The sequence below is a fragment of the Kluyvera intermedia genome (assembly GCF_034424175.1).
Taxonomy (GTDB): domain Bacteria; phylum Pseudomonadota; class Gammaproteobacteria; order Enterobacterales; family Enterobacteriaceae; genus Kluyvera; species Kluyvera intermedia.
Map to the genome: position 1 here is coordinate 1,614,805 of NZ_CP139986.1, position 230,686 is coordinate 1,845,490.

The 230,686-nt window shown below is 52.0% G+C and carries 197 protein-coding genes, 4 pseudogenes, 1 riboswitch and 1 other annotated feature (2 of these 203 running past the window's edge); of the genes and pseudogenes, 128 read left to right on the plus strand and 73 right to left on the minus strand.

All coding sequences use genetic code 11. The annotated features are described in order from the left end of the window. Positions 1-858 carry the final stretch of a DNA topoisomerase (ATP-hydrolyzing) subunit A gene (gene gyrA, locus U0026_RS07780; protein ID WP_062772487.1) on the plus strand. It extends 1,779 nt beyond the left edge of the window, so 858 of the gene's 2,637 nt are visible here — the last part of the coding sequence; the start codon falls outside the window, past its left edge; its stop codon occupies positions 856-858. Between the two features lie 171 nt (positions 859-1,029). Then, a complete protein-coding gene (gene rcsC / locus U0026_RS07785) occupies positions 1,030-3,876 on the plus strand; it encodes a two-component system sensor histidine kinase RcsC (protein ID WP_062772485.1) in 2,847 nt (948 codons plus the stop codon). A 165-nt stretch (positions 3,877-4,041) separates the two neighbouring features. Here rcsC and rcsB read toward each other — a convergent pair whose 3' ends face one another. Further along, positions 4,042-4,692 (minus strand): response regulator transcription factor RcsB, encoded by a 651-nt coding sequence (gene rcsB, locus U0026_RS07790; RefSeq protein ID WP_062772482.1) that lies wholly within the window; start codon positions 4,690-4,692, stop codon positions 4,042-4,044. A gap of 15 nt (positions 4,693-4,707) precedes the next feature. After that, the gene (gene rcsD / locus U0026_RS07795) at positions 4,708-7,383 is read right to left on the minus strand and encodes a phosphotransferase RcsD (protein ID WP_062772479.1); all 2,676 of its coding nucleotides are present in this window, start codon (positions 7,381-7,383) and stop codon (positions 4,708-4,710) included. Between the two features lie 836 nt (positions 7,384-8,219). On the opposite strand from rcsD, the gene U0026_RS07800 reads away from it, so the two are divergent. The 6 genes from U0026_RS07800 to mgtE all read left to right on the plus strand — a co-directional run bounded on the left by U0026_RS07800 (position 8,220) and on the right by mgtE (position 15,569). Beyond that, positions 8,220-9,350 (plus strand): porin OmpC, encoded by a 1,131-nt coding sequence (locus tag U0026_RS07800; RefSeq protein WP_062772476.1) that lies wholly within the window; start codon positions 8,220-8,222, stop codon positions 9,348-9,350. A 102-nt stretch (positions 9,351-9,452) separates the two neighbouring features. Then, entirely contained in the window at positions 9,453-10,505 is a 1,053-nt protein-coding gene (apbE, locus tag U0026_RS07805) for an FAD:protein FMN transferase ApbE (RefSeq protein WP_062772473.1), read from the plus strand. 73 nt (positions 10,506-10,578) lie between these two features. Beyond that, positions 10,579-11,634, plus strand: a complete 1,056-nt coding sequence (ada, locus tag U0026_RS07810; RefSeq protein ID WP_062772470.1) for a bifunctional DNA-binding transcriptional regulator/O6-methylguanine-DNA methyltransferase Ada — start codon at positions 10,579-10,581, stop codon at positions 11,632-11,634. Beyond that, on the plus strand, positions 11,634-12,278 hold the full coding sequence (alkB, locus tag U0026_RS07815) for a DNA oxidative demethylase AlkB (protein WP_062772467.1): 645 nt from the start codon (positions 11,634-11,636) through the stop codon (positions 12,276-12,278). The genes ada and alkB overlap by 1 nt, the downstream gene beginning before the upstream one ends. Positions 12,279-12,360: 82 nt before the next feature. Next, positions 12,361-14,004, plus strand: a complete 1,644-nt coding sequence (locus U0026_RS07820) for a multidrug ABC transporter permease/ATP-binding protein (protein ID WP_062772464.1) — start codon at positions 12,361-12,363, stop codon at positions 14,002-14,004. A 128-nt stretch (positions 14,005-14,132) separates the two neighbouring features. After that, entirely contained in the window at positions 14,133-15,569 is a 1,437-nt protein-coding gene (gene mgtE, locus U0026_RS07825) for a magnesium transporter (RefSeq protein ID WP_062772461.1), read from the plus strand. On the opposite strand, the gene U0026_RS07830 is transcribed toward mgtE, so the two are convergent. Then, positions 15,532-16,761, minus strand: a complete 1,230-nt coding sequence (locus tag U0026_RS07830; RefSeq protein ID WP_062772804.1) for a SulP family inorganic anion transporter — start codon at positions 16,759-16,761, stop codon at positions 15,532-15,534. The two genes, mgtE and U0026_RS07830, sit on opposite strands and share 38 nt — an antisense overlap. A gap of 272 nt (positions 16,762-17,033) precedes the next feature. On the opposite strand from U0026_RS07830, the gene mqo reads away from it, so the two are divergent. Beyond that, complete coding sequence (mqo, locus tag U0026_RS07835) at positions 17,034-18,686, plus strand: malate dehydrogenase (quinone) (RefSeq protein WP_062772458.1); 1,653 nt, start codon at positions 17,034-17,036, stop codon at positions 18,684-18,686. A 166-nt stretch (positions 18,687-18,852) separates the two neighbouring features. Here mqo and eco read toward each other — a convergent pair whose 3' ends face one another. Together eco and U0026_RS07845 are read right to left on the minus strand one after the other, a co-directional pair. Then, on the minus strand, positions 18,853-19,344 hold the full coding sequence (gene eco / locus U0026_RS07840) for a serine protease inhibitor ecotin (protein WP_062772455.1): 492 nt from the start codon (positions 19,342-19,344) through the stop codon (positions 18,853-18,855). Between the two features lie 135 nt (positions 19,345-19,479). Continuing rightward, positions 19,480-20,358 carry a LysR family transcriptional regulator gene (locus U0026_RS07845; protein ID WP_062772452.1) on the minus strand — a complete coding sequence of 293 codons (879 nt, stop codon included), beginning with the start codon at positions 20,356-20,358 and terminating at the stop codon, positions 19,480-19,482. Positions 20,359-20,456: 98 nt separating this feature from the next. On the opposite strand from U0026_RS07845, the gene U0026_RS07850 reads away from it, so the two are divergent. Next, positions 20,457-21,059, plus strand: coding sequence for a short chain dehydrogenase (locus U0026_RS07850; RefSeq protein WP_062772449.1), 603 nt, complete (start codon positions 20,457-20,459; stop codon positions 21,057-21,059). A gap of 67 nt (positions 21,060-21,126) precedes the next feature. Here U0026_RS07850 and U0026_RS07855 read toward each other — a convergent pair whose 3' ends face one another. The 3 genes from U0026_RS07855 to U0026_RS07865 are packed head-to-tail and all read right to left on the minus strand — an operon-like array spanning position 21,127 to position 23,966. Continuing rightward, on the minus strand, positions 21,127-22,662 hold the full coding sequence (locus U0026_RS07855; protein ID WP_062772446.1) for a DUF6056 family protein: 1,536 nt from the start codon (positions 22,660-22,662) through the stop codon (positions 21,127-21,129). Positions 22,663-22,665: 3 nt separating this feature from the next. Next, entirely contained in the window at positions 22,666-23,607 is a 942-nt protein-coding gene (locus tag U0026_RS07860) for a glycosyltransferase family 2 protein (protein ID WP_062772443.1), read from the minus strand. Beyond that, the gene (locus U0026_RS07865) at positions 23,607-23,966 is read right to left on the minus strand and encodes a GtrA family protein (RefSeq protein WP_062772440.1); all 360 of its coding nucleotides are present in this window, start codon (positions 23,964-23,966) and stop codon (positions 23,607-23,609) included. Before U0026_RS07865 ends, U0026_RS07860 begins: the two co-directional genes overlap by 1 nt. Before the next feature lie 484 nt (positions 23,967-24,450). Between U0026_RS07865 and U0026_RS22755 the strand changes: the two genes are divergently transcribed. Together U0026_RS22755 and U0026_RS07875 are read left to right on the plus strand one after the other, a co-directional pair. Continuing rightward, complete coding sequence (locus U0026_RS22755) at positions 24,451-24,846, plus strand: hypothetical protein (RefSeq protein ID WP_373859481.1); 396 nt, start codon at positions 24,451-24,453, stop codon at positions 24,844-24,846. 26 nt (positions 24,847-24,872) lie between these two features. After that, positions 24,873-25,673, plus strand: a complete 801-nt coding sequence (locus tag U0026_RS07875; RefSeq protein ID WP_126440666.1) for a hypothetical protein — start codon at positions 24,873-24,875, stop codon at positions 25,671-25,673. Between the two features lie 229 nt (positions 25,674-25,902). Here U0026_RS07875 and yejM read toward each other — a convergent pair whose 3' ends face one another. Together yejM and U0026_RS07885 are read right to left on the minus strand one after the other, a co-directional pair. Next, on the minus strand, positions 25,903-27,657 hold the full coding sequence (gene yejM, locus U0026_RS07880) for an LPS biosynthesis-modulating metalloenzyme YejM (RefSeq protein ID WP_062772435.1): 1,755 nt from the start codon (positions 27,655-27,657) through the stop codon (positions 25,903-25,905). Between the two features lie 18 nt (positions 27,658-27,675). Beyond that, the gene (locus U0026_RS07885; RefSeq protein ID WP_061279439.1) at positions 27,676-27,903 is read right to left on the minus strand and encodes a YejL family protein; all 228 of its coding nucleotides are present in this window, start codon (positions 27,901-27,903) and stop codon (positions 27,676-27,678) included. A 182-nt stretch (positions 27,904-28,085) separates the two neighbouring features. Between U0026_RS07885 and yejK the strand changes: the two genes are divergently transcribed. Both yejK and U0026_RS07895 read left to right on the plus strand, forming a co-directional pair. After that, positions 28,086-29,093 (plus strand): nucleoid-associated protein YejK, encoded by a 1,008-nt coding sequence (gene yejK / locus U0026_RS07890; protein ID WP_062772432.1) that lies wholly within the window; start codon positions 28,086-28,088, stop codon positions 29,091-29,093. A gap of 280 nt (positions 29,094-29,373) precedes the next feature. Further along, positions 29,374-31,338 carry a glycosyl hydrolase family 28 protein gene (locus U0026_RS07895; protein WP_062772429.1) on the plus strand — a complete coding sequence of 655 codons (1,965 nt, stop codon included), beginning with the start codon at positions 29,374-29,376 and terminating at the stop codon, positions 31,336-31,338. 53 nt (positions 31,339-31,391) lie between these two features. On the opposite strand, the gene rplY is transcribed toward U0026_RS07895, so the two are convergent. Together rplY and U0026_RS07905 are read right to left on the minus strand one after the other, a co-directional pair. Continuing rightward, positions 31,392-31,676, minus strand: coding sequence for a 50S ribosomal protein L25 (rplY, locus tag U0026_RS07900; RefSeq protein ID WP_062772426.1), 285 nt, complete (start codon positions 31,674-31,676; stop codon positions 31,392-31,394). A gap of 127 nt (positions 31,677-31,803) precedes the next feature. Then, complete coding sequence (locus tag U0026_RS07905; RefSeq protein ID WP_062772423.1) at positions 31,804-32,763, minus strand: YbgA family protein; 960 nt, start codon at positions 32,761-32,763, stop codon at positions 31,804-31,806. A gap of 118 nt (positions 32,764-32,881) precedes the next feature. Here U0026_RS07905 and U0026_RS07910 point away from each other — a divergent pair, with 118 nt between their 5' ends. Continuing rightward, on the plus strand, positions 32,882-33,415 hold the full coding sequence (locus tag U0026_RS07910) for a lipocalin family protein (RefSeq protein WP_062772420.1): 534 nt from the start codon (positions 32,882-32,884) through the stop codon (positions 33,413-33,415). Here U0026_RS07910 and U0026_RS07915 read toward each other — a convergent pair. After that, positions 33,412-35,169 carry a DEAD/DEAH box helicase gene (locus tag U0026_RS07915; RefSeq protein WP_062772417.1) on the minus strand — a complete coding sequence of 586 codons (1,758 nt, stop codon included), beginning with the start codon at positions 35,167-35,169 and terminating at the stop codon, positions 33,412-33,414. The two genes, U0026_RS07910 and U0026_RS07915, sit on opposite strands and share 4 nt — an antisense overlap. 153 nt (positions 35,170-35,322) lie before the next feature. Between U0026_RS07915 and rsuA the strand changes: the two genes are divergently transcribed. The 3 genes from rsuA (at position 35,323) to U0026_RS07930 (ending at position 37,899) form a co-directional block, all read left to right on the plus strand. Next, on the plus strand, positions 35,323-36,030 hold the full coding sequence (gene rsuA / locus U0026_RS07920) for a 16S rRNA pseudouridine(516) synthase RsuA (RefSeq protein ID WP_062772414.1): 708 nt from the start codon (positions 35,323-35,325) through the stop codon (positions 36,028-36,030). A gap of 18 nt (positions 36,031-36,048) precedes the next feature. Beyond that, positions 36,049-37,245 (plus strand): Bcr/CflA family multidrug efflux MFS transporter, encoded by a 1,197-nt coding sequence (locus U0026_RS07925; RefSeq protein WP_062772411.1) that lies wholly within the window; start codon positions 36,049-36,051, stop codon positions 37,243-37,245. Positions 37,246-37,557: 312 nt separating this feature from the next. Beyond that, entirely contained in the window at positions 37,558-37,899 is a 342-nt protein-coding gene (locus U0026_RS07930) for a YejG family protein (protein ID WP_062772408.1), read from the plus strand. 3 nt (positions 37,900-37,902) lie between these two features. Here U0026_RS07930 and yejF read toward each other — a convergent pair whose 3' ends face one another. The 9 genes from yejF to U0026_RS07975 form a co-directional block, all read right to left on the minus strand. Beyond that, positions 37,903-39,492 carry a microcin C ABC transporter ATP-binding protein YejF gene (gene yejF, locus U0026_RS07935; protein WP_062772405.1) on the minus strand — a complete coding sequence of 530 codons (1,590 nt, stop codon included), beginning with the start codon at positions 39,490-39,492 and terminating at the stop codon, positions 37,903-37,905. 1 nt (position 39,493) lies between these two features. Next, on the minus strand, positions 39,494-40,516 hold the full coding sequence (locus tag U0026_RS07940) for a microcin C ABC transporter permease (RefSeq protein WP_062772402.1): 1,023 nt from the start codon (positions 40,514-40,516) through the stop codon (positions 39,494-39,496). Position 40,517: 1 nt separating this feature from the next. After that, complete coding sequence (locus U0026_RS07945; RefSeq protein ID WP_062772399.1) at positions 40,518-41,606, minus strand: microcin C ABC transporter permease YejB; 1,089 nt, start codon at positions 41,604-41,606, stop codon at positions 40,518-40,520. 9 nt (positions 41,607-41,615) lie between these two features. Continuing rightward, positions 41,616-43,406 (minus strand): extracellular solute-binding protein, encoded by a 1,791-nt coding sequence (locus tag U0026_RS07950; RefSeq protein WP_062772801.1) that lies wholly within the window; start codon positions 43,404-43,406, stop codon positions 41,616-41,618. Positions 43,407-43,480: 74 nt separating this feature from the next. Then, on the minus strand, positions 43,481-45,070 hold the full coding sequence (locus U0026_RS07955) for a cyclic di-GMP phosphodiesterase (protein ID WP_062772396.1): 1,590 nt from the start codon (positions 45,068-45,070) through the stop codon (positions 43,481-43,483). A gap of 123 nt (positions 45,071-45,193) precedes the next feature. Beyond that, positions 45,194-45,766: a bifunctional murein DD-endopeptidase/murein LD-carboxypeptidase gene (mepS, locus tag U0026_RS07960; RefSeq protein WP_062772393.1), complete on the minus strand. Its 573-nt coding sequence runs from the start codon at positions 45,764-45,766 to the stop codon at positions 45,194-45,196. Between the two features lie 414 nt (positions 45,767-46,180). Further along, a complete protein-coding gene (locus U0026_RS07965) occupies positions 46,181-46,900 on the minus strand; it encodes a phosphatase PAP2 family protein (RefSeq protein WP_062772390.1) in 720 nt (239 codons plus the stop codon). A 44-nt stretch (positions 46,901-46,944) separates the two neighbouring features. Beyond that, positions 46,945-47,922 (minus strand): CobW family GTP-binding protein, encoded by a 978-nt coding sequence (locus tag U0026_RS07970; protein WP_062772387.1) that lies wholly within the window; start codon positions 47,920-47,922, stop codon positions 46,945-46,947. A 117-nt stretch (positions 47,923-48,039) separates the two neighbouring features. Next, entirely contained in the window at positions 48,040-49,506 is a 1,467-nt protein-coding gene (locus U0026_RS07975; RefSeq protein WP_062772384.1) for a mannitol dehydrogenase family protein, read from the minus strand. Positions 49,507-49,713: 207 nt separating this feature from the next. Between U0026_RS07975 and uxuA the strand changes: the two genes are divergently transcribed. Next, positions 49,714-50,904, plus strand: coding sequence for a mannonate dehydratase (gene uxuA / locus U0026_RS07980; protein ID WP_062772381.1), 1,191 nt, complete (start codon positions 49,714-49,716; stop codon positions 50,902-50,904). A 283-nt stretch (positions 50,905-51,187) separates the two neighbouring features. Here the strand turns inward: uxuA and yeiP are convergent, their stop codons facing one another. Continuing rightward, a complete protein-coding gene (gene yeiP, locus U0026_RS07985; RefSeq protein WP_062772378.1) occupies positions 51,188-51,760 on the minus strand; it encodes an elongation factor P-like protein YeiP in 573 nt (190 codons plus the stop codon). A 154-nt stretch (positions 51,761-51,914) separates the two neighbouring features. Between yeiP and U0026_RS07990 the strand changes: the two genes are divergently transcribed. Further along, positions 51,915-52,169, plus strand: a complete 255-nt coding sequence (locus U0026_RS07990; RefSeq protein ID WP_073971073.1) for a YkgJ family cysteine cluster protein — start codon at positions 51,915-51,917, stop codon at positions 52,167-52,169. Here U0026_RS07990 and setB read toward each other — a convergent pair. After that, on the minus strand, positions 52,166-53,347 hold the full coding sequence (gene setB, locus U0026_RS07995; RefSeq protein WP_062772376.1) for a sugar efflux transporter SetB: 1,182 nt from the start codon (positions 53,345-53,347) through the stop codon (positions 52,166-52,168). The genes U0026_RS07990 and setB overlap by 4 nt on opposite strands. 361 nt (positions 53,348-53,708) lie before the next feature. Between setB and fruB the strand changes: the two genes are divergently transcribed. Genes fruB through fruA form a run of 3 tightly spaced genes read left to right on the plus strand, consistent with a single transcriptional unit; the run spans position 53,709 to position 57,479 of the window. Next, positions 53,709-54,839 carry a fused PTS fructose transporter subunit IIA/HPr protein gene (gene fruB / locus U0026_RS08000; RefSeq protein WP_062772373.1) on the plus strand — a complete coding sequence of 377 codons (1,131 nt, stop codon included), beginning with the start codon at positions 53,709-53,711 and terminating at the stop codon, positions 54,837-54,839. Next, positions 54,840-55,778, plus strand: coding sequence for a 1-phosphofructokinase (gene fruK / locus U0026_RS08005; protein WP_062772370.1), 939 nt, complete (start codon positions 54,840-54,842; stop codon positions 55,776-55,778). A gap of 15 nt (positions 55,779-55,793) precedes the next feature. Continuing rightward, on the plus strand, positions 55,794-57,479 hold the full coding sequence (fruA, locus tag U0026_RS08010) for a PTS fructose transporter subunit IIBC (RefSeq protein ID WP_062772367.1): 1,686 nt from the start codon (positions 55,794-55,796) through the stop codon (positions 57,477-57,479). 100 nt (positions 57,480-57,579) lie between these two features. Here fruA and nfo read toward each other — a convergent pair whose 3' ends face one another. Beyond that, positions 57,580-58,437: a deoxyribonuclease IV gene (gene nfo / locus U0026_RS08015; protein ID WP_062772364.1), complete on the minus strand. Its 858-nt coding sequence runs from the start codon at positions 58,435-58,437 to the stop codon at positions 57,580-57,582. Between the two features lie 66 nt (positions 58,438-58,503). After that, positions 58,504-59,556 (minus strand): YeiH family protein, encoded by a 1,053-nt coding sequence (locus U0026_RS08020; RefSeq protein WP_062772361.1) that lies wholly within the window; start codon positions 59,554-59,556, stop codon positions 58,504-58,506. A gap of 118 nt (positions 59,557-59,674) precedes the next feature. On the opposite strand from U0026_RS08020, the gene yieE reads away from it, so the two are divergent. The 3 genes from yieE (at position 59,675) to cirA (ending at position 64,435) form a co-directional block, all read left to right on the plus strand. Next, a complete protein-coding gene (gene yieE, locus U0026_RS08025) occupies positions 59,675-60,541 on the plus strand; it encodes a DNA-binding transcriptional regulator YeiE (RefSeq protein WP_062772358.1) in 867 nt (288 codons plus the stop codon). Positions 60,542-60,675: 134 nt separating this feature from the next. Beyond that, positions 60,676-62,145, plus strand: coding sequence for an amino acid permease (locus U0026_RS08030; RefSeq protein WP_062772355.1), 1,470 nt, complete (start codon positions 60,676-60,678; stop codon positions 62,143-62,145). Between the two features lie 307 nt (positions 62,146-62,452). After that, the gene (gene cirA / locus U0026_RS08035) at positions 62,453-64,435 is read left to right on the plus strand and encodes a catecholate siderophore receptor CirA (protein WP_062772352.1); all 1,983 of its coding nucleotides are present in this window, start codon (positions 62,453-62,455) and stop codon (positions 64,433-64,435) included. Between the two features lie 214 nt (positions 64,436-64,649). Here the strand turns inward: cirA and fghA are convergent, their stop codons facing one another. Continuing rightward, on the minus strand, positions 64,650-65,486 hold the full coding sequence (gene fghA / locus U0026_RS08040; protein ID WP_062772349.1) for an S-formylglutathione hydrolase: 837 nt from the start codon (positions 65,484-65,486) through the stop codon (positions 64,650-64,652). A 137-nt stretch (positions 65,487-65,623) separates the two neighbouring features. On the opposite strand from fghA, the gene U0026_RS08045 reads away from it, so the two are divergent. From U0026_RS08045 to mglC, 7 genes are all read left to right on the plus strand, one after another. Then, a complete protein-coding gene (locus U0026_RS08045; protein WP_062772346.1) occupies positions 65,624-66,757 on the plus strand; it encodes a YbfB/YjiJ family MFS transporter in 1,134 nt (377 codons plus the stop codon). 113 nt (positions 66,758-66,870) lie between these two features. Beyond that, positions 66,871-67,539, plus strand: coding sequence for a GTP cyclohydrolase I FolE (gene folE, locus U0026_RS08050; protein ID WP_062772344.1), 669 nt, complete (start codon positions 66,871-66,873; stop codon positions 67,537-67,539). Positions 67,540-67,560: 21 nt separating this feature from the next. After that, positions 67,561-68,718: a DUF418 domain-containing protein YeiB gene (gene yeiB / locus U0026_RS08055; RefSeq protein WP_062772341.1), complete on the plus strand. Its 1,158-nt coding sequence runs from the start codon at positions 67,561-67,563 to the stop codon at positions 68,716-68,718. 157 nt (positions 68,719-68,875) lie between these two features. Continuing rightward, complete coding sequence (gene galS, locus U0026_RS08060; RefSeq protein ID WP_062772338.1) at positions 68,876-69,916, plus strand: HTH-type transcriptional regulator GalS; 1,041 nt, start codon at positions 68,876-68,878, stop codon at positions 69,914-69,916. A gap of 273 nt (positions 69,917-70,189) precedes the next feature. Continuing rightward, a complete protein-coding gene (mglB, locus tag U0026_RS08065) occupies positions 70,190-71,188 on the plus strand; it encodes a galactose/glucose ABC transporter substrate-binding protein MglB (RefSeq protein WP_062772335.1) in 999 nt (332 codons plus the stop codon). 74 nt (positions 71,189-71,262) lie between these two features. Beyond that, the gene (gene mglA / locus U0026_RS08070) at positions 71,263-72,783 is read left to right on the plus strand and encodes a galactose/methyl galactoside ABC transporter ATP-binding protein MglA (RefSeq protein ID WP_062772332.1); all 1,521 of its coding nucleotides are present in this window, start codon (positions 71,263-71,265) and stop codon (positions 72,781-72,783) included. A 15-nt stretch (positions 72,784-72,798) separates the two neighbouring features. Further along, positions 72,799-73,809: a galactose/methyl galactoside ABC transporter permease MglC gene (mglC, locus tag U0026_RS08075; protein WP_062772329.1), complete on the plus strand. Its 1,011-nt coding sequence runs from the start codon at positions 72,799-72,801 to the stop codon at positions 73,807-73,809. 174 nt (positions 73,810-73,983) lie between these two features. Here the strand turns inward: mglC and sanA are convergent, their stop codons facing one another. From sanA to U0026_RS08100, 5 genes are all read right to left on the minus strand, one after another. After that, positions 73,984-74,700: an outer membrane permeability protein SanA gene (gene sanA, locus U0026_RS08080; RefSeq protein WP_062772326.1), complete on the minus strand. Its 717-nt coding sequence runs from the start codon at positions 74,698-74,700 to the stop codon at positions 73,984-73,986. 257 nt (positions 74,701-74,957) lie between these two features. Then, positions 74,958-75,842 carry a cytidine deaminase gene (gene cdd / locus U0026_RS08085; RefSeq protein ID WP_062772323.1) on the minus strand — a complete coding sequence of 295 codons (885 nt, stop codon included), beginning with the start codon at positions 75,840-75,842 and terminating at the stop codon, positions 74,958-74,960. A 129-nt stretch (positions 75,843-75,971) separates the two neighbouring features. Then, positions 75,972-76,667 (minus strand): CidB/LrgB family autolysis modulator, encoded by a 696-nt coding sequence (locus U0026_RS08090; RefSeq protein ID WP_062772320.1) that lies wholly within the window; start codon positions 76,665-76,667, stop codon positions 75,972-75,974. Further along, positions 76,667-77,065, minus strand: a complete 399-nt coding sequence (locus U0026_RS08095; protein WP_062772317.1) for a CidA/LrgA family protein — start codon at positions 77,063-77,065, stop codon at positions 76,667-76,669. Before U0026_RS08095 ends, U0026_RS08090 begins: the two co-directional genes overlap by 1 nt. Before the next feature lie 288 nt (positions 77,066-77,353). Next, positions 77,354-78,739, minus strand: coding sequence for a M24 family metallopeptidase (locus U0026_RS08100; protein ID WP_062772315.1), 1,386 nt, complete (start codon positions 78,737-78,739; stop codon positions 77,354-77,356). 111 nt (positions 78,740-78,850) lie between these two features. Here U0026_RS08100 and dusC point away from each other — a divergent pair, with 111 nt between their 5' ends. From dusC to U0026_RS08120, 4 genes and pseudogenes are all read left to right on the plus strand, one after another. Next, entirely contained in the window at positions 78,851-79,789 is a 939-nt protein-coding gene (gene dusC / locus U0026_RS08105) for a tRNA dihydrouridine(16) synthase DusC (protein WP_062772312.1), read from the plus strand. A 154-nt stretch (positions 79,790-79,943) separates the two neighbouring features. Further along, positions 79,944-80,777 carry a transcriptional antiterminator BglG gene (gene bglG / locus U0026_RS08110; protein ID WP_062772309.1) on the plus strand — a complete coding sequence of 278 codons (834 nt, stop codon included), beginning with the start codon at positions 79,944-79,946 and terminating at the stop codon, positions 80,775-80,777. Between the two features lie 26 nt (positions 80,778-80,803). After that, positions 80,804-82,743, plus strand: a pseudogene (gene bglF, locus U0026_RS08115) (PTS beta-glucoside transporter subunit IIABC). A gap of 15 nt (positions 82,744-82,758) precedes the next feature. Continuing rightward, positions 82,759-84,153: a glycoside hydrolase family 1 protein gene (locus tag U0026_RS08120; RefSeq protein WP_062772303.1), complete on the plus strand. Its 1,395-nt coding sequence runs from the start codon at positions 82,759-82,761 to the stop codon at positions 84,151-84,153. A gap of 50 nt (positions 84,154-84,203) precedes the next feature. Here the strand turns inward: U0026_RS08120 and U0026_RS08125 are convergent, their stop codons facing one another. Further along, positions 84,204-84,938 carry a class I SAM-dependent methyltransferase gene (locus tag U0026_RS08125; protein WP_062772300.1) on the minus strand — a complete coding sequence of 245 codons (735 nt, stop codon included), beginning with the start codon at positions 84,936-84,938 and terminating at the stop codon, positions 84,204-84,206. A gap of 133 nt (positions 84,939-85,071) precedes the next feature. Here U0026_RS08125 and mdtQ point away from each other — a divergent pair, with 133 nt between their 5' ends. Both mdtQ and U0026_RS08135 read left to right on the plus strand, forming a co-directional pair. After that, positions 85,072-86,511, plus strand: a complete 1,440-nt coding sequence (gene mdtQ, locus U0026_RS08130; RefSeq protein ID WP_062772297.1) for a multidrug resistance outer membrane protein MdtQ — start codon at positions 85,072-85,074, stop codon at positions 86,509-86,511. Between the two features lie 362 nt (positions 86,512-86,873). Further along, positions 86,874-87,530 carry an oligogalacturonate-specific porin KdgM family protein gene (locus U0026_RS08135; protein ID WP_062772798.1) on the plus strand — a complete coding sequence of 219 codons (657 nt, stop codon included), beginning with the start codon at positions 86,874-86,876 and terminating at the stop codon, positions 87,528-87,530. Between the two features lie 67 nt (positions 87,531-87,597). Here U0026_RS08135 and U0026_RS08140 read toward each other — a convergent pair whose 3' ends face one another. Then, entirely contained in the window at positions 87,598-88,170 is a 573-nt protein-coding gene (locus U0026_RS08140; protein ID WP_062772294.1) for a DedA family protein, read from the minus strand. Between the two features lie 154 nt (positions 88,171-88,324). Between U0026_RS08140 and U0026_RS08145 the strand changes: the two genes are divergently transcribed. Next, a complete protein-coding gene (locus U0026_RS08145; protein WP_062772291.1) occupies positions 88,325-88,912 on the plus strand; it encodes a Yip1 family protein in 588 nt (195 codons plus the stop codon). A gap of 179 nt (positions 88,913-89,091) precedes the next feature. Next, complete coding sequence (pbpG, locus tag U0026_RS08150; protein ID WP_062772288.1) at positions 89,092-90,045, plus strand: D-alanyl-D-alanine endopeptidase; 954 nt, start codon at positions 89,092-89,094, stop codon at positions 90,043-90,045. A gap of 173 nt (positions 90,046-90,218) precedes the next feature. On the opposite strand, the gene dld is transcribed toward pbpG, so the two are convergent. Next, positions 90,219-91,940 carry a D-lactate dehydrogenase gene (dld, locus tag U0026_RS08155; RefSeq protein WP_062772286.1) on the minus strand — a complete coding sequence of 574 codons (1,722 nt, stop codon included), beginning with the start codon at positions 91,938-91,940 and terminating at the stop codon, positions 90,219-90,221. A 200-nt stretch (positions 91,941-92,140) separates the two neighbouring features. Here dld and bglX point away from each other — a divergent pair, with 200 nt between their 5' ends. The 8 genes from bglX to U0026_RS08195 all read left to right on the plus strand — a co-directional run bounded on the left by bglX (position 92,141) and on the right by U0026_RS08195 (position 103,208). Further along, positions 92,141-94,438: a beta-glucosidase BglX gene (gene bglX / locus U0026_RS08160; protein ID WP_073971071.1), complete on the plus strand. Its 2,298-nt coding sequence runs from the start codon at positions 92,141-92,143 to the stop codon at positions 94,436-94,438. Positions 94,439-95,094: 656 nt separating this feature from the next. Next, positions 95,095-96,435, plus strand: a complete 1,341-nt coding sequence (locus U0026_RS08165) for a glycoside hydrolase family 28 protein (protein WP_062772283.1) — start codon at positions 95,095-95,097, stop codon at positions 96,433-96,435. 62 nt (positions 96,436-96,497) lie between these two features. Further along, positions 96,498-98,060, plus strand: coding sequence for an MFS transporter (locus tag U0026_RS08170; protein WP_062772280.1), 1,563 nt, complete (start codon positions 96,498-96,500; stop codon positions 98,058-98,060). A gap of 98 nt (positions 98,061-98,158) precedes the next feature. Next, positions 98,159-99,394 carry an MFS transporter gene (locus U0026_RS08175; protein ID WP_062779495.1) on the plus strand — a complete coding sequence of 412 codons (1,236 nt, stop codon included), beginning with the start codon at positions 98,159-98,161 and terminating at the stop codon, positions 99,392-99,394. Positions 99,395-99,462: 68 nt separating this feature from the next. Next, positions 99,463-100,380: a glycine betaine ABC transporter substrate-binding protein OsmF gene (gene osmF / locus U0026_RS08180; protein WP_062779493.1), complete on the plus strand. Its 918-nt coding sequence runs from the start codon at positions 99,463-99,465 to the stop codon at positions 100,378-100,380. Between the two features lie 12 nt (positions 100,381-100,392). Then, positions 100,393-101,547, plus strand: a complete 1,155-nt coding sequence (locus U0026_RS08185; RefSeq protein WP_062779491.1) for an ABC transporter permease — start codon at positions 100,393-100,395, stop codon at positions 101,545-101,547. Further along, on the plus strand, positions 101,540-102,487 hold the full coding sequence (locus U0026_RS08190; RefSeq protein ID WP_062779498.1) for an ABC transporter ATP-binding protein: 948 nt from the start codon (positions 101,540-101,542) through the stop codon (positions 102,485-102,487). The genes U0026_RS08185 and U0026_RS08190 overlap by 8 nt, the downstream gene beginning before the upstream one ends. Then, a complete protein-coding gene (locus U0026_RS08195; RefSeq protein WP_062779489.1) occupies positions 102,471-103,208 on the plus strand; it encodes an ABC transporter permease in 738 nt (245 codons plus the stop codon). Before U0026_RS08190 ends, U0026_RS08195 begins: the two co-directional genes overlap by 17 nt. Here U0026_RS08195 and U0026_RS08200 read toward each other — a convergent pair. Both U0026_RS08200 and U0026_RS08205 read right to left on the minus strand, forming a co-directional pair. Further along, positions 103,183-103,296, minus strand: a complete 114-nt coding sequence (locus U0026_RS08200; protein WP_073971239.1) for a protein YohO — start codon at positions 103,294-103,296, stop codon at positions 103,183-103,185. The two genes, U0026_RS08195 and U0026_RS08200, sit on opposite strands and share 26 nt — an antisense overlap. A gap of 59 nt (positions 103,297-103,355) precedes the next feature. Beyond that, positions 103,356-104,075, minus strand: a complete 720-nt coding sequence (locus U0026_RS08205) for a MerR family transcriptional regulator (protein ID WP_062779487.1) — start codon at positions 104,073-104,075, stop codon at positions 103,356-103,358. A 211-nt stretch (positions 104,076-104,286) separates the two neighbouring features. On the opposite strand from U0026_RS08205, the gene U0026_RS08210 reads away from it, so the two are divergent. The 3 genes from U0026_RS08210 to U0026_RS08220 all read left to right on the plus strand — a co-directional run bounded on the left by U0026_RS08210 (position 104,287) and on the right by U0026_RS08220 (position 107,271). Continuing rightward, positions 104,287-105,972 (plus strand): sensor histidine kinase, encoded by a 1,686-nt coding sequence (locus U0026_RS08210; RefSeq protein WP_062779485.1) that lies wholly within the window; start codon positions 104,287-104,289, stop codon positions 105,970-105,972. After that, entirely contained in the window at positions 105,969-106,688 is a 720-nt protein-coding gene (gene btsR / locus U0026_RS08215; RefSeq protein WP_062779483.1) for a two-component system response regulator BtsR, read from the plus strand. Before U0026_RS08210 ends, btsR begins: the two co-directional genes overlap by 4 nt. Positions 106,689-106,797: 109 nt before the next feature. Beyond that, positions 106,798-107,271 (plus strand): YehS family protein, encoded by a 474-nt coding sequence (locus U0026_RS08220; RefSeq protein ID WP_062779497.1) that lies wholly within the window; start codon positions 106,798-106,800, stop codon positions 107,269-107,271. 66 nt (positions 107,272-107,337) lie between these two features. Here the strand turns inward: U0026_RS08220 and U0026_RS08225 are convergent, their stop codons facing one another. Together U0026_RS08225 and metG are read right to left on the minus strand one after the other, a co-directional pair. Further along, complete coding sequence (locus U0026_RS08225) at positions 107,338-107,859, minus strand: YehR family lipoprotein (protein ID WP_062779481.1); 522 nt, start codon at positions 107,857-107,859, stop codon at positions 107,338-107,340. Positions 107,860-108,079: 220 nt separating this feature from the next. Continuing rightward, positions 108,080-110,113, minus strand: a complete 2,034-nt coding sequence (gene metG / locus U0026_RS08230; protein WP_062779479.1) for a methionine--tRNA ligase — start codon at positions 110,111-110,113, stop codon at positions 108,080-108,082. Between the two features lie 136 nt (positions 110,114-110,249). On the opposite strand from metG, the gene apbC reads away from it, so the two are divergent. Both apbC and U0026_RS08240 read left to right on the plus strand, forming a co-directional pair. Beyond that, on the plus strand, positions 110,250-111,359 hold the full coding sequence (gene apbC / locus U0026_RS08235; protein ID WP_062779478.1) for an iron-sulfur cluster carrier protein ApbC: 1,110 nt from the start codon (positions 110,250-110,252) through the stop codon (positions 111,357-111,359). 274 nt (positions 111,360-111,633) lie between these two features. Further along, positions 111,634-111,966: a hypothetical protein gene (locus U0026_RS08240; RefSeq protein ID WP_241973964.1), complete on the plus strand. Its 333-nt coding sequence runs from the start codon at positions 111,634-111,636 to the stop codon at positions 111,964-111,966. 42 nt (positions 111,967-112,008) lie between these two features. Here U0026_RS08240 and U0026_RS08245 read toward each other — a convergent pair whose 3' ends face one another. After that, positions 112,009-112,326, minus strand: a complete 318-nt coding sequence (locus U0026_RS08245; protein WP_062779474.1) for an RcnB family protein — start codon at positions 112,324-112,326, stop codon at positions 112,009-112,011. 155 nt (positions 112,327-112,481) lie between these two features. Between U0026_RS08245 and U0026_RS08250 the strand changes: the two genes are divergently transcribed. Then, positions 112,482-113,372, plus strand: a complete 891-nt coding sequence (locus U0026_RS08250; protein ID WP_062779472.1) for a LysR family transcriptional regulator — start codon at positions 112,482-112,484, stop codon at positions 113,370-113,372. Positions 113,373-113,465: 93 nt separating this feature from the next. On the opposite strand, the gene speG is transcribed toward U0026_RS08250, so the two are convergent. From speG to U0026_RS08265, 3 genes are all read right to left on the minus strand, one after another. Further along, positions 113,466-114,023, minus strand: a complete 558-nt coding sequence (gene speG / locus U0026_RS08255) for a spermidine N1-acetyltransferase (protein ID WP_062779471.1) — start codon at positions 114,021-114,023, stop codon at positions 113,466-113,468. 146 nt (positions 114,024-114,169) lie between these two features. Beyond that, positions 114,170-115,513: an NCS2 family permease gene (locus tag U0026_RS08260; RefSeq protein ID WP_062779469.1), complete on the minus strand. Its 1,344-nt coding sequence runs from the start codon at positions 115,511-115,513 to the stop codon at positions 114,170-114,172. Positions 115,514-115,531: 18 nt separating this feature from the next. Continuing rightward, a complete protein-coding gene (locus U0026_RS08265; RefSeq protein ID WP_062779467.1) occupies positions 115,532-117,313 on the minus strand; it encodes an adenine deaminase in 1,782 nt (593 codons plus the stop codon). Positions 117,314-117,438: 125 nt separating this feature from the next. On the opposite strand from U0026_RS08265, the gene U0026_RS08270 reads away from it, so the two are divergent. Beyond that, positions 117,439-118,365, plus strand: a complete 927-nt coding sequence (locus U0026_RS08270) for a LysR family transcriptional regulator (protein WP_062779465.1) — start codon at positions 117,439-117,441, stop codon at positions 118,363-118,365. 379 nt (positions 118,366-118,744) lie between these two features. Here U0026_RS08270 and U0026_RS08275 read toward each other — a convergent pair whose 3' ends face one another. Next, complete coding sequence (locus U0026_RS08275; RefSeq protein WP_062779463.1) at positions 118,745-119,215, minus strand: hypothetical protein; 471 nt, start codon at positions 119,213-119,215, stop codon at positions 118,745-118,747. A gap of 397 nt (positions 119,216-119,612) precedes the next feature. Next, positions 119,613-120,491 (minus strand): YadA C-terminal domain-containing protein, encoded by an 879-nt coding sequence (locus tag U0026_RS08280; RefSeq protein ID WP_062779461.1) that lies wholly within the window; start codon positions 120,489-120,491, stop codon positions 119,613-119,615. Positions 120,492-121,072: 581 nt separating this feature from the next. On the opposite strand from U0026_RS08280, the gene U0026_RS08285 reads away from it, so the two are divergent. Beyond that, entirely contained in the window at positions 121,073-122,425 is a 1,353-nt protein-coding gene (locus tag U0026_RS08285) for a sensor domain-containing protein (protein ID WP_062779459.1), read from the plus strand. A gap of 94 nt (positions 122,426-122,519) precedes the next feature. On the opposite strand, the gene U0026_RS08290 is transcribed toward U0026_RS08285, so the two are convergent. The 3 genes from U0026_RS08290 to U0026_RS08300 form a co-directional block, all read right to left on the minus strand. After that, positions 122,520-122,870, minus strand: a complete 351-nt coding sequence (locus tag U0026_RS08290) for a hypothetical protein (RefSeq protein WP_062779457.1) — start codon at positions 122,868-122,870, stop codon at positions 122,520-122,522. A gap of 9 nt (positions 122,871-122,879) precedes the next feature. Continuing rightward, positions 122,880-123,107 carry a hypothetical protein gene (locus U0026_RS08295; protein WP_062779455.1) on the minus strand — a complete coding sequence of 76 codons (228 nt, stop codon included), beginning with the start codon at positions 123,105-123,107 and terminating at the stop codon, positions 122,880-122,882. Between the two features lie 219 nt (positions 123,108-123,326). After that, entirely contained in the window at positions 123,327-123,809 is a 483-nt protein-coding gene (locus U0026_RS08300; RefSeq protein WP_126440674.1) for a hypothetical protein, read from the minus strand. Between the two features lie 263 nt (positions 123,810-124,072). Here U0026_RS08300 and U0026_RS08305 point away from each other — a divergent pair. Then, a protein-coding gene (locus tag U0026_RS08305; RefSeq protein WP_241973917.1) for an IS1-like element IS1B family transposase occupies positions 124,073-124,770 on the plus strand; the annotation gives its coding sequence in 2 pieces (ribosomal slippage) (positions 124,073-124,322 and positions 124,322-124,770; 699 coding nt in all). Here the strand turns inward: U0026_RS08305 and U0026_RS08310 are convergent. Next, entirely contained in the window at positions 124,764-125,060 is a 297-nt protein-coding gene (locus U0026_RS08310) for a hypothetical protein (RefSeq protein WP_126440676.1), read from the minus strand. The genes U0026_RS08305 and U0026_RS08310 overlap by 7 nt on opposite strands. 771 nt (positions 125,061-125,831) lie before the next feature. Further along, positions 125,832-125,928: riboswitch (TPP riboswitch) on the plus strand. A gap of 33 nt (positions 125,929-125,961) precedes the next feature. On the opposite strand from U0026_RS08310, the gene thiM reads away from it, so the two are divergent. From thiM to U0026_RS08360, 10 genes are all read left to right on the plus strand, one after another. After that, positions 125,962-126,747 (plus strand): hydroxyethylthiazole kinase, encoded by a 786-nt coding sequence (thiM, locus tag U0026_RS08315; RefSeq protein WP_062778710.1) that lies wholly within the window; start codon positions 125,962-125,964, stop codon positions 126,745-126,747. After that, the gene (thiD, locus tag U0026_RS08320; protein ID WP_062778709.1) at positions 126,744-127,544 is read left to right on the plus strand and encodes a bifunctional hydroxymethylpyrimidine kinase/phosphomethylpyrimidine kinase; all 801 of its coding nucleotides are present in this window, start codon (positions 126,744-126,746) and stop codon (positions 127,542-127,544) included. The genes thiM and thiD overlap by 4 nt, the downstream gene beginning before the upstream one ends. A 144-nt stretch (positions 127,545-127,688) precedes the next feature. After that, entirely contained in the window at positions 127,689-128,741 is a 1,053-nt protein-coding gene (fbaB, locus tag U0026_RS08325) for a class I fructose-bisphosphate aldolase (RefSeq protein WP_062778707.1), read from the plus strand. Positions 128,742-129,009: 268 nt separating this feature from the next. Continuing rightward, positions 129,010-130,164 (plus strand): mandelate racemase family protein, encoded by a 1,155-nt coding sequence (locus U0026_RS08330; protein ID WP_062778706.1) that lies wholly within the window; start codon positions 129,010-129,012, stop codon positions 130,162-130,164. 70 nt (positions 130,165-130,234) lie between these two features. Next, on the plus strand, positions 130,235-131,857 hold the full coding sequence (locus tag U0026_RS08335; protein WP_062778704.1) for an ABC transporter substrate-binding protein: 1,623 nt from the start codon (positions 130,235-130,237) through the stop codon (positions 131,855-131,857). After that, a complete protein-coding gene (locus U0026_RS08340) occupies positions 131,854-132,891 on the plus strand; it encodes an ABC transporter permease (protein WP_062778702.1) in 1,038 nt (345 codons plus the stop codon). Before U0026_RS08335 ends, U0026_RS08340 begins: the two co-directional genes overlap by 4 nt. Beyond that, a complete protein-coding gene (locus U0026_RS08345; RefSeq protein ID WP_062778700.1) occupies positions 132,888-133,793 on the plus strand; it encodes an ABC transporter permease in 906 nt (301 codons plus the stop codon). The genes U0026_RS08340 and U0026_RS08345 overlap by 4 nt, the downstream gene beginning before the upstream one ends. Further along, positions 133,765-134,631 carry an ABC transporter ATP-binding protein gene (locus tag U0026_RS08350; protein WP_062778714.1) on the plus strand — a complete coding sequence of 289 codons (867 nt, stop codon included), beginning with the start codon at positions 133,765-133,767 and terminating at the stop codon, positions 134,629-134,631. Before U0026_RS08345 ends, U0026_RS08350 begins: the two co-directional genes overlap by 29 nt. A gap of 10 nt (positions 134,632-134,641) precedes the next feature. Continuing rightward, complete coding sequence (locus U0026_RS08355) at positions 134,642-135,415, plus strand: ABC transporter ATP-binding protein (RefSeq protein WP_062778698.1); 774 nt, start codon at positions 134,642-134,644, stop codon at positions 135,413-135,415. Positions 135,416-135,564: 149 nt separating this feature from the next. Further along, complete coding sequence (locus U0026_RS08360) at positions 135,565-136,854, plus strand: ABC transporter substrate-binding protein (protein WP_062778696.1); 1,290 nt, start codon at positions 135,565-135,567, stop codon at positions 136,852-136,854. On the opposite strand, the gene yegS is transcribed toward U0026_RS08360, so the two are convergent. Continuing rightward, positions 136,851-137,750, minus strand: a complete 900-nt coding sequence (yegS, locus tag U0026_RS08365) for a lipid kinase YegS (RefSeq protein WP_062778694.1) — start codon at positions 137,748-137,750, stop codon at positions 136,851-136,853. The genes U0026_RS08360 and yegS overlap by 4 nt on opposite strands. Before the next feature lie 138 nt (positions 137,751-137,888). Between yegS and U0026_RS08370 the strand changes: the two are divergent. Continuing rightward, a pseudogene (locus tag U0026_RS08370) lies at positions 137,889-138,218 on the plus strand (type II toxin-antitoxin system RelE/ParE family toxin). Between the two features lie 71 nt (positions 138,219-138,289). Continuing rightward, positions 138,290-138,571, plus strand: a complete 282-nt coding sequence (locus U0026_RS08375) for a helix-turn-helix domain-containing transcriptional regulator (RefSeq protein WP_373859604.1) — start codon at positions 138,290-138,292, stop codon at positions 138,569-138,571. Between the two features lie 223 nt (positions 138,572-138,794). On the opposite strand, the gene trhP is transcribed toward U0026_RS08375, so the two are convergent. From trhP to U0026_RS08410, 7 genes are all read right to left on the minus strand, one after another. Then, positions 138,795-140,156: a prephenate-dependent tRNA uridine(34) hydroxylase TrhP gene (trhP, locus tag U0026_RS08380; RefSeq protein ID WP_062778690.1), complete on the minus strand. Its 1,362-nt coding sequence runs from the start codon at positions 140,154-140,156 to the stop codon at positions 138,795-138,797. 163 nt (positions 140,157-140,319) lie between these two features. Continuing rightward, complete coding sequence (baeR, locus tag U0026_RS08385) at positions 140,320-141,042, minus strand: envelope stress response regulator BaeR (RefSeq protein ID WP_062778688.1); 723 nt, start codon at positions 141,040-141,042, stop codon at positions 140,320-140,322. After that, complete coding sequence (gene baeS / locus U0026_RS08390; protein WP_062778686.1) at positions 141,039-142,478, minus strand: envelope stress sensor histidine kinase BaeS; 1,440 nt, start codon at positions 142,476-142,478, stop codon at positions 141,039-141,041. Before baeS ends, baeR begins: the two co-directional genes overlap by 4 nt. A 3-nt stretch (positions 142,479-142,481) precedes the next feature. Beyond that, a complete protein-coding gene (mdtD, locus tag U0026_RS08395) occupies positions 142,482-143,894 on the minus strand; it encodes an MFS transporter (RefSeq protein WP_062778684.1) in 1,413 nt (470 codons plus the stop codon). Between the two features lie 2 nt (positions 143,895-143,896). After that, complete coding sequence (gene mdtC, locus U0026_RS08400) at positions 143,897-146,974, minus strand: multidrug efflux RND transporter permease subunit MdtC (protein ID WP_062778682.1); 3,078 nt, start codon at positions 146,972-146,974, stop codon at positions 143,897-143,899. Beyond that, complete coding sequence (locus tag U0026_RS08405; RefSeq protein ID WP_062778680.1) at positions 146,975-150,097, minus strand: MdtB/MuxB family multidrug efflux RND transporter permease subunit; 3,123 nt, start codon at positions 150,095-150,097, stop codon at positions 146,975-146,977. Beyond that, on the minus strand, positions 150,097-151,356 hold the full coding sequence (locus tag U0026_RS08410; RefSeq protein WP_062778678.1) for an MdtA/MuxA family multidrug efflux RND transporter periplasmic adaptor subunit: 1,260 nt from the start codon (positions 151,354-151,356) through the stop codon (positions 150,097-150,099). The genes U0026_RS08405 and U0026_RS08410 overlap by 1 nt, the downstream gene beginning before the upstream one ends. Before the next feature lie 253 nt (positions 151,357-151,609). Here U0026_RS08410 and U0026_RS08415 point away from each other — a divergent pair, with 253 nt between their 5' ends. Continuing rightward, entirely contained in the window at positions 151,610-151,669 is a 60-nt protein-coding gene (locus U0026_RS08415) for a type I toxin-antitoxin system Ibs family toxin (protein ID WP_126440999.1), read from the plus strand. A gap of 82 nt (positions 151,670-151,751) precedes the next feature. Here U0026_RS08415 and yegD read toward each other — a convergent pair whose 3' ends face one another. Then, positions 151,752-153,104, minus strand: coding sequence for a molecular chaperone (gene yegD, locus U0026_RS08420; RefSeq protein ID WP_062778712.1), 1,353 nt, complete (start codon positions 153,102-153,104; stop codon positions 151,752-151,754). A 146-nt stretch (positions 153,105-153,250) separates the two neighbouring features. Between yegD and alkA the strand changes: the two genes are divergently transcribed. Next, positions 153,251-154,093: a DNA-3-methyladenine glycosylase 2 gene (alkA, locus tag U0026_RS08425; protein WP_062778676.1), complete on the plus strand. Its 843-nt coding sequence runs from the start codon at positions 153,251-153,253 to the stop codon at positions 154,091-154,093. On the opposite strand, the gene U0026_RS08430 is transcribed toward alkA, so the two are convergent. Next, positions 154,045-156,315, minus strand: a complete 2,271-nt coding sequence (locus U0026_RS08430) for a PAS domain S-box protein (RefSeq protein WP_062778674.1) — start codon at positions 156,313-156,315, stop codon at positions 154,045-154,047. The two genes, alkA and U0026_RS08430, sit on opposite strands and share 49 nt — an antisense overlap. A gap of 352 nt (positions 156,316-156,667) precedes the next feature. Between U0026_RS08430 and udk the strand changes: the two genes are divergently transcribed. The 3 genes from udk (at position 156,668) to asmA (ending at position 159,840) form a co-directional block, all read left to right on the plus strand. Continuing rightward, positions 156,668-157,309, plus strand: coding sequence for a uridine kinase (gene udk / locus U0026_RS08435; protein WP_062778672.1), 642 nt, complete (start codon positions 156,668-156,670; stop codon positions 157,307-157,309). Positions 157,310-157,387: 78 nt separating this feature from the next. Continuing rightward, positions 157,388-157,969, plus strand: coding sequence for a dCTP deaminase (dcd, locus tag U0026_RS08440; protein ID WP_062778670.1), 582 nt, complete (start codon positions 157,388-157,390; stop codon positions 157,967-157,969). Between the two features lie 26 nt (positions 157,970-157,995). Then, positions 157,996-159,840, plus strand: a complete 1,845-nt coding sequence (gene asmA / locus U0026_RS08445) for an outer membrane assembly protein AsmA (protein ID WP_062778668.1) — start codon at positions 157,996-157,998, stop codon at positions 159,838-159,840. Between the two features lie 44 nt (positions 159,841-159,884). On the opposite strand, the gene U0026_RS08450 is transcribed toward asmA, so the two are convergent. Continuing rightward, entirely contained in the window at positions 159,885-161,465 is a 1,581-nt protein-coding gene (locus U0026_RS08450) for a TerC family protein (protein ID WP_062778666.1), read from the minus strand. 652 nt (positions 161,466-162,117) lie between these two features. Here U0026_RS08450 and U0026_RS08455 point away from each other — a divergent pair. The 38 genes and pseudogenes from U0026_RS08455 to U0026_RS08640 form a co-directional block, all read left to right on the plus strand. Beyond that, entirely contained in the window at positions 162,118-163,251 is a 1,134-nt protein-coding gene (locus U0026_RS08455; RefSeq protein ID WP_062778664.1) for a polysaccharide export protein, read from the plus strand. 5 nt (positions 163,252-163,256) lie between these two features. Further along, entirely contained in the window at positions 163,257-163,700 is a 444-nt protein-coding gene (gene wzb, locus U0026_RS08460; protein WP_062778662.1) for a low molecular weight protein-tyrosine-phosphatase Wzb, read from the plus strand. Between the two features lie 2 nt (positions 163,701-163,702). Beyond that, positions 163,703-165,865 carry a tyrosine-protein kinase Wzc gene (gene wzc, locus U0026_RS08465; RefSeq protein ID WP_062778661.1) on the plus strand — a complete coding sequence of 721 codons (2,163 nt, stop codon included), beginning with the start codon at positions 163,703-163,705 and terminating at the stop codon, positions 165,863-165,865. A 165-nt stretch (positions 165,866-166,030) separates the two neighbouring features. Next, complete coding sequence (wcaA, locus tag U0026_RS08470) at positions 166,031-166,873, plus strand: colanic acid biosynthesis glycosyltransferase WcaA (RefSeq protein WP_062778659.1); 843 nt, start codon at positions 166,031-166,033, stop codon at positions 166,871-166,873. A 2-nt stretch (positions 166,874-166,875) separates the two neighbouring features. Continuing rightward, positions 166,876-167,364 carry a colanic acid biosynthesis acetyltransferase WcaB gene (gene wcaB / locus U0026_RS08475; protein ID WP_126441000.1) on the plus strand — a complete coding sequence of 163 codons (489 nt, stop codon included), beginning with the start codon at positions 166,876-166,878 and terminating at the stop codon, positions 167,362-167,364. Beyond that, the gene (gene wcaC / locus U0026_RS08480; RefSeq protein WP_062778655.1) at positions 167,361-168,578 is read left to right on the plus strand and encodes a colanic acid biosynthesis glycosyltransferase WcaC; all 1,218 of its coding nucleotides are present in this window, start codon (positions 167,361-167,363) and stop codon (positions 168,576-168,578) included. Before wcaB ends, wcaC begins: the two co-directional genes overlap by 4 nt. Beyond that, complete coding sequence (gene wcaD / locus U0026_RS08485; protein ID WP_062778653.1) at positions 168,553-169,776, plus strand: colanic acid polymerase WcaD; 1,224 nt, start codon at positions 168,553-168,555, stop codon at positions 169,774-169,776. The genes wcaC and wcaD overlap by 26 nt, the downstream gene beginning before the upstream one ends. A gap of 8 nt (positions 169,777-169,784) precedes the next feature. Then, the gene (wcaE, locus tag U0026_RS08490) at positions 169,785-170,531 is read left to right on the plus strand and encodes a colanic acid biosynthesis glycosyltransferase WcaE (RefSeq protein ID WP_062778651.1); all 747 of its coding nucleotides are present in this window, start codon (positions 169,785-169,787) and stop codon (positions 170,529-170,531) included. A gap of 9 nt (positions 170,532-170,540) precedes the next feature. After that, entirely contained in the window at positions 170,541-171,083 is a 543-nt protein-coding gene (wcaF, locus tag U0026_RS08495; RefSeq protein ID WP_062778649.1) for a colanic acid biosynthesis acetyltransferase WcaF, read from the plus strand. 222 nt (positions 171,084-171,305) lie between these two features. Further along, positions 171,306-172,427: a GDP-mannose 4,6-dehydratase gene (gene gmd / locus U0026_RS08500; protein ID WP_062778647.1), complete on the plus strand. Its 1,122-nt coding sequence runs from the start codon at positions 171,306-171,308 to the stop codon at positions 172,425-172,427. A 3-nt stretch (positions 172,428-172,430) separates the two neighbouring features. Further along, complete coding sequence (gene fcl, locus U0026_RS08505) at positions 172,431-173,396, plus strand: GDP-L-fucose synthase (protein WP_062778645.1); 966 nt, start codon at positions 172,431-172,433, stop codon at positions 173,394-173,396. A 3-nt stretch (positions 173,397-173,399) separates the two neighbouring features. After that, complete coding sequence (locus U0026_RS08510) at positions 173,400-173,879, plus strand: GDP-mannose mannosyl hydrolase (protein WP_126440680.1); 480 nt, start codon at positions 173,400-173,402, stop codon at positions 173,877-173,879. After that, entirely contained in the window at positions 173,876-175,099 is a 1,224-nt protein-coding gene (gene wcaI, locus U0026_RS08515) for a colanic acid biosynthesis fucosyltransferase WcaI (RefSeq protein WP_062778344.1), read from the plus strand. The genes U0026_RS08510 and wcaI overlap by 4 nt, the downstream gene beginning before the upstream one ends. 3 nt (positions 175,100-175,102) lie before the next feature. Next, positions 175,103-176,539, plus strand: coding sequence for a mannose-1-phosphate guanyltransferase (gene cpsB / locus U0026_RS08520; RefSeq protein ID WP_062778342.1), 1,437 nt, complete (start codon positions 175,103-175,105; stop codon positions 176,537-176,539). Between the two features lie 151 nt (positions 176,540-176,690). Next, positions 176,691-178,061 (plus strand): colanic acid biosynthesis phosphomannomutase CpsG, encoded by a 1,371-nt coding sequence (gene cpsG / locus U0026_RS08525; RefSeq protein ID WP_062778341.1) that lies wholly within the window; start codon positions 176,691-176,693, stop codon positions 178,059-178,061. An 86-nt stretch (positions 178,062-178,147) separates the two neighbouring features. Then, on the plus strand, positions 178,148-179,542 hold the full coding sequence (wcaJ, locus tag U0026_RS08530; RefSeq protein WP_062778339.1) for an undecaprenyl-phosphate glucose phosphotransferase: 1,395 nt from the start codon (positions 178,148-178,150) through the stop codon (positions 179,540-179,542). Between the two features lie 9 nt (positions 179,543-179,551). Continuing rightward, the gene (locus tag U0026_RS08535; RefSeq protein ID WP_062778337.1) at positions 179,552-181,033 is read left to right on the plus strand and encodes an MOP flippase family protein; all 1,482 of its coding nucleotides are present in this window, start codon (positions 179,552-179,554) and stop codon (positions 181,031-181,033) included. 30 nt (positions 181,034-181,063) lie between these two features. Next, positions 181,064-182,344: a colanic acid biosynthesis pyruvyl transferase WcaK gene (gene wcaK / locus U0026_RS08540; RefSeq protein ID WP_062778335.1), complete on the plus strand. Its 1,281-nt coding sequence runs from the start codon at positions 181,064-181,066 to the stop codon at positions 182,342-182,344. After that, on the plus strand, positions 182,341-183,564 hold the full coding sequence (gene wcaL / locus U0026_RS08545) for a colanic acid biosynthesis glycosyltransferase WcaL (protein WP_062778333.1): 1,224 nt from the start codon (positions 182,341-182,343) through the stop codon (positions 183,562-183,564). The genes wcaK and wcaL overlap by 4 nt, the downstream gene beginning before the upstream one ends. Positions 183,565-183,570: 6 nt before the next feature. After that, the gene (gene wcaM / locus U0026_RS08550) at positions 183,571-184,983 is read left to right on the plus strand and encodes a colanic acid biosynthesis protein WcaM (protein ID WP_241973965.1); all 1,413 of its coding nucleotides are present in this window, start codon (positions 183,571-183,573) and stop codon (positions 184,981-184,983) included. A 124-nt stretch (positions 184,984-185,107) separates the two neighbouring features. Then, positions 185,108-186,001, plus strand: coding sequence for a UTP--glucose-1-phosphate uridylyltransferase GalF (gene galF / locus U0026_RS08555; protein WP_062778330.1), 894 nt, complete (start codon positions 185,108-185,110; stop codon positions 185,999-186,001). A 394-nt stretch (positions 186,002-186,395) separates the two neighbouring features. Then, a complete protein-coding gene (gene rfbB / locus U0026_RS08560; protein ID WP_062778347.1) occupies positions 186,396-187,481 on the plus strand; it encodes a dTDP-glucose 4,6-dehydratase in 1,086 nt (361 codons plus the stop codon). Beyond that, a complete protein-coding gene (rfbD, locus tag U0026_RS08565; RefSeq protein WP_062778329.1) occupies positions 187,481-188,380 on the plus strand; it encodes a dTDP-4-dehydrorhamnose reductase in 900 nt (299 codons plus the stop codon). Before rfbB ends, rfbD begins: the two co-directional genes overlap by 1 nt. Positions 188,381-188,433: 53 nt before the next feature. Next, the gene (gene rfbA, locus U0026_RS08570) at positions 188,434-189,312 is read left to right on the plus strand and encodes a glucose-1-phosphate thymidylyltransferase RfbA (RefSeq protein WP_062778327.1); all 879 of its coding nucleotides are present in this window, start codon (positions 188,434-188,436) and stop codon (positions 189,310-189,312) included. A 2-nt stretch (positions 189,313-189,314) separates the two neighbouring features. Continuing rightward, a complete protein-coding gene (rfbC, locus tag U0026_RS08575; RefSeq protein ID WP_062778326.1) occupies positions 189,315-189,863 on the plus strand; it encodes a dTDP-4-dehydrorhamnose 3,5-epimerase in 549 nt (182 codons plus the stop codon). Positions 189,864-189,868: 5 nt separating this feature from the next. Further along, complete coding sequence (locus tag U0026_RS08580) at positions 189,869-190,843, plus strand: CDP-6-deoxy-delta-3,4-glucoseen reductase (RefSeq protein WP_062778324.1); 975 nt, start codon at positions 189,869-189,871, stop codon at positions 190,841-190,843. Positions 190,844-190,858: 15 nt separating this feature from the next. Next, complete coding sequence (gene rfbF / locus U0026_RS08585; protein ID WP_062778322.1) at positions 190,859-191,632, plus strand: glucose-1-phosphate cytidylyltransferase; 774 nt, start codon at positions 190,859-190,861, stop codon at positions 191,630-191,632. A gap of 2 nt (positions 191,633-191,634) precedes the next feature. Then, complete coding sequence (rfbG, locus tag U0026_RS08590) at positions 191,635-192,717, plus strand: CDP-glucose 4,6-dehydratase (protein WP_062778321.1); 1,083 nt, start codon at positions 191,635-191,637, stop codon at positions 192,715-192,717. 26 nt (positions 192,718-192,743) lie between these two features. Next, on the plus strand, positions 192,744-194,057 hold the full coding sequence (gene rfbH, locus U0026_RS08595; RefSeq protein ID WP_062778319.1) for a lipopolysaccharide biosynthesis protein RfbH: 1,314 nt from the start codon (positions 192,744-192,746) through the stop codon (positions 194,055-194,057). Positions 194,058-194,084: 27 nt separating this feature from the next. Beyond that, positions 194,085-194,990, plus strand: a complete 906-nt coding sequence (locus U0026_RS08600) for an NAD-dependent epimerase/dehydratase family protein (protein WP_062778318.1) — start codon at positions 194,085-194,087, stop codon at positions 194,988-194,990. 62 nt (positions 194,991-195,052) lie between these two features. Next, a complete protein-coding gene (locus tag U0026_RS08605) occupies positions 195,053-196,345 on the plus strand; it encodes an MATE family efflux transporter (RefSeq protein ID WP_082806337.1) in 1,293 nt (430 codons plus the stop codon). A gap of 4 nt (positions 196,346-196,349) precedes the next feature. Then, complete coding sequence (locus U0026_RS08610; RefSeq protein WP_062778314.1) at positions 196,350-197,351, plus strand: glycosyltransferase family 2 protein; 1,002 nt, start codon at positions 196,350-196,352, stop codon at positions 197,349-197,351. Between the two features lie 22 nt (positions 197,352-197,373). Then, positions 197,374-198,558: an O-antigen polymerase gene (locus tag U0026_RS08615; RefSeq protein ID WP_062778312.1), complete on the plus strand. Its 1,185-nt coding sequence runs from the start codon at positions 197,374-197,376 to the stop codon at positions 198,556-198,558. Position 198,559: 1 nt separating this feature from the next. Beyond that, on the plus strand, positions 198,560-199,630 hold the full coding sequence (locus U0026_RS08620; protein WP_241973966.1) for a glycosyltransferase: 1,071 nt from the start codon (positions 198,560-198,562) through the stop codon (positions 199,628-199,630). 3 nt (positions 199,631-199,633) lie between these two features. Next, positions 199,634-200,578 carry a glycosyltransferase family 2 protein gene (locus tag U0026_RS08625; RefSeq protein ID WP_062778308.1) on the plus strand — a complete coding sequence of 315 codons (945 nt, stop codon included), beginning with the start codon at positions 199,634-199,636 and terminating at the stop codon, positions 200,576-200,578. Next, positions 200,579-202,021 carry a mannose-1-phosphate guanylyltransferase/mannose-6-phosphate isomerase gene (locus U0026_RS08630; protein WP_062778307.1) on the plus strand — a complete coding sequence of 481 codons (1,443 nt, stop codon included), beginning with the start codon at positions 200,579-200,581 and terminating at the stop codon, positions 202,019-202,021. It abuts the gene before it with no gap. Next, positions 202,005-203,432 carry a phosphomannomutase gene (locus tag U0026_RS08635; protein WP_062778305.1) on the plus strand — a complete coding sequence of 476 codons (1,428 nt, stop codon included), beginning with the start codon at positions 202,005-202,007 and terminating at the stop codon, positions 203,430-203,432. Before U0026_RS08630 ends, U0026_RS08635 begins: the two co-directional genes overlap by 17 nt. Before the next feature lie 44 nt (positions 203,433-203,476). Next, positions 203,477-204,004 (plus strand): annotated as a pseudogene (locus tag U0026_RS08640) (UDP-phosphate galactose phosphotransferase); the annotation flags it as partial. An 8-nt stretch (positions 204,005-204,012) separates the two neighbouring features. On the opposite strand, the gene U0026_RS08645 reads toward U0026_RS08640, so the two are convergent. Beyond that, a protein-coding gene (locus tag U0026_RS08645) for an IS1-like element IS1B family transposase (RefSeq protein ID WP_223364178.1) occupies positions 204,013-204,710 on the minus strand; the annotation gives its coding sequence in 2 pieces (ribosomal slippage) (positions 204,013-204,461 and positions 204,461-204,710; 699 coding nt in all). A gap of 55 nt (positions 204,711-204,765) precedes the next feature. Here U0026_RS08645 and wbaP point away from each other — a divergent pair. From wbaP to wzzB, 4 genes and pseudogenes are all read left to right on the plus strand, one after another. Continuing rightward, positions 204,766-205,683, plus strand: a pseudogene (gene wbaP, locus U0026_RS08650) (undecaprenyl-phosphate galactose phosphotransferase WbaP); the annotation flags it as partial. Between the two features lie 156 nt (positions 205,684-205,839). Then, the gene (gene gndA / locus U0026_RS08655) at positions 205,840-207,246 is read left to right on the plus strand and encodes an NADP-dependent phosphogluconate dehydrogenase (protein WP_062778301.1); all 1,407 of its coding nucleotides are present in this window, start codon (positions 205,840-205,842) and stop codon (positions 207,244-207,246) included. A gap of 210 nt (positions 207,247-207,456) precedes the next feature. Then, positions 207,457-208,623: a UDP-glucose 6-dehydrogenase gene (ugd, locus tag U0026_RS08660; RefSeq protein WP_062778299.1), complete on the plus strand. Its 1,167-nt coding sequence runs from the start codon at positions 207,457-207,459 to the stop codon at positions 208,621-208,623. 262 nt (positions 208,624-208,885) lie between these two features. Further along, positions 208,886-209,869 carry an LPS O-antigen chain length determinant protein WzzB gene (gene wzzB, locus U0026_RS08665; protein ID WP_062778298.1) on the plus strand — a complete coding sequence of 328 codons (984 nt, stop codon included), beginning with the start codon at positions 208,886-208,888 and terminating at the stop codon, positions 209,867-209,869. A gap of 56 nt (positions 209,870-209,925) precedes the next feature. On the opposite strand, the gene hisIE is transcribed toward wzzB, so the two are convergent. The 9 genes from hisIE to hisL all read right to left on the minus strand — a co-directional run bounded on the left by hisIE (position 209,926) and on the right by hisL (position 217,239). Beyond that, the gene (gene hisIE / locus U0026_RS08670) at positions 209,926-210,525 is read right to left on the minus strand and encodes a bifunctional phosphoribosyl-AMP cyclohydrolase/phosphoribosyl-ATP diphosphatase HisIE (RefSeq protein ID WP_062778296.1); all 600 of its coding nucleotides are present in this window, start codon (positions 210,523-210,525) and stop codon (positions 209,926-209,928) included. Next, positions 210,519-211,295 (minus strand): imidazole glycerol phosphate synthase subunit HisF, encoded by a 777-nt coding sequence (gene hisF, locus U0026_RS08675; RefSeq protein WP_062778295.1) that lies wholly within the window; start codon positions 211,293-211,295, stop codon positions 210,519-210,521. The genes hisIE and hisF overlap by 7 nt, the downstream gene beginning before the upstream one ends. Further along, positions 211,277-212,014, minus strand: a complete 738-nt coding sequence (gene hisA, locus U0026_RS08680; protein ID WP_062778293.1) for a 1-(5-phosphoribosyl)-5-[(5-phosphoribosylamino)methylideneamino]imidazole-4-carboxamide isomerase — start codon at positions 212,012-212,014, stop codon at positions 211,277-211,279. Before hisA ends, hisF begins: the two co-directional genes overlap by 19 nt. Beyond that, on the minus strand, positions 212,014-212,604 hold the full coding sequence (gene hisH, locus U0026_RS08685) for an imidazole glycerol phosphate synthase subunit HisH (protein ID WP_062778291.1): 591 nt from the start codon (positions 212,602-212,604) through the stop codon (positions 212,014-212,016). The genes hisA and hisH overlap by 1 nt, the downstream gene beginning before the upstream one ends. Next, entirely contained in the window at positions 212,604-213,671 is a 1,068-nt protein-coding gene (hisB, locus tag U0026_RS08690) for a bifunctional histidinol-phosphatase/imidazoleglycerol-phosphate dehydratase HisB (protein ID WP_062778289.1), read from the minus strand. The genes hisH and hisB overlap by 1 nt, the downstream gene beginning before the upstream one ends. Continuing rightward, entirely contained in the window at positions 213,668-214,729 is a 1,062-nt protein-coding gene (gene hisC, locus U0026_RS08695) for a histidinol-phosphate transaminase (RefSeq protein ID WP_062778287.1), read from the minus strand. The genes hisB and hisC overlap by 4 nt, the downstream gene beginning before the upstream one ends. Continuing rightward, positions 214,726-216,030 (minus strand): histidinol dehydrogenase, encoded by a 1,305-nt coding sequence (hisD, locus tag U0026_RS08700; RefSeq protein WP_062778285.1) that lies wholly within the window; start codon positions 216,028-216,030, stop codon positions 214,726-214,728. The genes hisC and hisD overlap by 4 nt, the downstream gene beginning before the upstream one ends. Before the next feature lie 127 nt (positions 216,031-216,157). Then, positions 216,158-217,057: an ATP phosphoribosyltransferase gene (hisG, locus tag U0026_RS08705; protein ID WP_062778283.1), complete on the minus strand. Its 900-nt coding sequence runs from the start codon at positions 217,055-217,057 to the stop codon at positions 216,158-216,160. 35 nt (positions 217,058-217,092) lie between these two features. Further along, positions 217,093-217,213, minus strand: a sequence feature (His leader region). After that, the gene (gene hisL, locus U0026_RS08710; RefSeq protein ID WP_126441002.1) at positions 217,189-217,239 is read right to left on the minus strand and encodes a his operon leader peptide; all 51 of its coding nucleotides are present in this window, start codon (positions 217,237-217,239) and stop codon (positions 217,189-217,191) included. (Overlaps the previous feature by 25 nt.) A 181-nt stretch (positions 217,240-217,420) precedes the next feature. Between hisL and U0026_RS08715 the strand changes: the two genes are divergently transcribed. From U0026_RS08715 to tsuB, 4 genes are all read left to right on the plus strand, one after another. Continuing rightward, on the plus strand, positions 217,421-218,242 hold the full coding sequence (locus U0026_RS08715; RefSeq protein WP_062778281.1) for an SDR family oxidoreductase: 822 nt from the start codon (positions 217,421-217,423) through the stop codon (positions 218,240-218,242). Positions 218,243-218,587: 345 nt separating this feature from the next. Beyond that, the gene (locus U0026_RS08720) at positions 218,588-219,946 is read left to right on the plus strand and encodes an APC family permease (RefSeq protein ID WP_062778280.1); all 1,359 of its coding nucleotides are present in this window, start codon (positions 218,588-218,590) and stop codon (positions 219,944-219,946) included. A gap of 186 nt (positions 219,947-220,132) precedes the next feature. Further along, positions 220,133-221,188 (plus strand): thiosulfate utilization transporter TsuA/YeeE, encoded by a 1,056-nt coding sequence (tsuA, locus tag U0026_RS08725; protein ID WP_062778278.1) that lies wholly within the window; start codon positions 220,133-220,135, stop codon positions 221,186-221,188. Positions 221,189-221,198: 10 nt separating this feature from the next. Then, entirely contained in the window at positions 221,199-221,423 is a 225-nt protein-coding gene (gene tsuB / locus U0026_RS08730; RefSeq protein ID WP_062778276.1) for a thiosulfate utilization sulfurtransferase TsuB/YeeD, read from the plus strand. Positions 221,424-221,490: 67 nt separating this feature from the next. Here the strand turns inward: tsuB and sbcB are convergent, their stop codons facing one another. Next, positions 221,491-222,915, minus strand: coding sequence for an exodeoxyribonuclease I (gene sbcB / locus U0026_RS08735; protein WP_062778275.1), 1,425 nt, complete (start codon positions 222,913-222,915; stop codon positions 221,491-221,493). Positions 222,916-223,129: 214 nt separating this feature from the next. Between sbcB and dacD the strand changes: the two genes are divergently transcribed. The 7 genes from dacD to pagP all read left to right on the plus strand — a co-directional run bounded on the left by dacD (position 223,130) and on the right by pagP (position 229,243). Beyond that, positions 223,130-224,296, plus strand: coding sequence for a serine-type D-Ala-D-Ala carboxypeptidase DacD (gene dacD / locus U0026_RS08740; RefSeq protein WP_062778273.1), 1,167 nt, complete (start codon positions 223,130-223,132; stop codon positions 224,294-224,296). Between the two features lie 169 nt (positions 224,297-224,465). Then, entirely contained in the window at positions 224,466-225,524 is a 1,059-nt protein-coding gene (locus tag U0026_RS08745) for an FUSC family protein (RefSeq protein WP_062778272.1), read from the plus strand. Positions 225,525-225,725: 201 nt separating this feature from the next. Further along, positions 225,726-226,046, plus strand: a complete 321-nt coding sequence (locus U0026_RS08750) for a DUF496 family protein (protein ID WP_035894853.1) — start codon at positions 225,726-225,728, stop codon at positions 226,044-226,046. Positions 226,047-226,154: 108 nt separating this feature from the next. Further along, entirely contained in the window at positions 226,155-226,700 is a 546-nt protein-coding gene (gene cobU / locus U0026_RS08755; RefSeq protein ID WP_062778270.1) for a bifunctional adenosylcobinamide kinase/adenosylcobinamide-phosphate guanylyltransferase, read from the plus strand. Further along, positions 226,697-227,437: an adenosylcobinamide-GDP ribazoletransferase gene (gene cobS / locus U0026_RS08760; protein ID WP_062778269.1), complete on the plus strand. Its 741-nt coding sequence runs from the start codon at positions 226,697-226,699 to the stop codon at positions 227,435-227,437. The genes cobU and cobS overlap by 4 nt, the downstream gene beginning before the upstream one ends. 31 nt (positions 227,438-227,468) lie before the next feature. Beyond that, positions 227,469-228,521, plus strand: a complete 1,053-nt coding sequence (cobT, locus tag U0026_RS08765; protein WP_062778267.1) for a nicotinate-nucleotide--dimethylbenzimidazole phosphoribosyltransferase — start codon at positions 227,469-227,471, stop codon at positions 228,519-228,521. 146 nt (positions 228,522-228,667) lie between these two features. Next, positions 228,668-229,243 carry a lipid IV(A) palmitoyltransferase PagP gene (gene pagP / locus U0026_RS08770; RefSeq protein ID WP_062778265.1) on the plus strand — a complete coding sequence of 192 codons (576 nt, stop codon included), beginning with the start codon at positions 228,668-228,670 and terminating at the stop codon, positions 229,241-229,243. Here pagP and U0026_RS08775 read toward each other — a convergent pair. Further along, positions 229,240-230,205, minus strand: coding sequence for an acyltransferase (locus U0026_RS08775; protein ID WP_062778263.1), 966 nt, complete (start codon positions 230,203-230,205; stop codon positions 229,240-229,242). The genes pagP and U0026_RS08775 overlap by 4 nt on opposite strands. After that, a protein-coding gene (locus U0026_RS08780; protein ID WP_062778261.1) for an efflux RND transporter permease subunit crosses the window boundary here: on the minus strand, positions 230,202-230,686 show its 3' end. Its footprint extends 2,578 nt past the window's final position; the window shows 485 of its 3,063 coding nt (coding positions 2,579-3,063); its start codon lies off the right edge, out of view; the stop codon is at positions 230,202-230,204. Before U0026_RS08780 ends, U0026_RS08775 begins: the two co-directional genes overlap by 4 nt.

Genomic DNA, 230,686 nt, shown 5'->3' on the forward strand with positions numbered 1-230,686 from the left:
TCTAGCCGCGGTCGTCTGTACTGGATGAAAGTTTATCAGCTGCCGGAAGCAAGCCGTGGCGCGCGTGGACGTCCAATCGTCAACCTGCTGCCGCTGGAAGCTAACGAGCGTATCACCGCGATTCTGCCAGTACGCGAGTACGAAGAAGGCGTGAACGTCTTTATGGCGACCGCCAGCGGTACCGTGAAGAAAACGGCGCTGACCGAGTTCAGTCGTCCGCGTTCAGCCGGTATTATTGCGGTTAACCTGAACGAAGGCGATGAGCTGATTGGCGTCGATCTGACTTCCGGTTCTGACGAAGCGATGCTGTTCTCCGCCGCCGGTAAAGTGGTTCGCTTTAAAGAAGATGCCGTCCGTGCAATGGGTCGTACTGCGACCGGCGTACGTGGTATCAAGCTTGCGGGCGAAGACAAAGTTGTTTCGCTGATTATCCCACGTGGCGAAGGCGCTATCCTGACTGTGACGCAAAACGGTTATGGTAAACGTACCGCTGCTGAAGAGTATCCGACCAAGTCTCGTGCGACACAGGGCGTTATCTCGATCAAAGTGACCGAGCGTAATGGTTCTGTGGTCGGCGCCGTGCAGGTTACCGACACCGATCAGATTATGATGATCACCGATGCCGGTACGCTGGTGCGTACTCGCGTGTCGGAAGTTAGCATCGTTGGACGTAACACCCAGGGCGTTATCCTCATCCGTACTGCGGAAGACGAAAACGTAGTGGGTCTGCAACGTGTTGCTGAACCGGTGGATGACGAAGAGCTGGATGCTATCGACGGTAGCGCGGCGGAAGGTGATGATGACATCGCACCTGAAACCGAAAGCGATGATGAAGCTGCGGACGACGCAGACGAGTAATTCGTCGCGTTGTTAATAAAGGGTCGGTGAATACCGGCCCTTTTTTTATGTATCAGGCGTGAGTTTTCGGCACCATACCCCTCGCTTAGGCGACTCTCTGATTGCGGCAAAGAGCTTTTCCCGCTACCTTAACCACATCCTGTTAGCCCTTGACGGCAGAGTTTCTCCACTTTGAAATATCTAGTCTCCTTTCGCACCACGCTAAAAGTCTCACGTTACCTTTTTCGGGCGCTGGCCTTGCTGCTTTGGCTACTTATTGCGCTGATTTCAGGTTTCTATATCGTGAATGCCCTGCATCAGAAAGAGTCGGAAATCCGCCAGGAATTTAATCTCAATACCGATCAGGCGCAGCGTTACTTCCAGCGCACCTCCGATGTTATAAAAGAGCTGAAGTATATTGCGGAAAATCGACTCAATGTGCCAAACGGTGTATTGCCATTAGGTGCTACGCATGATAGCGCCGACATCCCGGACTTTGAGCCGCTTTTTGCTGACTCCGAGTGCGGCACTCTTGATACAACCTGGCGCGGCCCGCTGGAGTCCTTATCCTGGTTCTTGCGCTATTGGCGAGAAAACTTCTCCGCCGCCTACGATCTCAACCGTGTCTTTTTAATTGGCAGCGATAATCTCTGCATGGCCAACTTTGGTCTGCGTGAAATGCCGGTTGAGCGTGGTGAAGCGCTAAAAGCGCTACATGAGCGCATTATGGCCTATCGCAATGCGCCGCAGGATGAACGAGGTGGTAATCTGTTCTGGGTAGGTCAAGGGCCACGTCACAGCGTCGGCTATTTCTATGCGCTGACGCCAGTCTATCTGGCAAATCGCCTGCAGGCCTTGCTGGGTGTTGAACAGACCATCCGCGTAGAAAACTTTTTCACCCCTGGCAGCATACCGATGGGCGTGTCGATACTGGATGATAATGGCGAGACGTTAATCTCACTAGCGGGGCCTGATACCAAATTGCGTATTGGCACGCGCGCGTTGCAGGAGCGTTTGTGGTTTGGTTATACCGCAGGCTATCGCGAACTGGTTCTGAAGAAGACGCTCTCTCCCTCGTCGCTCAGCATTGCGTATTCCGTACCGCTGGATGCTGTGCTGGAGCGTATCCGCGTGCTGGTTTTGAATGCGCTGCTGTTAAACCTGTTGACAGGTATTGCGCTGTTTACCCTGGCGCGAATGTACGAGCGCCGTATCTTCCTGCCGGCCGAGTCTGATGCATTACGACTGGAAGAACATGAGCAGTTCAACCGGAAAATTGTCGCTTCTGCACCGGTTGGGATCTGTATTTTGCGCACGCAGGATGGCACCAATATTCTGAGCAATGAACTGGCGCATAACTATCTGAATATGCTGACGCATGAAGACCGTCAGCGATTGACGCAGATTATTTGCGGCCAGCAGGTTAACTTTGTCGATGTGCTGACCAGCAACAATACCAACCTGCAAATTAGCTTTGTGCATTCGCGCTATCGCAATGAAAACGTGGCGATCTGCGTCCTGGTAGACGTGAGTTCTCGCGTCAAAATGGAAGAATCCTTGCAGGAGATGGCGCAGGCGGCAGAGCAGGCGAGCCAGTCGAAGTCGATGTTCCTTGCGACCGTTAGCCACGAACTGCGTACACCGCTCTACGGCATCATTGGTAACCTCGATTTATTGCAAACCAAAGAGTTGCCGAAGGGCGTTGATCGTTTGGTTACGGCAATGAACAACTCATCCGCGCTGTTGCTGAAGATTATCAGCGATATTCTCGACTTCTCAAAGATTGAGTCCGAACAGCTCAAAATTGAACCGTGCGAGTTCTCGCCAAAAGAGGTGATGAACCATATCACCGCCAACTATTTGCCGCTGGTGGTGAGAAAACAGCTGGGAATGTACTGCTTTATCGAGCCTGACGTACCGGCACAGTTGATGGGGGACCCGATGCGTTTGCAGCAGGTGATCTCCAATATTCTGAGCAATGCTATCAAGTTTACCGACGTGGGGTGCATTGTGTTGCATCTCAAGCGGGAAGGGTATTACCTCAGCATCAGCATCCGTGATACCGGCGTGGGGATCCCGGCAAAAGAAGTTGTGCGCCTGTTCGACCCGTTCTTCCAGGTAGGAACCGGGGTGCAGCGTAATTTCCAGGGTACCGGGCTGGGGCTGGCGATTTGTGAAAAGCTGGTCAATATGATGGATGGCGATATCTCGGTCGAGACCGAGCCGGGGATGGGCAGCCAGTTCACCCTGCGTATTCCACTGTACGGTGAACAGGCTCAAACACCGCTAGCGATTGGCAGCCTGTCGACCATCCGCTGTTGGCTGGCGGTACGTAACGTGGCGCTATCCGATTTTATTCAGACCTTACTGGGCTACCACGGCCTGGATGTGCGCCTGTATCAGGGAGAAACGCCAGCGCCGGACGATCTGCTGATTACCGACGATGAACTGGTGTTGCCGTGGACGGGAAAAGCGTCAGTGACATTCTGTCGCCGCCATATTGGCATACCGCAGCAACGGTCACCGGGCGAGTGGGTGCACAGTATTGTGTCACCTCATGAGCTGATGACACTTTTGGGGCGTATTTACCGGGTTAAGTTTGAAACCGGCGATGTGGCTGAACTGCATTCGGCGCACGAGCAACCTGAAAAAAGTAATGACGATATGATGATCCTGGTGGTTGACGATCATCCAATCAACCGCCGTTTGCTGGCAGATCAGTTAGGATCGCTGGGTTATCAGTGTATGACCGCCAATGATGGGGTGGATGCGCTGAATGTGCTGAGCAAAAACCATATTGATATCGTACTGAGTGATGTGAATATGCCTAATATGGACGGTTATCGTCTGACTCAGCGGATTCGCCAGCTGGGGCTGACGTTGCCGGTGGTTGGGGTGACCGCCAATGCGCTGGCGGAAGAGAAGCAGCGCTGTCTGGAATCTGGTATGGATAGCTGCCTGTCCAAACCGGTGACGTTGGATGTTCTCAAGCAGACCTTAACGGTGTATGCGACGCGAGTACGTAAAGCACGGGAATAAGGGTGAAACCCCGGGGGCGGCGTGAACGCCTTGCCCGGGCTACATGTTAGAGCGGCGAGTACGTAAAGCGCGGAATAGTGGTTAAACCTCGGGGTCGGCACAAATGCCTTCCCCGAAGTAGCCCGGCCAAGCGAAGCGCCGCCGGGAATCGCACCAGATCCGACGTTAGTCTTTATCTGACGGAGAAAGGGTAACGGAAGAGAGGTAGTTCAGCAGGGCGATATCGTTCTCAACGCCCAGCTTCATCATCGCCGATTTCTTCTGACTACTGATGGTTTTAATGCTGCGGTTCAATTTCTTGGCGATTTCGGTCACCAGGAAACCTTCGGCGAACAGGCGCAATACTTCACTCTCTTTTGGTGACAGACGTTTATCACCATAACCACTCGCGCTGATTTTTTCCAGCAGGCGAGAGACGCTCTCAGGCGTAAACTTCTTGCCTTTTTGCAGTGCGGCCAGAGCTTTAGGCAAATCGGTCGGCGCACCCTGTTTCAGGACAATCCCTTCAATATCGAGATCCAACACGGCACTAAGAATCGCCGGGTTGTTGTTCATGGTGAGTACAATAATCGACAGCGCCGGGAAGTGGCGCTTAATGTACTTAATCAGTGTGATACCGTCGCCGTACTTGTCGCCAGGCATGGAGAGATCGGTTATCAACACGTGAGCATCAAGCTTCGGTAAATTGTTAATTAGCGCAGTGGAGTCTTCAAATTCGCCAACAACATTAACCCACTCAATCTGTTCCAGGGATTTACGGATCCCGAACAGCACAATCGGATGGTCATCGGCAATAATTACGTTCATATTGTTCATGTAAAGGCTACCTTGCTACAGCAAGCTCTTGACGTAGGTGTCAATGTCGCTGATGTATTTTTCTATGCCGGAAGCATCTTTCTCACGAATAAGATGTTCGAGCGTTTCACATAACTGCTTGCCAGGTACCAGATTTAGCATGGCAAACACCCCTTTCAGGCGGTGAGCTGTCTGCGCCAGCGCAGCAAAATCCTTCGCTGCGGATTCAGTATACAGCCTGCTAACATCTTCCGGTACCGTATCAACAAACAGAGAATAGTAGCCGCTGGCTTGAAGCTCGGCATTTTCATCGCTGCCAGGCAGCGAGTCGGTCACGTCTTCCTGCGCCAGCTGCTCTTCGATAAGTTGGAGTACGGCGTCCTGCATTGCGTTACTCATGTTAAAGTTCACACGCAGCTGACCCGGGCCAATTTTGCGTATCCCAGCCTCATCATCGCTTAAAAGCAAGCCTGAAGCAGTAAGATTAGACGGATTATCTGTTAAAAATAAGTCAAATTCTTGACTTGTTGCCCGCTCATCGGGGCTGATACAGGTCGCGCCCCAGCTTTCCATCTGTCGGGTGACGATATTTCGAATCTCATTTGAGGTGATATCGACCATCACCACAACATCATCTAATAACTGCTCTTCCTGCTCGGCATTCTCCTCACGTACCGCCATTTTGACATGTAACGTGTAGCGTGTGCCCAGTGATTCCCTTGGCTTAATATTGAGGTGCCCACCGAGCTTGCGCGCCAGCTGATCGCAAAGCCAGAAGGTGAGGGCGTTGGCTTTACCGTAACGATCGGACTGGGTGTCGTTGAGATAAGGGAAATGCAGATTATCGACTTCACCGTGAGACACACCGTTACCCGTATCGAGAATGCGGAAGGTCAGACGCTCCTCTGCGGATTCATCGACGTTCACTTCCAGAGTAATTTTGCCTATTTGCGTGGTCGTGACGGCGTACTGAATCAACAGCAACAGGATCCGCCGCAGGGCATCGCGGTCACCATAGCGTTGCTCTTTTGCTGGGACCTGGTTGTTAATCAGTAACTGGAGGCCCTTACGCTTAATCGATGGAAGAACCTCAGGCACGACTTCATCAATCAGCTCCTGCAATGAAAACTGGGTCGATGTGCCTTTCCAGCTGTCATTTTCCAGCATATTCGCGAGCTGAATTTCATCAACCAGACGTACCAGAAGATCCGCATGATTCGCCAGCTTCTGGCTCTCATCGGTATTGAGCGTCGTCGCCTCAGCGGCCAGTGCTTTGATCGGCTGTTTTAGCGTATCGCTAATATTTTGCATAAAGGCCGCACGGCCCTGCTGATTTTTCTCGTACAGCCGCTGGGCCTGCTTGAGTTTTTTATTGACCAGCACTTCCCGGTCCTGGTCGCGAATAATAAAGATTTGCGTGCGCGGAGAGACCTGACTTCTGAACTGACGGATTTCATACAGTTCATTATTAATGGTGGCCTGAATGACCCCCTGATGCTGATCCGCCATGCTGGTGATGTTTTGTAAGTTGAGATGTGGCAGCAGGTGATCGGCAATCTTATTGCTAATAAGGGTTCGATTCGACTCCTGATCGTGCACCAACAGCCCAAGCGGGAGCAAAGAGACGATCTCTTCATTGAGCACCCGCAACATGCGCAGTTCGTTATTAGTCCCGGATGACGGTGTCGTGTTCGTACTGCCGCGCGTCGGAAGATTGCGGAAAGTGGAGTAACCAAACAGTGCCAGCGCCAGCAGGCCAATATTCAGCAGCAGTGGCAGCATGATGTTCTGGAAGGTATCGAGCAGTAATGTGCCAAACGGCACCTGCCACACGAGTCGCATACCGGTGGTGTTGAGCGAGGAGGTAATTTCAATACGCGAGCTATTGAAATTTATCGCGACGCTATCGCCCGGATCTTTTTCCTGGCTACGCTGGGCATTTTGCGCGGGGTCCGCTTCAAGGCGGAAGCTATCCAGCGACATCGTCGGTGGGACGAGATCGTTAATGGGTAAGTCAAAGGCCACTACCGTTGCCAGATGACCTGGCTGATTAAAGGTGGTGCGCAGGGTGAAGTAACGGCCGTTTTGCCATGCCAGATGACGCAGTGAGGAGAACGTTTCACGCTCATCTAACGTATTCGCCTGTTGTAACATTTCAGCACGACGCGAATCGACGATACTGCCAACCGTTGACTCTTTAAAACCGGATGAAAGATCTTTTAAAGGTAGCGTGGAGATAAGGATAAGGCTGTTGTCCTGACCGTTTAGGTAGTACATCGACCACGGTACATTTTCAGCACCCCACAGCGTGTCCAGATAGTTTGACATACGCTGGGTAATATCAAGCGTGGCGCTATCATGCGAGCCGAAAATCAGTGCTTCCGTTTTACGACGAGGCTTCTCAAGGTAATAAACGTCTTGCTTGAGGCGAGTTTCTTGCAGCCCATCGGTTGGCGCTGCGTTACTGCTGGAGGCGGCGATATTGTCGTAAATTTGCCAGGTGGTGTAGCGCCAGGTATCAATACGCTTATGCACGGCATGCGTCATATCAACGACCTGGTAGCTCTTATCTTTTAGCCATGCATTAACGGCGCTTTGAATCATCACTCCCATGGTAACCAGCAGGACGATGATCATAAGAAGGAAGAAACGCGTAATGCTCCCGGGCAGGAGGGAGAATTTACTCGGGGTCATCTTGTCGGACTGGCTCATTGGCGTGTGTAACCCATCATAACGGCATCTGAATGAGGATATGCTCAAGCTTAAAGCGCATTGAGGCGTGAAACTTTGTTTTTGCTCTGCCTGGCAGTATATACAAAAAAACCAGCAAGATGCAGCACTGCGGCAAATTCGATGAGGGTGGAAGCAAACCTTAAACAGGATAAGTTGCGCTTTTATTATTAGGCAGCGAACAATCTCAATATTGGCTTCGAGTTGTACAATATAACAATGATTGTACAATTATCCAGCTAAATGCATTGAAAAATAGCACTAATAAACAAGACATTATTATTTTTGACAGGAGAAGGGCTATTACCAATGTATGCATAACGATTAATTAATAATCGTTATAATTTATGTTCGGTAGCACAAATTGAGGCGGGTTTCGTAAAGAAAGGTAAAAAAAACCGGATGCGAAGCATCCGGTAGAAATAGGGGTAAACAGACATTCAGAACTGAATGACGGTAATAAATAAAGTTAATGATGATAGCGGGAACTATTTTAGTTCTGTGTGAAAGTTTTGTTTTACCATTCAGTGCTAAACGCCTGGTGTTTTTTAACTCATTGATTTAGTGAATAAATATGATTCTCTTTTGATTATTGATGCTATTTTTCATCGCATTTTGTGCTTAAAAAAGTTCCCCGAAATACATATTTAGAAACATCTATAGCGATAAATGAAACATTTCAAGGCTTTTCGTATCATATTCCTATTGGATTATTCCTGTTTTTACAGCACAATGGGTCTGCCGACTGATTAATGAGGGTTAATCAGTAAGCAGTGGCATATAAAAAGGCATATATATAACAACAGAGGGTTAATAACATGAAAGTTAAAGTACTGTCCCTCCTGGTACCAGCTCTGCTGGTAGCGGGCGCAGCAAATGCGGCTGAAATTTATAACAAAGATGGCAACAAATTAGATCTGTACGGTAAAGTAGACGGCCTGCACTATTTCTCCAGCGACAAGAGCGTTGATGGCGACCAGTCTTATGTTCGTCTGGGTATCAAAGGCGAAACTCAGATTAACGACCAACTGACCGGTTACGGCCAGTGGGAATACAACATCCAGGCTAACAACACCGAAAGCACGTCTGACCAGGCGTGGACTCGTGTCGGCTTCGCCGGTCTGCGTATTGCTGACGCTGGCTCTATCGACTACGGTCGTAACTACGGCGTTGTTTACGACGTAACCTCATGGACCGACGTTCTGCCAGAATTCGGCGGCGACACCTACGGTTCTGACAACTTCCTGCAGCAGCGTGCTAACGGCGTAGCGACCTACCGTAACACTGACTTCTTCGGCCTGGTTGATGGTCTGAACTTTGCTCTGCAGTATCAGGGTAAAAACGGCAGCGTTTCTGGTGAAGGTTCTACCAACAACGGTCGTAACGATCTGAAACAGAACGGTGATGGCTTCGGCGGTTCCCTGACTTACGATCTGGGCGAAGGCTTCAGCGTAGGTACTGCGATTGCTAGCTCTAAGCGTACTACCGACCAGAACAACATGGTTTACGGTCACGGCGACAACGCGACGACCTACACCGGCGGCCTGAAATATGATGCGAACAACATCTACCTGGCAGCACAGTACACCCAGACCTACAACGCGACCCGCTTCAGCGGCAATGGTAACGACGACGCTGTCAAAGGCTTCGCTGAAAAAGCTCAGAACTTCGAAGTGGTTGCACAGTACCAGTTCGACTTCGGTCTGCGTCCTTCCGTTTCTTACCTGCAGTCTAAAGGCAAAAACATCGACAGCGGTGTTGCCGGCGGTAACTTCGGTGACCAGGACCTGCTGAAATATGTTGATGTAGGTGCGACTTACTACTTCAACAAAAACATGTCTACCTACGTTGATTACAAAATCAACCTGCTGGATGACAGCGAGTTTACCCGTCGTGCGGGTATCTCCACCGACAACGTTGTTGCACTGGGTGTGGTTTACCAGTTCTAATTTTTACAACGTAGTCAAAAAGGGGCCAAATGGCCCCTTTTTTTATGCCGAAATTTAACCAATTAGTGTACTCTTGCGGCGATCGCAGGAGGGTAATAACGAATGGAAATGACTTTTTTACGTATGGCGCTATTGAGCGTCGTTGTACTGCTGGCAGGATGTGATAACGCCAGTGTGCCCGCTGCGCCAAAAGCGGCGGCAACCGTGCTGGAAGGGAAAACCATGGGGACCTTCTGGCGCGTTAGCGTCGTGGGTATTGATAAGGCACAGGCTGATGAGCTGCGACAGAAAGTGCAAACTCAACTCGACGGTGACGACCAGCTACTGTCGACATGGAAGAACGACTCGGCGCTGATGCGCTTCAATCATTCCACCAGCATGACGCCGTGGCCGGTGAGCGAAGCGATGGCGGATATCGTTACCGAATCTTTGCGCATTGGTCGTAAAACGCAGGGCGCTATGGATATTACCGTGGGGCCGCTGGTTAATCTTTGGGGCTTTGGCCCGGACAAACAGCCGTTAAAAACGCCAACTCAGGCGCAAATTGACGCCGCGAAAGCACGCACCGGGCTGGAGTTTTTGTCCGTTATCAACCGTGCCGGGCGCCAGTACTTACAAAAATCGCTCCCCGATCTTTATGTTGATCTTTCGACGGTGGGTGAAGGGTATGCCGCCGATCATCTGGCGCGTCTGATGGCTCAGGAAGGGATCTCCCGCTATCTGGTCTCGGTGGGCGGTGCATTGGCCAGCCGGGGTATGAATGCTGACGGACAACCGTGGCGAGTGGCTATCCAGAAACCGACTGACCGGGAAAATGCGGTGCAGGCGATCGTCGACATTAACGGTCACGGGATCAGTACCTCCGGCAGCTATCGCAACTACTATGAGCTGGATGGTCAGCGGATCTCGCACGTTATCGACCCGCAAACCGGGCGGCCAATCACCCATAAACTGGTCTCCGTGACGGTCATTGCGCCTACCGCCCTGGAAGCCGATGGCTGGGACACCGGGCTGATGGTGCTTGGCCCGCAGAAAGCACAGCAGGTGGTACGTGAACAGGGATTGGCGGTATACATGATTATGACAGAGGGTGATGGATTCACGACCTGGATGTCACCACAGTTCCGCGCTTTCCTGGTCGGCGGGAAAAATTAAAAAGCAAGATTGCGGGTTTTTTAATTCCTCCCTTTAGGCACAGTGATGGTTACACTAAAGGGAGGGGCTCGTTATGACATTGTATACTTCAACCACTGATGATGAACGCTGGCAAGCGGTGCTTGATCGTGACGCTGCGGCCGACGGTCAGTTTATCTTCGCCGTGCAGACTACCGGTATTTTTTGCCGTCCATCCTGTCGCGCGCGCCATGCGCTGCGTCAGAACGTGCGTTTCTTTGAGAATGCTGATGCCGCGCAACGTGCCGGGTTTCGCCCATGTAAGCGCTGTCGGCCCGATACGCTTTCGCCAGAGCAACACAAAATCGATAGCGTCGCTCGCGCCTGTCGCTTGCTAGAACAAGATACGCCGGTCACGCTGGAGTCCCTCGCGCAGGCGGTAGCGGTCAGCCCTTATCATTTCCATCGTATGTTTAAATCCGTGACAGGGATGACGCCAAAAGCCTGGCAACAGGCATGGCGCGCACGTCGGCTGCGTGAATCATTAGCCGCCGGAAACGCGGTGACGCAAGCGGTGCTGGACGCAGGCTTTCCCTCAAGCAGTAGCTACTATCGCCATGCGGACGATATTTTGGGGATGACCGCCCAGGCATATCGGCGGGGCGGTCAGTCATCGGATATTCACTATTCGACAGGTGAGTGCTCACTAGGACGCTGTCTGGTGGCGGTAAGTGAGCGCGGGGTCTGTGCCGTATTGCTCGGCGATAACGATGCCCAACTTCTGACTGAGCTTCAACAAACCTTGCCTGCTGCACGATATCTCATGGCTGACGCAGCTTTCAGCCAGCAAATTGCCACGGTGATTGCCAGTATTAATCAACCTGACAGCACGTTATCGCTGCCGCTGGATATCCGCGGAACTGCCTTTCAGCAGCAGGTATGGCAGGCACTGCGTGCAATCCCGGCCGGCGAAACGCGCAGCTACCAGCAGGTGGCTGACAGTATCGGCAAACCCAAAGCGGTACGCGCGGTCGCCAGTGCCTGCGCCGCCAATCGGTTAGCCATTGTGGTGCCGTGTCATCGCGTGGTGCGCGGCGATGGAGCGCTTTCCGGCTACCGTTGGGGTGTGACACGGAAAGCCGCGCTGTTGCAACGTGAAAAGGAGCGCTGATGCTTGATCTGTTTGCCGATGAGACACCGTGGTCAGAGCCATTAGCGCCGGGGGCTGTGGTGCTGCGACGACTGGCGCGAGAAAACGGCACTACGTTGCTGGCGGCTATTGATCGGGTGGCGGCCGTTTCGCCATTTCGCCAGATGGTGACGCCGGGGGGCTACACCATGTCGGTGGCGATGACGAACTGCGGACCGCTTGGCTGGAGTACCGATCGTCATGGGTACTGTTACTCGCCCGTGGATCCGCTAAGCGGCAATCTCTGGGCTCCCATGCCAGACTGTTTTTTAGCCCTTGCGCAGGATGCGGCAAATCGTGCCGGCTACCCACATTTTCATCCCGATGCCTGCCTGATTAACCGCTATCAGCCAGGCGCAAAATTGTCGCTGCATCAGGATAAAGATGAGGCGTGTCTGGACGCACCGATTGTTTCGGTGTCGCTGGGGCTTCCCGCTACCTTCCAGTTTGGAGGGCTGACGCGCAGCGCGCCGCTGCAAAAGATTTATCTGGAGCACGGAGATGTGGTGGTATGGGGAGGGGAATCACGCCTTTTTTATCACGCCATATTGCCGTTGAAGGCAGGTAACCATCCACAGGTTGGTCCGTGGCGCTATAACCTGACGTTTCGCCGTGCCGCTCAATAGCGAATAAAAATAAGAATTATTCTTGATGTAGTTTCTCAGCAGTTTACACTGCTGGCTGTTTTTTCTTGCCCAGGTTGCTGCTATGGAACTTCTCTTACTGGTCTGGCGTCAATATCGCTGGCCATTTATTGGCGTGATGGCTCTGAGCCTGCTCAGCGCGGCGCTCGGTATCGGGCTCATCGCCTTTATCAATGTCCGTTTGATTGAGATGGTCGATACCTCCTTATCCGTGTTACCGGAGTTTCTCGGCCTGCTATTGCTGCTGATGGCGGTGACGTTGGGCTCACAACTGGCGCTGACCACGCTGGGACACCATTTTGTTTATCGCCTGCGCCGTGAGTTTATTAAACGCATCCTGGATACCCAGGTTGAACGCGTCGAGAAACTGGGTAGCGCCTCGCTGTTGGCGGGGCTGACCAGCGATATTCGTGCTATCACTATCGCCTTTGTGCGCCTGCCGGAACTCGTACAAGGGATTATCCTGACCTTCGGTTCTGCCGCCTATCTGGCGATGCTGTCGACTAAAATGCTGCTGATTACCGCTCTGTGGATGGCATTGACCATCTGGGGCGGATTTATGCTGGTGGCCCGCGTCTATAAACACATGGCGACGCTGCGTGAAACCGAAGACCGGCTGTACAATGACTATCAAACGGTGCTGGAAGGACGTAAAGAGCTGACGCTCAATCGCGAACGCGCGGAGTTTGTCTTCGAGCAGCAATTCACCCCGGATGCTAAAGCCTATCGCCACCACATTGTGCGCGCGGATACCTTCCACCTCAGCGCCGTCAACTGGTCAAACATTATGATGCTGGGCGCCATTGGCCTGGTGTTCTGGATGGCAAACGGGCTGGGCTGGGCCGATACCAACGTTGCCGCTACCTATTCCCTGACGCTACTGTTCCTGCGCACACCGCTGCTGTCTGCGGTTGGAGCTTTGCCGACGCTTTTAAGCGCGCAGGTCGCTTTCAAAAAACTCAATAAATTCTCGCTGGCACCTTACCAGGAAACCTTCCCGCAGCCGACGGCACATCCTCACTGGCAGACCCTTGAACTGCGTGATGTGACTTTCAACTATGAAGACAATACCTTTGCCGTTGGTCCACTGAACCTGACGCTCAAACGCGGTGAGCTGGTGTTCCTGATTGGCGGGAACGGCAGCGGAAAATCGACGCTGGCGATGCTATTGACCGGGCTGTATCAGCCGGTCTCCGGGCAGATCCTTCTCGACGGACAGCCGCTGGCGGTAGATAAACCGGAAGATTATCGTAAGCTGTTTTCTGCGGTGTTTACCGATGTCTGGCTGTTTGAGCACCTACTGGGGCCAGAAGGCAAGCAGGCCAACCCGGAACTGGTCGAGAAGTGGCTGGCTCAGCTACAGATGACACATAAAGTGAAGCTTGAGGATGGCCGTATCCTGGATCTGAAATTGTCTAAAGGCCAGAAGAAGCGCGTTGCGCTGCTGCTGGCGTTAGCCGAAGAACGTGACATCATTATGCTCGATGAGTGGGCGGCCGATCAGGATCCGCATTTCCGCCGCGAGTTTTATCAGGTGCTGCTGCCATTGATGCAGCAAATGGGGAAAACGATTTTCGCCATCAGCCACGACGATCACTATTTCGTCCATGCCGATCGTCTGCTGGAAATGCGTAATGGACAGCTTAGCGAACTGGTGGGTGAAGAGCGTGAACGTGCCTCAAGGGATGCCGTCGCGCGAACTGCCTGATTTTTTGGCCGCTTCGCTGATTTTTTCAACGCTTGAGCGGTCTGTTTAGCCTTTTTTACATACCCCGCGCTATGCTTAAACTCGCCCACTCATCCGAGTGGGCGAACTTTCACGAATAAGGATTATTCATGTCTCTGTTGAAGAAGAACAGTGCCCGCCTACGCGATGAAGAGCGTATGCGCCTTATCTGGTTGTTGACCACCGATAAGGCCATTACCTCAGCGTTGCTTGGGAAATTGACGCTGGCTGAGCAGTACGATGAAAGCACCCTGGCCGACGATCTTGCGGAGGTGGGCGCACTGGTCGCGCACCTGCAACCACCGGATCTTGCCGATACGCTGGAAGCGCTACCGTCGGAAGAACGCCACGCCCTGTGGAATATGATCGAAGACGATCGCCGCGGGAAAGTGTTGCTGGAAGCATCGGAGAACGTCTGGGACGACCTCATTGAAGATATGAGCGACCGGGCGTTGCTCGATGCATTGCATACGCTGGATATCGATGAACAGATCTACATGGTGCAACACCTGCCACGTGATTTGACCGGTCGTCTGCTGGCGTCCATGACCCAGGAAGAACGCGCGCGCGTTCGTCAGGTGATGAACTATGCGCATGACTGCGTGGGTTCGATCATGGAGTTTGAGGTGATCACCATCCGGGCGGACGTGACGCTGGCCGCTGTGCAACGTTTCCTGCGTCGGTTGGGCAAGATGCCGGAGAACACCGATAAATTATTCGTTATCAAGCGCGATCAAACGCTGATCGGCGAACTTGAGCTGAAAACCATTTTGCTTAATTCAGCAGATCGCTTTGTCCATGAAGTGATGGAAGCCGATCCTATGACGTTCCACCCGGAAGAGAAATCTGAAAGCGTGGCGCGAACGTTTGAACGTGACAACTTGATCAGTGCCGCGGTGATCGACTTTGACGGTAAGCTGATGGGTCGTTTAACCATCGATGAGATCGTTGATGTGGTCTATGAAGAGACCGACAGTGATTTACGTCGGATGGGTGGCCTGAGCAGTGATGAAGATGTTTATGCTCCGGTCATGAAAGCGGTCAAAACCCGCTGGGCGTGGCTGGCGATTAACCTCTGTACGGCATTTATCGCTTCACGAGTCATCGACGGGTTTGAGCATACCATTTCACAGTTAGTGGCGTTAGCGTCGTTGATGCCAATTGTTGCGGGAATTGGAGGCAACACCGGTAATCAGACCATCACTATGATAGTGCGTGCGTTGGCGTTACAGCATATCCAGCCGGGGAATTTCTCGTTCCTGATCCTACGTGAAATGGGCGTGGCGCTGATTAACGGCATCGTTTGGGGCGGGATTATGGGCGGCGTGACCTGGCTTCTTTATGACGATATGCATCTCGGCGCGGTGATGTCGCTTGCGATGATCTTAAACCTGTTGGTGGCCTCGGTGATGGGGGTACTGATCCCGATGATCATGGTCAAATTCGGACGCGACCCTGCGGTCGGTTCAAGCGTCATGATCACCGCGATCACGGATACTGGCGGCTTCTTTATTTTTCTGGGTCTTGCGACCGTGTTTCTGCTTTAAATCTGGCCCGCTCTTTAAGGCGGGCAGGCACTACCACCATCATAATAATGCCGGCCAGCACGCCAATGGCCAGATTCCCGGTGCTGACGGTGGCCGCTATAGTGACCAACATCACCAGCGTTTCCGGCCACGGCGTGCGTTTTAACGTCGTGGGCTTGAGGCTATGCCAGCTAAAGGTTTTAAACGCCACAATCACCATAATCCCTGCCAGCACTGACATTGGGATCATCGCCATCACTTCGCTTAATGCGGTGACTAGCAGCAGCAAAACCAGCGCTGCTGCGACGGTAGAAACACGGCTACGGCCTTTCCCCATCTCCACATTCACGATGGTTTGACCGATCATCGCGCACCCGGCAATACCGCCATAGCAACCAGCCAGAATATTGGCGATACCAAGACCGGCACTCTCACGGGTTTTATTGGACGGCGTGACGGTTAAATCATCCACCAGTTTAGCGGTAAGTAGCGACTCCATCAGTCCGACAAACGCAATACTCAGCGCGCAAGGCCAGATGATTTTCAGGGTGTCGAGGTTTAGCGGAACCAGCCACTGGGTGAGTCCCGGCAGCCCGCCGCCCATTGAACCTTCATCTCCAACGGTAGGTAAAATCTGTCCGCTGGTGGTGGTATAAATCGTTAGTAAGACAACGGCTATCAGCGGGGAAGGAACGCTTTTCGTGACTTTGGGAAGCCATAACACAATGAGAATCGTGGCGGCAAACAGCGCGACAATCAGCGGACTCCGGCTCCAGAAATGGGGAACCTGAGCAAAGAAAATAAGAATACCCAATGCATTCACAAAACCGCTCATGACAGACGCGGGGATAAAGCGCATCAGTTTCGCCATACCGCACACGGCAAACAGAATTTGAATCACGCCCGCCATTATCACCGCAGGGAGAATGTAGGCCACCCCATGTTGATGCACCATTGGGCCGATAACCAGGGCGACCGAACCGGCCGCTGCCGTGACCATTGCCGGGCGACCGCCGAGAAACGACATCGACAGACACAGTACGACTGAGGCAATCAAGCTGACTTTAGGATCGACACCTGCGATGACCGAAAAGGAGATAACTTCCGGAATGAGCGCTAAAGCGGTAATCACACCAGCGAGCACTTCACGTGTTAATAGCCTTGGTGATGTCAAAACGGCAGTAAAAGAATGGGAGGGGGAAGTGTTGGGCATAAGATATTCACAGGTTATCGATGGCCGGTCTTTCATAAGCCACAGCTTCCGTGCGCACCATCACAAAGGGGGGAATAATACCGCTTCCCGTCACATTCTACCAGTACCAAATCTCATTTCCTGTACACATTTATTAAACATTTTAATAACAGATCTCAAAACTCAACTTAAATTTTAAACAATATTTAATTTTATGCTGCCTGGTGGTAACGTAACCGCACGGATGTTTTTACCTGCATGTAACAAATCGCAGTCAAGTAAGGCCCCCTACGATGAAAAAAAAGATAGCTGTACCCAACGCACAGCAAACGGGTAGCGAAACCATTTCTGTGGCGACTAAGGCGAAGACTCGGGTGGTGCACGAGACAGATGTGTTGCTGATCGGTGGCGGAATTATGAGCGCCACGCTGGGTACATGGCTGCAGGAATTAGAGCCAGACTGGTCAATTACCATGGTTGAACAGATGGAAAGCGTTGCGGAAGAAAGTTCTAACGGCTGGAACAACGCCGGTACCGGACACTCTGCACTCATGGAACTCAACTATACCCCGCAAAAAGCCGATGGCTCTGTCAGCATCGAGAAAGCCATTGATATTAACGAAGCCTTCCAGATTTCCCGCCAGTTCTGGGCGCATCAGGTCACGCGCGGCGTGCTGACGCAGCCGAAAAGCTTCATCAATACCGTCCCGCATATGAGCTTTGTCTGGGGCGATGATAACGTCAACTTCCTGCGCGCCCGCTATCGCGCGTTGCAGAAAAGTCCGTTGTTTAACGGGATGCGTTATTCCGAAGATCACGAACAAATTAAGCAGTGGGCGCCGCTGGTGATGGAAGGCCGCGACCCGCAGCAGAAAATTGCCGCGACTCGTACCGAGGCGGGCACTGACGTTAACTATGGCGAAATCACTCGCCAGATGATTAACGCGCTGAAAAAACGCGAACATTTTGCGCTACAGCTCAATACCGTGGTGCGTCGTTTCCGCCGTAATGCGGATAACAGCTGGAGCGTGACGGTTTCTGATGCCAATGACAGCCACGCCAAACGCACCATTAAAGCTAAGTTTATCTTTATTGGTGCCGGCGGCGCGGCATTGAAACTGATGCAACAAACCCGAATTCCGCAGGCGAAAGAGTACGCAGGTTTCCCTGTTGGCGGTCAATTCCTGGTGTGTGATAACCCTGAAGTGGTTAACCATCACCTGGCGAAAGTTTACGGTCAGGCCTCCGTTGGCGCACCGCCAATGTCCGTTCCGCACATTGATACCCGCATTATTGACGGTAAACGTGTGGTGTTGTTTGGTCCGTTCGCGACCTTCTCCACGCGATTCCTGAAAAATGGTTCGCTGTGGGATCTGCTGGCCTCAACCAATAAATCCAACATTCTACCGATGCTGAACGTGGGGCTGGAAAACTTTGACCTGGTCAAATATCTGGTCAGTCAGGTACTGCAAAAAGATAAAGATCGTCATGCAGCGCTACGCGCTTACTACCCAATGGCGAAAAAACAGGATTGGCGTTTATGGCAGGCTGGTCAGCGCGTGCAGATAATCAAACGTGATTCACGTATTGGCGGCGTATTGCGTCTGGGTACTGAAGTAGTGAGCGATGACGAAGGCACCGTGGCAGCGCTGCTGGGAGCTTCTCCTGGCGCATCAACGGCTGCACCGATCATGCTCGATCTGCTGGACAAAGTATTCAAAGATAAAATGCAAACTGCCGAGTGGCAGGAGAAAATCCGCGCGGTGGTGCCGACTTACGGCTCTACGCTGACGGAAAACCCACACTTGATTGACCAAACGCTGGCCTATACCAGTGAAGTGCTGGGGCTTCGTCATGAAGTCGCGCGTGAAGCCGATCCGGTGCCTGCGGTGCAGGTGGCATCAAAGCCAGTAGAAGTGAAAGAGATGGCTGATATTGCGTTGTAAAAATTAACGACGATCGAACGTATCCCGGGCGAGGCGTTTACGCCGACCCCGGGTTAGCTCGGAGCACATTCTCGGCGTCACTTCGTTCGTCTGGGCTACAACCCCGTAGCCCGGGCAAGGCGCAAGCCGCCCCCGGGAAAGCCGGTGACGGCGTTCGGGTTAAACCTTAACGCACAACGGCGCTAAGGATCTCTTCTTTGGCTTCCCACACGCGATACTTCACTTCAACGTTATCTGGCGTATAGACCACAATCGGCAGCTTACTGTTGTAGCGCAGCATGCCATCATCGCCCAATGACGCGGTAACGAACTGCTTGGTTTTCTTCTGGTCAGGGCAGGCCATCATGGTGGACATTGGCCCGGTTACTTTTTCAACGACGTAATAGTCATAACCCCAGCCTTCAAGCGTTTTACTTTCCAGTTCAGCGCCCAGGCGATGGCGATTACAGTCGACGTCCAGCGTTTGACCAATCAATAACTCCACCTTAAACGCTGACTCGTCTTTCTGTGCGGGTAGCTGAATAACCTGGCGCTTCATCCCTTTCTCAGCCTGTGGGTACGGCGCGACCTTCTCCAGTGGCTGCTCAGCAGCCCAGGCAGAGCTGGAAGCACAGGCGATGGCAAGTAATGATGCGGCAAGTTTATGTGTCTTTTTCACTGTTCGTCCTTTTTATCAGTATGTAACAAGTGCAGAATATCATTGATGTTATCAATGATAATCGTTATTTACTGAATTTTGCATTAGGAATAGTGCTATATATCGACCTTAACCTCTAATCCAGCGATTATCTCTTTATATTCCATTCAGTAGATGCGTTATAAACTTTGTTAGTTTAGGCAATGGACGCAAATCTTGCCGCCAAAGCAGATGAATAGGCCGCGGCTGTGGGGTAAATGCCTCAAGTACGCGTACCAGTCTGCCGCAAGCCAAATCTTCAGCCAGTAAGACTTCGGGTTGCAGCAGCAGCCCCGCGCCGGCAATCGCTGCCATGCGCAGACCATGTCCATCGTTGCAGCGCAAGATGGCATCGCGTTTCCATCTGACTTCACCTGCCATTCCGGGCAACAGCCATTCGTTACGAGCCGTCCAGACGGTGTGAGATAAGCACAGATGTTCGGTTAGCTCGGCAGGCGTTTGGGGGATGCCATAGCGTGCTAAATAATCTGGTGATGCGCAGATCACCATCCGATACTCACACAGATATTTCGCGACAATATCGGTTTGCTGAATATTGCCAATGCGGATGGCCAGATCGATACCTTCATCCACTAAATCGACCATCCGGTTGGTCAGGTCAAGCTCAATACGCACCTCCGGCCAGACCTGCAAAAAAGAGGCGGCCAGCGGGGACACGACGCAGGATCCAAATGAGGTCGGTGCACTGACCCGCAACGTGCCCGCGGGCGCGAGGCGCAGGCGTTCCACGGAGCTTTCGGCTATCAACACCTGTTCCAGCACTCGTCGGGATTCCTCCACAAAGACACGGCCAGCATCCGTCAGGCTTTGGCGACGGGTATTTCGCTCAAGCAAGCGTGTGCCAAGCTGGCTTTCCAGTTGAGCGATATATTTTCCCACCATGACCGCGGATATCCCCAGTCGGTTGGCCGCATCGGTAAAGCTTCCGCTTTCAACCACCGCGACAAAGATCTCCATTGACCGCAATTTATCCATATTACAAACCTTTGGTTAGTAATCATCTAATCTTCTACCAGTTTATCTGATATTTGATTGGGTAAAGAATAAAGGCTTACCACATTAAGGAGTCCATCATGAAAATCGTCATTATTGGTGCCAGCGGCACAGTGGGAAGTGCGGTAGCAGACGTACTTAGCCGTCATCACGATGTCATACGCGTGGGACGTACCCATGGTGATGAGCTTGTCGATATCACCTCGCAAGCAAGCGTTGAGGCGTTGTTTGAAAAAATAGGCAAAGTTGATGCGATAGTGTCGGCGACAGGTGGGGTCTTTTTCGGCCCGCTATCGAGCATGACGGATGATAATTTCAACCAGGGCCTACAGGATAAACTGTTGGGGCAAATCCGACTGGTGCTGACCGGGCAGCATTATCTTAATGCTGGAGGTTCCATTACGCTTATCAGTGGGATTATCGCCCAGGAACCCATCACTCAAGGCACCAATGCCGCCACGGTAAATGCCGGGCTGGAAGGTTTTGTACGTTCTGCCGCTTGCGAATTACCGCATGGGATCCGCATTAATTTGATTAGCCCAACGGTATTGAGTGAATCGGCAAAAGCCTATGAAGATTTTTTCCCCGGTTTTGAAAGCGTGGCCGCGTCAACGGTTGCCAATGCTTTTCGTCGCAGCGTCGAAGGCGTGCAGACCGGGCGCATTTATCAGGTTGGTTATTAGTTGCTGACCGCCATTTTCGCGGCTAAGAAAATATCCCCCAACGCACGCTGCGCTGGGGGATAGGGGATTATTGAATTGAAATTTCAGCTACGGCGCCCTGAGGAATTTTCGTGTAGTACCAATAATCATCGTTAATCTGCACGAATTTAAATTCATCTGGGGCAAGGGTCATTGTTTTGCCCTTCAACGTGAAATGTATCTGGCCTTCCAGCGGCTGGGTACTTATCAGAAGAAGCTCACCTTTATCATTGAACCAGGCATTGGTGTTGGCATTAACTGATTGTTTCTTACCGCTAACCATCACCGAATAGTCAAATCCGGTTGTTTTTCTTTCAATACCCTGAGCGCCAAAATATTTGCCATATACATGCGCTTCATGCCAGAAATCAAACTCACCGCCGCGATTTTGCATTTTAAGAAAATGAAAATCAGGGATCGTGAACTCACTTTTTTCCTGCGCCAACTGGTTATCGATAATTTCCAGTCGAACTTCATTTTGCTGATACACGTGATAGTAGGAGGTGTAAATCAGGCTGAATGACCAGATAAAAACGCCAAGCAGCAAAGCATTGATTGCCATAACACCTGACATCACGGTTTTGTTTGCTGTATTAAGGAGTTCTCGAGCCAGGAATGCAACGGCTAACAGGAAGAAGACGAAGGTCGACATCATAACCCTGTCTGGATAGGTCGGTGCAGCAACCATAATCAAAGAGGTGCCAATGCCAATGACTATCGACAGAATAATGACGTTAAGGTTGAACTTATTAAAGCGAAGTCCTTTTTTCTGTGCGTAAAGTAGAATCAATGCCAGCAGTGCCAATACCACGTAGGAAATCCAGATTAACGCCAGATGTCCAAATACGCGCTCGCTAACATGAACATAGATGCGCTGGAAAATGGACATTTGGTACCACGCGTCACCATGGGCACGAATGAAATTACCCGGTGAGAATATGAGTATGCTGGTACCGATTAATGCTGAAATAAAGTAGAGACACTTGTTGAGCTGCAGGCGTTTATCACGCCAGAGATCGTGAACAATGGCTAATGCCGCAATGCCGACAACAAACGGGGCAATACTTTCATTTGAACAGCCTGCGAGCACACCCAGAATTAGCATCACCACCTGTGTGCGTTCTTCACGCTGAGTCTGAATGCGGTATAAATTCCATATCCAGGCGACCACAAACAGGTTAGTCCAGAGATAGTTGGCGCTTCCTACAATCCAGAATACCGTCTGACCGATGTTAGGGTTCGCAATCCAGAAGGTGAGAAATACCAATGCGAAAATAGAGGCATCGTGTTTTTGCCAGCGTAATGTACCGGTTGGCGTTTTGACGATGAAATAGCAGAATACGACAACCAGCAAACCCGTCATCGCCGAGATAATGGCGCGAGACCCGCTAGCCAGTAACAGTGCGCTGCTGTAATCTGCGACAACGCGTCCGCTCCAGGTCAGGTAATGATTGAGATGCGTGTCTAAGGAAGTGCCTAACATAGCATACACGTAATCATCAGAATGTAGCGGGGTATACCACTCGATAATGAATACGGTAATAAAGGCAATTAAAACAACGGCCCAACTTACAACTTTTTGCATTAATTAGTCCTTTATCCGCGCAGTATGATGTGCTTTTTTCTTAATAATATATCTGGGACGCTTTTTGGTTTCGATATAGATTCGGCCGATATACTCGCCAAGTACGCCAATCCCGATGAGCTGGATCCCACCTAAAAACAGGATCGAGACAATCAGTGATGGATATCCCTGTACGGCATTGCCCCAAATGACTTTATCTATGACCATCCAAAAACCATAGGCGAAAGACAGGAGCGCCACGGCCAGGCCGAGGTAGGTCCAGACTCTCAGTGGGAAGGTTGAAAAGGACGTTATCCCCTCAAGCGCCAGATTCCATAATTTCCAGCCGTTAAATTTACTTTCGCCAGCAACACGTTCCGCTCTGGAATACAGAACAACTTCGGTGCGCCCACCAACCCATGAAAGAATACCTTTCATGAACAGATTGTTTTCTGGAAGTTGTTTAATATTCTCGACGACTTCTCGACTCATCAAACGAAAATCGCCCACGTTTTCTTCAATATGTGGCTTGCTGATTTTGTTGTGTAGCTTGTAAAACCACTCTGCGGTTTTACGTTTCAAATGGCCGTCAACAGAGCGGTCTTCACGTTTGGCCAGCACAACATCGGCCCCTTCTTGCCATTTTTCAATTAGCCTGGGGATAACATCGATGGGATCTTGCAGATCGACATCGATGGGGATGACGGCATCGCCGCTTGCGTAATCCAGTCCAGCAAAGAGTGCCGGTTCTTTACCAAAATTCCTTGTCAGCGGTAGCGAAATCACTAACGGATCTGCGGTCGCTAGCGCTTCAACGATGGATTCCGTCGCATCGGTACTTCCATCATTGATAAAGACAATCTCAATGTCATAAGGCTTAAGACCAACGTGTTCGCGAACGGCCTTATAAAAAATACCGACAGTTTCTTCTTCATTAAAAACAGGAACGATCAGTGAGATTTTCATCATGCACTCTTGAATACGATGAGTTTTGAATAAATGAAGCCAGCAACGAGGCTGAAACCGGAAAATGCAATCAGTGTGACTAACGCAGGTATCGAAAGCTTATCAGCGATGTAGCCGGTTAGACCCGCCATCGCACCCATAAAGAGGACGAACGCGATATATCGCCCTAAGGTCGCTTTGGAGTTGAACGTCCATTTGGCATTGGCAAAGAAACTGAATGTTACGGCGCAACAGAAGGCAACTATGTTCGCGAGCGCCTGTGTGCTCGCAAAAAAATGAACCAGCGCACCAAAGCAAAGCCAGTGGATTGCGGTGTTGAGAATGCCTACAGAGATATAGCGTCCGAATAGCTTTAACATTATAAGATGGCGTCAGTTTAAGTGGTCGGCAGTTTAGTACTAACCGATTATGCAATCAACCATCAAGAAATCGTATTTTTTACGGTAGATACATTCATGATGACGTAAAAGTGTCTGAGAAAACGCGCATGTCCTGTCCTGGAATTGGTGGTCGAAACCGCGTGGTTTTCCAGATAAGAAAAGGGGGGCTCACTATTTTAGCTTCGGTGGCTTTAAGCTTATTCTTAGAATCTGAAGTTCCAGAGCCACTGCCTAGCCGTTAGACACAAATCAAACATTCGGGATCGATTTTACCCGCTGCGCAAAACACTGTTGTTTTATTCACTTACATTATTTCATTGATTTTTGTCAGTCTTTATCTAGTTACACGGTGAAACATTTTCATTAGTGAACTACCACGCATAATGATAATTTCGCATGCAAATTAAGTATGACGCGTCAGATGTTACTTAATCGTATATTTCTATAATAATGTGAGTTAATGATGCCAGCAAATAAACTAACTATAGCGGTCGCTATAGCGCTTTGTGTTTCGCCTTTTATCGCCCCTGATGCCTTTGCACTTAGCGCTAAGTATCGGGAACAGCTAGATAAATCGGGTTGTACGCAGGTTACTGATTCCAATGGTACTTGTGATATCCATAAAACTAAGGCGCAGAATGAAGCCTTATTGTCTAAAAATCCGGTTATTCATGAGCGTAAGAAGATAGGCCAATTTCTTCATGATTCCGTGATAGGAAAATCGACCGATGACGCCTATGAAGCATTAAATCAATACGGTTTTAATAACCCTGAGCCGCTTGCCTGGATAAAAGGAAATAACAAAGTTATTTTAGATCTTAATTCTACAGGCATTGTTATTGCGGCAACATTGTATTAATACCCTTATTTGATTTAGTGAAAAACATGAAAAAATTATTACTCGTTTCTCTTCTTTTTTCTCTGTCCGCTAATGCGACTGATATCGATAAAGATGCTGCAAAAGCCAGAGACGTCATTGGCGCTACTGGTTCTGCCATCTCAGATCCCACCTTAGGCGGCACGACAACGTATAGCGGGACATCTGTTACAGGGGCAAACTCTTATTATGGTGACGCATATATGGCTGCCCGCAATCAGCAGATGCTAGGCGTTGCGACGCCCGTCGCGCCAACCGTTAATACCCCACCTACATCGACATTTACACCTAAAGCCTCGATCCAGAAAACGCCTCCCACACCACAAGTTGCGACGCCGAGTATTACAGGGACCTCTTATCGAAATCATGTTAACCAGCTGATGAGCCAGTCTTTAGCGGCAGTGGCACCGGTTGCAACACCTAAGCAAAATGTACCCTCGACGGTATTAGCGACCACCATCCAACAGGCTAAACCTGCGACCCCCAACATCCCGACCACGGCGACAAACACGACAGCACCAACCATTAATGTAGATTCATCGACCTTAAAACCTGACGCTCAAATCATGACGGATAAAGGCATCGTGACGGCCTCAACACTCAAACCGGGTACACAGGTTGCAGTGCCATACGATAGCGCTTTCACAACGTCTGTGAGAGGAGGTCATAATCACGCTAAAGGTTTTGATCATGCCGAACATGGAACAGGTAACGGGGCTAACAATGCCGCTAGCTCTAACAGTGCTCATGGGCTTGGTGGAGGTTCTCATATTGGTGGTGGTCGTAGTGGTGGCGGGTTCCATTACTGATAGACGAGAAAGAAAAGGAAGGGAAGGTTAGAGAATTTTTTCTCTGTAAAGATACAGGCAAGGATGCTTTCATTACGCAACATCAAAATGATGAGTCACTCTGCGTAACATTCACACTCTGTTTGAGTTATTTCACAACCCATTTGCCGGGGAGGGGATAAGGTTTATCCCGCCCCCCGTGTCACGCTAATTCAATTGCTTCATTCGACGGTTTACCACACCCTGATTTTCAGTTAGCGATAAACCGTTTTTCCTCGGTCAGCACTTGTAGCAGCAAGCTAAGCTGTGGTTTTGGCTCACGCTCTTTCTCGCCTTCAGCGGTCCACGTTTTGTAGTGACCGTTGTGATCAAGGACCACGGTCACGGTTGGCGTGGTAATCGCCAGCGCGCTGTTATCTGCAGCCGTCACCCAGTTATGGCGGCGATTGGCGCTAAACAAGTCCTGCCCTTGTGAATACTCATATGCTGGCGTACTGACATGCAGCAGGCGTTGCATCAGCGTGGTCATAATATCTTTATGATCGGTCAACAGGTCGATCCGCTGGGCTGGCGTGCCTGGCCAATGGATAACCAGTGGAACCTGCAATTGTGGACGTGACCAGCTAAAGCTGCTGTTTTGGCTATTCAACGCCACGCCGTGACCGGCAGTAATAATGACCACCGTATCGTTGAGCTTACCGGACGCGCGCAGCGCATCCAGCACGCGAGAAATCTGCGCATCAACATCTGCTGCGGCACGGGCGTACTGCTTGTCGCTCAGTTCGGCATTATTGAGCGTTGTGCCGTTAAAGGACACCCAAGAGAACCAACGGTTTTCATCCTGCGCATTATTTTTAAGCCAGTTCACCCACTGCCTTGCGGTCTGCGCATCGTTTTGCGACTTGCTCGGTGGCAAAGAGAAATCAGATAGCAGAGCCTGGCGATAAATTGGGCTAGTGAAGCCATCAGAAGAGAACAGCCCCAACTGGTAACCTTGCTGATTAAGCGCACTGATCAGTGCTGCTGGAATACGTGCTGCAAGCACGCCATCCATATAACTTGGAGAAACACCGTAAAACAGGCCAAAGATGCCGTTATCTGCGGTGTTACCGGAACTCATATGCTGGGTAAAGTTGACGTTTTCACTCGCGAATTGTGCAAGCGTTGGCATCTGCTGCTCATAGCGCGAGTAGTTCAGCCCATCAACGGTAATCAGCAGGACATTTTTCCCCGTCCCCATATCGCGGTAGCGCAGATCGCTTAACGGATACTGTACGGTGACGGCTTCCGGATCGCCTTGCTCGATAAGACGTCGCTGATAATCCTGCGCATCAAGCAAGCCGTGTTTCTCAAGAAAGCGTCGAGCCGTCATCGGGTAGGAAAGCGGCAAGTTAGCGCGCTGCATGGTTACAGGACGATAGAAATTGGCATCTGCCCAGATATACATCACGTGCGAGGCGACAAATGAGGCGGAGAAGAACCAGGCGACAGGCCGCGCGTAGTGGCGACGACGCGTCAGACTGCGCAGCTTCTGCCAGCTCCAGGTGGCGAACAGCATCTCCACGAGGAGGATAACCGGCACGCTAATAAACATCAGCTGCCAGTCGCGGGCCATCTCATTTTGATCGGGGTTTATCACCAGTTGCCACACCACCGGATTGAGGTGTAAGTGGAAACGGGTGAAGACTTCGCTGTCGATAAGCAGCAACGTCATGCCCACTGTCGCCAGTATGGCAGACAAGAAGCGCATCAAGCGCTGGGACATGACGATAAAAGTCAGGGGGAACAGAATCAGCAGATAGGTGGAAAACACCAGGAAGCTGAAATGCCCGACAAGGCTAATGTAGGAGTAAACGCGTCCCGCAAGCGTCGTCGGCCAGTCGGCGACAAAAAGATAGCGACTACCGAGCACCATGGCCAACAGCATGTTGAACAGGGCGAACCAGTGCCCCCAGCTAACCATCTGGGAGACTTTTTCTCGGTAAGGCTGACGATGAGTCACCATAAACTGTTGCTTGTACCTTTAGTGCGCAGGATCGCTGTTAATAGAAGATTGCAGCGCCTGGGCAAAAGAGCGCGCGATAGCCTGGCGTTGAGCCGGAGCCACGCTGCTGTTAATCAGATTGGTGACCATATTCCCCAGCACCATCAACGACAGGTCGGTTGGAGTCTTATGTTCTTCCAGTACGTTGGCGAGCTCGCTCAGCAGCTGTTCAACGTGTTCATCACTATAGCGGGATTGTTGTGGCATAAATCGAAATCTGTCCATTCATTAAAGGGCAGTATATTACCGTAGCAGCAGTATTTTTTCCGCTTTTTTTAAGCATTCGCGTTATCCTTTCGCCATTATACTGCCGCGATTACGGTAATGAGTCAGTTGCACTGTGGCATCGGGGGTGTTTGAATACACCCGATCATAAAGGAGAGTTTAACATGAGTCTGGATATCGACCAGATTGCTTTGCATCAGCTCGTCAAACGCGACGAGCAAAACCTGGACGTCGTGCTGCGCGACTCGCTGCTAGAGCCGACTGCGCCGGTTGAAGAGATGATGGCTGAGCTGCATCGCGTGTACAGTGCGAAAAACAAAGCCTACGGCCTGTTTACCGAAGAAAGTGAACTGGCGCAGGCGCTGAAGCTTCAGCGTCAAGGCGAGGAAGATTTCCTTGCGTTTACCCGAGCAGCCACCGGGCGTCTGCGTGATGAGCTGGCGAAGTACCCGTTTGCTGACGGAGGTATCGTCCTGTTCTGTCACTATCGCTACCTGGCGGTAGACTACCTGCTGGTGGCGGTGCTGAATAACCTCAACAGCATGCGCGTGAACGAGCAGTTAGATATCAGCGCGACCCACTACCTGGATATCAATCATGCGGATATCGTTGCACGCATTGATTTGACCGAGTGGGAAACCAATCCAGAGTCGACCCGTTATCTGACCTTCCTGAAAGGACGCGTTGGGCGCAAAGTATCTGATTTCTTTATGGACTTCCTCGGTGCGAGTGAAGGGCTGAACGCTAAGGTGCAAAACCGTGGCTTGCTGCAAGCGCTGGACGATTTTGCCGCGGAAGCGCAGCTCGATAAAAATGAGCGTCAGAACGTGCGTCAGCAGGTGTATAGCTACTGTAACGAGCAGTTGCAGGCGGGCGAAGAAATTGAGCTGGAGTCGCTGTCGAAGGAGCTTTCCGGGGTCAGCGAAGTCAGCTTTACCGAGTTCACCGCTGAAAAAGGCTATGAACTTGAAGAGAGCTTCCCGGCAGATCGCAGCACGCTGCGTCAGTTGACCAAATTTGCCGGCAGCGGCGGTGGGTTGACGATTAATTTTGATGCCATGCTGTTGGGTGAGCGAATCTACTGGGATCCGGCCACTGACACGCTGACCATCAAAGGTACGCCGCCAAACTTGCGCGATCAGCTACAGCGTCGGACATCCGGCAAAAGCTAAGCCATTTCCCCAAACCCGCTCATCCCCGAGCGGGTTTTGTTTTTGTGCCCACCGTATTTTTGAGTGACGGTTCTCTCATTTCCGCTACCGCCTGTTTTTTATCCTGATTAAATCTTGACCTTACTCTCAGTTATATCTTACAAAAATAAATAAAAATACGTTTCATTTTTAATGCAAAGATATTTTTTTTTTGTAAATGGAGAGTCCGTTCTGTCAGAGCGATGGCTCAAGGACGCGGTGCAGGTAAAAGACCGCGAATCACTAAGAGGAAGAATAACAAATGCACAATACCTTCAGACACTCACGACTGGCGCTGGTGGCGGCTGTCACCCTCACAGGGGCACTTAGTGGCTGTGATGACAGTGTCGCTGCGGGAGGACGCGCTTTGGCTGCCCCGCAAAACGTTCAGTCTCCCGTGCTTTCAGCCGATGCGGACAGCGTGGTGCTGGTCTGGGAAAAACCGCTTGCCGAGGCGGAAGGCGTGGTCGATTACCATGTTTATCGTCAAGGACAGCTGCTGGGGAGTGCGCGGGAAAATCAGGATAAATTCTCCCCGGCTAAGCCCTATATCGATAATTTTTACCAGAAGCTAGACCACGATAACTGGCAGCATAAGGTCTCACTGCGTACCTTTACCGCTGATGGATTAAATGCCTATACCGACTACCCATTCACTGTGCGCGCCGTCTATTCTGACGGAAAGGAGTCTGCGGACAGCTTACCGATCACCGTACGTACCACTAAAGCGCCTAATATCATTGATGTGAGAACGACCGGAGCAATAGGGGACGGTAAAACACTCGATACCGTCGCAATACAAAAAGCGATTGATAGCTGCACGGTGACCCTTTATCCGCAGGGCTGTAAAGTCAGCGTCAGCGGCGGCGTGTTCAAAACCGGGGCGCTGTTCTTACATAGCGATATGACGCTCGAAATTGCTGAGGGGGCGACCCTGCTGGGATCGGATGACCCGGCGCAGTACCCGCTGGACAAAGGCTATTATCTCTACCCTTACACTGACAATCCGCTGCCCAAACGTCCACCGTCGCTGATTAATGCGCTGGAAGCAGAGGATAAAGGTAGCTCGCATGCGGGGACGTTCAAAAATATTCGCATTGTGGGTAAGGGTACCATTGATGGAAACGGCTGGACGCGAGGCGTGAAGGCAGGTGGCGTCGAATCTATTGTGGATGAGCTTGGCAATACGTTGCCACAGTATCGCGCCAGCAATGCTAAAAAAGTCGGTGACGACGGGATCCTTGCAAAAAATCAGACCGAACTGGCGGTAGCGGAAGGGATGAACAGCGACAGCGCCTACAAAAACCGGCGTTCCAGTCTGATGACGCTGCGCGGCGTCAGTAATCTCTACATTGAAGGGCTGACGATTCTCAATCCGGCATTTCATGGCGTGATGGTGCTTGAGTCGGAAAATATCACCATGAACGCGTTGATTCACAAGACCTTTGACGGCAATAACGCCGATGGGATTGAGCTGGGGAATAGCCAGAATGGCCTGATATTTAACAACTTCTTTGATACCGGCGATGACGGTATGAACTTTGCGGCAGGGTATGGCAAAGGTGTGGAAACATTCAATCAGAAGGCACAAAGCGGGGCATGGATCTTTAACAATTACTTCCGTAAAGGACATGGTGCAGTGGTGACCGGCAGCCATACCGGCGCGTGGATCGAAAAAATCACCGCGGAAGATAACGTCATGTACCTGACCGACATCGGCCTGCGCATGAAGAGTCGTCCTTATTACGGCGGTGGCGCGCGCGATGTGGTATTCCGCAATAACGCGATGAAAGACCTGGCCAAAGAGCCGTTCATTTTCACCATCAAATACAGTGCGGACGTTAACGACACCACGCCTGCAACCGAGCCTGCCCAATTCCGCAATGTCACCGTACAGGACGTGACGATTGACGGCACGGTGGCAAAGAAAAGTATTCTGGTCGATGGCATGACGGTACAAGAGATGACCGCGGCATACGGCATTACCTATCCGCGCGATGCCTATCATCAGAATCTGATGTTCACTAACGTCAAGTTCCGCAATGTGCAGGCGAGCAACATCACTTTCTTGCATGACAGTCAGTTCACCAACGTCACGTTTGAGAATACCGATAAAGCCTGGAACTTTGCGCAAGTCAGCGGGATTACGCTTTCAGATAGCGTGAATAACGAGGTGATTTCAGCAACAGGGAAGGAGACAGTGGTACGGGATGCGGCAACGAAGTAAAAAAAAACGGCTCCGCAAGGAGCCGTTCTTCTATCACGTTGACTGGTTTGCGATTAAGCGCGAACGAAGTCGATGTGAGCCAGCTTAGGCTTGAACGGGTGACGCTGAACAGCCTGTGCCTTAACTTTTTCTTCTTTACCATCAACAACGATGGTCAGAACTTCGCTGTAGAATTCAGCGTTGGTCTGCATGTTCCACACTTTGTCGTGGTCCAGTTCGATAGCAACCGGAGCAGCTTCGCCACCATAAATGATAGCTGGGAACTTGTTAGCTGTGCGCAGGCGGCGGCTCGCACCCTTACCCTGCACCTTACGTACTTCTGCATTGATAGTAATCATTGAAAGCTCTCTATATATAAATCCTGCTACAGGCGACCCAGCAGCAGGCAACTGATCTGCTTCACGGATGTGAAAGCGGGCGGCATTATAGCCTCCAATTCCTTGTCGGGCAATGAAAACCTCAGGCTCAATTCGCCGTCAAGCGTAACCGCAGGCTGTCTGGATAAGGCGAAAAGTACTTCTGGGTCAGAAGATATTCATCCGGATGCTCGGCCAGATAATGCTGCAACAACGTCAGCGGTGCGAGGATGGGCAGGAGACCTGCGTGGTAGTTAACAATCACCTCACGCAATTCTGCACGCTGGCGGTCGTTGAGCTGTTTACGAAAGTAACCTTGGATATGCATCAGCACGTTGGTGTGGTTTTTGCGCGAGGCGGGCTGTTGCAAAATGGCCATCAGCTTTTCCCGGTAAGCAACAAAGAAGGCTTCCAGATCATCCCATTCATGGATACGGGCGATGAACGGGCCGATTTCCCGGTATCCTGGCTGACTATGCGCGAGTAAATGCAGCTTATAGCGACTGTGAAAAGCGATTATCGCGCCGCGGGTTAGTCCTTTTTCGCGCATGGCGTTGAGTTCGTGTAGTGCAAATACGCGTGCGACGAAATTTTCCCGTAAAACCGGATCGTGCAGTCGCCCATCTTCCTCTATCGGTAGCCATGGGTAGCGCTGCTGGAGTGCTGCGGTAAATAAGCCAATCCCCGCTTTAGCACCGCGATTACCGTGTTCATCATAGAGCCGGACACGTTCCATCCCACAACTCGGGGATTTAGCGCATACCACGAAACCGGCATAATCCGCAGCGCTTGGTAAATAGTCCTCGGCAAAATGCTCCATTTGGTCCGTCATGTCTTGATCGCGCGCCTGACTAAAGCGTAATCGCACGTCACCCGTAGTGGTGTTGACGAGCCTCAGCGCCGGGCGAGGGGTAGGCAGACCAATAGCCATCTCAGGGCAGACCGGTTTGAAGCTTACCCACTCGGCAAGCTCATCCATAATAAATCCCATCCGTTTATGCCCGCCGTCAAAGCGTACCGTTGCGCCGGTAAGGCAACCGCTAATTCCGAGTATCGGTTTGCTATTCATGGCGTTATCCTGATTCATTGCGGGTGGTAGATAAAGCATAGGTTCTTCCGAATCTTACCGCGTGGCTTTTTTCTCCTCTACTACACTTAACGGACTTTTCATTGTGAAGGGAGGTTACATGAAGTTATGGCCCATAGTGACAGGTGTTGCGCTTTCATTGGCGTTGGTGGCCTGCCGTTCACCCACACCGCCAAAAGGTGTCACGCCGATTGACCATTTTGATGCCAGCCGATATTTAGGAAAATGGTATGAGGTTGCGCGTCTGGAAAACCGTTTTGAACGCGGGCTGGAGCAGGTGACCGCCACCTACGGCAAGCGCCAGGATGGGGGGATTACGGTGTTAAACCGGGGTTATGATCCGCAAAAAGGTGTGTGGAAAGAGAGCGAAGGCAAAGCTTATTTTACCGGTAAGCCCACGACCGCCGCGCTGAAAGTCTCGTTCTTTGGTCCGTTTTATGGCGGTTACAACGTCATTGCGCTGGATGATGACTACCAGTACGCGTTGGTCAGCGGACCCAACCGCGATTACTTGTGGATCCTGTCCCGTACGCCGACTATCCCGACCCAGGTGCGGCAGAATTACCTGAATATCGCACGTGGGTTAGGCTTCGCGGTGGACGATTTGTTGTGGGTGAAACAGTCCGGCAGTTAGCGTAGCTCGCCAGCGCGACGAAAGCGCCCCTGATAGTCGAACACTTTTTCACGTACCTGCCAGTAACGATCCTTTTGGCGGGCGACGACAAAATCCGGGGCGCGGAGCAGCGCCTGTTGGGCAATAATATCACCGGGCGTAATCCAGCGTAGTGGTACGCCGGGCGTTCGCGTATGCGGACGCATGAACAACTGCTCGAAGGCCATCTTCTGCGCAGGCGTGTGCAGGCGGAAGCGCTCACTCACATCGGCCCCATCTTCATCGTAGTAGGTCATTTTCAGCCAACTCCCTTTCTCATCCATACCGTCTTGCAAGGTCATTCCGCTACAGCGCAGCACCAGTGCATCTTTGAGCTTCAGCGCCGCTTTTAGCATGTCGTCCGGGTCAACCAATACCGTGTCGCACTCGCGGCAGCGACGGGCGGCAATATCGTTCTCAGCGTTACACTGTGGACAATTTTTAAAGCGGAAACGGTAGTCGCACTGCTCGCGATGCCCTTCGTCATCCTCAAGCCAGCCCTGACAGCGGCGACCAAAATGTTCAATCAGGGTACCGTCAGCGGTGGTTTTTCCCCAGAACGTATTGGCAAAACCGCAGCCGGGGCAGAATACCTGCACCGGTACGTTATCGCTTTTCCCTTTTGGTGAACCCACTTCCGGCGTGTAGAGATCGTGCGGGTTACCGGCGTAGTCAAGAATCAAACAGTCGGTTTTCCCCGGCGCCAGGCGCAGGCCGCGACCCACAATCTGTTGATACAGGCTGATGGATTCCGTTGGACGGAGAATGGCAATCAGGTCGACGTGTGGGGCGTCAAAGCCAGTGGTCAGCACAGAGACGTTAACCAGATAGCGGAATTGCTGATGTTTAAAGGCATCAATCAATTCATCGCGCTGCGGCCCCGGCGTTTCGCCGGTGATAAGCGCGGCATCGTTGGCGGGCAGCAGACCGGTGATTTCGCGGGCGTGTTCGACGGTGGAAGCAAAAATCATCACCCCCTTACGGTCCTGCGCAAATTCGATAATCTGGCTGATGATATGCGGCGTAATACGCTGCTGCTGTTTCAGTTCGCGGTTCAGATCGGCTTCGCTGAATAACCCGTTGCTGTTAGCCTGTAGGCGGCTGAAATCATACTGTACGACCGGCATATCCAGCCGCTCCGGTGGCGTCAGATAGCCATGCTTTATCATATAGCGTAGCGGCAATTCGTAAATACAGTCGCGGAACAGCGCTTTTTCATCGCCCCGTACCATGCCGTGGTAGTGAAACTGATAAATCCAGCCTTTGCCAAGCCGGAACGGGGTTGCCGTCAGCCCCAGCAGGCGGATGTGAGGATTCACTTTCCTGAGATGGATGAGGATTTGCTGATACTGGCTGTCGTCGTCATCGCTGATGCGGTGGCACTCATCGACAATCAGCAGGGAGAACTCCCCCTGAAAATGGTCAAGATTTCGCGCGACGGACTGTACGCTGCCAAACACCACTTTGCCGTGGCTCTCTTTGCGTTTAAGGCCAGCGGCGTAGATATCCGCCTCCAGCCCCAGCGCGAGGTATTTGGCATGGTTTTGCGCCACCAGCTCTTTAACGTGAGCGAGTACCAGCACGCGGCCGCGCGCAAGCCGCGCCAGCTCAGCGATAACCAGGCTTTTTCCCGCACCGGTTGGTAGGACGATAACGGCAGGGGCGGTCTGGCGGCGAAAATAGGTCAGGGTGGCGTCAACCGCTTCCTGTTGATATGGGCGTAGTGTAAATGTCATTAGCGTGATGATTGTCCTTAAACTGCCAAATAGTATGCCATGAATCTTTTCACTTGAGTGACCCGACAAGCCCGTTATACTTACTCATTGTTACTACCCCATTTTTCGGACGCGAGTCCGACACCAGCACTATTTACAGGCTAAAAATACTTCATGCGACTTGATAAGTTTATCGCTCAGCAACTCGGCGTCAGCCGTGCTATTGCCGGGCGTCAGATCCGCGGTAACCACGTGACCATTGATGGCGAAGTGGTGCGCGATACGGCATTTAAATTGCAACCTGAACACGAGGTCGCCTACGAAGGCAACTCGCTGACTCAGCAGAACGGCCCGCGCTACTTTATGCTGAACAAACCGCAGGGTTACGTGTGCTCGACTGAAGATCCGGATCATCCAACGGTGCTCTACTTCCTCGACGAGCCGGTAGCTTACAAGCTGCATGCCGCAGGCCGTTTAGACATTGATACCACCGGCCTGGTGCTGATGACCGACGATGGGCAGTGGTCGCACCGCGTAACATCTCCACGTCATCACTGTGAGAAAACCTATCTGGTGCAACTGGAAAATCCGGTCAGCGACGATACTGCCGAGCAGTTCACCAAAGGCGTGCAACTGCACAATGAAAAAGATCTCACGAAGCCCGCCGTGCTGGAAGTTATCACGCCGACCGAAGTGCGTCTGACCATCAGCGAAGGGCGCTACCACCAGGTGAAGCGCATGTTTGCCGCCGTTGGCAACCGCGTAGTTGGCCTGCACCGTGAACGTATCGGCGCTATTGCCCTTGATCCTGACATGGAACCGGGTGAATACCGCCCGTTAACCGAAGAAGAAATTGCCAGCGTTGGCGCGCCAGAGCGCTAACAAACCCAGAGGTAGATTGTGACGTCCAGGCCGCGCTCGTCGTTCAGTATTGTGTTTATTCTTGGCCTTCTGGCCATGTTAATGCCGTTGTCGATAGACATGTACCTTCCGGCGCTGCCGGTCATCTCAGAACAGTTTGGCGTGCCGGCAGGCAGCGCGCAGATGACGCTCAGTACCTATATTCTGGGGTTTGCTGTCGGTCAGCTGTTGTATGGCCCAATGGCGGATAGCCTTGGGCGCAAGCCGGTTATTCTCGGCGGCACGCTGATTTTCGCCGCTGCTGCCTCAGCTTGTGCGCTTGCCCCGACGATTGACTATCTGATCGTGACCCGCTTCTTCCACGGCCTGGCGGCTGCGGCTGCGAGCGTGGTGATTAACGCCCTGATGCGTGATATCTACCCAAAAGAAGAGTTTTCACGAATGATGTCGTTCGTGATGCTGGTGACCACCATTGCACCGTTGGTTGCGCCTATTGTCGGCGGGGCAGTGCTGGTGTGGTTTAGCTGGCATGCGATTTTCTGGATCCTGGCGATTGCGGCGATACTGGCATCATTGATGATCTACTTCTTTATCGATGAAACGCTGGCCGTCGACAAGCGTCAGCCGTTCCGGCTCCGCACCACGCTTGGCAACTTTGCCTCACTTTTCCGCCATAAACGCGTGCTTTCCTACATGCTGGCGAGCGGTTTTAGCTTTGCGGCGATGTTCTCGTTTTTAAGCGCCGGGCCGTTTGTCTATATCGAACTCAACCACGTATCGCCACAGCATTTCGGCTATTACTTTGCGTTGAATATCGTGTTCCTGTTTGTCATGACCACTATCAACAGCCGTTTTGTTCGCCGGGTAGGTGCGCTATGGATGTTCCGCGCGGGTCTGATTGTGCAGTTCGTGATGGCGGTATGGATGGTGGTGTGCGCCTTATTCGACGTTGGCTTCTGGTCATTAGTGTTGGGCATTGCGGTCTTTATTGGCTGTGTATCGATGGTGTCCTCAAACGCAATGGCGGTGATTCTCGATGAATTCCCGCATATGGCTGGCACGGCATCTTCGCTGGCGGGCACATTCCGTTTTGGTATCGGGGCGATTGTCGGCGCGCTGCTGTCAATGGCGACCTTCACCACCGCATGGCCGATGTTAATTTCCATTGCCCTTTGCGCCACCGGCTCCATCCTCTTCTACCTCTACGCCAGTCGCCCACGTAAAACCGCGCAGTAATACCTCTTTTGAGGGGCGAAATACGCCCCTTTTTTGATAAACATCAACAGAAATTGCATTTGCGATAGGGTGTGATGTTTCTTTTATGTAAAATCCATTTGTGTAAAAAGTCACATTGTTGTAGATAAAAAGGTTGTGTTAGATCACAGAAACGGGTACATATAGCGCGAAAACGCATCAGTACACCGAACTATGTCGTAGGAAGAATGTTGAATGCTGGCGTTTTTTTTGTGGATGCAGGACGATTTGTCAACAATGTGTTAATATGGATGTGAAATAATTGTGAAGCACTTTGCTTACCGGGAAGAACGTATGACATTTCAGCTCTCAATAGTACATCGACTGCCGCAAGATTATCGCTGGTTAGCGGGTTTTGCAGGTTCGAAAGTTGAACCGATTCCGCAAAATGGCGCATCGGGCGACAACACGCTGGTGGCGCTTAAATTATTAAGCCCGGATGGCGATAGCGCATGGCCGGTAATGCACTCGTTAAGCCAGGCGCTGAGCGATATCTCCGTGGATTGCTCAGTCCTCGAGTGTGAAGGGGAGCCGTGCCTGTTCGTCAAGAGCCAGGACGAGTTTGCCGCGACCTGCCGCCTGAAAAACTTTGGCGTAGCGATTGCTGAACCCTTTTCTGGCAACAACCCGTTTTGACCGTCAGCTCAATGCGATGAGCTGACGTGTATATTCTTGCTGCGGTGCTGTAAAGACGCGCCGACACTCACCTTGTTCGACAACCTCTCCCTGCCGTAAAACAATCACCTGGTGGCATAGCGAACGAATCACCTGCAGGTCGTGGCTGATAAAAATATAGGCCAGGCGATGCTTTTGCTGTAACGCTTTCAGCAATGCCAGAATCTGTGCCTGAACGGTACGGTCGAGTGATGAAGTCGGTTCATCCAGAACGATAAGCTCAGGTTTCAGGATCAGCGCCCGTGCAATGGCGATACGTTGACGCTGCCCACCGGAAAAAGCCGCTGGATAACGGTGTCGCGTTTCAGGGTCTAATCCCACCTCCTGCATCACCTGAATAACCTGCTGCTCGCGTTCGTCACGCGAAAGTGCCGGTTGATGTACCTGCAAACCTTCTTCAATGATCTGCAACGCCGTCAGGCGAGGGTTTAGCGCAGAATTAGGATCCTGGAACACCACCTGAATACGATGGCGCAGCGGCAGCATCTGCTGCCGGGTCCAGCCCTGAATGGCTTCGCCATTAAAACGGATATCCCCTTGTGACGCGATAAGCCGCAGCAGCGCCAGACCGGTTGTGCTTTTACCCGACCCCGATTCGCCAACCAGTCCCAGCGTTTCACCTGTGCGCAGTGAAAAACTGACATTGTTGACCACTCGGTTATTGTCCACAACCCGGCGCAGAATGCCCTTGCGGACCGGAAACGCCACGCAAAGCTGATTCACTTCCAGCACAGGAGCTGCGTCGGGCAGCAACGCAACGGGCGCGCCTGTGGGTTCGCTGTCCAGCAGCTTACGCGTATACGGATGCACAGGGGCAGCAAACAGCGCACTGGCGCTGTTTTGTTCCACACAACGACCGTTCTGCATAACCGCCACCCGGTCAGCCAACTGACGAACAATACTCAGGTTATGGGTGATAAACAGCATGCCCATATTCAGCTCAACGCGCAGTTCGCGGAGTAATTGCAGGATTTGCGCCTGAACGGAGACATCCAACGCGGTCGTTGGCTCATCGGCAATTAACAATTCCGGGCGAGTCAGCAGCGCCATGGCAATCATCACGCGCTGGCGTTCACCGCCGGAGAGTTGATGGGGAAAGTCCGTCAGTCGTTTTGCCGCATTGCGGATCCCCACTCTGTCCAGACAATCGAGGATTTCACCGCGCGCTGCCTCTTTGCGCATACCGCGGTGCAGGGAAAGCACTTCGTAGAGCTGTTTTTCCAGGTTATGCAGTGGGTTAAGCGACACCATCGGCTCCTGGAAAATCATGGCGATGCGGTTGCCGCGTACGCTACGTAGCATCTGTTCGTTGGCATGCAGCAGTGATTCGCCGCGAAAGCGAATATCGCCACTCGGGTAGCTGGCCGGTGGTTCCGGCAACAGGCGAAGTATCGACAGTGCCGAAACGCTTTTGCCGGAACCGGATTCGCCCACCAGCGCCAGCGTTTCTCCGGCATTCACCGACAATGACAAACCGTCGACGACGGTCGTGCTGACGCCCTGCTGACCAAAGGCGATGGATAGGTTATCGATTTCCAGAAGAGGAGGTTGCATCTTATACCGCCTTAGAAGGATCGAAGGCGTCACGTACCGCCTCGCCGATAAAAATCAGCAGTGACAACAGCACGGCGACGCAGAGAAAACCCGCGATCCCAAGCCAGGGCGCCTGTAAATTATTTTTACCCTGCAACAGCAGTTCTCCCAACGACGGTGAGCCGAGCGGCAGGCCAAAACCGAGAAAATCGAGTGAGGTGAGGGTGGTAATGGAGCTGCACAAAATAAACGGAATAAAGGTCAACGTGGCAACCATGGCGTTTGGCAGCATATGACGCAGAATGATACTGCGATCGCTGACGCCCAGCGCCTGGGCTGCGCGAATATAGTCAAAATTGCGGGTGCGTAAAAACTCCGCGCGTACCACACCCACCAGCGTCATCCAGCCGAACAGTACGGTGATTGCTAATAGCCACCAGAAGTTGGGCTGCACCACGCTTGAAAGCAAAATAATTAAAAATAGCGTTGGCATGCCCGACCAGACTTCAATAAACCGCTGACCCCATAGGTCAATGCGTCCACCGTAGTAACCCTGTACCGCGCCCACCACCACGCCCATCACGCTGGCGCAAAGGGTGAGGATGATGCCAAACAGTAGCGAGATACGGGTGCCGTAAAGGATACGCGCTACCACATCACGACCGTTTGCATCGGTGCCGAGCCAGTTTTGTCGCGACGGCGGCGAAGGGAAGGGGATATCGGTGCTGTAATTAATGCTGCTGGCGCTAAAGCGGATAGGTGTCCACAGTACCCAGCCGTGTTTCTCTAATTGTTGCTGTAACCACGGGTCCTGATAGTCTGCGGCGGTGGCAAACTCACCGCCAAAGGTCTTCTCGCTATAGCTTTTCAATACCGGTGAGTAAAGGCTACCCTGGTAGCTCACCAGCAGTGGGCGGTCGTTGGCGATAAGCTCAGCGCACAGGCTACAGATAAAAATCAGCGCAAAGATCCACAATGACCAGTAGCCACGGCGGTTATGACAAAAGCGCGCCCAGCGCGCCTGATTCACGGAACTCAGCGTCATCTTAGCGACCCTCAAAATCAATGCGCGGATCAACCAGCGTGTAGCTGATATCGCTGACGATATTCATCAGCAGTCCGATGAGCGTGAAAATGTATAGCGTGCCGAACATCACCGGATAGTCACGGGAGACGGTGGCCTCATAGCCCAGCAACCCCAGCCCATTTAAAGAGAACATCACCTCAATCAGCAGTGAACCGGTAAAAAACATGCTGATAAAGGTGGCGGGGAAACCCGCGATAACCAGCAGCATGGCGTTGCGAAAAATGTGCTTCCACAGGATCTGCTTTTCACCAACGCCTTTTGCCCGCGCGGTCACCACATATTGTTTGCGGATCTCATCAAGAAACGAGTTTTTGGTCAGCATAGTCAGTGCGGCAAAACCGCCAATGACCGTTGCCAGCACCGGCAGCGTAATATGCCAGAGATAATCGGTGATTTTCAGATACCACGGCAGGGTGTCAAAGTTGGCTGACACCAGCCCACGTAGCGGGAAAATATCGTAATAGCTGCCGCCAGCGAAAAACACAATCAGCACAATTGCGAACAAGAATGCAGGAATGGCGTAGCCGATAATAATGCCGGTACTGCTCCAGACATCAAAGCGGCTACCGTTATACACCGCCTTGCGGATCCCCAGCGGAATGGACACCAGGTAGATAATCAGCGTGCTCCATAAGCCCAGCGAGACCGAGACCGGCAGACTTTCTTTCATCAGTTGCATCACTGAAGCATTGCGAAAGAGACTGTTGCCGAAATCAAACCGCAGATAATCACCGAGCATTTTGAAATAGCGCTCATGCAGCGGTTTATCAAAACCGTAACGCTGGGTGATCTCGGCGATCACTTCGGGATCAAGACCGCGCCCTCCACGATACTGGCTTTCAGCGATATTGCTCAGGCCCGCGCGTGACTGTCCACCGCCCATTCCACCGCCGCCGGGCAGGCTGCTTTGCTGACCGAATTCCACCGCCGCAATCGCCTGGTCTACCGGGCCACCGGGCGCAATTTGCACAATGAAAAAGTTGAGGGTGATAATCGCCCATAGGGTGGGGATTATCAGTAGCAGACGGCGGATAAGATAGGCACCCATGTTATCTCCTTAACGTCGAGCTGCGGGCAGTTTCGCCGCTTTATTAACGTCATACCACCAGGTGTCAAAGCCGGGCGCATCAGTGCCGGAACTGTAGAGCGGGTGTACGTTAGGGTAGGAAAATTTGCCCCAATAGGCGATTCGGCTGCCGGACATAAACCACATCGGCAGCATGTAATAATTCCAGGTAAGCACCCGATCCAGCGCCCGCCCCAAAGGCAGCAGTTTCTGCTGATTACCCTGCCCGAGAATAATCTGCTTAATCAGACTGTCGATGGCTGGACTGGCGACACCGGGGGAGTTGTAGGTCGAGTTGATGTATTCAGACGACCAGGCTATCTGTAAATCCGAACTTGGCCACGGCATCGCGCGCCACAGGCGGGGCATCATATCGTAATCACGCTTACGCATGCGGTTGGTGACCTGCGAGATATCCACCTGGCGCACGTCCATGGTGATACCCAGGCGGCGTAAATTATGCTGGAAAGGCATCACCCATTGGTCGTTTCCGCCGGAGGGGAGAAGCAGTTCAAAACGCAGCGGTTGTCCGGTTTTTTCATTCACCCGTTGCTGGCCTTTCAGCACCCAGCCAGCCTCGGTGAGCAAATTACCTGCCTTTAGCAAGTTATCACGGTCATAGCCATCGCCACGCGAGGTCGGCGGTTGATAAATTGAGGTGAAAACTTCAGGCGGCAGTTCGCTGTTTAACGGTGCCAGCAGCGTCAGCTCGTCGGCATCAGGATAACCGCGTGCGGCATATTCGGTATTCTGAAAATAACTGTTCGCCCGGCTGTAGGCGTTGTAAAACAGCGCCTTGTTCATCCATTCAAAATCAAACGCCATCCCGACAGCTTCGCGTACACGGCGGTCGGCAAAGACGGGACGCTGGATGTTAAAGGCCAGCCAGCGGGTATCCTGCGCCGCGTTATTCTTCTGCTCATCTTTGATGATAAAGCCGCTGGTGAAGTTCTTGCCGATATAGCGTGTGGCCCAGTTTTTGGCGCTGCTTTCAGTACGCACATCGTAGGCACCTGCTTTGAAGGCTTCGAAAGCGACATTATCATCGAGGTAATAATCGTAGCGCAGAGTGTCGAAGTTCCAGCGTCCGCGGTTAATAGGTAACTCGGCCCCCCAGTAATCTTTCACACGGGAGTAAACGATGTACTGACCCATTTTCCAGTCGCTGATGCGGTAAGGGCCACTGGCCAGGGGAGGCGTGCTCAATGGGTCGCTAAGCTTATGATCCTTCCAGAACTTCTGCGGCAAAATGGGCAGGGTAAACAGGCCTAACATATCCTCTTTACCCGGCTTTGCCAGCACAATACGGACAGTGAGGGGGGCGATAGCGCTGACCGTAGTACCTTTATAAATCAGGCGAAACTGCGGCACCCCTTCGGTCATAAATTTATCAAAGGTAAACGCGACATCGCGCGCCGTAATCGGGCTGCCGTCGTGAAAGCGAGCGTTGGGGTTTAGGGTGAGCTCAACCCACGAGTAATCATCAGCATAGCGGGCGTGTTCAGCGACCTGCGGGTAGTAGCTACCGGGCTCATCGTCGGAGGTCGTATACAGGCCATCGTACAGCGCGTCAGTGCGCACAGCGGCATTGCCGCGTAGGGCATAGCGGTTGAAGTTATCGAAGGTCCCCAGCGCCGCTAGCGTGACGTTACCGCCTTTGGGTGCGGCAGGATTAACGTAATCAAAGTGATCAAAGTTGACGGCGTACTTCGGTTCGCCAATGACGGCAAACGCATCGCTCTCTTTTATTGTCTGGGCCTGAAGGGGAAGGCTGAATACCATCAGCAGGGTGATACAGATATGCGCTATGCTCACGACTGGGCTACCCCGCTTAAACGTATTTCCGGACTCGACTTTTACTCTGGAAGAGTAAATGACCTTCCTTCACTTGTGAAATATTTTGCTGGCTTACGATGTTCGGCCACCAACTCCTGAAGCGTCAGTGGACGGCTTATCAGATAACCCTGCAGGTAATCGACGCCGTGCTCACTAAGCCAGGTCGCCTGCTCTTGCGTTTCCACCCCCTCAGCCACCGTCACCAGATTCAGGCGATGGGAGAGTGTTAAGACGGCATCCAATACCGGCGACGTGACCGTTTCACGGCCGATCGCGTTAACGAAACCACGGTCGATTTTCAGATAATCGAGAGTAAAGCGCTCAAGATAGATAAGCGCGCTATGACCGGTACCAAAATCGTCAATGGCGATCTCAATGTTTTCACCGCGCAGCCAGGTAAACAGACTCATCGCTTTCTCCTGGTTGAGCATGTCGCGTTCGGTAATTTCGAGCACCAACTGGAAATAGTTGTCAGGCAGGCTGGCGGCGAGTGTGCGGATATCCTGCTGGAAGCTCTCTGCAATCAGATGACTGGGCGCAATATTAACGCCGAGTTTCGCCCCCGGGGGCAGCACCTCTTTAAGCGTCTGCGCATCGCGGGCAATTAATTCGAATAAATGCCGGGTAAGTGGAACAATCAAATTCTGTGCTTCAGCGAAGCTGATAAACGCATCCGGTGGAATATTGCCCGCCGTTGGATGCGACCAGCGCATCAGGGCTTCCACCCCGCCGATTTGCTGGTTTTTGGCGTCGATGACCGGCTGATACACCACATAAAATTGCTGGTTCTTAATGGCCGAGAGGATCTCTTTACCCGGCCGGGAATGGATAGTCCGTATGTAAAAGCACAGAAGCCCGCCAAGCACGCCGCAGGTTAGCCCGAGCAGAATGGAAAATACCAGGCCGTCTGTTCCCGTTGCGCTGCTGTAGAGATAGACCTCCAGCGGTACGCCTTTTATTTTCACGTGTCTTACCGCGGTGTCGGTAATGGCGGAAAGGGGGAGGGGCTTAGGGCTAAAAGTCGAAATGGCGGTTTTACCATTCACCACCAGCGCCACGCCGTTATAAGGCGTTTGCTTTGATGAGTAGAGCACCCACGGCATCAGGTTGGCGTTAATCGAGGCAAACACGCCACGATTTTCCAGCAGCGGGCTTTTCACCCACAGGACAAAGGCTGGGGTCGCGGGCATCATCGGTGTGCCGGCTAAAATCCCCATCACGTGATTTTTGCTGAGATCGAGATCCGGGACTAAATCCTTGAGCGGAAGATCCATTGGGCCGGTAGCGGAAGAACAATATGCCACATGATTATTGACCAGCAGAAAGGCTCGGACGTTCATGCTGAAGGCGGCGCGGGCGGTTAAGTCAGAGGAGACATCTGCGCATTGATTGAGCGTCAGCGGTTGCAGCGAATCCATAGTCACCAGAATCTGACTGAAGTAGTTTTCTAAATAGTTTTGCAGACTGGAAATGGTGCTATCAAACTGAGCGGCGCGGCGGTGGTGAAAGATTGAAAACTGCAATGCGCCTGCAATAAGCGCAATCAGTACGCCAGCGGCAATACTGATGAGGATAGTGCGGCGGTTAGCCAATCTTTCACGAGTAAACATTCAACTTCTCTATGCTACGGAACTCTAAAGAAAAGAATACTGATGAAGCATAAAAAAAGCACTGCCTGAGCAGTGCTTTTTTTATGTTTGCCGTCAGCCAAGGGAAACCGACGGTAAACGGCATTACGAACGACTCAGGACACGGCGAGCTTCGTTGTAACGTTTTTTCCAGTATGGCTCATTCATGCTGGAAATCATCACACCACTGCTGGTGGAAGCATGAACAAACTGATTATTGCCGATGTAAATTCCAACGTGGCGTCCAGTGGAGCCTGCGCGGAACAATACTAAATCACCGGTACGAAGTTGGCTGCGTGAAACTGACTTGCCTGATTCACGCTGTTCCGACGTTGAACGCGGCAGCTCTAAACCAAATTGTTCACGGAATGTACGCTGTACAAAGCTTGAACAGTCAACACCACGTTTGGTGTCGCCGCCCAGACGGTAACGGACACCTTTCCATCCTGCGTATTGATCCATCAGACGGGATTTCACGTCGAGGTTACGCACCATGGTTTCAAATTCATCCTGAGAGGCTTGCAGTGAAGAAGTGTCTTCGCTACCCACACCATGCGTCTCAGAATGCATGTTCTTTGCGGTATTACTGGTGGTACTACATGCAGAAAGCAGAACCGCGACTGCTACTGCTGGTATCGCTCGCAAGATATATCTCAAAATCGGCTGAGATTTGACCATTTTAGTTGTTTTCCCTTGAAGTCCTTAACGACGACGTCGTTATAAAAAATGCCAAACGCGTTTGAGACTAAATACACGCAATCAATGAGACAATTCTTTGAATTCAGATTTGTGGTGTAGCGCACAAATTTTTATTAGATAACAGAATAATTGCTCTTTGAAACGACAATCGCAAACGAGAGTACCTTAACGAAAGAGGCATTGCGAGCGGTTTTGGCTGATTTTTTATAAGAAATAGTGATACGCAAAGTTTAAAAATGAGAATGGCCAAAATTAGGCTGCGAGCTGTGTAAAAAATGGGCAACTCATTCATATTCAAAGTGAATATCATGACGAAAAAATGACGATAATTGATTTTGGTAAAAAAAACATGAGAGGGCAATAACCCTCTGGATGATGTCGCAGAGCGAAAACTTATTTATGCGGCGCGCTCTGCACCCTTAAATAGGGTAAGTTTTGTTCAAACAGCACGATGATTTTATCACTTAACGGCGTCAACAGAATCCATGGCACGCCGATGAGCACGGAGGTTAGTGAACCCACGGCGATATCCGTAAACCAGTGTGCGCCGATCATGACCCGAGGGAAGGCAAAAACGACAAAAATAGCCAGCGCGATAGCGAATGCTTTACGGCCAAAATAGCGCCACATGAAGGCCGCGAATATCAGCAACATCATGCCGTGATCGCCCGGGAAGCTATCCCGTGAACCATCTTTGGTATTAAACGAAATAACGTCACTCACTCGATGGGCGCCCGGCACAGACAGTGAAGGGCTGCTGCGAGTCACCGGGACAAGGTGCTGCGCCAGTTGATTGACGATGACCGCTGACAGTAGCATCACCAGTCCGATAATCACCACCCGACGACGTCCGTTGCTGTCTTCTTTAAGCCAGAAGCTTAGCATCAGACAGCCCATTGCCAGCAGCGCACAGCCGTCAAAGGCGCGATTATTGATGACCGCTAAAAAACCGGCATAGGTCAGGTTGCCTGCGTTAAGCCCCTGGTTAAAGAAGCGGAAAATAGCGGTGTCCACGACCGACCAGAACCCATGATTCACGGGAATAAACCAGGACATAAATAACGCCACACCGGCGGCGTTAAGGACAATAATCAAGGGAAAGCGTGTACGCATCGTTATCTTCACAGCAAGTGGTCTCGCCGCAAACCTTAGCGGTATTACCCTAAACGAAGTTTCAACAGTGCTGATTGGAGTAAATTCCAATCTGTCTCTGCGTCGTTGATAAGCTCAACACGGCTATCGGGCGGGGCGACATTCTGCGTTTCAATATGTAAGTCGGCACCCTGGCGGTTAATGCGAACCAGCCCTTCCGGAATACGCATAACGGCTTTCAATCGCGCTACCGGGGCCAGGCGTGCCCACTCCAGCAGACCGATGGTATCAAACTGGGTATCAGCATCGAAAATCCAGCCGCAGGCATGATAGCCCTGGCCTTGATTGACACTGCGACGCCAGCGTTGATGCTCTGGCAAACTCAGTGCCGCGAGCCCTTTATTTGTCGGATGCGAATGGCTGTGCGCAGCACTTGCCGCAAGTTCGGTCAGGTTGTGGCGCGGCGTATCAAGGAGAGCGATATCAATATTTCCCTGTGTGGCCAGGACGTGCAGGCGTTCAGCGCCGTTTTGCTGCCACCAGTGGCGCATTGCCTGCTGACTTTCCGGTGTAGCACGATCGGATTTGTTACTGACGATAATATCCGCCACCGCGAGCTGGTCGCGGAAGTTTTCATTATCGACGATTTTATCCTCCAGCAGCTGACGCGGATCCATTACGCACACCGTGGCACGCAGATCTATCCACGGTTCATATACGGGAGCGGTTAACAGGTCGAGGATTTGTTTGGGGTGACCAAGGCCCGTGGGCTCAATCAGCAGACGGTCAGGTTTGCCTTGGCGTAGCAGGGTGTTCAAACCCACCTGCATCGGCAGACCATTGACGCAGCACATACAGCCACCGGGGATCTCTTTGAGTAAGGCTCCACTATCGGCTAATAGCGCGCCGTCGATACCGACTTCGCCAAACTCATTGACCAGTACGGCCCATTTTTCGTCGGCGGGTTTATGGGCGAGCAGGTGGAGGATAGAGGTCGTTTTCCCGCTGCCGAGAAAGCCGGTAATTAGATTGGTTTTAGTCACGAAAACTCCAGAGGATAAAGAGTATTAACGCGACAACTTTATCCTGGCGAAAACGTGACGCAAAGCAAAGCTTTCCGGTGAGCCAACCTGCGCTGACTCACCGAGGGGGGATTTGCGTTATCCGTTAAGTGCGGTCAACAGCGCCTGACGGGCACCTTGCTGAACCAGCGTTTGCCATGCGCCTTCAATTGCCTGCACGAATTGCGGATTGGCGGGTAGGTCGCGACCAAAAATTTCCTGTAAGGTCAGTAACGCTTCGACGCGGCTGTCATTGCTGCTGTTGCTCACAAGGTTGTGAATTTTTTCAGCCAGTGGGTCGCGGATATCAATGGTATTCCCGGCATCGTCCGTGCCGCTGACATAGCGCATCCAGGCGGCAACACCCAGCGCCAGCAGCGACCAGCGAGAGCCTTCGTTTAGATGGATACGAATACCGTCAAGTAACCGCTGGGGAAGCTTTTGACTGCCGTCCATGGCGATTTGCCAGGTGCGGTGCTGCAATGCCGGGTTACTGAAACGCTCAATCAGACTGTCGGCATAGGCATCGAAATCAACATGGGTGATGCGTAATGTCGGCGCCTGTTCCGCCATCATCAAATGGCGCGCGGCACGACGAAATGAGGCATCCTGCATACAGTCGCTGATGTGCGCATAGCCCGCCAGATAGCCCAGATACGCGAGGAATGAATGGCTACCGTTTAGCATGCGTAGCTTCATCTCTTCCCACGGGAGAACATCATCGACCATCTGTGCGCCAACGCTGCCCCAATCCGGGCGACCGGCGACGAAGTTATCTTCTATTACCCACTGAATAAACGGTTCGCAGCTAATGGCGCACGGATCTTCTACGCCGAGCTCGCGGGTGATTTCCGCCAGTGAGTCTTTGGTTGCGGCGGGAACGATACGGTCAACCATGGTGCCCGGAAAGCTGACATGTTCAGCAATCCAGTTTGCTAGCTGCGGGGAACGCTGCTTAGCCATATCCAGCACCGCGTTTTTCACCACGTGACCGTTGTCGGGAATGTTATCGCAGGAGAGAACGGTAAATGCTGGCAGACCGCGTTCGCGGCGGCGATGCAGGGCTTCAACGAGGATCCCGGGCGCAGAATGAGGCTCCGTCGGTGAATGGAGATCGTGAATGATGCGCGGCTGAGTCAGATCCAGATGCCCTGTTGCCGGGTCGATGCAATAGCCTTTCTCGGTGATGGTCAATGACACAATCGCCACCTGCGGTTCGCAGAATTTTTCGATAATAGCCGCCAATGAGTCCAGCTTAGCGTTCAGACACTCGTTCACCGCACCAACGATAATCGGCTGGTTACCGGCTGCGCTTTTTTCCATCACGGTAAACAGATGATCCTGCTGACGCAGCTGACTCATCAGTACATCGCCGCTGAACAGGCTAATTTCACAAATGCCCCAGTCGCCACCGTGCTGATTCAGTACTCGGTTGGTCAGCAACGCCTGGTGCGCACGATGAAAGGCACCAAAACCGAAGTGCACAATGCGCGAACGTAGTTGTTGCCTGGCATATTGTGGTAACTGCACGTTTGCGGGAAGGGTGCTGGAGGCTATTGTCTTCATTATCTACACATCCGATTAACCATTAATTAACGTCGGCAGTGTAAAGTTATATGACAGCAAATCAAATTGGTGTGCCGTATTTATCGCGTTAATGTGAGCTGGATCAATCAATCCAGGCGGATTGTTTGACCGTCATAAATAAGCCTGTATGGTAGTCGTCATTAACGGTGATTTTATTGGTATAACAACTTTATTTGAGGTGAGGCAATGGAACAAACCTGGCGTTGGTACGGCCCGAACGATCCGGTATCTCTTGATGATGTGCGTCAGGCTGGCGCAACGGGTGTTGTAACGGCTTTGCACCACATTCCTAACGGTCAGGTATGGCCTGTTGACGAAATTAAACAGCGTCAGGCTGTGCTGGCTGAAAAAGGGCTGACCTGGTCGGTCGTTGAAAGTATCCCGGTGCATGAAGATATCAAAACCGGCTCTGGCCAGTGCCAGACCTGGATTGCTAACTATCAGCAGAGCATCCGTAACCTCGCGGTGTGCGGTATTGATACCGTGTGCTACAACTTCATGCCAATCCTCGATTGGACGCGTACCGACCTTGAGTACACGCTGGCAGACGGCTCTAAAGCCCTGCGTTTTGATCAGATTGCCTTTGCCGCATTCGAACTGCATATCCTCAAACGTAACGGTGCGCAAAACGATTATACCGACGAAGAACAACGTCAGGCGCTGGCCTATTTTAATGCGATGAGCGAAGCGGAAGTCACCAAATTGACCCGCAACATCATCGCGGGCCTGCCTGGTGCGGAAGAGGGGTATACCCTTGACCAGTTCCGCGCGCGTCTGGCGGAATACGATCACATCAGCAAAGATCAGCTGCGTGAAAATATGGCCGTATTCCTGCGTGCGATTGTGCCGGTTGCTGAAGAAGCGGGCGTACGTCTGGCCGTTCATCCGGACGATCCACCGCGTCCAATCCTCGGTCTGCCACGCATTATCTCTACCATTGAAGATATGCAGTGGTTGAAAGAGACCGTCGACAGTATTAATAACGGTTTTACCATGTGTACCGGTTCTTACGGCGTACGCGCAGACAACGATCTGGTGAAAATGATCGAGACTTTTGGCGATCGTATCCACTTTACGCACCTGCGTTCGACCTGCCGTGAAGAAAACCCGAAAACCTTCCATGAAGGCGCACACTTACAGGGTGATGTAAACATGGTGGCGGTTGTTGACGCGATTTTGACCGAAGAGCAACGCCGTAAGAAAGCGGGCGATCTGCGCCCAATTCCAATGCGTCCTGACCACGGTCACCAAATGCTGGACGACCTGAAGAAGAAAACCAACCCGGGGTACTCGGCGATTGGTCGCCTGAAAGGGTTGGCGGAAGTGCGCGGCGTTGAACTGGCGCTGAAAATGACCAAATTCCGCGACCTGCTGTAATCGAGGATTTCTCTTCACACTGGTGCGGCTTTGGGCCTCGAAGCTTGCCCGTGTGGAGTATCTGGCAGCAACAAAAAAGGACAGCCAAACGGCTGTCCTTTTTTATGGGGCGATGTGCGGTGCTTCATCCCGGCGTCGCATTCGCTCGGCAGTGCTACCCATGCGCGCTATCGCAGGACTGATAAGCGCAGCGCCATCAGGCATAACAGTGCACGTTGCCGGATGCCGGCTACGCCCGCTGGCCCGGACGAGATGCCGCTAGCATCGACTCCGGGTGTCGTGATTAGTCCGCGCGGCACATATAGCGTTTTTCTTCGATATGAACGCGAATTTTCTCACCGGTGGTCAGGTACTCAGGCACCTGAACAACCAGACCGGTGGTCAGGGTAGCAGGTTTAGTACGGGAGCTTGCAGAAGCCCCTTTAATGCCCGGTGCGGTTTCGGTGATTTCCAGATCCACCGTCTGCGGCAATTCCAGCGCCAGAACCTGGCCGTCCCACAGTAGAACCTGCATATCCGGCATACCACCTTCTGGGATGAACTGCAGTTCATCAGCAATCTGATCGTGAGCGAAGATATACGGGGTATAGTCTTCTTTATCCATGAACACGTACTCGTTGCCATCAATGTAAGAGAAGTCAACGAAGCGGCGGTTTAAGGTCACGGTATCGACCATGTCGTCGCCTTTAAAGCGTTCTTCCACTTTCAGACCGGTGCTGACGTCGGAAAAACGCATTTTGTACAGCGTTGCCGCGCCACGGGCGCTCGGTGACTGAATATCAATGTTTTTTACAATCAGCAGCTTGCCGTTGTAATTCAGCACCATACCTTTTTTGATTTCGTTCGCTCTTGGCATTGCAGTTATCCTGTGAAAAGGGTGTCGAAAATATCGCGTAAAAGTACTCGTGCCGGGCGTTTCAGGCAAGAGGAATTAAAGGCTTTTGCCATCGCTGACCAAAAGGTGGTACTGTGCGCCACAACTGACTCAATCCTCAAATCCAGAGCCCGCGATGGAATGTCGTCCAGACTGCGGCGCTTGCTGCACCGCACCTTCTATATCCAGTCCGATTCCGGGTATGCCGCATGGCAAACCTGCTAATACGCCATGCATTCAATTAGATGAACTTCAACGTTGTAAAATCTTTGGCTCACCTTTGCGCCCGAAAGTGTGCGCTGGGCTGCAACCGGCATCTGATATGTGCGGCGCAACCCGAATCGAAGCGATGACCTGGTTGTTACATCTGGAAGCGTTGACTGCGCCCTAAACGTCTTTAATTCGGGTCAGACAAACAATCGTGCTGACGCACAGCACCAGCGCAATCCAGAATACCGTGTGGTAGTTCCAGATTTCAGCCACGATCCCTGCCAGCGAACCGGCGATAATCCAGCCCACGCGTGAGGTATTGGCATACAGCGTGGTGGCTGAACCGGCTTGCCCCGGCATCAAATCCTGGAAATAAAGCATCCCAATCCCACCGAGAATACCGATGTAAATGGCGTTCAGTAGCTGCATGGCTAACAGCAGCGCCGGGCTATTAAAGGTCAACATGCCGATATAGAAGAGAAGGCCCGCCACCGCCGCGATGCGCATCAGGAAGCGTTTCCCGAGACGTTTAGCAAAATAGCCTGCAATCAACATAGTGGGGATTTCAAGACCGGCAGCGGTGCCCATCATGACCCCAGCCAGTTTCTCCGGCAGGTGCAGTTCGTTGATGATATACAGCGGCATATTGATGATATAGAGGCTGTTGGTGCCCCACATCAACGTGCAGATAACAAACAGCAGCAGGGTATCTTTGCGATTAGATCGCGGCGCCTGAATTGCGCCGTTAGCTGACATTTTTTCTTTGCGCATGGTTGGCAGGAAAAACCAGACCATCGCTCCGCAAACCACAAACGCCACCGCCGCGGACAGGTACATCACCGTGAAGCTAAAACCCATGGCTAGCGCGTAGGCCAGCGGCGGACCAATAACCCACGCCAGAGACACTTGGGCACGCATAATTGAGCTGAACATCACCGCTTCGCGGCCCGTTTTATCAGCGTGTTCGCGGGCAAGGGCGAACATTTGTGGGTTGGCGGTTGAGCCAAAACTGCTGAGGAAAACGCCGACAAACAGCAAGATAAAGTAGTTACGGTTCCAGGCGAACAGAACACAGGCCAGTACGCCAAGCAGACAACAGCCGACGATCAGATTTTTACGGTCGCCGCGTTTATCCGAATACCCCGCCAGAAACTGGCTGACCAAAATGCCAATAATCGCGCTACCGGTAAAGAAGAATCCCACCATTGCTGGGCGAACGTGGACTTCATTACTCAGGAATAAACTCAGCGTTGGCGTCTGTAACGCGCCAGCGATGCCGGTTAAAAAAGCGACAATCAGAAATGATGATGACGTGAAATCAAACGAGCGCCGAGGGGCGGCGGCGGTACTGTTTTGCATGTTGTTTTATCGGTCACTTTAGGAGAGGCGGGGAGTTTACGCCGCGACTCAGAAAATGAACAGTAACCTAAATCAAATTAGGCACTGAAAAATAAAAAACCATTTCAAAAATTAGCTTACGTCTTGCTGACGCTATCACCTGAACCCATTTTTGGCTTCAGCAGATGTGGCGATAATGCTAATGAAATGTGCTGTAGATCTGATTTTTGCGATCAATTTTACGGCATAACTTGCAGGCTGATTAAGAAAGGCACAAAATTATTGAAACGTTTCAGCGTCGTCTTCAGCATCAGGTTCGCTAAGTACGGCGATTTTTTCTCACAAAAGCTGAATCGATTCAATTCGAAGAGCGAGGGGAACCATGTTCCAGTTAACTGTTCAGGATATTCATCCCGGCCAGCAGGCCGCGAATAAAGAAGAAGCTATTCGGCAGGTTGCTGCAGCGCTCGTTAGCGCAGGCAACGTGGCGGATGGTTACGTTGCCGGTATGCTGGCGCGTGAGCAACAAACCTCCACTTTCCTCGGTAATGGCATTGCCATTCCGCACGGCACCACCGATACCCGCGATCAGGTATTGAAAACCGGCGTCCAGGTTTACCAGTTCCCGCAGGGTGTTACCTGGGGTGAAGGGCAAACTGCGTACGTGGCTATCGGTATTGCCGCAAGCTCTGACGAACACCTTGGCCTGCTGCGTCAGCTGACGCATGTGCTGAGTGACGACGCTGTCGCTGAACAGCTGAAAACCGCCACCACGGCGGAAGAGCTGCGCGCGCTGCTGATGGGCGAAAAGCAAAGCGAATCGCTGAAACTGGATAACGAGATGTTGTCGCTGGATGTCGCCGCGAGCGACCTGGTGACATTACAGGCGTTGAATGCCGCGCGTTTAAAAGAAGCTGGTGCGGTTGATGCCAACTTTGTTGCCCGTGTTATTAACGAACAACCGCTGAATCTGGGGCAGGGTATCTGGCTTAGCGACAGTGCGGAAGGTAACCAGCGTAGCGCCATTGCGGTTAGCCGTGCGGCAACGCCATTCACCGTGGGTGAGGCAACCGCCGCGGTATTGATTACCGTCGCTATGGCTGATGCACAGCCAACCGCCGTGCTGAACCGTCTGGTCAATCTGCTGCTGGACAATAAAGCTGAACGCTTGCTGAAAGCCGACGCCGCCACGCTGCTGGCGCTGCTGACCAGTGATGACGCTGCCGCGGAAGATGTGCTGAGCGAAGAGTTCGTTATCCGTAACGAACACGGCCTGCATGCGCGTCCTGGCACCATGCTGGTGAATACGATTAAACAGTTTACCAGCGACATTACCGTCACCAATCTTGACGGCAGCGGTAAACCTGCCAACGGACGTAGCCTGATGAAGGTCGTCGCGCTGGGTGTTAAAAAAGGTCATCGTCTGCGCTTTACCGCTCAGGGTGATGATGCTCGTCAGGCGCTGGACGCCATTGGCGAAGCAATTGCTTCAGGCCTTGGGGAGGGCGCATAAATGAGCAGAAGAGTAGCCACAATTACCTTAAACCCGGCCTATGATTTGGTAGGGTTTACGCCAGAAGTTGAACGCGGTGAAGTGAACCTCGTGCGCACCACCGGGCTGCATGCAGCCGGTAAAGGCATCAACGTGGCAAAAGTGCTGAAGGATTTAGGTATCGACGTCACCGTCGGTGGCTTCCTGGGCAAAGACAACCAGGACGGCTTTCAGCAACTGTTCAGCGAGCTGGGCATCGCTAACCGTTTCCAGGTGGTGCAGGGCCGTACCCGTATTAACGTTAAGCTGACCGAGAAAGACGGTGAAGTCACCGATTTCAACTTCTCCGGCTTTGAAGTGACGCCAGCAGACTGGGAGCGTTTTGTTAACGATTCTCTGAGCTGGCTGGGTCAGTTCGACATGGTGTGCGTCAGCGGCAGTCTGCCAGCCGGCGTGAGCCCAGAGGCATTCACCGACTGGATGACGCGTCTGCGCAGCCAGTGTCCATGCATTATTTTCGACAGCAGCCGTGAAGCGCTGGTGGCCGGCCTGAAAGCTGCGCCGTGGTTAGTCAAACCAAACCGTCGTGAGCTGGAGATCTGGGCAGGCCGCAAGCTGCCTGAAATGAAAGACGTGATTGATGCTGCACACGCGCTGCGCGAGCAAGGTATCGCTCACGTGGTTATCTCACTCGGCGCTGAAGGCGCGCTGTGGGTTAATGCTTCCGGCGAGTGGATTGCCAAGCCGCCTTCAATGGAAGTTGTCAGCACAGTGGGTGCCGGAGATTCAATGGTTGGTGGCCTGATTTATGGTCTGCTGATGCGTGAATCCAGCGAGCACACACTTCGTTTGGCAACGGCAGTCGCGGCGCTGGCAGTTAGCCAGAGTAACGTCGGCATTACTGATCGTACCCAGTTGGCCGCGATGATGGCGCGTGTCGACCTGAAACCTTTTAACTAACAGCGGGAGAGGCGTATGAAAACGCTGCTGATTATCGATGCCAAACTCGGACAGGCTCGCGCTTATATGGCGAAGACCCTGCTGGGAACAGCTGCGCAGAAAGCGCATCTGGAGTTGATTGATAACCCAAATGACGCCGACCTGGCGATCGTATTGGGATCCACACTGCCAGTTGATACTGCGCTGGTGGGCAAACAGGTTTACCTCGGCGACATCAACCGTGCGGTTGCGCACCCTGAACTGTTCCTGAGCGAAGCAAAATCACACGCTTTACCGTACGAAGCGCCAGCGCAGGCTGAGCCAACAGCGACCGGTGCGGTGAAACGCATTGTTGCCGTAACCGCCTGTCCGACTGGTGTCGCGCATACCTTTATGGCGGCAGAAGCGATTGAAACCGAAGCCAAAAAACGCGGCCTGTGGGTGAAAGTAGAAACCCGTGGTTCCGTGGGTGCGGGTAATGCTATTACGCCAGAAGAAGTTGCCCAAGCGGATCTGGTGATTGTGGCGGCGGATATCGAAGTCGATCTGGCGAAGTTTGCTGGTAAACCGATGTACCGCACCACGACCGGTCTGGCGCTGAAGAAAACCGCGCAGGAACTGGATAAAGCCGTGGTTGAGGCGAAGCCTTATCAGCCAACTGGGCAGAAATCACCTGCCGATAGCGCGAAGAAAGAGAGCGGTGGTGGAGCATATCGTCACCTGCTGACCGGCGTATCTTATATGCTGCCGATGGTTGTTGCGGGCGGTCTGTGTATCGCGCTCTCCTTCGCATTCGGTATTAAAGCCTTTGAAGTGAAAGGCACGCTGGCGGCGGCGCTGATGCAAATTGGCGGCGGTTCAGCCTTTGCCTTGATGGTCCCTGTGCTGGCGGGCTTTATTGCTTTCTCCATCGCTGACCGTCCGGGTCTGACCCCAGGTCTTATCGGTGGTATGTTGGCCGTCAGCGGTGGTTCCGGCTTTATTGGCGGTATCATTGCGGGCTTCCTGGCCGGTTATGTCGCACGTTTGATTAGCACCAAGCTGAAACTGCCACCGAGCATGGAAGCGCTGAAGCCTATTCTGATTATCCCGCTGGTTTCCAGCCTGATTGTTGGTCTGGCGATGATCTACCTCATCGGTACGCCGGTTGCGGCACTGCTGAACTGGCTGACCCACTGGCTGCAAACCATGGGCACCGCGAATGCGGTACTGTTGGGGGCAATTCTCGGCGCGATGATGTGTACCGATATGGGTGGCCCGGTAAACAAAGCGGCATATGCCTTTGGTGTGGGCCTGTTGAGTACCCAAACCTATGCGCCGATGGCGGCGATTATGGCGGCCGGTATGGTGCCACCGCTGGCGATGGGTATTGCCACGCTGGTTGCGCGTAACAAGTTCGACAAAGGTCAACGTGAAGGTGGTAAAGCGGCGCTGGTTCTGGGTCTGTGCTTTATCTCTGAAGGGGCGATTCCGTTCGCGGCGCGTGACCCAATGCGTGTTCTGCCTTGCTGTATCGTCGGCGGCGCAGTGACCGGTGCTATCTCGATGGCAGTTGGTGCGAAACTGATGGCACCGCACGGCGGCCTGTTCGTCCTGCTGATCCCGGGTGCGATTACGCCGGTACTCGGTTACCTGGTGGCGATTGTGGCCGGTACGCTGATTGCAGGTCTGGCTTACGCTGTGCTGAAACGTCCGGAAGGTGAGGTGGCTGCGAAAGCATAAGCCTCGCTGCCAACAAAAAAGGGCCGATGATTCGGCCCTTTTTTTATGTTCACCGTCGGTAGCCCGTCCAGGCGCAGCGCCGCCGGGGAATTCTGGACAATCAGGCAGCCGCAGTCTCAGTCTGCTGCGCCTTCAGCCAGGCAATCTCTTCCGCCCAGATATCCGGGTTAACGGTTTCTAATACCAGCGGAATACCGTCAAAACGATTGTCCTGCATAATCCAGCGGAAGGCATCATGACCAATATTACCTTCACCCAAACTGTGGTGACGGTCAACGCGACTGCCGAATGCGCTTTTGGCGTCGTTCAAGTGCATGCCGCGCAGATAGTTAAAGCCCACGATGCGCTCAAATTCAGCAAAGGTTTCGGCACAAGCTTCGCTGGTGCGTAGGTCATAGCCAGCGGCAAAGGCGTGACAGGTGTCGATACACACGCCGACGCGGGACTTATCCTCAACGCCGTCGATGATCGCCGCCAGATGCTCAAACTTAAAGCCAAGATTGCTGCCTTGCCCAGCGGTATTCTCAATCACCGCCGTAACCCCTTCGGTTTGCGACAGGGCGATATTGATCGACTCGGCAATGCGCGCCAGACACTTGTCTTCCTCAATCTGTAATAGGTGACTGCCCGGGTGGAAGTTCAGCAACGTCAGCCCAAGCTGCTGACAGCGCGTCAGTTCGTCGATAAAGGCTTCGCGGGATTTCTCCAGCGCCTCTTCAACCGGGTGACCAAGGTTAATCAGATAGCTGTCATGGGGGAGAATTTGTGCTGGAGTGTAGTGATACTTTTCACAAGCGGCTTTGAAATCGTCGATGATCTCAGTGGTTAACGGTGCCGCACGCCACTGGCGCTGGTTTTTGGTGAACAGGGCGAATGCGGTCGCTTCGATTTCTGCGGCGCGAATCGCGGCATTAGCTAAACCGCCAGCGGCGCTGACGTGCGCTCCAATGTATTTCATATCGTTAAACCCGCCATACTCAAAAGGGGAGAGTATAGCGGGTTGGTCGTGCTGAGTCGTGTTCCTTTATGCCATCACGGAATGAATACCCACGTTAATCGCGGCACCACCGACAATCAGCCAAATGAACAGAACCAGCGCCATCAGCAGCGGTTTAGCACCGGCTTTTTTCAGCGCGCTAATGTGGGTCGTCACCCCCAGCGCTGCCATCGCCATCGCCAGCAGGATGGTGTCGAGCGTAATCAACATCTGCACCACGCTTTGTGGCAGCAGGTGGAACGAGTTAAAGATAGCCACCACGATAAACAGAATGGCAAACCACGGAATGGTGATTTTGCTTTTCTGCTCTGCGTTAGCCGGAGCCAGTGCTTTGACGCGGGCCGCCATAAACAGCAGGAACGGCGCTAACATCATCACACGCAGCATTTTGGCTATCACCGCAGCGTTTTCTGCTTCCGGACTAATCGCATGACCGGCTGCGACTACTTGCGCCACTTCATGCATGGTGGAGCCGATATAAATCCCGTAGGTTTCCGGGCTAAACCAGTGTGCAAGCAGCGGGTACATAGCGGGATAGAGGAAAATCGCCAGCGTACCGAAAATCACCACCGTTGCTACGGCGACCGTCACTTTGCTGGCCTCAGCTTTGACCACTGGTTCTGTTGCCAATACCGCTGCTGCACCGCAAATACTGCTCCCGGCACCAATCAGCCAACTGGTATGTTTATCCAGCCCGAAGACTTTCTGTCCTAACCAACAGGCGATGAAGAACGTGCTGGTTAGTGTCAGAACGTCAATGATGATGCCGCTGACGCCAACGTCAGCAATTTGGGCAAAAGTCAGACGGAAGCCATACAGGATAATCCCCAGTCTTAATAAATGCTGCTTGGCGAAAACGACCCCGCCATCGCACGACTGCCATAGTTTCGGATATACCGTGTTACCGATGACCATCCCGAATAAAATAGCCAGCGTCAGCGCGCTCATCCCCGCACCCGCAATCGCCGGTACGCTACCTGCCCATACCGCCGCGCCGGTGATGACTGCGGTGAGCGCGAGCCCAGGAATAAAGTGTTTGATACTACGATGATGATGCGTCTGTAAGGTGACTTGTGTCATAACCTTCTCCTTTGTCTGGCTAAAAGATTACGCTCGACTGGCTTAAAGATAAAATTGATTATATATTTATAATTAATCGTAATAACTGGTAAGGGCGGCCCTGACAGGCTGAAGACATATGCATATCACGCTGCGGCAATTAGAAGTTTTTGCTGAGGTGCTAAAAAGCGGCTCCACCACGCAGGCCTCGCAGATGCTGGCACTGTCACAATCGGCGGTCAGTGCGGCGCTGACTGACCTCGAAGGTCAGCTTGGGGTGCAGATGTTTGACCGGGTCGGAAAGCGCCTGGTCGTGAATGAACATGGGCGCTTGTTATACCCGCGCGCGCTCGCGCTACTAGAGCAGGCGGGCGAAATAGAACAACTGTTTCGCGAAGATAACGGGGCTATCCGGGTCTATGCCAGTAGCACCATCGGTAACTATATTCTGCCGGAGGTCATCGCGCGTTATCGCAAGGATTTCCCCACATTGCCGCTGGAGATGAGCGTCGGTAATAGTCAGGATGTGATTAACGCGGTGGCGGATTTTCGCGTTGATATCGGACTGATTGAAGGGCCATGCCACTCGGCGGACATTATTGCCGAACCGTGGCTCGATGATGAATTGGTGGTATTCTGCGCGCCTGACAGCGCCTGGATAACCGGTGAGGTCACGCTAGATACGTTGGCAAAAGCACCATGGATCCTGCGAGAAAAAGGGTCAGGTACGCGGGAGATTGTTGATTACCTGCTGCTTTCCCATTTGCCGCAATTCCAGATGGGCATGGAGCTTGGCAACTCCGAAGCCATCAAACATGCCGTGCGCCATGACTTAGGCATCAGCTGTTTATCCCGCCGGGTGATTGCCGAACAGCTAGCGGTTGGTTCGCTGGTAGAAGTGGCCATTCCATTACCAACGTTAAGCCGCACCCTGTGGCGGATTCATCACCGGCAGAAGCATCTCTCTAACGCGCTAAAGCGTTTTCTTCACTACTGCGATATCTAAATCAGGCAGCGGGTGCTTTACTTATAATAAGGGCGCAATCATGAAGCTCTCTTATAACTGCGCATTTCTGCCGTGAAATGCGCAGATCGTCTGCTACAATCTCGCCTCATTTTTTGGATGGATAGCATTTTCACATGGGTTCCGAATCAAAAACCACACAAGCGCCCGCGTTACGTCGCGAACTCAAGGCGCGTCACCTGACGATGATCGCCATCGGTGGCTCCATCGGTACAGGTCTTTTTGTTGCATCTGGTGCAACCATTTCCGCGGCGGGTCCAGGCGGCGCACTGTTTTCCTATATTCTGATTGGCCTGATGGTGTACTTCCTGATGACCAGTCTGGGCGAACTGGCGGCGTATATGCCGGTATCCGGTTCGTTCTCCACCTACGGCCAGAACTATGTTGAAGAAGGTTTTGGTTTCGCGCTGGGCTGGAACTATTGGTACAACTGGGCGGTGACTATCGCCGTTGACCTGGTGGCGGCACAGCTGGTGATGAACTGGTGGTTCCCGGACACCCCGGGCTGGATCTGGAGTGCGCTGTTCCTGTGCGTCATTTTCCTGCTGAACTACATCTCAGTGAAAGGCTTCGGTGAAGCAGAATACTGGTTCTCGCTGATTAAAGTGACCACCGTTATCATCTTTATCATCGTGGGCGTCATGATGATCCTCGGTATCTTTAAAGGTGCGCAGCCGGTTGGCTGGAGCAACTGGACTACCGGTGATGCGCCATTCGCTGGCGGTTTTTCCGCGATGATCGGTGTGGCGATGATTGTCGGTTTCTCCTTCCAGGGGACTGAACTTATCGGTATCGCGGCGGGCGAATCTGAAGATCCGGAGAAGAACATTCCGCGTGCAGTCCGTCAGGTATTCTGGCGAATCCTGCTGTTCTATGTGTTCGCAATCCTGATTATCAGCCTGATTATTCCGTACACCGATCCAAGCTTACTGCGTAATGACGTGAAAGATATTTCCGTCAGCCCGTTCACCCTGGTCTTCCAGCACGCGGGTCTGCTGTCTGCGGCGGCGGTGATGAACGCGGTTATTCTGACGGCCGTGCTGTCGGCGGGTAACTCCGGGATGTATGCCTCTACCCGTATGCTCTACACCCTGGCATGTGATGGCAAAGCGCCGCGTATTTTCGCCAAACTGTCTCGTGGCGGCGTACCGCGTAATGCACTGTATGCCACGACGGTGATTGCGGGCCTGTGCTTCCTGACGTCTATGTTTGGCAACCAGACCGTTTACCTGTGGTTGCTGAATACCTCAGGCATGACCGGCTTTATCGCCTGGTTGGGGATTGCGATTAGCCATTACCGCTTCCGTCGCGGTTATGTGATGCAGGGACACGATATTAACGATTTGCCGTACCGTTCCGGGTTCTTCCCGCTGGGGCCAATTTTCGCTTTCGTACTGTGCCTGATTATCACTCTGGGCCAGAACTATGAAGCGTTCTTGTCAGATACCATCGACTGGGGCGGCGTTGCGGCGACCTATATTGGTATCCCGCTGTTCCTGATTATCTGGTTTGGCTACAAATTCAGCCGTGGTACGCACTTCGTTCGCTATAGCGAAATGCACTTCCCGGGGCGTTTTAAGCAATAATCTGTGGTCAGCGACACATCATAAACCTCTCTTCGGAGAGGTTTTTTTTCGCCTGTATGTGAATTATTAGACGTAATTGTTTACGCATTGACATAACTTTAAATAACCTGAATTGATAATTGTTATCATTACGTTTATCATCTTGTCCCATACAAATGGATGAAGCCACTTCCTCTCCTGACTGGATAACAGGCTGAGGGGACTAGCCACATCTGCAAAAAACAGGCCGCGGTTAGCGGCGTTGAAGTAGCACCTGTGAGTAAGACCCCTTTGTTTTGATTTAGTATTCACCTCATGGAGATATGGAATGTTTAGGTTAAACCCCTTGGTTCGGGGCGGGCTGTGCGCGTCCGTAATGTCCCTGGCGCTGCCTGTAAGCGCTGCGGATGATAATGAAGTTATGGTCGTGACGGCAGCGGCCACCGAGCAAAGCGTGAAGGATGCGCCTGCCAGCATCAGTGTGATTACCGAAGAAGACCTGAAGCGTAAACCGGTACAAAACCTGAAAGATGTACTGAAGGAAGTGCCGGGCGTACAGCTCACTAATGAAGGGGATAACCGTCAAGGCGTCAGTATTCGTGGCCTTGACAGCAGCTATACCCTGATCCTTATTGACGGCAAACGCGTGAACTCCCGCAACGCCGTCTTTCGCCACAACGACTTCGACCTGAACTGGATCCCGGTAGACGCCATCGAACGTATCGAAGTGGTGCGTGGCCCAATGTCTTCACTGTACGGCTCCGATGCGCTGGGCGGCGTGGTGAACATCATTACCAAGAAAATTGGCACCAAATGGACGGGTAGCGTCACTGCGGATACCACTATCCAGGAACATCGTGACCGTGGCGATACGTGGAACGGTCAGTTCTACACTTCTGGCCCGCTGGTGGATGGCCTGCTAGGGATGAAAGCGTTCGGTAGCCTGTCTAAGCGTGAGAAAGACGATCAGCAACTCTCCAGCACCAGTACCACGGGTGAAACGCCGCGTATCGAAGGGTTTACCAGCCGCGATGCTAACGTTGAGTTTGCGTGGACGCCAAATGAAAACAACGATATCACCGCCGGTTACGGCTTTGACCGCCAGGATAGAGATTCCGACTCCCTCGACCAAAACCGCATTGAGCGCCAGAACTACTCTTTAAGCCATAATGGCCGTTGGGATTTGGGCACTAGCGAGCTGAAGTATTATGGCGAAAAAGTGGCTAACAAAAACCAGGGCAACAGCAGTGAGATCACCACCGAAAGCAACACTATTGATGGCAAATATGTGCTGCCGTTGGGCGTGATTAATCAGTTGGTGACCTTTGGTGGCGAATGGCGTCACGATAAATTAAGCGATCCGGTCAACCTGACGCGTGGCACGAGCACCGAAACATCTGCTAGCCAGTACGCGCTGTTCATTGAAGATGAGTGGCGTATCTTCGAGCCGCTGGCGCTGACCACCGGTATCCGTATGGACGATCACCAAACCTACGGCGATCACTGGAGCCCGCGTGCGTACCTCGTTTACACCGCGACTGATACCATCACCGTCAAAGGCGGCTGGGCGACTGCGTTTAAAGCGCCATCTCTGCTGCAACTTAGCCCAGACTGGGCAACGAACTCTTGTCGTGGCGGTTGCCGGATTGTCGGTAGCCCGGATCTGAAACCCGAAACCAGTGAGAGCTATGAAATCGGCCTGTACTATCAGGGCGAAGAAGGCTGGCTGGATGGCGTACAGGCGAACATCACCACCTTCCAGAACGATATTGATGACATGATCAATATCACCCGTACTGCGAACATCAACGATGCGCCTGGCTACTCAAACTTTGTCGGTTTTGATACCAACAGCAGCGGTAAGCGCGTGCCGGTGTTCGCCTACTACAACGTCAACAAAGCGCGTATCCGCGGCGTGGAGACGGAGTTGAAGGTGCCGTTTGGCGATGAGTGGAAAATGTCGCTGAACTATACTTATAACGATGGTCGTGACCTGAGCGATGGCGGCGATAAACCGCTTAAGGAGCTGCCGTTCCATACCGGTAATGGGCGTCTGGACTGGACACCGGTACAGGATTGGTCGTTCTATCTGGCGGCAAGATACACCGGCCAGCAGCGTGCGGTGAGCGCCACCTCGAAAACACCGGGCGGCTACACCACCTGGGATTTGGGCGGCGCATGGCAGGCGACGAAAGATATCAAATTACGTGCGGGTGTGTTGAACCTGGGGGATAAAGACCTGCAGCGTGACGACTACAGCTATAACGAAGACGGACGCCGTTACTTTATGGCGGTGGATTACCGCTTCTAAATCGAGCACTCCCGGCGGCGCTACGCTTGGCCGGGCTACAAATAGTCACGATCGTAGCCCGGCCAAGCGCAGCGCCGCCGGGAAGGGATACAAATAGTCACGATCGTAGCCCGGCCAAGCTCAGCGCCGCCGGGAAGGGATACAAATAGTCACGATCGTAGCCCGGTCAAGCGCAGCGCCGCCGGGAAGGGCTACGAGCCCCATCAGGTTGAGGCTATTTCAACAAATGCTCGGCGTGGAAGCGCAAATGATCCTCAATAAACGAGGCAATAAAGTAATAGCTGTGATCGTAACCCGGCTGAATGCGCAACGTCAGCGGCCAATCTTTCTGCCGTGCCGTTTCAGCAAATACCGCAGGTTGTAGCTGGTCGGCGAGGAACTGATCGTTATCGCCCTGGTCAATCAGCATGGGGATAGCATCCGCGTGATGGCTGGCGCGGAGTAGCTCGGTGCTGTCCCACTCCCCCCAACGCGTTTTATCCTCGCCCAAATACGCGGCGAAAGCTTTCTGTCCCCACGGTACCCGGCAAGGATTGACGATCGGCGCAAAAGCCGACGCGCTGCAATATTTACCCGGATTCTTCAGTGCCAGCATTAGCGCGCCGTGCCCACCCATTGAATGTCCGCTAATCGCGCAATGAGGGCTGACGTTGAATTGGGATTGAATCAGCGCCGGGAGTTCGTCGCGAAGATAGTCATACATGCGAAAATGCGCCGCCCACGGTGATTCGGTGGCGTTGAGATAAAAGCTGGCGCCCTGGCCAAGATCGTAACCCGCATCGTTGGCGACACCTTCACCGCGCGGGCTGGTATCCGGCATGACCAGCACAATGCCAAGCTCTGCGGCCACCCGCTGTGCGCCCGCTTTGGTAGTGAAATTTTCGTCATTACAGGTCAGGCCGGAGAGCCAGTACAGCACCGGCGGGGGATTTTTTTTACCGTCCGGTGGCAAAAAGAGGCTAAAGGTCATCGGGCAATTTAGCGTGGTGGAATGGTGCTGCCAGCGCTGCTGCCAGCCGCCATAACAGCGGTGCTCTTCGAGCATTTCCATGCGGGATCCTCGCGTTTTTTGTCAGAATTAATAGGCCCATCATACAGATAATTCATCAGCGGTGAGTAACTTTCACTTCCGGATAACCACTACATGTTGCATCATAAAGATAACTTTACATTCACATTTGAGGCTGTATGCCGGTACGCATTGCGCTAAGCGGCTTTCTGGTGCTGGTCGCCACCATGGGCATCGGTCGCTTTGCCTTTACCCCCCAGGTGCCGCTGATGATAGCTCAGGGGCAACTGACGCTCACAAGCGCAGGGCTGGTGGCTGCGCTCAACTATCTGGGCTACCTGATAGGCGCTTGGGATGCGATGCGGACACGTCGCGGCGTCGAAGCGCGACTGTATTTGGGAATTATCGGTGCCGTGGCGCTGACCTTTCTCTCGGCATTGGCGGATAACGCCTGGCTGCACGGCGCGCTACGTCTGGTGATTGGTTGCATGAGCGGTTGGGCCATGGTGCTGACGGCGGCATGGGTTAACGAACGGCTGGCGCATTATGCCAGACCCGGGCTCAGCGCTGCGGTCTTTGCCGGGCCAGGGGCGGGCATTGCCCTTAGCGGTCTGTTAGGCGTTTTTATTCATGCGCAATCGCTGAGTGCGGCGGCGGGCTGGCAGCTGTACGGTGTGCTGGCATTATTACTGGTGGTGATGATTGGCCGCTGGTTACCGCGTCCGGGCGAACTGCATCGCAGCGGTGAACAGCCGCAGCCGCTGATATTGACCAGCAACCTAAGGCGACTGGTGTGGAGTTATAGCCTGGCCGGTTTTGGCTACATTTTGCCTGCCACTTTTTTATCGCAAATGGCGAGTCAGCGTTTTCCTGACAGCCTGTTTGCTCAGTTTATCTGGCCTATCTTCGGGCTGGCGGGCGCCACCGGCATTGCACTGAGTATTGCCATGCGCGGGGTAGGGCACTCTTATCAGCGGCTGGCGATTGTGCTGTGGCTCCAGGGGGCTGGTGTACTGGCAGCCTGGCTGCTACCGGGAATGAGCGGGTTGGTTGGCGGTGCGCTCCTGGTGGGCGGTGGCTTCCTTGCTGCCGTTCAGCTTTCTTTATTATACGGTCGCGAACTGGCGCCACACCATGCGCGCTATATGGCGGGGCTGCTGACTACCGGCTATGCCGTAGGACAGTTAGTCGGGCCAATGACTTCGGCACTCTCAACATGGTTGACGCAACGCCTTGAACCCGCATTAGGCATTGCCGCTATTGCACTACTGGTTGGTGGGGCGTTGGTCTGGCGACCTCAGCCTGACAGATAATACCGATTGCAATAATTATCACTACGAATACTGGATTCTGTGCGTCACCTCACGCACAATGAGAACAAACTTTGCCCCATAAGCAAAGCGCCACGCCTGCAGGAGAAGAGACGATGTCATCACTGAGTAAAGAAGCGGTACTGGTACATGAAGCGCTAGTCGCCCGTGGCCTGGAAACGCCGTTGCGCCCACCGGTGCGCGAAATGGATAACGAAACCCGCAAGCAACTGATTTCCGGTCATATGACCGAGATCATGCAACTGCTGAATCTCGATTTGAGTGATGACAGCCTGATGGAAACCCCACGTCGCATCGCCAAAATGTATGTGGATGAGATTTTCTCCGGTCTTGATTACGCCAATTTCCCGAAAATTACCGTTATCGAAAACAAAATGAAGGTTGACGAGATGGTCACGGTGCGTGATATCACCTTAACCAGCACCTGCGAACACCATTTTGTGACCATCGACGGTAAAGCGACCGTGGCCTACATTCCAAAAGAGTCGGTGATTGGCCTGTCGAAAATCAACCGTATCGTGCAGTTTTTCGCTCAGCGCCCGCAGGTGCAGGAGCGTCTGACGCAACAGATCCTGACGGCACTGCAAACGCTGCTCGGGACCAATAACGTGGCGGTCTCCATTGACGCGGTGCACTACTGCGTGAAAGCGCGCGGCATTCGTGATGCCACCAGTGCCACCACCACCACGTCGCTGGGTGGGCTGTTTAAGTCCAGCCAGAATACCCGCCAGGAGTTCTTGCGCGCGGTACGTCACCACAACTAATACGAAAATGGAGCAGGATACATGGAGCGGAACGTCACGCTGGATTTCATTCGCGGCGTTGCCATACTCGGTATCCTGCTGCTAAACATTAGCGCCTTTGGTTTACCAAAGGCCGCTTATCTTAACCCTGCCTGGTACGGCGAGATTACCTCGCGCGATGCCTGGACGTGGGCCATTCTCGACCTTTTTGCTCAGGTCAAATTCCTTACCCTCTTTGCCCTGCTGTTTGGCGCCGGTCTACAGCTATTGCTGCCGCGCGGCACGCGGTGGATCCAAAGCCGCCTGACGCTGCTGGCACTGCTCGGATTTATTCACGGACTGCTGTTCTGGGACGGCGATATTCTGCTGGCCTATTCGCTGGTCGGCCTGGTGTGCTGGCGACTGGTGCGCGAAGCGCGTGACGTCAAATCACTCTTTAATACCGGCGTGCTGCTTTATGCGGTGGGTGTTGGCGTGCTGATCTTATTAGGGCTGATTGCCGATACCGGCCAAAGCCGGTCATGGATGCCGGACGCCTCAAGCCTGATGTATGAGCACTACTGGAAGCTCAACGGCGGTATGGAAGCTATCAGTAACCGCACTGATATGCTCTCGGCAAATCTATTGGCGCTGGGGGCGCAATACGGCTGGCAGCTGGCGGGAATGATGTTAATCGGTGCGGCATTGATGCGCTGCGGTTGGTTGAAAGGCCAGTTTAGCCCGCGGCACTATCGGCGCTGTGCCGCAATATGTATTCCGCTAGGGATGTTGATAAACCTGCCGGCGATTGTTGCCCAATGGCACCTTAATTGGGACTACCGCTGGTGCGCGTTTCTGCTTCAGGCGCCACGTGAAATCAGTGCACCGATTCAAACGCTAGGCTATGCCGCACTGGCCTACGGCTACTGGCCGCAAATCAGCCGCTCTCGTCTTGCCGCCGCGGTGGCGTGCGTGGGGCGTATGGCGCTCACCAACTATCTGTTACAAACGCTTATCTGCACCACACTCTTTTATCATTTCGGCCTGTTTATGGCGTTTGACCGCCTGACGCTACTGGTGTTTGTGGTTCCGGTATGGCTGATTAACCTTATTTTCTCAACGCTGTGGCTGCGAAAATTCCGTCAGGGGCCGGTTGAATGGCTATGGCGACAATTGACCGCGCGTGCGTCAGGGATATCATTTCGCAATACATTTAGATAACGATCCAGATCACAACAGTTAACAAAACGGATGTAACCGTTTCCAGCCCTGTGACCTCTCTCACGTAGTTGCGGCATCGACACTGCCAAAATAACGCTCTTGCAGGACTTCAGGGGGTGTAACGTGAAATGCAGCAATTCTCTATCGGACGGTGTGTATGATCACCATTCGTGATGTCGCACGCCAGGCAGGCGTTTCCGTTGCCACCGTTTCCCGCGTGTTAAATAACAGCGCGTTGGTAAGCCAGGATACCCGTGACGCGGTGATGAAAGCGGTTTCGTCGCTGGGATATCGACCTAATGCTAACGCTCAGGCGCTGGCTACTCAGGTTAGTGACACCATCGGAGTGGTGGTGATGGATGTGTCCGACGCCTTTTTCGGGGCGCTGGTCAAAGCCGTCGATATGGTGGCACAGCAGCATCAAAAATACGTGCTGATCGGCAATAGTTACCATGAAGCAGAAAAAGAGCGTAACGCCATTGAGGTGCTGATTCGCCAGCGCTGTAGCGCGCTTATCGTCCACTCAAAAGCCCTCAGCGACCGTGAGCTCAGTGAGTTCATGGCACACATGCCGGGCATGGTATTAATCAATCGCCTTGTACCGGGTTATGCGCATCGCTGCGTTTGTCTTGATAACGTCAGCGGGGCGCTCATGGGCACGCGTATGTTGCTTAATCATGGGCACCAGCGCATTGGCTACCTCTCCTCAAGTCATCATATCGAAGATGATGATTTGCGTCGGGAAGGGTGGATGCGTGCGTTACAAGAGCAGGGCATTGTGGCACTGGATAGCTGGGTGGGCACCGGCTCACCGGATATGCCGGGCGGTGAAGCCGCAATGGTTGAGTTGCTTGGCCGCAACGCTGGTCTGACAGCGGTGTTCGCCTATAACGATAATATGGCAGCCGGGGCGCTGAGCGCTTTGAAAGACAACGGTATCGCCGTGCCGCAGCAGGTGTCAGTGATAGGTTTTGATGACATCCCTATCGCTCGCTATACCGATCCGCAATTAACTACTATCCGTTATCCTATTGTTTCTATGGCAAAACAGGCTACAGAACTGGCGCTTCTTGGTGCTGCTGGAAAGCTCGACGGTGAGGCCACTCACTGTTTTATGCCAACCCTGGTACGCCGCCATTCCGTCGCGCAGCGGCAATTTGTGCATCCCATCACGAACCAAAGAGTTAATCCTATGTAACCGTTTTCAATCTGTGAGTAAATTCACAGATTGTTAACATTGCGATAGCTATGATGACTGCGTTTATCAGCTTGAAACATAATGTAACGGTGATTAATCACTTTTTATAACGTTTAAGGCCGTTAAACACAGATTAAAGCGTAACCTGGATCGTTACTCAACACGGAAGAACAAATTTTCGTCAGTGAATTTCGTCGTGCAGTAACATTTTTTTAACGCTGCCCGCCGATTATTATCATCTGAACTACCCTGCATAATAAAACCGGAGATACCATGAATAAGAAGGTGTTAACCCTGTCTGCCCTGATGGCCAGCCTCTTTTTCGGTGCAACAGCGCACGCAGCCGATACCCGTATTGGTGTGACGATCTATAAATATGACGATAACTTTATGTCCGTTGTGCGCAAAGCTATCGAAAAAGACGGCAAGTCGGCGCCGGATGTTCAGTTGCTGATGAATGACTCGCAGAATGACCAGTCCAAGCAAAACGATCAGATTGACGTTCTGTTGGCAAAAGGCGTGAAAGCGCTGGCGATTAACCTCGTTGACCCAGCTGCGGCGGGCACGGTAATTGACAAAGCGCGCGGCCAGAACGTGCCAATTGTCTTTTTCAACAAAGAACCTTCTCGTAAAGCGCTGGATAGCTACGACAAAGCCTACTACGTCGGGACTGACTCTAAAGAATCCGGTGTTATTCAGGGCGACCTGATTGCTAAACATTGGGCGGCAAACCCGAACTGGGATCTGAACAAAGATGGTCAGGTACAGTTCGTTCTGCTGAAAGGCGAACCAGGCCACCCGGATGCCGAAGCACGTACTACCTACGTTATCAAAGAACTCAATGCCAAGGGTCTGAAAACCCAGCAACTGGCGCTGGATACTGCAATGTGGGATACCGCGCAGGCTAAAGATAAGATGGACGCATGGCTGTCCGGCCCGAATGCTAACAAAATTGAAGTCGTTATTGCGAACAACGATGCAATGGCAATGGGCGCAGTTGAAGCACTGAAAGCACACAACAAATCTTCTATTCCAGTGTTCGGCGTGGATGCGCTGCCAGAAGCAATGGCGCTGGTGAAATCCGGTGCGATGGCCGGTACCGTGCTGAACGATGCTAACAACCAGGCTAAAGCAACCTTCGATCTGGCGAAAAACCTCGCTGACGGTAAAGGTGCTGCTGATGGCACTACCTGGAAAATCGAGAACAAAATCGTCCGGATCCCTTACGTTGGCGTAGATAAAGACAACCTTAGCGAATTTACCGGTAAGTAATCTTTAAATATATAGGGCGTACAATTGTGCGCCCTATAAATACTGACGCAGAAATATCGCAGCCAGGTACAATTATGGACAACAATAATAGAGAGCCGTCTGGTGAATTCTTGTTGGAAATGAGCCAGATCAACAAGTCATTTCCGGGCGTAAAAGCACTCGATAATGTTAACCTGAAAGTTCGTCCGCACTCTATCCATGCATTAATGGGTGAGAACGGTGCGGGCAAATCAACGTTATTAAAATGTCTATTTGGGATCTACCAAAAAGATTCCGGCAGTATTTTATTTCAGGGTAAAGAAATTGATTTCCATTCCGCCAAAGAAGCGCTGGAAAATGGTATTTCAATGGTTCACCAGGAACTGAACCTCGTATTACAACGTTCAGTGATGGACAACATGTGGCTGGGGCGTTATCCCACTAAAGGCATGTTTGTTGATCAGGACAAAATGTATCGTGATACCAAAGCCATCTTTGATGAGCTGGATATTGAGATCGACCCGCGCGCGCGCGTCGGAACGTTATCCGTATCGCAGATGCAGATGATTGAAATTGCCAAGGCGTTCTCCTATAACGCGAAAATCGTAATTATGGATGAACCGACGTCATCACTGACGGAAAAAGAGGTGAACCATCTGTTCACTATCATCCGCAAGCTGAAAGACCGTGGTTGCGGCATTGTTTATATCTCGCACAAAATGGAAGAAATCTTCCAGCTGTGTGATGAAATAACCGTTCTGCGTGATGGGCAGTGGATTGCCACCCAGCCGCTGGAAGGGCTGGATATGGACAAGATCATCGCCATGATGGTTGGACGTTCACTGAACCAGCGTTTCCCGGATAAACAGAACACGCCGGGGGAAGTGATCCTCGATGTGCAGCATCTGACCTCACTGCGTCAACCGTCAATTCGCGATATTTCGTTCCAGTTGCGTAAGGGTGAGATCCTCGGTGTTGCCGGGCTGGTGGGTGCTAAGCGAACCGACATCGTCGAAACGCTGTTTGGTGTGCGTGAGAAATCCGGCGGTACTATCACGCTGCACGGTAAGAAAATTAATAACCATAGCGCCAACGAAGCCATTAACAACGGTTTTGCACTGGTGACTGAAGAACGTCGTTCGACCGGGATTTATGCCTATCTTGATATTGGCTTTAACTCGTTAATTTCCAATATTAAGAATTATAAAAATAAAGTCGGCCTGCTGGACACGTCCCGCATGAAGAGCGATACCCAATGGGTTATTGATTCTATGCGCGTTAAGACCCCAGGGCACCACACGCAGATTGGATCATTATCGGGTGGGAACCAGCAGAAAGTGATTATTGGCCGCTGGCTATTAACTCAGCCGGAAATTCTGATGCTCGATGAACCGACGCGCGGTATTGACGTTGGGGCGAAATTTGAAATTTATCAATTGATCGCTGAGCTGGCGAAGAAAGATAAAGGGATCATTATTATTTCTTCAGAAATGCCTGAGCTGCTGGGAATTACTGACCGCATCCTTGTCATGAGTAATGGCATGGTCGCCGGGATTGTCGAAACGAAAACAACAACGCAAAACGAAATTCTCCGTCTTGCGTCATTGCATCTTTAATCGCAGGGGCTCGACATGAGTACGTTAAATAAAAAAAGCTTTCTGAGTTATCTGAAAGATGGCGGTATTTACGTCGTTCTTTTGGTTCTGTTGACCATTATTATTATTCAGGACCCGACCTTCTTAAGTTTGTTGAACCTCAGTAATATTCTGACCCAGTCTTCCGTGCGTATTATCATCGCGCTGGGCGTGGCCGGGCTGATTGTCACCCAGGGTACTGACTTGTCAGCAGGACGTCAGGTGGGCCTTGCGGCGGTTATCGCGGCAACGCTGCTGCAATCAATGGAGAATGCCAACAAGGTATTCCCAGAGATGGCAACGATGCCGATTTTCGTGGTGGTGCTGATTGTCTGCGCGATTGGTGCCGTTATCGGCCTTATCAACGGCATCATTATTGCCTACCTGAACGTGACGCCGTTTATCACCACACTAGGAACCATGATCATCGTTTACGGGATCAACTCCCTGTATTACGACTTCGTGGGCGCATCACCGATCTCCGGCTTCGACAGTGGCTTCTCGACCTTCGCGCAAGGGTTTGTGGCGCTCGGCAGTTTCCGCCTGTCGTACATTACCTTCTACGCGTTGATTGCCGTCGCGTTTGTCTGGGTGCTGTGGAACAAAACGCGCTTTGGCAAAAACATCTTCGCCATCGGCGGTAACCCGGAAGCGGCGAAAGTCTCGGGTGTTAACGTCGCGCTGAACCTGCTGGTTATCTATGCGCTGTCCGGTGTGTTCTATGCCTTCGGCGGCTTGCTGGAAGCAGGGCGTATCGGCTCGGCCACCAACAACCTCGGCTTTATGTACGAACTCGATGCGATTGCAGCTTGCGTGGTTGGCGGCGTGTCGTTTAGCGGCGGCGTGGGTACGGTCGTAGGTGTGGTCACCGGTGTGATTATCTTCACCGTTATCAACTACGGCCTGACCTATATCGGCGTTAACCCGTACTGGCAGTACATTATTAAAGGCGCGATCATTATCTTCGCCGTTGCGCTGGATTCACTGAAATACGCACGTAAGAAGTAATGACTTGGTAGTGGGTCCCGGCGGCGCTTTGCTTGGCCGGGCTACCTGTGATTTATGCCTTGTTAACAATCTGAGCCTGACATCTGTCGGGCTTTTTTGCATTTTAGGTGTCAGGAATACCTAATATGCAAATAGGCATGGTAAACACTATTCGATATGTGTATCTCATTGCCGCTAAGGCTTCTTACTCTGCAATTTCAGTAATTGCTCAAGCGTCACTGCGGGGTAGCCCTGTGCATCGTTCGGGACTTCTTGTTGGGCGGGAATAGGGATTAATGGGCCTAAAAAACGTGGTTCACGCTTAAAGATATAAAGATCCGCCAGCGCACCGAATCGCGCGCCAAACTCGCGAAGACGTACACTCCACATATCTTTCGGCGAAGGCACGGCATAACACTGCGCCTGAATGCCCATATGCAGAGCAATAAACAGCGCACGCTCACAGTGGAAGCGTTGGGTAATGATGATGAAATCGTTGGTATCGAATACTTTGCGTGTTCTGACAATCGAGTCAAGAGTGCGGAAACCGGCATAATCGAGCACGATATCTTCTGGCGCAACGCCCGCCTTGATGAGATCGCGGCGCATGGTCACGGGCTCATTATAGCTTTGCAGCGCGTTATCTCCGCTGAGCAGCAGATAGTTTACCTTGCCGCTGTTATAAGCGTTGAGTGCGCCCTGAATACGATAACGATAATACTGGTTGATAACGCCGGTGCGGTAATACTTAGCGGTGCCGAGTACCACGCCCACCTGGCGATAGGGGAGATCTTGCAGCTCGTCGTAAATGTACGGTGAGGTTTTCCAGCTCATCCAGCGGTCAAGGCCGAGCACGGTTAACAGCAGCAGGCCGCACAGGACTAACAGGCTGTATAACACACGCTTTAACATGAACTTGACTCAATAGTGGTAGATGAAGACATCAGGCTACTTTACCCGCCCAGCAAGCGCAAGAAACCATCGTTTAATTGCGGGGAATTTAACCTGTATTTTGTAGCCCGGCCAAACGAAGTGCCGCTGGGTCAGGCTCCGAGTCACCCCGGAGTCGGCGTGTTCACGCCTCGTCCGGGCTACACGGTTACGTCGGCAGCACGAGGTCAAATGTAGCCCGGCCAAGCGAAGCGCCGCCGGGAGTCACTCCGGAGTCGTTAGCCAAGCAGCACGCGGTCAATATTGCCGCAGCCCAGTGCTTTCAATGTGGCGGCGGTGGCATCCCACTGAATCAGCGGCGCGTCGGCGCGTTCTGCCAGAATAGCGCGCTGGATATCCGGGTAGTCGTAACCGTTCAGACTCAGCAGGTTGAGCGCCCCTTGCAGCGGCGGCAGGGTTGGGTTGAAGGCGGCATTTTCCGCGTAGCTGCCACTGAAAATGGTGCCGTCACGCAGTTCGAGCGCCACGCCTGATGGCGACTTACTGTAGGGAGTATGGCTATGGTTTGCCGCTTTAATTGCTGCTTGTGCTAGCGCGTCACCCTCAAGCGGATAACCGTGATCCTGTTCATCCATCAGCAGGGTTTTGATATCCAAATCCTTCGGCCCAAAGGCGTCCGGCAGATAATCCTGTAACGTATGCGGCTGGCGGCCCGGCAGGTTAATACGCAGGGAGAGCCCGCTGTTCAGCTCATTCATAAACTGACGGCAATGGCCGCACGGGGTGTAGTTGACGGTAATGGCCTGCAAGGCTTTTTCACCACACAGCCACGCATGGCTGATGGCGCTCTGTTCAGCGTGAACCGTTTGTTGCATGGTCGCGCCTAAAAACTCCATGTTGCCGCCGAAGTACCAAGTGCCGCTCACGCCGCGCGCGATGGCGCCAACGTTGAAGTGAGACAGGTCGGCACGGGCGCAGGCAGCGGCCAGTGGCAACAGCGCAAAAGCGAGCGCGTCTTCGTCCAGCCCCGTCGCTTTGCGCAGCGATGAGACCTGCTCGGCGCTCAGTTCAGCAGGGAAATGCGGATCGGCTAACAGCGGGGCGATAGCGGTCTGCAGATCTGCCGCCAGTTGCGAAAAAGCAGATTGAAAACGTGGATGCATGGCGTTGTGCCTCATAACAATGTAATGGGATCGTAGTGTACGGGGCGCGAACGCCTTAATTAGTGATCAATATCTCATTGTTAATGTAACGCATGTAATCTCATCTAAAAATGTGTGATTTGTCGCATTTTATCCCATTACCGACAGAATGATCGGGAATAAGAATGGGGCAATCAGCGAAGTAATGATGCCGCAAATCACCAGCGCCAGTGAACTAAACGCCCCTTCCTGATAGTCAAGCTCAGCGCAGCGAGCGGTGCCCAGGGCGTGTGACGCGGTACCCATCGACAAACCACGCGAAGCTTTGGTGGTAATACGCATGAGATTCAGCAGCGTGTGACCAAATACCGCGCCCAGAATCCCGACATAAATGACGCACACCGCGCTAATGGCGGGGATACCGCCGATGCTGCCGCTTACCGCCATCGCAATCGGTGTGGTCACCGATTTTGGCAGAATAGATGCGGCAATTTGCGGTGAAGCCCCCATCATCAGCGCCACGGATGTGCCTGTTATCATCGCTACCGCGCTGCCGATAAAGCAGATAGTGATGATGGATTTCCAGCGCGCGCGAATCTGGTGAAGCTGCTCATACAGCGGATAGGCGAGGGCAACTACCGCCGGTTGCAGCAGGTCGTTTAACACTTCACTGCCTTTAAAATAGTGATCGTACGGAATACCGGTCAGCATCAGGAACGGGATAATCACCACCATGGAAACCAGCAGCGGATTCAGCAGCGGCATTTTGAAACGAGCGCCTAACTTACGGGCGGCAAAAAAGACGACTAAGGTCAGCGGCAGTGACCACCAGATATAATGCAGCATTATTTTTCCGCCTCTTCCTGGCCGACAACTTTTCGTTCACCGTGGACCAGATGCGAACTCCAGCTCACTACCACCAGTACGACCAGCGTACTGATCGTGCAGGACACCACTACCGGGCCAAACTGCGCGCTCAGTAGCGCAAAATATTGCATCACGCCGACGCCAATGGGCACGAACAGCAGCGCCATATAACGAATAAGGACGTAGCAGCCGGGATTAACCCATTTGGCGGGCAGAATTTGTAGCCCCAGCAGGACGAAAAGAATAAGCATGCCAATAATGCTACCGGGGATCGTAATCGGCAGCAGTGACGAAATAAAAATACCGGCGTACAGGCAGGCGTAGATCAGCACGAATGCACGCAGGTATTGCCAGATGATATTCAGTGATTTGAGCATGGGATTCACCTTTCGTGGAATGCATTCATCATACAATTAAACCCTAAACTGTGCTACCGATCACACCATGAATTCTGAGCATACCTGAGATAGACAAGCGGAACATCAGACAACTGACCGGGATTATCCCTCAGTTTATGTTGATACTACGTATATCTGCATCATGAAGGCTTGAAAGCTGCGCGCCATCAGGCGCACTCGCGCAAATTGCCGGATGGCGGCTACGCCTTATCCGGCCTACACCAATCGATAGCCCGGCCAAGCGCAGTTCTGCCGGGAATATCATCGCTACCCGACCACCAGCGCTTTGTCCTTCGCCAACATAAACGGCCTTAAATATCCCACGCCGTTGGATAACGGAATCACATCATCGCTCAGCGCAATCTTTAGCACATCGCGGATATAAGTGCGTCGTGCCTCAATGCGCGCCCACAGTTCAGGATAATTCTCCGCGATGTTTTTCTGTAACGCCGCATCCGCCAGCGCCACGCTCTCCTCGGCGCTGACGCCGGTATAGCCTGGCACTGAAGGAATAATATCAATCTGCAAAATCATCCCGCTTTTTAGCGTTTCGTTAGATTGCGGATAGACCGGCGAGGACATCCACTCCTCATCGGCGCTTAAATGCCCTGGATTCAAATGCCAGCCGTACTGTGCTTTGGGCAACACGTTTTCAACGAGGTTATACAACTCACCGCCTGCCATCCCGACATGAATATGAGTAAGCCACGCCGCCACTGCGCCAAAATAGGGCTTCGCCACGCGGTCTAAATAATCCTTCTGATTCTCTGGCAGTTCGCTTTCATCGGCAATAACAAACCCGCTGCGGCTGGAAAGCCCGCCTTTAAAGCCGGTGGTCATCGACAGCGGCTGACCGCGCTCCACCTTTTTATAGCTCGGATAGAGGTTTGCTTTCTCAAAGCGCTGCCCGGTAGCGGCAATGGCGACCACCGTCTGATACTGCCCTTCGCCCGCGAGCAATGCGCCCAATTCAGTTTCACGAATGCCGGGCTCGACCGCGTCCAGCGCCGTCAGCATACAGTTGGAGGCCAGATTCGCGCCGTATTCGTAATGGGCGATTTCGTTGGCGTTGTTAACCGTTCTCGCCCCTTTATCACCGCGAATAAACAGATGCGCCGCATTCAGCAGATCCGCATGCGTGCTGTTCTTGACCGCCTCAACGATAAAATACGGCAGGTCGAAGAATTTTGCGTTATCAGCCAGGGTGGCGGTAAACATCTTCCAGCCGACCAGACCAATTTTCGACATCGCGCTTAGCCCCGTTTCATTGAACAGCTGCGAGAGCGGCTTTTCATTGTCCATTGGCTGATTGGGCAGGGAGAAGTGCGGACAATGTTTAAGCGTGACCGGCAAACGTGCATGCTGCGCCATCTTCAGGTTTTCATTGCCAAGAATCGCCGTCGCATGGCCGGATTTATCCAGCACCAGCAATCCTTCCTCAAAGCGCGGAATAAATCCGGTCAGATACTCGAAGTTACCGCCATGCTCTTTATCGGCATAAATCACTAGCGCATCGAACCGTTCCTCGCGCATGCGTTCCAGCACCTTGTTTTTACGCTCCAGCATTGTGGCGTCGGTCAGTACGACTGGCGGCACATCGCTAAACTGGCGTGGGGCTTGCGTGGTCTGTAGCTGGATAACTGTCGAATTCATGATTCACCTCCTGATGTGTCGATAATTGCGAACAATACGTCGCGCTCCTGGCAGTGGAAAGCTGCATGTTTAGACGTTACCATAGCGCCTCTTTTTTTTCCGGATAACGATATGCGTGTTTTACTGGCGCCGATGGAAGGCGTGCTCGATTCGGTAGTGCGCGAGCTGCTGACCGAAGTGAATGATTACGATCTGTGCATCACCGAATTTCTGCGCGTGGTGGATCAACTGCTGCCGGTAAAATCATTCCAGAAACTGTGTCCGGAACTGCACAACGAAAGCCGTACGCCATCCGGCACCCGGGTGCGGGTGCAACTGCTGGGGCAATATCCGCAGTGGCTGGCGGAGAATGCTGCCCGCGCGGTGGAGTTAGGATCGTGGGGCGTTGACCTCAATTGCGGTTGCCCGTCGAAAACGGTTAACGGCAGCGGCGGTGGAGCGACGTTGCTAAAAGACCCTGAGCTGATTTATCAGGGTGCGAAAGCGATGCGCGAAGCGGTGCCTGCGCATCTGCCGGTAACGGTAAAAATCCGTCTGGGCTGGGACAGCGGCGCGCGGCAGTTTGAAATTGCCGATGCGGTACAACAGGCCGGCGCGACCGAACTGGCGGTACACGGGCGCACGAAAGAAGACGGCTATAAAGCGGAGCGCATTAACTGGCAGGCCATTGCTGAGATTCGCCAGCGGTTGACCATTCCGGTGATTGCCAACGGTGAAATCTGGGGCTATCAAAGCGCGCAGGAGTGCATGGCGGTCACCGGTTGTGATGCGGTGATGATTGGCCGTGGCGCGCTGAACGTGCCGAATTTAAGCCGGGTCATCAAATATAACGAGCCGCGCTTGCCGTGGCCGCAGGTGGTTGAGCTGCTAAAAAAATACACTCACCTGGAAAAACAGGGCGATACCGGGCTGTATCACGTCGCGCGTATTAAGCAGTGGCTGGGTTATTTGCGTAAAGAGTATGACGAGGCCACCACGCTGTTTACCGCCGTACGCGCGTTGCAGGAATCGAAGCTTATTTCTCGGGTCATTAACGAATGGCGTGGATAAACTATCCGATCCACATCACAAATTTTCGCTTGTTCCATTGAGCTATCGCCGCTGAAGATGAAATACTCGTGACGATTGTTACTGCTTCGGCAGGCAAAACCTGATTATCTGACGTTTGTCAGGAGTCAGGTTTTTTTGTTTCTGGGGTCCATAAATGCACATCGCCAAAGTACTTAATAATAATGTGGTGGTTGTTCTGGATGAACACCGGCGTGAGCAGGTTGTGATGGGGCGAGGGCTCGCCTTTCAGAAACGCGTCGGTGACTCATTGGATGAGGCAAAAATAGAGAAAATTTTCGCCCTACAGAGCGACGAATTAGTCGGGCGTTTAGGTGAATTACTCAGTCAGATCCCGCTTGAGGTGATGACCACCTGTGATCGGATTATTGAACGTGCGCGCGAGCGGCTCGGAAAGCTACAAGAGAGCGTCTACATTACGCTCACCGACCACTGCCATTTCGCCATTGAGCGGCAGAAAAATGGGGTTGCGCTGCGTAACGTGCTGCTGTGGGAGATTAAACGGCTCTATCCGAAAGAGTTTACGCTAGGGCAGGAAGCGCGGGCGCTGATTGCCAAACGGCTTGGCGTAGAATTGGCGGAAGATGAAGCCGGGTTTATCGCACTGCATCTGGTGACCGCGCAGCTCAACAGCGAAATGCCGGAGGTGATGCACGTCACCCGGGTGATGCAAGAAATTCTGCAACTGGTGAAGTATCAGCTACATCTGGAGTACAACGAAGAGTCGTTGAGCTACCAGCGTTTTGTGACCCACCTGAAGTTTTTCGCTCAGCGGATGCTAACGCGCACGGTGGTGGAAGACGATGACGCTGAACTGCATAGCGCGGTGAAGGACAACTACGCGAAAGCATGGAAATGCGCGGAGACCGTAGCCCTTCATTTGCAAAACAGCTACCAGCGGTCGCTGACGACGGAAGAGATTATGTTTCTTGCCATTCATATTGAAAGGGTGAGAAAAGAGGGGCGTTAGCCCCTCCACAATTGGATTGTTACTGCATTACGCAGGCAAAACCTGAGCGCGACGTCATTTGGCGTCGTTCTCGGGTTTTTTTGTTTTTATATATATGCTCAAGGATCACGGTATGGAATATAAAGCACTCGCGCAGGATATTCTCAGCCACGTTGGTGGCAAAGAGAATATTGTGAGTCTGGTTCACTGCGCTACACGGCTGCGTTTTAAGCTTAAAGATAACGGCAAAGCGGATGCCAGTGCGCTTAAAGCGAATCCCGGCGTGATAATGGTGGTGGAGAGCGGCGGCCAGTTCCAGGTGGTTATCGGTAATCACGTCCACGAGGTGTGGCAGGCGGTGCGCTACGAAGCGGGCATTACCGATGAGAGTGAACCGGTGGTATTGAAGGGGGAGAAAACGTCGGTGCTGGGCCAGCTTATCGATATTGTCTCCGGTATTTTCGCGCCGTTTATCGGCGTGATGGCGGCGACTGGCCTGTTGAAAGGGCTGCTGGCGCTGGCGGTGGTTTGCGGCTGGCTCAATACCGAGCAGGCAACCTATAAAATATGGTTTGCCGCCAGCGATGCGCTGTTCTTCTTCTTCCCGCTGTTCCTTGGTTACACTGCAGGGAAAAAATTTGGCGGTAACCCGTTTATCACCATGGTCATTGGCGGGGCACTGACGCATCCGTTAATGATTCAGGCCTTTGACGCTGCGCAGGCTCCGGGGGCTGCGACGGAATATTTCCTTGGTATTCCGGTCACCTTTATCAACTACAGTTCGTCGGTGATCCCGATTATTCTCGCCGCCTGGGTTAGCTGCTGGATTGAGCGCCGCAGTAATGCGTTGCTGCCGTCGGCGATGAAGAATTTCTTCACCCCGGCAATTTGCCTGGCCGTTGTGGTACCACTGACCTTCCTCATTATCGGGCCGGTTGCCACCTGGCTTAGCCATCTGCTGGCCAATGGTTATCAGGTGGTTTATGTGGTTGCGCCATGGCTTGCGGGTGCGGCGCTCGGGGGACTGTGGCAGGTCTGCGTCATTTTCGGCCTGCACTGGGGGCTGGTACCGCTGATGATCAACAACATGACCGTACTGGGTCATGACTCAATGCTGCCGATTATCCTGCCCGCGGTGCTAGCGCAAGTAGGGGCGGTGCTGGGGATTTTTCTCGCCACCCGCGATGCACGTCAAAAAGTGCTGGCGGGCTCAGCGTTTTCTGCCGGGCTTTTTGGTATCACCGAACCGGCTATTTACGGCTTGACGTTGCCACTGCGCCGTCCGTTTATTTTTGGCTGCGTAGCCGGAGCAATCGGTGGTGCGATTACCGCCTTCAGTAACAGCTACGCCTTCTCATTTGGCCTACCGAATATCTTCTTCCCGGCGCAGATGATCCCGGCAAGCGGCATTGACGCCAGCGTCTGGGGCGGGCTTATCGGCATCGCGGTAGCCTTTACTTTGGCCTGTGCGCTGACCTTTCTTTTCGGCGTTCCACGTCAAAATACACCGCAGGCGGTGATCGCGAAAGCGTCGGGAAATGACGTGCTTGCGCCGATGACCGGTACCGTTCTGGCGCTTGACCAGGTGCCAGATACCACCTTTGCCAGCGGTCTGTTGGGCAAAGGCGTGGCCATTATTCCCGCCGAGGGCAAGGTCATCGCGCCGTTTAATGGTGAAGTGGCCTCCATTTTCCAGACGAAACATGCCATCGGGTTATTAAGCGACAGCGGCATTGAGCTGCTGATCCACGTTGGTATTGATACCGTCAAGCTTGAGGGCGCGCCGTTCACCGCCCATGTGAAAGAGGGCGATAAAGTGAAGGCGGGCGATCTCCTGTTGACCTTCGATCGCCAGGCCATTATCGACGCCGGTTATGATCTGGCGACGCCAATTATTATCAGCAACAGCGATGACTACCCAAGGCTGGATATCGCCGCCGTCAGTGCGGTAATCGCCGGTCAGCCGCTGTTGTCCGTGCAGCGTTAATCACAGGAGAGAGAGATGAAAACATTCCCGCAAACGTTTCTTTGGGGCGGCGCGACCGCAGCCAATCAGATTGAAGGCGCTTATCTGGAAGATGGCAAAGGGCTATCAACCTCCGACGTCCAGCCACAGGGTGTCTTTGGCGATGTGGTTGAGCGCGTACCGGGTGATTCCGGTATTAAAGATATTGCTATCGATTTCTACCACCGCTACCCGGAAGATATCTCGCTGTTTGCCGAAATGGGCTTTAACTGCCTGCGCGTTTCAATTGCCTGGACGCGAATCTTCCCCAACGGTGATGACGCTACGCCAAATGAAGCGGGTCTGGCCTACTATGACAAGCTGTTCGATGAGATGGCAAAATACAACATTACCCCGCTGGTGACGTTGTCGCACTACGAGATGCCGTGGGCGCTGGTGAAAAATTACGGCGGCTGGGGCAATCGCAAGGTAATTGGCTTCTTTGAACGCTACGCGCGTACGGTGTTTGAGCGTTACCAAAGCAAAGTGAAACTGTGGCTGACGTTTAACGAAATCAACATGTCGCTGCATGCGCCAATGACCGGTGTTGGTTTACCGGCTGACAGCAGCAAAGCGCAAGTTTATCAGGCTATTCATCATCAACTGGTGGCTAGCGCGCTGGCGGTAAAAGCCTGCCATGACATTGTTGCTGAAGGCAAAATCGGTAATATGCTGCTGGGCGGCCTGATGTATCCGCTAAGCTGCAAGCCGGAAGATGTGTTCAAAACGCTCCAGGAAAATCGTAGCTGGCAGTTCTTTGGTGACGTGCAGTGTCGCGGTGCGTATCCGGGCTATATTTTGCGCTATTTCCGTGAGAGTGGCTTTACGCTGGAGATAACCGACGCCGACCGTGAAGCGCTGAAATCCACCGTCGATTTTATCTCGTTTAGCTACTACATGACCGGCTGTGTCACCGCCGATGAAGCGCTGAATCAGAAGGCGCGTGGTAACATCCTCAACATGGTGCCGAACCCGCATCTGGCCAGTTCGGAATGGGGTTGGCAGATTGACCCGCTAGGGTTGCGCACGCTGCTGAACGTTCTGTGGGATCGCTATCAAAAACCGCTGTTTATCGTGGAAAACGGCCTAGGCGCCAAGGACAAAGTGGAAGCCGATGGCAGCATCAACGATGACTACCGAATCAGCTATCTGAACGATCACCTGGTGCAGGCGCGTGAAGCTATTGCGGACGGCGTTGAGCTGATGGGCTTTACCAGTTGGGGGCCTATCGATCTGGTCAGCGCGTCAAAAGCGGAGTTGTCTAAACGCTATGGCTTTATCTACGTTGACCGCAATGACGACGGAAGCGGCACGCTGGCACGGAGTAAGAAGAAAAGCTTTGGCTGGTATAAAGAGGTGATTGCCACCCGTGGTGCGAGCCTAAAAGAGTAAACCTCGGTGAATTGCCGGATAAGGCGCAGCCGCCATCCGGCAATCCCCCCTCACGCCGGTTTGTGCGCCCGCAGAATAAAAATCATCGGACGTTCTTTCTCTTCATCTAATGCCGGATTGGCGGCAATCTGCTCTGCCGTGGGGCCCCATTCATTCAAATTTTCAATCACAAAACCGGTGGCAATCAGCGCATTAATCCAGCTGGCAAGCGTACGGTGCTGTTTCTTCACACCATCGGCAAACCAATTGCTGATACGATCGCCTTCTTGCTGATAATGGCTGACCGGCCAGCTTTTCTGCCCGTTCTCATCTTCTTGCCAACCCTGCTTAAGCGGCGCGGTGTAGATCGGATGTTCGGCAGAAAATAGCAGCGTGCCGCCTGGTGTTAAAGCGTTAAAAACATTCGCGAGTAGCGGGGCGATATCGGGTAAATAGTGCAGCGCCAGCGAGCTGTAGACCAGCTCGCAGCTATCGGGCGTGAGTGCCAGGGTCTGCAAATCTTCACAGCGATATTCAACTCCCTCTCCATCGGTCATTTCGCGCGCCCGTTCCAGCATTCGACTGGAAAGATCCAGCCCAATGACCTGTGCTGCACCCTGGTCGCGCGCCCAGCGGCAAAACCAGCCGTAGCCGCAGCCAAGATCAACCACTCGCTGGCCTGCCAGTGCTGGCATCATTTGCACAATGCTGTGCCACTCCGGCGCGCCGTCCAGCCCTTTGACCGAACGGTCGAGCGTGGCGTAACCGGCGAAGAAATTAGGATCGTCATAAATGTTCTGACTCATGTTCACTCCATGAATTTTAAGTGTTATTAGCTGTGAGGAAGTATGTCGGATTATGTTCCCACACGCTTTACTAAAAGGATTGAATCCATTTAAATTATTATAACCCTTCTTATTTTGTAACCTGACCTCTCAAATGAATCTAACTCTGAAAAAAAGCGCATTGTGTGGTTTACCCCTGCTCATCGCGCTGGCTGGCTGCGCGCCCTCGCATGACATTGGCTCTCCTGTGAAACAGCAGGTTGCGGCTTCTACGATTTCCACAGAACTCCCTGCGGCGGTAAAAAACGGCTGGCCACAGAGCCAATGGTGGCAGGATTACCACGATACGCAGCTCAATAGCTTAGTGACACGTGCACTGGCGAATTCGCCGGATATGCAAATTGCCGACCAGCGCATTAAGCTTGCGGAAGCGCAGGCGCGGATGTCGAAGTCATCGCTGGGCCCGGAAGTCGATTTGGGGGCCAACCTGGAGCGGCAGAAAATGTCGGCTGAAGGTCTGATGGGACCGTTTGCCACCGATGAGGGGGGGAACACCGGACCGTGGTACACCAACGGAACCTTTGGCTTAACCGCTGGGTGGGATCTTGACCTGTGGGGGAAAAATCGCGCTCAGGTTGAAGCGCGCATCGGCGAAGTGAAGGCGAAAATGGCTGAGCGGGCACAAACTAGCGAATTGCTGGCGAGCAGCGTGGCGCGTCTTTACTGGCAGTGGCAGACTGAAGCGGATATCCGCGATGTTTTACAACAGATTAAAACCGAACAAAATAATATCGTTAACGTCGACACGGCGTTATTCCAGCATGGCATCACCGACTCCGTCGAGGGGGCTGAAAACGACATTAACGTCAGTAAAACCGATCAACAGCTGACGGATGTTGAAGGCAGCATGAAAGAGATTGAAGCCCGCCTGATGGCACTGACCAACAGTCAGAGTCAGTCGCTCAATCTACGCAAAACCAATTTACCTGCGGTGGCGAGCAAAATGCCCGCCACGTTAGGCTATGAACTGCTGGCGCGTCGCCCGGATTTGCAAGAAGCGCATTGGTATATCGAAGCGTCGCTCAGCGAAGTGGATGCCGCCAAAGCCGCATTCTATCCGGATATTAACCTGATGGCCTTCCTGCAACAGGACGCGTTACATTTAAGCGATTTGTTCCGCAATTCTGCCCAGCAGATGGGCGTGACAGCCGGATTAACGCTGCCTATCTTTGATAGCGGTCGTCTGAACGCCAATCTGGATATTGCCAGCGCGCAGAATAATCTCTCCATCGCCAATTACAACAAAGCGGTGGTTGACGCGGTAAATCAGGTAGCAAAAACCGCAAGCCAGGTCGAAACCTTAATGGCAAAAAACCAGCAGCAAGCAAAGGTTGAACAAAATGCGCAGCGAGTCGTGAACATGGCGCAGCAGCGGATGAACGTGGGCATTATTCCAGGTTCTAAAGTTAGCCTCGCGAAGCTTCCGGCGTTGAACGAGCGTATTGATGCGCTGCGTTTACATGGTCAGTGGCTTGACGCCAGTATTCAGCTGACTTCCGCGCTGGGCGGCGGCTATCACGTGAGTGAAAAATAACGTTCACTGCTAATCTATTCCCTCTGCATTATGGATGCAGGGGGAATATGAAAAACCAATATTCATCAAAAATAATATCACCTGCTAATATACTTCCTCGATATTTAAGTTTTATTTTTATTAAAAATAAATGATTCAATTGTATTAAAACATGTCTGCGATCACGTATTGATATTTAAAGTGATGACACCTCGGTCTTTGCGCACTAATATCGCCCTCGCTCCAAATAATATACTTATATAGCAAAGTGCAATCTATTATTTGTTCTATTTATTCTTTATATATTACAGCCAGTTCCTCACTGATTTTTTATTAACAAAAAAGCAGAGGACGATTGCGTGAAAAAATTAATAACCTTTGGGATGCTGGCACTGGTCAGTGCATCTGCGAATGCGGTAACGATTGACCTGCGTCATGAATATACGGATGATTCGAAGGCACAGAAGGACAGGGTGCTAATCTCACATCGCTTTGCCAATGGCTTTGGTTTTTCGGTAGAAGCGAAAAGCAAATCGGGTGGTGAGCATTCAGATAAAGCATTTAATGATATTGTCGATAACGGCAGTGAATATGTTCTGAGCTATCAATTTTCTGCCGCGCCGGGAATTACGCTACAACCCGGTTTTGCCTTGGAAACATCATCATCAAAAGCCATTTATAAACCTTATATTCGCGGGCAATACAGTTTTGCGAGCGGTGTCTATATCGCGGCACGTTACCGCTATGAATATGTACGTGATACCGCAATCGGTAAAGATGATGAACATATTAATCGTGGGGATGTATGGCTGGGATATAAAACCGGGCCATGGACGTTTGAAGGAAATTATCTGTATAAGAAGAGCGAGGATTATAATCGCTACGACAGCGGTAAAGATGACTACGAGCTGGATTTAAAAGTGGCTTATAGCATTGATAAAAACTGGAAGCCGTATGCGCAGATAGGTAATGTCTCGGTGAACAGCACCGATGACGATCGCCAGACGCGTTTCCGTGTGGGTGTACAGTATTCCTTCTAAGGGGCAGTCCCGGCGGCGCTTCGCTTGGCCGGGCTACCTTATCGTGTAGCCCGGACGAGGCCCGCGTTTACTCTTGCGGCTGTTTCGCTTCTCGACGCTTCAACCACCAGCGCAGCGCAATCACCAGCACAATCACCAGCACCAGCCAGATAATATGTTTCAGATGAGCATCAAGATGATGCAACCACGGCCCAATAGCCTCACCGCCTAAATAGCCCAGAGTGGTAAACAGTAGCGCCCAGATAATCGCGCCGACAATATTGAGCGGTAGAAAAATTTTAGGCGGCAGGCCGCTGGCACCAATAAGCAGCGGCCCAATAACGCGGAAACCGTACATAAATCGCGTACCAATAACAAACAGGTAAGGGTGGCGTTTAATCAACCGCTGCGCTTTGCGAATACGCGCCTGATGGCGTGAGAAGCGCTTGAGTAACCGCCCGCCGAACCGTCGTCCTAGCAGGTAAAGCACCTGATCGCCAATCATGCCGCCTAGCGCTACCGAAATCACCACCAGTGGAAATTTTAATAGGCCTTGATGGGCTACCACACCGCCGAGCAGCGTGATGGTTTCACCTTCTGCCATGCTGCCGATAATCAGTGCGGCATAGCCGTAATGGGAAATCAGGTTATTGATATCCATGTAAACACTCACTCCTTACAACCTCAATCCTTTAATCATACACCCTGATGAGAAAGGTGCAGGCGCGTCTTATTTTTGGATTGTACATAAAATAATCTATAAGTGTGAATTATACTTAGGGTTACGTGGTACGAAGCCGTGATGAGGAGGCGTTATGAACCATGTATGGGGACTCTTCTCCCACCCTGATATAGAGATGCATGTTATTCGCAGTGAGAACGAAACTGTTTCTCACCACTTTGTCCACCATGTCCTGGTGATGGCTGCCATCCCGGTGATCTGTGCATTTATCGGCACCACCCAGCTTGGCTGGAACTTCGGTGACGGCGCTGTGGTCAGGCTATCGTTGATGACCGGCCTTGGGCTGGCAGTATTGTTTTATGCACTGATGCTGGTGGGTGTGGCAGTCATGGGACGGGTTATCTGGTGGATGGCGCGTCACTATCCGAATCGGCCTTCGCTCAAACGCTGTATGGTGTTCGCCGGTTATGTGGCGACTCCACTCTTTTTGAGCGGTATTGTTGCGCTGTATCCGTTGGTCTGGCTCTGCGCGCTTGTCGGTACGGTTGCGTTGTTTTACACCGGGTATCTGTTGTATGTCGGCATCCCAACCTTCCTGAATATTAACCGCGAAGAGGGGTTAAGCTTTGCCAGTTCGACGCTGGCGATTGGCGTGTTGGTACTGGAAGTTCTGCTGGCGCTGACGGTTGTCCTGTGGGGTTACGGCTATCGCTTGTTCTGACGCCTGAAATGCATTGTTGGTGTGAATTTAACTCCACCAGCAATGCAGCATTTATTCACTATTCTTTTCTGGCAGATTTCTCGCTGCGCGCGCTATGATGAGCTATTCCGCTTCGTGACCACCAGGCACGAGGCGGTTGTCTATCATAATGTGCATAAATAACTACCAGAATACTCATCATGCAGAAATTTCGCGTTTCCCTGCTCAGCCTGGCTCTTGTGCTGGCTGTGCCTTTTGCGCCTGAGGCGAGCGCCAAAACGGCCGTATCCGCCGTGGCCTCGCACCCGGATATTGCTTCCGGTAGCGCAATGATCGTCGATCTGAATACCAATAAAATCATTTATGCTAACCAGCCGGATCTGGTGCGCCCAATGGCCTCTATCACTAAAGTGATGACGGCGATGGTGGTGCTGGATGCGCATCTGCCGTTGGATGAAATACTGACGGTTGATATCAGCCAAACGCCGGAGATGAAAGGTATCTACTCTCGTGTGCGTTTGAACAGCCAAATCAGCCGTAAAAATATGCTGTTGCTGGCGTTGATGTCGTCGGAAAACCGTGCGGCGGCAAGCCTTGCCCACCATTATCCGGGTGGCTATAACGCATTTATCCGCGCGATGAATGCGAAAGCGAAAGCGCTGGGCATGACCCGCACGCGTTATGTTGAGCCGACGGGGTTGTCGATTCACAACGTTTCAACCGCGCGTGATTTGACCAAACTGCTGATTGCCACCAAACAGTATCCGCTGATTGGTCAGTTGAGCACCACCAAAGAAGATACCGCGACCTTTGCGCATCCGGCTTATACGCTGCCATTTCGTAACACCAACCACCTGGTATACCGCGATAACTGGAGCATCCAGTTGACCAAAACCGGCTTTACCAATGCGGCAGGCCACTGTCTGGTGATGCGCACCGTGATGAACAATCGCCCGGTCGCCATGGTGGTGATGGACGCATTCGGCAAATATACCCACTTTGCTGACGCTAGCCGTCTGCGCACATGGGTTGAAACCGGCAAAGTGATGCCCGTTCCTGCGGCTGCGTTGAGTTATAAGAAGCAAAAAGAGGCCGAGGTGGAAGGCAATATTGCCAAAGCCCAGCTAAGCGGACAGACCACCCAGGACGATTAACCGCCAGGTTGTAGCCCGGCCAAGCGCACCGCCGCCGGGAAGGCACCGAGCTTCCCCGGGGGCGGCGTAAACGCCTCGCCCGGGCTACGAGCCTGGTGACCTGGCCGCACGCAAGCGGCGCATCTTGTAGCCCGGCCAAGCGCAGCGCCGCCGGGACGTTCACCGAAATCCCATTACGCGTCGTTTTTCTCGCCCCAGTATTTCAGCTTACTGGTTTTACCGATCCCTGGGTTCATGCTGTTCGTCGGATCGTTGTCACGATAATGACGTTGCAGATTCTCGTCGGCTTCATACAGATGCCCCACGTTATGCTCCGCCGGATATTGCGCGCCGCGCTCGCGCAGCAGCACCAACATTTGCTCTTTCAGATCATGCGGATCCACGCCTTTTTTAACGATGTAATCCTGGTGGAAAACGTGACACATAAAGTGACCGTAATAGAGCTTATACACCAGCTTGTCGTTGATTTCCGGCGGTAAATGCTCAAACCATTCGGTATCGTTCCGGCGCAGCGCAATATCCAGCGCCAGAATATCTTCCACCTCATCGGCATGAACGGCCTGATAACGAATGGCCGCGCCAGCCGCGGCGAAACGGTGCAGGAATGCTTTGCTGCCTTCTTCCGGCGTACAGGCGAAGAAGTCGCCCTCAGCCGTTTTAAAGTACTCGGCAAGCCAGGTCTGTGCTTCATCAATACCCTCGCCGGACATCTTCAGCAGCAGGTGATGCTCATATTTATCACGCCAGGTTTTCATCCGCTGCGGCAGATGCGCGGGGAAAGCGTGGCCGAGTTTCTGCATAAAGCGGTCGGTGAAGTGCGGTTTAAATAACGACACTTTCTCCAGCGCCGCATCGGCACGGCCTTTTAGCGTGAAGAAGAACGGCATTTTGTCGGTGCCGAGCTTGTCGATCATCAAGAAGGTGTCTTTCCCGTACTGCTCAGCAATATCGTAAATATCACGGTGCATGTATTCACCCGCCACCGGCAGGTTTTTGAATTCAGCCAGAATATGGCGGCGAATTTCGGTGAGCACGTCCGGCTGGTTGGTGCCGATATAGAACACCTGCTGACGTTTTTCTGCCGGGAAGGTATCAAGACGCACCGCAAACACCGCCAGCTTGCCTGCACAGCCGGAAGATTCGAACAACCGCTCAGGGTCAGCGTTGTAACGGGCCGGGGTATCCGCATTAACATCACGTACGCGGTTCACGTAGTCGTAATCGTGCGCATGACGGCCATCGTGGCGCACATCGCCATCGGTCACACGTTCGTCGTCGAGCTTGCTTAAAATTTGCTCCGGCGTTTCACCCAGATCGATCCCCAGATGGTTCACCAGCGTCAGTTTGCCTTGCTCATCAATACGCGCAAACAGCGACATTTCGGTATACGCCGGGCCGCGCTGCACCAGAGAGCCGCCGGAGTTATTACAGATGCCACCGATAACCGACGCGCCAATACATGAAGAACCAATCACCGAATGCGGTTCGCGACCTAACGGTTTCAGCGCTTTTTCCAGCGAATAAAGGGTGGTACCCGGCCATGCCAGTACCTGCTCGCCTTTATCCAGCAGGTGCAGCTTATCCAGACGCAGAGTGCTGATAATAATGATATCGCGGTCATAGTCGTTGCCGCTTGGGGTCGAACCTTCGGTCAGACCGGTGTTGGCGGCCTGCATCAGAATGATTTTGTCTGCCGCGACGCAGGCACTCAGCACACGCCACAGTTCCAGCAGTGAGCCAGGGAAGACCACGGCCAGGGCATCGCCGTGACCGGAACGAAAGCCTTTGCGATAGCGAGCAGTTTTAGCGGGGTCGGTCAGCAGGTGAGCGTGACCAACCAGGCGGGAGAGTTCGTTAATCAACGCGTTATTATCGTTTGTAGTTTGAGAAGACATTCTCCACTCCTTGTGGTGGGACAAATTTGTCGCCTTTAAGAATAGCGCTTTGTATGATCATTTGGTGAGTGAATGTTTCAGAAAATCAGACAATAAACCTTCGCTTTCTATAACGTCGTCCTTTAAGTTTATGGCAAACTGCGTTTTTTCATCGACTCTTGCCGCTTAAATCGGCTCGCACTCAAAGAGACTATAAGAATATGAAATGGCTATTATCTGTTAGCGTCGCCGTGAGCCTGGCGCTGCAACCCGCTCTGGCGGAGGATCTGTTCGGCAACCATCCGCTGACGCCAGAGGCGCGCGATGCGTTTGTGACTGAGCTGCTTAAGAAGATGACCGTCGATGAAAAAATCGGCCAATTACGCCTGATTAGCGTCGGCCCGGATAATCCAAAAGAAGCCATCCGCGAGATGATTAAAGATAGCCAGGTCGGGGCAATCTTTAACACCGTTACCCGTAAGGACATCCGCGCGATGCAGGATCAGGTGATGTCGCTGAGCCGCCTGAAAATCCCACTGTTCTTTGCCTACGATGTGGTTCACGGTCAGCGTACCGTCTTCCCGATTAGCTTAGGGTTGGCCTCAACCTTTAACCTTGATGCCGTGAAAACTGTTGGCCGCGTCTCAGCCTATGAAGCGGCGGATGACGGTCTGAACATGACCTGGGCGCCGATGGTCGATGTCTCGCGTGATCCGCGCTGGGGTCGTGCTTCCGAAGGGTTTGGCGAAGACACTTATTTAACCTCCATCATGGGCGAAACCATGGTGAGTGCCATGCAGGGCAAAAGCCCGGCAGACCGCTATTCAGTGATGACCAGCGTCAAGCACTTCGCTGCTTACGGTGCGGTTGAAGGCGGTAAAGAGTACAACACCGTCGACATGAGCTCCCAGCGCCTGTTTAACGACTATATGCCACCGTACAAAGCCGGACTGGATGCCGGGAGCGGGGCGGTAATGATTGGCCTGAATTCACTCAACGGCACGCCTGCGACCTCGGACGCATGGCTGCTCAAAGATGTACTGCGTAATCAGTGGGGCTTTAAAGGCATCACCGTTTCCGATCACGGGGCGATTAAAGAGCTGATTAAGCACGGCACAGCCGCTGATCCGGAAGATGCGGTACGCGTGGCGCTCAAATCCGGCATTGATATGAGTATGAGCGACGAGTACTACAGCAAGTATCTGCCAGGGCTTGTGAAATCTGGCAAGGTGACGATGGCGGAACTGGACGATGCGACGCGCCACGTGCTGAACGTGAAGTACGATATGGGCTTATTTAACGACCCGTATAGCCATTTGGGGCCGAAAGATTCAGACCCGCAGGACACCAATGCTGAAAGCCGTCTGCACCGTCCGGAAGCGCGTGAAGTCGCGCGTCAGAGTCTGGTGCTGTTGAAAAACCGTCAGGAAACGCTGCCGCTGAAGAAAAATGCCACCGTGGCCGTCGTCGGCCCGCTGGCGGATAGCCAACGTGACGTGATGGGCAGTTGGTCTGCCGCAGGTGTCGCCGGGCAGTCGGTGACGGTGCTGAGCGGTATCAAAAACGTGATGGCGGGCGAGGGCAAAGTGCTGTACGCCAAAGGTGCAAACGCCACTGATGACAAAGGGATTGTCGATTTCCTCAACCAGTATGAAGAAGCGGTGAAAGTTGACCCGCGTGCGCCGCAGACGATGATTGATGAAGCGGTTGCTGCCGCGAAGCAGTCTGACGTGGTGGTCGCGGTGGTCGGTGAAGCACAGGGGATGGCGCACGAAGCCTCCAGCCGTACCGAGCTCTCGATTCCAAAAAGTCAGCAGGACCTAATTGCCGCGCTGAAAGCCACCGGCAAACCGCTGGTGCTGGTGCTGATGAACGGTCGCCCGCTGACGCTGGTGAAAGAAGATCAGCAGGCTGATGCTATTCTGGAAACTTGGTTTGCCGGTACTGAGGGCGGTAACGCCATCGCCGACGTGCTGTTTGGCGACTACAACCCGTCGGGCAAACTGCCGATGTCCTTCCCGCGCTCCGTTGGGCAAATCCCACAGTACTACAGCCACCTGAACACTGGTCGTCCGTATAATGCCGATAAGCCGAACAAATACACCTCGCGCTACTTTGACGAGGCCAACGGCCCGCTGTATCCGTTTGGTTATGGCCTGAGCTACACCACGTTCACCGTGTCTGATGTGAAACTTTCGGCACCAACGATGAAGGCCAACGGCAGCGTGACGGCGAGCGTCCAGGTGACGAATACCGGTAAACGTGAAGGGGCCACGGTGATTCAGATGTATCTGCAGGATGTGACTGCCTCGATGAGTCGTCCGGTGAAACAACTGAAAGGGTTTGAGAAAGTGACGTTGAAGCCGGGTGCAACGCAGACCGTTAGCTTCCCAATTGACGTTGAACAACTGAAATTCTGGAATCAGCAGATGAAGTATGCAGCGGAGCCTGGCAAGTTTAATGTCTTTATCGGCGTGGATTCTGCGCGCGTGAAACAGGGTGAGTTCGAGCTGCAGTAAGGTTTACCCTCACCCCGGCCCTCTCCCTATAAGGGAGAGGGAGTGTGCACACCTCGGATCAGAGTGCTAGCATTCAGACGACTCGTAACAGTTCCCTCTCCCTATCAGGGAGAAGGAGTGTGCTCTCCTCGGATCAGAGTGCTAGCATTCAGACGACTCGTAACGGTCCCTTCTCCCTATCAGGGAGAAGGAGTGTGCACACCTCGGATCAGAGTACTAGCATTCAGACGACTCGTAACGGTCCCCTCTCCCTATCAGGGAGAGGGGGTGTGCACACCTCGGATCAGAGTGCTAGCATTCAGACGACTCGTAACGGTTCCCTCTCCCCCCGGGGAGAGGGCTAGGGTGAGGGGGCAATCCCCCCAACCCCACTTCCCGCACCACTTTGTGATCCCCATCGCGATTTATCTTTCTCCCCCCTCTAATCTGCGCCAAATGGCCTATTTTCTACCCGCCATTCGGCCCCCTACGTGATAAAGATCACACCTCGTACCCCACCCCAATCGCCATTTTGTGCGTTTGCTCAAAACCCACCTCACCCGACAACAACAGGCGTGATGCCTTTCACTAATACGTAAAAAAGCCCGTATCTGCTCCACGAGAGAATCGGTGAATCCGCGTTAAATGCAGCTATCTCAATCTCAGCAGGTAGCGACATGAAAATTTCATTGCACAACACCTCTCTTGACCGCAGCGGCAAAATGGCGCTGACCGCGCAGCTTCAACAGTTAATTGATGAAATCGACCGCGCGGGCGGCGGCACGCTGGTGGTCTCTCCCGGCGACTGGATGACCGGAACGCTGGTGCTGCCGTCGAACTTTACCCTGCATCTGGAAGCGGGTGCGCGCCTTCTGGCAAGCCCTGATGCCGAAGATTATCCGGCGGAGCTGACGCAAACCGTCGCCGAACTTTCGCGCATGGCGCTGATTTATGCGCGCAATGCCCACCACATCACCCTGAGCGGTGAAGGCTGTCTGGCAGGCGGCGCTAACGCCTGGTTTTCCGCCAGTGCCGATGCGCAGGGCTACCGCCAGCCGAAAACCCAGCGCCCGCGGATACTGGTGCTGGAAGGCTGTCAGCAGGTACGTATTCGCGATATCACCATCAGCGATTCGCCGATGTGGACGGCGCACCTGGTGAGCTGCAATCGGGTTTTTATCCAGAACCTGACCATTGATAATGACCTGGCGCTGTCGAACACCGACGCGCTGGATATCGACAGCTGCCAGCATGTCCATATCAGCGACAGCTATTTCAGCGCCGCCGACGACGGTATCTGCATTAAAACGACCCGCAAACCGGCTGCATTACAGCAGGCCACGCGCCACGTAGTGGTCAGCAACTGTCTTATCCGCTCGAAAAGCTGCGCTATCAAAATTGGCACCGAAACCTTCGCAGACATCAGCCATATCGCGGTACACAACTGCTCGATTTTCGAGTCAAACCGCGGCATCGGCCTGGTGTCTCGCGACGGCGGTCAGTTCAGCCAGATGATCTTCAGCAACATTCTTTTCGATTGCCGCCACGGTCATCCGTGCCACTGGGGCAAAGCCGATCCGGTATTTATCTCGGTGCGCCATCGCGACCCACAAATCCAGCCGGGCCGCGTAGAGGACATTACTTTCAGCCAGCTTTCCGGGGTGAGCGAAGGGGCTATTAACCTGCACAGCGAAACGCCGGGCGACATCCGTCACGTCACGTTCAATGCGCTTTCATTACAGCAGCTGACAGGGCTGTCGGACGAGCAGGGCTGTTACGACATTCGCCCGCCGTGCAACCCGGCTAGCCCAACCGGCATGGGGCTGGATAACGCCTATCGCGTTAACCCGGATACCGGTCGCGCCTGGGGCGTGGATGCCTATCCGGGCGGTTTACCGGCGCTGTACGCCAACGGTGTGCAGGGGCTGATGCTTAACGATTTACGTATTCGTCGCCCGCAGCCGCTGCCGCAAGGATGGTGTGCCAACGCCATCGTGCAGGAAAACGCCGACGCCTGAGTCTATTTGATGGCGGCGCGGCGTAAGACCGTGCCGTCCTGTACTGTTCAAGGGGATGGAAAATGATAAAAAAAGAGCGGGAAATAAAACTCCATAACTACGTCTGCTACGGCCTGGCTGATGTGATTGGATCGGGCGCGTTTACGCTGGTGAGCGCCTGGCTGCTGTTCTTCCTGACCACCTTCTGCGGCCTAACGCCGATTGAAGCCGGGTCGTTGTTTGCCGTGGCGCGAATTGTTGATGTGATTATGTGTCCATTAATGGGCTACATTTCCGATAACTTCCACAAAACGCGCCTCGGACGTCGTTTTGGTCGCCGCCGCTTCTTCCTGCTATTAAGTATTCCGCTGGTGGCGGTCTATAGCCTGCTGTGGGTTCAGGGCTTCAACTACTGGATGTACCTGCTGGTCTATATCCTGTTTGAAATCGTCTACTCGATGATTTTGATCCCCTACGACACCCTGTCGGCTGAGATGACTTCTGACTTCACCAAACGCTCTAAGCTGACCAGCGCACGTATGTATATTGCCCAGTTTGCCGGTTTCACCGCCGCGTTCCTGCCGGGCCGCCTGCTGGCTTACTTCGGTTCAGATTCCGCGGTCTCCTTCTTCTACGCCGGGGCCATTTTCACCGTGGCCTTTATGGTGGTGTTGCTGTTTGTTTACTTCGGCACGTGGGAACGTTCGCTTGAAGAGATCGAACAAAGCGAGCGCACGATTGAGTTTGAAGAGAAGCAGCCGCTGATGAAGCGCATCTTCGATATCTATTACGACTTTGTTTCCACGCTGAAAATCAAAACGTTCCGCTCACACCTCGGTATGTATCTTGGGGGTTCGGTGGGGCAGGATATTTTTAACTCGGTCTTCACCTATTTCGTGGTGTTTGCGCTGGCCACTTCATCGGTTGTCGCCAGTAACCTGCTGAGCGTGATTAACGGCCTGCAATTCTTCGGCGTCGGCGTGGCAACGTGGCTGACTCTGCGTTACTCCCCATCGCGCGCATTTGCCACCCAGGCGCTGATGGCGCTGGTGGCCTTCGCCCTGTTTGCGCTGACCTATATCTACGGCTCCACCAGCATGGCGATGCTGTATCTGGCAGCCGGTGTTGCCGGTCTGGCGCGTGGCGGTATCTACTCAATCCCGTGGAACAACTACACCTTCGTGGCTGACGTGGATGAGATTCTGACCTGTAGCCGTCGTGAAGGGATCTTTGCGGGCTTTATGAGTTTGCTGCGTAAAGCTTCTCAGGCGCTCTCCATCTTCCTGGTCGGCGTGGCGCTGCAAATGTCCGGCTTTATGACCGGCCAGAGCAGCCAGCCGGAATCGGCAATCAATATGATCCTGGCGATCATGATTATCCTGCCGGTTCTTCTGACCCTGTGGGGTATCTGGTCTGCCTTCCAGTTCAAAGTTAACAGCCGCACCCATGCGATTTTGAACAACGAAGTGGCGCGCCTGAAACAAGGCGGCAGTAAAGCGACCGCGACGGCAGAAACCAAAGAGGTTATTGAGAGCCTGACCGGGATGCCGTACGACCATTGCTGGGGGGATAACACCGTTGGCCACGTTAACCGTAGCCTGCTGAAAGCGAAGCAACACGCAGCGCAGCCATTACCTAACGCATAGAAATCGGCCCCGGCGGCGCTTCGCTTGGCCGGGCTACACTCGTGCACATTTGTAGCCCGGCCAAGCGAAGCGCCGCCGGGATTTTTTGGATAAGAAACATGACCGATCAGACTTTATATATTCAACAGGGTATCTGGGCGCGCCTGGGCCTGCCACGCGAGCTGGCCTGGGGCTTTGTTGGCGTCTTCCTGTTTATTACCGGCGCAACCATCGAACAAAGCTGGCTGGCATCGCTGCTGCAACAACGCGGGTTGGACGCGGTGGACATCAGCCTGCTGTCATCGGTATTTGGCCTGTGCGTCGCGGCTATCTCGTGGTTTTCCGGGATTGGCGCAGGCGTACTGGGTGTACGCCGTTTGATGTGGCTGGCGACCGTGCTCTATTTTGTCGGCTCCATCCCGTTTATTTTTGTCGCGCTGCCCGACGGCAATTATCCGCTGATGATGGTGACCTACGCTATTCGCGGAATGGCTTATCCGCTGTTTGCCTACTCGTTTTTGGTGTGGATTAACCAACGCTGCGAAACGCGTATTCTGGGCCGGGCGGTTTCCTGGTTCTGGATTGCTTTCGGTGTCGGCATGACCATCGTTGGCCCATGGTTCTCCGGCTTTATGATCCCACGGCTGGGTGAAACCACCACCTTGCTCTCCGGCTTTATCTTTGTGCTGGCGGGCTGCGGCTGCGCACTGATTCTTAACCGTGATAAACCGCAGTGGCAGCGGGATCTGGCGGTGGGACACGCGCTGGCAGAAGGGATCATCGTACTGGTACGCGAACCCAAAATGCGTCTTGCGGTCATGGTGAAAACCATCAACGACATCGGCAAATTCTCACTGGTGATTCTGATGCCGGTCTATCTGCCGCGCTTTGGTTTTAGCATTGAAGAGTGGCTGACCATCTGGGGCCTGGTGAATGTGGTGAATATTTTCGCCAACTATTTCTTTGGCTGGCTGGGCGACACCATCGGCTGGCGCAATACGGTGGTGTGGTTTGCCGGAACCCTATGCGGATTGTCGGCGCTGGCGGTGTGCTATGCGCCAGTGCTGTTTGGTCACAGCAGCACAGCGCTGGTTATCGCGCTGGCGGTTTATGCCATTGGTCTGGGCGCATTTGGCCCGCTGAGTGCGCTCATTCCGTCGCTACTGCCGGAAAATAAAGGGGCGGCAATCTCGTGTCTGAATCTCGGTTCCGGTCTGAGCAACTTTGTTGGGCCGCTTATCGTTACCTTGTGCGTGAATCCGTTGGGAGTGGAGGGCACATTATGGGTGATTGCGCTGCTTTACTTCGCCGCAAGCCTGCTCACCATCCCATTAAAAATGCCAGAAAACAGCTAATTGGCGAAAAATCGTCTACGCTTTTTGCTTAAGCGCTGCGTTAAGTGAGCAAAAAAAGAGGAAAGCGTATGACGATTTTACGGGGATGGACTGGGACGCTGGTGCTGCTGGCGGCGGTTAGCCTGCCGTTGCAGGCGGCTGAGCCGGTAAAAGTGGGCTCGAAAATAGATACCGAAGGCGCGCTGCTGGGTAATATTATTCTGCAGGTGCTGGAAAGCCACGGGGTGAAAACCGTCAACAAAGTACAACTGGGTACCACCCCGGTCGTGCGCGGGGCGATAACCACCGGTGAGCTGGATATCTACCCGGAATACACCGGCAACGGCGCATTCTTCTTTAAGGAAGAAAACGATCCTGCGTGGAAAAATGCCAAAGATGGGTACGACAAAGTCAAAAAGCTGGATGCCGAGAAAAATCACCTCGTCTGGCTGACCCCAGCTCCTGCCAATAACACCTGGACTATTGCCGTACGCAAAGATGTGGCGGAAAAAGATAAACTGACCTCGCTTGCCGATCTCAGCCGCTATCTCAAAGCGGGTGGGACGTTCAAACTTGCCGCCTCCGCTGAATTTATCGAACGAGCCGACGCGCTTCCGGCATTTGAAAAAGCCTACGATTTTAAACTCAATCAGGATCAGTTGCTGTCACTGGCGGGAGGCGATACCGCAGTGACGATTAAAGCCGCCGCCCAGCAAACCTCCGGCGTGAACGCGGCGATGGCCTACGGCACTGACGGCCCGGTGGCCGCGCTAGGCCTGCAAACCCTGAGTGACCCGAAAGGCGTACAGCCGATTTATGCGCCAGCGCCTGTGGTGCGTGAAGCAGTGCTGAAAGCCTACCCGCAACTCGACGAGTGGCTTAAGCCGGTCTTTGCCAGCCTTGATGAGAAAACCCTGCAAACGCTGAATGCAAAAATTGCGGTGGAAGGGCTGGATGCCAAAAGCGTAGCCGCGGGTTATCTGAAACAAAAAGGGTGGGCGAAGTAACCGGTTAATCGTATGCCTCGTTGTTATCACCGAGTGGTGGCGTTGCTGGCGCTGATGCTGCTGGCTGCCGCCGCATTGCCCTTTGTTAATTTTGCCCCAAACCGTCTGGTCTCGGGCGATGGCCTGTGGCTATGGCAAATCTGGTCATTCCCTCCGCTGGCGCTGTTGCTGGTCCCCCTCCTGTTTTTGTTGCTCAGTTATCTGCCCGGACGTCTTGCTAACCTGCTAATTCTGCTGCTGGCGCAGGGTGGTTTCACGCTGCTGCTGTGGATGAGCGGTGAGGCGGCTAACCGGCTGGCGGAAACCAGTAGTCCGCTGGCGCGAACCTCGCCCGGCAGCGGACTATGGTTATCGCTGCTGCTGACGCTGCTTATCGCCAGTGAAGCCATACGGCGTCTGATCACGCATGTTCTAGGGCGCTGGCTGCTTAACGCCCAGCTATGGTTACTGCCGTGCTGGCTGGTATGGAGCGGCGCGCTGGACGGATTGTCGCTGATGAAAGAGTACGCTAACCGGCAGGAGACGTTTGACGACGCGTTGCATCAGCATCTGACGCTATTGTGGGGCACGTTGCTACCGGGATTATTGATGGGCGTGCCGCTAGGGCTCTGGTGCTGGCGGCACCCACGTCGGCAATCCAGCGTGTTTACGCTGCTCAATATTATTCAGACTATCCCCTCGGTGGCGCTGTTTGGTCTGCTTATCGCGCCGCTCGCAGGCCTTGTGCAACGTTTCCCCTGGCTGGCAACGTTGGGCGTCGCAGGCACTGGCCTGACACCGGCGCTGATAGCACTGGTGCTTTACTCGCTGTTGCCGCTGGTGCGCGGTGTGGTCGCCGGGATGCAGCAAGTATCGCCTCAGGTGCTGGAGAGCGCTAAGGCGATGGGCATGAGCCGCAGCCAAACGTTGTTCCGCGTTCAGCTACCGCTGGCGCTGCCGGTGCTGATACGTAGCTTGCGGGTGGTGGTGGTGCAAACCGTCGGAATGGCGGTTGTCGCGGCATTGATTGGCGCCGGCGGTTTTGGCGCATTGGTCTTCCAGGGGCTGCTCAGTAGCGCCTTAGATCTGGTCTTACTTGGCGTGATCCCGGTGATCGCGCTGGCGGTGGTGATGGACGCGCTGTTCAGCCTGGCCGCCACATTATTAAAAGGAGATGCCGGTGATTGAATTCAGGCAGGTCAATAAATCCTATGGCGCACACTCCGCCGTGAAAGACCTCTCCTTACGGCTGGAAGAGGGGGCCTTTTCGGTGCTGATTGGCACTTCCGGCTCGGGGAAATCAACCACCCTGAAGATGATCAATCGCCTGGTGGAACCCGATAACGGCATCATTCGTTTTGCCGGGCAGGATATTCGTGAGCAGCCGCTGCTGGCGCTGCGTCGGCGGATGGGTTACGCCATTCAGTCGATAGGCCTGTTTCCCCACTGGACGGTGGCGCAGAACATTGCCACCGTGCCGCAGTTGCTGAAATGGCCGAAGGCGAAAGTCAATGCACGCATTGATGAATTAATGGCGTTGTTGGGGCTGGAACCGTTGCTGCGGGCGCGTTATCCGCATCAATTGTCCGGTGGCCAGCAGCAGCGCGTAGGCGTGGCGCGGGCGCTGGCGGGTGATCCGGAAGTGCTGTTGATGGATGAACCCTTTGGCGCGCTCGACCCGGTGACGCGCAGTGCGTTGCAGCAGGAGATGCGGCGTATTCATCAATTGCTGGGGCGCACTATCGTCCTGGTCACCCACGATATCGATGAAGCGCTGCAACTGGCCGATAACCTGATTTTGATGGACGGTGGCGAGGTGGTGCAGCGGGGGACGCCGTTGGAAATGCTCAGCGCGCCGGGCAGCGAGTTTGTCCGCACTTTCTTTGGCCGCAGTGAGTTGGGTGTCCGCTTGCTGTCATTACGTCAGGTGGCTGACTATGCCCGCTCCGGCGAACGAGCAGAAGGTGAGCCGCTGGCCGCAAATCTCTCGCTGCGTGACGCGCTGTCGGGCTTTATGTCACAGCGGCGGACGGTACTGCCGGTGGTCGATGATGTGGGAACGCCGTGCGGCGCATTACATTTTGCCGATTTGCTGCGTGAGGAGTCAGACGATGCGCGTGTTCCGTGACCCGCTGACGTGGCTGCTGGTGCTGTTTGCCGCACTGCTTGCCGGTCTGCCCTACAGCGAGCCGCTGTTTCACGCGCTGTTTCCTGAGCAATCGCGCCCGCTTTATCAGCAGGCGGGGTTTGCGGCGCTCACGCTGGCACATGCTGAACTAGTAGGGATCTCAAGCCTGGTGGCCATTGTGGTTGGCGTCAGCGCTGGGGTTATCGTCACCCGTCCGGCGGGACGTGAGTTTCGTCCGCTGGTGGAAACACTAGCGGCGATGGGCCAGACCTTCCCGCCGGTGGCCGTACTGGCGATGGCGGTGCCGGTAATGGGTTTTGGTGAAAAACCGGCGATTATCGCGCTGATTCTTTACGGTATTCTTCCCGTGTTGCAAGGCTCGCTCGCCGGTCTGGCGGCGGTGCCCGCAGCCGCCTTAAGCGTGGCGGAAGGGATGGGGATGACAGGCTGGCAAAGGCTGTGGAAAGTGGAGTTGCCGCTCGCGGCACCGGTTATTGTGGCAGGCATTCGCACGTCGGTGATTGTGAATATCGGCACGGCGACGATTGCTTCCACGGTTGGCGCGAATACGCTGGGCACGCCAATCATCATCGGCCTAAGCGGGTTTAACACGGCCTATGTGGTGCAGGGGGCAATACTGGTGGCGCTGGCGGCGATTATCGTCGACCGCGCCTTTGAGCGGTTAAGCCAGCGGCTCAGCCGACACCGCCACGCACAATAAATGAATATCCTGCGAGCATCACGCCGCCGATGCCGCTGATGGCCATAAAGGCGAACAGCACAATCGCTGCAAGTTTAGTTGACTTCATGGTGTACTCCTTTTGTTAACCAAAAGATTATACCGCGAAGCCGTTCTGTTAACGAACGATTAATTGGCAGGAAGGGCGAAGGCAATGCCGTCCTCTTGCCAGCGGGTCAACTGATGCTGCTGCATCGCGTTGGGAGCGGAACCGCACCACACCAGCAGCGTTTGGCCGGGGAAATGCTCCGGCTGCACGTGGGCGAGCGAATGTGCCAGCACATCAACACGCCAGCCTTGCTCGCAGGCGACCCAACCTTCCAGCCATAAACGCGTTAAGTCAGTAATGTTCCAGCCCACCACTAAGGCGTGTGGCCCGGATTTTCGCCGGGCGGCGGAAAGGCTTAATGCAATATCGTTTATCAACACCCCGTCAAGCAGGCCCAGCAGCGTGTGCAGCGGCAGTTGCAGGCTTTGTAAGCGCAGGCGCAGCGGGGTGAAAAGGTTATCAACGAGCTCGCGCGCGCTGTGGGCGTGACGCAATTCCTTCACCCATTGACGAAGATGATTAAGATTACCGTTACGTAAATCACGCAGTGCCAGCTCCTGCTGTTCCCGCCAACCATCCACCTGTTCACTGAGCAAACTTTTGACTTTACTGACCTGCACGCCGGTTTCGATCCAGCGCTGAATTTCGCGGATGCGATCGATATCCGCATCGTTAAACAGCCGGTGACCGCCGTCGGTACGCTGCGGTTTGATTAACGCATACCGCCGCTGCCAGGCACGCAGCGTAACGGGATTGATATCGCACAACTGTGCCACTTCGCCAATCGTGTAAAGCGCCATCTTTCCTCCGGCATGCGTTTCCCCATTTAACTTTAGACCGGGTTTGCTGTGTGATTATTTTTTATCCATTTCTTTTCGTGGTGGAAGGGATAAAATGTGATCGGTAGCATTTTTTGCACTTTTTTTGCCAGGTTTCAAAGAAAGTTATGCCAACTATGTGTATGTTACGCAGTTTTGTTACGCAGTTTTATTTCTCCTGTGGTGATTGGGTATGTACGAGTTTAATCTGGTGTTGCTGCTGCTTCAGCAGATGTGCGTCTTCCTGGTTATTGCCTGGTTAATGAGCAAAACGCGGCTGTTTATCCCGCTGATGCAGGTCACCGTGCGCCTGCCGCACAAGCTGCTGTGCTACGTTACCTTCTCCATTTTCTGTATTCTCGGCACCTATTTCGGTTTGCACATTGAAGATTCCATTGCCAACACTCGCGCCATTGGTGCGGTCATGGGGGGGCTGCTGGGCGGCCCGGTCGTCGGCGGCTTAGTCGGTTTCACCGGCGGATTGCATCGTTACTCAATGGGCGGCATGACCGCGCTCAGCTGTATGATTTCCACCATGGTGGAAGGGCTGCTTGGCGGGCTGGTGCACAGCATTCTGATTCGTCGGGGTCGCCCGGATAAAGTCTTTAGTCCGTTGACGGCAGGGGCGATAACTCTGGTTGCCGAACTGGTACAGATGCTGATTATTCTGCTGATTGCCCGTCCGTTTGAAGATGCGCTGCATCTGGTGCAAAGCATTGCGGCGCCGATGATGGTGACCAACACCGTGGGGGCAGCGCTGTTTATGCGTATCCTGCTGGATAAGCGGGCAATGTTTGAAAAGTACACCTCGGCTTTTTCGGCGACAGCGCTGAAGCTTGCGGCCTCAACGGAAGGGATATTGCGCAAAGGCTTTAACGAAGAGAACAGCATGAAGGTGGCGCAAGTGCTGATTCAGGAGCTGGATATTGGCGCGGTGGCGATAACCGACCGCGAGAAGCTGCTGGCTTTTACCGGTATCGGTGAAGATCACCACCTGCCGGGCAAGCCCATCTCCTCACGCTATACGCAAAAAACCATCGAGACGGGTGAAGTGGTGTACGCCGACGGCAATGAAGTGCCGTATCGCTGCTCGATTCACCCGAACTGCAAACTGGGCTCGACGCTGGTGATCCCGTTACGCGGTGAAAATCAGCGGGTGATTGGCACTATCAAATTATATGAAGCTAAAAACAGGCTGTTTAGCTCGATTAACCGCACGCTAGGCGAGGGGATTGCACAACTGCTGTCGGCGCAAATCCTCGCCGGGCAGTACGAACGCCAGAAGGCGCTGCTCACCCAATCCGAGATTAAACTGCTGCATGCGCAGGTCAATCCGCACTTTCTGTTTAACGCGCTCAATACGCTAAAAGCAGTGATCCGCCGTGATAGCGAGCAGGCCAGCCAGTTGGTGCAGTATCTGTCGACCTTCTTTCGTAAAAACCTCAAACGCCCGTCGGAGATTGTCACGCTGGCGGATGAAATAGAGCATGTGAATGCCTATCTGCAAATTGAGAAAGCGCGTTTTCAATCGCGTCTGTTGGTGCACCTGGATATACCTGACGCGCTATCGCGCCAACGTTTGCCCGCGTTCACCCTGCAACCTATCGTTGAAAACGCCATCAAACATGGCACGTCGCAGCTTCTGGAGGTGGGGGAAATCACTCTTCGCGCGCGCCGTCAGGGGCAGCATCTGGTGTTGGATATTGAAGATAATGCTGGGCTGTATCAGCCCAATGCCGAGGCGAGCGGCCTGGGCATGAGCCTGGTAGATAAGCGCCTGAGAATGCGCTTTGGCGACGAATGCGGGATTGCCGTCGCTTGTGAAGCTGACCGCTTTACGCGTGTCACGCTGCGGTTACCTCTGGAGGAGAACGCATGATTAAGGTGCTGATTGTTGATGATGAACCGCTGGCGCGGGAAAACCTGCGGGTGCTGCTGGAAACGCAGGCCGATCTGGAGATTGTCGGCGAGTGCTCAAACGCGATAGAAGCGATTGGCGCGGTGCATTCGCACCGGCCGGATGTATTATTTCTCGACATCCAGATGCCGCGTATTAGCGGGCTGGAAATGGTGGGGATGCTCGACCCGGAACATCGTCCCTACGTGGTATTTCTCACCGCCTTTGATGAATATGCGGTGAAAGCCTTCGAGGAACATGCGTTTGACTACTTGCTCAAGCCGATTGAAGAAAAGCGCTTAGAGAAAACGTTAATGCGTTTGCGTCAGGAACGCACGGTGCAGGATGTGTCGGTGCTGGGTGAAAACCAGCAAGCGCTGAAGTTTATTCCCTGTACCGGACACAGCCGTATTTATCTGTTGCAGATGGACGATGTGGCGTTTGTCAGCAGCCGCATGAGCGGGGTGTACGTGACCAGCGGTGAGGGTAAAGAAGGGTTTACCGAATTAACGCTGCGCACGCTGGAGAGCCGGACGCCGCTGATTCGCTGTCATCGCCAGCATTTGGTGAATATGGCGCATCTGAAAGAAATTCGCCTTGAGGATAACGGGCAGGCTGAGCTACTGCTGCGTAACGGGCAAACGGTGCCGGTCAGTCGTCGCTATTTAAAGACCCTGAAAGAAGCGTTGGGGCTGTAATTCGTGTATACTCGTCGCGCTTAAGATTGTCGGGGTATTCGCCACAATCTGAATGGCTTTGAGTCAAGAATTCGCCACCGCATTTTTCATCACCATCACCGAAGGCACTATGGTCAGTAACGATATTTTACGCAGCGTCCGCTACATCCTGAAAATCAACAACAACGATCTGGTGCGTATTTTCGCGCTGGGTGAGGTCGAAGTCACGGCGGAACAACTGGCTCCGTGGCTGCGTAAAGAGGATGAAGAGGGCTTCGTTCGCTGCCCGGATATTCTATTGTCGCGCTTCCTGAACGGTCTTATCTATGACAAGCGCGGTCGCGATGAGTCAGCACCTGCGCTGGTGGTTGAGCGTCGCATCAACAACAACATCATGCTGAAAAAGTTACGTATCGCGTTTTCGCTCAAAACCGACGACATTCTGGCGATTCTGACCCAGCAGCAGTTCCGTATTGGGATGGCGGAAATTACCGCCATGATGCGTGCGCCGGAACACAAAAACTTCCGCGAATGCGGCGACCAGTTCCTGCGCTATTTCCTGCGTGGGCTGGCGGTGCGTGAGCATGCGGTCAAAGCGAAGTAATCTGTGTTGACGACAGGCCGGATGACGCTTCGCGCATTCGGCTGCCGTTATTTCCCTTCGTCGAGGTTATTTAACCTCATCAAATTCCTGTTCCTGTAAAAATTTCTCTACCCCGCTCATCGTCAAATATTTCACCGAGCAGTCGGCAATAATCATCCCGATCGAAATTTCTTTTAGTGCGCAAAGCTTACTGATATTTGCCTGGGTAAAATCGATATTTAGATTTTCATATGCCCGTTCGTGCTTATATTCCACCGTTTGGCTGACTCCGCTCATTTTTGAATAAGCATCAGAAATTTTACCCATTATTCCCTTTGCTTCCATTATGTTCTTCGCTGGCAAAACGCGGTAGGGGATCGTGTCCTCGGTGGTTTGGCTTAGGACAACATCGTTTTTATAGTGATAGGTAATTTTGATATCTAAATCCCCCACCTGGCGGCGGAAAGTTTTGTGCATCTCAGGCTGGCTGCTAGCGGCAGTTTGCTGGATGAAATTTTGGGCTGTGTCTTCTTTTGAATCACAGCCGGACATAATTGTTACCAGCAGGGCAGCGGTAATGGCGAGCAATAGTTTTTTTGCAACGGGCATGTGAATTCCTTTTCATCTCAATAATGTTCCCCTAAAAGGGAGCGAGAAGTATTGATGATGTGGGGAATGAGGGAAAGGGTGAATATTTGATGAGCGGAGGTTTTCAGAATTTATCAAGATAACGGCTATGAACCAGTAGCCCGGCTTCACTGCGTGACGCCGGGGGATTCCCGGAGTCGGCGCTTACGCACCTCGTCCGGGCTACTTGAGTGGGGTGGGGTTATTTTACCTGCTGACCCGGCTTAGCACCGTCATCTGGGCTTAACAGGAAGATATCCTGACCGCCAGGGCCTGCTGCCATCACCATACCTTCGGAAATGCCAAAGCGCATTTTACGCGGTGCGAGGTTGGCAACCATTACCGTCAGGCGACCAATCAGCGGCTGCGGATCCGGATAAGCAGAACGAATGCCGGAGAAGACGTTGCGTTTTTCACCGCCAATATCCAGCGTTAAACGCAGCAGCTTGTCGGAGCCTTCCACGAACTCGGCGTTTTCAATCAGCGCCACGCGCAGGTCGATTTTGGCGAAATCGTCGAAAGTGATGGTTTCCTGAATCGGATCGTCAGCCAGCGGGCCAGTCACCGGAGCGGCTGCGGCTTTCACCTCTTCTTTAGAGGCTTCCACCAGGGCTTCAACCTGTTTCATCTCAATGCGGTTGTACAACGCTTTGAAGGTGTTGATCTTATGACCGACCAGCGGCTGATTGATAGCATCCCAGCTCATGTCGGTGTTGAGGAACGCTTCGGTACGTTCTGCCAGTTCAGGCAGCACCGGCTTAAGCCAGGTCATCAGCACGCGGAACATATTCAGACCCATGGTGCAGATAGCCTGCAGGTCAGCGTCACGGCCTTCCTGTTTAGCAACAACCCACGGAGCCTGCTCGTCAACATAGCGGTTTGCCACGTCAGCCAGTGCCATAATTTCACGAACGGCTTTGCCGAATTCACGGCTTGCCCACGCTTCACCAATGGATTCCGCCGCATCGGTGAAGGTTTTGTACAGCTCAGGATCGGCAAGCTCTGCAGACAACACGCCGTCGAAGCGCTTGGCGATAAAGCCAGCGTTACGGGACGCCAGGTTGACAACTTTGTTCACGATATCTGCATTCACGCGCTGAATGAAATCTTCCAGGTTCAGGTCAATATCATCGATGCGTGAAGAGAGCTTGGCGGTGTAGTAGTAGCGCAGGCTGTCAGAATCGAAGTGCTTAAGCCAGGTGCTGGCTTTAATGAAAGTACCGCGAGATTTAGACATCTTCGCGCCGTTCACCGTCACGTAACCGTGTACGAACAGGTTGGTCGGCTTGCGGAAGTTACTGCCTTCCAGCATGGCAGGCCAGAACAGGCTGTGGAAATAGACGATATCTTTGCCGATAAAGTGATACAGCTCGGTGGTAGAGTCTTTTTTCCAGTATTCGTCAAAGCTTGTGGTGTCGCCGCGCTTGTCGCACAGATTCTTGAAGGAACCCATGTAGCCAATTGGCGCATCCAGCCAGACGTAGAAATATTTGCCCGGCGCGTCAGGGATTTCAAAGCCGAAGTACGGTGCATCGCGGGAGATATCCCACTGCTGCAGGCCGGATTCAAACCACTCCTGCATTTTGTTCGCCACCTGCTCTTGCAACGCGCCGCTGCGGGTCCACGCTTGCAGCATTTCGCTAAAGGACGGCAGGTCAAAGAAGAAGTGCTCAGACTCACGCATCACCGGGGTCGCACCGGAAACCACGGATTTTGGCTCGATAAGCTCGGTCGGGCTGTAAGTTGCGCCGCAGACTTCGCAGTTATCGCCGTATTGATCCGGTGATTTACATTTCGGGCAGGTACCTTTGACGAAACGGTCTGGCAGGAACATGCCTTTTTCCGGATCGTAAAGCTGAGAGATGGTGCGGTTTTTAATAAAACCGTTCTCTTTCAGGCGACCATAAATCAGCTCAGACAGCTCGCGGTTCTCATCGCTGTGCGTTGAGTGATAGTTGTCATAGCTGATGTTAAAGCGCGCAAAATCAGTCTGATGCTCCTGACTCATTTCGGCAATCATCTGCTCTGGCGTGATACCTAACTGCTGTGCTTTCAGCATGATAGGCGTACCGTGGGCGTCGTCCGCACAGATGAAGTTAACCTCGTTGCCGCGCATTCGCTGGTAACGGACCCAGACATCAGCCTGGATGTGCTCCAGCATATGGCCGAGGTGGATGGAACCGTTGGCGTACGGCAGTGCGCACGTTACCAGAATTTTCTTCGCGACTTGAGTCATAGTGGGTATTACTTCTTCTGTTGTAAAAAGGGGTTTTGATATTACCAAAAGGGTAGAAGGTGCGCCATATATGGATGCCCGTTACCTGTGGTAGACTTAGACGTACTGAGCATGTCAAAACAACAAAGGAGTCGGGATGAACTCAGAATCCCAGGCCAAATCACCTGAACGTCTACGTGCGATGGTGGCCGGCACGCTGGCAAACTTCCAGCACCCAACCTTAAAGCACAACTTAACGGCGCTGAAAGCGCTGCACCACGTCGCCTGGCTTGACGACACCGTGCACATCGAACTGCAAATGCCGTTTGTCTGGCATAGCGCCTTTGAAGAATTAAAAGAGCAAACCAGCGCTGAACTGCTGCGTGTCACCGGCGCGAAAGCTGTCGACTGGAAACTGTCGCACGCTATCGCCACCCTGAAACGCGTGAAAAACCAGCCTGGCATCAACGGCGTGAAAAATATTATCGCCGTCAGTTCCGGTAAAGGTGGAGTGGGCAAATCGTCTACCGCCGTTAACCTGGCGCTGGCGCTGGCTGCCGAAGGGGCAAAAGTGGGCATCCTCGATGCCGATATTTATGGCCCTTCCGTACCGAACATGCTGGGTTCAGAAAACCAGCGTCCGACGTCTCCGGACGGCACGCATATGGCGCCAATTATGGCCCATGGCCTGGCAACTAACTCCATCGGTTATCTCGTCACCGACGACAATGCCATGGTATGGCGCGGCCCAATGGCCAGCAAGGCGCTGATGCAGATGCTGCAAGAAACGCTGTGGCCAGATCTGGACTACCTCGTGCTCGACATGCCGCCGGGCACCGGTGACATTCAGCTGACGCTGGCGCAGAACATCCCGGTTACCGGGGCGGTCGTGGTCACCACGCCGCAGGACATTGCACTGATTGACGCCAAAAAAGGCATCGTGATGTTCGAAAAGGTGGAAGTGCCGGTTCTGGGCATTGTGGAAAACATGAGCATGCACATTTGTAGCCAGTGCGGTCATCATGAACCTATTTTCGGCACCGGCGGTGCAGAAAAGCTGGCTGAGCAATATCATACCCAGCTGCTGGGGCAGATGCCGCTGCACATCAATCTGCGTGAAGACCTGGATAACGGTACGCCAACCGTGATTGCACGTCCGGACAGTGAATTCACCGAGATTTATCGCCAGCTAGCCGGGCGCGTTGCCGCGCAGCTTTACTGGCAGGGTGAGGTGATCCCAGGCGACATCGCGTTCCGCGCGGTGTAACCGGCTATCAATAGTACGGCGGTTTATTGCCGTACTATTGATTATTATTATATTCATTTTTATTATTTCTGATTCCCAATCATTTCATTTATCAATGCGCCTCGTGGTTAATTAATTTCACGTAATGTTATTGCATGGCTATATTGACGCTTATCAATAAAACAATTAAGCAACATTGCTTTCCTGATGACAGCATGCGAACTTTTATTTGATACCTGAACGTAAATACTCGTCAGGCGATTCAAATATGAGAGTTCATGCGGTGGTGGAGGTCATGATGAATAATGCAGCGCTGATAATAAATCTACGTGAATTATTGATAATTCTTATGCATAACCGAACGTTATGCGAGCGTTCGGCGGATGCGCTACGCTACTGCCGGGAACACATTATCGAAAAAGAGATATCGGTAGGGGTTTACGGTGAATATCGGGAAGTGATCGATCAGCTGCATGATTTAGCGAATAAGGACAATCGGGATGCGCCAGATGATGTATTACGCAGCGGCGGTGATTTATTATTAAGCATCCTTTTATTATATGACAGGCTGGCATCCGACATTGCCGTATCTGAATATATTCAGAAAAACAATGCATTCTACTTTTAATTAAATAATCTGCCAGCGGCGCGTGACGCCGCTGGCTTCTTTTTAGCGGTGATAGAAAATTTCACCATCGTAAACTTTGCTAATTTTGCCGTCCGCATCACCGATCTGCACATAGTTACCGCCCATGTACGTCCAGTGTGTACCCGCATCAGGCGCTGGCAGGTTACGCTGTTGCCATTGCTTGATATTGTACTCGGGCGTCAGATAAATGGCCGGTGCGTTATCGCCAATCTTGAATTGCGTGAAATCGGCAGTGAACTCTTTCAATTCATATTGCGCGATCCCCGTTGCGGGTGCCGCCCAGGCAGCACTCGCCGTTGCTAACAGTACGCCCAGAAGCATCATTTTTGTTTTACGCATACTATCCCCGTTATTATCCTGGATATAAAATTACCGCCACGTATGATTCCTGATGCGCTGCCACAAAGGCAAGCGCTGCTTTCTTAAAAAGTGTAAGCAAACGGTGAAGACCTCTGTTTTGAGGATTAATCTGCCCCCGTCTTTGAGGTACTACCATGTTCAGGCTGGAAGATTTATCGCTGTTCGTTCGCGCCGCTGCGTTCAGTAGTTTTAGCGATGCCGCGCGCGAAGCTGGCATTCCCCCGGCGCAGGTCAGCTCGGCGATTAAACGCCTGGAGACCGCGCTGAACATTCGCCTGTTTGCTCGCTCGACTCGCAGTCTGCGGTTAACGGTAGAAGGGGAGACCTGGCTGCCGTTTGCCGAGCAAATGCTGGACACGCTGCAAAGCGGATTACAAAAAATTCATACGTCGGACGATGAAGTGGGTGGCACACTGCAAATTGCCGTGCCGTCAGATTTGGGTCGTAACCTGCTGCTTAACGTGTTTCGCGAATTCCGTGAGCGTCACCCGGCGTTGAGGCTGCGGATAGTGTTCTCCGATCATCGCACCGATGTGTTTAAAGACCCGGTGGATGTCGCTTTTCGCTACGGTGACAATGATGATGCGTCGTTTATCTCACTTCCCGTGGCCCCAGAAAACCGCCGCGTGCTGGTGGCCTCTCCGGGATGGATAGCCCGTCATGGCGAACCGAAAACGCTGGCTGACCTCGAAAAATGTAATGCGTTAACTTATGTCCTTCGCGGCAGAGTGTTTGACCGCTGGTCATTGAGCCGGGACGGCGTGGAGCACACTGTCCAGGTTTCCGGCAGCATTACCAGCGATGACGCTGAAGTGATCCGTCGGCTGGCGATTGCCGGAGAGGGGATTGCCTTTAAATCCGCGCTGGATGTTCGTGATGACGTGCGGGAAGGGCGCTTGCAGGTGCTGTTACCTCAGTATCAAGGTGACACGGTACCGCTGAATATGATTTGCCCGCATCGTAAGCAGCTCTCTGCGGCGGTGCGGCTGTTGTATGACGAGGTAAAGGCACGTTGTGTTAGCTGATTTTACCGTTCACCATCACCTCGTAGGCCGGATAAGGCGAAAGCCGCCATCCGGCAATTTTCACCAGCGTGCCTGATGACGCGACGCTTATCTTTACTGCGCTGTCGGCTTCAATAAACCGCCTGTCGTTTTGTTATGTTCTAAATACTGGTTCTGGAAAATACACATTCTTATCGTGTTACGGTACTCACCGTTCACAAAAAACTCATGTATTAACTCACCTTCCTGAATGAAGCCAAGCTTACGATAAATATGAACGGCTTTGGCGTTCTCTTTATCCACTATAAGGTATAACTTATACAGGTTCAGTACGGTAAACCCGTAATCCATTGCCAGTTTAGCCGCACGCGTTGCCAGCCCTTTACCCTGAAACTCCGGGGAGATGATAATCTGAAACTCGGCGCGTCGGTGAATATGATTTATTTCAACAAGCTCTACCAGGCCCGCATTGTTGCCATTGAAAGAGATAACAAACCGGCGTTCGCTCTGATCATGAATGTGCTTATCATAAAGATCGCTCAGCTCAACAAAGGCTTCGTATGGCTCTTCAAACCAATAGCGCATCACGCTGGCGTTATTATCGAGTTGATGAACAAAGCGCAAATCTTCTCGCTCAAGAGGTCTTAGTTTTACTTCTGATTTTTCTGACATATTATTTCTCACGACTTATCATAGGCTGGAAATATATTAGCTTACTATAATGACGTCATCATGATTTTAAAATAATTACAATCTGTGTCTAATGTCCAGCTGTATATTTATGCAGCCCGCCAGATGGGCTGCGTAAATATGATGACTTAGTGTCTCACCAGCGTGGCAAAGTAATAGACCAGCGGCACGGCCAGGATCCACAGCCCCAGCGGGATCTCGCGCCATTTCCCCGCGATGGTTTTGATCACCACATAAAACAGCAGCCCACCGGCGATCCCGGTGCCAAAACTGTTGGCGATAAGGGTGATCATCACCATCATCAATACCGGCAGCCCGTCGGTGAAGTTTGCAAGGTCAACCTTGCGCAGCCCACTGAACATATTCAGGCCAATCAGGATCAACGCGGGCGCGGTGGCTTCTTTCGGGATCATCAGCGCCACCGGGGTGAACAGCAACATCAGCAGGAACATTACCGCTGCCGCCAGCGCCGTCAGGCCGGTTTTACCACCGGCTTCAGCGGCTGCCGACGATTCAATCAGCGCGGTCGCCGCCGGAATACCTAACCACGGCCCGGCGGCCGCCGCAATCGAGTCGACCATAAACGGGCGATTGATATGAGGCATGTTGCCTTCTTCATCCAGCAGTCCGGCCTCACCACCGACCGCCAGCGTGGTGCCCATGGTGGAGAAAAACTCAGAGGCAAAAAAGACAAACAGGAACGGCAGAAAGGCGATGTTGAGCGCGCCAAGCATATCAATCTGCCCCAGCACCGGCGTCAGCGAGTGCGGCACGTCGATAAAATGGCTTGGCAAACGGGTCACGCCCGCCGGAATGCCGACCAGCGTGGCGAATAAAATTGCCCACAAAATCGCCCCCGGAATACGACGAGCCTGAAGGGCGATGGCGAGGAACAGCCCGCATAGCGCGACCAACGCACCTGGAGTGAGAAAATCGCCCAGCATCAGCGAGTTGGTTTTGGCGTTCGCCAGCACCAGACCGGCATTACGAAAACCGAGTACTGCGACAAACAAGCCGATGGATGCGGTCAGCCCAAGCTTTATCGACTGGGGCACTGAACGGGTGACGACTTCACGCAGGCCAAATTTGGTCAGCAGGAAAAAGAGGATCCCCGACCAGCAGGCAATCCCCAGGCCAATCGGCCAGCCGATGTGTTCGCTGCCCGCCAGCGTCACGCCGACCAGCACCGAACCGCCGATGCCTGGGCCGACAATAAACGGCAGGTTGGCGTAAAATGCCATCAGCAGCGTCCCGCCGACAAACACCAGAATGGTGCCGGTGGTTGCCGCACCTTTATCCATTCCGCCCACGGCCAACAGGCCCGGAATGACCACTAAAAGATAGGCGGCAGCAAGAAAGCCGGTGACGCCCGCCAGACACTCGGTGCGTAGCGAGCTGCCGCGAGAATAGAGCGCAAAGCGGCGTTCCAGCCAGTTCCCGGAAGTTGAAGATTGAAGGGTATTATCGGCCATTGTGTGGCGCTCCCATGATTATTGTTGTGCTGTGTGTTGTGACGAAATGACCGGGTCGACAATCTGTCGCGTGGTGCCGTCGGTCAGCCCTAAATCGGTTAAATGCGGCCCGGCGTTACAGGCAAGGCAGGTGCCTTCAATCGCTTTGAATACCCGGTATGGTGGCTCCCAGTCGGCGATTTCGGCGCTAAGATCGCGCAGGTTACGAAATGCGGCGGCAAGCTCTGCTGCGGGCTGGTCGGAGAGCATCCCGGCGATCGGCATCGCCACATGGGCGAGGATCTTGCCGTGTTGCGCCAGCGCCATGCCGCCGCCAGAGGCGATCAACTGATTGGCAGCCTGCGCCATATCATCGGCGTTGCGCCCCAGTACTACCAGGTTGTGCGAGTCGTGCGAGTAGCTGGTGGCAATTGCGCCACGCAGCTCACCCCAGCCTTCCAGCAGCGCAATCTGCGGTTTGGCCCCATGACGACCGTGGCGATGTTTCACCCAGATCAAGCTGAAACCGTCAGGAATTTGTACCTTGCCATGACGGATCTGCACGTCTACTTCACCCCATTGGGTAAAGCGAGCGCCGTGAATATGGCGCAGACGGGCGACGCCATGATGAATGTCGCCCACCCGCAGGGCGAAATCATCCGCACTGAGTGGTTCCAGGCGCAGGGTGTCTCGCGGTGGCGTCACGCCGTTGGCTGCAGCAATCGGTTCGAGCAACTTGCCGTCGCGGGCAATTTGTTTGCCAGCGACATACACGGCGCGTGCCTGAAGTTTGTCCAGCGAATCAAAAACCACAAGATCAGCGCGACGTCCGGCGGCAATCAGCCCCAGATCGTGACGTTGAAGACGAATAGCCGCGTTTAGCGTGGCGAAGCGCAGCACATCGGTGGCTGGCAGACCATGCTCAATCAGCAGGTTGAGCAGGGCGATAATGCCGCCTTTTTCCAGCAGCATGTCTGGCGGTACGTCATCGGTGCAGACGGTAATTTGTGAGGAGAGGTGCGGCAACGTTTTCAGCGCCTTGACGATATCCGGCAACAGGTAAGGATGCGAGCCGCGAATTTCTAGGGTCAGCCCGGCACGCAGTTTTTCCAGCGCATCATCGGCGGAGGTCAATTCGTGATCGGAGGTCACGCCAGCGGCGAGATAGGCTTGCAGGTCGGCGCCGCTCAGACCACGGGCGTGGCCTTCAATCAACTTGCCGCTGTTTAGCCCGGCCTGCACGATTTCCTGCATCCGGCAGCTACCGTGTAGCACACCGTGCATATCCATTACTTCTGCCACGCCGCGAACTTCCGGCCAGCCGAGCATGGTCTCCATTTCGGCACCGGCAAAATCTGCGCCGGACATCTCCAGTCCCGGCGTCGACGGCACGCTGGAAGGCGCGGCAACCATCACCTGCAGCGGTAGATGGCGGCTGGCTTCAATGGCGTAGCGCACGCCTGCCACACCCAGCACGTTAGCCAGTTCATGTGGATCCCAGAATACGGCGGTGGTGCCCTGCGCCAGCACGATTTCTGCGTAGCGCTCAGGCGGCAGGTGTGAGCTTTCTAGGTGAACGTGGGTATCCATGAGTCCTGGCGTGAGAAAAACGCCCGGCAGAGAATGGTGCTCGAGCGCATCATGGCGGCTACCGCGCGGGTGCACGCTGGCGATCATATCGCCCACGATACCCACGTCGGCATCACGGATTTCACCGGTTGCCATATCAACGATACGGGCGTCGGTCAGCAGTAGATCGAACGGGACTTCACCGCGCGCAGCCTGGACGGCACGACGGCGGGTTTCAGCATTGCTGGACATAACAACTCCGGCACAGGGATAATGTGCGCTACTTTAGGGGCAGAGCAAACGGTTGCCCAGATGAAAAAACTTATCACCTGATAACTTCGGCTTATTCTGGGTGAAAGGCACGAGTGAAGCCCATCATGACTGAACCCTGGCAGCGACTGCCTGCGCTCTCGCTTAAACAATTGCAGTATTTTGTCACGCTAGCGCAGCTGCGTCACTTTACCGACACCGCCAATCGGCTGGCGATTAGCCAACCGGCGCTGAGCAGTGCGCTGCGACAAATTGAAACGGTGATCGGCGGCAAGCTGGTTAACCGTACCGCCTCGTCGGTGACGCTAACCGAACTGGGGGCGGCGATTTTGCCTCATGCCCAGCGGGTACTGAGCGTGGCGCAAATGGCCTTTTGCGATATCCAGCAAATTGCGCAGGCGGGCGGCGACGGCACGGTGCGTATTGGGCTGGTGCCATCGGTCAGTTCGCTGCTGTTTCCGCTGCTACCCAATGCGCTGGCCCAGGCGTTTCCGCGTCTGCGCGTCGAGTTTCATGATCGTACTAACGATGCGCTGGCGCGCGATTTGCAATGCGGACAGATTGATTTTGGCGTGGGGGCTATCGACAGTTCGCTACCGGAAGATCTCCAGCTTTTTCCATTGCGCGAAGACCCGCTGGTGGCGGTGCTGCATGTTGACGATCCGTTAGCCGGACAGCCGCATTTGCCGTGGAAACTGCTGGCGGGAAGGGATATTGCGGTATTCTCGAAAGGGAATATTCAGCGTCTGGTCAGCGCGCTGGTGGAAAGCCAGCGGTTGACGCTCAATGCACGCTATCAGGTGGATTATGTTGAAACGCTTTATGGCCTGGTGCGTTCGCGATTAGCTGTGGGGCTCTTGCCACAGCTTTATACTACGCATTTGCAGGACTCGGTTTTACGTGTAGCGCAACTGCAACAGCCCGCGCTTACCCGTACCGTGGCGCTGATGCGCGGTGCGCAGGCGCTGCCGCCGATGATTGAAGCGTGTTTTACGCTGCTGCTTAAGCGGTTGCGTGAGGGGGATGTGCTCTGAGCATTCCCGACGCTGTCCTGGCGTCGGGATAGGCACCTTATAAGGTGATGCGACCTTTCCTCTCTTAGCGAAACCCAAATGTGCTGGCGTTATCATATTTCATCTTTTTACCCTGCTTTGCGGGGTCAGCGCCGAGCGAGTGCGGCGGGGAAACTGGCTGCAGGGCAATCGTTTTGACGACTGTGCCCCAGCGTTAAAAAATATTGCCCGGGATATTTCTCCGCATCTGCATCACGCAGAATTCTTGATGACGATGTCATCGACGCTTTAAGTCAGTGCGCCAGTTATGCGGAGTTTATGACATTATCGCAGCGCTATTTTTTATAGCTCGCGGCGCTGTTTGTGGAAAAGGAGGCGTGAAGCCTCCTTTTCCACAAGGTTATTTCTGAGTGACGGTCAGCATGCCATGATCGCGACCGTGGGTTTTATTCCATGAAGCATCTTCAATACCCTCAGTATTCATGCTGACGGAAATGATGTAACCCGCACCGCGAATTTCATAGAAATTCGCATTGACGCGTTTCACCGTGGCTTTTTTACCGTTGATTGTGGCTTCAAAGAAACCGTTCGATAGCGTGGCCTTTAAGACGTTAGACGATAACGTTGCCTCACGCATCGGGTCAGAGATATGCGCTGCCTGAGCGTGTTGGGTGGCATTTGCGGCATTGGCATAGGCCGCCGCAAGTGATGCGTTATTTATACCCTGTTGCCGATTTTGCTCGGATAAATAGCATGTGTCTTTAGAGATGCCTTGTGCTTCGCATGCTGCCATGCGCTGCGCTGGGGAAGTGCAGCCAGCAAGAAACGTTACGCTAATTAGCGTTGCTAACACCATCAGTTTTGCTTTCATCATTAACCTTATTTATTATTGAACTTATCTATAAACACGAACGATAAAATCTCATTATGGCTGTTGCAAAACAACAGCTCAATTCCGCCACTGCGAATAATATTGTTATTCACAGTTGCTGGAGACTATGGATATAGTGTCGTTATAAATAATAACGCTAAAAATACCTGTCGCGACCAGCGCAATTGAGACGATGGCATAAGCAATAATGAGTTTTATCATCGGCGGTCTATTAGTTACCTTAACTTTTTAATGAAAAATTTCAGTTGAAATATCATCCTTGATTCTTTATTACTAATTTTAAATGTTTTAATAACATCCGCGAAATAGTCAATAATGACTATTGGAATCGGTTATCGCAGATTGATGTCTTAACGTGTCACCCAATCCCTGATTTCTACCATCCGATTGAGGCAGAGGCCGCCATAACTTCGTCACCGTTAGATGTGCCGGAAGCAGACATGGTCGCTGCAATATTCTCAGAGAACTTGTGGCGGTAGCCCATTGCATAACCTTGTGCATCTTTAAAGTTCGCAGCCCCTACCGCGACAGCATTATCGGTATCAACATAATGTAACCCCGCGATTGCCCCCACGCCTGCAATACCTGCGCGGTATTCTTTACGGTCTTCATTTTGCTGCCTTTCAACGGACGAGAAGCGAGCATTATTTTGACTCTCTAAGCGAGTAATGCGTGATTCGTGGTTAGCTAATTTACCGCTATTATCTTTAGCTTGTGTTTGAACGTTGGTGATGTCTGCATCCTGGCGATCTTGATCGGTTTTGAAAGTGGTATTTTCAACTTTTGATGAGAGTGCCTTTCTGTTTTCATTGATATTTTTTGTATTGCCGCCAATTAGTTGGGAATTAGCATCTGCTTTCTTGTCCGCGGTGTCGGCAAGAGCACCAGCTAGTTTCGCTTCTTTATCAACACCGCTAATGACCTGATTTTGGGTATCTTGATCTTGTTGCAATTTGATAATGTCGGAACCATTTTGGGCAACGCCTAGCAAGGCTGTTGTCCCCTTTTTCTCCGCTTGTTGAATGGCGTCGTCACGTAATAAGTTACCCATTTGCAGATGGTAGATTTCAGAGCTTTGATCTGCCCTGGAAGTATCCAAATCGCGGATTTGTGCAAACGTCTGATTGAATACCGTTTCTACATCCCAGCCAGAGGAAAGTTGTACATCTTTAGCATCAATGGTTGCAGTATTACCGATGCTCATTGAACCAAAAAAGACAATGCCAAAAACCAAAGTTGTTTTTACAGATTTCATTTTTATTCTCAATAACAGTTAAATCGCAATGAAAGTGTGTTGAGTTATTAACAACTTTCACTGGAATTAAACTTAACCAGATATATTTTCTTACGCTGACATAACTTCAGCCAGCATTGAATTCAATTTAATAATGGGAAAGATAACGGCGGTGAACTATCAAGGAATGTGATTCTATAAACCTTGATCAAAATCACATTTAGCACGAATGGCTAAAGAGGTCTGACGTGAATAAATTGTGATTACTTTCAGTATTAACTGCATATTATGAATAAAGTGTGATTTTTTCTGGTGAGGTGCTGAGTTGTGTGTCATTAAATTTATTAATGAATTTGGTGTATTTCTGTGTCTTTTAAACGGTGGAGGGCATACTTTCTGTGTTGCCTGTCTATCGAACGTAAACCGGGGATGAGGTGACGCCTGTCGTCCCGTCAAGTGACTCTTTTTCATTGTATATTAGCCCGAACTCGTATTATCTTTAACCACAAGTGCGGAACGTCATGGTGTAGTGTCAACGGGCGACGAGTCTTTATCGTAAATGTAGTCGTCATCACTCTCATATTCAGGCCTTAAAATTCTCTATGGAATCGAATCCTCACGCATCGTTGAGTAGTTTTATCGATCTCATGCTGGACGCTGTCTTTGCGGTCGATGCCCAAGCCAATATCGTTTATGCGAGCGCATCCTGCGAACGGATTTTTGGTTACACACCCAACGAGATAATCGGTAAGAACATGTTTGACATGATGCTGCCCGAAGATCGAGAGTTAACCCGAAACTCGGTGGTGGAAGTCATGGCGGGGCGTCCTCAGTTTCATTTTGAGAATCGCTACGTCCACAAGAATGGTCAGGTCGTCAATATCATGTGGTCTGCCCGTTGGTCGCAAGCCGATCAATTGCGGATTGGCGTTGCGCGTGACATCACCGAACGTAAACGCGCCGAATCGCTACAGTCGGCACTCTATTCTATTTCTGAAGCGGCACATACCGCAGAAGACTTGCTCAAGTTATTCCAGCGCATTCATGAGATCGTCGGTACGCTGCTTCCTGCCGATAACTTTTCGGTCACGCTGTATGACGATACAACTGCCCAACTGAGTTTCCCTTATCATGTTGATGAGTTTCAGGAGACCCCAGCTCCTTTTACCTTAATGGCAGGGACGTTTTACTCAGAAGTAATCCATACCGGTCAACCGCTACTGCTCACGCCTGAAACGATGGATGCCCGTCTGGAGGAGTTACATATCTCATTTGGTATGAACCCATTTTGCTGGCTTGGTGTACCGCTAAAGTCACATAAAGGTACTATCGGCGTGCTGATGGTCAAAAGCTACCCCGGCGGTGTGTGCTACACCGAACAGGATCAGGAGTTACTGCAGTTTGTCTCGACCCAAATCGCGACCGTCATTGAGCGTCAGCAGATGCAGGCTCGGTTGCAGCATATGGCGCAGTATGATCAACTGACCGATCTGCCAAACCGGAACTTATTGTATGACCGTCTGAAAACTTCACTGGCTACCGCACATCAACAACAGGGTCATCTGTCTTTGTTGTATATCGATCTCGATAAGTTTAAACAGGTTAACGACACGCTAGGTCATGGGATTGGTGATTTACTGCTGCAAGAAACTGCCGTACGTTTGAAGTTATGCGTACGTGAATCGGATACCGTTGCGCGCATCGGCGGTGATGAATTCGTGGTGCTGATTCAGGGGAGCCAGGTTTCTGACTATACGGTTGTGGCGATGCAAAAAATTGATGAGGCATTTAACTCAGCTTTTATTCTGCAAGGGCATCATTTGCACATTGTACCGAGTATTGGCATTGCTCGTTATCCGCAACACGGTCAAGACGAGCGTCAGCTTCTCGAATATGCCGATAATGCGATGTATTTTGCCAAAAATGGCAAAGGACCGCGAAATAACAACGACTAATTGGTAATAAGATAGGGGGTGTTTATATCTTCAACAATAATGTGGCGAACTTCCTGCTGATGTAAAAGGCGACAATTAAGCCGCCTTTTTATTATTAGCCTTTCGATAGTTGGGTATTGACTACCGTCTCATCCTTTACTTCAAGAGAAAGCGTATAGCCCTGTTTCTTCCATAAACCGTTATTCGGTAGCCATCCTTTAGAGAGAAGATATTCAGCGCTGGTCGAAATCGGTTTATTCAAAACATGCTCTGCGTCAGCAGCAAACGTTTTTCCTTTGGCATTTTGGGCTTTGGTTTTATGCACATCGCAAGAACCATCAGCTTCAGTGACTTGTGTGCATCCTGAGCGCTCAAGCTGAGCACGATAGCTCGCGCTTATCGCGTGAGCCGGTACAGTGACCACGGATGCTACCAGTACTGCTAATACCGCTATTTTATTTTTCATCGTTCAGCCTTAGTTATGATGTGAGTGCTTTTTAGCATTGAGTTTACGGTTATTTTCAGTATAGGTCTGATAGCGATCGGCGCTAGCGCGGTTATCAGCATGATACTGCTCAAAACAAGCGGTACGGTCAACGCCGTTAGCTTCACACTCATCAAGATACTGTTTTTCAAGGTTACAGCCTGTAAGTGAAATAGAACATACTACAATCGCTATCATCATTAACGTCTTAGTTTTCATTATCAACTCTATAATTATTATTCATCACAATAACCTGCCATATTTAAAGTGGTGTTGTTATATTTAACACTAATAAATATACCAGTTACTACAAGACACAAAGAAACCATTGCGGAAGCAATTATTAATTTTGTCATAGCATCATTAATCAGGAGAGAGGGTAGAGATGAAATCTAATTCTCTTTATACATTCCTGGTATCGGTATAATAAATTCGTTTCTAGTGGAAATGTGAATGTCCGCCAAAACCTTCAGAGTGCGAGTTATCATGTCCGTAACCATGGCCGCCAAACGCGTGCGAATGCGCATTCTCGGCGCCGCGCCCGTTATGACCGTTGGCGTGTGAATTACTTTTATCGTGACTGTTACCGCCTTTTGGCTGGTTGTAATTAAAGGCACTGGTAAAGTTTGTGCTGATCTGCGCATCCGGGTTAGTCGTCGCGATAGCACCTGCGGTTGTGTGAACAGTGATGCCATTAGTGGTGACACTAACAGGTGTTGACGGTTTCATTGAGCTCGCCGCGACATTAATGCTATTACCCGTAGGGTTTTGCTTAGTCCCCGCAACCATTGATACGGGAGTACCAGTAGGATTTTGTTTCACCCCTGATATTTGGCTAACAGGTTTACCAGTAGGGTCATTCTTAATGCCCTGATCCATGGTATTAGGTGCTTTACCTACCGCCGCGGCAGAACTTGCCATTTTAGCCGCCGTGAGGCTAGCTTGTGCTTGCGCAGCAGTATTATCAGCAGCGACAGTATTCGCGCTATGGTAAGCCGTTGTAGCCGTACCTACGACACCCGTTGAGCCCGCCACTGGGGAAGTTGAAAGGTTATTATGGTTAACAGTTGTAGTAACCGAGCCAACAACATTACCCGGTGCGCTACCTGATGTTGTGTTAGACAAATCAGGTGATGCTGCCAACTTACTGATTTAGTGTATGATGGTGTTTTTGAGGTGCTCCAGTGGCTTCTGTTTCTATCAGCTGTCCCTCCTGTTCAGCTACTGACGGGGTGGTGCGTAACGGCAAAAGCACCGCCGGACATCAGCGCTATCTCTGCTCTCACTGCCGTAAAACATGGCAACTGCAGTTCACTTACACCGCTTCTCAACCCGGTACGCACCAGAAAATCATTGATATGGCCATGAATGGCGTTGGATGCCGGGCAACTGCCCGCATTATGGGCGTTGGCCTCAACACGATTTTCCGCCATTTAAAAAACTCAGGCCGCAGTCGGTAACCTCGCGCATACAGCCGGGCAGTGACGTCATCGTCTGCGCGGAAATGGACGAACAGTGGGGATACGTCGGGGCTAAATCGCGCCAGCGCTGGCTGTTTTACGCGTATGACAGGCTCCGGAAGACGGTTGTTGCGCACGTATTCGGTGAACGCACTATGGCGACGCTGGGGCGTCTTATGAGCCTGCTGTCACCCTTTGACGTGGTGATATGGATGACGGATGGCTGGCCGCTGTATGAATCCCGCCTGAAGGGAAAGCTGCACATAATCAGCAAGCGATATACGCAGCGAATTGAGCGGCATAACCTGAATCTGAGGCAGCACCTGGCACGGCTGGGACGGAAGTCGCTGTCGTTCTCAAAATCGGTGGAGCTGCATGACAAAGTCATCGGGCATTATCTGAACATAAAACACTATCAATAAGTTGGAGTCATTACCGACAAATCATTATTATTAACGGTTGCAGTGTTGTTGTGCATGTTTGGTGAAGTACCCACAACAGAGCCTACAGAACTCGCAACTTTAGAGGATAAATCAGAGCGGCTAACGGTAGTACTGTTTGCTGGCGGAGATTGATTATTCTTCGCATCGGTATATGCACGACCAAACGCATAATTAGATGCGGTTGGCGAAGTTAAACCACCGTAAGTATAACCGGCGTGAGCAGAGATAGAAGCCGTCATCACAATGACAGCGATAATTGAGCATTTCATATTTTTTCTCTCGTAATGAATATTAAAAATCTGGATAAATTATTTTTTGAAACCTAAGTATTAGGACGCTAAGTTTTATTTGTGTAACGATGAAATAGTGATCTTTAAGTCAGTCAATGATGGTCACTTTCCGAATTGATATTTTTTATTTTTATGAATTAACTGTCATTTCGGGACAACTTGATGATATTGATCCAAATCACAAATAGCAATAAATGTTAAAGTGGCTAAAAGTTGATATTTGCCATTAATTTTATTATTTACAATGAGATAGTGGTTGTTACTCATGAAGTGGTATATGAAATGCATCTTATGAAAATAGGGCTTATTGTTTCGAGTGAAAGAACTTTCTTTATAGGGTGAAAGCCAATATTGGATATGTTACGCAGCTGTTGTTGAAAATATATAAAATGATCTAAAACAGCGATGTTGTCAGTATTTCGAGAATGGCTGATATTTTTTAACAACGGTGAAACTAAATTTTAAAGAAAGCAAGAAGGGGAGATAAAGCTAACCACTTTCATCTGGTTTTTGTCAGAAAATAATTAACGTTAATTTTAGCGGAATGAATAATAAATAATTCAGATAAATCAGTATAAAGAACATATAACAGATGAGATTGTGAAAGGTATTGAGGTCATCCATGACGTGATTAGCCTTTATCTGTCGCGACACACGCTATGATAAATTGAAAATTCTTGCACCGTGCCCATAGCCCCGGTTACACTAACTATCAACAAATTGTTCTAATTTAACTATTTGTTTTTAAAGTGATTTGACTCGGGGTGCCCTTCTTTGTGAAGGCTGAGAAATACCCGTACCACCTGATCTGGATAATGCCAGCGTAGGGAAGTCAGAGACCGACGGGTCTTGCTTCTTCGCGTTATGGCAGGAGCAAACCATGCAAGCCGACCTGCTAAGCCCCGCGCAGACAATGCGCACTGTACATCTCCTTCATCAACACGCCCCTCTTGTTCACTGTATGACTAACGACGTCGTACAAACCTTTACCGCAAATGTTCTGCTGGCGCTCGGCGCATCCCCTGCGATGGTGATTGATGCCAGTGAAGCCGCGCAGTTTTCTGCTATTGCCAGCGCGCTGTTAATTAACGTCGGTACGTTAACCCAGTCGCGTGCGCAGGCGATGCGGGCGGCGGTTGAGAGCGCTAATCGTGCCAATACGCCATGGACGCTTGATCCGGTCGCGGTAGGGGCATTGACTCTGCGCCACGAATTCTGTCTCGACCTGCTGAAACTTCACCCGGCGGCCATTCGCGGCAATGCCTCTGAGATTATGGCGCTGGCGGGCGTCAGTGCCGGTGGACGCGGGGTGGATACCACCGATACCGCTGCGGAAGCCCTTCCAGCAGCACAGTCGCTGGCACGAGTGAGTGGGGCGATTGTGGCGGTGACCGGCGAGGTGGATTACATCACCGACGGGCAGCGGACGCTGGCGGTACAAGGTGGGGATCCGCTGATGACGCGTGTGGTGGGCACGGGCTGTGCATTGTCTGCCGTGGTCTCCGCGAGTTGTGCCTTACCGGGCGACCGTCTCGAAAAAGTCGCTGGAGCTTGCGCGCTGATGAAATTCGCCGGACAACAGGCCGCTCACGGTCGTGGGCCGGGGAGTTTTGTACCCGCTTTCCTTGATGCGCTGTACGCGATGAAAGGCGAGGTGAGCGCATGAAACGGATTAACGCATTGACCATCGCCGGAACCGATCCTAGCGGCGGCGCGGGCATTCAGGCTGACCTCAAAACCTTCTCCGCGCTGGGCGCCTATGGCTGCTCGGTAATCACCGCGCTAGTGGCGCAGAATACGCGAGGCGTGCAATCGGTCTATCGTATAGAACCCGATTTTGTTGCCGCCCAACTGGATTCCGTGTTTAGCGATGTTCGTATTGATACCACTAAAATCGGCATGCTGGCGGAGACGGATATTGTGGAGGCGGTTGCCGAAAGGCTCCAGCGTTATGGTATTCAGAATGTGGTTCTGGACACGGTAATGCTGGCGAAAAGTGGTGACCCGCTACTCTCCACATCGGCGGTAGAAACCTTGCGGCAACACCTGTTGCCACGCGTGTCGTTGATTACGCCAAATCTGCCGGAAGCCGCAGCGTTGCTGGATGCGCCTCATGCCTGTAATGAACGCGAAATGCTCGAACAGGGGCGAGCGCTGCGGGCGCTGGGCTGTGAAGCGGTGCTGATGAAGGGCGGACATCTCGACGATGCCGAAAGCCCGGACTGGCTGTTTACCGCGGAGGGTGAAATACGCTTTACCGCGCCGCGGGTAGTCACTAAAAATACCCACGGTACAGGCTGCACGCTATCGGCGGCGCTGGCAGCATTAAGGCCACGGCATAACAGCTGGCAAGAGACGGTCCCACTCGCTAAAGCCTGGCTCTCGCGGGCATTGGCGCAGGCTGATTCGCTGGAAGTCGGCGAAGGTATCGGCCCGGTGCACCACTTCCATGAATGGTGGTAACTGGCACGGACACGTGCCAGTGGGCTGTGCTTAAAATCAGCCAAAAGTTGGACATTCCTTGCCCCCGGTACCAAGCTTAACCTGCTCAAAAAATTGAGCAGGATATCCAGCCGACATGATGTCGGCGCTTACGGGAGCATCACTATGACTGATATTGCGCAGTTGCTTGGCAAAGACGCCGACAGCCTTTTACAGCATCGTTGTATGACCATTCCGGCCGACCAACTCTATTTGCCCGGCCATGATTACGTTGACAGGGTAATGGTGGACAACAACCGTCCGCCTGCCGTGCTACGAAACATGCAGACCCTTTATAATCACGGGCGTTTGGGCGGCACCGGCTACTTGTCTATTTTACCGGTGGACCAGGGCGTTGAGCATTCCGCTGGGGCCTCGTTTGCGGCAAACCCACTCTATTTTGATCCAAAGAACATTGTCGAACTGGCGATTGAGGCGGGCTGTAACTGTGTTGCCTCTACCTATGGCGTACTGGCCTCCGTTTCCCGCCGTTACGCGCACCGCATTCCGTTCCTCGTTAAACTTAACCACAACGAAACCCTAAGCTACCCGACACAATACGACCAGACGCTGTACGCCAGCGTCGAGCAGGCATTCAATATGGGTGCGGTCGCCGTGGGTGCCACTATCTATTTCGGCTCGGAAGAGTCGCGACGTCAGATTGAAGAGATTTCTGCCGCCTTTGAGCGTGCGCACGAATTAGGTCTGGTCACCGTACTGTGGGCCTATCTGCGTAACCCGGCGTTTAAGAAAGACGGCGTGGATTACCATGTTTCTGCCGATTTGACCGGACAGGCTAACCATCTGGCGGCGACCATCGGTGCCGATATCGTGAAGCAGAAAATGGCGGAAAATAACGGTGGCTATAAGGCGGTTAACTTTGGCTATACCGATGACCGCGTGTACACCAAACTGACCACCGATAACCCGATTGACCTGGTGCGTTACCAGCTGGCGAATTGCTACATGGGGCGCGCAGGGCTGATTAACTCCGGCGGCGCGGCAGGTGGTGAAACCGATCTGGCCGATGCGGTGCGCACTGCGGTAATCAACAAACGTGCGGGCGGGATGGGGCTGATTCTTGGCCGCAAAGCGTTTAAAAAATCGATGGCCGACGGCGTTGAACTGATTAATGCCGTTCAAGACGTCTATCTCGATACCAAAATCACCTTCGCATAATTTTTAGCCTCCTTTCCCGTCCGGGAAGGGGGGCCGATCCTCCTCACACTTCATCCCCCTTTTGTGAAAACCATCACGCCTTGTTGTGCGCATGCACAAAAAACAGACCAGTCTTAGCGGAGTTTGTCCGTGGAAGCGATGCTATTTTGTGCTTAGATTAGTCATGAAACGCCTTTTCAATTCCCTAAAACCGTTTTATCACAGCGGTGTTGGACACAGGATTGTGGTGCAGAAAGCGCCATTTCGAATGTTGTACTAAGGACACATAATGAAAATTGAATCTGTAAATGTCACCGTCTTCCAGCATCCTACGCGCCGTGTCTCCGATAGCGCAGGACACTCTCATCCAGGGCCTGAAAGCATGGCCAAAATGGCGATGCTGACGATTACCGCAGACGACGGCAGCAAGGGCTACTCCTTTGCACCACCGGAAATTGTGCGTCCGTTTGTGGTGAACACTTTCTTTCGCAAAGTGCTGGTGGGCCAGGACCCGTTTGACCGCGAACGTATCTGGCAGGATCTGGTGCACTGGCAGCGTGGCAGCGCACATCAACTGACTGAACGCGCGCTGTCGTTCGTTGAACAGGCGTTGTGGGATCTGATTGGGCGTAAGCTCAATGTTCCGGTCTATAAGCTGCTCGGTGGCTATCGCGACAAAGTCCCCGCTTACGGCAGCACCATGTGTGGCGATGATTTAAAAGGCGGCTTATCGACGCCGGAAGAATATGCAGCATTCTCTGAAACGCTGGTGGCACGCGGCTATAAAGCCATTAAATTGCATACCTGGATGCCGCCGGTCTCATTTGCGCCAAACCCAAAAATGGATATCAAAGCTTGCGCCGCCGTACGTGAAGCGGTGGGCCCAGATATCGACCTGATGATTGACGGCTATCACTGGTACAGCCGTACTGAAGCGCTGTGGATTGGTAAAGAGCTGGAAAAACTCAATTTCGCCTGGTTTGAAGAGCCGATGGAAGAAGACAGCATGTCGTCCTACGCCTGGCTTGCGGAAAACCTGTCCATTCCCATCATTGGGCCGGAAAGCTTTGGCGGCAAGCACCACAGCCGCGCGGACTGGGTGAAAGCTGGTGCGTGTGACATTCTACGCGCGGGCGCAAACGGCGTGGGCGGCATTGGGCCAACCATGAAGGTCGCCGCGCTAGCAGAGTCGTTTGGCATGGACTGCGAAGTTCACGGCAACGGCGCGGCAAGCCTGGCGGCAGTAGGCGCGATTCGTAACTGTCGCTGGTACGAGCGTGGCCTGCTGCATCCGTTCCTCGACTACGACCAGCCAGCCGCATACCTCAACAGCATTATCGACCCGATGGATGCCGACGGGTTTGTGCATTTGTCACAGCGTCCGGGATTGGGCGAAGACATCAATTTTGACTATATCGAAGCCAATACCGTCAGCCACGACTGACACATAATAAATGCCGGATAAGCGAAGCGCCATCCGGCAAATGTACCCTACAGTACAGGCAAATATAGACATGAAAAAATCCTCCTTACTGGGAGCGTGTTTGCTCGCGCTCAGCATGTCGATGGGGAGCGGGGCGGCGATGGCGAAAACGCCGCCCGATCAGCTCATTATCGGCATGAACATGAATAACCTACTCACCCTCGACCCGGCAGCGATGACCGGTAACGAAGTGGTGGGGATTGTCGTCAATCTCTATGATTCGCTGGTGGAGCTGGATCCTTCACAACTCACCAACGTTAAACCGGCACTCGCCAAATCCTGGGATATCAGTCCAGACGGCAAAACCCTGACCTTCCATCTGCAAGGCAACGTCAAGTTTCACTCCGGCAACCCGCTGACCGCCGCCGATGTGGTGTGGTCGATGCGCCGTATTCTGCACCTCAACCTGGCGCAGGCCTCGGTGTGGAAATCCTACGGCTTTAGTAAGAAGAACGTCGATAAACAGGTCACTGCCCTGGATGATTACACCGTGCAGATTGTCCTGCCGAAAGATAACGACCCGCAGCTGGTGATTTACTCACTGGGGGCGCTGGGTAACCTTGGTGTGCTCGATAGCAAAACCGTACAAAGTCATGAAAAAGACAAAGACTGGGGCAACCACTGGCTGACGACTCACGAAGCTGGGTCCGGGCCGTTTATGCTCGAAACGTGGCAGGCGAAAGACGTGCTGCGTATGAAGCGTAACCCAGAGTATTGGCGCGGCGAGCCGAAAATGAGCCGCGTGGTGCTGCGTCACTTCCAGGAGTCGCAGACCCTGCGTCTGATGATTGAAAAGGGTGATCTGGATATCGCCAACAATATGGCGGTTTCTGACATCAACGCCCTACGAAAAGACCCTCAGCTTACCGTCGATGCGGTACAGCGCGGCACCATGTATTACGTGTCGATGAGCATGAAAGAGGCGCATTTCGCTAACCCGAAAGTGCGTGAAGCAGTGCGCTACCTGATTGATTATCAGGGCATCAATAAAGCACTAATGCCGGGTTACGGCGTTTTGCATCAGCGTCCTATTAAGGCAGGAATGCCGTCAACGCTGCCGGATCCGGGTTACACCTTTGATCTTGCGCGCGCGAAAAAACTGCTGGCGGAAGCCGGTTATCCCGACGGCTTTGATACCACGCTGCGCGTGCTCTCTGACCAGCCGTTCCTCAATATTGCCATTGCCGTGCAGTCGACGCTGATGCAGGCGGGCATTAACGCCAAAATCATCACCGGCACCGGCAACCAGATTTACGGCGCGATGCGTGAACGTAAATTCGACATGCTGGTGGGGCGCGGCGGTAGCGGGATGGAACCGCATCCGCACTCCAGCCTGCGTGCGCTGGTCTACAACCCGGACAACAGCGATGCGGCCAGGCTGACCAACTTCCAGGGCTGGCGTACCGGTTTTTATGACAAGCAGCTTAATGACATGATCGATGGCGCGCTGCTGGAACGCTCACCGCAAAAACAGATTACCGATTATCAGCAAATCCAGACCCGATATGACCTGCTGATCCCAGCGATGATCCCAGTCTCGCAGATGGTGGATTCGGTGGTGGTGCGCAATGAAGTCAAAGACTACCAACCGCACCCATCGGCGACCACATTCCTGCGTGAAGTCTACAAAGTCAGCGAAGGAGATAAAGGATGAGTACGGCAATTCTTGCGCCCGGCTCTCGTACCCGGCGCTTTTCAAAACGGCTGATGCAGGTAGCGATTACGCTGTTTGGCCTGCTGCTGCTGACCTTCTTTATCGGTCGCGTGATGCCAATCGACCCGGTGCTGGCCATTGTTGGCCCGGACGCGGACCAGAGTACCTATCAACAGGTGTATCACCAGTTGGGCTTTGACCAGTCGTTGATGACCCAGTTTGGTATCTACTTTGTCAACCTACTGCACGGTGATTTGGGCAATGCGTTGCTGACCGGTAAACCGGTAACCGACGACATTATCCGCGTCTTCCCGGCGACCATGGAACTGGCAACGATGGCGATTATCGTCGGTGCGGGTCTGGGTATTCCACTGGGCGTGCTGGCGGCGGCTCGCCGTAACAGCATCTCCGATTACGTGGTGCGTATTATCAGCCTTGCCGGTTATTCCACGCCGATATTCTGGGTGGGGATGATGGGACTTCTGGTGTTTTACGCCTGGCTCGGGTGGGTCGGCGGTGCAGGGCGCGTAGACCTGGGGCTCGACGGCATTGTGCCGCGTCGTACCGGGTTGATGACCGTCGATGCGCTGCTGGCGGGCAACAGTGAAGTGTTCTGGAACGCGATTAACCACCTGATTTTACCGGCTGCGCTGTTGGGTTTCCACTCGCTGGCCTACATCAGCCGTATGACCCGCAGCTTTATGCTGGCGCAGTTGTCGCAGGAGTTCATTATTACGGCGCGCGTGAAAGGCTTAACCGAACGTCAGGTTATCTGGAATCACGCTTTCCGTAACATTCTGGTGCAGCTGTTGACGGTGGTGGCGCTGGCCTATGGTTCTCTGCTGGAAGGGGCGGTACTGATTGAAACCGTCTTCTCCTGGCCGGGCTTCGGCTCCTATCTCACCGGCAGTCTGCTGCTGGGGGATATGAATGCGGTGATGGGCTGCGTGCTGCTGGTGGGGGTCATCTTCGTGATGCTGAACCTGCTCTCCGACATGCTATATCAATTCTTCGATCCGAGGACAAAATCATGACGGTTTCTCTGGATACATCGCTGACGGGCGGCGCTGGCGAAGGCCGTCAGCGTCTGCTGCGCACCTTCTCGCGAGCGGGTGGTTTTATCGGCAAGATGGCGCGTAACCCGCTGACTGCGATCGGCGGGGGCATTATCTTCGTGCTGATCGTGGTGGCGATTTTCGCGCCGTGGATTGCACCCTACAAGCCGCTAGTGCAGGACTTAAATAACGCGCTCACCGCGCCAAATGCACAGCATTGGTTCGGCACCGATGAGTTTGGCCGCGATATCTTCAGCCGTCTGGTATACGGCTCGCGCATTACGCTGTACATCGTGCTGCTGGTGTCGGTCACCGTCGGCCCGCTGGGGCTGCTGCTCGGCGTGTGCGCCGGTTATTTTGGCGGCAAGGTCGACATGGTGCTGATGCGCGTCACCGATATCTTCATCTCCTTCCCAAGCCTGGTGCTGGCGCTGGCGTTTGTCGCCGCCTTAGGCCCGGGTCTTGAGCATGTGGTTATCGCGATCACCTTAACTGCTTGGCCGCCGATTGCGCGTCTGGCACGTGCTGAAACGCTGTCTCTGCGTCAGGCCGATTTTATCTCAGCCGTGCGCTTACAAGGTGCATCACCGGCCCGTGTCCTGTGGCGTCACATTGTGCCGCTGTGCCTGCCGTCGGTCATCATCCGTATCACCATGAACATGGCGGGGATCATCCTGACCGCCGCCGGTCTGGGCTTCCTTGGCCTGGGCGCTCAGCCGCCGGATCCCGAGTGGGGTGCCATGATCTCCAGCGGCCGTACTTACATGATGGAATGCTGGTGGGTTGTTACCATTCCGGGGCTGGCGATTTTAATCAACAGTCTGGCGTTTAACTTCTTAGGAGATGGCCTACGTGACATCCTCGATCCTCGCAGTGAATAACGCCGCACCTTTGCTCGACGTGCGTGACCTGAGCGTTGATTTCGTTAACGGTGACGCGGTGACCCATGCGGTCCGCGGCGTCTCCTTCCAGTTGGGGCGTGAAAAGCTGGCGATTGTTGGCGAATCCGGCTCCGGGAAATCCACCGTCGGACGGGCGCTGCTGCACCTGCACCCGAAAAAAGCGCGTATTGGCGCAAGCTGCATGCAGTTTGGCGACATCGATCTGCTAAACGCTAGCGAAGCGCAGATGCGCGCCATTCGCGGCAAACGTATTTCGATGATTATGCAGGACCCGAAATACTCGCTTAATCCGGTCGTGCGGGTTGGTGACCAGATTGCTGAGGCCTGGCTCACCCACCATCCGGGCTACAAAACCGAGGCAAAAGCCAAAGCCATGGAGATGTTGGACGTGGTGCGCATTCGCGACCCTGAACGCGTTTACAACCTTTATCCGCATGAAATTTCCGGCGGTCAGGGGCAGCGCATCATGATTGCTATGATGCTGATAACCGACCCGGAGCTGGTGATTGCCGATGAACCTACTTCAGCACTGGACGTGTCGGTACGTTTGCAGGTACTGGGGCTGCTGGACGACTTGGTGAAATCACGCGGTCTGGGGCTGATTTTTATCAGTCACGACATCAACCTGGTGCGCAGTTTCTGTGACCGCGTACTGGTGATGTACGCCGGGCGGGTGGTGGAGTCTATCGCCGCCTGCGACCTCGAAAATGCGCAGCATCCGTATACGCAGGGGCTGATTAGCGCACTGCCGGATATGCAACATCGCCGCCCGGTACTGCCGGTGCTGCAACGTCAGGCCTGTTGGCTGACGGACTAAGGAGCGTACGATGATTGAAGTGAAAAACCTGAATCTGGTTTTTGGCGAAGGCGACAAGCGCAACCAGGTATTATTTGATGTGAACTTTCATGTTCAGCCGGGTGATATTTACGGTCTGGTTGGAGAGTCGGGCTCTGGCAAAACGACGGTGCTGAAGTGCCTGGCTGGGCTGTTTAACCACTGGGGCGGCGAACTGGCGATTAACGGCCAGCGGTTGAACCATGAGATTAGCCGTGAGCGCTGCCGGAAAGTGCAAATGGTGTTTCAGGACCCGTATGGTTCGCTGCACCCGCGCCACACTATTGGCGATATTCTCGAGGAACCGCTACAGATTCACGGCATTGGCGAGCGCGATCGGCGTATCAACAATCTGTTGGACAGGGTGGGGTTGAGTCGTGCGTTTCGCGATCGTTATCCGCACCAGCTCTCCGGCGGCCAGCGTCAACGTGTGGCGATTGCCCGCGCGCTGATTCTTGAGCCGCAGGTGCTGTTGCTTGATGAGCCAACCTCGGCGCTGGATGTGTCGGTGCAGGCGGAGATTTTAAACCTGCTGGCGGAACTGCAAAAAGAATCGAATCTGACCTACCTGATGGTGACGCACGATCTGGGCGTGATTGCCCATTTATGCCAAAAGGTGGCGGTAATGCAATACGGCAAAATTCTTGAAACCCTGACGGTGGATGCGCTGGTGAACGGCGAAGCGCAAACGGCGTATACGCAGATGTTGGTCAACGCCAGCCGTCAGTACACCCGAGAAATGGCGCGGGAGGTGGCCGCGTATTAATCCCCGGCGGCGCTGCGCTTGGCCGGGCTACCAACCTGTAGCCCGGGCGAGGCGTTTACGCCGACCCCGGGTCTGGCACGGAGCTTCCTCGCGGCGCCGTTGTGCTTGGCCGGACTACCCTACCAATTTGCCTTTGGGAATAATAAAAAATGCATAAAACATCATTCCGCATTGCCCTACCGTTAGTGCTTTCTGCCTGTACTGCTTCCGCGATAGCGGCTGAATCCACCGATCTGCGCATGTCCTGGTGGGGTGGCAATGGCCGCCATCAGGTGACGCTAAAAGCGCTGGAAGCCTTCCATCAACAATATCCCGATATCAGCGTCAAAGCCGAATACACCGGCTGGGACGGACACACCTCGCGCCTGACCACGCAACTGGCGGGTGGTACCGAACCGGACGTCATGCAAACCAACTGGAACTGGCTGACGCTATTTTCCAAGGACGGTAACGGTTTTTATGACCTCAATCAGGTCAAAGAAGAGATTGGGTTGGATAACTTTACCGGCAAAGATCTGCAACCGGTAACGGTCAAGGGCAAACTCAACGGCATTCCGGTCGCGATGACCGCACGTATTTTCTACTTCAATGATAAAACCTGGGAAAAAGCGGGCCTGAGCTACCCGAAGAACTGGGACGAACTGATGACCGCTGGCAAGACTTTCGAGAGCAAACTGGGCAAGCAGTATTATCCGGTTGCCCCAGAAAGCCTCGGCGTGCTGGCGTTACTCAACTCGTATATGGTGCAGAAATACAACATTCCGGCTATCGACGAAAAAACGAAGAAATTCACCTACAACGACGCGCAGTGGGTGGAGTTTTTCCAGCTGTATAAAGATCTGGTCAGCAACCACGTGATCCCGGATATGAAGTACTACGCCTCTTTCGGCAAGGGCAATATGTATGAAATGAAACCATGGATCGAAGGCGAGTGGGGCGGCGTCTATATGTGGAACACTGCCGTGACCAAATACTCCGATAACCTTAAACCGCCAGCGAAGCTGGTGTTAGGTGACTATCCTATGTTACCGGGTGCGACCGATGCTGGCCTATTTATGAAGCCGTCGATGATGTTCTCGATTGGTAAAACGACCAAAAACCCACAAGCGGCGGCGAAACTGATTAACTTCCTGCTGAACAGCAAAGAAGGCGTGACGCTGCTGGGGCTGGAGCGCGGCGTACCGTTAAGTAAAAGTGCGGTGGAAACGTTGACGGCAGCGGGAGTGATTAACGACAAGGATCCATCGGTGGCCGGGATTAAACAGGCGCTGGCGCTGCCAACGAAATTGTCGGTGTCGCCGTATCTGGAAGATCCACAGCTGGTGCAGGAATTTGATAGCGCATTACAGTCCATCGACTACGGGAAAAAATCCGTCACCGAAGCGGCGACGGATTTCAAACGTCAGTCTGAACGTATCTTAAAACGCGCGATGCGCTAACGCAGTAACGGACAGTCCGGCGGCAGGCGACAACGCAGTGCCGCCGGTAAAATTTCCATGCGGAAGGTTTTACCACTCAGCGGTTCGCCGTCGAGATTAAAGGTCATCTCATGCTCTGCGGTGACCTCAAACCACGGCGACACGCTGTCCACCAGATTCTCTGTTTTATCGCTGCTGGCGAGGGTATTAAACAACGCGGGCAGCAGCTCTTCACCGGTGAAAATTCGCAGGTGTAGTAGGCCATCGTCAATCAATGCCTCCGGGCAAAGTTGCTGCCCACCGCCCGCCTGGCGGCCGTTGCCGATACCGATTACCAGCGCGTCGCCTTGCCAGTTAAAGTTCTCACCATGAATTTCGCAACGGTCTGGTTTTAGCGTATCCATGCGCATTAAGCCGTGAATCAGATAAGACACGCCGCCTAAGGCCGCTTTGAGTTTTTCTGGGGTTTCGGTGGTGATGCGCGTACCGAAGCCACCTGTTGCCATATTGATAAAGCAGGTTTTTTTATTGACCTGGGCAATATCAACCGGGACATCACGCCCGGCAATCGCCAGTTTCAGGGCATTGGTAAAATCTTCAGGAATATTCACGCTGGTGGCGAAATCGTTCGCCGTACCCAGCGGAAGAATACCGAGCGCCGGAACCTGGGTGCTTTCACACTGAATTAATGCGGTGGCAATTTCGTTGATGGTACCGTCACCGCCGCCCGCAATAACCGTCGCCACGTTAAGCGTGAGCGCTTCTTCTACATAACGCACGGCATCGCCTTTTTCCCACGTCACGCGGACGTGGATTTCAACGCCTTCACCGCGCAGCAGTTCAACCGCCTCGCGAAGTTCAGGGTTGTTGGCTCCTTTGCCATTAAGGATCAATAGACTGGCTGGAAAATCTGACATCGTGGTACCTCTTTATGGGGTATGCAAAGAGTGTAACAAAGGATGGGCAGATTAGCTGTCTCTTAGGTGACAAGTCCCTTGCTCCGTTGTCTCTTATAAGTGACAATGAAGTTTAAGCAAGGGAATGAGGGGAACGGGATGTACAAGTCTCTATTCTATCAGGATGAAAATGGAAACAGGCCTTTTGGTGATTGGCTGGCTAAGCTAAAAAAGAAAGATCAAATTGCCGCAGCAAAGATTGATACAAGGATAGACCGGGCTGAAGCGGGAAATTTCGGAGATCATAAGTTTGAATGAGATGGGGTCTGGGAACTCCGGATTGATTATGGCCCAGGCTACCGCGTTTACTATTCGTTAGAAGACGGTGAAATTATCCTGTTACATATCGGTGGCACGAAGAGAACACAGGATGCTGATATAGATAAAGCAGTTGAATACCTCAAAGATTTTAGAGCGAGGACAAAATGAAAGTAACGGCTAAAAAAGAGCATGCCCTTGAGCAGGTTGCAACCGCGCCAGCGGTTGATCGTGACAAACTGATGGTTGAGGCGTTACGTGCCGATCCCGACTACGCAGATCTTTACCTAAAAACTGCGCTTGAAGAGATTAACGAAGAGGGGGGATTAGGTGGGTTTCTCATTGCCTTACGACGCGTGTTAGAGGCTCGTGGCGGCATTGCTGAAGCAGCGAAAAAAACCGGTCTGGCGCGTCAGAGCATTTACCGTGCGCTATCTGAGAAAGGCAATCCGACGGTGACCACGCTTGCTCAACTCGCAGCGGTGGCAGGTTTGCAGCTCACGTTGAGCAAAGCGCCACACTAATCCGGCAATGTTGATAACCCTGGTACTATGAGGGAGAAGCTGGCAAACGCTGAAAAAAAATAAGCCCGTGTAAGGGAGATTACACAGGCTAAGGAGGTGGTTCTTGGGTACAGCTAGCATTTATGGATTATGTTTTTCAGCGAGGGAATAGTACCGACAATCGATAATTCCGTCTGTGATCCATTTCTAAGAATCTTCTCTATTGAAAAACAATATAAATCGACTAGCTGCTGTGTGGATTCCGAGTGGTTTCTCCTGAGAAATTACGCATCAGCAGAGCATACTCTAGCGCCATATCTTCCGGCACGGGCAACCATACGGTGTGACCGTCGCCTGGTGCGACTGGCATGGCGTCGCCTTTGGTGTTGACCATGTGTTCGAGAGTGAAGTTGACGTTACCTTGTGGGCTCATCAATTCCAGGCTGTCCCCGACGGAGAATTTGTTTTTAACCGCTACGGCGGCCAAATTGCCTTTGCGCTCGCCGGTGAATTCACCGACAAATTGCTGGCGTTCGGAGATGGAGTACCCGTACTCGTAGTTCTGGTAGTCGTCGTGTGTATGGCGACGCAGGAAGCCTTCGGTGTAGCCACGGTGGGCGAGGTTTTCCAGCGTTTCCAGCAGATTGGTGTCAAATGGTTTGCCGGCGGCGGCGTCGTCAATTGCTTTGCGGTAGACCTGTGCGGTACGGGCGCAGTAATAATGCGACTTGGTTCGGCCTTCGATTTTCAACGAATGCACGCCCATCTGGGTCAGACGCTCAACGTGGGCGATAGCGCGCAGGTCTTTCGAGTTCATGATGTAGGTACCGTGTTCGTCTTCAAAGGCGGTCATGTACTCGCCCGGACGTTTGGCCTCTTCCAGCATAAACACCTGATCGGTTGGCGCGCCGACGCCGAGGGTCGGTTCAACGTTCTGCACCGGAATCGGCTCGTATTTGTGAACGATGTTACCGACGTCGTCTTCTTTGCCTTCCTGAACATTGTATTCCCAACGGCAGGCGTTGGTGCAGGTGCCCTGATTCGGATCACGCTTGTTGATGTAGCCTGAGAGCAGGCAGCGGCCTGAGTAGGCCATGCACAGTGCGCCGTGAACGAAGATCTCAATCTCCATATCCGGGACCTGGCTACGAATTTCTTCGATTTCTTCCAGCGACAATTCGCGGGACAGGATCACGCGGGTCAGCCCCATTTGCTTCCAGAATTTCACCGTTGCCCAGTTGACGGCGTTAGCCTGTACCGACAGGTGAATGTCCATTTCCGGGAAGTTTTCGCGTACCAGCATAATCAGACCTGGATCGGACATAATCAGCGCATCCGGGCCCATTTCCACTACCGGCTTCAGGTCACGAATAAAGGTTTTCAGCTTGGCGTTATGCGGCGCGATATTGACCACCACATAGAATTTTTTACCCAGTTCATGGGCTTCATTGATGCCAAGCTGCAGGTTTTCGTGATTGAATTCGTTGTTACGTACGCGCAGTGAGTAGCGCGGTTGGCCGGCATAGACAGCATCGGCACCGTAAGCAAAAGCGTAACGCATATTTTTCAGCGTTCCCGCCGGGGAAAGGAGTTCCGGTTTAAACATGATTTTCTCGTTCTGATGACAGGTCAGATTCGCCACACCTGATGCGGCGAGTTGGGGAGTGTCCCCACTTTAAGGGCGGGCATTGTAGCGCTGCGGGGGAGGGGAGTAAACCTTTGTGAATGTTGTGCCGGATAAGCAAAGCGCCATCCGGCAATCTCTCGCGTTACGCCATCCGACAGGCGTCGGCTTCCCAACGATACCCAACGCCATACACCGCGCGGATAAACGACTGCTCGGCATCAAGCGATTCCAGCTTGCGGCGCAGATTCTTAATGTGACTATCAATAGTACGGTCGGTTACTACGCGATAGTCGTCGTAGAGGTGGTTGAGCAACTGCTCGCGCGAGAACACTTTTCCCGGCTCTTGCGACAGCGTTTTCAGCAGGCGGAACTCGGCGGGCGTGAGATCGAGCAGACGGTCGCGCCATGATGCCTGAAAACGATTTTCATCGACGATAAGCGGGCTTTGCGAATCCAGCGCTAGCAGTTCCGGGCGCGGCTTGCAGCGGCGAAGAATGGTTTTTACACGCGCTACTACCTCACGCGGGCTGTACGGTTTGCAGATATAATCATCGGCACCAATTTCTAAGCCCAGCAAACGGTCGATCTCTTCAATTTTGGCGGTGACCATCACGATAGGCACCTCGGAGAAACGACGGATTTCGCGGCACAGCGTCAGCCCGTCGACGCCGGGCAGCATCAGATCCAACAAAATTAAATCCGGCGGTGTTTGACGCACATACGCCAGCACTTTATCGCCGTGGTTAATCAACGTTGGCGCATAGTGCGCGGCCAGCAGATAGTCGATGAGCAACTGCCCAAGTTTGGGTTCATCTTCCACAATCAAGATGCGTGGGGCGTTCTCATCAATCGGTAACTCTGTCATATCTCTCTCGGTATTGCGCGTTCCAGCGGTAACTCTACTTTAATGCTAACCCCACCAAAAGGCGAATGCTCAGCGTCAAGGCGGCCACCGTGAGCAGTCACGATATTGGCGCAAATGGCCAGGCCTAGTCCAGAGCCGCCGCTGGCGCGGTTACGCGAACCTTCGGTGCGGTAAAAGCGTTCACACAGCCTTGCCAGCTGTTCGTCGGTGACCCCTGGGCCACTGTCAGCGAACTCCATCACGATATGCTCGCCGCTAAGCGTGGTGCGCATAAGTACCTGTCCACCGCTATCGGTATAGCGCAGGCTGTTTTCCAGCAGGTTATTAAAGAGCTGCATTAAACGGTCAGGGTCGCCAAACACCGTCGCACTGTCGGCCAGCGCCAGATTGAGCGTTAGTCCCCGGCTTGCCAGGCGTTCACGGAAGGCATCCGCGGCAATTTCCAGCAGGGAGATAATGTCGACCGGGCTTTTTTGATACGCCAGTGCCCCTTCATCGGACATTGAAAGCTGGTGGAGATCGTCAACCAGCTTAGTGAGCGTTGCCACTTCCGCCTGTAGCGAGGTGACCGATTCAGGGGTGAATTTGCGCACGCCGTCCTGAATTGCCTCTAGCTCCCCGCGCAGTACCGCCAGCGGAGTACGTAGCTCGTGCGAGATGTCGGCCATCAAATCACGACGCATCTGCTGATTTTTTTCAAGCGTACTGGCAAGCTGATTGAAGTCTTTTGCCAGCCGCCCTAACTCATCGCTACTGGTAATGGGTACGCGGGTTGTAAAATCGCCCGCCGCCAGTTTGTGCGTGCCATCAACCAGCCGTTTTACCGGTGCTAGCAGACCGCGCGCCAGCGGGAAGGTTGCCAGTGCTGCAAGCAGGGCTGCCAGCCCGACAATCAGCCAACTGGTGCGCCGCTGCTGTTGGTCAAAGTTGATATCGGTGTTGCGGGTTAGTCGCTCAACCGGCGAGGCAATGACCGCGCCGACTTCCATACCGTTCACAATAATCCCGCGCCGGGAACCATCATGTGGCACTGCTTCGCGTGGGCCAACCAGCACTCTAGCGTTTTGATCAATCACCCAAAACTGGGTACGCCAGCCATGCGGCGGCATGCCACCACGATCCGGGCCACCGCCTGGGCCAGGGGGGCCTGGGGGCTGTTTATCGTCACCGTTGTCATGTTCAAATGATCGGAGGATTTGGAAGATAAAACGGTCATTATTGCGTAAGAATCGCCAGTTTCCGTGCTGGGCATATTGCTCCGCCAACGCATCGCTTAAAAGCTGCAACCGCTGTTCGTTGCCGCGCTTGATGTAGTCAATAAAGCCGCGCTCAAAGCTGACGCGTACGGCCCAATGCATACTGATAAGCAATACGATACAGGTCGCTAAGATGGCGAAAAACAGTTTGCCGGAAATGCCCGGGCGCCATAATTTCACGGTTTACTCCTTCAATTTGCGTCGGGCAATGACCACGTTTTTGCTGGTGTCGTCCGGCACCCGTGCGAACACAAGAGCGGGCAGGGCAATAATGACGGCCATACATAAATAGGTGTACATAAAGACGTGATGCGTCGCAGCGCTGCCAATGGCAATGTGCTGCTGACCAAACATCCCCAGCAGGATCCCGGCAATGGTGACGCCGATACTCATCGAGAGCTGCATGATCATCGACAGCAGGCTGTTGCCACTGCTGGCGAATTCATCCGGCAGGTCTTTAAGCGTCAACGTGTTCATCGACGAGAAGCGGCTGGAGTTGACCATGCCTTGGATAAACAGCACCACCGGCAGGGCGTAGTACCAACCTGCCAGCGCCGTAAACATAAAGACCAGGCTAATGAGCGCCAGGCCGAGGGTGCAGAAGACCAACACGTGGCGATAGCCAAACCGGTTAACCACCTGCACCACGATACGCTTCATGCCCATGCTGCCAAGCACCATGGGGATCATCATTAGCCCCGCGTGGAACGGGGTGAAGCCTAGCCCAATCTGCAAAAAGACCGGGGTGATAAATGGCAACATGCCGCTGCCAATACGCCCGGCAAAGCTGCCCGCGAGCCCCAAAGAGAAGGTTGGCGTTCGAAAGAGATTAAGGCTGAACAGCGCGCGGTCATTGCCGCGCGCATGCCACAGATACATCAGGATGGAGACCACGCCGATAGCCACCAGCGCCCCCATCATTAGCGGTGAAATACCCAGACCCTTTTGCCCATCAAGGGCGAGGGTTAACGTCGCCATACCTAGTGCGAGCACGATAAAACCTGAAATATCAAAGCGCCGGGTCTGAACGGTGTAGTTGGGCATTAGTACCAGGGTGGCGATGCAGCCAATAATACCGACCGGAATATTAATCAAGAAAATCCAGTGCCAGGAGGCGTACTCCACCAGAATCCCGCCGAGCGCTGGGCCAAGCAGCGGGCCAATCTGGCCGGGCAGGGTGACAAAGGTCATCGCCGCCATATACTGCGAGCGGGGGACGATTTTCATCACGGTCAGTCTGCCGACCGGTACCATCATTGCGCCGCCTATCCCCTGTAACACGCGCGCCATCACCAGCTCATTAAGCGTGCTTGAAAGTGAACAGAACAGCGAGCCGAGGGTGAACAGAATAATGGCGGTAAAGAAAATATTACGCACGCCTACCCGGTCAGCCAGCCAGCCGCTGGCGGGCAGCATGACCGCCACGGTCAATACATAGGAAACCACCACCATATGCATATGCAGCGGACTCTCTCCCAGACTTAAAGCCATGGAGGGCAGAGCGGTGTTAACGATCGTGGTGTCCAGCGATTGCATAAAAAAGCCAAACGCCACGATCCAGAGTTGCCAGCGAACGTTGGCAGGAAGTTCAGTCATGGTTAGTCAGTTACCGATTGTCGAGGTTGACGCGAAAAACGCAGACGCAGTCGGTCGAAGAACAAATAGACCACCGGGGTGGTGTAGAGGGTGAGTAACTGGCTGACGGCCAGCCCCCCGACAATGGTAATCCCCAGTGGTTGACGCAGTTCTGAGCCATCGCCCCCCGAGAGCACCAGCGGTAAAGCACCAAATAATGCCGCCAGCGTAGTCATCATAATCGGACGAAAACGCAGTAGGCAGGCCTGGAAAATGGCCTCTTCCGGCGTCAGGTTGCCGTTACGCTGTGCTTCAAGGGCGAAGTCGACCATCATGATGGCGTTTTTCTTCACAATGCCAATTAATAGCATGATCCCAATAAGAGCGATTAGGCTGAACGGGGCATCAAAAAGCTCCAGCGCCAGCAGCGCTCCGACCCCCGCCGATGGCAGAGTCGAGAGAATGGTCAGCGGGTGAACGTAGCTCTCGTACAAAATCCCCAGCACGATATAGACCGTAGCGATAGCGGCGATAATCAGGATAACCTGGGAGTTCATGGTCTCCTGGAACACCTGCGCCGTCCCGGCAAACGAGCCGCGTACCGTTGACGGCACGCCAAGCTGAGTCATGGCGCGGGTAATAGCATCGCTGGCTTCCGACAGTGATTTACCGGTGGGCAGGTTAAAGGAGACGGTCGACGCCGCCGACAGCCCCTGATGGTTCACCGACAGCGGCGCGTTGGCCGGTTGCCATTTGGCGAAGTAGGAGAGCGGAATGGCTTTGCCGTCGCTGTTAATCACGAACATCTTATCTAGCGTGCTGACATCTTGGGTGTAAATCGGGTCGACCTGCATCACCACTTTATACTGGTTAAGCGGTTGGTAGATGGTAGAAATCTGTCGCTGGCCGAAGGCGTTGTTGAGCAAGCTATTGGCCTCCTCAACGTTGATGCCCAGCCGTGACATGGTTTCACGGTCGTAGACCAGTGCCATCTCCGCGCCGTTATCTTGTTGATCCGAGTTGACGTCCGCCAGCTCCGGTAATGTCGCCAGCGCTTTGCGGATTTTCGGCTCCCACTCGCGTAGGGCACTTAAATCATCGGACAGCAGCGTGTACTGATAGCTAGCGTTGGACTGACGCCCGCCGACGCGAATATCCTGTACCGCCATTAAGAACAGGTTAGCGCCCGGCTCTTTCGCCAGCTTCTTGCGCAGGCGGTCGATAATCTGCTGCGCCGTTTCGTGGCGCTGGTCACGCGATTTCAGGGTGATAAACATCATCCCGCTGTTGACCCGCGAGCCGCCGGTAAAGCCAGTGACGTTATCCACTGCCGGGTCTTCACGAATGATCTTCATAAAGTCCTGAAGCTTACCGCGCATGGCCTGGAACGAAATGCTTTGGTCCGCCTGAATGCCGCCCATCAGCACTCCGGTATCCTGCTCGGGGAAGAAGGTTTTCGGAATCGAAATATAGAGCCAGACGTTTAAGGCAATGGTGGCGAGGAACACCACGCCGACCAATCTAGCGTGGTTCAGTACCCAGCGCAGCGACTTGCCGTAACCTTGCTGCATCGCGACCAGCAAACGGCCTAGACCTTTCGTGCGCGTCGGCGTGTGCGGGCGGCTGGATTTGAGCATCCAGCCACACATCATTGGTGTGAGCGTAAGCGAGACCGCCAGCGAAATGCCGATAGCCACCGACAGCGTAACGGCAAACTCACGGAGTAATCTGCCGGGCAGACCGCCCATCAGCAGCAGCGGCAGGAAAACGGCAACCAACGACACACTCATCGACAGCACGGTAAAGCCCACTTCGCGGCTGCCCTGTAGCGCCGCCTGCAACGGTTTCATACCCGCTTCCAGATGACGGGAAATATTCTCCAGCACCACGATGGCGTCATCGACCACAAAACCGGTGGCAATAGTCAGCGCCATTAGCGAAAGATTATTGAGGCTGAATCCGCACAAATACATGGCGGCAAAGGTGCCGATGAGTGAGACGGGCACCGCCACGGCGGGGATGAGCGTCGCGCGGCCTGAACGCAGGAACAAGAACACCACCAGAATCACCAGCGCTACCGAAATGACCAGCGTCTGCTCAACTTCTTCCAGCGAGGCACGGATGGTCGGCGAGCGATCCTGGGCAATTTGCAGATCGATAGCCGCCGGAATAGTCTGCTGAAGCTGCGGCAGTTCAGCGCGGATACTGTCGACCGTTTGAATAATGTTGGCTTCCGGTAGTTTGCGGATCATCAGCAAAATCGCCGGTTTGGCGTTGGTCATCCCAGCGTTGCGCACATCCTGCACCGAGTCGCTGACGGTCGCCACGTCGCTCAGGCGCACCGCCGCACCGTTGTTGTAGTGGATAATCAGCGGTTGGTATTCAGCGGCTTTTTTCAGTTCATCATTCGTCTGGATCTGCCAGCGGTGAGCGGTATCCTCAAGCGCGCCCTGCGGTTTACGCACGTTGGCATTACTGATGGCGCTGCGGACTGCGTCGAGCGACACACCCTGGTTAAACAGCGCCTGCGGGTTGAGGTCGACGCGCACGGCGGGCAGGGAACTGCCGCCAACATCCACATCACCGACGCCATCAATCTGCGCAATATTCTGCGCCAACTGGGTGGAGGCGAAGTCGTACAGCTCGCCCTGCGAATAGGTATCCGACGTTAAGGTCAGGATCATAATGGGCGAATCTGATGGATTGGCCTTGCGATAGGTTGGACGGCTTGGCATGCCGCTAGGCAGCAGATTCTGCGCGGCGTTAATCGCCGCCTGTACGTCACGGGCTGCCCCGTTGATGTCACGGTCAAAGTTAAATTCGAGAATAATGCGCGTACTGCCAAGCGAACTGCTGGAGGTCATTTCACTGACCCCTGCAATCCGCCCAAGCGAGCGTTCAAGCGGTGTGGCAACGGACGACGCCATGGTTTCCGGCGACGCGCCTGGCAGCGACGCGCTGACCATAATCACCGGGAAATCGACCTGCGGCAGCGGGGCCACCGGCAGCAGGCGGAAACCCAGCACGCCACACAGGGTAATCGCCAGCGAAATAAGGATCGTCGCCACCGGGCGATAGATAAAGAGCGCAAAGAAATTCACTTACGCGTCCTCTTCACGGCGCGGGAAGCGGCTTTTCAGATACAACGACAGGCGGTCAAACAGCAAGTAGATAACCGGCGTGGTAAACAGCGTCAGAACCTGGCTTACCAGTAGACCACCGACCATCCCGATCCCCAGCGGACGCCGCAGCTCTGCGCCCACGCCGGTGCTGAGCATCAGCGGCAGTGCGCCCAGCAGCGCTGCCAGCGTGGTCATCAGGATAGGACGAAAACGCAGCAGACAGGCCTGGTAAATAGCTTCACGCGGCGGCATACCCTGTTCGCGTTCGGCGGCCAGCGCAAAGTCGATCATCATGATCGCATTCTTCTTCACGATACCAATCAGCAAAATGATGCCGATAATGGCAATCACGTCCAGCTCGCTGCCTGAGATAATCAGCGCCAGCAGTGCGCCTACGCCTGCCGTCGGTAATGTAGAGAGTATGGTTATCGGGTGAATAAAGCTTTCGTATAGCACGCCCAGCACGATATACATCGCCACCACCGCCGCGACCACCAGCCAGATTGTACTGCTCAGCGCCGACTGGAAGGCGAGGGTGCTGCCCTGGAATTCGGTGCGGATATCCACCGGGAAATTCAGCGCTTTCTCGGCGTCCTGAATTGACTGCACCGCATCACCCAACGAGTATCCGTCCGGGACGTTGAACGAGATGGTCGTCACCGGGAATTGGTCGAGATGGTTAATGGAAAGCGGGGCAAAACGCTGCTCAATTTTGGCTATCGCCGTCAGCGGTACGATGCCGCCGTCGCTGCTGGTCAGGCGGATGTTGTCCAGCGCCGCCAGCCCCGGCGTAGCCTGGGTATCATGCTCCAGCACCACGCGATACTGGTTTGCCTGGGTGTAAATGGTTGAGATCAGTCGCTGGCCGAAGGCGTTGTACAGTGCATTATCCACATCAGCCATCGAAATACCCAAACGGCTGGCGCTGTCGCGATCGACGTTAACGAAGGCCACCAACCCGCGATCCTGCCAGTCGCTGCTGACATCGGAAAGCTGTGGCTGTGCCTGAAGCTGGGTCATCAACTGCGGTACCCATTCGCTTAAGGCGTCGAGCGAGTTGGCTTGAAGCGTAAACTGATACTGGGTGCGGCTGACGGTGGTGTCGATGGTTAAATCCTGCGTCGGCTGTAAATACAGTTCTACGCCCGGAATACGCGCTACAGACTGTTGCAGTCGGCTAATGACTGCCTGAACGCGGTCATCGCGCTCGTCCAGCGGTTTAAGGTTAATTTGCAGACGGGCGCTGTTGAGCGCTGGGTTGGTGCCGTCGACACCGACAAAAGAGGTCAGGCTTTCAACGGCAGGGTCTTTCAGGATGGCGTCGGCCACCGTCTGCTGGCGTAGCGCCATGCTGGTGAATGATTCGGATTGTGGTGCCTGAAGCGTGCCCTGAATAATGCCATTATCCTGAATGGGGAAGAAACCTTTCGGGATAGTTATCCATAAAATCACCGATAGCAGTAAGGTGCCAATGGCGACACTCAGGGTTAGCCATGGGTGATTTAATACCCGTGCCAGCAGATGACCGTATCCGGCAATGACGCGTTCAAAGAAGCGTTCACTGGCGCGCGAGAAGCGGTTTTGTTTGCGCAGTGATTCGTGGCTTAACATGCGTGCGCACATCATTGGCGTGAGCGTGAGCGACACGATAGCTGAGATCAGTATCGCCACGGCTAGCGTCACGGCAAACTCGCGGAACAGACGACCGATAATATCGCCCATAAACAGCAGCGGGATCAGCACGGCAATCAGCGAAAGGGTCAGTGAGATGATGGTAAAGCCAATCTCACCAGCGCCTTTAAGCGCTGCCGCCATCGGCTTCTCACCTTTTTCGATATAACGCGAAATATTTTCGATAACCACGATGGCGTCATCGACCACAAAGCCGGTGGCGATAGTCAACGCCATCAGCGTCAGGTTGTTTATCGAGAAGTCGAGGAACACCATCACCGCAAAAGTACCAACCAGCGAGAGCGGCACGGCAACGCCGGGAATAATGGTCGCTGGGACGTTACGCAGGAACAGGTAGATGATCATCACCACCAGCGCAATTGCCAGCATCAGCTCAAACTGCGTGTCGGAAACCGAGGCGCGAATATTGGTGGTGCGGTCAGAAAGCACCTCAACTTTGACCGATTTTGGCAGGCTTTCGGTCAGCTGTGGGAGCATCTGGCGAATGCTGTCCGCCGTCGAGATAATGTTAGCGCCCGGCTGGCGCTGCACGTTCATCACGATGGCCTGTTTTTTGTTGGCCCACGCGCCAAGCCAGCTGTTTTCGGCCCCTTGTTCAACGGTGGCGACATCGCCTAAGCGAATCGGTGCGCCATTTTTGTAGGCGATGATCAACTGGCGGTATTCTTGCGCCGACTGCATCTGGTCGTTGGCAGAGAGCGTCACGGCGCGCGTTGGGCCGTCGAGGCTACCTTTAGCGGAGTTGACGTTAGCGCTGGTGATGGCGGTGCGAATATCTTCGCTGGTCAATCCCAGCGCGGCAATGGCCTGCGCGTTAAGCTTCACGCGCACGGCAGGACGCTGGCCGCCTGCTAGCGTCACTAAACCGACACCGGAGACCTGCGAAATTTTCTGCGCCACGCGAGTTTCCACCATATCTTCCACTTCGGTCATTGGCGTGGCGGAAGAGGTGACGGCGAGCGTCATAATCGGCGGATCCGCGGGGTTCACTTTGCTGTAAACCGGCGGGTTCGGCAGATCGCTGGGTAGCAGGTTAGTCGCGGCATTAATGGCGGCCTGGACTTCCTGCTCGGCAACGTCCAGCGGTAGCGTGAGCTGGAATTGCAGCGTGACGACAGAGGCGCCGCCCGAGCTTTGCGAGGACATCTGTTTTAAGCCAGACATCTGGCCGAACTGGCGTTCCAGCGGTGCGGTGACCGCAGAGGTCATCACGTCAGGGCTGGCGCCGGGATAAAGCGTGACGACCTGAATGGTTGGGTAATCCACTTCCGGCAGGGCGGAAACCGGCAGAAAACGGTAGCCAATAATCCCAACCAGCAGAATCGCCACCATCAGCAGGGTGGTGGCGACAGGACGCATAATGAACAGGCGGGAAGGGCCGCCCGTGCTGCTCGGCGGTAACACTTGCATCAGCCGCGCGCTCCTTTATGACCGGCGGCATGACCTTCTGCGGCTGCCGGTTTTTCTGTGCTGGTTGTTGCATCGTGTGCGGCGACCACTTCCACCTTCGCGCCTTCAGTCAGACGGTCGATACCATCGGTCACCACGCGGTCACCCGCAGAAAGTCCGGCGTCGATAACGACCTTCAGGCTGTCCTGAATACCCGGCACTACGGTATGTTTGCTGACTTTATTGTCACTACCCAGCACCCAGACAAAGTGACCGTCGTTGCCCATTTGCAGCGCGGCAGTAGGGATAACCACCGCATTTTGCTGGGTATCTACCAACATGCGTGCGTTGACGAACTGGTTCGGGAATAGCGCGTCATCCTGATTGTTAAAGCGCGCTTTGAGCTTAATGGTGCCGGTGGTGGCATCAATCTGGTTGTCGAGGCTTAACAGCGTACCGTCGCTGAGCTTCTTCTTATTGGTACGATCCCAGGCTTCTACCGCCAGCGCTTGTCCGGCCTTTTGTGCTGCCACCACGGTGGCGATATCGTTCTCTGGCAGGGTGAAAACCAAGTCGATAGGATGGGTTTGCGTCAGCACCACGATACCGGTGGTATCGCCGCTGGAGATCTGGTTACCAATATCCACCTGTTTTAAACCGACGCGACCGTCGATAGGCGCGGTAATACGGCTCCAGGTGAGCTGGAGCTGAGCGCTGGCAACCGATGCTTCATCTGCTTTAATTGTGCCTTCGGATTCGCTGACCAGCGACTGTTGCGTGTCGAGTTCCTGACGAGAAACGAGGTTGGTTTTGACCAGTTGTTGATAACGCGCCAAATCGCGACGCGCATTCGCAAGCGTTGCTTTATCTTTTGCCAGTTGCCCCTCGGCTTGTGCCAGCGCGACTTTGAATTGGCTCGGGTCGATTTCTGCCAGTAAATCCCCGGCTTTAACCTGTTGCCCTTCCTGGAAATGAATCGCCATCAGTTGGCCGTCAACGCGACTTCTGACGGTCACGGTGTTGGCGGCGGTAATGGTGCCCAGCCCGCTTAAATAACGCGGAACGGCTTCACTGGAAGCCGTGGCAGCCTGAACCGGTGCCAGCGTAGCGCCAAAGCGACCGCCATGACGAGCGCCACCGGGAGGGGCCCCCGCCGGTTTTGCCGACGTGGCGTCTGAGGTGCTGGAGTCGCTGCTAAAGTGCCAGATGCCCATTGCGCCCGCGAAAACCACCAGAGCGGCCAGCGCAACCCGCCAGCGAATGTTATGACTGCCTTTCATCGTTATACGTGTCTCGTCCTGAATCATTCCACGAAATGATACTAGTTTAGTGACGGAACGCTCAGGAAAAATGGAGGAAATATGAAAGACGGCGGGAATCGTCTGAATCAGATGCAGCTTTACGAGAAGCCTCGCAAAGCAAAGGGATGAAACGTGGAAAAACGGCCGTTCGTGTTAACGTCGGCGGCGTTTAGCGGGGTGCTAAAACAGGAAAGCCCCTCCTGACGAAGGGGCCTTATATAAGGAAAGGGTTATGATGAAGTTAGTCATCATACTGGTGATACTCTTAGTGATTAGCTACCCAGCTTACTAAGACACCAGGGGGAGGATAAATCCTCCCTTACCCTCATTCCTTTACCATAGGTCGAAAAATCAGCGAAGTCAACGCCTGCGTATCAGGCGAAAACCACCTGCGCCCAGCGAGCCAGGCCGGAGGTGACCGAGCCAAAATCATCGCCACCGGCAATCGGAATGCCTGGAAGCTGTTCGGCTAACGCTTTCTTAATCAGCGGGGAGCGTGCGCTGCCGCCGGTTAAGTAGATAACGTCCGGTTTTTCGCTGCTGTTCTCCAGCGCCAGTTGTACCTGCTCAAGGATACGGGTCAACGGCTGATTCAGCGCCGCTTCCAGCCCGTCCTGAGTGATGGCGGTGGCGAGCTCATCGCTGATAAACGGCAGCGTAGTATCGATAAGTGCGTTTTCGGACAGGGCAATTTTGCTCTCTTCCGCGCTGCGTACCAGACGGTAACTCAAGCGTTGCTGCCACACTTTATACAACAGTGCGACTTTCTCCGCGTCACGCGCATCGCGGGCCAGATCGCGCAGCAGACGACCATTAGCGGCGCTGTAAAAATCGGTCTGCGCTGGGACATCGTTTATCGCCACGGCATTCCACCACGGTAAAAGTGGCAGGGCGATGCCTTTGGCTGTTTCACCGCCCATTCCGAGCAGCGGCATCAGGCTTTTAAAGGCCAGCGCGATGTCGAGGTCGTTACCGCCGACGCGGCAACCGCTGTGACCCAGCAAGCTTTGTTCACGGTCGTGACGAGCGCGCCACTGTGGCCCCATCAGCAGAACAGAACAGTCGGTAGTCCCGCCGCCGATATCCACCACCAGCACGCGTTTTTCGTCCGTCAGGGTCGCTTCAAATTCCAGCCCGGCGGCAACCGGCTCGTACTGGAAGACAACATCGCGGAAACCTGCGCGTTTTGCCGCGCGCTCAAGAATACCCACCGCTTGGGTATTGGCGTCATCGCCACCCAGCCCCTGGAAGTTAATCGGCCGGCCGATCACCGCCTGGTCAAGGCTCTCTGCCAGCTGTGATTGTGCCTGCTGGCGAATATACAGCATCATTGAGCAGACTAGATCTTCGAACACCGCAACCTGCTGCGGTTTGAGCCCACTTGCGCCAAGAAAAGATTTCGGCGATTTGACGAAGTAAACTTCTTCGGGATCGGTGATGTACTGTTTGAGCGACGCCAGACCAAACTGCACGCTGTTGCCGAGAACGTCGATATCTTCATCACGATTGAAGTTGATAGCGCGGCGCAACAATGCCTGCGTTTCGTCGCCCGTTGCCGGAACCTGATGATGGCGGTAGAGCCACTCACTCACCGATTCGCGCGTAGGTGCTGACAACATAGAAGGAAGCAGTGTGCTGCCGTTTTCCATCATCAACATGCGTGGTGCGCCATCTTGCATAACGGCGATAGAACAGTTCGCTGTCCCGTAGTCAAAACCAATAAACACGACAATCATCCCCATGCCAGTGAAGAAAGGGGGGCGACTTTAGCCGAATGTGTGAGTGGCGGCAACTGGAATATGAAAGCAAGGCCCTCAGGTTGATTAGACGCTATGCTGTAACCCTCTGCCCATCCTCAACCTAAGGACTGACGATGTTTGAACTGCCGTGGCTGCCGCCGTATGACTGGGGCTGGATGTTCCGATTTTTGCAGGCGCGTGCCGTAACCGGTATTGAACGTTTTGAGGACGGTAGCTATCACCGTAGCTGGCGCTGTGGGTCGCATTGTGGACTGATAACCATGACCCCCGATGAGTCGAAGCAGGTACTGCGCGTGCATTTGTCTGGCGGGCTGCTACCGGTTGAGGCCCAGGCGAGAGAGGCGGTGACCCGACTGCTGGACTTAACCTGCGATCCCCAGCAGATCCAACATGCTTTAGGCCATCTTGCCGCATCCAGACCTGGGTTACGCTTACCCGGTTCGCTGGATGCGTTTGAGCAAGGGGTACGCGCGATTCTGGGACAGCTGGTGAGCGTGGCGATGGCGGCGAAACTGGCTGGAAAAGTGGTGGCACTCTACGGCGAACCGTTGGACGATGATGAGGATTTCCTGGTATTTCCGCCAGCAGAACGTCTGGCAGCGGGGGATCCGTTAGCGCTAAAAGCGCTGGGGATGCCGCTTAAACGAGCAGAAGCATTGATCCATTTTGCCCAAGCGAACGTTGATGGCAATCTGGCCTCATCATTGCCTGACGATGTCGACCTGGCGTTGAAGGCACTTCTGCAATACCCGGGGATTGGCCGCTGGACGGCGAACTATTTTGCCCTGCGAGCCTGGCAGGCGAAAGACATCTTTTTGCCAGATGACTATTTGATTAAACAGCGTTTCCCCGGAATGACGCCCGCGCAAATCCGCCGTTACGCCGAACGCTGGCAACCGTGGCGCTCCTATGCGTTATTACATATCTGGCATGCCGATGATTGGTCACCAGAATGAACGATTGACGCATACACGGTGACAATCCCCCGTCCATCATGCTTTGAGGCATAGCAGGCGGCGTCTGCCTGCACTAACGCTTCTGCCAGCCGGGCATTATGTTCATGGATCATTGTAATCCCGGCGCTGGCTCCGACCCGGTGCGCACGTCCGGCCCAGCTGAATTCGTAGTGGTTGATGGAATCAACGACGCGTTCCGTTGCATTCAGCGCTTGTTCGGTGCTGCAGTGACGCAGAATAAAGCCGAACTCATCGCCGCCGAGACGGGCAAGAATATCGCTGGGCCTGAGCATGGAGCGCATCAATACGGCTATTTCGTGCAGCAGAGCATCCCCCGCTGCGTGGCCCGCGCTGTCGTTGACCGCTTTAAAGAAGTCGAGGTCGAGCATCACAAGCGCGTGTGACTGGTGGCTGCCCGGAAGCAGTTTGAGTAACCCTTTTAACTGACTTTCAAAACTCGAACGATTGGGTAGATGGGTCAGCGCATCATGCGTGGCGTTGTAGCTCAATTGTCGCAGTAATTTACGTGATTCGGTCACGTCCTGAATGACCAGTACGAAGCCGATTCTGTCGCCTTCCTGAGTGTTCAGCGGTGTCATCGTGTAGTGAATATCAAAACGGTCGCCGTGGCGATTTCTCAGGACTTTATCCTGCTCGCTTTCGTCACGGTTTTTATCTTCCTGGCGCAGACCGTTAATGACAAACCCGTCGTTTTCATAGGTGATATGCAGTACTTGCAGCAGCGGTTTTCCGTGCGCTTGGGCCTGCGTCCAGCCGCTCATCTTTTCAGCCACCGGGTTCATAAAGATAATATTCTGCTGGTTGTCGGTGCTGACAACAGCGTCATGAATAGACCTCAGGGTAATGTGTAGACGCTCTTTTTCCTGAAATAACGCATCGTTTGCCAGCGTAATTCGTGCCATCAGTTGCTTATTGGCTTCACGACTTTTTTTCAGGTCATCGATATCTTCAATCTGCTTAATAAAATACAGCGGCGTACCGTCGTCATTGCGCACCAATGAGACCACGAGCAGGGCCCAGACGATGTCTCCCGTGCGGGTGCAGTAGCGTTTTTCCAGGGTGTATGTGTCGATATCACCGTTAAGTAGCCTGTTAAGCTGCGCCAGATCTTTTGGTAAGTCTTCGTGCCAGGTGACCTGCTGAAAGGTCATTTGGTGCAACTCATCCTGGTTGTAGCCCAGAAAAGTGCCAAGCGCTTTATTGACCTGTAACCATTGCCCGTGGGTATCGACCACCGCCATGCCGATGGCGGAGTATTCCATGGCATTACGAAAGCGGGTTTCGCTTTCGATGATGCGTCGGCGCTCACTGTCTACGGCATGAATCGCGATACTCATCACGCCGGTGGGCAGCAAGACCATCAGGAAAGGCAGTCCCGGTAGGTCAGTCAGTGCGTAACCATTGAGCGTACTTTCAATCATGTGCAGCACCTGAGGATGCAGCGCAGTTAACGTCAGTACCGTCATGATGGTGATAAGAAAAATCAGGAACGCTTCGCAACGCCGCTGGCGCACGGCGCTCCACATCAGCAGCACCATGATGCAGGTAAACGGCCATGGCAAATAAAGCATGGATAGCAGGCTGAGGATTAACGTCATGGCGGCCGTCAGCAGGAAGGGGATCAGCTCACGAGGGCGTTGACGGTAACGCTTGAAAAACTGTGCGTCCAGCAGCAGTCCTAATGGCACCAACGCCAGCGCGCCGGTTGCTTCAGAAAACACCCAAACCAGTAGCGTTTGCCACCCCGTTCCGCCAGGAGCCAAACTGCCAATCAGCATGCCGCCCAGTAGCGGAGGGATAAGCGCGCTGGCAATCGCCATTTTCGACCAGTCATGCAGGTCTTTTAACGGGTCTTCGCGCACCAGCCAGCGCCGCATGAGCAGCGCGCCAATCAGTGCTTCGGTCACATTCGTCAGTGGGTAAAGCAGCGAAATCGAGGGCGAATAAAGGCTTGTTGCGCCGATAACGCCTGCAATCCCCGCCAGCGCAATCGCGGGCCATAGTACGCTGTGAAAGCGATAAAAGGCGGCCATCATGATAGCGGTGGGAAACCAGATGGGCGAGAGTTCACTGGGTTTGTGGGAGAGCGCAAATGAAAACAGGGTGAACAGGAAAATCACAAATGCCAGGCCAAACACGAGTTGTGCTGAGTGACGTGGTGAACCGGATATAAAGGCAATACGATGATTTTCTTTCTTCATTACCACGTTTTTCCGAGGTGAATCGCCCCGGCCAGACTGAGAGAGAAACCGATTATGCCGCAATTTGCGGCGGGTTTATTGGATCAGCAGCACTAATTGACAATAATCGGCAATTGTTAATAGTCCTAATATTTTCAATGTGAATATATGCTTAGGATTGAAATAAACGTATGCCGGTTTCGCGTTTTGTCACCGTAGATCGACGCATACGACTGGTATCGTCGCCTTGAAATCCCTATAATTGCCGCGTTTGGCGCAGATACATGAGATTATTCGGTAATACTCCCGGAATAATATTGTCTATGTCGTGCCGTCCTTCCTTTCATCCAGGTTAATCGGGTCGCAAAAATTTATGACTGATAAGTCTCATCAGTGCGTCATTGTAGGCATCGCCGGCGCATCGGCTTCAGGTAAAAGTCTTATTGCTAGTACGCTGTATCGTGAGCTTCGCGATCAGGTAGGTGATGAGCACATTGGTGTTATCCCTGAAGATAGTTATTACAAAGACCAAAGTCATCTGTCGATGGAAGATCGGGTTAAAACCAACTACGACCATCCCAACGCCATGGATCACAGCTTGCTGTTCCAGCATCTCCAGACCTTAAAGCGTGGTACCCCGATCGAATTGCCGGTATACAGCTACGTTGAGCATACCCGCATGAAGGAAACAATCCATATCCTGCCCAAAAAGGTGATTATCCTTGAAGGGATCCTGCTGCTGACGGACGCGCGCCTGCGCGATGAGATGAACTTCTCGATCTTCGTTGATACTCCTCTGGATATCTGCCTGATGCGCCGCATTAAACGTGATGTTAACGAACGCGGTCGCTCGATGGATTCGGTGATGGCGCAGTATCAGAAAACCGTTCGCCCGATGTTCCTGCAGTTTATTGAACCTTCCAAGCAGTACGCCGACATTATCGTGCCACGCGGCGGTAAAAACCGCATCGCCATCGACATTCTGAAAGCGAAAATTAGTCAGTTTTTTGAATAACTCACGTGAATTGTGTAACGTGAAGTCAAAGGCCCTTAACCAGGTGGAAGAGGGCAGGAAGTAAAACAGGAGAAAGATATGCGTCTGTGTGACCGAGATATAGAAGCCTGGCTGGACGACGGAAGACTGTCGATCACCCCGCGCCCACCCGTTGAGCGTATCAATGGCGCAACGGTTGACGTGCGTTTAGGCAATAAATTTCGCACCTTTAGCGGTCATACGGCGGCGTTTATCGATTTAAGCGGCCCGAAGGCGGAAGTTAGTGCGGCGCTTGACCGTGTGATGAGCGATGAAATCGTTCTGCCGGAAGGGGACGCCTTCTATCTGCATCCTGGTGAGCTGGCGCTCGCGGTCACCCTGGAATCGGTGACGCTGCCGGCGGATCTGGTCGGCTGGCTGGATGGACGTTCCTCCCTGGCCCGTTTGGGCTTAATGGTGCACGTCACCGCGCACCGTATCGATCCGGGTTGGTCTGGCTGCATCGTGCTGGAGTTCTATAATTCCGGCAAGCTGCCGCTGGCACTGCGCCCCGGCATGCTAATCGGCGCGTTGAGTTTTGAGCCGCTTTCAGGCCCGGCTGCGCGTCCTTATAACCGTCGTGAAGATGCGAAATATCGCAATCAGCAGGGCGCGGTTGCCAGTCGTATTGATAAAGACTGACCCGTCGCTAAGCTGATGAGGGTGCCATGAGACGAATATTGACGACGCTGATGATCCTGCTGGTGGTGCTGATTGCCGGCTTGTCATCACTGGTGCTACTGGTCAATCCCAATGACTTCCGTAGCTATATGGTGAAGCAGGTCGAGGAGCGCAGCGGCTATCAACTTCGGCTTGATGGCTCTTTGCGTTGGCACGTTTGGCCGCGGTTAAGTATTCTTTCAGGCCGCATGGCCTTGACCGCGCCGGGGGCCAGCGAGCCGCTGGTACGGGCAGACAACATGCGTCTTGACGTTTCGCTGTTGCCTTTGCTGTCACACCAGCTACAAGTGCAGCAGGTGATGCTCAAAGGCGCGGTCATTCAACTGACGCCCCAGACTGAAGCCATTGTAGCGAAGAATGCGCCGGTCGCGCCGAAAGGCACCTCGCTGCCGCAGGATGCAGACGAACATGGCTGGTCGTTTGATATCGCCGGGTTACAGGTGGTTGATAGCGTACTGGTGTTCCAGCATGAGGACGATGAGCAGATTACCGTCCGTGATATTCGATTGCAGATGGAACAAGATGCTCGCCAGCAGGCGGCCATCGACTTCTCCGGCCGCATCAATCGTGACCAGCGTGACTTGAACCTCGCTATTTCCGCCAACCTGCAGACCGGGGATTTTCCTCATCATCTGGATGCCCAGCTGTCGCAAATTAGCTGGAAGTTACAGGGTGCTGACCTTCCTGCGCAGGGCATCAGCGGTAACGGTAGCGTGAATGCGCGCTGGTTGGGTGACAATAAAACACTCAGCTTCAGTGGTCTTAACCTGACCGCCAATGACAGCACGCTGACGGGGTCGGGCAGCGTCATGCTGGGGGATATTCCCGTCTGGGCGCTGAATCTCCAGTCCGATAAACTCAATCTTGATAATCTGTTGCTGCATTCCGATTTCACTGCCGGCAATGGCGTGCAAAAGGCCCAGGCGGCAGTTAAACAGCCGCGCCCGGTGATAGCCAGCGACGCTGATGAAAAGCCTTACCAGGGTTTACTCGGCTTTAACGGTACGCTGGATATGTCGGCCAAAGCGGTAAACTGGCGCGGTATGCCGTTTACTCAGGTCACCGTTCAAGCTAATAACCAGCAAGGTTTACTGCGCATCTCGCGTCTGGAAGGCGAGCTTAATGGTGGGCAACTCTCTTTACCGGGAACCCTGGATGCCCGCGGTCGTACACCGCAGGCAAAATTCCAGCCGAAGCTCGACGATGTACAGATTGGCAGTTTGTTGAAAGCCTTTAATTATCCTATTGATATGGTCGGCAAGTTGTCTATGGCCGGTGATTTCTCAGGAGAGGCCATTGATGCAAACCGCTTCCGTCGGGACTGGCAAGGGCAGGGGCATGTTGAACTGAAAGACGTTCGCACTGAAGGGCTGAATTTCCAGCAGTTGGTCCAACAGGCGGTTGAGCGCAGCTCGGATATTCGCGGGCAGGACAATTATGACAATGCCACGCGTCTGGACTTACTCACCACCGATATTTCACTTGAGAACGGTGTGATGACCTTAGACAACCTTGAAGGCCAGTCGACTCTCATGGCGCTGACCGGCAAGGGCTCGCTGGATCTGATGAAAGAGGAAGGCGATATGCAATTTGCCATCCAGGTCACCGGTGGCTGGCAGGGGGAAGGGAAGCTGGTGGATGTTCTGAAGACGACCGCTATTCCTCTGCGCGTCTACGGCAAGTGGAGCGAATTGAACTACAGTTTACAGGTTGATCAGGTGCTGCGCCGTCATCTGCAAAATGAGGCCAAACGCCGGTTGAATGACTGGGCAGACCGCAATCAGGATTCGCAATCTGGCAAAGATGTGAAGCAATTCCTGGATAAGCAATAAGACAATCCCGGCGGAGCGATGTTTCGCCGGGAAAGCCGCGATACCTACACTTCGTAATCCAGCTCATCCTGCGGCGGCGGGATAATCTGCACCTTTTGTACCCGATGACTTTCGACCTGCAAGGTTTTTAACGTCCACGGGCCAATCTGTACTTCTTCTCCCGCTTGCGGAATACGTTGCAGGTGCTCCATCAACAGCCCAGCGATAGTGTGGTATTCGCGTTTATCATCCAGCGGCAACGGAACGTACTGCACCAAATCTTCCAGCGGCATATGACCGTTTGCCGTCCAGGTGCCATCAGTATTACGCTGGATATCGTGACGGGCATCAATCTCTACCGCTTCGTTCGGCAGATTACCGGCAATGGTTTCCGTGACATCACTTAAGGTCACCACGCCCTCTACAGAACCAAATTCATCGACCACGAAAGCGAAGTGAGTTCGCGCGTTACGGAACTGCTCCAATGCTGATAACAGCGGCAGCGCCTCAGGGAAGACCAGGGGCTGGCGAAGCAATACTCGCAGATCCAGGGGTTCCCCACGCAACGATTGCTGCAACAGGTCAATGATGTGCACGACGCCAAGCAGGTCTTCATCATTATCCCCACCGGTCACGACCAGGCGGGTATGCTGGTTTTTCTCAAGCAGCGCGCGCACTTCACTCTCCGGCGCACTGAGATCGATATGCTCAATATCGTGGCGTGACGTCATAATACTGCTGACAGTACGCTGGTTGAGATTAAGCACACGCTCAATCATCCGCCGTTCCTGCGGGTCAAAGATCTGCTGATTATCCTGATCGACTAACAAAGAGGCGGTACCCGCATCCAGCTCCGCGTCTTCTTTGTTACCGCTCAACAAACGCATGACCGCATCAGTGGTGCGGCTACGCAGTGACTGGTTGGCGGTAAGAAAGCGGCGACGGTTGAAGATAGCCAACTGGTTTAAGAACTCAATCATTACCGAGAAACCGATAGCAGCGTACAGATAGCCTTTCGGAATGATGACGCCGAAACCTTCTGCAACCAGGCTAAAGCCTATCATCAGCAGGAAACTCAGGCACAAGATAACGATTGTTGGGTGACTATTCACGAAGCGGGTTAACGCTTTGCTGGCCAGCAGCATCAGGCTGATAGCGATAATGACCGCCGCCATCATGACCGCCAGATGATCAACCATCCCGACGGCGGTGATAACAGAGTCTAGCGAGAAGACCGCATCCAGCACCACGATTTGCGTCACCACAGGCCAGAAACGCGCACCTCGCCGTTGGGTAGGGCTATCGCTATCTTTGCCTTCTAACCGCTCGTTCAGTTCTACGGTAGCCTTAAACAGCAAGAAGAAGCCGCCGACCAGCATAATCAGGTCGCGGGCGCTGAAGGTAAAGTCACCCACGCTAAACAGCGGTTTAGTGAGCGTCACCAGCCACGAGATAGAGGCCAGCAACAGCAGGCGCATGACCATCGCCAGAATGAGCCCGGTGACGCGCGCGCGGTTACGCTCGGCAGGTGGGAGCTTTTCAGCCAGGATGGCGATAAACACCAAATTATCAATTCCGAGAACCAGCTCGATGACAACCAGCGTCACGAGTCCCGCCCAAATAGACGGATCGGCAATCCATTCCATACGTTGATTAAAACCTTATGTTACAAGACTGATTGATCATGGATAAAGCGGCGGGAAAATGCAACGTCTGGCTGTGATTTATCCGGGTAAAATTAAGGGGTATTAAGAAAATAGAGAACAGGATGGTTGAGGGAATATTATCAATTTAAACTGATGGGAGGGCGCTTATTAATATTTGTCAATATAAAGGAAATCCTAAAATCCGCCTCCTTATTAATCTTAATATTAATCTTAAAATTATTTTTTAATCCAGCCTTACCTTGCCTGTCATTCACTTAGCTGCAACAATTCTTCCGGTACTGAATGGAAGGGATAATTGTGCTTGTCATAAAACACCCCAATGGCAAGAGCCTTCTTTTAAATATATCCAGGAATAATCCATATTCATTTGTGGAACGATTCCGTCTTACATAACAATATGATTTTAAGGTGAATTGGTAGCTGAAAGCCAAGGGCGGTAGCGTGTCTGAAGGCATGAGGCAAAGTCTCGATTATTCTGTCAATAGCCTGCGGATGAATCCAATCTTTTTTAGGATATATGCCAGTTAAGTTCGCCATAAAATAAAATCATGGTGAATGTTCGGGTAATCAAATGGTACGGATTAATTTAATTCGCACAGGATAATTTTTCTGCCAAAGTGATAAATAATCAATGATGAAATCCAAAATAAAATTGATGCCATTATTGGTGTCGGTAAGCTTGATGAGTGGTTGCACCATACTTCCAGGCAGCAATATGTCTACCTACGGAAAAGATGTGATTAAGCAGCAGGATGCTGATTATGATATTGGCCGAATGGTGAATGTTTATCCGCTGACCCCGCGACTGATTGAACAATTACGCCCACGTCCTAACGTCGCGCAACCCAACATGTCGCTGGATCAGGAGTTAAGCAATTACCAGTATCGCGTGGGTTCCGGCGACGTGCTCAACGTCACCGTCTGGGATCACCCGGAACTGACGACCCCGGCAGGCCAGTATCGTAGTTCCAGCGATACCGGTAACTGGGTACAGCCTGACGGCAGCATTTTCTATCCTTACATTGGTAAGGTGCAGGTCAAAGGGCGCACGCTGTCCGAAATCCGTCAGACCATAACCCAGCGTCTGGCGGCCTACATCACCGATCCCCAGGTGGATGTTAACGTCGCGGCTTTCCGCTCGCAAAAAGTCTATGTCTCAGGGCAGGTCAATAAATCGGGCCAGCAGGCGATCACCAACGTTCCGCTTACCGTACTGGATGCGCTGAATTCCGCAGGCGGCCTGGGCGAACTGGCCGACTGGCGTAATGTGGTGCTGACGCACGACGGTAAAGAACAGCGTATCTCGGTGCAGGCGCTGATGCAAAATGGCGATCTCAGCCAAAACCGTCTGCTCTATCCTGGCGACATTCTGTTTGTACCGCGCAACGACGACCTGAAAGTGTTTGTGATGGGCGAAGTGAAAAAACAGAGCACGCTCAAAATGGACTTCAGCGGTATGACGCTGACCGAAGCGCTTGGCCAGGCGGAAGGTATCGACCTGACGACTTCAGACGCCAGCGGCATCTTCGTTATCCGCCCAACCAAAGAGGGCAACAGCGGCAAGATGGCCAACATCTACCAGCTGGATATGTCTGATGCGACCTCGCTGGTGATGGCGACCAACTTTATCCTCCAGCCGTATGACGTGGTTTACGTCACGACCGCACCGGTTTCTCGCTGGAACCGTCTGATCAACCAACTGTTGCCGACCATCAGTGGCGTTCGCTACATGACCGACTCGGCGAAAGACATTCATACCTGGTAACCGTCATGTTTAACAAAATTCTTGTGGTTTGCGTGGGGAACATTTGCCGTTCCCCAACGGCTGAACGCCTGCTAAGAAATCATCTGCCGTCATTGACCGTTGAGTCAGCAGGTTTAGGCGCGTTGGTTGGAAAATCCGCGGATGAACGCGCTGTAAGCGTTGCCGCGGTGCACGATATTTCGCTGGACGGTCATTGTGCACGGCAACTCTCCGGCCGGATGTGCCGGGAGTATGACCTGATTCTGGCGATGGAAAAACGGCATGTCGCCAGCCTGCATGAAATGGCACCAGAGATGCGCGGCAAAGTCATGCTTTTTGGGCACTGGGATAACGAACGAGAAATACCCGATCCGTATCGCAAAAGCCGTGAAGCGTTTGAAGCGGTGTACCAGTTACTCGACAGGTCTGCCAGCCAGTGGGCGCAGGCGCTGAAAGCTCAGCAGGGATAACCATGACAGATAAAACAAGACAGATAAGCGCACCCGCCTCGGGCGGGGATGAAATTGATATTGGCCGTTTGGTCGGTACCGTGGTTGAGGCGAAGTGGTGGGTACTGGGCATCACCGCGCTGTTTGCCGTTGGGGCCATTATCTACACCCTGTTTGCTACGCCGATATACAGTGCGGATGCGCTGGTACGTATCGAGCAAAATCAAGGCAGTGCGCTGGTGCAGGATATCAGCAACGCGCTTGCCAGCAAGCCGCCAGCTTCCGAAGCTGAAATTCAGATGATTACCTCGCGTCTGGTGCTGGGGAAAACCGTAGATGACTTGGATCTCGATATCGCGGTTAGCAAGAATACGCTCCCTATCATTGGCGCTGGCTGGGAACGGCTGATGGGGCGGCAAAACGAAACGGTTAAGGTCACCACCTTTAACCGTCCAGCCTCAATGGCGGAAAGCGTCTTTACGTTGGAGGTGCTGAGTCGAACGACCTATCGCCTGAGCAACGGCGACGGCTTTAGTGCCGAGGGTAAAGTGGGGGAGGGGCTCAATAAAAGCGGCGTGTCTTTGCTGGTTGCGGGCATTGCCGCACAAGAAGGGGCCAACTTTACGGTCACTAAATACTCGACGCTTGGGATGATTAACACCCTGCAAAACAGCCTCAGCGTAACCGAGGATGGTAAAGACTCTGGCGTGTTGACCCTGAATATGGTCGGCGAAGACAAAGATAAAATTCGCGACATTCTCAACAGTATCGCCCGTAACTACGTGGCACAAAACGTGGCGCGCAAATCGGAAGAGGCTGCGAAGAGTCTGGAATTCCTGGAAGTGCAGTTGCCGCAGGTACGTAGCCAACTGGATGTCGCCGAAAACAAACTGAACGCCTACCGTCAGCAAAAAGATTCCGTTGACCTGCCGCTGGAAGCGAAGTCGGTACTCGACTCAATGGTCAACATTGATGCGCAATTAAATGAGTTGACCTTCCGTGAAGCCGAAATATCCAAACTCTATACCCGCATCCACCCGGCGTACCGGACGCTGCTGGAAAAACGCCGGGCGCTGGAAGAAGAGAAATCGAAGCTGAGCCAGCGTGTGACGGCGATGCCGAAAACCCAGCAGGAGATCGTGCGTCTAACCCGTGATGTTGAATCGGGTCAACAGGTCTATATGCAATTGCTGAATAAACAGCAGGAGTTGAAGATCAACAAAGCCAGCACCGTGGGTGATGTGCGTATCGTTGACCCGGCGATTACCCAGCCGGGAATGGTGAAGCCGAAGAAAGCGCTGATTATTCTGGGCAGTATTATTCTCGGCCTGATGCTGTCCATTGTCGGTGTCTTGCTACGCTCGCTGTTCAATCGCGGTATTGAAAGCCCGCTGGTGCTGGAAGAGCACGGTATTAATGTGTATGCCAGCATTCCGCTGTCCGAATGGCAGAAATCCCACGACAGCGTCAAAAGCGTTAACGGCGTGAAACGCTATAAACAAAGCCAACTGCTGGCGGTGGGGAATCCTACCGACCTGGCAATCGAAGCCATCCGTAGCCTGCGCACCAGTTTGCATTTCGCCATGATGCAGGCAGAAAACAACGTGCTGATGATGACCGGGGTGAGCCCGTCAATTGGTAAAACGTTTGTCTGCGCTAACCTCGCGGCGGTGATAAGCCAGACCCACAAGCGCGTACTGATGATCGACTGCGATATGCGCAAAGGCTATTCCCACGAACTCCTCGGCACTACCAATGAAAATGGTTTGTCCGATGTGCTGGTGGGGAAAGCGACTATTGAGAGCAGCGCAAAACGCACCTCGATTGCTAATTTTGACCTGATCCCGCGTGGGCAAATCCCACCTAATCCTTCTGAACTTCTGATGAGCGAACGTTTTAGCGAATTGCTGAAGTGGGGCTCGGCGAACTATGACCTGGTACTTATCGATACGCCGCCGATTCTGGCCGTGACCGATGCCGCCATCGTCGGCCGCCATGCCGGTACGTCGCTGATGGTGGCGCGTTATGCGGTGAACACGCTTAAAGAAGTGGAGACTAGCCTCGGTCGCTTTGAGCAAAACGGCATTACGGTGAAAGGGGTGATTTTGAACTCTATCTTCCGCCGTGCGACCGGTTATCAGGATTATGGCTACTACGAGTACGAATATCAGTCGGATTCGAAATAAAAAAATCCCCTCACCCTAACCCTCTCCCCAAAGGGGCGAGGGAACTGTTCGGTACTCACCCTCCCTATGGTGAAAGGGAACGCTCGGTTTTCTCCCTCGCCCCTTTGGGGAGAGGGCCGGGGTGAGGGGAGACCTCAAGCTCAACCGCTTATTCGGAGACACCTAATGACAACAAACAACCCGTTGATCTCCATCTATATGCCGACCTGGAATCGACAACAGCTGGCGATCCGTGCCATCAAATCGGTTCTGCGCCAGGATTATCCCCATTGGGAAATGATCATCGTCGATGACTGCTCCAGCAGCTTTGAACAGCTTCAGCAGTATATTGACGACCTTGGCGATGCCCGCGTGCAGTACACCCGTAATGACTTTAATTCAGGCGCTTGCGCGGTGCGAAACCAGGCTATTTTACGCGCGCATGGACAGTTTATTACTGGTATCGATGATGATGACGAATGGACGCCCAATCGCCTGTCTGTGTTTCTCGAACATCAACAGCAACTGACCAGTCATGCGTTTTTATACGCCAATGACTATGTGTGCGAAGGTGAAGTGTACTCACAGCCAGCAAGCTTGCCGCTGTATCCGAAATCACCGTTTTCACGCCAGCTGTTTTACAAACGTAATATCGTCGGTAATCAGGTGTTTAGCTGGGCATGGCGCTTTAAAGAGAGCCTGTTTGATACCGAACTGAAAGCGGCGCAGGACTATGACATTTTCCTGCGAATGGTGGTGGCCTACGGGGAACCGTGGAAAATTGACGCGGCAACGCAAATTTTGCACATCAATCACGGCGAAATGCAGATCACCTCATCGCCGAAAAAATTCTCCGGCTACTTCAGCTTTTACCGCAAACACAAAGCCAAATTCGACCGTGCCAGCAAGAAGTACCAGCTGTATACGCTCTATCAGATTCGCAACAAGCACATGACCTGGAAAACGTTCCTGACGCTGCTGTCGGTACGCAACGGGAAACGCTGGGTGGACGGATTACGGAGCAAATGATGCTGCTGGAAGATTTACGCGCTAACAGCTGGAGCCTGCGCCCATGCTGCATGGTCACAGCCTATCGCATTGCTCATTTCTGCTCGGTATGGCGCAAAAAAAATGTGTTGAACAATCTGTGGGCAGCGCCGGTTCTGGTGCTGTACCGCATTATCACCGAATGCTTTTTCGGCTATGAAATTCAGGCGGCGGCGACGATTGGCCGACGCTTCACCATCCACCACGGCTATGCGGTAGTTATCAATAAAAACGTCGTGGCAGGCGATGACCTGACGATTCGCCACGGTATCACATTGGGTAATCGTGGCCCGAATAGCCTCGCTTGCCCCATGTTAGGTAACAACGTTGAACTCGGGGCAAACGTGGTGATTATCGGCGGCGTGACCGTGGGAAATAACGTTACGGTCGGCGCGGGCAGCGTCGTACTCGACGATATCCCTGATAACGCGCTGGTGGTGGGTGAAAAAGCGCGAGTGAAGGTAATTAAATGAATATTCTGCAATTTAACGTTCGCCTTGCCGAAGGTGGCGCGGCGGGTGTCGCGCTGGACTTACACCAGCGAGCGCTGCGTCAGGGGATGAATTCTACCTTTATCTACGGTTACGGTAAGGGGGGTAAAAAAAGTGTCAGCCACGACCGTTACCCGCAGGTGGTGAAACAGACCACCCGGCTGACATCGGTGGCGAACCTGGCGCTGTTTCGCCTGTTTAATCGCGATCTCTTTGGCAACCTCAATAATCTCTACCGCCAGGTCACGCGTCTTGAGGGGCCAGTCGTGCTGCACTTTCATGTGATGCACAGCTACTGGCTGAATCTGGCTGATATCGTGCATTTTTGCGAGCGCGTTAAGGCGCATAAAAGTGACGTGACCTTTATCTGGACGCTGCATGACCACTGGAGCGTAACTGGACGCTGCGCCTTTTTAGACGGCTGCGAAGGCTGGAAAAGTCACTGCCAGAAATGCCCGACCTTAAATAACTATCCGCCGGTAAAAGTGGACAGGGCACACAGCCTGGTCGATGAAAAACGCCAGCTATTCCGCCAGATGCTGGCGCTGGGATGCCGCTTTATCTCACCCAGTCAGCATGTCGCAGATGCTTTCAATAGCCTTTACGGCGCCGGACGCTGCCAGATTATCAACAACGGCATTGATGTGGCGACCGAATCGATTCTGGCAGAGCTAACCCCCATCAAGGCAACGGCAGCACGACCTAAAATTGCCGTGGTGGCGCACGACCTGCGCTATGACGGTAAAACCAACCAGCAACTGGTGCGCGATATCATTGCTCTGGGTGACAAAGTGGAAATCCACACCTTCGGTAAGTTCTCACCGTTTGAGGGGAGCAACGTGGTTAACCACGGTTTCCTCACCGATAAGTACCAGTTGATGAGTGAACTTAACCCGCTGGATGCGCTGCTGTTTAGTTCCAGAGTCGATAACTATCCGCTGATCCTTTGCGAGGCGCTGTCGATTGGCGTCCCGGTGATTGCTACCCACAGTGAAGCGGCGAAAGAAGTGCTGGAAAAATCGGGCGGCCGTACGGTTGACGACGCGGACGTGCTGGCGCTGGTGCAGCGACCAAAAGCTGAAATCGCCCAGGCGGTATTTGGCACTACGCTGGAAACATTTAGTGCGCGTAGCCGCAAGGCTTATAGCGGGCAGCAGATGCTGGAGGAATATGTCTCGTTCTATCAGAGTCTGTAGCTACCTGCTGCTGCCGTTAATCTACCTATTGGTTAACGTGAAACTGGCGCAGCTCGGCGAGAGTTTTCCTATCACCATTGTGACTTTCCTGCCGCTGCTGCTGTTACTGTTTGTTGAGCGCATCAATCTTAAAAAGCTGATGATTGCCCTCGGGTTGGGCGTGGGGCTGACGCTGTTTAACTACGTGTTTGGTCAGTCGCTGGACCCGAGTAAATACGTCACTTCAACGATGCTGTTTGTCTACATCGTGATAATCATTGGTATGGTCTGGAGCATTCGCTTCAAAACGATTTCTCCCCATAACCACCGTAAGATCCTGCGCTTCTTCTACGTGGTGATTACCATTATTGTGCTGCTGGCCGCCCTTGAAATGGCACAGATTATTCTGTTTGGCGGCAGTAGTCTGATTGAGATAATTTCGAAATATCTTATATACAGTAATAGCTATGTACTGAATTTCATCAAATTCGGTGGCAAACGTACCACCGCGCTCTATTTTGAACCGGCATTCTTCGCTCTGGCATTAATCTCAATTTGGCTTTGTATCAAACAGTTTGGTATCAAAACCCCGAAGTCTGATGCTATGATTCTGGCAGGGATAATTCTTTCTGGTTCGTTCTCTGGGGTGATGACATTTATTTTGTTTTACCTTCTGGAGTGGGCGTTTCAGTATTTGAATAAAGAGGCCATCAAGAAGAAATTACCGTTGGCGATTATTTCACTAGGCGTTTTTTTAGTCGGTTTGGTTTTCGCTTTCCCGTATATTGCAACGCGCCTTGGCGACCTTGGAACAGAAGGTTCATCATCGTATTACCGCATTATCGGTCCGTTAGTGATGGTCGGTTATTCATTAACCAGCGTTGATGGGGTGATTCGTTTCGGTTCTCTTTACGAATATGTTGCATCATTCGGAATATTTAACGGTGCGGATGTCGGAAAAACCATAGACAATGGTCTGTATCTGTTAATGATATATTTTTCATGGTTTGCCGTAATATTGACTGCCGGTTATCTGTATTACGTATTTAAACTGTTCGTTAACGCTTTTGGGAATAATCGCAATTTCGCCGTGCAGTTGTATCTTTTCACGCCGATATCATTATTTTTTACCGGTTCGATATTTAGCCCGGAATATGCGTTTTTAATTGTTTGTCCATTTATTCTGCGTAAAGCATTGAATATTGCCGACAGCAGATGAGGTGAAACATGTTGTTAAGCGTGATTACCGTAGCCTTTAAGAACTACGAAGGTGTGGTGAAAACCTGGCGTTCACTGGCGCATCTGGCGGGCGACCCTAGCCTGAGCTTTGAGTGGATTGTGGTAGACGGCGGTTCGCAAGATGGCACGGCGGAATTTCTCGAAAAACGTAATGGGCAGTACCAGTTACGTTACGTCAGCGAGCCCGATAAGGGTCTGTACGATGCGATGAATAAAGGCATTCGCATGGCGCAGGGGAAATTTGTGTTGTTCCTCAATTCGGGTGACAGTTTCCACCCGGATGTCGCGCAGTTTGTCCGCCAGCTTCGCGGGCAGAAAGATAACGCGATGTTTCTCGGAGACGCAATGCTGGACTTTGGCGATGGCAACCAGATTCGCCGTAGCGCCAAGCAGGGTTGGTATATTTACCACAGTCTTCCGGCCAGCCATCAGGCTATTTTCTTCCCGCTGCGTGGGCTGAAAGATTATCCGTATGATGTTCAGTATCGCGTGTCATCGGACTATGCGTTAACCGCCAGAATGTATAAATCAGGTTATGGATTTAAGCGTATTAAAGGGCTGGTATCTGAGTTTTCGATGGGCGGTGTGTCAACCACTAATAATCTGCAATTATGTCAGGATGCCAAAAAAGTGCAGCAAGAAATATTGCGCATGCCAGCGCTGCTGACAGAATTATCTTATTTATTACGCCTGCGAACAACCGGTAAAACCAAGGCGCTGTATAACAAGGCCTAAGGAAATACGATGCAGGAATTATCCGGCTTTACGGTGCCAAAAGGATTTCGCGGCGCTGGTGCTATTAAAGTCCAGCTATGGTGGGCAGTACAGGCCACATTATTTGCCTGGTCACCGCAGATACTCTATCGCTGGCGTGCATTTTTATTACGCTTGTTTGGCGCAAAAATAGGAAAAAACGTAGTGATTCGCCCGTCGGTGAAAATTACCTACCCGTGGAAATTGACTATTGGTGATTATGCCTGGGTGGGGGATGACGCGGTGTTATACACCCTCGGTGATATTACCCTTGGTGCAAATTCTGTGGTATCGCAGAAGTGTTATTTATGCACCGGCAGTCACGATTATCAAAGCGCGCATTTTGATATTAATGCCGCGCCGATTGTGGTCGGTGAAAAATGTTGGCTGGCAACGGATGTTTTTATTGCACCCGGCATAACGATTGGTGACGGCACGATTGTTGGTGCACGCAGCAGCGTTTTTAAATCGCTACCGGCAAGCAGCGTTTGCCGTGGCAATCCCGCAACGGTGGTGCGGGCGCGGGAGAGTTGAGATTTTGCCCCTCACCCCGGCCCTCTCCCCAAAGGGGCAAGGGAGAAAACCGAACGGCCACCTTTTCTCCTTTGGGGCAAGGGAGAAAACCGAACGGCCACCTTTTCTCCTTTGGAGTAAGGGAGAAAACCGGACTGTCCCCTCTCCCCTTTGGGGAGAGGGCTAGGGTGAGGGGAAAACCCCGCATTACTGCTAAATCCTAATAAACGAAGGAAATAAATTATGTCGAAAGTCGCACTCATTACCGGCGTAACCGGGCAGGATGGTTCATACCTGGCAGAGCTTTTGCTGGAAAAAGGCTATGAAGTTCACGGGATTAAGCGTCGTGCTTCTTCCTTTAATACCGAACGTGTCGATCACATCTATCAGGATCCGCACACCAGCAACCCGAAATTTCACCTGCACTATGGCGATTTGACCGACAGCTCCAACCTGACGCGTATTCTGCAGGAAGTGCAGCCTGATGAGGTCTACAACCTCGGCGCCATGAGCCACGTGGCGGTATCGTTCGAATCCCCGGAATATACCGCTGATGTGGATGCGATGGGCACACTGCGTCTGCTGGAAGCCATCCGCTTCTTAGGTCTGGAGAAGAAAACCCGTTTCTATCAGGCGTCGACTTCTGAGCTGTACGGCCTGGTGCAGGAAATTCCGCAGAAAGAAACCACCCCGTTCTACCCGCGCTCACCGTATGCGGTCGCCAAGCTGTACGCCTACTGGATAACCGTCAACTACCGTGAATCCTATGGTATGTACGCCTGTAACGGAATCCTGTTTAACCATGAGTCTCCGCGCCGTGGCGAAACCTTCGTGACCCGTAAAATCACCCGCGCGATTGCCAATATCGCCCAGGGTCTGGAGAAGTGCCTGTATCTGGGCAACATGGACTCACTGCGTGACTGGGGCCATGCCAAAGACTACGTCAAAATGCAGTGGATGATGCTGCAACAAGAGCAGCCGGAAGATTTCGTGATTGCCACCGGCGTGCAGTACTCCGTACGTCAGTTCGTCGAAATGGCCGCCGCTCAGTTGGGTATCAAACTGCGCTTTGAAGGTACCGGCGTGGAAGAGAAGGGCATTGTGGTATCCGTCACCGGTCATGATGCGCCGGGCGTGAAGCCGGGCGATGTGATGGTTGCCGTCGATCCGCGCTACTTCCGTCCTGCCGAAGTGGAAACTCTGCTCGGTGACCCAACCAAAGCCCACGAGAAACTGGGATGGAAGCCGGAAATCACCCTGCAGGAGATGGTCTCCGAAATGGTCGCGAAAGATCTGGAAGCGGCGAAGAAACACTCATTGCTGAAGTCCCACGGTTACGAAGTGGCGATTGCGCTGGAGTCTTAAGTTATGACCCGACAACGTATTTTTGTGGCGGGCCACCGGGGAATGGTGGGTTCAGCCATCGTTCGCCAGCTTGAACAGCGTGGCGATGTCGATTTAGTGGTACGTCACCGCGACGAGCTTAACCTGCTGGACAGCCGCGAGGTGAATGATTTCTTCGCCCGCGAAAACATCGACCAGGTGTATCTGGCGGCGGCGAAGGTGGGCGGTATTGTCGCCAACAACACCTTCCCGGCGGATTTCATCTACGAGAATATGATGATTGAGAGCAACATTATTCACGCGGCGCATAGCCACAATGTGAATAAGCTGCTGTTCCTCGGCTCATCATGTATCTATCCGAAGATGGCTAACCAGCCGATGCACGAAAGCGAACTGTTACAGGGGACGCTGGAACCGACTAACGAACCGTATGCGATAGCCAAAATCGCCGGTATCAAACTGTGTGAGTCATACAACCGTCAGCATAACCGCGACTACCGTTCGGTGATGCCGACCAATCTGTATGGGCCAAACGACAACTTCCACCCGAGCAATTCACATGTGATCCCGGCGCTCTTACGCCGCTTCCATGAGGCGGCACAGCGAAATGCAGCGGATGTGGTGGTGTGGGGCAGCGGTACGCCGATGCGTGAATTCTTGCACGTGGATGATATGGCTGCGGCCAGTATCCATGTGATGGAACTGGATCGCAGCGTCTGGCTTGAGAATACCCAGCCGATGCTGTCGCACATCAATGTCGGTACCGGCGTTGACTGCACCATCCGCGAACTGGCGCAGACGTTGGCCAAGGTAGTGGGCTTTACCGGGCGGGTGGTATTTGATGCGACCAAGCCGGACGGCACGCCGCGCAAGCTGCTGGATGTCTCGCGTCTGCATCAACTGGGCTGGTATCACGAAATTTCGCTGGAAGCCGGTCTTGCCAGCACCTACCAGTGGTTTTTAGAAAACCAGCAACGCTTTCGGGGGTAACCGATGTTTCTGAGCCAGCAAGCTTTTGCCACCGTGGTGGAATCGACGCCGCTTATCTCCATCGATCTGATTGTTGAGAATGAGCAGGGTGAGATTCTACTGGGCAAACGTACCAACCGCCCCGCCCAGGGATACTGGTTTGTCCCAGGCGGACGGGTACAAAAAGATGAATCGCTGGCCGACGCGTTTGCCCGCCTGACCGAAGCTGAACTGGGGCTGAGCCTGCCGATAACGGCGGGCCACTTCCACGGCGTCTGGCAGCATTTTTATGACGATAACTTCTCCGGCGAGCATTTTTCGACTCACTATATCGTGCTGGCGTTTCGTGTGCAGGTGAAGGCCGAGGCTCTCACGCCGCCAACCGAGCAGCACAATGATTATCGTTGGCTGAGTCCGAAAACGCTGCTGGATGACGACACCGTTCATGACAACAGCCGTAACTACTTCCGGGTGGAGAAAATGGCCGAGGTACCGGGCTTATGAAAATCCTGGTGTACGGCATTAACTATTCGCCGGAGCTGACCGGTATCGGCAAATACACCGGTGAAATGGTGGAGTGGATGACGCAGCAGGGGCACGAGGTGCGGGTGATTACCGCACCGCCGTACTACCCGGAGTGGCAGGTTGGCGTGAACTACTCGGCCTGGCGCTATCGTCGGGAAGAGGGGGCAGCCACGGTGTGGCGCTGCCCGCTGTACGTGCCGAAACAACCGTCGACCATCAAACGTCTGCTTCACCTCAGCAGCTTTGCGGTAAGCAGTTTCTTCCCACTCATGGCGCAGCGAAGCTGGAAGCCCGATCGCATCATCGGGGTGGTGCCGACGCTGTTTTGCACCCCGGGAATGCGCCTGCTGGCGAAACTCTCCGGTTCGCGCACGTTGCTGCATATTCAGGATTATGAAGTGGACGCCATGCTCGGCCTGGGAATGGCCGGGAAAGGCAAGTCAGGCAGTGTGGCAAAACTGGCGAGCGCCTTTGAGCGTAGCGCCCTGCACAACGTGGATAACGTTTCCACCATTTCGCGCTCAATGATGAAAAAAGCCTGCGAAAAAGGCGTGCCGATGGAAAAGGTAATTTTCTTCCCAAACTGGTCGGAAGTTTCCCGTTTCCGTGATGTATCGGAAACCCTGATCATCGCTCTACGCCAGCGTCTGGGCTTGCCAGAAGATCGCAAACTGATTCTCTATTCCGGCAATATCGGAGAAAAACAGGGACTGGAGAGCGTGATTGACGCCGCCGACCAGCTCCGCCATCAGCCCTGGTTATTTGTGATTGTCGGCCAGGGGGGGGGTAAAGCGCGGCTGGAAAAAATGGCCGCCGAACGTGGCCTGGATAATGTGAAATTCCTGCCGCTGCAATCCTATGAAGATTTACCCGCTCTGCTGGCGATGGGTGACTGCCATCTGGTTATCCAAAAGCGCGGTGCGGCGGATGCCGTCTTGCCTTCCAAGCTGACCAATATTCTGGCGGTCGGCGGTAACGCGGTGATAACCGCTGAAGCCGAAACCGAGCTGGGCCAGTTGTGTCAGGACAATCCGGGTATTGCGGTTTGCGTGACACCTGAATCGGTTCCGTCACTGGTGGAAGGGATTGAACGCGCGTTGATGATGCCAAAACAGAATGTTATCGCCCGCGCCTGGGCCGAACGCACGCTCGATAAAGAGCATGTTCTTGAACAATTTATGACAGATATTCGGGGTTAAACGATGAGTCAATCTACGCTTTTCCCGGTCGTGATGGCCGGAGGGTCGGGCAGCCGCCTGTGGCCGTTGTCCCGAGTGCTTTACCCAAAACAGTTCCTTTGTTTGAAAGGGGATTTGACCATGCTTCAGGCGACGGTGAATCGTCTGGACGGCGTGAAGTGTGCAAGCCCGGTGGTTATCTGTAATGAAGAACACCGTTTTATCGTTGCTGAGCAACTGCGCCAGCTCAACAAGCTGACGGAAAATATTATCCTCGAACCTGCGGGGCGTAATACCGCCCCAGCGATTGCGCTGGCCGCTCTGGCCGCCAAACGACGCGAGCCGGATAACGATCCACTGATGCTGGTACTCGCAGCGGATCACGTGATTCAGAATGAAGAAGCCTTCCGCGCTGCGGTACGAGAAGCCACGCCGTATGCCGAAAGCGGCAAGCTGGTGACCTTCGGTATCGTGCCGTCGGTTCCCGAAACCGGCTATGGCTATATTCGTCGCGGCGAAGTGAGCCCTGGCGTTGACGATACGCTGGCTTTCGAAGTGGCGCAGTTCGTTGAAAAACCGAATCTTGATACCGCTCAGGCCTACGTTGCCTGCGGGGAATATTACTGGAACAGCGGTATGTTCTTGTTCCGCGCGGGCCGTTATCTGGAAGAATTGGGCAAATATCGCCCGGATATCCTCAGCGCCTGTGAAAAAGCGATGGATGTTACCGACCCGGATCTCGACTTTATCCGCGTTAACGAAGCCGCGTTTATGAGCTGTCCGGATGAGTCTATCGACTACGCGGTAATGGAACAGACCCATGATGCCGTTGTGGTGCCGATGGATGCGGGCTGGAGCGATGTAGGCTCGTGGTCATCACTTTGGGAGATCAGCCAACACACGCCAGAAGGTAATGTCCATCACGGTGATGTTATCAGCCATAAAACTGAGAACAGCTATGTGTATGCCGAGTCGGGATTGGTGACCACCGTTGGGGTAAAGGATTTGGTGGTGGTGCAAACCAAAGACGCGGTGCTTATCGCCGATCGCAACGCGGTGCAGGACGTGAAAAAAGTGGTCGAAAAGATTAAGGCCGATGGTCGTCACGAACACCATATTCACCGGGAAGTCTACCGTCCGTGGGGTAAGTATGACTCTATCGATGCGGGCGACCGTTATCAGGTGAAACGCATCACCGTGAAGCCGGGCGAAGGACTGTCACTGCAAATGCATCACCACCGAGCGGAACACTGGATTGTGGTTGCGGGTACCGCCAAAGTGACCCTCAATGATGAAATCAAACTGCTGGGCGAAAATGAGTCTATCTACATTCCGCTTGGCGTCACCCACTGCCTCGAAAACCCGGGGAAAATCCCGCTCGACCTGATTGAGGTGCGTTCTGGCACCTATCTGGAAGAGGACGATGTGGTGCGATTCGCCGACCGTTATGGGCGAGTGTAGCGCCAATTCGGTAGGCCGGATAAGCGCAGCGCCATCCGGCAAATAGTCGACTCGGTAGGTGGAATAAGCAAAGCCCCCTCCGACAAATCACAAACGTTGAAAATTGGCCGTCATGGTCAGGGCCAACTGTTGCCTGAAGAAAGGTAAAAACATGAATAAGTTAACCTGTTTTAAAGCCTACGATATTCGCGGCAAGCTGGGCGAAGAGCTCAATGAAGATATTGCGTGGCGCATTGGCCGCGCTTACGGCGAATACCTGAAACCGAAAACCATTGTGCTGGGGGGCGATGTGCGCCTGACCAGTGAAGCGCTGAAAATGGCGTTGGCAGGCGGTCTGCGTGATGCGGGCGTCGACGTGCTGGATATTGGTCTTTCTGGTACAGAGGAGATCTACTTCGCCACGTTCCACCTCGGCGTAGATGGCGGTGTTGAAGTGACGGCCAGCCATAATCCGATGGATTACAACGGTATGAAGCTGGTGCGCGAAGGCGCACGTCCGATCAGTGGTGACACCGGCCTGCGTGATATTCAGCGTCTGGCGGAGGCCAATGACTTCCCGCAGGTCGTTGAAGACCAGCGCGGAAGCTATCAGCAAATCGACGTACAAGACGCGTATATCCAGCACTTACTGGGCTATATCGACGTCAAAAACCTGACGCCGCTGAAGCTGGTGGTGAACTCCGGTAACGGTGCCGCTGGCCCGGTGATTGATGCGCTGGAAGCGCGCTTTAAAGCGCTTAATGTTCCGGTGAGCTTAATTAAAGTCCACAACACCCCGGACGGGACGTTCCCGCACGGTATTCCGAATCCGCTGCTGCCGGAGTGCCGAGATGATACGCGTGACGCGGTTATCAAATACGGTGCCGATATGGGCATAGCCTTCGACGGCGATTTTGACCGCTGCTTCTTGTTTGACGAAAAAGGCCAGTTTATTGAGGGCTACTACATTGTCGGCCTGCTGGCAGAAGCGTTCCTCGAGAAGAACCCGGGCGCGCGCATTATTCATGACCCGCGTTTGTCCTGGAACACCGTGGATGTGGTGACGGCGGCGGGCGGTACACCGGTGATGTCGAAAACAGGGCACGCGTTCATTAAAGAACGGATGCGCCAGGACGATGCGGTGTATGGCGGCGAGATGAGTGCCCATCACTACTTCCGCGACTTTGCTTACTGCGACAGCGGCATGATCCCGTGGCTACTGGTCAGTGAACTGCTGTGCCTGAAGGGGAAAACCCTGGGTGAGCTGGTGCGCGACCGTATGGCGGCATTCCCGGCAAGCGGGGAAATCAACAGCAAACTGGCTGAACCGACGGCGGCGATTGCTCGCGTTGAAGCGCATTTTGCGGGTAGCGCACTGGAGATTGACCGCACCGATGGTATCAGCCTGGCGTTTGCTGACTGGCGCTTTAACCTGCGTTCTTCTAACACCGAACCGGTGGTGCGGTTGAACGTGGAGTCACGCGGAAATTCGCCGCTGATGCAGGCGCGAACGCAGGACATTCTGGCGTTACTTAATCAGTAATTATTCCCCCCCTCACCCCGGCCCTCGCCCCTTTGGGGAGAGGGCCGGGGTGAGGGGGGGAGGAAAACTACACAATAGGACCGACGATGACGACTCTAAAAAAGCGCGAGCGAGCCAAAACGAATGCATCGTTAATCTCAATGGTGCAGCGTTTTTCAGACATCACCATCATGCTTGGTGGTCTTTGGCTGGTTTGTCAGGCCATCTCGCTGCCGTTTTTGTACCTGCATCTGCTGATGGCGCTGGTCACGCTGGCGGTGTTTCAGATGATTGGCGGTATCACTGATTTTTACCGCTCATGGCGTGGTGTACGGATAACGACGGAACTGCTGCTGCTATTGCAAAACTGGACGCTCAGTCTGGTATTTGCCGCAGGCTTACTGGCGTTCAATGACGACTTTAGTACCAACTTTGGTATCTGGCTGGCGTGGTATTTGCTCAGCACAGTCGGCATGCTCGCCAGCCGCGCCTTTATCCGTTATGGCGCGGGCATGCTGCGTCATCGCGGTTATAACACTCGCTACGTGGCGGTAGCGGGCGATATGCCGGAAGGCCAGGAGCTACTGGACAGTTTCCGCAACCAGCCGTGGCTGGGGTATGAAGTGGTTGGCTGTTATTACGATGCGAAACCGGGCGGCGTGAGTGCGGATTGGATGGGAAATCTTGAGCAGCTTCGTGATGACGCTCGTGCTGGCAAGATTCATAACGTCTACATCTCCATGGCCATGCAGGAAGAGGGGGAGATCAAAACGCTGGTGCGCTCTCTTGCTGACACCACCTGTTCAGTGCTGCTGATCCCTGACGTGTTCACCTTCAATATCCTGCATTCACGTGTCGAAGTGGTTAACGGTATCCCGGTCGTCCCGCTATATGACACGCCGCTTTCCGGGGTGAATCGTCTTATTAAAAGGCTGGAAGATATTGTGCTGGCGCTGTGCATTTTACTGCTGATTTCACCGGCACTGTGCTGTATCGCGCTGGCGGTCAAAATCAGTTCGCCTGGGCCAATCATTTTCCGCCAGACCCGCTACGGCATGGACGGTAAACCTATCAAGGTGTGGAAATTTCGCTCCATGAAGGTGATGGAGAATGACAGGGTGGTGACGCAGGCGACACAGAACGACCCACGAGTGACGCGCGTTGGCAACTTCCTGCGTCGTACTTCGCTTGATGAATTGCCGCAGTTTATCAATGTTCTCACCGGCGGGATGTCGATAGTTGGCCCGCGTCCACACGCGGTGGCGCATAACGAGCAGTATCGTCAGTTGATTGAAGGCTACATGCTGCGCCACAAAGTGAAACCCGGCATTACCGGCTGGGCGCAGATCAACGGCTGGCGCGGTGAAACCGACACGCTGGAAAAAATGGAAAAGCGTATCGAGTTCGATCTCGAATATATCCGTGAATGGAGCCTGTGGCTCGATATCAGAATCGTCTTCCTGACGGTGTTCAAAGGCTTTGTCAACAAAGCAGCCTATTGAGGAAGTGACATGGGCCTGAGAGAAAAAACCATCAGCGGCGCGAAATGGTCGGCGATGGCGACTATCGTGATTATTGGACTGGGGCTGGCACAAATGACCGTGCTGGCACGCTTGTTCGACGGTCATCAGTTTGGTCTATTGACCGTCTCGCTGGTGATTATTGCGCTGGCGGATACGCTGTCGGACTTTGGTATTGCCAACTCGATTATTCAGCGTAAGCAAATCAGCCATCTGGAGCTGACCACCCTCTACTGGCTGAATGTGGGGCTGGGGTTGGTGGTGTGCGCTGCGGTGTATCTGCTGAGCGATACCATCGCTAATGGGCTGCATAACCCCGATTTGGCGCCGCTTATCAAGACGTTATCGCTGGCGTTTGTGTTGATTCCCCACGGCCAGCAGTTCCGGGCGTTGATGCAAAAGGAGCTGGAGTTCAACAAAATCGGCTCGATTGAAACCGCGGCCGTACTGTCTGGGTTCACATTTACCGTCATCAGCGCGTGCTACTGGCCGCTGGCGATGACGGCTATTCTGGGATATCTGGTCAATAGTGCGGTACGTACGCTGCTGTTTGGTTACTTTGGCCGCAAAATTTACCGTCCGGGGCTACATTTCTCACTGGCTACCGTGGTCCCTAACCTGCGTTTTGGGGCGTGGCTGACCGCTGACAGTATCGTTAACTACATCAATACCAACCTCTCAACGCTGACGCTGGCGCGCATTCTCGGGGCCAGCGTCGCCGGTGGCTATAACCTCGCTTACAACGTAGCGGTGGTGCCACCGATGAAGCTCAATCCGATTATTACCCGCGTGTTGTTCCCGGCGTTTGCCAAGATTCAGGACGATACCGACAAGCTGCGGGTAAATTTCTACAAATTGTTGTCGGTGGTGGGGATTATCAACTTCCCGGCGCTGCTGGGACTGATGGTAGTCAGCAACAACTTTGTGCCGCTGGTGTTTGGTGAAAAGTGGCTGCACATCGTGCCTATCCTGCAACTGCTGTGCGTGGTGGGTCTGCTGCGCTCGGTCGGCAACCCGATTGGCTCGCTGCTGATGGCGAAAGCGCGGGTTGATATCAGCTTTAAATTCAACGTGTTTAAAACCTTCCTGTTTATTCCGGCGGTGATTATCGGCGGGCAGCTTGGTGGGGCGATTGGCGTCACGCTGGGCTTCTTGCTGGTGCAAATCATCAACACCATTCTCAGCTACTTCGTGATGATTAAACCGATTCTGGGGCCGAGCTACCGCGACTACCTGCTGAGCCTATGGCTGCCGCTGCGACTATCGCTGCCAACGCTGGTGGTGAGTTATGCCGTCGGTCGGCTGCTGGAAGGCAGCGTCTCGCTGTCGTTGCTATTGGGATTGCAGGTCCTGGCGGGCGTGCTTAGCTTCGCGCTGGTTGTCGTGTTGTCCCGCAATAGCCTGTTGATTGAACTTAAAAAAACGCTCTGTCGGAGCGAAAAATTGAAAACGTTATTACGCGTTCCTAATTGATTTGCTTGAAACCCTTTTGATGAGGCCATGATGAAATTATTAATTTTAGGCAACCACACCTGCGGTAACCGTGGCGATAGCGCCATTATGCGTGGGCTGCTTGATGCGATTGTTCGCCAGCAACCGGACGTTGAGATGGATGTGATGAGCCGTTTCCCGACCAGTTCCTCCTGGCTGCAAGGACGCGAAATAATGGCCGATCCGCTGTACCAGTTAAGCCAAAAACAGCAGGCGGCACCGGGCGTGAGTGGACGCGTAAAGAAGGTGCTGCGTCGTCGCTTCCAGCACAAGATCCTGCTGGCGAAGGTCACCGGCGAAGGTAAGCTGCGCAACTTTGAAATCGCGCCAGAGTTTCATGACTTTGTGCGTTTTCTGGGTAACTACGATGCCATCATTCAGGTGGGCGGGTCGAACTACGTCGATCTCTATGGTTTGACCCACTTTGAATATCCGCTGTGCGCCTTTATGGCCAATAAGCCCATTTACATGATTGGTCACAGCGTCGGGCCGTTCCAGAACCCGGACTTTAACCAACTGGCGAACTACACCTTTGGGCGCACCAATGCGTTGATTCTGCGTGAAACCGTCAGTCGCGAACTGATGGTAAAGGCGCAGATTGATACCAGCAAAGTGGAGCAGGGTGTGGATACTGCGTGGCTAGTAGAGCACCGTAACGACAGTTTTGAGGCCAGTTATGCGGTACAGCATTGGCTGAATCTGACCGCACAGCGCAAAACCGTTGCCATTACCCTGCGCGAACTGGAGCCGTTCGATAAACGTCTGGGTACCACCCAACAGGCGTATGAAAAAGCCTTTGCCGAGGTGGTGAATCGCATGATTGATGACGGCTACCAGGTGCTGGCGCTCTCCACCTGTACCAGCATTGACCGCTATAATCGCGACGATCGCATGGTTGCTCTGCGCATGTCGCAGTACGTGAAAAATCGTGAACATTTCCATATTGCTATGGACGAACTCAACGATGTGGAGATTGGTAAAATCCTTGCCTCTTGCGCGCTGACCATCGGCACTCGCCTGCACTCTGCCATCATCTCGATGAACTTTGGCACCCCGGCTATCGCCATTAACTACGAGCACAAATCTGCCGGCATCATGCAGCAGTTGGGAATGCCGGAGATGGCTATCGACATTCGTCACCTGCTAGACGGTTCAATGCAGGGCGTAGTGGCCGATATCTTAAATCAGCTGCCCGCGCTTGGTGAACGTGTGGCGACGGCGGTAGAAGGTGAGCGCCAGAAAGGATTTACTATGATTGAATCGGTACTTAACCGCATCCGGGAGGGCCGATGAAAGTCAGCTTTTTCCTGCTGAAATTCCCATTATCGTCAGAAACGTTTGTCTTAAACCAGATTGTGGCGTTTATCGAGATGGGTTATGAAGTGGAGATTGTCGCCTTGCAAAAAGGCGACCTGACCAACACCCATGCGGCCTATACCCAATATCAACTGGCGGATAAAGTCCGCTGGTTGCAGGATGAGCCGCCGAGTGCGCTGGCTAAACTGCGCTATCGCGGGTTTAGTACGCTGCGTGGGCTTCATCGTCCTGCGGTGTGGCGGGCGCTGAACGCCCGTCGTTATGGCCAGGAAGCGCGTAACCTGATCCTCTCCTCAATTTGTAGTCGCACGCCATCGCCGATTACCTCTGATGTGTTTATCGCCCACTTCGGCCCGGCCGGGGTGACGGCGGCGAAGCTGCGTGAACTGGACGTGATTCGCGGCAAAATCGCTACCGTGTTCCACGGAATTGATATCTCCAGCCGTGAAGTGCTCGATCACTACCGCGGTGAGTATCAGCAACTGTTTCGCCGTGGCGATATGATGTTGCCGATTAGCCAGCTATGGGCTGATCGCCTGAAAACGATGGGCTGTCCGGGGGAAAAAATCACTGTCTCCCGGATGGGCGTCAATATGGAACGTTTCGCGCAGCGCCCCCTGAAGGCACCGAATGCGTGCCTGCAAATTATCTCGGTTGCTCGTTTGACCGAGAAGAAGGGGCTGCATGTGGCGATTGAAGCCTGTCGTCAGTTGAAAGCGCAGGGCGTGAATTTCCGTTACCGCATTCTGGGGATTGGGCCGTGGGAGCGGCGTCTACGTACTCTCATTGAACAGTATCAACTGGAAGACCGGATAGAGATGCCCGGTTTTAAGCCCAGTCATGAAGTGAAAGCGATGCTCGATGACGCCGACGTGTTCCTGCTGCCTTCTATTACCGGGGCGGATGGCGATATGGAAGGGATTCCGGTGGCGCTGATGGAGGCCATGGCGGTGGGCATCCCGGTGCTATCTACCGTTCACAGCGGTATCCCTGAACTTATCGACTCTGGTGATTCCGGCTGGCTGGTGGCGGAGAACGATGCCGAGGCGCTAGCCAATAAACTGCGGCTATTGGGAAGTATGGATGAACAGGGGCTTCAGCCGGTGGTGACGCGCGCACGTAAAAAAGTCGAAACCGATTTTAATCAGCAGCTTATTAACCGGCAGCTCGCCAGTCTGCTGCACACGCTTTGCTAAGGAGGCTTGATGCATACCTTAACCCGACGTTATTTCCTGACGGCAGGCGCAACGCTTGCCGCTGCACTGCCCGTTCTTCCTGTCGCTGCCGCACGCGCAGCGGCAGGAAAGAGCACGACGGCCGATATTCGCGATTTTGTGGATAACGGTGATTGGATCCGCGCATTTAATGAGGCGTTTCGCCAGGCTGATAGCGTGACCGTGCCCGCAGAGGTCATCTGCGATAATATCAACACGGCAATTACCCTGCCGCCGGGAAAAACGCTGCACGTGGCTGGTAGCCTGAAAGGCAATGGCCGGGGACGCTTTATTTTACAAAAAGGGTGCCAGATTATTGGCAGCGGCGCGGCAAGCTTATACAACATCACCCTTGATGTGCGCGGGGGGGATTGCACTATCGCCGGCCTGACGATGAGCGGTTACGGCCCGGTGACGCAGATTTTTATCGGCGGCAAAGACAAACGTCAGATGCGTAACCTCACGATTACTCGCCTGACTATCACCAAAGCCAATTACGGCATTCTCCGCCAGGGGTTCCACAACCAGTGGGTTGACGTCAATATTACCCATTGCCACTTCAGCTACCTGCAGGGCGACGCTATCGAGTGGAACGTGGCGATTAATGACCGCAACATCCTGATCTCCGATCATGTTATTGACCATATCGACTGTACCAACGGTAAGGTGAATTGGGGTATCGGCATTGGACTTGCGGGCAGCACATACGATAATGGCTATCCGGAAGAGCAGGCGGTCAAAAACTTTGTCGTCGCCAATATCACCGGGAGTAACTGTCGCCAGCTGGTACATGTGGAGAATGGAAAGCATTTTATCATCCGCAATGTCAAGGCCAGCAATATTACGCCGGACTTCAGTAAGAAGGCGGGAATAGATAACGCAACGGTAGCAATATATGGGTGTGATAATTTTGTTATTGATGGTGTCGATATGGTTAATAGCGCGGGAATGCTTATTGGCTACGGTGTTATCAAAGGGAACTATTTGTCGATCCCGCAGAATTTCCGATTAAATAATATACAGCTTGATAATAGCAAGCTGGCCTATAAGGTCCGGGGTATCCAGATTTCATCAGGCAATAATCCTTCATTCGTTTCTATCACCAACCTCACTATGAAGCACGCATCACTGGAGATTCATAATAAACCTCAGCACTTTTTCTTACGTAATATCAATGTAATGCAAGAGTCAGCGCGCGGGCCAGCGCTACAAATCAACTTTGACATGCGTAAAGACGTTCGTGGAAAGTTCATGGCGCGTGATGACACGCTGCTGTCGCTGGCGAACGTCACCGCAGTGAACGAGAAAGGGCAGTCATCGGTGGATATTGACCATATCGATCAACAGGTTGTCAACACTGAGCGTCTAAACTTTGCGCTGCCGCAGCGTGGAGTACGATAATTTACGTCATTCTCAGACAACACCCCGAGATCTAGCCTACCCGAATCAGTAATATGACAAAACAAAGTGGATTAAACACGGTTAATCGCTATAATTCAGCAACCGAATATAGGTGGACAAGATAATGGTTAATTTGAAAGCAGTCATTCCGGTAGCGGGTTTGGGTATGAATATGTTACCCGCCACAAAGGCAATCCCTAAAGAGATGCTGCCGATCGTCGATAAGCCAATGATTCAATACATCGTTGACGAAGTGGTTGCTGCTGGTATCAAAGAAATCGTTCTGGTGACCCACGCATCAAAAAACTCTGTGGAAAACCACTTCGACACCTCGTATGAACTTGAAGCGCTGCTCGAAATGCGCGTGAAACGTCAGCTTCTGGCGGAAGTTCAGGCTATCTGTCCACCGGGTGTTACCATCATGAACGTCCGTCAGGCCCAACCGCTGGGTCTGGGACACTCAATCCTTTGCGCGCAGCCCATTGTTGGCAACAACCCGTTTGTGGTTGTCCTGCCAGACATCGTTCTGGATAACGCGTCTGCAGATCCGCTTCGTTACAACCTTGCTGCCATGGTCGCGCGTTTCAATGAGACCGGCCGTAGCCAGGTGTTGGCTAAACGTATGCCGGGTGACCTGTCTGAATACTCTGTGATCAAAACCAAAGATCCTTTGGATGCCGAAGGTAAAGTCAGCCGTATTGTTGATTTTATCGAAAAACCGGATCAGCCACAGGAACTGGACTCCGATTTGATGGCGGTAGGGCGTTATGTGCTTGCGGCTGATATCTGGGAAGAGCTTGCGAAAACCGTGCCTGGCGCATGGGGCCGTATTCAACTGACCGATGCGATTGCGGAACTGGCTAAAAAACAGTCGGTTGATGCGATGCTGATGACGGGCGAGAGCTACGACTGCGGGAAGAAGATGGGGTATATGCAGGCGTTTGTGCAGTATGGGTTACGGAATTTGAAGGATGGGGCTAAGTTCCGGAAAGGGATTGAGCAGATGCTGACAGACTAAGAATATCGGCACAATTTTATAGTACTCAGATGAGCAAAAAACGACAGATGAAATAATGGTACTGAACACTCAGTAGATACTTATTTCCCTGTCGTTTTTTCATTTAAAATCAATAACTAAAATTGATGGTTTTGGCATGGAAATTTTCGCATGATGCTAGTTTTTTTCCTTGTTTTGCCGTGCAATTGAGACCACAATACTGGATTATTTTTGGCATTATGAGCGGTATAAATAGCCGTTCAGTAAGTTTGAGATGCATGACTTTTTATGCAGTGCACTGGTAGCTGTTGAGCCAGGGGCGGTAGCATGCGTCAAATTAATGTCAGTGAAATTGATAGTCATTTTCCAAAACCAATAATCTCTAATTTGAATGAGTTCTAAAGCGGAAAAAAACGTGAAAATTCTGGTCACTGGTGGTGCAGGTTTTATCGGGTCTGCAGTCGTAAGACATATTATCATTAATACTTCTGACGTTGTGGTTAATGTTGATAAATTAACCTATGCAGGTAACCTCGAATCTCTGGCCGAGGTTGACAATAGCGAACGCTATAGCTTTGAGCATGCAGATATTTGCAATGCTGACCAAATGGCGAAAATTTTTGCTGAGCATCAGCCGGATGCTGTTATGCATCTTGCCGCAGAAAGTCACGTAGACCGCTCCATTACTGGGCCTGCCGCCTTTATTGAAACAAATATTGTTGGCACCTATGTGCTGCTTGAGGCTGCTCGCAGCTATTGGGGCGGTCTGAATGATGAGAAAAAAGCAGCGTTCCGTTTCCATCATATTTCAACGGATGAAGTCTACGGCGACCTGCCGCATCCGGATGAAGTAGTAACGGGTACCACGTTGCCGCTGTTTACCGAAAACACAGCCTACGCACCGAGCAGCCCATATTCTGCCTCTAAGGCTTCCAGTGATCACCTCGTCTGCTCATGGCTTCGGACCTATGGTTTCCCGACCATTGTTACCAACTGCTCAAACAACTATGGCCCGTACCACTTCCCGGAAAAACTAATCCCGCTGGTGATTCTGAATGCGCTTGAAGGCAAGGCATTGCCAATCTACGGCAAGGGTGACCAAATCCGCGATTGGCTATATGTCGAAGATCATGCCCGTGCGTTGTACACCGTGGTAACCCAGGGTGAAATTGGCGAAACCTATAATATCGGGGGCCACAACGAAAAACAGAACCTGGATGTGGTTCACACTATCTGCGACCTGCTCGATGAGATTGTACCGAAAGAGGGATCGTATCGTGACCAGATCACCTATGTAACTGACCGTCCGGGACACGATCGTCGCTATGCAATTGATGCCGGGAAAATCAGTGATGAGCTTGGCTGGAAGCCGCTTGAAACTTTTGAAAGCGGGATTCGTAAAACAGTTCAATGGTACTTGAGCAATACCCAATGGGTTGAGAATGTAAAAAGTGGAGCTTACAAGACCTGGATAGAACAGAATTATGGAGAACGCCAGTAATGAATATTTTACTGTTTGGGAAAAATGGACAAGTCGGCTGGGAGCTTCAACGGGCACTCGCCCCTCTGGGAAATATAATTGCTCTTGATGTGCATTCAAGCGATTACTGCGGAGATTTTAGCGATCCTGAAGGTGTGGCCGAAACCGTACGAAAAATACGTCCAGACGTGATAGTGAATGCCGCTGCGCATACTGCTGTAGATAAAGCTGAAGCAGAAGCAGAGTTTGCCTTATTACTTAATGCGAAAAGCGTAGAGGCAATTGCCAAAGCAGCGGCTGAAACGGGTGCTTGGGTGGTTCATTACTCAACTGATTACGTTTTCCCAGGCACTGGTGAGACACCGTGGTCTGAAGATGATGCTACAGCGCCGTTGAATGTTTACGGAGAAACAAAACTGGCTGGTGAAAGAGCACTAAAAGAGCATTGCCCAAAACACCTTATCTTTCGTACCAGCTGGGTTTATGCCGGTAAAGGTAATAACTTTGCAAAAACCATGCTACGTCTGGCTAAAGAGAGGACGGAACTTTCTGTCATTAACGATCAGTATGGCGCACCGACTGGTGCGGAGTTGCTGGCAGATTGTACCGCTCACGCTATTCGAATTGCGTTGAAAAATCATGAGGTTGCTGGTCTCTATCATCTTGTTGCGGATGGTGTGACTACATGGTACGACTATGCCGCACTGGTCTTTGCTGAAGCTAGGAAAGCAGGCGTCGAACTAGCAATCAATCGGTTAAATGAAGTCCCGAGTAGCGCTTACCCAACACCAGCTCGTCGTCCCAATAATTCTCGTCTTAACACTGAAAAATTCCAGAGTAGCTTCCAGCTTGTTCTTCCTCATTGGGAAAGTGGCGTTAAACGTATGCTGAACGAATTATTTTCTGGAACAGCAATCTGAACATAATGTGAGTACCCGCAATCGGGTATTATTACGTATAAAGAGATAATAAAATGAAAACCCGTAAAGGCATTATTTTAGCTGGCGGATCTGGCACACGTTTATATCCGGTAACTATGGCGGTCAGCAAGCAGCTGTTACCCATTTATGACAAGCCAATGATCTATTATCCGCTTTCAACCCTGATGCTGGCTGGGATCCGTGATATTCTGATCATTAGCACGCCACAGGACACACCGCGTTTCGAACAATTATTAGGCGACGGCAGTCAGTGGGGACTCAATCTTCACTATAAAATACAACCTACTCCGGACGGCTTGGCTCAGGCATTTATCATTGGCGAGAAGTTTATCGGAAATGATGACTGCGCATTAGTGCTAGGCGATAATATCTTTTATGGTCATGATCTGCCTAAATTAATGGATTCAGCTGTTAATCAAGAAAATGGCGCAACCGTATTTGCATATCATGTTAAGGACCCGGAACGCTACGGAGTTGTTGAATTCAATAAGAATGGAACAGCTATCAGTCTTGAAGAAAAACCTCTGGAGCCTAAAAGTAATTATGCGGTTACCGGTTTATATTTCTATGACAATGATGTAGTTGAGCTGGCCAAAAATTTAAAGCCTTCCGCTCGTGGTGAGCTGGAAATTACTGATATCAATCGAATCTATATGGAGCAGGGACGTTTGTCCGTTGCGATGATGGGGCGTGGCTATGCATGGCTAGACACAGGTACACACCAAAGTCTGATTGAAGCCAGTAACTTTATTGCCACGATTGAAGAGCGGCAAGGACTGAAAGTCTCCTGTCCGGAAGAGATTGCTTATCGTAAGGGGTTCATTGATGCTGGGCAGGTTACAAAGCTTGCAGAACCCTTGTCAAAGAATGATTACGGTAAATACCTTATAAGAATGATTAAAGGTTTTTAAAAATGAATGTGATTAAAACAGCAATTCCAGACGTTTTAATTTTTGAACCGAAAGTATTTGGCGATGACAGGGGATTCTTTTTCGAAAGTTTTAATTATAGAATTTTTGAAGAAGCAGTTGGGCGCAACATATCTTTTGTGCAAGATAACCATTCTAAATCTCGCAAAGGGGTATTGAGGGGTTTGCATTTTCAAAAAGGAGAGTATGCGCAAGGTAAATTGGTGCGCTGCACTCTGGGTGAAGTTTTTGATGTCGCAGTTGATATTCGCACAAGTTCTCCGACGTTTGGAAAGTGGATCGGCGTACATCTTTCAGCAGAAAATAAAAAACAACTATGGATTCCTGAAGGTTTTGCGCATGGTTTCGTTACTCTGAGCGAAAATGCTGAATTCCTTTATAAAGCAACTAATTATTATACGCCATCTGCTGAAGGCAGTATATTGTGGAGTGATGACGCAATTGGTATCGAATGGCCGATAACACAGCATCCTGAACTTTCAGAAAAAGATGCGATTGCTCCATTGTTAAAACAAATTTCTTTATTTGAGTAAAAAAAGTGTCGCATCTAATCAAAATTTTTCCATCTAATATTGAATTCACTGGAGAAGAAAGTTCATCAATTCTCGATTCTGCGCTGGCTGTAGGTATACATCTGGAGCACAGCTGCAGAAACGGGGATTGTGGGGTTTGTGAGTCGACATTACTTGCAGGAGAAGCCGAAGATCCGCAGGGAACCGTGTATGTGCAAGGGGATAAAGTCCTGACCTGTACTTGTAAACCAAAGAGTAATCTACAGTTGCAGGCACTATACTATCCTGAATTGCAAGGACAGGTGAAGAAAATTGTCCCCTGTAAAGTAAATAGTATTGACCTTGTCTCTGCTGATGTAATGAAATTGACTCTTCGCTTGCCTCCTGCCGCAAAAATGAATTTTCTCCCAGGGCAATATATTAACCTAATGTATAAAGGCGTAACGCGTAGCTATTCTATTGCCAATAGCAATGGAGTTGATGGGATTGAGTTGCACATTAGAAATGTTCCCAATGGTCAAATGAGTTCATTAATTTTCAGTGAGCTGCAAGTCAATACTCTGATGCGTATCGAAGGCCCATGTGGAACATTCTTTATTAGAGAAAATGCCCGTCCAATTATCTTTATCGCAGGTGGTACTGGATTTGCTCCAGTTAAAGCCATGGTTGAGTACTTGGTGGAAAATTCATCAGCTCGTGAAATCTATATCTATTGGGGTATGCCTTTGCCCAAAGATTTTTATTCTGCATTACCGCAAGAGTTAAATGATAAGTTTGAAAATGTTCATTTCGTTCCTGTGGTATCCTGTGATGATCCCACCTGGAATGGGCGTAAAGGCTTTGTTCACCATGCTGTAATGGAAGATTTTGATTCACTTGAGCTATTTGATATTTATGCCTGCGGTTCGCCGGTTATGATCGATGCAAGCAAAAAAGATTTTCTATCCAAACAAATGTCAGTTGATAATTTCTATTCTGATGCTTTTACCGCATCTAAATAAAATAGAGGGTTAAGTATGAAAGCGGTGATTTTGGCTGGTGGACTGGGTACCAGATTAAGTGAAGAAACAATAGTAAAACCAAAACCAATGGTTGAAATTGGTGGTAAGCCGATTCTTTGGCATATTATGAAAATGTATTCAGCCCACGGCATTAAGGATTTTATTATCTGCTGTGGCTATAAAGGTTACGTAATCAAAGAATATTTTGCTAATTATTTTCTGCATATGTCTGATGTGACATTCCATATGGCTGAGAATCGTATGGAAGTTCACCATAAACGAGTTGAGCCATGGAACATTACATTGGTTGATACAGGTGATTCATCTATGACTGGCGGACGTTTAAAGCGTGTGGCCGAATATGTAAAAAATGATGAAGCTTTTCTGTTTACTTATGGTGATGGCGTTGCAGATATCGATATCCGAGCGACAATTGATTTTCATAAAGCTCATGGCAAAAAAGCGACCTTGACGGCGACTTTCCCTCCGGGACGCTTTGGCGCGCTGGATATCCGAGGTGGCCAGGTTCAATCATTCCAGGAAAAACCAAAAGGTGATGGTGCAATGATTAACGGTGGTTTCTTTGTTCTGCATCCTTCAGTAATAGACCTCATTGAAAATGATGCGACCACCTGGGAACAAGAGCCATTGATGACATTGGCGAAACAGGGTGAGCTTATGGCCTATGAACATGCGGGATTCTGGCAGCCAATGGATACGCTGCGTGATAAAACGTATCTTGAAGGTTTGTGGGAAAAAGGGACAGCCCCTTGGAAAACTTGGGAGTGAACATGATTGATAATAGCTTCTGGAAGGGTAAGCGTGTATTCATTACCGGTCATACGGGATTTAAAGGAGGCTGGCTTGCTCTTTGGCTAAGTGAAATGGGCGCAACGTTAAAGGGGTATTCCCTTGACGCCCCAACATCCCCAAGTTTATTTGACACTGCTAAAATCAGTTCGCTGATGGAGTCGGATATTGGCGATATTCGTGATTTTGAAAAATTACGGAACTCGATAGCGTCTTTTAAGCCAGAAATTATTTTCCATATGGCAGCACAGCCTCTTGTAAGGCTGTCTTATAAAGAGCCTATTGAAACTTATTCAACGAATGTTATGGGCACTGTGCATTTACTCGAAGCAGTAAAGCAGGTTGGCGGTATTAAGGCTGTTGTCAATATCACCAGCGATAAATGCTATGAAAATCGTGAGTGGGTTTGGGGTTACCGTGAAAACGAAGCAATGGGCGGTTATGACCCATACTCTAATAGCAAGGGATGTGCTGAATTAGTCGCTTCTGCATTTCGTAGTTCATTTTTTAATCCTCAAAACTATGCTAAGCATGGTGTTGGCCTTGCTTCGGTTAGAGCAGGAAACGTTGTTGGTGGTGGTGATTGGGCGGAAGATCGTCTAATTCCCGATATTTTACGTTCTTTTGAAAATAACCAGCAGGTTGTTATTCGTAATCCTCACTCCATTCGTCCATGGCAACATGTGCTTGAACCTCTCTCAGGGTATATTGTGGTTGCCCAAAAGCTCTACAATGACGGTGCTAAATACTCTGAAGGCTGGAATTTCGGTCCTCGTGAAGAGGATGCTAAAACGGTTGAGTTTATTGTTGATAAGATGGTTATGTTGTGGGGCGAGGGGGCTAGCTGGTTGTTGGATGGGCAGGATCATCCACATGAGGCACACTATCTCAAACTAGACTGTTCAAAAGCACATATGCAATTAGATTGGCACCCTAGATGGGCGCTAGTTGAAACACTTGGTCGTATTGTTAAATGGCACAAAGCATGGATAAACGGAGCGGATATGATGGATTATTCGAAACGTGAAATCCATGATTACATGGCCACTAAAACTTTTAGTTAAAATAGATAAATACAGGAATTATAGCAATGGCAGCAAAAAACCTGCGTGAACAAATTTCCAAACTCGTTGCTGAGTATGCTGATGAGGCATTAAGCCCAAAACCTTTTAATGCAGGTGTGAGTGTTGTACCACCTTCAGGAAAGGTAATCGGTGCTAAAGAATTACAGCTTATGGTTGAAGCATCATTAGATGGGTGGCTTACAACAGGCCGTTTTAATGATGCTTTTGAAAAGAAACTCGGTGAGTTTATTGGTGTACCTCATGTACTAACAACGACTTCGGGTTCATCAGCAAACTTGTTAGCGTTAACTGCCTTGACCTCACCAAAATTAGGCGATCGTGCATTGAAGCCAGGTGATGAAGTTATTACCGTTGCAGCAGGCTTTCCTACGACTGTTAACCCAGCAATCCAGAATGGATTGATTCCAGTCTTTGTTGATGTGGATATCCCTACCTATAATGTTGACGCTTCACTTATTGAAGCTGCCGTGAGTGAAAAATCAAAAGCGATCATGATTGCACACACATTAGGCAATACGTTTGATTTAACTGAAGTTCGTCGCATTGCGGATAAATATAACCTTTGGTTAATCGAAGACTGCTGTGATGCCCTTGGATCAACGTATGATGGTCAGATGGTTGGCACATTTGGTGATATTGGCACAGTGAGTTTCTATCCGGCACACCATATTACGATGGGAGAGGGCGGTGCTGTCTTCACAAAATCAGGTGAGTTAAAGAAATTGATTGAATCTTTCCGTGACTGGGGACGTGATTGTTACTGTGCGCCTGGCTGTGACAATACCTGTGGCAAACGTTTTGGTCAGCAACTTGGTTCTTTACCGTTCGGATACGATCACAAATACACATATTCTCATTTGGGTTATAACCTGAAAATTACGGATATGCAGGCAGCATGTGGTCTGGCACAGCTAGAACGCGTGGAAGAATTTGTACAAAAGCGAAAAGAGAACTTTGTCTATCTTAAGCAAGGCTTACAATCTTGTGCTGAGTTTCTTGAGTTACCAGAAGCCACAGAAAAATCTGATCCATCCTGGTTTGGTTTCCCTATCACGCTTAAAGAGACTAGCGGCGTGGAACGTATTGATTTAGTGAAGTTCCTTGATGAAGCTAAAATCGGTACACGCCTGCTGTTCGCCGGTAATCTCACTCGCCAGCCATACTTCGCGAACGTTAAGTATCGCGTAGTGGGTGAGTTAAAAAATACGGACCGTATTATGAATCAAACGTTCTGGATTGGTATTTATCCAGGGCTTACTACAGAACATTTGGATTATGTAGTAAGTAAATTTGAAGAATTCTTTGGTTTGAATTTCTAAGTAAATTTATTAAGTTTGGTGATTGTGATGATGAATAGAAAAAAAATTGTAGTTGTAAGTGGAGCATCTGGCTTTATCGGTAAGCATATGCTCGAAGCTTTGCAGTTGTCAGGTATATTTGTTATCGCAATCACTCGCAATGTTTTGAGAAATGATGATTCAAACTTATCCGATGTCAAATGGTGTGATTGGGAAAAAGTTGAGTCACTATTAGCCGAATATCTAATTGATTCAACGTTTATTGCTGTTATACATTTAGCAACAGAATATGGAAGAAATTTATCATCATTAGTAGAGGTGGAGGACAGTAATGTTGTAAAGCCTCTTAAGTTACTTGATTTGGCTGTTAAGTATAAAGCCAATGCATTCATAAATACGGATAGTTTTTTCTCTAAAAAAGAATTTTCGTATCGATATATGCAACCATATATAATAACCAAAAAACACTTTGCTGCAATAGGGCAGTATTATAGCGAGCTTCATGATATTTCATTTGTAAATATGCGCTTAGAGCATGTTTATGGCCCCGGAGATGGTGAAGGGAAATTTATTCCGTACATATTATCACAATTAATTGATGGCCAATTAGATATAAAATGTACCTCTGGTATGCAAGTCCGAGATTTTGTTTATGTCGATGATGTTGTCGCTGCATATTTAACTGTTTTAGAAAAAATAAATGATATTCCTTCATATGTTGAATATCAGGTAGGTACAGGCTATGGTGTTAGTCTTCAAGATTTTCTTATTCATTTGCAGCATTTAGTACCCGGTTCACGAGGAACATTTGATTTTGGTGCTTTGCCACAACGAGAAAATGAGATAATGTATTCTACTGCTAATAATAATGATTTAGTTAAGTTAGGTTGGAAGCCAAAATTCGATTTTAAACTCGGCATACGAAAGTTGCTAGAAAATACACAACTTAAGTGATTGTTGAATGATTTTTAATTATTCGTCATTAGGCAAAGTGTGTGATGTAGATTAACGGAATAGTGAAATTTAAATTGTTAAAAATCCCAAATCACTTAATTATCGCTGGCTCATCATGGTTATCAAAAATAGTAATCGCCGGAGTCCAGGTTGCTAGCATTTCTTATCTTTTATCAATACTAGGTGAAGAAAAGTACGCAGCATTTAGTCTATTAACAGGATTATTAGTATGGTGTAGCGCTGTTGATTTTGGTATAGGTACAGGACTTCAAAATTATATTTCTGAATGTAGAGCTAAAAATATTAATTATAATGGTTTTATTAAAGCTGCTTTACAGTTAAGTTTTTTTGCAATTCTATTCTTTATATTGCTTTTTTATGCTTTCTCTGGGGTTATCTCTTCGCGTTATCTTTCCTCGTTTTATACCACCTTGCAAGGTGAGACTAGAGAGATCTTTTTTATTGCTTGTTTAGTTTTCAGTTCAATAGGTATCGGCACGATTGCGTATAAGATTCTTTTTGCAGAATTAGTTGGCTGGAAAGCTAATCTGTTGAACGCATTGTCATATGTGATTGGTATGTTTGGGCTTTTATATATTTTTTATGAAAAAATAAATATCGATATTAAATATTCATTGGTTGTAATGTACCTTCCTGTTGGTTTGATTTCCATCTGTTATTTGCTTTATCGATACATTAAATTAATAAATGTTAAAGCAAGCAAGTTTCACTATATGGTATTGCTGCGTAGATCGTCAGGTTTCTTCATTTTTACTTTATTATCAATATTAGTGCTCCAAATGGATTATATTGTCATCTCTCAGAGGTTAACACCGACAGATATCGTACAGTATACTGTAACAATGAAGGTTTTTGGATTGGTATTTTTCATCTATACGGCAGTGTTACAAGCATTATGGCCAATATGTGCAGAGTTAAGAATTAAACACCAATGGCAAAAGCTTAATAAAATGATTGCTATAAACATAGCGACTGGTTCGTTGTTTGTTATAGGGTGCACGATATTTATTTACACTTTTAAAGTTATATTATTTTCAGTAATAGCTAAAGATGTGAATTATCAGATGTCTATGATGTCATTTATACTAATTGCGATTTATTTTTGTTTGCGTGTATGGTGTGATACCTATGCAATGTTATTGCAAAGCATGAATTATTTGAAGGTGCTTTGGATATTAGTGCCATTTCAGGCAATCGTCGGGGGGGCATCTCAATGGTATCTCTCACAAATGTTTGGCATTAATGGCGTGTTGCTTGGATTAATTATATCTTTTGCTGTCACTGTTTTCTGGGGACTTCCACTGGCTTATTTTATACAAGCAAAAAAAGGTTGATTGTATGATGGTCTCATTTTGTATACCAACTTATAATAGAAAAGAATTTTTAGAAGAATTACTTAAAAGTATTAATAATCAAAAGAAACCAAATTTTGATATAGAGGTATGCATTTCGGATAATGCATCAACTGATGGTACTGAGAGCATGATTGAAATTTGGAGAGAGGATTTCAATTTTCCTATCGTTTACCATCGCAATAGTGAAAATCTGGGGCCTGATACAAATTTTCTTGCATCTGTATCACTTGCTACGGGTGATTACTGTTGGATATTTGGTAGTGATGATGTGCTTGCTGATGATGCATTAATTACATTAGAGTCTTATCTTCATTCTAATGCAGATATATATCTGTGTGACAGAAGTGAAACTGGGTACGATTTGTCTGAGCTAAGAAATGCACATCGGCATTGGCTCAGTGCTTATGATGAATTATATATATTAGATAGTGATAAAGATAGAACTAATTATTTCAAAAGATGTTTATCCATCGGCGGTGTATTTAGCTATTTAAGTTCTTTAGTTGTTAAAAGGGCTAAATGGTTTGCAGTCGATTTTGATCAATCATTTATTGGGTCATCATACCCACATGTTTTTATCATGATGAATATTTTTAATAATCAAAGTTGTCGTTTACATTATTTAGCTAAGCCGCTAGTTGTTTGCCGTGGAGACAATGACAGTTTTGAAAATAAAGGTAAGGCAAATAGAGTAATAATTGATTTTTCTGGATATTTCAAATTGTCGGATACATTATATCCTAACAATCAAATGTTACAGATGGAATTCGAAAAGATATTATTACGTGAAAGACCCTGGTTATATACATCCTTAGCTATCTCATGCTATGGAGACCGAGAAGAAAAGGAAGTGATTTCTTCTTTTTATAAAAGGCTTGGTCATAGTGAATATTTGACCTTTTTTGTATTTAAATTCTGCTTTTTTAGCCGTGTCTTGAAAAATAATAGAATGTTAAAAACAATCCTTAAAAAATTCCTCTCATAATTATTTAAAACGAGATGTTTTTATGGTGTTACTAGTTTGGTTTCTTGCTATAGGGTTATACTTAATTTGTGGTGTTCTCTACCTACAATTCCCACAGCTGTCTCCATTAGGAGCTCTTGGATATTCTGATACGGTTAGTGATGTTATCTACGTTGCAATTATAGGAATAGTTGGTGTTTTCTTTGGTTATTCTTCATTTTCCAAAATCAAGATTTTTGGAATCAAAGATTTTAATAATCCTGTATTCATAAATCTTTGCTCTTTATGCTTTATGGTTTCAGCTCTATTGGTGTTCCTTCTGGGGGTTACAGCTTATGGTGGATATATTGCATTTTTGAATACACCATATTCGCCAATCTATCAGGGAAGTGCAGATAATGAAACCAGAGATGTTCTTATTTCTTCCTCTGGATTGCTATCAATTTTTGCACTGCTGACAAGTGTCCAGGCTAAAGACATAAAAAACACAAAAGGGAATAAGTTAATTATAACCTTAGCAATGTTTATTCTCTTTTCAATATTTATTCAAGGGAGAAGGGAGAATTTAATATTATTGATATTATGTTTTATATCATTTTATTTATTTAACTATAAAATTAGTTTTAAAAGAATTTTAAAGATCATATCTATTTGTGCAGGAATGCTTTTTATTGCAGGTTTAGGTTTGTATTTACGTGAGAGTACTTCTACATCAGGTGGTAGTGTTCTCACTGCAATTCCTTTTGCTGTTATGTATGAGACACATTTTTCTTTGGCAACATTAGCAAATGAAGTAAGAACTCATCTGCATGATAACGTTCCTTTTGGTGGTATATTGGAACTGTTCTCGCCTGTGTTATTTATTATCCCAGCATTCTTTTATGGTATTTTTGGTTTTAATAAACAATCTCTGTTTGAGAATAATGAAGTGCATCTTTATGATGATAAGGGTGGGCAGTTTATTTTCACTGAAGCATTCCATTCTCTAGGTTATGTAGGTGTTTTTCTACATGGTTTTATTCTCGGCTGTATGTTAATAATCTTTTATCGCGCGGCAAAACGTAGTGGACTAATAATATATCAATTCCCAATTGTTTCATTAATATTCGTTGCAATGAGAAAAGATATGACTTATGGTGTAAAATATATATCTTTATTATTTATTTTTATGATGCTTTTCTATTTTATCTATAAGCTTCTTCCACTTAAAAAAAATGGTCAATATTGAGATGCATACAGTACTTTTTGTCAGCGCTTTCCATCCCGGGGCTAAAGGTGCAATTGGGGCCGGTGAAGCTATTTGCGGTGATAATCTTAAGGTATTTTTATCACGAGGTTATGCCGTTGATGTGATAGTATTAAGTCCCCCTGGTCAACGCAAAAATGAAGAGCTTGTAGATCGGTGTACGAGTTATGCCGAAAAACATACGTCGAAAGGCAAAACGCTTTCAGGGTTACTATTTAATTTTTTAAAGGGAAGTTTTCTGGCGCCATGGTTTTATACCAGAGTAACACCTTCATTTATTCATGAGATTCAGCATAAAATAAATAGCAATAGCTATGATACCGTATGGCTTGATTTTCCCTCTGTTCTCGGTGTCGCAGAGCATATTCAGCATAAGAATATTCAGTATTTTGCTCACGATATCGTTTCTCAGCGCATTAGTCGTACCAAAATAAACCGTTTATTCTTTCCCTTAGTTGAGTCAGTTGAAACCAGGTTGTTGATGAAACTCACTAATATAACGACAATGTCCTTGAAGGATAAGGAGTTGATTGAACGGTTAGGATTTCGTGGGCCCGTAGTTGTTGCTGACCTGGGTGAGCAGAAAGTTGGTCAAGTTGATAATGCGGTTGAAATTTCATCGCTTCTACCATCTTTTTCCGGGAAATCTAATCTTGTATTTTTTGGCAATATGAAACGCTCGGAAAATCACTGGTCAATAGTTTGGTTCATTATCTTTCACTTTATAAAACTTAAAAAACAAAGAAAGGGCCTCAATTTATGGGTACTAGGTCTGCAACCGCGGCGTTCGTTGAGATTGTTGCAGAATATAATCCCCGGGCTTCATGTTGTTGGTGCAGTTGATGATCCCGTTCCGGCATTTGTCCAGGCTGATTTAAATATCGCACCTCTTTTATATGGTGCTGGGGTAAAAATTAAAGTCCTACAGATACTTGATGCTGGTGCGAAGGTCGTTGCGACGGAGGTCGGTGCCGAGGGTATCCAACCACATAAAAATCTTTATGTGGTTGATAAATCGAATATTGGAAATAAAATATTAGAACTGTTGGATTAAAAAATGTTTTCATTTACTCTAATTGTGCCAACCTTTAATGCTGGTGATAGGTGGGAAGAGTGGTTCCTGGCTTTGCAAAAACAAACCATTCAACCGTCTGAATTAATTATAATCGATTCGTCGTCCACGGATAATACGCGAGAAATCGCCAGCAAATTTGATTGCAAAATAGTAATAATCCCATCGAGTGAGTTTAATCACGGAGGCTCAAGGAACAGAGCGTTGTCTTATGCAAGTGAAAGCGAGCTAGTTATTTATCTGACACAAGATGCAATTTTTGATAATGAAGATGCACTGGCTAAGATGACCGATGTATTTAAGGATTCGAGTGTTTCGGCCGCTTGTGGGAGGCAGATGCCTCATCATGATGCAAATCCTCTAGCTGTTCATGCTCGAAATTTCAATTACAGTTCGACCTCACAGATTAAGAGTAAATCTGATATACAAACCTTCGGCATCAAAACGGTATTTATGTCGAATTCTTTTGCTGCTTATCGTCGCTCCATTTTTGAAAATTTAGGCGGGTTTCCTGAGCATAACATCCTCGCGGAAGATATGTTCATGGCAGCGAAAATGATACAGGCTGGCTACAAGGTTGCTTATTGTGCTGAGGCCTCAGTAAGACATTCCCATAACTATACCCCGCTTGAAGAATTTCAGCGGTATTTTGATACCGGTGTATTTCACGCCTGTAATCCTTGGATCCAACGTGATTTTGGTGGTGCCAGCGGCGAAGGGGCTCGTTTTGTTAAGTCAGAAATACGCTTCCTCCTCAAAAGAGCACCGCTTTGGATCCCAAGAGCATTGCTAACCACATTCGCAAAGCTTCTTGGCTATAAACTCGGAAAGCGCTGGCAATCTCTTCCATTGCCTCTTTGCCGCTCTTTAAGTATGTATAAGAGTTACTGGAATAATATTCAGAGCTCTAAATCGAAAGAGATAAGATAAATGTCTGTTCTTCCAGTAATTATGGCCGGCGGTTCAGGTAGTCGCCTGTGGCCACTTTCTCGTGAGTGTCACCCTAAACAGTTTCTTAGCGTTGAAGGTAAGTTCTCAATGCTACAGAATACAATAGCTCGGGTAGCACCATTGTCAGCGGGAGACCCAGTTGTCATCTGTAATGATAAGCATCGTTTCCTGGTTGCTGAACAACTCCGTGCTATCGATAAACTCGCTAATAATATCATTCTTGAACCTGTGGGCCGAAATACTGCGCCTGCGATCGCACTTGCTGCTTTTAGTGTTCTTCAAACGGCAGAAGGGGATGATCCTCTCTTACTGATTCTTGCTGCAGACCATGTCATTCGCGATGAAGTGGCCTTTATTCAAGCCATCACCTACGCAGAGCCCTTGGCTGAACAGGGTAAACTTGTGACCTTTGGTATTGTTCCCACGGAAGCCGAAACGGGTTATGGATACATCCGTAGAGGCGATGAAATTGGTGAGCAAGCGTATACTGTAGCCGAGTTCGTCGAGAAACCTGATTTCGATACGGCCTGTCAGTATTTTGAATCGGGAAAATATTACTGGAACAGCGGAATGTTTTTATTCCGTGCCAGCAGTTTTCTGAATGAACTTAAACAGTTATCACCTGAAATATATTACGCATGTGAAAAAGCAGTTGGGAATATTAATCCCGATCTTGATTTTATCCGAATTGATAAAGAGGCATTTAACACATGCCCGACTGATTCAATAGATTATGCAGTTATGGAACATACGCAGCATGCGGTTGTTGTCCCGATGAGTGCTGGCTGGTCTGATGTGGGTTCCTGGTCTTCATTATGGGATATTTCTACTAAAGATCCGCAGAGAAACGTTTTACACGGCGACGTGTTTGCGCATGATAGTCAAGATAATTACATCTATTCGGAAAATGCCTTTGTGAGCACAGTAGGGATCAATAATCTCGTTATTGTTCAGACACCAGATGCCGTATTAGTTGCAAATAAAGATTCTGTTCAAGATGTAAAAAAAATCGTAGAACATTTAAAGCAAAACAACAGAGCCGAGTGTCAACAGCATCTGGAAGTTTTCCGTCCATGGGGTAAATACAACGTCATCGATAGTGGGGAAAATTACCTGGTTAAACGGATCACCGTTAAACCAGGTGAGAAATTTGTTGCGCAGATGCACCATCATCGTGCCGAACATTGGATTGTGGTCTCTGGTATGGCTCGGGTTACCAAAGGAGAACAGACTTTTATTGTTAAGGAAAATGAGTCTACGTTTATTCCACTTGAAACTATCCATGCGTTAGAAAATCCAGGGATCCGTGCATTAGAATTAATCGAAATCCAGTCGGGTTCTTACCTTGGAGAGGATGACATTATTCGTCTGGAGCAGCGTTCAGGATTTTTGGAGGATGGGTTTGATGAGTCCAGTAAGTAACAGCCACGATGTGATTAGCACATCGGGTATCGCTTTTGGCACCAGTGGTGCTCGCGGTCTCGTGACCGATTTTACGCCTGCCGTGTGCGCTGCTTTTACCGTTTCGTTTGTGGCTGTTATGCAGCAACAATTTTCATTCGAGGCGATAGCGCTGGCAATTGATAATCGTCCGAGTAGCTATGCGATGGCACAAGCTTGTGCTGCAGCGCTGAATGATAAAGGTATCAACACGGTTTTCTATGGTGTTATACCAACGCCTGCTTTAGCACTACAGTCTATGGCTGACAACATTCCGGCGATCATGGTGACCGGTAGCCACATACCTTTCGATCGCAATGGGCTAAAGTTCTATCGTCCTGATGGTGAAATTACCAAAGATGATGAAATGGCAATTCAGAATGTTGAAGCATCCTGTGACCAGCTTATCGTTAAAGAGCTGACAATCTCAACGGTTGCTGCTGAAAACTACATTTCACGTTATCTTTCATTATTCCCTGCGCCTTTTTTGAAAAATAAGCGCATTGGTATTTATGAGCACTCCAGCGCGGGACGCGATCTCTATAAGCCCTTATTCAATGCATTAGGGGCGGAAGTAGTAAGCCTGGACCGAAGCGACAGTTTTGTCCCTATAGATACCGAAGCGGTAAGTGAAGAGGACAGAGAAAAAGCGCGTAATTGGGCAAAACATTTCAAACTTGATGCCATCTTTTCTACCGACGGCGATGGTGACCGGCCATTAATTTCTGATGAGAAAGGACAGTGGTTGAGAGGGGATATTCTTGGGTTGTTGTGTTCGCAGGCCCTGTTCGCAGATGCTGTTGCTATTCCGGTAAGCTGTAACAGTATTATTTCTTCTGGTTGTTTCTTTAAGCATGTGGAGCTAACGAAAATCGGCTCCCCCTATGTTATCGCAGCTTTTTCTGAGTTGGCACAGTGTTATGACCGCATCGTTGGGTTCGAAGCCAATGGCGGTTTTTTATTAGGAAGTGATGTCACCATTAATGATCGTACTTTGTGTGCATTACCGACCCGCGATGCCGTATTACCTGCGATTATGCTCCTTTACAGCAGCCGTGAGAAAAATATTAGTAGTCTTGTTACGACATTGCCTCATCGTTATACCCATTCTGACCGATTACAGAATATCAGTCTTGAGAAAAGCCGCAGCTTGGTTGAGATGGGAACGGTCAATCAGCAGTTGTTGTTGAGTCGTATCGGTTTGGGAGAAGAAGTTGCGCACTCAATGGATACGACGGATGGGATAAGAATAACCCTTGGTAGCGGAAGTATTGTACATTTGCGTCCTTCAGGGAATGCGCCTGAATTGCGTTGTTATGCCGAGGCCAATTCACTAGAATTGGCGCAGGATATTGTGGATACAGTACTCACAAATGTCAGTAGTTTAAATTAAGCTTTTATCTGGTTGCTAATACCCATTCATAGGGTGAGGATTAAATGGATAATATTGATAATAAGTATAATCCACAGTTATGTAAGCTTTTATTAGCCATTTCTGACTTGGTTTTTTTTAATGTGGCGTTGTGGTTATCATTAGGATGTGTCTATCTGATTTTTGACGATGTCCAGCGTTTTGTCCCCCAGGAGCAGATGGATACCCGCGTGATTTCGCATTTTATATTATCGATAGTCTGTGTGGGGTGGTTCTGGGTTCGCTTGCGACATTATACCTACCGCAAACCATTCTGGTATGAACTGAAAGAAATCTTCCGTACTATCGCCATTTTCGCCGTGTTTGATTTAGCCTTAATTGCATTTACGAAATGGCAGTTTTCGCGTTATGTTTGGGTTTTTTGCTGGGCTTTTGCATTAATCTTGGTGCCTCTTTTCAGAGCTCTGACCAAACGTTTCCTCAACAAAATGGGCATCTGGAAGAAAAAAACGATTATCTTGGGATCTGGGCAAAATGCCCAAGGGGCTTACTCTGCCTTGCAGAGTGAAGAGATGATGGGATTTGAGGTAATGACTCCAACTTATTGATAGTGTTTTATGTTCAGATAATGCCCGATGACTTTGTCATGCAGCTCCACCGATTTTGAGAACGACAGCGACTTCCGTCCCAGCCGTGCCAGGTGCTGCCTCAGATTCAGGTTATGCCGCTCAATTCGCTGCGTATATCGCTTGCTGATTACGTGCAGCTTTCCCTTCAGGCGGGATTCATACAGCGGCCAGCCATCCGTCATCCATATCACCACGTCAAAGGGTGACAGCAGTCTCATAAGACGCCCCAGCGTCGCCATAGTGCGTTCACCGAATACGTGCGCAACAACCGTCTTCCGGAGCCTGTCATACGCGTAAAACAGCCAGCGCTGGCGCGATTTAGCCCCGACGTATCCCCACTGTTCGTCCATTTCCGCGCAGACGATGACGTCACTGCCCGGCTGTATGCGCGAGGTTACCGACTGCGGCCTGAGTTTTTTAAATGGCGGAAAATCGTGTTGAGGCCAACGCCCATAATGCGGGCGGTTGCCCGGCATCCAACGCCATTCATGGCCATATCAATGATTTTCTGGTGCGTACCGGGTTGAGAAGCGGTGTAAGTGAACTGCAGTTGCCATGTTTTACGGCAGTGAGAGCAGAGATAGCGCTGATGTCCGGCAGTGCTTTTGCCGTTACGCACCACCCCGTCAGTAGCTGAACAGGAGGGACAGCTGATAGAAACAGAAGCCACTGGAGCACCTCAAAAACACCATCATACACTAAATCAGTAAGTTGGCAGCATCACCGGATTTGATGTTGTGGCTTTTTTTGACACACAGACCCACGATATTGAAATAAATTCATTGCCTGTAATAAAAGATGTTGAGACCATCTGGAACCTGAGGCGCACTGGTGATGTTCATTATATTCTTGCTTTTGAATATACCGAGCTAGATAAAACACACTTCTGGTTACGTGAACTATCAAAACACAATTGCCGTTCTGTGACCGTGGTTCCTTCGTTTCGTGGTTTGCCATTATATAACACAGATATGTCCTTTATCTTTAGCCATGAGGTTATGTTGCTAAGGATTCAGAACAATCTTGCCAAACGTTCTTCTCGATTCATTAAGCGTACATTTGATATTCTTTGTTCATTAACGATTCTGTTAATCACGTCGCCGCTTATGATCTATCTTTGGTTCAAAGTCACGCGTGACGGCGGTCCGGCAATTTACGGTCATCAGCGAGTAGGGCGTCATGGTAAATTATTTCCATGCTATAAATTTCGCTCGATGGTGATGAACTCTCAGGAAGTGCTAAAAGATCTTTTGGACAAAGATCCTGTGGCGAGGGCTGAGTGGGATAAAGATTTTAAATTGAAAAATGATCCACGCATCACATCCGTTGGCAGTTTTATTCGTAAAACAAGCCTTGATGAGTTACCGCAATTGTTCAATGTTTTGAAAGGAGAAATGAGTCTGGTCGGCCCACGACCTATCATTTCTGATGAGCTTGAGCGCTACTGTGATGATGTTGATTATTATTTGATGGCAAAGCCAGGAATGACGGGCTTATGGCAGGTTAGCGGCCGTAATGATGTTGACTATGACACTCGCGTCTATTTCGATTCCTGGTATGTTAAAAACTGGACGCTCTGGAATGATATTGCCATTCTGTTTAAGACCGTGAAGGTGGTTTTACACCGCGATGGTGCGTATTGAAAGCGATGGTAGTGACTAAAAATTATACATTGAATCGTTCTTGTATTTTGAGTGCATCAATTGCTACCTTCTTGCCTCGCCCCTGAGTTAACATGTTGTTCGTTTAAGCCCTCGGAGTCAGTTCCGCTGGGTTACCACACCTGACAGGAGTATGTAATGTCCAAGCAACAGATCGGCGTTGTCGGTATGGCAGTGATGGGGCGCAATCTGGCGCTCAACATCGAGAGCCGTGGTTATACCGTCTCCATCTTTAACCGTTCCCGTGAAAAAACCGAAGAAGTTGTTGCCGAGAACCCAGGCAAGAAATTGGTGCCACATTACACGGTACAAGAATTCGTCGAGTCTCTTGAAACCCCACGTCGTATCCTGTTAATGGTGAAAGCGGGCGCGGGAACTGATGCTGCCATTGATTCCCTGAAGCCATACCTTGATAAAGGCGACATCATTATTGATGGCGGCAATACCTTCTTCCAGGACACTATTCGCCGTAATCGTGAACTGTCTGCAGAAGGTTTTAACTTTATCGGCACCGGCGTATCTGGCGGCGAAGAAGGCGCCCTGAAGGGCCCATCTATCATGCCTGGTGGCCAGAAAGAAGCATACGAGCTGGTTGCTCCAATCCTGACTAAGATTGCTGCGGTTGCTGAAGATGGCGAACCGTGCGTGACCTATATTGGTGCGGACGGTGCGGGTCATTACGTGAAAATGGTTCACAACGGTATTGAATACGGCGATATGCAGCTGATTGCTGAAGCGTATTCTCTGCTGAAAGGCGGCCTGAACCTGTCTAATGAAGAGCTGGCTACCACTTTCACTGAGTGGAATGAAGGCGAGCTGAGCAGCTACCTGATCGACATCACCAAAGACATCTTCACCAAAAAAGATGAAGAAGGTAAATACCTGGTTGATGTGATTCTGGATGAAGCAGCGAACAAGGGTACCGGTAAGTGGACCAGCCAGAGCTCACTGGATCTGGGTGAACCGTTGTCTCTGATCACTGAATCCGTGTTTGCGCGTTACATCTCTTCTCTGAAAGAGCAGCGTGTTGCGGCATCTAAAGTGCTGTCTGGCCCACAGGCCAAACTGGCGGGCGATAAAGCTGAGTTTATCGAGAAAGTTCGTCGCGCTCTGTATCTGGGTAAAATCGTCTCCTACGCGCAAGGCTTCTCTCAGCTGCGTGCAGCGTCCGATGAGTATAACTGGGATCTGAACTACGGCGAAATCGCGAAGATCTTCCGCGCGGGCTGCATCATTCGTGCTCAGTTCCTGCAGAAAATCACCGACGCCTATGCTGAAAATGCAGGCATCGCGAACCTGCTGCTGGCACCGTATTTCAAAAATATCGCTGATGAATATCAGCAGGCGCTACGTGATGTCGTCGCGTACGCTGTGCAGAACGGTATTCCGGTACCAACGTTCTCTGCCGCCGTGGCTTACTACGATAGCTATCGTGCTGCGGTTCTGCCAGCGAACCTGATTCAGGCTCAGCGTGACTACTTCGGTGCGCACACCTATAAACGTACTGATAAAGACGGTGTGTTCCACACCGAGTGGCTGGATTAATCTGAATTAGCTAACCACTAAATGCAGGCCCGGAGCGCTCCTTCGGGCTTTTTTATTGTCTGAAAACAGCATTCAGTCAGCTCTGATAGGCGCCGTTATACTGATTCGCGATATACTGGGGCCACATGTTGATCCGATAACACGATGTTGGGTCTCACGGCGGTAACACGCTTACCCTTAAATGTTTAACCGGAAGAAGTTACAGAGCGAATGAAGATAACTATCTCAGGAACAGGTTACGTTGGCCTCTCGAACGGCATTTTGATCGCCCAACATCACGAAGTTGTGGCGCTGGATATCATTCAGGCCAAAGTCGACATGCTGAATCAGAAAATATCACCGATCGTCGACAAAGAGATTGAAGAGTATCTGGCGACGAAAACGCTGAATTTCCGTGCGACCACAGATAAGCATGACGCATACCGCGATGCCGATTTTGTGATCATCGCGACGCCAACCGACTACGATCCGAAAACAAATTACTTCAATACGTCGAGCGTTGAATCGGTTATTCGCGATGTTATCGAGATTAACCCGCATGCGACGATGGTCATAAAATCTACCATCCCGGTCGGTTTCACTAAAGAGATTAAAGAAAGATTGGGTATCGACAACATCTTTTTCTCACCCGAATTTCTGCGTGAAGGTCGCGCCCTGTATGACAACTTGCACCCGTCACGTATTGTGATTGGTGAGCGCTCCGAACGTGCTGAGCGTTTCGCTTCGTTATTGCAGGAAGGGGCTCGGAAGAAAGATATCCCGACTCTCTTTACCGATTCTACTGAAGCGGAAGCCATCAAACTTTTCGCCAATACTTATCTGGCATTACGTGTGGCTTACTTTAACGAGTTAGACAGTTATGCGGAAAGCCTGGGTCTGGACTCTCGTCAGATTATTGAAGGGGTTTGTTTGGATCCGCGCATTGGTAACCATTACAACAATCCGTCGTTTGGTTATGGTGGCTACTGCTTGCCGAAAGATACCAAGCAACTTCTTGCTAACTACGCTGCGGTGCCAAATAACATTATCGGCGCGATTGTCGACGCTAACCGTACACGTAAAGATTTTATTGCTGACTCTATCCTTGCTCGCCAGCCTAAAGTGGTCGGCATCTATCGCCTGGTGATGAAGTCGGGGTCTGATAACTTCCGCGCGTCCTCTATTCAGGGGATCATGAAGCGTATTAAGGCTAAAGGCATTCCGGTGATCATCTATGAACCAGCGATGAAAGAAGATGAATTTTTCAACTCACGCGTAGTACGTAGCCTGGATGCTTTTAAGCAGGAAGCTGATGTGATTGTCTCCAACAGAATGGCGGAAGAGTTGGCGGATGTAGCAGACAAAGTTTATACCCGCGATCTCTTTGGTAATGATTAGATTTTTTGACTGATGCAATGCCCCAGCTAGGGGGCATTGCATGATTTATCATCACAATTGATTATTTTTCTAAAAAACGCCGTATTTTTTGCCTTATCAATAAATGAAGTTACACTTGATGGAAATGATAATCATCAGCAGCCAAAAATAGAGTCGTTATCTCTGATAACTCTGTCTTTTTTCTGGGTTAATTCTGATAGTAATTATTAGAATAATGTTTAGAATGGCAGGCTTTTATACCTTTATTTCAGTTAGGGTTTATATGACGCAAGCAAGTAACAGCGGAGCAGTGAAGGATCGTTCCGAACCAGAGCAAATCGATTTAATTGATTTAGTAGTGCAGCTTTGGCGTGGCAAAGTAACTATTATAGCCAGTGTCATGATTATCCTTATCCTGGCTGTGGCCTATCTGTTTGTAGCCAAAGAAAAATGGACTTCAACGGCCATTGTGACGCAACCGGATGCTGCACAAATAGCTACATACAGTATCGCTTTAAAAGTGCTCTATCCAGACGGCTCGGTCAAAATGGAGGAAGTCCAAAATCGAGTTGTTAGTCGCTTTTCCTCGGCGCTTTCGGCTCTCTCGAATGAGCTAGATAATCAAGATAAACCCGAAAAACTGACGGTAGATCAGGCTATTAAAGGACATGAATTACCTATTCAGATTACCTATGTGGGCGGTAGTGCCCAAGAAGCACAGAAAACGTTGGCGCAGTATATCCAGAAGATTGATGAACAGGTCGCAGATGAACTGCATCTCGATTTGAACGATAGCATCAAACAGCAAATCCTGACGCTGTCCTCCTCTTTAGAAACCCAGGAAACCGTTGCTGAAGAGCAACGTACTCTGCGCCTGAAACAAATTAAAGAAGCGTTGAAGTACGCGCAAGAAGCCAATATCGTCAAGCCACAGCAACAGCAGCCGCAGGATGTGACGCAAGATACTCTGTTCCTGCTGGGCAGCGAAGGGCTGAGCGCGATGATTAAAAATGAAGCGACTCGTCCGCTGGTCTTCCCGGGTAATTACTACCAGACAAAAAACAACCTGCTGGATATTGAGCGTATTAAAGTTGACCCGAAAACCATCCATGCCTATCGCTATGTGATGAAACCGGATCTTCCTATCCGCCGTGATAGTCCGAAACGCGCCATTGTGCTGGTGCTAGCCGTTCTATTAGGTGGCATGATTGGCTCCGGCATCGTACTTGGACGCAACGCACTCCGCGAGTACCGTAACCGCCACTAGCGCCACGGTATCGTGAAAAAAACAGGCCCGCCAGCATCTGCTCCGGGCCTGTTTTGTTATTTATGTCGGTCCCGCAAATTCTCAATCACCGCCGTCAAATCCAACTCTTGATCCTGCAGCAGTACCAGCAGGTGATACATCAAGTCCGACGCTTCATTTTTGAGCTCAAACTTATCATGCACCGTTGCCGCCAGTGCAGTCTCAACGCCTTCTTCACCCACTTTCTGCGCAATACGCTTAGTCCCGCTAGCATACAGCTTGGCGGTGTAAGAGCTGTCCGGGTCGGCGTTTTTACGCTCGGCCAGCAGTTGTTCTAACTGATACAGGAACAGCCACTGGTGGCTGGTATTGCCAAAGCAGCTTGAAGTCCCTTTATGGCAGGTGGGGCCGATCGGATTCACCAGTACCAGCAGAGTATCGTTATCGCAGTCTGGGGCGATGCTCACCACGTTCAGGAAGTTGCCGGAAGTTTCGCCTTTGGTCCATAGACGCTGCTTAGTGCGCGAGAAAAAGGTCACTTTGCCCGTTTCCTGCGTTTTCACCAATGCTTCCTGGTTCATATAGCCCAGCATTAACACTTCGCCGGAAACCGCATGTTGGATAATGGCGGGCATCAGTCCGTCGGTTTTTTCCCAGTCCAGTTGTTCAGTCAACATACCCGTATCTCCACGCCCTGTGCTGACAGGTACGCTTTTAGTTCGCCAATATTAATAATCTGCTTGTGGAATACCGATGCCGCCAGCGCGCCGTCGACGTTCGCGTCGCGGAAAGCTTCAAGGAAGTGTTCCATGGTGCCCGCACCGCCCGAGGCGATAAGCGGTACACGGCAAACATCGCGCACTTTTTTTAACTGCGCCAGGTCGTAGCCGTTACGCACGCCGTCCTGGTTCATCATGTTGAGGACGATTTCGCCCGCGCCACGCTTTTGCACTTCCTGCACCCAATCCAGGGTTTCCCATTGGGTCACGCGGGTGCGGCTCTCATCGCCGGTATATTGATTCACGTGATATCTTCCGCTGTCAGCGTCATACCAGGTATCAATCCCCACCACAATACACTGCACGCCAAAACGGTCGGCCAGACGGGTGATGAGTTCCGGGTCAGCAAGGGCGGGGGAGTTGATGGAGATTTTGTCTGCGCCAAAAGAGAGAATGCGTGAGGCATCTTCAATGGATTTAATGCCACCGGCCACGCAGAACGGGATATCGATAACTTCCGCGACGCGAGAAACCCAGCTCTTATCCACCACGCGACCGTCGCTGGAGGCGGTGATATCGTAGAACACCAGCTCATCTGCACCTTCGTCGGCGTAGCGCTTTGCCAGTGGCACGATATCGCCGATGATTTCATGGTTGCGGAACTGAACCCCTTTAACCACCTGACCATCGCGCACATCGAGACAAGGAATTATCCGTTTTGCCAGCATTGGATGGCCTCCGTTACGTTGAATTTACCTTCCAGCAGCGCACGTCCGACAATTACGCCGCGCACGCCAGTACCACGCAGGGCGGCGATATCGTCAAGCGAGCCAATGCCGCCGGAGGACTGGAATGCCACCTGTGGATAGCGGGCGCAGACTTCCTGGTACAGCGAAACGTTGGAGCCTGCCAGCGTGCCATCGCGAGAGATATCGGTACACAGCACGTGTTGCAGGCCAACAGGCAGATAGGTTTCCACCAGCTCTTCCAGCGTGACGCCGGAGTTTTCCTGCCAGCCACTGACCGCTACCTGTTTCGTGCCGTTGTCATCAATACGCACGTCCAGCGCCAGCACCAGATGCTCTGCGCCAAAGCGTGTAAACCAGCCCTTGACCACATTCGGTGATTTTACTGCTGTAGAACCCACCACCACGCGCGCCACACCGGCGTCCAGCAGTGCCGCAACATCTTCCTCTGTACGCACGCCGCCGCCAACCTGTACCGGGACATTGACACCCGCGACCAGCGTTTTTAAAAGCGGAATCTGCCGCTGTGCGGGATCTTTTGCACCCGTTAAATCAACCAAGTGCAGGACTTCAGCGCCAAGTGCTGCATAATCTTGTAAGCGCGGCAGCGGGTCGGTGCCGTAGTCGCGCTGTTGGCCGTAATCGCCCTGATGGAGACGCACAACGGTGCCATTAATCAAATCTAAAGCAGGAATGATCATTACATCTCCAGGAAGTTTTTCAGCAACTGTGCACCCGCGCTACCCGAGCGCTCCGGGTGGAACTGCACGCCGTAAAAGTTATCTTTGCGCACGGCCGCGGTGAACGCTTCACCATAATGGCACTGTGCGATGGTGTACTCGTTGACCGGCATGGCGTAGCTGTGGACGAAGTAAAAGTACGTGCCGTCCTCAATACCCCGAAACAGGCGATCGCCCGCTTTCGGATAAACGCGGTTCCAGCCCATATGTGGCAACGGTAGCCCGAAATCGGTCATCTTCGGCACGTCCTGGTCGATAATCCCTAAGAGGTCAACGCCGTGAGTCTCTTCGCTGTGACGACCAAGAAGCTGCATCCCGAGGCAGATACCAAGTACCGGCTGGGTACAGGCTTTAATCAGCTCAATCAACTCACGCTCACGCAGTTGGTCCATCGCGGCCTGCGCGGTACCGACGCCCGGCAGAAAAAGCTTATCGGCACGCAGCACCACTTCCGGCTCGCGACTCACCACCGGCTCATAGCCGTGGCGAGCAATTGCGGACTTCACCGAGTTGAGGTTAGCGCAGCCGGTATCAAGGACGACCACGTTCATCACAGCACTCCTTTCGAGGAGGGAAGGGTATCGCCATCGACGCGAATCGCCTGGCGCAGCGTGCGACCAAAGACTTTGAACAGACTCTCCACCCGGTGGTGATCGTTCTTACCTTTGGTTTTCAGGTGCAGGGTGACGCCCATGGTATAGGACAGTGAGCGGAAGAAGTGCTCAATCATCTCGGTGCTCAGATCGCCCACGCGCTGGTAGGTAAACTCAGCTTTATATTCCAGATGCGGACGACCGGAAATATCCAGCGCGCAGCGTGCCAGGCATTCATCCATTGGCAGGACGAAACCGAAACGGTTGATGCCACGTTTATCACCAAGCGCCACTTTTAGCGCTTCACCCAGCGCCAGGCCGGTATCTTCCACCGTGTGGTGATCGTCAATATACAGGTCGCCCTTCACGGTAATGTTCATCCGAAAACCGCCGTGGGTGGCAATTTGATCCAGCATGTGATCAAAGAAGCCAACGCCGGTATTGATTTTGCTGCCACCTTCGCGGTCCAGCCACACTTCGACGTCAATCTGCGTTTCGCGGGTATTACGCTCAATGCGCGCGTAGCGGTCGCGGCGCGTTAATTGCTCACCGATCGCGGCCCAGTTAAGGGTATCGCGGTTGTAGCGCAGGCCGGTAATGCCCATATTGGTCGCCAGCTCTAAATCGGTGGCGCGGTCGCCAATCACGTAGCTGTTGGCAGTATCCATCACTTCGTTTGCCAGCCAGGCGGTTACCAGTTGGGTTTTTGGTTTACGGCATTCGCAGTTATCCGCCGGCAGGTGTGGGCAAATCAACACATCGTCAAAGGCAACGCCCTGTGAAGTGAAGATCTGCATCATCAGGTTGTGGGGGCCGTCAAAATCGGCTTGCGGGAAGCTGTCGGTGCCCAGACCATCCTGATTGGTGATCATCACCAGCTTGTAGCCTGCTTTTTGCAGCTTCAGCAGCACCGGAATGGCGTCCGGCTCGAAGGCCAGTTTGTCAAAGCGGTCTACCTGATAGTCGCTTGGCGGCTCGGAAATCAGGGTGCCATCGCGATCGATAAAGAGAAACTTCTGAGTCATACGGTCTCCGCTTTCAAAGCGTCAATCACGCGCTGGCTCTCTTCACGAGTGCCGATAGTGATACGCAAACAGTTACTTAAAGAGGGTTGTTTATTCTGATCACGTAAGATAATGCCTTGATCCCATAAAGATTTAAATACGCGGCTGGAGGCTTTGATACGAGCCAGTACGTAGTTGGTCTCGGAATCAAACACCTGCTCGACACAATCGATGGTACGTAATGTGTCCACCAGATACTGACGCTCGTTCAGAATCTGCGCCACGCGTTCGCGCATAGCGGCAATGCCCTGAGGACTTAAGGCTTGCGCGGCGATATCGGCGACCGGAGTGGAAAGTGGATATGGGGCGATCACTTTCATTAATAATGCGATAACTTCTTCGTTGGCGAGCGTGAAGCCGCAGCGCAGCCCAGCCAGCGCAAAGGCTTTTGATAGCGTGCGCAAAATGACCAGGTTTGGATATTCCGCAAGCCAACCTGCCAGCGTCGCTTGTGGACAGAACTCAATATAGGCTTCGTCGGCGACGACCAGCGCTTTATCGCGGGTCATCTCCAGCAGCGTGCGGAAATCCTGCGGGTTGATAATTTGCCCGGTTGGGTTATTCGGACTGCATACATAAACGACTTTGACGTTCGTCAGGCTATCGGCAATCGCCGGGATATCCAGCTGCCAGTCGGCCTTCGCCGGTACAGTGCGGCACTCCACGCCAATGGTCTCAGCGCTGACGCTGTACATGCCGTAAGTTGGTGGGCAGAACAGCACCGCGTCACGGCCTGGTTCACAGAACGCGCGTACCAATAGTTCGATACCTTCATCCGCGCCCCGGCTCACCAGTACCTGCTCGGGTTTTACGCCAGCATAAGCGGCATAGTTTTCAATAACCGCTTTTGGCTGGCACTCCGGGTACCGGTTCAACGTCTGCTGGCTTAAGGTGAAAGGAACCGCCGTTGGGAACTCATTGGCATTCAACCAGACGTCACCGTTACCGCCCAGACGGCGAGCCGACTGGTATGGGGTGAGGGCGCGAACGTTGTCTCGGGCTAACTGTTCAATGCTCATGCTTGCTCCTTCAGGGCGTTAACGCGCAGGGTGACGGCATTTTTGTGGGCGGTCAGTAACTCGGCGGCCGCCAGCGTCTCAATGGTGGCCGCGAGGCTTAAGAAACCATCGCGTGATAATTCCTGAACGGTCATCCGTTTCTGGAAATCTGCCAGCCCAAGGCTTGAACAGGTGGCAGTGTAGCCGTAGGTTGGCAGCACGTGGTTGGTGCCGGAAGCGTAGTCGCCAGCCGATTCCGGTGACCAGTCGCCGAGGAAAACAGAACCGGCGCTGGTGATGTCGTCAACCAGCTCGCGAGCGTTACGGGTCTGAATAATCAGGTGCTCCGGGCCATAGGTGTTAGAGATCTCAACGCACTGTGCCAGATCTTTGGCCACGATTAAGCGGCTGGCAGAGAGCGCCTGACGGGCAGTCTCGGCGCGGGAGAGCTCCGTAAGCTGACGTTCAACAGCGACGGCGACGGCCTCAGCAATCTGCGCGTCTGGCGTGAGTAAAATCACTTGAGAGTCCGGGCCGTGTTCGGCCTGAGAAAGCAGGTCAGAGGCGATAAAATCAGGCGTCGCGCCACTGTCGGCGATAACCAACACTTCCGACGGGCCAGCCGGCATGTCAATGGCTGCGCCATCAAGGCGCTGGCTAACCTGACGTTTAGCTTCGGTAACAAAGGCATTACCCGGCCCAAAGATTTTATCCACTTTCGGGACGGATTCGGTTCCCAGCGCCAGTGCGGCAATCGCCTGTGCGCCGCCGACGTTAAACACGTCTTTGACGCCGCATAGCTGCGCGGCGTAGAGGATTTCATCGGCAATCGGTGGCGGCGAGCACAGCACCACTTTTTTGCAGCCAGCAATGCGCGCCGGGGTCGCCAGCATTAATACGGTGGAGAACAGCGGTGCAGAACCGCCTGGAATATAAAGGCCAACCGAGTCTATAGGGCGGGTAAGCTGCTGGCAGCGAACACCTGGTTGGGTTTCAATATCCACCGGCGGCAAGATTTGCGCGTTGTGGAAGGTATCGATATTACCAACCGCTACCTGCATCGCCTGCTTAAGCTCGTCGCTCAGACGACTGCTGGCCTGCTGAATTTCTTCTGTGGAGACTTTCAGTGCGCCGACTTCGGTTTTATCAAACTTCGCGCTGTATTCGCGCAGGGCGCTATCACCGTTGTTTTTTACGTTGTCGAGAATCTCCGCTACCGTGCGGGTAATGCTATCGGACGCCGAAATTGCCGGGCGTGTTAACAGCGCCTGCTGCTGCTCGGGGCTACAGCGGTTCCAGTCAATCAAGGTATTGAAGCTCATGGTCGTTACTCCATCATGGGGCCTTGCCGGATGGCGGCTTTGCCTTATCCGGCCTACAAGGGCCGTAATATCAATGCGTGTGACAATTCTTGTAGGCCTGACAAGCTGCGTGCCATCAGGCATCCGGTCACTCCATCATCTTCTCAATCGGCAGCACCAGAATTGAGCTGGCACCCAGGGCTTTCAATTTTTCCATGGTTTCCCAGAACAGGGTTTCGCTGCTCACCATGTGCATTGCGACACGCTGTTGGTCACCTGCCAGCGGCAGAATCGTTGGGCGTTCAGCGCCCGGCAGCAGGGCAATGACTTCATCCAGACGTTCAGTTGGCGCGTGCATCATGATGTATTTCGATTCGCGGGCCTGAATCACGCCCTGAATACGGGTTAACAGACGATCAACCAGTTGCTGTTTGGACTCGCTCATCTCGCCGTCGCGCTGAATCAGGCAGGCTTTTGAGCGGAACATCACTTCTACTTCACGCAGACCATTAGCTTCAAGCGTTGCACCGGTAGAGACGAGGTCACAGATGGCGTCAGCCAGACCGGCGCGCGGAGCCACTTCAACAGAGCCGTTCAGCAGGCAGGATTTAAAGCTGATGCCTTTTTGGTCGAGGTAACGCTTTAGCAGGTGCGGGTAAGAGGTGGCGATACGTTTACCATCGAGGGCTGCTGGGCCGTTCCAGGTTTCATCCGCCGGGGTAGCCAGCGACAGACGGCAGCCGCCGAAGTCCAGACGACGCAGGGTAAAGTAGCGCGGGTCTTCGCCCTGAGCGCGGCGGTTAAGCAGCTCTTCTTCTAAGACGTTCTCACCGATAATGCCAAGATCTACCACGCCGTCCATCACCAGGCCCGGGATATCGTCATCGCGAACGCGCAGGATATCGATAGGCATATTTTCCGCCATCGCAATCAGACGCTGAGTGTGGAGGTTAATTTTGATGCCACAACGAGCCAATAACTCGCGTGAATCATCGCTCAGGCGACCTGATTTCTGAATAGCTATGCGTAAACGGCTGTTATCTAACATTCTGTTTTCCTTTTTACCCTGCTGAATTTGGTTCAAAAAAAAAGCCCCCGGAAGATATCTTCCGGGGGCTCTCTTGCGTTCATGCACCACTGGAAGATCTGAATATCTCCCAGCACACATCGCCTGAAAGACTAGTCAGGGTGATGGTGATGATGGTGCAGTTTAATTTGAACGCGGCTCATAAATTTCTCGTTGAATGACTATTCACTTGATGTCTTTTAACCTAAACCACTTTTGTCATTGAAGGCAAGTGCTTTTTTCATTCATTAAATCAATTCATGTTGCCACTATAAATTGTCAGTTTTGACGCTGTGGCGTAGCCTTAGTAGTAGAGGAGTGCGGCAACAATCAGGAGATAGCGCAATGAAGAAAGTGGCAATTGTCGGGTTAGGGTGGCTGGGTATGCCATTAGCGCTGTCGTTAATGGCGCGCGGCTGGCAGGTTACCGGCAGTAAAACGACTGAAGATGGCGTGGAAGCAGCGCGGATGTGCGGCATTGATAGCTACCCGTTGCGCCTCGACCCTCAGTTGGTGTGCGAAACAGATGATCTTGATGCATTGATGAACGTCGACGCATTGGTTATCACTTTGCCTGCACGTCGAAGCGGCGAGGGCGACGATTTCTATCATCAGGCGGTGCAGGAAATTGTCGATTCCGCGTTGGCGCACAACATTCCGCGCATTATCTTTACCAGTTCCACTTCGGTTTACGGTAAAGAAGCGGGCACGGTGAAAGAGACAACGCGTCGTGAACCGGTGACTGCCAGCGGTAGAGTGCTTAAAGAGCTGGAAGACTGGTTGCATCAACTGCCGGGGACTTCGGTGGATATCCTGCGCCTGGCGGGATTGGTCGGGCCAGCGCGGCACCCAGGACGTTTCTTTGCCGGAAAATCAGCACCAGATGGTCAGCACGGGGTGAACCTTGTGCATCTGGAAGATGTGATTTCTGCTATTACGTTGTTATTACAAGCGCCGAAAGGTGGGCACATTTATAACATCTGTGCCCCAGAACATCCGGCGCGTCATGTTTTCTACCCACAAATGGCGCGAGAACTGGGGTTAGCGGTGCCGGTGTTCAGCGATAGTGGGGCTGGGCAGGGTAAGATAATTGACGGTAATCGTATCTGTCACGAGCTAAGGTTTGAGTACCAATATCCTGACCCGTTACGTATGCCGATGGAGTAAATCACCTCTATTTTAGCAAATAGTGCTATCGCTGAGGTTTACGATTTGTGGATTGTCTAATTATCAGCCATTTAGACGAGTAACGGCTTTGTTCATGATCGCATTCGCTTGTTTTTTTGCTTCCGGTTGGTGCAAAATATGTCGAATGTAAAAAACGAGACTAACCGACGTGATTCCCACGTCGGTTATTTTTTTACATCAAAACAATCATCCAATAAAAGAGGCCGGGCTTAGTACCGGATAGATATTTACTTAAAAAACGACAGTTGTTGTCGCTGAGGAAACAGAAAAAAATGGGGCAATTTTTCTTTTTTGCACCGGCCGTCGCCGTAATGGAGACTGACCGTGTCGCATAACGTTACTCCAAACACCTCTCGCGTGGAATTACGTAAAACGCTTACGTTGATTCCGGTTGTTATGATGGGCCTTGCCTATATGCAGCCAATGACGCTGTTCGATACGTTCGGTATCGTGTCAGGCCTCACTGACGGTCACGTCGCAACGGCTTATGCCTTTGCGTTGATCGCTATTCTTTTTACTGCGCTGAGTTACGGCAAGCTGGTTCGCCGTTTCCCGTCCGCAGGCTCCGCGTATACCTACGCTCAGAAATCCATTAGCCCGGTTGTTGGCTTTATGGTGGGCTGGTCGTCGCTGCTGGACTACTTGTTCATGCCGATGATCAACATTCTGCTGGCAAAAATTTACTTTGAAGCGTTGATGCCTTCCGTTCCGTCATGGATTTTTGTGGTGGCATTGGTTGGGTTTATGACCGTTTCTAACCTGCGCAGCATTAAAGCCGTGGCGAACTTCAACACCCTGATTGTGATTCTGCAGATGGGTATTGTGGCGGTGATTGTTGGCCTCATCATCTATGGCATTATGCACGGTGAAGGGGCGGGTACGCTGACCAGCACGCGTCCATTCTGGTCTGAAGGCGCACACGTTGTGCCGATGATTACCGGCGCGACTATCCTGTGCTTCTCGTTCCTCGGCTTCGACGGTATCTCTTCTTTATCTGAAGAAACCAAAGACGCAGAGCGCGTGATCCCACGTGCGATTTTCCTGACAGCGCTGATCGGCGGTATGGTGTTCATTGGGGCATCTTACTTCCTGCAGCTGTACTTCCCGGACATCACGCGCTTTAAAGATCCGGATGCATCTCAGCCGGAAATCATGCTGTACGTGGCGGGTAAAACCTTCCAGTGGGGCGTGCTGATCTTCTCCAGCGTCACCGTTCTGGCGTCTGGCATGGCGGCGCACGCAGGCGTTTCTCGTCTGATGTACGTGATGGGTCGTGACGGCGTATTCCCAACCAGCTTCTTCGGTTATATTCATCCGAAATGGCGTACTCCGGCGTTCAACGTACTGCTAGTCGGTGCGATTGCTCTGCTGGCGATTAAATTTGACCTGGTAACAGCAACGGCGCTGATTAACTTTGGTGCGCTGGTGGCCTTTACCTTCGTTAACCTCTCCGTGATCTCGCAGTTCTGGATCCGTGAGAAGCGTAACAAGACGCTGAAAGACCACATCAACTATCTGGTGCTGCCAAGCTGTGGCGCGCTGACCGTGGGCGCACTGTGGGTGAACCTGGAGCAAAGCTCTATGGTTCTGGGTCTGATTTGGGGCACTATCGGTCTGGTTTATCTGGCCTGTGTGACCAAGCGCTTCCGCAACCCGGTTCCGCAGTACGAAGATATCGCCTGATTTTCTTGCGATGTTGATTGAAAACCGGAGGCTTTAGCCCTCCGGTTTTTTTTCGTCTTAATATCGTGGGGGATTAAAAGAGCACGTGTAATAACCATCAGGAATAATATAGAGCTTTTGGTTATTGGAGCCGTTCGGCCTGCTCGGGAATAATTTTAAGACTGATAATATTGGGTTAATTGATTTATGTTGCACATGATAATAAGCGGAGTTATCTGCGGGGCGTTACTGGGGTTCGTTATGCAGCGTGGTCGTTTCTGCCTGACGGGCGGCTTTCGCGATATGTATATCACGAAAAATAACCGCATGTTCTATGCGCTGTTGATTGCGATTTGTATTCAGAGCGTGGGCGTTTTTGCACTCATCCAGCTTGGCCTGGTGCAGTACGACGCTGGCGTATTCCCGTGGCTGGGCACCGTGGTGGGCGGCTTTGTTTTTGGTATTGGCATCGTCTATGCGGGCGGTTGTGCGACCGGTACCTGGTATCGTGCAGGTGAAGGGCTTATCGGCAGTTGGATTGCGCTGGTGACCTACATGGTGATGAGTGCGGTGATGCGCTCTCCTCACGCGGCAGGGTTGAATAAATTCCTCGGTGAACACACCACGGCGCACAACGGTATCGCTGAAACGCTGAATATCTCCGTCTGGCCGATTATTGCTCTGTTGCTGGTGGCTACCGTCTGGCTGGTACGTAAAGAGCTTAGCAAACCGAAGCTGAAGGTGGCATCGCTGCCGCCACGTCGCAGCGGCCTTGCCCATTTGCTGTTTGAAAAACGCTGGCACCCGTTTGTGACCGCGGTATTGATTGGGCTGATTGCCTTGCTGGCCTGGCCTCTGAGCGAAGCGACCGGTCGTATGTTTGGCCTTGGCATCACGTCACCTACCGCTAATATTCTGCAATTCCTTGTCGGCGGTGACAGCAAGTTCCTCAACTGGGGCGTGTTCCTGGTACTGGGGATCTTTATCGGTTCCTTTATTGCGGCGAAAGCCAGCCGCGAGTTCCGCGTTCGTGCCGCTGATGTCAGCACGACGCTGCGTAGTGCCGGTGGCGGTATTCTTATGGGCTTTGGCGCAAGCATCGCAGGCGGTTGCTCAATTGGTAACGGTCTGGTGATGACGGCAATGATGACCTGGCAGGGCTGGATTGGCCTGGTATTTATGATCCTCGGCGTGTGGAGCGCCTCGTGGATGTTGTATGTTCGCCCGCAGCGGAAAGCCAAACTGAAATCCGCAACGGCTTAAGGAGTTAAACATGGTTGTAATAAAACTGGATGTGGTGACGCAAGTTTGCCCGTTCCCTCTCATTGAAGCCAAAGCGGCGATGGCAGAATTGGCCAGCGGCGACCAACTGGTGATTGAGTTCGACTGTACCCAGGCGACGGAAGCTATCCCACAATGGGCGGCGGAAGAGGGCTTTACGGTGACGGATTACCAGCAGTCTGGCGATGCGGCGTGGACTATCACCGTTCAGAAATAATGTCATTCGCATAACTAACGCCGGGTTGGGTTTTGCGCCAAACCCGGCGTTATTGTTTGTTCTGGCCTTAAACAATCTCTTGCGCGTATTGATACAGTGCTTTCAATAGCGACAGCTTCTCATTGTTCCCTTCGTACTGCCCGTAGAGCATCTCCAGCTCCTGCGCGTAGGCCTGCAAGAACTCGGGCGTAAAGATCTGCCGGCGATACTCCAGCCAGCGCTGCTGCTCGTTTTCATCAAGCGTGCCGGGAAAGTTACGTGCACGATAGTTAAACAGCAGTTTCTCAATACGCTTATCAGCAAAGGTAATATCCAGCGCCGGTAAATTCCGCGGTTCAGTCTCAAGGACGATTTTCATTGCCGTTCGATCAGCATCACTAAAGAAGCCGTTATAAAGCTGGGCGTCAACGTTATCAGAGGGGACAAACGGTTCCGCCTCGGCGAAGATAGCCACTACTTTCTCGCGTACCAGCGGGTTTTCTCGTAGCTGTTTGAGATTATCGAGGCACTGCTGACGATTGATCCCTAAGCGGTCAGCATCTTCCGGGCGCAGGGTATTGGCCTGTGCCAGTACCGGGCATTTGTTGAGGTGCACCAGCTTAACTGGAATCGGTGAATGTTCGCCCAGCTCATTTTTCGGGGTGTATAAACGTTCACGCAGAGTATCGGCATCGAGCTCCAGCAGTGGGGTTACATCGCCCGCCAGATCGACCATGATCACCGCATTGCGGTTCTCCGGATGCCACGCCAATGGCGCCACCCAACTGGTGTTGCCGCGCCACGCGCCAAACATGCCGGACACGTGTACCAGCGGCTTCATTTGCGGCACATCAATCAGCGTCATCAGCTTGTTTTTGCCGCGGTAAGCATACAGATAATCGAACAGTTTCGGCTGCTGCGTTTTCACCAGCTTCGCCATGGCGATGGTGGCATAAACGTCGGCCATGGCATCGTGAGCATTGCTGTGTTCAATGCCGTTAGCCTTGGTTAAATGCTCGAGGCGAAAGCTTGGCAGGCCATCGTCATTCTCAGGCCAGACAATGCCTTCCGGGCGCAGGGCGTAACAGGCGCGCATCACGTCGAGCAAATCCCAGCGTGAGTTGCGGTTTTGCCAGCTCCAGGCATACGGGTCGTAAAAATTGCGATAGAAAATATTGCGCGTAACTTCATCATCGAAACGGACGTTGTTGTAGCCCACTACGCAGGTTTCCGGCACGGTAAAAATATCGTGGATGCGTTTGGCAAAAGCGGCTTCGTTGTCACCTTTGGCACGGGCTTCCTGCGGTGTGATACCGGTAATCAGCACCGCTTCCGGCTGTGGCAGATAGTCATCCGCGGGTTTGCAGTAAAAGACCTCCGGCTCACCGATAATATTAAAATCGTTGTCTGTGCGGATAGCGGCGAACTGCGCGGGTCGGTCAAGGGAAGGGCTGGTACCGAAGGTTTCGTAGTCGTGAAACAGGAATCCTGGCGCGCTGGAAGTCTCTTGCATAGCGTTAACTGTGTCCGTGTATGGCGTTTGGTCACCATGGTAAACGATTTAGACGCCTATCAGAAGGGCGACAACAGGATCTGGAAGATGGAGCACAGGGTATTTTTTCGTGTGGAATTAGAGGTATGTCATATTTTCTTGCAATTTAAGCCTGTAAGAAAGCACGAACTTCCGTAAAAAGGACGACGAATTTGTGAATGTTGAGGATTGACCGTTGAAAGCCCGTTTTTTGATTGCTGTTTCTTTGCTCGCTTCGAGCGTTTCGTGTGTATTTGCGGATGCCCCCGCTATTCCTTCCGTTACCCCTCCCGCTATTCAGGCCGGTGCCTGGGTACTGATGGATTATACTACCGGGCAAATTTTAACCGCGGGTAATGAGCACCAGCAGCGTAACCCTGCCAGCCTGACGAAGTTGATGACCGGTTATGTTGTCGACCGTGCGATTGATAGCCACCACATTACGGCGGACGATATGGTCACCGTGGGACGAGATGCGTGGGCGGCGGTTAACCCGGTATTTAATGGCTCCTCGCTTATGTTCTTAAAAGCGGGCGATCGCCTGACGGTACGCGATCTGAGCCGTGGCCTGATTGTTGACTCTGGTAATGACGCGTGTGTGGCGCTGGCTGATTATGTTGCGGGTGGGCAGCCGCAGTTTGTCAAAATGATGAACCACTATGTTGAAACGCTGAATCTGCGCGACACGCATTTTGAAACCGTTCATGGTCTGGATGCGCCGGGCCAGCACAGCTCGGCCTATGATTTAGCCGTACTCTCCCGCGCCATTATTCACGGCGAGCCAGAGTTCTATCATATGTATAGCGAAAAGAGCCTGACGTGGAATGGCATTACCCAGCAGAACCGTAACGGGCTGCTGTGGGAAAAAACGATGCATATCGACGGTCTGAAAACCGGTCATACTTCGGGTGCCGGATTTAACCTGATCGCTTCCGCGGTAGACGGCCAGCGCCGTCTGATAGCGGTGGTGATGGGCGCAGACAGTGCCAAAGGGCGTGAAGATCAGGCGCGTAAGCTGTTGCATTGGGGCCAACAAAACTTTGATACCGTGCAAATTTTGCATAATGGTATGAAGGTGGGAATCGAGCGCATCTGGTATGGCGATAAAGAGAAAATTGCCCTCGGTACCGATCAGGATTACTGGCTGGCATTGCCGAAAGCCGAAGTGCCGAATATCAAAGCCAAATATGTCCTTGATAAAAAGGAGCTTGAGGCACCGATTGCCGCGCACACTCGAGTTGGGGAGATTCAACTCCTCGACGGTAACAAAGTGGTTGCACAGTGGCCGCTGGTGACGCTGGAAAGCGTGGGTAAAGGCGGAATGTTCTCCCGTTTGAGCGACTATTTGCATCACAAGGCATGATGATTAACGCTCAATAAAAGGTAGCCCGGCCAAGCGCAGCGCCGCCGGGAGTCCCCGGAATCGGCGCTGCGCTTGGCCGGGCTACGGATCTTACCTGATTGATTATCGCTGTGGTTGTTGTTAGCCAGAGCGGGTACAATTTGCGCTTTCGTTTTGTCGGAGAGTGGGTGTGCGCCCAGATAAGTCACTTAGCCCTTTTGAAATTCGCTTGTATCGCAATTACCGTACCGTACACGGCGCGAGGATTGCGCTGGCCTTCGTTCTGACATTTCTGATAGTCCGTCTGCTGAGCATACCGGAAGGTTCCTGGCCGTTGATTACGCTGGTGGTGGTGATGGGCCCCATCTCATTTTGGGGTAACGTTGTACCGCGTGCTTTTCAGCGTATTGGCGGCACCATTCTGGGGTCGGCGCTGGGGCTGGTGGCACTCAAGCTGGAGCTTATCTCGCTGCCCTTGATGCTTCTCTGGTGTGCGGGCGCCATGTTCCTCTGCGGTTGGCTGGCGCTGGGCAAAAAACCGTATCAGGCGTTGCTTATCGGGATTACGCTTGGCGTGGTGGTTGGCGCGCCGCCGGGCGATATGACCACCGCACTTTGGCGAAGCGGCGACGTGATTTTTGGCTGCCTGTTGGCGATGCTGTTTACCGGAATCTGGCCCCAACGCGCGTTTATTCACTGGCGCATTCAGATGGCCCACTTTGTCACTCAGTTTAACCGTATCTATCAGGCGGGTCTTTCCCCCAATCTTATCGAGCGTCCGCGGCTGGAAAAACATCTGCAAAAGGTGTTGAACGATGTGGTGAAAATGCGCGGGCTGATAACCCCCGCCAGTAAAGAAACCCATATCCATAAAGGGATATTTGAGGCCATTCAGACCGTCAGCCGTAATCTGGTGTGCATGCTGGAGCTGCAAATCAATGCGCACTGGGCCACACGCCCTAGCCATTTGCTGATGCTTAACGCCCATACCCTGCGGGATACGCAGCAGATGACTCAACAAACGCTTCTGGCCATTGCCCATGCGTTGTATGAAGGTAATCCGCAGCCTATTAAGGCCAACAGTGAAAAGCTCAATGAGATAGCGACGGAGCTGCGTCAGCTGGTCAATGATTACCAAGGTGAAGACCTAACGGAGACACCTATCCACGGCTATGTCTGGTTGAGTATGGAACTGGCGCGGCAACTGGAATTACTGTCGAGTCTGATGTGTCGCGCATTGCGTAAATAAAAGGCAGATACACCGACTTTTGCGCCAGGTTGTTTCGATTCAGCCAAATTTAGGGTTATGATGAGCCCAAAGCAAAAATGATTGTTTGCGACAACGTGACTACGCCAAATCATTCAGGTTGAAGGGTATATCAGTAATGTGTACCTTATCGTGTAGCCGTTGTTTTAACGAATCCGAGTCTCAACTATCAGGGGTATAAAAATGGAAACCACGAAACCTTCGTTTCAGGACGTGCTGGAATTCGTCCGTTTGTTCCGTCGTAAGAACAAACTGCAACGTGAAATTCAGGACGTTGAGAAAAAGATCCGTGACAACCAGAAACGTGTTCTGCTGCTCGACAACCTCAGCGACTACATCAAACCAGGGATGAGCGTTGAAGCTATTCAGGGCATCATTGCAAGCATGAAAGGCGACTATGAAGATCGCGTTGATGACTACATCATCAAAAATGCTGAGCTGTCCAAAGAACGTCGCGACATCTCTAAAAAATTGAAAGTGATGGGCGAGCAGAAAGGCGAGTAACCGTCATTAGCGGGTGGTGACACTGTCGCCACCCGACCTCCATAATTGAGTCAGAACCTTCCATAATCAAGCGACATTGCGAACCATGCAGCAACATCAGGAAACGCAATCATGATACTGGTGACCGGCGGCGCCCGCTGCGGAAAGAGTCGTCACGCAGAATCTTTAATCAGCCAGTCTCCCCGGGTCTGTTACATTGCGACCTCGCCAATCTTTGATGCCGAGATGGCCCAACGAATCCAGCATCATCGGGACAGTCGTCCTGCCCACTGGCACACCGAAGAACGTTGGCAAAATCTTGCCGAAATCATCACCCCACAAAACGATCCCAATGAGGCGATTTTGCTGGAGTGTATCACCACGCTTATCACCAATATCCTTTTTGCCTCGGGCAATGAAGAAGAGATTGAGCGCTGGGATTTTTCCGTGCTGGAAAAGCAGGTGGATATTGAGATTGACGCACTGATTACGGCCTGCAAACAGTGCCCGTCACCGATTGTTCTAGTGACGAATGAAGTCGGTATGGGCATTGTGCCCGAGAATCGTTTGGCCCGGCATTTTCGTGATATTGCCGGGCGTGTGAACCAGAAACTGGCGCAGGCGGCAGATGATGTCTGGCTGGTGGTATCAGGGATTGGAGTCAAAATAAAATGAGTCGACTGTTTTTCGCCACACTGTCGTTTATGAGCCGTCTTCCGGTGCCGCAACGCTGGTCGCAGGGGCTGGATTTAGACCGTTATGTTAACGGCGTTATCACCTTCCCGGTCATTGGCCTGCTGCTTGGCGCGCTAAGTGGCCTGGTGTTTATGATTGTTGAGGCCTGGTGCGGTATTCCGCTGGCGGCATTCTTTACCGTGCTGGCACTGGCGCTGTTGACCGGTGGTTTCCATCTTGATGGCCTGGCCGATACCTGCGACGGCGTTTTCTCGGCGCGTCGTCGCGAGAAGATGCTGGAGATTATGCGCGACAGTCGTCTTGGCACCCACGGCGGGCTGGCGCTGATTTTCGTCCTGCTGGCGAAAGTGCTGGCAATAAGTGAGCTGGGCTTACGTGACACGCCAATGCTGGCAGCTATCGCCGCGACCTGTATTGCCGGGCGCTCGGCGTCGGTGCTGTTGATGTATCGCCATCGCTATGCGCGTGAAGAGGGGCTGGGCAACTTATTTATCGGCAAGGTGACCTTCCGCCAGACCTGGTTAACGCTTGTGATCGGGGGCGCGCTGGTGACTGCTCTGTTGGGAATGCACGGTCTGCGCGCAGTGCTGGTGGCCTTTATTGGCGTCTTTATTCTCGGCCAACTGTTAAAACGAACGCTCGGTGGACAAACCGGCGATACGCTGGGCGCGGGTATTGAGTTGGGTGAAGTCATTTTCTTGCTGGCGCTTTTGTAAGTCAGCGCATAACGAATCGGATAATAAAATAATGCAAACACTGACTTCACTGTTGGCGTCGATCCCTGAGATGGACAACGCCGCGATGGCGCGTGCACAGCAACATATTGATGGGCTTCTTAAACCGACTGGCAGCCTTGGTCGTCTGGAATCGCTGGCGGTACAACTGGCGGGGATGCCTGGGCTTCACGGCACGCCACAGGTCGATAAAAAAGCCATTCTGGTGATGTGCGCCGATCACGGCGTATGGCATGAAGGGGTGGCGGTCTCGCCGCAAATCGTCACGGCTATTCAGGCCGCCAATATGACGCGCAACAATACTGGTGTCTGCGTGCTGGCGGCCCAGGCTGGGGCGCAGGTACACGTGATTGACGTCGGCATAGATGCCGAACCGATCCCGGGGCTGGTGGACATGAAAATGGCGCGCGGCAGCGGCAACATTGCACAGACCGCCGCGATGACCTCAGAACAAGCGCAGGCGCTGCTGCTGTCGACCATGAACTATACCCGAAGCCTTGCGGAGCAGGGCGTCACGCTGTTTGGCGTGGGGGAACTGGGCATGGCAAATACGACGCCAGCCGCCGCGGTCGTGAGCGTCCTCACCGGCAGTGCCCCGGAAGCGGTGGTCGGTATTGGCGCTAACCTGCCGCCATCACAGCTTCAGCACAAAGTGGATGTCGTCACCCGTGCAATTGAACGCAATCAACCGGACGCGAGCGATGGCCTGGACGTGCTGGCAAAAGTCGGTGGGTTTGACCTGCTCGGCATGACCGGCGTGATGCTTGGCGCAGCCTCTTGTGGCCTGCCGGTGGTTCTGGATGGTTTCCTCTCCTATGCCTCTGCGCTGGCGGCTTGTCAGATTGAACCCGGCGTTAAACCGTACCTCATCCCATCCCACTTCTCGGCAGAGAAAGGGGCGAGGATTGCGCTTGAACATTTAGGTCTGGTGCCTTACCTGAATATGGATATGCGACTTGGCGAGGGCAGCGGTGCGGCGATGGCAATGCATATCGTTGAATCTGCCTGTGCGATGCATAACCGTATGGGGACGCTGGCAGACAGTAATATTATTTTACCTTCATAATACGTAGGCTGAGCCGGGGCTTGTCCTCGGCTATTCTGAGACGACCTTTTCTTTTACCCCCCAAAATCTTCCTTACACGCAACGAAAGACGCTGAATGGTTTACAGTTATAAAAGCCGCTGCGTGGCTTAAGCTGAGGGAGTAACTATGCGACGCCTTTTCTTGCCTGTCTGGATTGCCCTGTTGTTCAGCACCTTTTCGCTTCGAGCTGAGCCTGGCGTGTATGGCGAACAACGTATTAGCCGCTGGTGGAATGCGTGGACTGACGATGTTTCCCAGACCTGGGAACAGCCCGACCGCTATGACCTGTATGTGCCTTTTTTGAGCTGGCATGCTCGCTTTATGTATGACAAAGAAAAAACGGATAATTACAACGAGATGCCGTGGGGCGGTGGCCTGGGCGTATCGCGGTATAACGAAGAGGGTAACTGGAGCGCACTGTTTGCCATGATGTTTAAAGATTCCCATAACGAATGGCAGCCTGCGATGGGCTACGGCTGGGAGAAGGGATGGTATCTGGATGATGCCAAAGATTTCCGGTTCGGGTTGGGCGCCGCTGCGGGAATTACGGCACGCGATGATTTTGCCAACTATGTGCCGCTGCCGTTTATTTTCCCGCTGTTCTCCGCAGGCTACAAACGAGTGACCCTCCAGTTCACCTATATTCCAGGTACTTACAATAACGGTAACGTGTTATTTGCCTGGATGCGGTTCGGTTTTTAAAGGGTGATCACTTTTTTTGCCACCGCGTTAGAGAGCACCAGAAGAGAGAAGAGTACCGAAGTGATAAACGTGAGCACGATAAGCATGAGTTTAGTGGTCAGGGATGTCACCGGTATCAATGCCGTCAGCAGGTGAAAAACCGAATAGTGCAGGATATAAACCCCGGTCATCGTTTTGCTGATGGCGGCAAGTATGGCCTCTTTGAACTCGGCGTTACGGCGAAAACGGACGCCGTTTGCCGCAATCACCAGCGCGATAATCAGGATATAGATCTGTGAGCCGGTCAGAATAAAGGCATTTCGGTCTGCCTTGAATAAAGCGAAAAAGAAATGACGTTCGTAGAACCAGGTGAACAGATAAATAAACGGGATGGTGATAACCGCCGCCCTGACCACATTTTTGCGGCTTATCCACTGCGCAATTTGCGGATCGCAAAACAGCTGCCCCGTCAGATAAAACAGCAGCCATGTCCACAGGCGGTACTGCGGCGACAACGAGAAAACATGCTCGTCAGGGTACAGCGCTGACAGTAGATCGTAGCCGTAAGAAAAAAGCAGCAGGCCAACAATCACGCCACCAAAAAGCCGACGCCGCTGGCTTAACCACTCGACGACCGGATGGAAGGTATAGATAACCACAAAGGCGAAGACAAACCACGGCTGGATTAAATACCCGCGCTGATATGGCTCCCACAGATAATAGAGCGTGACCCAGAACAGAAAAACGATGATCAAGCTTTTGATTTTATCAAGCTGCCAGCGGGTGCTGTGGCGGGACTGCCCGTCAAGATAGCCCGCAACGACAAAAAACAGCGGCGTGGCGATGGTCGAAATAAAGGTTAAAAACCCTAGGATCCAGTGATAGTCATAATCGTAGTGATCCCAGGTATTGTAGATAGTGAAAAACGTCACCGCTGTCATGCATCCCAGCGTTTTAATGATATTCAGCCCAGTTGCATTCATTGTTGTTCTGTATTGTCCTTACGATGGAAGCACGCATATATAACCGGAAGTACCAGCAGCGTGAGGATTGTAGCAAACCCAAGTCCAAACATAATCACAACAGCCATGCTTTGGAAGAAAACATCCAGCAAAAGCGGGGCCAGGCCGAGCACGGTGGTAAAGGCGGTTAATAGAATAGGGCGCAGACGTGAAGTGGCCGCATACAGGATGGCATCATGCTGAATTTTTTGCTCTTTTTGCTGTTCAATCTCTTCGACCAGCACAATACCGTTGCGAATCAGCATCCCGCTGAGACTCAACAGTCCAATCAGCGCCATGAAGCCAAAGGGGATCCCGGTGATTAAAAAGCCCGGCGTCACTCCTATCAACGCTAACGGAACGGTCAGCCAAATGGCGATCGCATTTTTCACCGAGCTGAACATCAAGACGGTAATGACAAACATCACCAGATACCCTAACGGTAACGTGGTAAACAGCCCCT

Bases quoted from the DNA above. Each gene is read 5' to 3' on its own strand.
- rcsB (WP_062772482.1), bottom strand. From the start codon at position 4,692: ATGAACAATATGAACGTAATTATTGCCGATGACCATCCGATTGTGCTG.
- rcsD (WP_062772479.1), bottom strand. From the start codon at position 7,383: ATGAGCCAGTCCGACAAGATGACCCCGAGTAAATTCTCCCTCCTGCCC.
- U0026_RS07800 (WP_062772476.1), top strand. From the start codon at position 8,220: ATGAAAGTTAAAGTACTGTCCCTCCTGGTACCAGCTCTGCTGGTAGCG.
- apbE (WP_062772473.1), top strand. From the start codon at position 9,453: ATGGAAATGACTTTTTTACGTATGGCGCTATTGAGCGTCGTTGTACTG.
- ada (WP_062772470.1), top strand. From the start codon at position 10,579: ATGACATTGTATACTTCAACCACTGATGATGAACGCTGGCAAGCGGTG.
- alkB (WP_062772467.1), top strand. From the start codon at position 11,634: ATGCTTGATCTGTTTGCCGATGAGACACCGTGGTCAGAGCCATTAGCG.
- U0026_RS07820 (WP_062772464.1), top strand. From the start codon at position 12,361: ATGGAACTTCTCTTACTGGTCTGGCGTCAATATCGCTGGCCATTTATT.
- mgtE (WP_062772461.1), top strand. From the start codon at position 14,133: ATGTCTCTGTTGAAGAAGAACAGTGCCCGCCTACGCGATGAAGAGCGT.
- U0026_RS07830 (WP_062772804.1), bottom strand. From the start codon at position 16,761: ATGCCCAACACTTCCCCCTCCCATTCTTTTACTGCCGTTTTGACATCA.
- mqo (WP_062772458.1), top strand. From the start codon at position 17,034: ATGAAAAAAAAGATAGCTGTACCCAACGCACAGCAAACGGGTAGCGAA.
- U0026_RS07845 (WP_062772452.1), bottom strand. From the start codon at position 20,358: ATGGATAAATTGCGGTCAATGGAGATCTTTGTCGCGGTGGTTGAAAGC.
- U0026_RS07850 (WP_062772449.1), top strand. From the start codon at position 20,457: ATGAAAATCGTCATTATTGGTGCCAGCGGCACAGTGGGAAGTGCGGTA.
- U0026_RS07855 (WP_062772446.1), bottom strand. From the start codon at position 22,662: ATGCAAAAAGTTGTAAGTTGGGCCGTTGTTTTAATTGCCTTTATTACC.
- U0026_RS07860 (WP_062772443.1), bottom strand. From the start codon at position 23,607: ATGAAAATCTCACTGATCGTTCCTGTTTTTAATGAAGAAGAAACTGTC.
- U0026_RS07865 (WP_062772440.1), bottom strand. From the start codon at position 23,966: ATGTTAAAGCTATTCGGACGCTATATCTCTGTAGGCATTCTCAACACC.
- U0026_RS22755 (WP_373859481.1), top strand. From the start codon at position 24,451: ATGCCAGCAAATAAACTAACTATAGCGGTCGCTATAGCGCTTTGTGTT.
- U0026_RS07875 (WP_126440666.1), top strand. From the start codon at position 24,873: ATGAAAAAATTATTACTCGTTTCTCTTCTTTTTTCTCTGTCCGCTAAT.
- yejM (WP_062772435.1), bottom strand. From the start codon at position 27,657: ATGGTGACTCATCGTCAGCCTTACCGAGAAAAAGTCTCCCAGATGGTT.
- U0026_RS07885 (WP_061279439.1), bottom strand. From the start codon at position 27,903: ATGCCACAACAATCCCGCTATAGTGATGAACACGTTGAACAGCTGCTG.
- yejK (WP_062772432.1), top strand. From the start codon at position 28,086: ATGAGTCTGGATATCGACCAGATTGCTTTGCATCAGCTCGTCAAACGC.
- U0026_RS07895 (WP_062772429.1), top strand. From the start codon at position 29,374: ATGCACAATACCTTCAGACACTCACGACTGGCGCTGGTGGCGGCTGTC.
- rplY (WP_062772426.1), bottom strand. From the start codon at position 31,676: ATGATTACTATCAATGCAGAAGTACGTAAGGTGCAGGGTAAGGGTGCG.
- U0026_RS07905 (WP_062772423.1), bottom strand. From the start codon at position 32,763: ATGAATAGCAAACCGATACTCGGAATTAGCGGTTGCCTTACCGGCGCA.
- U0026_RS07910 (WP_062772420.1), top strand. From the start codon at position 32,882: ATGAAGTTATGGCCCATAGTGACAGGTGTTGCGCTTTCATTGGCGTTG.
- U0026_RS07915 (WP_062772417.1), bottom strand. From the start codon at position 35,169: ATGACATTTACACTACGCCCATATCAACAGGAAGCGGTTGACGCCACC.
- rsuA (WP_062772414.1), top strand. From the start codon at position 35,323: ATGCGACTTGATAAGTTTATCGCTCAGCAACTCGGCGTCAGCCGTGCT.
- U0026_RS07930 (WP_062772408.1), top strand. From the start codon at position 37,558: ATGACATTTCAGCTCTCAATAGTACATCGACTGCCGCAAGATTATCGC.
- yejF (WP_062772405.1), bottom strand. From the start codon at position 39,492: ATGCAACCTCCTCTTCTGGAAATCGATAACCTATCCATCGCCTTTGGT.
- U0026_RS07940 (WP_062772402.1), bottom strand. From the start codon at position 40,516: ATGACGCTGAGTTCCGTGAATCAGGCGCGCTGGGCGCGCTTTTGTCAT.
- U0026_RS07945 (WP_062772399.1), bottom strand. From the start codon at position 41,606: ATGGGTGCCTATCTTATCCGCCGTCTGCTACTGATAATCCCCACCCTA.
- U0026_RS07950 (WP_062772801.1), bottom strand. From the start codon at position 43,406: ATGGTATTCAGCCTTCCCCTTCAGGCCCAGACAATAAAAGAGAGCGAT.
- U0026_RS07955 (WP_062772396.1), bottom strand. From the start codon at position 45,070: ATGTTTACTCGTGAAAGATTGGCTAACCGCCGCACTATCCTCATCAGT.
- mepS (WP_062772393.1), bottom strand. From the start codon at position 45,766: ATGGTCAAATCTCAGCCGATTTTGAGATATATCTTGCGAGCGATACCA.
- U0026_RS07965 (WP_062772390.1), bottom strand. From the start codon at position 46,900: ATGCGTACACGCTTTCCCTTGATTATTGTCCTTAACGCCGCCGGTGTG.
- U0026_RS07975 (WP_062772384.1), bottom strand. From the start codon at position 49,506: ATGAAGACAATAGCCTCCAGCACCCTTCCCGCAAACGTGCAGTTACCA.
- uxuA (WP_062772381.1), top strand. From the start codon at position 49,714: ATGGAACAAACCTGGCGTTGGTACGGCCCGAACGATCCGGTATCTCTT.
- yeiP (WP_062772378.1), bottom strand. From the start codon at position 51,760: ATGCCAAGAGCGAACGAAATCAAAAAAGGTATGGTGCTGAATTACAAC.
- U0026_RS07990 (WP_073971073.1), top strand. From the start codon at position 51,915: ATGGAATGTCGTCCAGACTGCGGCGCTTGCTGCACCGCACCTTCTATA.
- setB (WP_062772376.1), bottom strand. From the start codon at position 53,347: ATGCAAAACAGTACCGCCGCCGCCCCTCGGCGCTCGTTTGATTTCACG.
- fruB (WP_062772373.1), top strand. From the start codon at position 53,709: ATGTTCCAGTTAACTGTTCAGGATATTCATCCCGGCCAGCAGGCCGCG.
- fruK (WP_062772370.1), top strand. From the start codon at position 54,840: ATGAGCAGAAGAGTAGCCACAATTACCTTAAACCCGGCCTATGATTTG.
- fruA (WP_062772367.1), top strand. From the start codon at position 55,794: ATGAAAACGCTGCTGATTATCGATGCCAAACTCGGACAGGCTCGCGCT.
- nfo (WP_062772364.1), bottom strand. From the start codon at position 58,437: ATGAAATACATTGGAGCGCACGTCAGCGCCGCTGGCGGTTTAGCTAAT.
- U0026_RS08020 (WP_062772361.1), bottom strand. From the start codon at position 59,556: ATGACACAAGTCACCTTACAGACGCATCATCATCGTAGTATCAAACAC.
- yieE (WP_062772358.1), top strand. From the start codon at position 59,675: ATGCATATCACGCTGCGGCAATTAGAAGTTTTTGCTGAGGTGCTAAAA.
- U0026_RS08030 (WP_062772355.1), top strand. From the start codon at position 60,676: ATGGGTTCCGAATCAAAAACCACACAAGCGCCCGCGTTACGTCGCGAA.
- cirA (WP_062772352.1), top strand. From the start codon at position 62,453: ATGTTTAGGTTAAACCCCTTGGTTCGGGGCGGGCTGTGCGCGTCCGTA.
- fghA (WP_062772349.1), bottom strand. From the start codon at position 65,486: ATGGAAATGCTCGAAGAGCACCGCTGTTATGGCGGCTGGCAGCAGCGC.
- U0026_RS08045 (WP_062772346.1), top strand. From the start codon at position 65,624: ATGCCGGTACGCATTGCGCTAAGCGGCTTTCTGGTGCTGGTCGCCACC.
- folE (WP_062772344.1), top strand. From the start codon at position 66,871: ATGTCATCACTGAGTAAAGAAGCGGTACTGGTACATGAAGCGCTAGTC.
- yeiB (WP_062772341.1), top strand. From the start codon at position 67,561: ATGGAGCGGAACGTCACGCTGGATTTCATTCGCGGCGTTGCCATACTC.
- galS (WP_062772338.1), top strand. From the start codon at position 68,876: ATGATCACCATTCGTGATGTCGCACGCCAGGCAGGCGTTTCCGTTGCC.
- mglB (WP_062772335.1), top strand. From the start codon at position 70,190: ATGAATAAGAAGGTGTTAACCCTGTCTGCCCTGATGGCCAGCCTCTTT.
- mglA (WP_062772332.1), top strand. From the start codon at position 71,263: ATGGACAACAATAATAGAGAGCCGTCTGGTGAATTCTTGTTGGAAATG.
- mglC (WP_062772329.1), top strand. From the start codon at position 72,799: ATGAGTACGTTAAATAAAAAAAGCTTTCTGAGTTATCTGAAAGATGGC.
- sanA (WP_062772326.1), bottom strand. From the start codon at position 74,700: ATGTTAAAGCGTGTGTTATACAGCCTGTTAGTCCTGTGCGGCCTGCTG.
- cdd (WP_062772323.1), bottom strand. From the start codon at position 75,842: ATGCATCCACGTTTTCAATCTGCTTTTTCGCAACTGGCGGCAGATCTG.
- U0026_RS08090 (WP_062772320.1), bottom strand. From the start codon at position 76,667: ATGCTGCATTATATCTGGTGGTCACTGCCGCTGACCTTAGTCGTCTTT.
- U0026_RS08095 (WP_062772317.1), bottom strand. From the start codon at position 77,065: ATGCTCAAATCACTGAATATCATCTGGCAATACCTGCGTGCATTCGTG.
- U0026_RS08100 (WP_062772315.1), bottom strand. From the start codon at position 78,739: ATGAATTCGACAGTTATCCAGCTACAGACCACGCAAGCCCCACGCCAG.
- dusC (WP_062772312.1), top strand. From the start codon at position 78,851: ATGCGTGTTTTACTGGCGCCGATGGAAGGCGTGCTCGATTCGGTAGTG.
- bglG (WP_062772309.1), top strand. From the start codon at position 79,944: ATGCACATCGCCAAAGTACTTAATAATAATGTGGTGGTTGTTCTGGAT.
- U0026_RS08120 (WP_062772303.1), top strand. From the start codon at position 82,759: ATGAAAACATTCCCGCAAACGTTTCTTTGGGGCGGCGCGACCGCAGCC.
- U0026_RS08125 (WP_062772300.1), bottom strand. From the start codon at position 84,938: ATGAGTCAGAACATTTATGACGATCCTAATTTCTTCGCCGGTTACGCC.
- mdtQ (WP_062772297.1), top strand. From the start codon at position 85,072: ATGAATCTAACTCTGAAAAAAAGCGCATTGTGTGGTTTACCCCTGCTC.
- U0026_RS08135 (WP_062772798.1), top strand. From the start codon at position 86,874: ATGCTGGCACTGGTCAGTGCATCTGCGAATGCGGTAACGATTGACCTG.
- U0026_RS08140 (WP_062772294.1), bottom strand. From the start codon at position 88,170: ATGGATATCAATAACCTGATTTCCCATTACGGCTATGCCGCACTGATT.
- U0026_RS08145 (WP_062772291.1), top strand. From the start codon at position 88,325: ATGAACCATGTATGGGGACTCTTCTCCCACCCTGATATAGAGATGCAT.
- pbpG (WP_062772288.1), top strand. From the start codon at position 89,092: ATGCAGAAATTTCGCGTTTCCCTGCTCAGCCTGGCTCTTGTGCTGGCT.
- dld (WP_062772286.1), bottom strand. From the start codon at position 91,940: ATGTCTTCTCAAACTACAAACGATAATAACGCGTTGATTAACGAACTC.
- bglX (WP_073971071.1), top strand. From the start codon at position 92,141: ATGAAATGGCTATTATCTGTTAGCGTCGCCGTGAGCCTGGCGCTGCAA.
- U0026_RS08165 (WP_062772283.1), top strand. From the start codon at position 95,095: ATGAAAATTTCATTGCACAACACCTCTCTTGACCGCAGCGGCAAAATG.
- U0026_RS08170 (WP_062772280.1), top strand. From the start codon at position 96,498: ATGATAAAAAAAGAGCGGGAAATAAAACTCCATAACTACGTCTGCTAC.
- U0026_RS08175 (WP_062779495.1), top strand. From the start codon at position 98,159: ATGACCGATCAGACTTTATATATTCAACAGGGTATCTGGGCGCGCCTG.
- osmF (WP_062779493.1), top strand. From the start codon at position 99,463: ATGACGATTTTACGGGGATGGACTGGGACGCTGGTGCTGCTGGCGGCG.
- U0026_RS08185 (WP_062779491.1), top strand. From the start codon at position 100,393: ATGCCTCGTTGTTATCACCGAGTGGTGGCGTTGCTGGCGCTGATGCTG.
- U0026_RS08195 (WP_062779489.1), top strand. From the start codon at position 102,471: ATGCGCGTGTTCCGTGACCCGCTGACGTGGCTGCTGGTGCTGTTTGCC.
- U0026_RS08200 (WP_073971239.1), bottom strand. From the start codon at position 103,296: ATGAAGTCAACTAAACTTGCAGCGATTGTGCTGTTCGCCTTTATGGCC.
- U0026_RS08205 (WP_062779487.1), bottom strand. From the start codon at position 104,075: ATGGCGCTTTACACGATTGGCGAAGTGGCACAGTTGTGCGATATCAAT.
- U0026_RS08210 (WP_062779485.1), top strand. From the start codon at position 104,287: ATGTACGAGTTTAATCTGGTGTTGCTGCTGCTTCAGCAGATGTGCGTC.
- btsR (WP_062779483.1), top strand. From the start codon at position 105,969: ATGATTAAGGTGCTGATTGTTGATGATGAACCGCTGGCGCGGGAAAAC.
- U0026_RS08220 (WP_062779497.1), top strand. From the start codon at position 106,798: ATGGTCAGTAACGATATTTTACGCAGCGTCCGCTACATCCTGAAAATC.
- U0026_RS08225 (WP_062779481.1), bottom strand. From the start codon at position 107,859: ATGCCCGTTGCAAAAAAACTATTGCTCGCCATTACCGCTGCCCTGCTG.
- metG (WP_062779479.1), bottom strand. From the start codon at position 110,113: ATGACTCAAGTCGCGAAGAAAATTCTGGTAACGTGCGCACTGCCGTAC.
- apbC (WP_062779478.1), top strand. From the start codon at position 110,250: ATGAACTCAGAATCCCAGGCCAAATCACCTGAACGTCTACGTGCGATG.
- U0026_RS08240 (WP_241973964.1), top strand. From the start codon at position 111,634: ATGATGAATAATGCAGCGCTGATAATAAATCTACGTGAATTATTGATA.
- U0026_RS08245 (WP_062779474.1), bottom strand. From the start codon at position 112,326: ATGCGTAAAACAAAAATGATGCTTCTGGGCGTACTGTTAGCAACGGCG.
- U0026_RS08250 (WP_062779472.1), top strand. From the start codon at position 112,482: ATGTTCAGGCTGGAAGATTTATCGCTGTTCGTTCGCGCCGCTGCGTTC.
- speG (WP_062779471.1), bottom strand. From the start codon at position 114,023: ATGTCAGAAAAATCAGAAGTAAAACTAAGACCTCTTGAGCGAGAAGAT.
- U0026_RS08260 (WP_062779469.1), bottom strand. From the start codon at position 115,513: ATGGCCGATAATACCCTTCAATCTTCAACTTCCGGGAACTGGCTGGAA.
- U0026_RS08265 (WP_062779467.1), bottom strand. From the start codon at position 117,313: ATGTCCAGCAATGCTGAAACCCGCCGTCGTGCCGTCCAGGCTGCGCGC.
- U0026_RS08270 (WP_062779465.1), top strand. From the start codon at position 117,439: ATGACTGAACCCTGGCAGCGACTGCCTGCGCTCTCGCTTAAACAATTG.
- U0026_RS08275 (WP_062779463.1), bottom strand. From the start codon at position 119,215: ATGAAAGCAAAACTGATGGTGTTAGCAACGCTAATTAGCGTAACGTTT.
- U0026_RS08280 (WP_062779461.1), bottom strand. From the start codon at position 120,491: ATGAAATCTGTAAAAACAACTTTGGTTTTTGGCATTGTCTTTTTTGGT.
- U0026_RS08285 (WP_062779459.1), top strand. From the start codon at position 121,073: ATGGAATCGAATCCTCACGCATCGTTGAGTAGTTTTATCGATCTCATG.
- U0026_RS08290 (WP_062779457.1), bottom strand. From the start codon at position 122,870: ATGAAAAATAAAATAGCGGTATTAGCAGTACTGGTAGCATCCGTGGTC.
- U0026_RS08295 (WP_062779455.1), bottom strand. From the start codon at position 123,107: ATGAAAACTAAGACGTTAATGATGATAGCGATTGTAGTATGTTCTATT.
- U0026_RS08300 (WP_126440674.1), bottom strand. From the start codon at position 123,809: ATGGCAAGTTCTGCCGCGGCGGTAGGTAAAGCACCTAATACCATGGAT.
- U0026_RS08310 (WP_126440676.1), bottom strand. From the start codon at position 125,060: ATGAAATGCTCAATTATCGCTGTCATTGTGATGACGGCTTCTATCTCT.
- thiM (WP_062778710.1), top strand. From the start codon at position 125,962: ATGCAAGCCGACCTGCTAAGCCCCGCGCAGACAATGCGCACTGTACAT.
- thiD (WP_062778709.1), top strand. From the start codon at position 126,744: ATGAAACGGATTAACGCATTGACCATCGCCGGAACCGATCCTAGCGGC.
- fbaB (WP_062778707.1), top strand. From the start codon at position 127,689: ATGACTGATATTGCGCAGTTGCTTGGCAAAGACGCCGACAGCCTTTTA.
- U0026_RS08330 (WP_062778706.1), top strand. From the start codon at position 129,010: ATGAAAATTGAATCTGTAAATGTCACCGTCTTCCAGCATCCTACGCGC.
- U0026_RS08335 (WP_062778704.1), top strand. From the start codon at position 130,235: ATGAAAAAATCCTCCTTACTGGGAGCGTGTTTGCTCGCGCTCAGCATG.
- U0026_RS08340 (WP_062778702.1), top strand. From the start codon at position 131,854: ATGAGTACGGCAATTCTTGCGCCCGGCTCTCGTACCCGGCGCTTTTCA.
- U0026_RS08345 (WP_062778700.1), top strand. From the start codon at position 132,888: ATGACGGTTTCTCTGGATACATCGCTGACGGGCGGCGCTGGCGAAGGC.
- U0026_RS08355 (WP_062778698.1), top strand. From the start codon at position 134,642: ATGATTGAAGTGAAAAACCTGAATCTGGTTTTTGGCGAAGGCGACAAG.
- U0026_RS08360 (WP_062778696.1), top strand. From the start codon at position 135,565: ATGCATAAAACATCATTCCGCATTGCCCTACCGTTAGTGCTTTCTGCC.
- yegS (WP_062778694.1), bottom strand. From the start codon at position 137,750: ATGTCAGATTTTCCAGCCAGTCTATTGATCCTTAATGGCAAAGGAGCC.
- U0026_RS08375 (WP_373859604.1), top strand. From the start codon at position 138,290: ATGGTTGAGGCGTTACGTGCCGATCCCGACTACGCAGATCTTTACCTA.
- trhP (WP_062778690.1), bottom strand. From the start codon at position 140,156: ATGTTTAAACCGGAACTCCTTTCCCCGGCGGGAACGCTGAAAAATATG.
- baeR (WP_062778688.1), bottom strand. From the start codon at position 141,042: ATGACAGAGTTACCGATTGATGAGAACGCCCCACGCATCTTGATTGTG.
- mdtD (WP_062778684.1), bottom strand. From the start codon at position 143,894: ATGACTGAACTTCCTGCCAACGTTCGCTGGCAACTCTGGATCGTGGCG.
- U0026_RS08405 (WP_062778680.1), bottom strand. From the start codon at position 150,097: ATGCAAGTGTTACCGCCGAGCAGCACGGGCGGCCCTTCCCGCCTGTTC.
- U0026_RS08410 (WP_062778678.1), bottom strand. From the start codon at position 151,356: ATGAAAGGCAGTCATAACATTCGCTGGCGGGTTGCGCTGGCCGCTCTG.
- alkA (WP_062778676.1), top strand. From the start codon at position 153,251: ATGTTTGAACTGCCGTGGCTGCCGCCGTATGACTGGGGCTGGATGTTC.
- U0026_RS08430 (WP_062778674.1), bottom strand. From the start codon at position 156,315: ATGAAGAAAGAAAATCATCGTATTGCCTTTATATCCGGTTCACCACGT.
- udk (WP_062778672.1), top strand. From the start codon at position 156,668: ATGACTGATAAGTCTCATCAGTGCGTCATTGTAGGCATCGCCGGCGCA.
- dcd (WP_062778670.1), top strand. From the start codon at position 157,388: ATGCGTCTGTGTGACCGAGATATAGAAGCCTGGCTGGACGACGGAAGA.
- asmA (WP_062778668.1), top strand. From the start codon at position 157,996: ATGAGACGAATATTGACGACGCTGATGATCCTGCTGGTGGTGCTGATT.
- U0026_RS08450 (WP_062778666.1), bottom strand. From the start codon at position 161,465: ATGGAATGGATTGCCGATCCGTCTATTTGGGCGGGACTCGTGACGCTG.
- U0026_RS08455 (WP_062778664.1), top strand. From the start codon at position 162,118: ATGATGAAATCCAAAATAAAATTGATGCCATTATTGGTGTCGGTAAGC.
- wzb (WP_062778662.1), top strand. From the start codon at position 163,257: ATGTTTAACAAAATTCTTGTGGTTTGCGTGGGGAACATTTGCCGTTCC.
- wzc (WP_062778661.1), top strand. From the start codon at position 163,703: ATGACAGATAAAACAAGACAGATAAGCGCACCCGCCTCGGGCGGGGAT.
- wcaA (WP_062778659.1), top strand. From the start codon at position 166,031: ATGACAACAAACAACCCGTTGATCTCCATCTATATGCCGACCTGGAAT.
- wcaC (WP_062778655.1), top strand. From the start codon at position 167,361: ATGAATATTCTGCAATTTAACGTTCGCCTTGCCGAAGGTGGCGCGGCG.
- wcaD (WP_062778653.1), top strand. From the start codon at position 168,553: ATGTCTCGTTCTATCAGAGTCTGTAGCTACCTGCTGCTGCCGTTAATC.
- wcaE (WP_062778651.1), top strand. From the start codon at position 169,785: ATGTTGTTAAGCGTGATTACCGTAGCCTTTAAGAACTACGAAGGTGTG.
- wcaF (WP_062778649.1), top strand. From the start codon at position 170,541: ATGCAGGAATTATCCGGCTTTACGGTGCCAAAAGGATTTCGCGGCGCT.
- gmd (WP_062778647.1), top strand. From the start codon at position 171,306: ATGTCGAAAGTCGCACTCATTACCGGCGTAACCGGGCAGGATGGTTCA.
- fcl (WP_062778645.1), top strand. From the start codon at position 172,431: ATGACCCGACAACGTATTTTTGTGGCGGGCCACCGGGGAATGGTGGGT.
- U0026_RS08510 (WP_126440680.1), top strand. From the start codon at position 173,400: ATGTTTCTGAGCCAGCAAGCTTTTGCCACCGTGGTGGAATCGACGCCG.
- wcaI (WP_062778344.1), top strand. From the start codon at position 173,876: ATGAAAATCCTGGTGTACGGCATTAACTATTCGCCGGAGCTGACCGGT.
- cpsB (WP_062778342.1), top strand. From the start codon at position 175,103: ATGAGTCAATCTACGCTTTTCCCGGTCGTGATGGCCGGAGGGTCGGGC.
- cpsG (WP_062778341.1), top strand. From the start codon at position 176,691: ATGAATAAGTTAACCTGTTTTAAAGCCTACGATATTCGCGGCAAGCTG.
- wcaJ (WP_062778339.1), top strand. From the start codon at position 178,148: ATGACGACTCTAAAAAAGCGCGAGCGAGCCAAAACGAATGCATCGTTA.
- U0026_RS08535 (WP_062778337.1), top strand. From the start codon at position 179,552: ATGGGCCTGAGAGAAAAAACCATCAGCGGCGCGAAATGGTCGGCGATG.
- wcaK (WP_062778335.1), top strand. From the start codon at position 181,064: ATGAAATTATTAATTTTAGGCAACCACACCTGCGGTAACCGTGGCGAT.
- wcaL (WP_062778333.1), top strand. From the start codon at position 182,341: ATGAAAGTCAGCTTTTTCCTGCTGAAATTCCCATTATCGTCAGAAACG.
- galF (WP_062778330.1), top strand. From the start codon at position 185,108: ATGGTTAATTTGAAAGCAGTCATTCCGGTAGCGGGTTTGGGTATGAAT.
- rfbD (WP_062778329.1), top strand. From the start codon at position 187,481: ATGAATATTTTACTGTTTGGGAAAAATGGACAAGTCGGCTGGGAGCTT.
- rfbA (WP_062778327.1), top strand. From the start codon at position 188,434: ATGAAAACCCGTAAAGGCATTATTTTAGCTGGCGGATCTGGCACACGT.
- rfbC (WP_062778326.1), top strand. From the start codon at position 189,315: ATGAATGTGATTAAAACAGCAATTCCAGACGTTTTAATTTTTGAACCG.
- rfbF (WP_062778322.1), top strand. From the start codon at position 190,859: ATGAAAGCGGTGATTTTGGCTGGTGGACTGGGTACCAGATTAAGTGAA.
- rfbG (WP_062778321.1), top strand. From the start codon at position 191,635: ATGATTGATAATAGCTTCTGGAAGGGTAAGCGTGTATTCATTACCGGT.
- rfbH (WP_062778319.1), top strand. From the start codon at position 192,744: ATGGCAGCAAAAAACCTGCGTGAACAAATTTCCAAACTCGTTGCTGAG.
- U0026_RS08600 (WP_062778318.1), top strand. From the start codon at position 194,085: ATGATGAATAGAAAAAAAATTGTAGTTGTAAGTGGAGCATCTGGCTTT.
- U0026_RS08610 (WP_062778314.1), top strand. From the start codon at position 196,350: ATGATGGTCTCATTTTGTATACCAACTTATAATAGAAAAGAATTTTTA.
- U0026_RS08615 (WP_062778312.1), top strand. From the start codon at position 197,374: ATGGTGTTACTAGTTTGGTTTCTTGCTATAGGGTTATACTTAATTTGT.
- U0026_RS08620 (WP_241973966.1), top strand. From the start codon at position 198,560: ATGCATACAGTACTTTTTGTCAGCGCTTTCCATCCCGGGGCTAAAGGT.
- U0026_RS08625 (WP_062778308.1), top strand. From the start codon at position 199,634: ATGTTTTCATTTACTCTAATTGTGCCAACCTTTAATGCTGGTGATAGG.
- U0026_RS08630 (WP_062778307.1), top strand. From the start codon at position 200,579: ATGTCTGTTCTTCCAGTAATTATGGCCGGCGGTTCAGGTAGTCGCCTG.
- U0026_RS08635 (WP_062778305.1), top strand. From the start codon at position 202,005: ATGAGTCCAGTAAGTAACAGCCACGATGTGATTAGCACATCGGGTATC.
- gndA (WP_062778301.1), top strand. From the start codon at position 205,840: ATGTCCAAGCAACAGATCGGCGTTGTCGGTATGGCAGTGATGGGGCGC.
- ugd (WP_062778299.1), top strand. From the start codon at position 207,457: ATGAAGATAACTATCTCAGGAACAGGTTACGTTGGCCTCTCGAACGGC.
- wzzB (WP_062778298.1), top strand. From the start codon at position 208,886: ATGACGCAAGCAAGTAACAGCGGAGCAGTGAAGGATCGTTCCGAACCA.
- hisIE (WP_062778296.1), bottom strand. From the start codon at position 210,525: ATGTTGACTGAACAACTGGACTGGGAAAAAACCGACGGACTGATGCCC.
- hisF (WP_062778295.1), bottom strand. From the start codon at position 211,295: ATGCTGGCAAAACGGATAATTCCTTGTCTCGATGTGCGCGATGGTCAG.
- hisA (WP_062778293.1), bottom strand. From the start codon at position 212,014: ATGATCATTCCTGCTTTAGATTTGATTAATGGCACCGTTGTGCGTCTC.
- hisH (WP_062778291.1), bottom strand. From the start codon at position 212,604: ATGAACGTGGTCGTCCTTGATACCGGCTGCGCTAACCTCAACTCGGTG.
- hisB (WP_062778289.1), bottom strand. From the start codon at position 213,671: ATGACTCAGAAGTTTCTCTTTATCGATCGCGATGGCACCCTGATTTCC.
- hisC (WP_062778287.1), bottom strand. From the start codon at position 214,729: ATGAGCATTGAACAGTTAGCCCGAGACAACGTTCGCGCCCTCACCCCA.
- hisD (WP_062778285.1), bottom strand. From the start codon at position 216,030: ATGAGCTTCAATACCTTGATTGACTGGAACCGCTGTAGCCCCGAGCAG.
- hisG (WP_062778283.1), bottom strand. From the start codon at position 217,057: ATGTTAGATAACAGCCGTTTACGCATAGCTATTCAGAAATCAGGTCGC.
- U0026_RS08715 (WP_062778281.1), top strand. From the start codon at position 217,421: ATGAAGAAAGTGGCAATTGTCGGGTTAGGGTGGCTGGGTATGCCATTA.
- tsuA (WP_062778278.1), top strand. From the start codon at position 220,133: ATGTTGCACATGATAATAAGCGGAGTTATCTGCGGGGCGTTACTGGGG.
- tsuB (WP_062778276.1), top strand. From the start codon at position 221,199: ATGGTTGTAATAAAACTGGATGTGGTGACGCAAGTTTGCCCGTTCCCT.
- sbcB (WP_062778275.1), bottom strand. From the start codon at position 222,915: ATGCAAGAGACTTCCAGCGCGCCAGGATTCCTGTTTCACGACTACGAA.
- U0026_RS08750 (WP_035894853.1), top strand. From the start codon at position 225,726: ATGGAAACCACGAAACCTTCGTTTCAGGACGTGCTGGAATTCGTCCGT.
- cobS (WP_062778269.1), top strand. From the start codon at position 226,697: ATGAGTCGACTGTTTTTCGCCACACTGTCGTTTATGAGCCGTCTTCCG.
- cobT (WP_062778267.1), top strand. From the start codon at position 227,469: ATGCAAACACTGACTTCACTGTTGGCGTCGATCCCTGAGATGGACAAC.
- pagP (WP_062778265.1), top strand. From the start codon at position 228,668: ATGCGACGCCTTTTCTTGCCTGTCTGGATTGCCCTGTTGTTCAGCACC.
- U0026_RS08775 (WP_062778263.1), bottom strand. From the start codon at position 230,205: ATGAATGCAACTGGGCTGAATATCATTAAAACGCTGGGATGCATGACA.